The sequence below is a fragment of the Rhodoferax sediminis genome, assembly GCF_006970865.1.
Lineage (GTDB): Bacteria > Pseudomonadota > Gammaproteobacteria > Burkholderiales > Burkholderiaceae_C > Rhodoferax_A > Rhodoferax_A sediminis.
The window spans coordinates 1,005,380-1,236,065 of the sequence record NZ_CP035503.1 but is presented as its reverse complement, the minus strand read 5'-3'; the positions used below and the strand labels follow the sequence as shown (position 1 = coordinate 1,236,065).

The window sequence follows — 230,686 nt, the reverse complement described above, 5'->3', positions numbered from 1 at the left end:
CCGTGGTGGACATCGCGTCCACCGCACCCGCCGCGCTGGCGCCGCTGCTGGACGCCCACGCCGGGCGACTGCAGTACGTCAGCGCCGACATCACGCGGCCCGGGCAGATCGAGACGATGCTGGATGCAGCCGAGAGCCGCTTCGGTGTGCCGGGCGTGCTGTTCAACAACGCTGCCGTGTTCGACCTGGCGCCGCTGCTGGACAGCGACGAGGCCATGTACGACCGGCTGTTCGCCGTCAACGTCAAGGGCATGTTCTTCGTGATGCAGAAGGTGCTGGCGCGCATGGTCGCGCAGGGCGTGCACGGCGCCGTGATCAACATGGCCTCGCAGGCCGGACGGCGCGGCGAGGCGCTGGTCGCGCACTACTGCGCGACCAAGGCCGCGGTGATCAGCTACACCCAGAGCGCTGCGCTGGCCATGGCGCCGCACCGCATCCGCGTGAATGCGATCTCGCCGGGCGTGATCGACACGCCGATGTGGCAACAGGTAGATGCATTGTTCGCGCGATACGAGAAATTGCCACTGGGGCAGAAGAAGAAGCAGGTCGGTCTGGCGGTTCCGCTGGGCTACATGGGTGCGCCGGCCGACATTGCGGGCGCCGCGGTCTTTCTGGCCAGCGACGAGGCCTCTTACATTACCGCCCAGACGCTGAATGTGGACGGTGGCGCGGTGATGAGCTAGGCTTGCAAAACACGCACCCCGCATGACTCGAATGACCCCATGACCGCCAGTCGCCGCACCCTGCCCCGCCAGCGCCAGCCCGAACTGGAGCACGACCGCGGGCGCAGCCCCGAGCTCGGTTACGAGCCGCCCGACACGACCGGCTCCATCCGCTGCCTGGCGCACGGCTTCCCCACGCCGCTGGCGCGCTGGCATTACCACGACGAATACGAGTTGCACCTGATCGTGGCGTCTTCCGGCAAGACCTTCGTGGGCGACTACATCGGCTACTTCCAGCCCGGCCATCTGGTGCTGACCGGCCCGCGCCTGCCGCACAACTGGATCTCGCTGGATCTGCCGCAAGGCGGCATCGCCGAGCGCGACCTGGTCATCCAGTTTGCGCACGCGCCGATCGCGCAGGCGGCCGCACATCTGCCCGAGCTGGCCGAGCTGCTGCCGCTGCTGGACCGCGCGCGCAACGGTGTCGAGTTCTTCGGCCTGTCGGAGCGCGCGGTCGACCATTGGCACAAGGTCAAGGCTCGTCAAGGCTTGGCGCGCCTGGGCGCATTCTGCGAATTTCTGGCCGACCTGGCGCGCTGCACCGATTACCGGCTGCTGTCGCACGCGCAGTTGCAGAGCGAGGACAACGCGGCCCAGCTGGACCAGATCAATGCGATCCTGAGCCGCATCACCGCCGACCTGGGGCAACCGCTGTCGGCCGCACAGCTCGCGGCGGAGCTGGGCATGAGCGAGAGCCGCTTCTCGCGCTTCTTCCGCCGCGCCACGGGCAACACCTTCACCGACTTCGTGAATCAGGTGCGTATCAACCGCGCCTGCCAGCTGCTCATGGAGTCGGACCAGTACATCACCCACATCTGCTATGAGGTCGGCTTCAACAACGTGGCCAACTTCAACCGCCGCTTCCTCGATTTCAAGGGCATGACGCCGGGCGAGTTCCGGCGCCAGGTGGACGGCCGCTTCGGCATCAAGCGCTAGCGCCATGTACCTCGGGATCGATCTGGGCACGTCGGGCGTCAAGGTGGTGCTGCTGGACGAGGCGCAGCAGCTCGCTGCCGTGGCCGATGCGCCGCTGGCTGTCTCGCACCCGCAGCCCCTGTGGAGCGAGCAGGCTCCGCACAGTTGGTGGCTGGCGCTGGACCGGGCCATGCAGCAGTTGCGCCATGCCGCGCCGGGCGCACTGGCGCAGGTGCGCGCGCTTGGCCTGTCGGGCCAGATGCACGGCGCCGTGCTGCTGGACGCGCGCCAGCACGTGCTGCGGCCGGCCATTCTGTGGAACGACGGCCGCGCGTTCGCGCAATGCGCGCAACTGGAGGCCGCCGAGCCAAGGTCGCGCGCCATCACCGGCAATCTGGTCATGCCCGGTTTCACCGCACCCAAACTGCTCTGGCTGCGCCAGCACGAAGCGGCCGTGTTCGCACAGACCCGCACCGTGCTTTGCCCGAAGGACTGGCTGCGGCTGCAGCTCACCGGCGAGGCGGTCAGCGACATGTCCGATGCGTCCGGCACGCTCTGGCTGGACGTGGGGGTGCGGCGCTGGAGCGAGCCCATGCTGGCGGCCTGCGGCCTGACGCTGGCCCACATGCCGCGCCTGGTGGAGGGCAGCGCGCCGGGCGGCTCATTGCGCCCCGGGATCGCGCAGGCCTGGGGGCTGCCTGCCGGTGTGGTGGTGGCCGGCGGCGCGGGCGACAATGCCGCCAGCGCGGTGGGCATGGGCGTGGTCCGCGGAGGCGAGGGCTTCGTCTCGCTGGGCACCTCGGGCGTGATTTTTCTCGCCACGGACGCCTTTCGCCCGGCGCCCGCGCAAGCGGTGCATGCCTTTGCGCATGCGCTGCCCGGGCGCTGGCACCAGATGTCGGTGATGCTGAGCGCCGCGAGCGCACTGGCCTGGGCCGCGCGCCTGACGGGGCGACGCAGCGAAGCGGCGCTGCTGGAAGAAGTGGCGCTGCTGCAGCCGGCCCGGCGCGCGCAGGCGCCGCTGTTCCTGCCCTATCTGTCGGGCGAGCGCACACCGCACAACAACACGCACGCCAGCGCGTCCTTCACGGGATTGCGCCAGGAGCACGGCGCCGCCGATATCGGCTACGCCGTGATCGAAGGCGTGAGCTTTGGGCTGATGGACGGTTTTGCCGCGATGCGCGGCGGCGGCCCTTTGGTGAACGAACTGGCGCTGGTGGGCGGCGGCGCACGCAGCGACCTGTGGGCGCAGCTGCTGGCCTGCGGCCTGGGCTGCGCGCTGCGCCGGCATGAGGGCGCACACGCCGCCGCGGCCATGGGCGCCGCACGGCTGGGCTGGCTGGCGGATGGCGGGGACGAAGCACAGGTGTGCCGCGCGCCTCTGGGCGGGCGCCTGTTCGAGCCCAATGCCATGGAGGCCGCGCTGCTGCGGCCGCGCTACCAGCGCTTTCGTGCGCTCTACCCCGCCTTGGCGCCGCACTTCGCGGACACCCCGGGGGGATCGGCATGACGCGCGTTGCCGTGTTCGGTGAAATGCTGGTGGACCGGTTCGAGTCCGGCCCCGTGGTGGGCGGTGCACCGTTCAATGTGGCGCGGCACCTGGCGGCATTCGGCCACGCGCCGCTGATGCTCAGCGCCGTGGGGGTTGATGAGCACACGGCACTCGTGATGCGCGAATTCGACCGCTATGGCATGCGGCGCGACGGCGTCCAGATCACACCGGATCACCCGACCGGCGTGGTCGACGTGCAGACCGCGCCCGACGGCGGCCACCGCTTCAGCATTCGCTTTGGTTCCGCCTGGGACTTCATCGAAGAGACGCCCGCCAGAGCCGCCGCCACGGCGCTCGACCCAGCGGGCTGGCTGTACGCGGGCACGCTGGCACTGCGCAGTCCGGTTTCACGTGCCGCCGCATGGGCCGTGCTGCGCAGCCATCCGGGTCCCGTCTACCTGGACCTGAACTGGCGCGAGGGCCAGGTGCCACGCGAGGTGGTGCTGCAGGCGATCGACCTGGCGGACGTGCTCAAGGTCAACGACGAGGAACTGGCCTGGCCATGCTGTGCGGCTGGCTCGATGTGCCGGCCGCCAGCGAGATACCGATGCCGGACAGCGCCCGCCATCTGCTGCAATGCCTGCCGCTGCAGATGCTGCTCGTCACCTGCGGCGCCGAGGGCGCGCTGGCGTTCGACAGCGAAGGCCGCTGTATCGCCCGGGGCCGCGACACGCGGCCCATCAGCCTGGTCGACACGGTCGGTGCCGGCGATTCGTTCTCGGCGGTGGCGCTGGCAGGGCTGCTGCGCGGCTGGGACATGGGCACCACGCTGGCACGCGCCAATGCGTTCGCCGGGTATATCTGCGAAGTGCGCGGCGCCGTGCCGCCCAACTTGACGGCCTATGCGCAATGGGTCGGCGCGTGGCGGTGAGCGCATTCTGTTAGTGAGTCTTGTAGGGCACCAAAGCTCACGCCACGCTGGCCCGTTCGGGAGTCCGGCATGCAGCGCAAGGAGATAATGGCCACCCGCCCGCCGTTTCCAGGCGGGTGTTCGCGCCCTGACTGTCCGCATGTCGTCCCCTCCTGCCACGCCTGCCTCTTCGGCTGAGTTTTCTCTCAGGCAAATTGCCGTGCCGGCCTTTGGCCCCTCGCTGCTTTTCGGGCTGGGCGAAGGCGCCGTTCTCCCGATCATTCCCCTGATGGCGCGTGACCTGGGCGCCTCCGTGCCGATGGCCGCGCTGGTCGTCGCCCTGATCAGCATCGGCTCGCTGCTCAACAACATTCCGGCGTCGCTGATCACGATGCGCTGGGGCGAGCGCGGGGCCATCGTCGCCGCGGGTCTTTGGAGTGGCCTGGGCATGGCACTTTGCGTGTTGACGTCGCATCTGGCCCTGTTCGCAACCGGCTGCCTCATGGTGGGCATGTCACAGGCCGTCTACAACCTGGCGCGCCAGATCTACATGACGGAGGCCGTTCCGATCGCGTACCGGGCGCGGGCGCTGTCGACACTGGGGGGCGTGATGCGCATCGGCATGTTCATCGGCCCCTTTCTTGGGGCCGCTGCGATCCATGCGTTTGGCCTGCAGGCGGCCTTCGGCGTGGGGATTGCGGGCGTGCTGGGCGCAGCAGCCATCGGTGCGCGTGTCCCGGACCTGGAGACACCCCCCATCCCGCCCGGCCAGACGCCACCGGCCGCCACGACCATCGTCTCGACGCTCAGGGATCACCGTCATGTATTCCTCACGCTGGGCGTGGGCGTTGTGCTGGTCAGTGCCGTGCGGGCATCGCGCCAGGTGGTCATCCCTTTGTGGGCCGATCACCTGGCGCTGGCACCTGCCGTGGCATCGCTGGTCTACGGCCTGGCAGGCGGCATCGACATGCTGGTCTTCTACCCGGCCGGCAAGGTGATGGATCACAAGGGCAGGCGCTGGGTCGCGGTTCCATCGATGATCATCATGGGCATGGCGATGCTGTGGATGCCCTTCACGTCGGGCTTCAACACGCTGTTGCTTGCCTCGCTGGCCATCGGCTTCGGCAACGGCATCGGCTCGGGAATGATCATGACCCTGGGCGCAGACCACTCCCCGCGGCATGGACGTGCACACTTCCTCGGTGTGTGGCGCCTGATGTCCGACATCGGCTCCTCGTGCGGACCGGTACTTCTGGCATTCCTTGCGGGCAGCTTGTCACTGGCGGCAGGAATCGCTGCCACCGGGCTCATCGCCTTTGCTGCGGCGGGGGCGCTGGCCTATTGGATTCCTGAAACGCACGGCTACGAACGGAGCAAAAACTCCGGCTGACCGCAATGCGCCCGAAGCGGTCGTCGACGCAAGGCTTGCGACCTGCTGCCATTTCGAAACGGCAAGCGCGCAGTGCTCACTCACCGCCGCCCGCGCCTGCTTTCAGTGGCGGCCGCCGGCGCCGGGGTTTGGTATGGCGGCCTGGGTCGGGCGGCCCATTTGCTACTGGATTCATAGCATCAAACCATTGAAAAACAAGGGCTGTAGCCATTTTTCATCTACATCCCGAGATACGCCCTGCGAACTTCGTCGGACGCGGCCAGGTCGGCGGCCGTGCCTTCGATGGCGATGCGCCCGCTTTGCATTACATACGCGCGCGCCGCCACTTCGAGCGCCTGCGCCATGTTCTGCTCGACCAGCAGCACGGCCAGGCCGTCCTGCCGGTTCAGCGCCACCAGCGCATCGAACACCTGCTCGATCAGGATGGGCGACAGGCCCAGGCTGGGTTCGTCGATCAGCAGCAGGCGCGGTCCGCTCATGAGCGCGCGGCCGATGGCCAGCATCTGGCGTTCGCCGCCCGACATGGTGCCGGCCAACTGCTCGCGCCGCTCCAGCAGGCGCGGGAAAAGTTTGTAGACCCGCTGCAGGCGCTGCCGATACACGGCTTCGTCGCGCAGGATGTAGGCGCCCAGGCGCAGGTTCTGCTCCACGGGCTGGCGCGCAAACACGCGCGCGCCCTCGGGGATCATGGCGATGCCTTTCCTGATCAACACCTCGGGCGGCTGGCCGGTGATGTCCTGCCCTTCGAACGTCACGCGCCCGCCTGCCGGTTTGACCGACCCGACGATGGCCAGCAAGGTGCTGGACTTGCCCGCGCCGTTGGCGCCCAGCAAGGCCGCAACCTCGCCGGTGCGCACTTCCAGTGAAATGCCGCGCACGGCCTGCACGCCGCCATAGGCCACGTGCAGGTCCTCGACCGTCAGCATCGCCTCAGGCACGGTGCTTCCTTCCTAAATACGCTTCGATCACGGCCGGATTGCGCACGATGTCCTGCGGCGCGCCCTCGGCGATCATCTGCCCGAAATTGAGCACCAGCACGCGGTGCGCCAGACGCATCACCACCTCCAGCACATGCTCGACAATGATCAGGGTGACCCCGGCGGCGTGAATGCCGCGCAATATCTCGGTCAAGGCAATCGCCTCGCTCGGATTCAACCCGCCGGCCACCTCGTCGAGCAGCAGCATTTTCGGTTCCGTGGCCAGTGCGCGCGCCAGCTCCACGCGCTTTTGGCCCGCCACGTTCAGCTCCGCCGCACGCACGTCCGTGCGCTCGCGCAGGCCCACCAGTTCCAGCACGCGCTCGGACGCTTCGCGCGCATCGGCCAGTTTGGGATGGCGCAGCAACGCGCCCACCATGGTGTTTTCCAGCACGGTCATCTGGCCGAAGCTGCGCGGAATCTGGTAGGTGCGCACCAGCCCCATCGCGGCGACCTGCTCCGGCGCCAGTCCGAGCATGGATTGGCCGTTGAACGTCACGCTGCCGGAGGTCGGCGCATGATGGCCCACCAGGCCGTTGAACAGCGTGCTTTTACCGGCACCGTTGGGTCCGATGATGGCCAGGATCTCGCCGGGCTCCACCGCCAGGCTGATGTCCTTGTTGGCCACCAGCCCGCCAAAGCGCTTGCTCAGGCCTTTAACGTCCAGCAGCGCCACGACGCCTCCGAAGCGTAACCAGACCACCCGGCAGGAACATCGTCACCAGCAAGATGGCGAGGCCGAAAACCAGCAGGTCCAGGCCCTTGCCCGAACTGCCCCACAACACGCGCGTACCTTCCGACAGCGGAATGAGCAGCGCGGCGCCCAGCCACGGCCCGGACAGCGTCCCGACACCACCCAGGATCGCCACCAGCACGATCTGCACCGAGAACGTCAGGTTGAACATCGAATCGGGATCGATGAAGCCGACATACATGGCGAAAAAGCCGCCCCAGATGCCGGTCATGACGGCGGACAGCACGAACGCCCGCATCTTGTAGCGCTCGGCCGGCACCCCCAGGCTGCGCGCGGCCGCCTCATCGCCGTTGATGGCGCGCCAGTAAAAGCCGCTTTTCGAGTGCACCAGGAAATGGGTTGCCACAAAGGTCAGCAGCGCCAGCGCGACGGCGATCCAGTAGTACGGCACCTTGGTGCGAAACAGCAGCATCCAGGGCGCGCTGGCGATCGGCGCCTCCATGCCCACGGCGCCGCCGGCCCACTGCCAGTTGGTGACCAGAATCAGGCCGATCTGCAGCAAGGCGATCGTCGCCATCGCAAAATAATGGCCCGACAGCCGCAAGGTGGGACCGCCGACCAGGTAGGCCATGGCGCCCGCGATCAGGCCGCCCACCGGAATGCCGATCAACGGCGTGATCTTCAAATGGTGCAGCAACAGCAGCGTGGTGTAGCCGCCGATCCCGACGAATACGCTGTGCCCGAACGAAATGCGGCCCAGAAAACCACCGACCAGATTCCACGAGGCACCCAGCGCGCCGAACATGATGGCCAGCAGCAGCACCTGAATGGTGAAGGAATCCTTCACCACCATGGGCACCAGCGCCAGCAGCGCTGCGAGGACCACGGCCGCCAGCAGCGGCAGCCGCGAAAGGGAGGGGCGGCTCATTTCACCACCGCCCGAACAGGCCACGCGGCCGGTACCACAGAACCAGCACGAACACGATGAAGACGCTGACGGTCTTCAGAGCCGGTTCCACGAAATAGCCGGTCATCGCCTCGATGATGCCGATCAAAATCCCGGCGATGAACGCACCGGGCAGGGAACCAAAGCCGCCCATGCAGACCGCGACAAACGCCATCAAGCCAAACACCGTGCCGACCGACGGGAACACGTAGAAAAAGGTGGTGAGCAGCGCGCCGGCCAGGCCGACGACGGCGCTGCCCAGCACCCAGACCTGCGCGTTGACGCGGTCGGGCGCAATGCCCACCAGCGCGGCGACCTGGCGGTCTTCGGCCACCGCTTGCAGCGCATGGCCCCAGCGCGTGCGGTACACCAGAAAAAACAGCGCGACGATGACCACAAGCGCCACGATGCCGGTAACGACCTGCGGCCGCCCAGTAGAGATACCGGCCAGGCTGATGCTGCCGGAGACCAGCGTGTCGGGCAGGCTGCGGTAGTCGGGACTGAAGAATATGAAGGCCAGCTGCCGCAGCACCAGGCCCAGCCCGAAGGTCGCCAGAATGGCGGCCATGGCGGGCCCCTTCTGCAGGCGGCGGATGATCAGGGCATAGGTCATGAAGCCGACGAATCCGAGCACACAGGCCACCAATGGCGCGGAAAACAGGGGGTCGAGGTGGCCCAGCGTGAACATCCAGTAGGCGGCGTACATGCCCAGCATCAGGAACTCGCCGTGCGCAAAATTGAGGACATCGGTGATGCCCCAGATCAGCGCCAGCCCGACCGCCACCGCTGCATAGATCAGGCCATTGAAAAGGCCGGCGGCAAGCGCTTCAAACACGCCACTCTCCTGCGGCCGGTTTCACGGATAGCTCCGTGCCCCGGTTCATTTCCAGCCGAAAGGCAGGGTTGGCATCGTGCTGTCGAGTTTGTACTTCTCGGGCCAGACCGTGTGGTACTGGGCGCCCTTGAGTTCGAGGATCAGGCCCGAGCCCTTGTCGTTCTGGCCCTTGTCGTCGAACTTGACGCCGGCCCACGGCATGATCACCTGCGCCTCGGCCAGGTTGGTGCTGGCAAGCGCCTTGCGGATGGCCTCCGGGTCGGTCGAGCCGGCGCGGTTGATGGCATCGGCCAGCACCAGCACGCCCTGCATCGAGCGCGCATTGTTGCCGTTCATGTCCTTGCCGGTCCTGGCCTTGTACATGTCATTGAGGGTCTTGATGATCGGCTTGGCGCTGGCCAGATCATTGCCCCAGACGTCGCGGGTCAGCACGCCCTGCACCTGCGGGCCCACTTCCTGCACGAAACGCGAATCGATGAAGCCGGCATCGTTGGCCAGCAGCACGGGCGGCGCGTATTTGGTCTCGCGCATGGTGCGCACGAACAGCATGGCGTCGGACGTGTAGCTGGCAAAGATGGCCACGTCGGGCTTGGCGGCCGCCAGTTTCTGCACCTCGGCCGTGACCGATGCCGACCCCGCCGCGTAGGCGATGTTGGCGACGATCTCGCGGTTGTACTTCTTGGCGAATTTCTCGACCGCCTTGTAGGTGTTCACGCCGAAGTCGGTGTTCTCGTACACCACGGCAATTTTCTTCGTCGGCACCTTCTTCACGCCGTTCAGGAACTGCATCATGTTGTCCACGAACGTATCGTCGTTGGGCGTCGTGCGAAAGAACCACTTGTAGCCGCGATCGGTCAGGTCCGGGCTGCTGGACTCGCCGTTCAGGAAGGGAATGCCGGCCTGTTCGGCAACACGGCTGGCGGTCTTGGTCACCGCCGATTGATACGCGCCGGTCAGCGCCACCACCTTGTCCTGGTCGATCAGGCGCTGCGCGTCGGCCAGGCCGGTCTCGGGCTTGCCCTGGGAGTCGCCGAACACCACTTCGATCTTGGCGCCGCCGAGACGGGGCAGGCCAGCACCGGCCGCCAGCGGGATGCCGCCGAGTTCGGGGTGCGGGTTGTTGACAATGTCCACCGCCAGCTCGATGGCGGCCTTGATCTCCGCGCCGGTGGACGCCAGGGCGCCACTCAGCGGATAAATGGCCCCGATGCGCACGGTCTTTTGCTGCGCCAGCGCGGGCTGCCCCAACGCCAGTGCGGCGCAGGCGACGACGCCCGCCATCAGCTTCTTCATTGTCATCATGGTTGCTCCTGAAAAACCAAACCTGGATACGAACGGAAATCCGCGGGCCATTATTTGCTGGATCCGCCCGCCGGCGCCACAGAGATTACCCGGCCCTAAAACGCGACGAGGCGGCTGTCCAGCATCTGGCCGAACCTGACCCACCTGCTGCTGCCGTGGTGGGGCACCTGCGGCTGGTTCTTCGGCGTGGCGATCTGTGGCTGATGTATTACGCTGGCCAACGTGCGGCCCAGGACGGCATCCGCCGCTGCGCTGCGGGCCTGACATTCGTGCCGGGTCATCCCACGCGTGCCGCGCCAGGCTGAACGTGCCCCAATGCACCGGCAGGAAAGCGCCCACCTCCAGCATCACCAGATCGAAGGGGGCCGAGCCGTTCGCGAATGGTGGCGTACTCGGAAGTCAGCCCCGTGTCGCCACTGAAAAACACCGAATGGCGCGGCGAGCGGATCACCAGCGACGACCACAGCGTTGCGTTGCGGTCCTTCAGCCCGCGACCCGAGAAATGCTGCGACGGCGCGGCCGTGACGGTCAGGTCGGCCTTCGGCAGCGTGCACGACTCCCACCTAGTCGAGTTCGGTGATGCGCTGCGCCGGCACGCCCCAGGCCTCCAGATGGGCGCCGACGCCCAGTGAGGTGACGAACGGCACCTCGCGCCGCGCCAGCTCGCGGATGGTCGGGTAGTCCAGGTGGTCGTAGTGATCGTGCGACACCAGCACCAGGTCTATGGGTGGCAACTCGCGCAGCGCGATCGGCACCGGCTGGGAGCGCCTCGGGCCGGCCAGCCGGGCGGGCGCCGCCAGCCGTCCCGCGGATCGACCGACGGGCAACGGCCCGCGCGGCACGCGCCGGGTCCCGCCGTACAGGAACTCGCTCAAGGTCGGGCGCGGCACCTCCAGATTGCGCAAACCCGGCAGCACCGGGTGCATGTTGCGGAACCCGTCGCCGGCCCACAGCAGGGACGATTTCACGCGATCGAGCCGCCGCCCGTCAGGCTTCTTCCCGAGTGATTTCATGAGTTCCTCGCGTGGCAATGCAGAGCGTTCCACTCTACCAGCGCCGGACCGGCGTGCCGCGTTCGGCGTAGACAGCTGCGATACCATTCATCACTATTCATCGTGGCCAAGGAAAACAGATGGGAACGAAGCGAGCGACGCCGAAGACTCATGGGGAAAGTCGAACAAAGGTCGCGGCCGCATCCAAATTGGACGACTCCCAAAAAGGGGGCATCGCCTTCCCCATCGTCGGTATGGGCGCCTCAGCCGGCGGCCTGGAAGCCTTCGAACAGTTTTTTCGCCAGGTTCCGCCCGACTGCGGTCTGGCTTTCGTTCTGGTGCAACATCTCGATCCAAGCCACGCCAGCATCCTCAATGAGATTTTGCAGCGCTCGACGACGATGCCAGTGGTCGAAGCACAGGATCAGATGAAGGTGGCGCCAAATTCTGTCTACGTCATTCCGCCCAACCGCGACCTGGCCATACTCCATGGCGTCCTGCAACTGAGCCTGCCGGAACAACCGCGTGGCCATCGCATGCCGATCGACGCCTTTCTGCGCTCGCTGGCGGAAGACCAGGGCGAAAAGGCGATTGGCATTGTTCTGTCGGGTACCGGCACCGACGGTACGCTGGGCCTGCGCGCCATTCTCGGCGCGGGTGGCATGACGCTGGTACAGGAGCCGGCGACGGCCAAATACGACGGCATGCCCAGCAGCGCCATTCGGGCCGGATATGCCACGCAGATACTGCCCGTCGACAAGATGGCAGCAGCTCTGCAGGCCGGCAAACGTACCCTGTCCATTTGCGATGAAACGCCATCAAAGCCTGCGGCGACGGGCACCCTTAACCGCATTTTGATGCTGCTGCGTTCCCGCAGCGGCCATGATTTTTCCGGCTACAAAAAAAGCACCATTGGTCGGCGCATCGTGCGCCGCATGGCACAGCAAAATATTGAGGACATGGAAATTTATGCGCGTTACCTCAAGGAGCATCCGGCCGAGGTCAAAGCGCTGTTCAAGGAGCTGTTGATCAATGTCACCAGCTTCTTTCGCGACGCGGAGGCTTTCGCGGTGCTGAAAGCTGAAATCCTGCCCAAGCTGTTTGCCGACAAGCACGAGGGTGATGCGTTTCGGGTCTGGGTGACCGGCTGCGCCACCGGCGAGGAGGCCTATTCCATCGCCATCCTGCTGCGCGAGTTCATGGATGGGACGCAACAAGAGTACAAGGTCCAGCTCTATGCCACCGACCTCGACGACGACGCCATTGCCATTGCCCGTGCCGGCGTGTATCCGGCGAATATTGCCCAGGATGTCACGCCGGAGCACCTGCGCCGCTTCTTCGTCAAGGAGGAGGACGGCTACCGCGTGAAGAAGGAGATTCGCGAGATGGTCGTGTTCGCAGTGCAGAACGTCATCAAGGATCCGCCCTTCACCAAACTCGACCTGCTCAGTTGCCGCAATCTGATGATCTACCTCGAGCCCGAGCTGCAGGATCGCCTCATCCTGGCCTTTCACTATGCGCTGAGGCCGGGCGGCGTCCTGTTCCTTTCGCCGTCGGAGAGCATCGGCAATCACTCCGAACAGTTTACCGTTCTCAATCGCAAGTGGAAGCTTTATCAGGCGATCCACGACGCCACCTCTGTTCCTGCGATGAGGGCGCGCGGCTTGTCCTGGGTAGCCAGCAGCGACGGCAAGGCGCCGGAGAAAGTCACGCAGAAAAGCAAGGAAACCAATTTCGCCGAGTTCGCCAAGCGCTTGTTGCTTCAGTCCGCCCCCGCTTCCGTGGTGACGGACATGAAGGGCAACATCCTTTATGTCCATGGCGACACTGGTAAATACCTGCGCCCCGCGCCCGGTCAGGCCACTCTTAATGTGATCGATATGGCGCGTGAAGGCCTGCAATTGGAACTGCGCCTCGCGATTCAGGCGGGCAGCCGGGGCACGCCGACGCTGAGCCGGGAGCTACCGGTCAAGAGCAATGGCGACTTCTATCTGGCAACCTTCAACGTGCGACCGATGCAGGATGTCGGCAATGGCTATTTGCTGGTAAGTTTCCAGGATATTTCCAAAGCGCCTCCCGCCAAGTCAAAACGCCGTCAGCCCGCCCCCAAGCCGGGGGAACTGCGCCGCATTGAGGAACTGGAACGCGAGCTGGCCCATACCCGCGAAAACCTGCAGTCCACCGTCGAAGAACAGCAGGCCTCGAACGAGGAGCTCAAGTCGACCAATGAGGAGATGCAGTCGACCAACGAAGAACTCCAGTCGACCAATGAGGAACTGGAAACGTCGAAGGAAGAACTGCAATCGGTGAATGAGGAACTGGTCACGGTCAATGCCGAATTGCAGGCCAAGATCGAGCAGCTGAACGACATGCAGAACGACATGAAAAACCTGCTCGACAACATCAATGTCGGTACCGTCTTTCTCAATGAACATCTGGTGATCAGGCGCTTCACGCGCGAAGCGGCGCGAATTTATCGCCTGGTGGCATTTGACGTGGGACGGCCGCTGGTCGATATCAAGTCCGATCTGGAGGGGGATGACCTGCTGGACAGGGCCCAGGCAGTGTTGGAAACTTTGGTTCCGTATGAGCGCGAGGCGCGCACTGCCGATGGCACCTGGTATCTGGTGCGGATTCAGCCTTATCGAACCCTGGACAACGTCATCGAGGGCGTGGTACTCACTTTTACCGATATCAGCAAGCGGGTCGCGGCCGAGGCGGAGGTGCGGGAAGCAAAAAAATTCGCCGAGGCGATTGTCGATACCGTGCGCGAACCGCTCGTGGTGCTGGACGCATCGTTGAAGGTCATCTCTGCAAGCCGTCCGTTTTACCGTTTCTTCCGGGTCTCGCCCGAAGAGACGGTGGGCCGTGTTCTCTATGCCCTTGGCAACAACCAATGGGATACGCCCTCGATGCGCGAATTGCTGGAAAACATTCTGCGCAGCAGTGCCAGTTTCGACGATGTCGAGGTGGATGCTGTCTTTCAAGGTATCGGACCCAAAAAAATGCGCCTGAATGCGCGGCGTATCATGGGCGCTGGCGACTCGGCGATGGAGACACAACCGCTGATCCTGGTCGCCATGGAAGAGGTGATTTACCCTCAAGTTTCCACTTCGGGAAACGGTGAGCAACAAGATGGCCAACAAGTTCGATGATGCTGCCCCATTGCGCAATCGAGCAGAGGAAGTGCTTGCTGCGAAAGGCAAATCCGCGTCGACCCAAGATGCCCTGATGCATGAACTCCAGGTGCATCAGATTGAGCTTGAAATGCAGAATGAGGAGTTGCGCCGCACGCAATTGGCGCTGGAAGAATCGCGCGACCGTTACCTCGACCTTTACGAGTTTGCACCAGTCGGCTATCTCACCCTGAATGATGCAGGCGTCATTACGCAATCGAACCTCACCGCCGCGTCGCTGCTCGGGCTCGATCGCCGCCAATTGCTGCAACGCCGGTTTGACCGGTTGGTGGTTCCTGAGCACCGCGATCTGATGCACCGTACCTTTGCGCGGTTGCTGCGGCATGTGGAGGAGGCTACGTTCAACCTGCTGCTGAAACCGCACGTTGAGGGCCCCGCTCATTTTCGCGTCAACGGCAAGCGAGTCATGACGGAAGACAAGACACTGACCGTGCGCCTGACCTTGACCAACATTGATGAGCTCACGCAAGTTTCCGAGGCCCTGAGCCTGAGCGAAGCCCGGCTGCGCGGGATATTCGACTCGGCCACCGACGCGATCATCACCGCAGACGAGTCCCAGACCATCGTGATGGCCAATGCCGCTGCCGCGCACATGTTCCGCTGCACGCCGGGCGCGTTGATCGGCGCGCCGCTCGAGCGCTTGATCCCCGAGCGCCAGCGGCAGATGCACCGGCGCGAGGTGCAGGCCTTTGGCGACACGCAGGCCCAAGCGCGCCACATGGGGGAGGCGCGGGATGTGATGGGCTTGCGCACTGACGGCCAGGAGTTTCCGATCGATGCTGCGATTTCGCACTTGAGTGTCGGTGGACGGCGGCTGTACACCGCGATCCTGCGCGACATCACCGAGCGCCGCAGCGCCGAGGCCGCGCTGCGCGAGAGCGAAGAACGCCTGCGGCGTCTGCTGATGCTGCTGCCCGTCGGGGTGTTCGTCTACAGCGGCCGCGGCAGCAGCACCCGGATCAGCTTTGCCAACGAAGCCGCGCAGCGCCTGGTCGGCACCGGCGAGGCGAACCTGCTCGGGCGATCGCCGCTGGACTTCATTCATCCCGACTCGCTCGACCAAGTCAAGCAGCGCCTGCTGGCAATGCAGGGCGGCACCACCCCCCCCCTTTGACGGCCATGAAGATCCGGCGCGCCAACGGCGCGGTCCGTCTGGTGCAGGCAACGGCGGCGCCGGTCACGATCGCAGGCCAGACCTCGATCGTCGTCATCCTGCACGACGTCACCGAACTCCAGCAAGCACAGCACGCGCTCAAACGCTCGCACGCCGACCTGCAGCGCCTGGTGGCGGCGCAGGACAGTGTTCAGGACAACGAGCGCAAGCGCATCGCGCGTGAGCTGCACGACGATCTGCAGCAGACGCTGGCGGGGCTCAAGATGTACCTGGTGGCGATCGGCGAGCATCTGGCGCAGGCGCCGGCCCGCGCGGCACCGCTGCTGGCCGAGGCCATCCGCCTCACTTCGGCGGCCATCGACTCGACGCGTCGCATCGTCAGCGATCTGCGCCCGCAGGTCCTCGACGACCTCGGTCTCGTGCCGGCCCTGGAGGTGCTGACAGGCCAGTTCAGCCAGCGCACCGGCATCGCCTGCTATCTGGAGGTCCAGGGTGTAGAGGTCCAGGGCGAGGCCGGCCAGCCCGAGCTGGAATCGCCCGCCGTGGCGAGCTGCCTGTACCGCGTGGCGCAGGAGGCGCTCACCAATGTGGCCAAACACGCGCAGGCGAGCACCGTGCAGGTGCGGCTCACGAGCAGTGCGGCGCCCGGCCGGCTGGTGCTGAGTATCCGGGACAACGGCAGCGGCAGCGGCATCAGCGCGAGTGATCGCCGCAAGCCGGGCTCATTCGGCCTGCTGGGCATGCACGAGCGTGTGCGCGCGCTCGGCGGGGTGCTGCACATCGACAGCCAGCCCGGCAGCGGCACGACGCTGGAGGTGAGTATTCCCGTGGCGGCCACCGCCTTGAGGGTGAACTGATGCCCGCGATCGGCCAGGCGCGCAAACGCACCTCGAAACGACAGAGCCTGCCCGAATAGCCGCCGCAACCCAATGATGAGGCGCCCAACCTCATTGAGAAAGGTATGCCTTCACGCCAGCGGTCAGCAGCGCCTGAACTCGATGCTGTACCGCCTCCGGGGGCACAGGGCGAATCGCTCCTCCTTGAGGAGCCTGTCCTTGAATGCAGCGAGCGTATCGGCCTCGTAGATGGCCCATTGCGGGCCCAGCCCGCCCAGCGCGAGCGGTGCGCCGTCCACTGCGGTACCCGCAGCACCGGCTGGCGTAAAGTGAGCGAAAATCAAAAAAAAAGGCGATACTTATGAACGGAACAACTCAACTGCCCCCTCTGCCCGACCGGCTGTCCATTGACCCACGCAGCCCGCATCACGTCGCTGCTGTGTTCGAACACGACGTTGGCATTCGATTGAATGACAAGGAGCGTCAGGATGTCGAGGAATACTGCATCAGCGAAGGCTGGATCAAGGTGCCCGCCGGCAAGACGCTGGACCGCAAGGGCCATCCGCTGTTGATCAAGCTCAAGGGCAAGGTCGAAGCGTTTTATCGCTGAATCCATCAGCTTGCACGGAAATCAACATGCTGCATCCTCAGGTTCGTACCTTGCTCGATCTCATCGAAAAGTCGGGCCTGCCCCCGACCCATACACTGTCCCCGCTTGACGCGCGCGCGTTGTACCGCGACCGCCGCAGCTTCACCCAGCCGGCGCCGCCTGCCGTGTCCCTGGTGTGCGAGCTGCAGGCACAGGGTCCGCACGGATCGATCCCGCTGCGCCTGTATCGCCCCGCCGGTGCGCCGCAGGCCGCGCTGCTGCCTGTCCTCGTTTACTTCCATGGCGGCGGTTTTGTCATTGGCGATCTGGACACGCACGATGTGCTGTGCCGCGAACTCGCCAACGGAGCCGGTTGCGCGGTGGTCGCGGTGGACTACCGGCTGGCACCCGAGCATCCATTCCCCTGCGCGGTGGACGACTGCCTTGCCGCCACCCGCTGGGTGGCGGACAACGCACCCGAACTGCACCTCGATGCCACGCGCCTGGCGGTTGGCGGCGACAGCGCCGGCGGCAATCTGGCGGCCGTCGTGTCGCTGCTGGCACGAAATGCGGGTGCCCCGCCAATCGTGTTTCAGCTGCTGATTTACCCGGCCACCGACGCGCGTTGCAGCGCGCCATCGCACCAGACCAATGGCCAGGGCTATTTACTCACCACCGACTCGATGGCGTACTACCTCGGGCACTACTTCAGGACGGCGCAAGACAAGCTGAGCGATCGCGCGTCACCCCTGCTGAGCCAGGACCTCACCCGCCTGCCGCCAGCGCTGGTGCTGACCGCAGGCTACGACCCGTTGCGTGACGAGGGTTTGCAGTACGCGCAGCGTTTGAGCGAGGGCGGGAATCGTGTCACTCAAGTGTGTTTCGAGCGTCAGATTCACGGTTTTATCCTCATGGGAAAGGCGCTTGACGAGGCGAACTCGGCCGTGGCGCTGTGCGCGGCCGAGTTGCGACGCGCCTTCCGGGGCTGATTCGCTTATGCAAAATCTTCCCGCTCTTCTCGGGCTCATCGGAGCCCTCTCGGTGGGTGTCGTCAGTCCGGGCCCCAGCTTCGTCATGGTGGCGCGCACGGCGGTGGCGACCTCGCGCTCGGAAGGCGTGGCCGCCGCTGTGGGCATGGGCGGCGGCGGCGTGCTGTTTGCCGGTGCGGCCCTGCTCGGGCTGAATGCGCTGATGCTCGCGGTGCCGCTGGTGTATCTGGCGCTGAAGGTGGCGGGCGGCCTGTACCTGGCCTGGCTCGGGCTGCGCATCTGGCGGTCCGCCCGGCAAGCGCTCAACATCACGGGCCTGGCGGATGGCGCGGGCAAGAACAAACGCCGATCGCTGCTGCTGGGCTTTGCCACCCAGATCAGCAATCCGAAAACCGCCATCGTCTACGCCAGCGTGTTTGCCGCTTTCCTGCCACCGGCGCCTTCGCTGGCGTTCAACCTGACGCTGGTGGCGATTGTCTTCGTCATTGAGACGGGCTGGTACACCCTGGTGGCGCTGGCCCTGGCGTCGGAACGGCCCCGCAACACATATCTGCACTACAAGGGATGGATGGACCATGCCGCCGGTGGCGTGATGATGGCCCTGGGCCTCGAACTGGTGTCGTCGGCGTATGGGCGATAAGCACGGGCGGGGTTTGACCAAACCACCCGGTACCATCCATAGTGGGAAATTAAGGCGCGCCCACATGCCGCAAGAGTTGCTGGCCTGGGTGGCAAGGTTTCACGACTGGAAACGGAGCTGAATCATGTTGTACCGTCAGATGGTCTGTTTATTTTTACTGCTGGCCTGGGGCGGCGCGGGATCGGCGCAGACCTTGAGCCCGCTGGCCAGTATTACCGGGGGTACCAGCGACAAGCCCCCCGCACCATGGCAGATCCTTGGTTTTCCCCAAAGGAATACCCAAAAGCCGGTCACGCAGTTCGATGTGGTGACGCTCGATGGCGAGCGCGCCCTGCGCATTCGCACCGACCGCTCGTACGGCAATCTGGTGGACGAGTTGAGCGGGGGGGGGCGTTGCCCGGACAACTGGCGTGGCGCTGGCGCCTCGATCAGCCTTTGAAGAACACGGACATCCACACCAGGGCCGGCGATGATTCCGCGCTGAAGGTCTGTGTCCTGTTCGATGAGCCGCTGGAGCGCGTGCCGGCGCTGGAGCGCACCGTGCTGCGCGTCGAGCGGTCGAGCACCGGCCAGAACCTGCCGGCGGCCACCCTGTGCTACCTGTGGGACAGCAAATACCCGGCGGGCACTGCGGGCAAAAACGCCTTCACGAATCGCCTGCGCTACATCGTGCTGCAGGGTCCCGAGACGCCGCTCGCGGTGTGGACCGCGGAAACACGTAACGTGGCGCAGGACTTCATGAAGCTGTTTGGTGATGAGGAGCCGGATGTGCCGCCCGTCGCCGGCGTGCTGGTGGGCGCGGACGCCGACAACACGCAGGGCCAGAGCTTGGGGTACGTGCGCGATCTGCATTGGGTACCCTAGGCCAGATGTTGAACCCGGCATCCGGGAAATTGTCCTTCTCGGCGCGAGCGTGAACGATCAAGTCAGGCTGGAAGCGGGCGCCCTGGGACTGGGTGAATCCGTCATCATGGGGGTGGCGGGTACCGCTCCCGCGTTCAGTATCGCGGCGACCACCGCAACCCTGATCGCCGCGGTCGGGATCCAGTCGCCGGCCAGCCTGCTGTTTTGCGGCCTGATCATGTTCGGGGTGACGATTGCCTACCTGCACCTGAATCGCCTGAGCCCCAATGCCGGTGCCTGCTACGCGTGGGTGGGCGCCATTTTCAACCCGACGCTGGGCTTCTTCGCGGGTTGGGCGCTCCTGGTGGCCTCAGCGGTCTTCATGGTGTCGGGCACCATTCCCGCCGCCACCGCCACGCTGGTGCTGTTTGATCCGGCGCTGGCCAGCAACCCGGCGGCCGTGACCTTCGTCGCGGCCGCGTGGCTCCTGGCGGTGAGTGCGGTCATCGTCAAGGGCATCAAGCCCACCAGCTATACCCAGGTGGTGATGACCGTGATCGAAGTCGGCGTGCTGGTGGCCGTGATCATCGCCGCGCTGCTCCAGTACGGCGCGCGGCCGGCCCATGCGTTGTCACTGGCCTGGTTCTCCCCGTTCGCCTTCACCCCCGGCTGTTCGCCACCGGGGCGCTGACCGCGCTGTTCTTTTTCTGGGGTTGGGACGTCACGGTCAACCTGACCGAGGAAACGCGCGACTCCTCCCACGCGCCGGGCCGCGGCGCCCTGCTGGCGATGGTGATCGTGCTGGCGCTGTTCATCGCGTTCGCGGCCGTTACCCTGCTGGTGCTGACCGACCAGGAGATCCAGCAGTCAAGCACCAACGTCGTATTTGCAATTGCCGGGCGCCTGTTCCCCAAGCCGTGGAACTACCTGGCCATCATCGCCGTGGCGCTCAGCACGGTCGGCACGCTGGAGACCTCGATTTTGCAGTTCACCCGCACCATGTACGCCAAGGGCCGCGACGGCAGCCTGCACCCCCGCTACGCGGTGCTGCACAAGACCTGGCGCACGCCGTGGGTCGCCACCGCGGTGATCACGTCCTTCGGGCTGGTTTTTCTGTTTCTCTCCTCGTATTTTCCGAGCGTCAACCTGATCATCAAGGACTCCGTCAACGCCATCGGCTTCCAGGTGGCGTTCTACTATGGGCTGGCGGGCTTCGCCTGCGCCTGGCATTTCCGGCATGAGGCCCTGCGCTCGGGCAGCAAGCTGATTTTCCTGCTGCTGTGGCCGGCCTGCAGTGCGGGCTTTCTGTGGTTCATCGCGGCCTACAGCATCCCCACGTTCGATCTGGTCACCAACTTCGTCGGACTGGGCGGCATCGCGATCGGCGTCTTGCCGCTGCTGTGGAATCGGCGTCATCCATTGCGCACTTGAGTTTTCAAGAGCCGAATCATTTGGGCGACCTACGTGCTCAGCTTCAACTTACCGCCTCGTTCAACCTTCTGCCACCACCTCCGGCCAGGGGCGCCCAGCCGCTTCGGCATCGCCGGCAGCGGACGGCACGGGCGCGGACTCGCCCAACAGCGGGATCGCGAAGCAGGTGTCTGGCGCCAGACCTCGCCAATACAGCGGCTGCCGGGGAAGCAATAGTCGGGCACCGTATTGCGCCGTGGCGGCCAGCGCAGCAGGTGCGGTGGCATGAACCAGAATGAAGCGCATGGTGCGGCCATCACGCACCAGCGTCAGTTCGGCCTGGTGCCAATGCGAGGGCAGACAAGGTGTGAAGCACAAGTCCTGCGCGCCTTGCCGCAGTCCGAAAATCGACTCGATGGCCGCGCGGTGCATCCAGGCGGCAGCCCCCGTGTACCAGCTCCAGCCACCGCGTCCGACGTAGGGCGGCTGGCTGTACACGTCGCCGGCCATTACATACGGCTCGATGCCGTAGACCGCCCCGTACGCTGGATGGCGCGCGCGGTGCGCCGGGCTGAGATAGGTGAAATAGCGGTAGGCGACGTCGCCGCCGCCACTTGAACCCGCAAGGGTTGTGGCGTAGTCGGCCTGAGCCATCAACGCCCAGACGCCGGCGTGCGAGTATTGGCCGCCGTTTTCGCGCACGCCCGGCGGATAGGCCTGGATGTAGCCGGCACTCGGGACCGCATGAACCAGCGGGGGATCCAGCAGCCTGATCAGGCCCGCTTCATGATCTACCAGGTGATCCTCCATCGCCGCCAGCGCCGCGCGCTGCAAGTCGGCTGGCGCAGCCCTGGAGAGGACCGCCCAGGCCTGCGCGATCAAGTCGATGCGCGCTTCCGGGTTGGCGTGTGAACCCAGCGCCTGCCCGTCGTCGAAAAAGGCACGTTTGAACCATTGCCCATCCCACGCGGGGCCGATCAAGGCGCTTTTCCAGCCTAGCGCGGCCCTCTCCCAGCGCAACGCACGCGCCTCGTCGCCACGCGCGCGCGCCAGCGGCGCGAACCCATCGACCAGCTGACACAGGAACCAGCCTAGCCACACGGACTCGCCGCGTCCCTGCGCGCCGACCCGGTTCATGCCATCGTTCCAGTCACCGCTGCCCATCAACGGCAAGCCGTGCGCGCCCACACGCAGGCTGCGGTCGATGGCCCGCGCGCCATGCTCGTAGACCGAAGCCTGCTGGCTGCTGACGGCAGGCGTGTCATACGCATCCTCGGCGCCCTCGGGAATGGGCGCTCCTTCGATGAACGGCACGCTCTGATCGAGCAGGGCGGCGTCGCCGGTGGCGCGCAGGTAGTGCACGCAGGCGTGGGGCAGCCACAACAGGTCGTCAGAGAAATGCGTGCGCACGCCCGCGCCGAGCGGTGCGTGCCACCAATGCTGCACATCGCCCTCGGTGAACTGGCGTGACGCGCACAGGACGATCTGCTGGCGCAGCATGGCGGGGGCGGCCCACGCCAGCGCCATCGTGTCCTGCAGCTGGTCGCGAAAACCGGTGGCGCCGCCCGCCTGGTAAAAGCCGGCCTTGGCCCACAAGCGGCACGACACCGTCTGGTACAGCAGCCAGCGATTGACCATGGCGTCGAACAAGGGGTCGGGGGTCTTCACCACGGTAGCGCCCAGCAATTGATCCCAGCTGCTGCGGACCTGCTGCACGCGCTGCGCGGCCGGCGTTGCCGCTGCCACAGTCGCGAGTTGCCGGGCAGCGTTCGCGCTGTCGGCATAGCCCAGCAGGAATACCCGCTCCACCGACTCGCCAGCGGCCAGCGCAACGCGTGTTGACAGGGCCGCACACGGGTCGAGCCCGGCACCGCTGCGCTGGCCGAAGTGATCCGGCAGCACCAACCGCCCGCGCGCATCGAAACACTCGCGCCGGTCGCAAGTCCAGTCTTCGGGCTCGTCCGCAGCGCCCGCGATGCCCAGGAAGGCCGTGCCATCGCCGAACCCCGCCGCGCGCTCGCGCTGCGTGCACAGCAGAGCGGTGAGTTTTCGCTCGCGCCCGCTGTCGGATTCAACGCCCGGCGGCTGCACCACAGGCAGGCGCTGGCGATGCAACGCGGTCAGCACGGTGCTGCGGTCAGACCGGGTCGCCCCCATCATCCATTCGGCAATACCGATTACCCGCAGGTGCAGCGTTTTCGCGCCATGGTTGATGAGCCGCAACTGCACCTGCTTGACACAGGTTTTCGCATCGACACACCAGGTTGCCGTGACCTCCAGTTCTGCACGGCGGTGGCTGATGACGCTATAGCCCTGTCCATGCGAGACGCGATAGTCCACGGCGCCGTCGCCCCAGGCGGAGGGTGCGACGCTCCATACCTCCATGGTCTTGCGGTCCTGCAGCAAGAACCATTCGGCTGGTGGGTCGGCCACTGGATCGTTCGACCACGCGGTGAGCTGGTTCAAGCGGCTGTTCACGGCCCAGGTATAGCCGCCACCGGCTTCCGAGAGCTGGGCGCCGAAAGACGAGTTGGCCAGCACATTGATCCATGGCCGCGCCGGCCGCGAACCGGCACCGACGTCGAAACGGAATTCACCCGTGGCCGCAACAAACTCACCCGCCGGTGCAGGAGTTGCGGCGTCAGCGCCCCAGGCGAGAGCCAGCGCCGAGATCGAAGCGTCGTATCGTTCCTCGAAGGCCTGTTCATGCAGATCGGCCCATTCCTGCACATGGTGCGCCAGCGGCCGCCCGTCGGCGCGCAGCCGCACCCGCGCCAGGACTTCCAGCGTGCTCTGCTCATCGCTGGAGAGCTCGTCGGCGCGCAAGACGTGGATCGCCGTAACGGCCGGCCTGGTTTTCGCATCGCCTTCGGCCAGATGGCGCTCGCGCAGCACGGCAATCTCGCGCTGGAGCTCCATCAGGTACGAGGCCGGTTCGGAATTGATGATGACCAGGTCGCACGCGATACCGCCCCACGACCACAGGCTCAGGGCCTGGGCCAGCGAGCGCAGCATGCCCAGGCCTTGAGCCACACCCGCCGACACCAGGACCAGGGGGCGATCGCCCGAGATGCCGAAACGCCAAAGCAGCCGCCGGTCGCACACCGAGGCTGCGGCCCCGGAGCGGCTCTCGCTGGACTGCGGACGCGTCAGGCTCATTACCAGCGCCGTGGTCAGTGTCTGAATGGCCGCGAAGTTTCTCGGACTGATGTGCAGGGCCCCCAGGCGGATCCCGGCCAGCGTAGCCGACATCAGCGAGGCGCGGCGCACGTGGCTGGGTTGCCGGTACTTGTCGATCACGGCACGCAGCGTGTCGCCGTTGTCGGAAGCGGCCGTCGCAAAGGTCAGCAGTGCCTTGGCATCGGGCGCAATGCGAAGGCGCACGGCCAGGGCGCACACCGGGTCCAGCCCGGTATCGAGCGTCATGTCTTGCGCGCTGCCTTCGGTGGCAGCCGGCAGGGTCACGAAAGAGGCCAGCGGCTGGCTTGCGTCGTGGTTGCGGCCTCGCCAGTATTGCCGATCCGTCTGCACCCGCACGCTCACGACCTGCGGGTCAGTGTCGGCCAGAAAATGCGCTGCCTGCAATCCCTGTTCGGTGGGCAGGCGCGGCTTGCGCTCGAACAGGAGCGCCTGCTGTGCAGCCAGCCATTGCGCGCGCACGAACAGGCTGGTGAACGCGGGGTGGTCTTCATCGGCGCGCGGCTCGGCCAGCGTCACGTCGAAGGCCGACATCAACTCGATGTCGAGCGTGCGACCGCTCAGGTTACGCAGTTCGACCTGCCGGAACTCTATATCGTCCTCCGGGCTGACCCACACCGTGGTGTGAGCCTGGAACTCGGGCCAGACGGCGTCGAAGCACACGCGGTCGGCATGGTAGGTGCTGCTGTAGTGCGCGGCCGGGTCGGGGGCCGGGTGCTGGGTGATGGAGACCGGATACAACTGCGGGTCCTGGCGCACATAGATGAAGCTCCCATAGGCGTCGCGCAGCGCATCGTCACGCCAGCGCGTGATGCCGATCCCGCGCTGGCGGCTCCAGCCGGCGCCATTGGCGCGCAACGACACGCTGTAGCGACCATTGGAGAGCACATGGGTGGGCTCCACCGCCATAGCGCCCGGCGACACGTCGCGCAGCAGCCCCAAGGCACGCCGTTGCAGCGTCTGCGGCGGCGGGCCCATTGGCGGTGCATGGAGCATTGAAACTTCACGTGGGACCCGCTCATGCAACAGCGAGGCCACCGCCTCGATATGCGCATTGGCCATGCCCCAGCGCTGCGCCGGGCCATCCAGCAACACATTGGCCAACGCCACGATACTCATGCCCTGGTGGTGCGCCATGAAGGTGCTCACCGGCGTGAATACCTCGTCATTCACCTGTCGCGCAGGGGAAAAGTCCAGCGCCTCGATAAACCCGTAGCGCGCGCGTGCGCCCAGGGCTTGCAGCGCCGCAAAGTTGAGACACGCACGGTGCGGTGCAATCTGCGCTGCCAGTGCCGTGGCGTAGGGCGTAATCACCAACTCGTCAACAGGGGTGCGGCGCAGCGCCAGCCTGGGCACGCCTTGCGGCGCATACTGGTAGGCCAACGTGTGGTCGCGCCCGGCATAGGCCGACTCCGAGATGCCCCAGGGCACGTCCCGCGCCTGGGCAAAGGCGATCTGCTCCAGAACCGCCGCATGGCCGGCTTCACGCAACACGCTGTCATATGGCTCATTGAGCACCAGGGTTGGCATCAGGTATTCGAACATCGAGCCGGACCAGGAACGCAGGCCGGCGTCGGTGCCGATGGCATAGAACAGCCGCCCCAGAGAGGCCCAGTGGCGCACCGGTACATCGCCCTTGCCGATGGCCAGCAAACTGGTCAGCCGCGATTCCGATGCCAGCAGGTCGTAAAAACTCGCGTCCAGCTGCCGTTCTTCAACCCGGTAGCCGATGTGCAGCAGATGCCGCTTGCGGTGGTACAGAAAGCGGAAGTCCGGCTGCCAGGCCAACTCCTCGCAGGCACGTGCCAGCGCTCGCAAGCGCACGCCGGTGTCACCTGCACCCACTGTCGCGGCATCGGTTGTCCTGTGGGCGCGAATGTCCCGCCACGCCGAACGCAGCGTTGCCAAGTGATCACCCAGGCACCAGGCGAGCTCGTCCCGAGGCGTCGGGTGGGCAGGACCCGTGAACTCGGCACTGCCGGGCAACAGCCGGGCCAGATCATCGGTGGCTTCGCGCAGCAGACGCTCCATCTGCGCCGCGCTATGTTGGCCCTCGGCCAGCGGCTCCGGCAGGGCCAGCAAACGCGCCAGGGCAGCGTCTCCCAGCAACGCCGGCACCAGCTCGGGCAGCCTTGCCAGCAGCGGCGCGAGCCTTTGCCTGGAAGCGCGAATGGCACGCTGGGCCGCACTCGCATCATGCGGCGCCAGCGCCAGCTCCAGGCAGGCCTGCGCCACCGCGAGCAGGTGGCCGCTGAGATTGCCGCTGTCCACGGTGGACACGTACATGGGTAGCAGCGGCGCGCATGTTTGCGTGTCGTACCAGTTCAGAAAATGGCCGCGGTACCGCTGCAGAGTGCCCAGCGTGGCGAGCGTCGCTTCCAGGCGCTCCAGCAACTCTTGCGTGCCGATCCAGCCAAACTGGCGGGCGCAGGCCGCGCTCAGCAGGTACAGGCCCATGTTGGTGGGCGAGGTGCGATGCGCCACCAGATCATGCGGCAGGGTCTGCACGTTGTCAGGCGGCAGGTGATTGTCCCCGGGTCCCACGCTGCGTTCAAAAAAACGCCAGGTGTCACGTGCTATGCCCTCCAGATAGGCTTGGTCCCTGGCTGGCAGGGCAGCGTCCTGGCGCGCCGGGCGCTCCCGGCTGACCCACCAGGTCCATGGCGCCGATGCGGCCCACAGCACGCACAAGGTCAGCGCCAGCAAGGGATATGGCGTATTCGCAGCATGCAGCCCACCGAACAGCAGCAACGCCGCCACCGGCGCCCTCCAATGCTGGCGCGTCAGCGCCGCGAGCCCCGTCTTCGCCGCCGACTGCGCAGCAGCAGCGGTGGTCCATTGCAGCAGTCGGCGGTGGCTGATGGTCATGCGATAGAGCGCGCGCCCGATGGCATCCACGGCCATCAGGGACTCCTGCAATAACTGGATCAAATGCCACACTCCTCCCAAAAACGCACGTGCCAGGTCCGCCCCTGCCTGACGGTAGAAATGACGCTTCGCAAGGTCGTCACGGGTGGGCGACAAACCGGCAATGGCACCCATCAGCGGTCCGGCAGAAAATGCGGCCATCACCAGCGCCAGCGCCGCCCAGGGGGACACAACAACGCCGGCCAGCGCCAGCAGCAACAACGCCAGCGAAACGGGCGCTACTAGCGAACGGCGCAGGTTATCGAACATCTTCCAGCGGTTGATGGCACGAAGCGGGTAGCGCATCGGATGCAGCAGAAACGGCAGCAACTGCCAGTCACCACGCGTCCAGCGGTGCACGCGCGACGCCGCGACGTCGGCATGGAACGGTGCATCCTCGATGACGGTGATGTCGGTCACCGCAGCGCAGCGCGCCAACGAGCCTTCGAGCAAATCATGGCTGAGCACCCGGCCCTCGGGCAGGCGCCCAGACAGTACCGCATGCATCGCCCGCACGTTGAGCAACCCTTTGCCGGTGAAAGTGCCCTCGGAAAACAGATCCTGATACACCTCGGAGGTTGCGGCACTGTACGGGTCGATGCCGCACCGTCCGGCGAACAGCCAGTGGTAAAGCGTGACGTTGCTGGGTGCGGGCAATGGCGTCACGATACGGGGCTGCAAGATGCCATAACCGGCCACCACGACGCGCCCGCCGGCATCCAGACGCGGCTGGTTGTGCTGGTGCGCGGCCACGCCCACCAGTTCGCGCAGCCGCCCCGGCGGCAATTGGGTATCGCTGTCGAGCGTGACGACGTACTGCGTGCCGGCCGCGACACGGGAGTCTTCGCCCAAATCCAGAAACGCGGCCGATGAATCTTCTATCAATCCCGTGATGAGCAGTTCCAGTTTGCCGCGCTTCCTCTCCCAACCGATCCAGCACTGTTCGGTCTTGCTGAAATGGCGCTCCCTGTGCAGCACGATGAAGCGAGGGGCATCGCTGGCATCGCCGGGATAACGAGCATTGAGCGCACGGACCTGCAGCACCGCACCGGCCAGCAAGGCGTCGTCCGAAGCCAGGTGCGATGCATCGGCGTCGGCCCAATCGGTCAGCAGCGCAAACTGCGCATGGCGTTCCGGGTTGGCGAGGTAGTGCAGCTCCAGCCGGCGCACCAGGTCGCGACTCGATGCAGCGGTCGTGAGCATGGCCGGAATCACCACCATCACCCGGTGCTCTGGCGGTATACCGTTGGACAGGGCCAGGCGGGGCAGGCGCTGCGGCCGGACCGACTCGCTGATGAGCCGGTTGATCACCGCCACCACCGCTTCAGACGCCGGGAACATCATCAGTACAGCGCCGAACAGAGCCCACTCCAGTGGGGCGCCCCCTGCGCTGATCACCCCGTGATGGCGCAACAGCATCCACGCGACAACGCCCACGCTACCCAGCAGCAGCGAACCCAGGTAAACGGGTAGCGCCGCGCAGCGGGCCAACGCCCGCCGCCGGACCGCCATGCGCTCATGCAGGCCGAGTGCGGCCACGAGTGCCGGCCGGCCTGTGCCGCTCAACCAGTGCCTGGGCATTGCCGCATCGCCATGGGTGACGTCGGCTGCCCGCATCAGATCGAGCAGTGTCTGTGCCACGGATGTCTCGCTGCGACCCGTGCGCCGGGCCAGCAGTTCGATGCCGTGCAGCGTCTGGTCGCGCGTGATGGTGCTCTCGGCCTCGAACACCGCCGAAGTCAGCATCAGCCGCATGAGCGTACTGGTGCGGGCGACGATATCGGGCCAATCGGCATCGCCGATGGAGCGCAGCGATCTGACTGCGTTGCTCACACTCAGGTTGTCAGCGGCCTGGTCGGCGCTTTGCTGTGCCTGCGCTGCAGCCATGTCGGGCAGCGCACTGTGCAGCCATTCGCGGTAGCCCACGTGATTGGTCGTGTGATGGTCTTGCAGGCGCTGCGCCATCTGCGCCAGAAACACCCGGCCGACCCCGCGCCGGTTGAGCAGGTCCAGCAACTGGTCAAGCGCGTGCAGGGTGTAGCGCTCGATATGATCGCAGCACAAGTTCGCAACTTCGCGTGCCGCCTTGTTGGTCGCTACACGTTCGGCCAGGCGACGCAGGTTCTCGACCAGGACGACGCGCAAGGTGGTGGGCAGTGCCCACATCTCGCTCAGGTTCAAATCCCGGGTTTCCTGGTAGGCACACAGAAACTGCGTCAGCAAATCCTCGTCGAACGCACCGTCGGTATGCGCCACGAAGGCCCAAGCCACCCCATAGATACGCGGCAAGCCGGCGAGCGGCTCATCCAGCAGCACCGGCAGCGCACGAAAATACAGGCGTGGAAGTCCGTCGTGAATTTCTTTGAGCTGCGCTTCGATCAGGTGAAAATTGTCAAGCAGCCATTCGGCCGCCGGGCTGATGTCGTAGCCTGTGGACGCCTGCACGCCAAGATAGTGATGGGCTTCGCGCAGCGTCTGGATGTTGCTTTGCAGGCGCGGAAAAAAGGTTGCCGCAGGGGAGCTGGACCTGGCGGCGCGGTGCGTTTCTCCCAAACTGCGGCCATGTTGAGCAAAGCGCTGCGCGCCAAATATCTCGGAGCGGAGCGGCGGCTCAACAGGCCCGCGCGTACCATCCAGAATGTCGCGCAAAGCTCGTGGTGCATCTGGTATCAGGCGCAGCAACTCGGGTTGCGCCATACCTTACAACACCAGGGAACCAAGACCGATGGCCAGCGCTATCACAACCAGCGTCGTCACGAAGCGCGGCGCCATGAAGCGGTTCGCGATTTCTGCGATGCAATGCAAAGTGAACAAGCGCCCGCGCGCACCCTGGCACAAGTTCAGATGATTCCCTAAAGCCGATAACTCCACGGGGGAGGTGTCTGCGGCGTCGCCAAACGATGAAGTGCTCCAGCGAGTGGCGCCAGTGATATGAGTGCCCATGAAAATTCTCCTTCCGAATCGGCAAACAGCCGGGCGGAAAATTGCGAAAATGGAATTCGCGTTCGCGGCTTGGGCCATGCATGTCAAGCGGCTACCAGACGATGAATAAATCGTACTCAAAGTACGGTCCGGCGTCTGTCGTCCGGTCACGCTCCGGCGTGTAGGACAAGTCCTATGGAGCCCGCTCTTGATGGCGCATGGTCACATTTGAGTGCGACCATGCGCCGTATTGATGGGCTTATGCCTGAATGGCATGGTTAACTACTTGCTGAAGCGCGCCTTGGCTTCCATCAGGCAGTTGTCCTTGGCTGCTCCCGCTTGCGTATCGCATTTTTCCTTGGCCACCGCGTACTCGGCGTCACTCTTGTCGGCTGCTGCGTCCTTATGCGCGTCGGCGGACTTCTCGTTGGCCGTCATCTTTGCGTCGGTGGTTTTCATCTGCGCCTTGGCGTCGGCTTTGGCGCTGACTTGCGCGGCCTTGGCTTGTTTCAGGCAAACGTCCTTCGCGTTGCCGGCGGCGTCGTCGCAGCGCTCCTTGGCTACCCCATAGTCGGCATCTGCTTTGGCCTCACGGGCCTCGTAACGTGTTTTGGGGCTGGGCTTGTAGCTGGCTTCGAGTTCGGCTTTCGCAGTCTTCTCGTTGCCTGTGGCTTGGGCCATGCAGATATCTTTGGCATTGCCGGCGGATGATGCGCAGGCCGTCTTGGCCGCCTTGTAGTCCGCTGATATCTTGTTCTGGCCGGCCTTGTAGTCGTTCTTGGACATGGTTTGCGCCATCGCACCGGCACTGAATACCAGACCTGCCGCAAGCGCGATTGCATTAATGGTGATGTTGAGTTTATTCATTGCTCTTCCTTCATATGACAAGATTGGGAGTGATGGATTGGCAGGCATGCCGAACCCAAGCATTTCTTCGCCAAATCGGTGCGGCCTTTAACCATTGCATCTTGCTTCGGTACAGGGTCTGCGGGCGGATTGGCTCCGATGAGTTGAGTGTCGTTTGCGGCGCGCACGCCGGCCATAGGCTTGCCGGCCGTACGCCCATCGGTCAGGCGAGAAATCTGGCGTAGGACGCCACTGACAAAGCCGGACCCAAACGACACCCGCATCAGGATGTCAGCCCCAGTCGGGCATCATGCTTTAACCAAGCACAAGATGAACCAGATGCGCCCGGCCATCGTCGAGCAACGGGATACGAACCACGTTGCGGGCGGCGTTGACTTGCGCCGCGCCATCGAGTGCAACGGACGCGATGCCACAACTAACGCCGGCCGGATTTTCCACGGTGATTTCGTAACGAGTGATTGTGTCCTGGTTGCCACGACGGCGATACACAATCCGGTAGCCTGGCCAGGACTTGGGAATGCAGGGGCTGAGCAGCAGTTGATCACCCTGCAAATAAAACCCCAGGATGGCTTGCAGTCCGCCGCGATACAGCCAGCCGGCCGAGCCCGTATACCAGGTCCAGCCACCGCGCCCGATGTACGGTGCCACCGAATAGACATCTGCGCAGGCTACGTAGGGCTCGACCTGATAGCGCGCCAGTGCATCGGCGGTTGCGCTGTGCCGGATGGGATTGAGGATGCTGAACAATTCGCCGGCGCCGTCTCCCTGCCCGAGCATCGTGCAGGCAAAAATTGACCAAGTCGCACCATGCGTGTATTGCCCCCCGTTTTCCCGAATCCCGGGCGGGTAGCCTTTGATGTAGCCGGGATTGAGTGGCGTGTGGTCAAAGGGCGGCGTGAACAGCAGCGCGATCTTGTCGTCGTGCTGGACCAGGTATTTGTCGACTGCGGCCATGGCCTGGGCGGCATGGCCCGGATCGGCGGCACCTGACATCAGGCTCCATGATTGCGTAATCGTGTCGATTCGGCATTCCTCGCTATCGTGCGACCCGAGTGCCGTGCCATCGTCGTAGTAGCCTCGCCGATACCACTCGCCATCCCAGCCCACCGGGCCTTCGAGCGCGCTCCTTAACGCCGCCGCATATCCGTGCCAGGAGGCAGCACGAGCATGCTCACCGCGTGCGTCGGCAAAGGGCGCGAAGGCATTCATCGTGGCCAGCAAAAACCAGGCTAGCCAGACGCTTTCACCGCGGCCCAGCGCGCCCACGTTGTTCATGCCGTCATTCCAGTCGCCGGTGCCCATCAATGGCAGGCCATGGGGGCCCAACGTCAGGCTGGAATCGATGGCTCGCGCAGCGTGCTCGTACAGACTGGCTTGCTCGCTGGCAACACCAGGCTGATAAAACGCATCGGTGTCGCCCGCCTTGATCGCAGCGCCCTCGAGAAAGGGCAGGTTTTCGTCCAGCACAGCGGCATCGCCAGTCGTCTGGACGTAATGGGCCGCGACATACGCCAGCCAGATGCGGTCATCGCTGATGCGGGTGCGGATGCCCTGCCCTGAAGGCGGCAACCACCAATGCTGGACATCACCCTCCCTGAACTGACGCGCCGCCGCCCGCAGCAGGTGTTCGCGCGCAATGTCGGGGCGGCTGACGCACAGCGCCATCACATCCTGCAACTGATCGCGAAAGCCATAGGCACCGCTGGCCTGGTAATACGCCGTGCGCGCCCAGACCCGACAACCCAGCACCTGATACAGCAGCCAATCGTTCAGCAGGATATCCATCGCGCGATCCGGCGTGCGCACCTGCACCGTCTCCAACACCGCATCCCATTGCGCATGCACGTCACCCAACACGGCGTCAAGATCGGTCGTGCGATATTTCTCAACCAGCGCCCGCGCCTCATCGCTCGAAGCGGCGTCGCCGAGCATGAACACAATGTCGACCTGCTCATCGGGCGCCAAATCAATGAAGGTCTGCAGCGCCCCACAGGGGTTCAGCCCGGCGCCGACGCGCCCCGACAATGGAGCCCTGCGCGCCAGCGCGGCCGGACGATCGACCGCACCATAGCGCCCGAGAAACTCCTGGCGGTCGCCGGTACATGACTGCTGCCGCCCACCCAGGTCGATGAACGCCATGCGCTCACCGAACTCTGCTCGCCACGCATTGCGCGCGAACAGCGCGCCGGTCGCGGCATCGCACGAGGTTGCCACGAACGGCGCCGGCACCGTGCCATTTGCACCCAGAGCCCACTCCACATAGCCGGTCACCGACAGGCGGCGTGCGCGCGAGGAACGGTTGCGCAGGCGCAGGCGCGACAGTTTGACCGGATCTGCGGGTGGCACGAATTGCAACAACGCCACGTCGACGCCATACGCATGGTGTTCGAAGCGGCTATAGCCCTTGCCGTGGAGCACGGTGTAGGTCGCGTCCAACACACGGATCGGCAACGCCGTCGCACTCCACAAGGCACCGCTGTTCTCATCGCGAAGGTACAGCACCTCATGCGGCGTGTCGCTGACCGGATCGTTGGGCCAGGGCGTCAGCGGATTCTGCTGGCTGTTGAGTGCCCACGTATAACCGCCGCCCTCGCTTGACACCAGGAAGCCGAAGCACGGGTTGGCGATCACGTTGACCCAAGGCGCCGGCGTACAGCGATCGCCGGTGAGCGTAATGGCATAAGTGCGGCCGGACTCGATGAACCCCCCTGTGCCATTGTCGAACTCGCGTTTCGGAATCGGGCTTGGGACAGTGGAAGTGACGTCCTCATCTGCCGCTTGTGTTGGGGGGTAGGAATTGCCAGACGGTGCGGTGGACCGTTCGCAGTCGTCGTGGGCTTTTTTGGAGACGTGCGCAGGCAGACCGTGCTCCGCATCCAGCACAACGCGGGCGGCGGTGGTCAAGCCGGCGCGCAACGCATCGGAAATAAGGGTGTCGCGTAGCGTGAATGCCGTAGCGCCAACGGCCTCGCGATCGGCCTTCAGCCGGGCATTCTGCGCCTGCATTCGCACATCCAGCCAGGCATGCAGGGGATCGCCATCGCTGACCACGGTGTCGAGCAGCACCACATCAACCCCCAGGCGCTTCGATTGCCAGTACTGCTGCGCCAGCAGCAACTCATCCAGACATGCCAGATCGGATTCGCCGGCCATGCGCGCCAGCACGATGGGGCGGTCACCGGAAATGCCACTGCTCCAAAGCACAGGTGGCCCACCACTGCCGCGCTCCAGCATCTCGGCAGGGGCCCGCAAGGGGCCGTCGGCATAAATCAGGGCACCGGCAAGATATTCAAAGCGCTCCGCCTGCACGGCATCGATACCCAGGCGCGTCTGCTCTGCGGCAGCACGAGCCAATGATCCCGCCAGCACTTGTTCGCAGGCACCGCTTGCGCGCAGCGGTTGCACAAGCGCAAGTGCGCCATCACGCGAGTCAGACAGCGCGGTCCAGAACGCCACCCGCACGCTCGCGCCGGGCGCCACGCACACCTGCCGGCGCAAGCTGAAGATCGGGTCGAGCACACACCCGCAGGTGTTTGACAGCGCCGCACCGGGCTCCATGGCCAGCGCGTGGCGCAGTGTGCGGCCACGGCCGAGAAAGCGCATGCGATCCGTTTCGAACGTGCAAACGCCCCCGTCAGTTTCCTCGACCATCGCCACATGGGCTGCCCACACCTGGGGCTCGTCCGGCGAGCGACGCCGACGCGTCGCGAGAAGAATGCCGCCCTGCTCCACCCACTGCGTCTGCACAAACATCTTGGAGAACGCCGGATGGGCCGCATCGGCGCCCGCCGGCCCGAGCACCAATTCCGCATACGAGGTCAACGTGATCTGCCGCGGGATTTCGCCGTGATTGGTGAGCGTGACACGGCGCAGTTCGACATCGCGATCAGAAGCGACCGCCACATCGAGTGCGGTGGTCAGCGTACCGCTGCGCTGCGTGATGCCGACATGCCCATCTGACAACGAGGCCGTATAGTCATCTGCCTCCTTGCCGCAGGGCTGCAGCCCTGCCGACCAAACCGCACCGCGGACGGCCTCATCGCGCAGCAGCAGGTAGCTGCCCCAGCCGTCGACCATGGGATCTTCACGCCAGCGGGTCACAGCGAATTCACGCCAGTTGCTATAGCCCGAGCCCGCAGCGTTCAACATCACCGTATAGCGGCCGTTCGACAGCAACTGCACCGGTGGCGGCGCGTGGGTGAAGGATGTCTGGCAATACTGCATGAGGTGCGTGCTCCCTGACTGCAATCCGTGCTGATCTGCGATGCGGTGCAAGAGCTATTAGCATACGCTTGAAGCGGCGCAAAGTCGCGGGAACTTGTACACACGCGTAGTGGTCGGAGTAGCATCCATAGGTGATTTACCTGCCCATGCCAACCGACGAAGCATTGCTTGATTCCCTGCAGCGAGCGGCATTCGACTACTTTCTGCGAACGGTCAATCCGCTCAACGGCTTGGTGGCCGACACATCGCGTGACAACTCGCCCGTCAGCATCGCGGTGGTCGGTTTTGCGTTGTCATCGTATCCGGTGGCTGTGGAGCGAGGCTGGATGGCGCGTTCCGATGCGGTCCAATGCAGCCTCGCCGCGCTGCGTTTTTTCCGCAACAGCGACCAGAGTGGCAGCCCCACGGCGACCGGCTTCAAGGGGTTCTACTATCATTTTCTCGACATCCACACAGGCGCGCGTGTCTGGCGATCGGAGCTGTCGATGATCGATACGGCGCTGCTCATCGCCGGCGCGCTGACCGCGAGCATGTATTTCACGGCAGAAACGGCCGACGAAATCGAGCTGCGTGGCCTGGTCGACTTTCTTTACCGCCGTATTGACTGGCATTGGGCACAGGACGATGGTGAGACGATCCGGCAAGGCTGGAAGCCCGAATGCGGATTCCTGCACTACGGTTGGGAAGGCTATAGCGAAGCGATCCTGCTGTACGTGCTTGCCATGGGCTCGCCCACGCACCCGATCAAGGGCGGTTGCTATCAGGCATGGACGGCCACCTACCAGTGGGAAAACCTGTACGGCCACGACTACCTTTATGCGGGCCCGCTGTTCGTGCATCATTTCTCGCACGCCTGGATTGATTTTCGGGGCATCCATGACAGTTTCATGCATGAAAAGCGCTCGGACTATTTCGAAAACAGCCGGCGCGCTGCCTACGTCCAGCGTGAGTACGCGCAGCGCAACCCGCACGAATTCGCCGGTTACGACGAGAACTGCTGGGGCCTGTCCGCCTGCGATGGCCCCAGCGATGAGCAGGCCGATGTATCCAACGAAACCCGGCGCCTGTTCGGTTATGCCGCCCGCGGTGTGCCGTACGGACCGGACGACGGCACCTTGTCCGCCCCGTCCGTGCTGTCATCGCTGCCGTTCGCGCCCGAGATCGTGCTGGATGCCGTGCGCAACATGATGGAGCGCTATCCGCAGACGCTGACCGAAGGTCGCTTCTGCAGCAGCTTCAACCCGACACTGGCTGACGCCGACGGGCGGCCGTGGACTTCCGCGGGGCATTACGGACTCGATCAGGGCATTGTGCTCATGATGATAGAGAACCATCGCACCGGGTGGATCTGGCAGCTGATGCGCAGTTGCCCCTGCATCAGGAGCGGTTTGCACCATGCGGGATTTCGCGGCGGCTGGCTGCAGCCACCCTGCATCCATGGAGCACGCTGATGCCGCCGCAGAACAACGTACCGATAGCCACCCTGCAGGACGCTTATGAGCACGCGCGCCTTGCCAATGTGCATCCTGCCGCGTGGCAGAATCCGAAACCCGCGGACTGTTACCAGCTGGTGATCGTCGGTGCCGGGCCGGCTGGCATAGCCGCAGCGGAAACGGCCGCCGCGCTCGGTGCCAGGGTGGCGCTGATCGAACGCCACCTGATCGGTGGTACGTGTCTGAATACCGGCTGCGTACCGTCGAAAACACTCATCCGCACCTCTCGGCTGTATGCCGATATGCGCAACGCTACGCACTATGGCGCGCAGATCCCGGACGATATCCGGGTCGACTTTGCCGCGGTGATGGAGCGCGTGCGCCGTATTCGCAGTCATCTCAGCCGCGGCGATTCGGCGCGGCGATTGACCGCGCTCGGTGTGGATGTGTTTTTCGGCAACGCGTGCTTCACCGGGACCGACGTGTTGACGGTCAATGATAAAACGCTGCACTTCAAGAAAGCCGTGATCGCGACCGGCGCGAGGCCGCATATTCCGTCCATCCCCGGCCTTCGGGAGGCAGGTTGCCTGACCAACGCAGATGTCTTCAAGTTGACCGAACTGCCGCGCCGCCTGCTGGTGATCGGCGGCGGCCCGCTCGGTTGCGAACTGGCCCAGGCGTTCTGCCGGTTCGGTGCTCAAGTCACCATCGTGCAGGACATGCCACTGTTTCTCGGCAAAGAGGAACGCGACGCGGCACAGATTCTGTCGGATGCGTTTGAGCGCGACGGCATCGAGGTTCGGCTGAATACCGACGTCGTTGCCATACGCGTGGAGAATGGGCAAAAACTGGTCGATCTGGTCAGCGACGATTACCGCAACACGATCGCGGTCGATGCGATTCTCACCGGCGTCGGCCGCACACCGAATGTCGAAGGGCTGAACCTGGAAGCCGCCGGCGTCGATTACGCAGCGGGAGACGGCATCCGCGTCGACGATTTCCTGTGCACCAGCAACCCCCATATCTATGCGGCCGGCGACGTCTGCCTGACGTACCAGTACACCGATACCGCCACGGTGTCGGCGCGCATCGTGGTGCAGAACGCGCTGTTCCACGGCCGCGAACGCTTGAGCGCGCTGGTCATCCCCTGGTGCACCTTCACGGATCCGGAAATCGCCCACGTCGGCCTGTATGTGCGGGAGGCCAACCGGCAGCACATTCCGGTCAAGACCTTCACAATTCCGATGCACGACATCGACCGCGCAGTGACCGACAGCGAGGACGGCGGTTTCGTGAAAATCCACGTCAGGGAGCGAACGGACCAGATTCTCGGTGCGACCATCGTTGCCCGCCATGCGGGTGACATGATCAACGAGATCACCCTGGCCATGGTGGCGGGGATTGGTCTACGCACGCTGGCCCGGGTCATTCACGCCTATCCCACGCAGGCTGAAGCGATCCGCCAGGCGGCCGATGCCTACAACCGCACGCGTCTGACCCCGCGAATCCAGTCGCGACTGCGCCGCTGGCTGATCAGGAACACGCCATGAGTTCCCCAGCACCCAACGCCGCCGCTGTGCGATGGCACGGTGTCGCCAACGCCGCAGCGCTGCGCGATGCGGCTTGCCGGCGCATTCTGGTGGCCGCGGCCGACGCCATCCAGCAACGTGGCCGTTTCACGATCGTGCTTGCCGGCGGCAACACGCCGCAGGGCGTGTACCGGATGCTGCGCGGCGCCGACACCGACTGGTCGGGCTGGCAGGTCTATTTCGGCGACGAGCGCTGCCTTCCCGCCATTGACCCCGAACGTAACAGCCGGATGGCGGCCGAAGCGTGGCTCGACCATGTTGCGATCCCGAAAAGCCAGGTGCATACGCTGCCTGCCGAACGTGGCGCGCGAGCGGCAGCGCAGGCCTACGCCAACACCTTGCGCCATGTTGGCGACTTTGATCTGGTGCTGCTGGGGCTCGGCGAAGACGGCCACACCGCCAGCCTGTTTCCAGACCACGACTGGGGTGCCGATGCAGACGCAGCGGACACGCTGGCTGTTTTTGACGCCCCGAAACCGCCGGCACAGCGCGTGTCGCTCAGCGCCAGGCGCCTGAGTCGCGCGCGTGCGGTGCTGTTCCTGGTGACAGGCGAGGCCAAGCACGATGCGGTGACGCGATGGCGCGCAGGCGCCGACATCCCCGCGCACGCCATCCAGCCGCAGGCCGGCGTCGACGTGCTGACGGAGGCGTCGCTGCTGGCCACCGAGACAGGCTAAACAGGGCCATGCGCCCTCAGTTCACCGGGGCGTCACTGCCCGCCGGCACGTAGGTTAGTCGCCCGTGCACGATGCGAGCGGGCGACGTCATCGGGTGCACGGCGCCATGGCTGCCATCCAGGATATGGAGCACCTGGACGCCACGCACACACAGCTCATCGGCGATCATCGAGCGGTGGCAGCGCCACCAGACGGCTTCGGCGCACATCAGCGCAGTGCGCGATCGGCTCGCCAGCGCCAGCAATTGATCCAGGCCTTGCGCGAACCCGTCGCTGGCCATGTAGTCAGCGTAGCCGCGAAACGAGGCATTGCGCCAGGCGGTGTTCGGTGAATGGAGCGAGACACGCCGACGCCCGCCGAGGGCTTGCAGCCAGTGGTAGCCCAGCCCGCGCGCGGCGAGCGTCGCCGCCAGCGCCTCCTTGCCGTACTGCGGATATTTGCGTGAGCCAGGGAAGCTGCGCACATCGGCAATGGCCTCTATGCGGTACGCGGCAAGCAGACCGAGGAATTCCTCGATCGGGCGCGTCGAATGGCCGATCGTCCAGACCGTGAGTTCACGCCCCGGATCGTTTGCCGCAGTTGCCATGGTTCTCACCGGTCAGATCTTGTGCAGCGCCGCACCCTTGTGCATGGCAATGTGCTCGGTCTTGTCGCTCTTGATTTCATACTGTGGGTCATCGACGCTGGCGTGGTGCGTATGGCCTTTGTAGTCGGTGTCTTGCGTGTGCACCTTGATGATCTTGCCGCTGACGTGCCCCGCTTCCGAATTCCAGCGCACATGATCGCCCACCTTGAATTTCGTGGTCATGACTTTTGTACTCCATCGCCATCCAACAATGCTCGCGCGCGCGCACACACGTTGTCGACGGTAAATCCGTATTCGCGCAGCAAGACTTCGGCCGGCGCGGAAGCGCCAAACCGCTCGACGCCGAGCACATCACCCCGGTCACCGACATAGCGGCGCCACCCCTGGGTCGCACCCAGCTCAACCGACAGACGCGCATGGACCGAGGGCGGCAGCACCGCATCGCGCTCGGCTTGCGGCAGCGCATCGAACAATTCCCAACTGGGCATAGACACGCAGCGCACCGCAACGCCCTCTCCTTGCAGGCGCTCGGCCGCCTGCAGGATCAGGCTGACCTCGGAGCCGGTGGCGATAAGAATCAGTGCCGGCTTGCCACCGGGTGCCTCGCTCAATATGTACGCACCACTGCGCAGTCCGTCGGCCGGTGCGTAACGACGCCGGTCCAGCGTGGGCAGGTCCTGCCGGGTCAATACCAGCGCCACCGGGCGATCCAGCGACTCCAGCGCGACGCGCCAGGCCACCGCGGTTTCATTCGCGTCGCAGGGGCGAATCACCGTGAGGTTGGGGACGGCGCGCAAACCGGCCAATTGTTCCACCGGCTGGTGCGTGGGGCCATCCTCACCCAGCGCGATGCTGTCGTGCGTGAACACATACACCACATGCAAACTCATCAACGCCGCCAGGCGCATCGGCGGGCGCATGTAGTCGGAGAAGATCAGAAAGGTCGAGCCATAAGGAATAAAACCCCCGTGTGCAGCAAAGCCGTTGATGACGGCACCCATCGCGTGCTCACGCACGCCGAAATGCAGGTTGCGCCCGGCATAGCTCCAGCCACCGCCCTCCGAGCCTTGCTCATCCTCGCCCTGCGGGGGCGGAGGATTGAAGTCGCCCAGGCCCTTCAAGGCCGTTTTCGTTGAGGGGTCCAGGTCGGCCGAGCCACCCGTCAGTGCCGGCAGTCGTGGCGCGATCGCATTCATCACCTTGCCGCCGGCAACGCGTGTGGCCATGCCTTTGACATCGGCGGGAAAAACCGGGATGTCCGCATCCCAGCCCGGCGGCAGTTCACCTCTCGAGCGGCTCTCAAATTCGCGGGACAATTCTGCAAACGTCTCGGCATAGGTGTTCATGCGCTCGTTCCACGCCGCCTCGTCATGCGCGCCGCGGTCCACCGCTTGGCGGAACTGCGCCAGCGCCTCGTCCGGCACCAGGAAGTCGGGCTCCGTCGGCCAGCCCAATGTCCGCTTGGTCTTGCGCACGTCCTCCACGCCGAGCGCGGAGCCGTGCGCCTTGAAGCTGTCCTGCTCAGGCGAGCCATAGCCGAGATGGGTGCGCACCAGGATCAGCGAGGGCCGTGCGGTTTCCGCGCGCGCGGCCTGCAACGCGGCATCGATCGCGGCCAGGTCGTTGCCATCGGCCACCGTCACCGTATGCCAGCCATAGGCTTCGAAACGGGCCGCACGATCCTCCGAGAAGGTGATATCGGTGCCGGCGGACAGCGTGACGTAGTTGTCGTCGTACAGGCAGGTGAGCTTGCCCAACTGCAGATGTCCGGCCAGCGAAGCGGCCTCCGACGTGACTCCTTCCATCAGGTCGCCATCGCTGACGATGGCCCAGGTCCGATGATCGACCGGCGCGTGCCCCTCGCGGTTGTAACGCGCGGCCAGTTGCGCTTCGGCCATCGCCATACCTACCGCATTGGCCATGCCCTGCCCGAGCGGGCCCGTGGTGACTTCGACGCCCGGCGTATGACCACGCTCGGGATGCCCCGGCGCCTTGCTGCCCCACTGGCGAAATTGCCTGATGTCGTCCAGTGAAAGGTCGTAGCCCGTGACAAACAGCAAGCTGTACAGCAGCGCCGAGCCGTGCCCCGCCGACAATACGAAACGATCGCGGTCGAGCCAGTGCGGATTGCGCGGGTTGTGCTTCAGGTGCCGCGTCCAGAGCACATAGGCCATGGGTGCGGCGCCCAACGGCAGGCCCGGATGGCCGCTGTCCGCTTTCTGCACCATGTCCACCGACAGAAAGCGCAGGGTGTTGATACATTGCTGGTCGAGTGGGTCTGACATGGTCAATCCTTGTTGCTGCGGTCCTTGGAATGCGTCAATGCTGCGCGAGCGCGGTATCAACGATCTTCTGCGCCTGTTGCAGGATCAAGCGTAGATGCGCCTTATCCTTGAAGCTCTCCGCGTATATTTTGTAGATGTCTTCGGTGCCGGATGGCCGTGCGGCAAACCAGCCACTGGCAGCGGTTACCTTGATGCCACCGATCGGCGCCTGGTTGCCCGGCGCGTGGTCCAGCACGCTGTCGATCTTTTCGCCGGCCAGCTCGGTGCTCTGCACCTGCTTTGGTGACAGCTGCGCGAGCGCGGTCTTTTGTTCGGACGTCGCCGGCGCTTCGACGCGGTCGGCCACCACCTCGCCCAACTCTTGGACCAGGTCGCGATACAGCTCGCCAGGATTGCGACCGCGGCGCGCGGTGATTTCCGCTGACAGCAAGGCCGGCACGATGCCGTCCTTGTCGGTGGTCCACACGGCACCGTCCCTGCGCAGGAACGCCGCGCCTGCGCTTTCCTCGCCGCCGAAACCGAGCGAGCCGTCGAACAACCCGTCGACGAACCATTTGAAGCCGACGGGCACCTCGAAAAGCTGGCGACCCAGCCGCTTGGCGACCCGATCGATCATCGTCGTGCTGACCACGGTCTTGCCAATCGCCGCCTGCTTATTCCATTGCGGTCGATGCTGGAACAGGTAGTCAATCAGCACCGACAGGTAATGATTGGGCTCCATCAAGCCGCCGCTGCGCGTGACGATGCCGTGGCGGTCGTGGTCGGTATCGCAGGCAAACGCAACGTCGTATTGGTCCTTCAGGCCAATCAGCCGCTGCATCGCGTACGACGAGGACGGATCCATGCGGATTTGGCCGTCCCAATCCACCGTCATGAACGCGAACTGCGGATCGACTTCTTCGCTGACCACGGTCAGATCGAGTTTGTAGCGCTCGGCAATCGGCGCCCAGTAATGCACACCGGCGCCACCCAGCGGATCGACCCCCAGATGGACACCGGCGCCGCGAATCACGTCGAAATCGACGATGTTGGCCAAGTCGGAAACATACGCGTTGAGGTAGTCGTGCCCATGCGTTGTTGCGGCCGTGCGCGCCTGCGCCAGCGGCATGCGCTTGACACCCTTCAGGCCGCCTTCAAGCAATGCATTGGCGCGATTCTGGATCCAGCCGGTAACACCGGTGTCGGCCGGGCCGCCATTGGGCGGGTTGTATTTGAAACCGCCATTGTCGGGCGGGTTGTGCGACGGCGTGATCACGATGCCGTCGGCCAGACCCGTCGTGCGAGCGCGGTTGTAGCCAAGGATCGCATGCGATATGCCCGGCGTCGGCGTGTATTCGCCGCCGGCCGCGATCATCGTCTCCACCCCGTTGGCGGCCAGCACCTCCAGCGCGCTGTCAAATGCCGGTTGCGACAGCGCATGGGTATCGATGCCGATGTACAGCGGGCCATTGATACCCTGGCCGGCGCGGTATTCACAGATCGCCTGGCTGATCGCCAGCACATGCCATTCGTTGAAGCTGGTCTCGAACGAGGAGCCGCGATGGCCCGAGGTACCGAATGCCACGCGCTGCCCGGGCACGGAAGGATCGGGGACGCCCGTGTAATAGGCGGCGACGAGTTTGGGCACGTTCACCAGTAGCGCCGGCGGCGCGGGCTTGCCAGCCAAGGGACTTATCTCCATGGCGGCCCTCCGGTCACTATATTTTTTGTAGCGGCCCGCGAAGGGCTGGTAAGGGAATGGCGCGCATTTTCATAGATTTCTACCCATTCACCGTAGCGTTTGGCGACCTGGGACACCGCGTCCTCTCGTGTGAGTGCTTTTGATTCGAAGCCCTCCACCGCATCCCAGAAAGTCGTACGCCCGACCGCGAAGCCAATGAATCCGGGCACGGACGCGGCTGTCTTGAGCCAGTGGATCACTTTTGTCTCATCGGCACCGCGTCCCAGCACGATGCAGCCGACATCTCCGCGGCCGTCGCGCCGCGCAATTTCAACGAGCCGCTCGCAGTCCTCCATGCGCTCGAGCCCTTCGATCTTCCAGACATCCGGTTCGACGCCCGCATCCTGCAAGCTGCGGATGGTCTGGCGCATCAAGGCAGGGCGAAGCTGCTCGTCGTAGGCATTCTTGTCCGCCCGAACGCTCTCCATCTGCGCCTTCGTGGCCGGTACCAGCAGCTCGAACATGAAGCGCTGGTCGGCCGAGCGGCAGTGCTCCGAAAGCTGCTTGAGTCGGGCGGTCTGGCGTTGATTCAACGCTGCGTCACCTTCCGGGTTGTAACGCACCAGCACCTTGGCGAAAGTTGGTTTGAAGGCTTCAAGGTGCGCCGCAAAGGCGTCGCCATATTCGAATTGAAACTCATCCGAGCCACTCTTCTCCACCGAGATCGCCGTAACGTAGCCGCTCGCAGCGGCGTCGCGAAGAATGTCGGCGCCGAATTCCTCGTCCACCAGGATGCCGGCCGCCCCGACGGGCACCGGCCCGGCGAGCGCCTGCCGGAATCCCTCATAGATGAGCCGCTTGCTGCGGACCACCCTGTCGTGCTCGTCCGCCGTCAGCGGCGGTTTGAAATGAAACATGCCGGTGACGTAGGAGCCGCGATGGTCGAACGGCAACAGGTACAGCGACTCGGTGTAGCCCAGGCTCATGATGATTCCTTCCGGAGCCGGCGGTAGCGCCGGATCAATGCGTTGGTCGAGCTGTCGTGCGCGAGCTTCGGCTCGTCCGTGCTTTCAAGCTCGGGAATGATGCGCTGCGCCAGTACCTTGCCCAGTTCGACCCCCCACTGGTCGAACGAGTCGATATCCCAGATCACCCCCTGTGTGAAGACACTGTGCTCGTACAGCGCGACCAGTTGCCCGAGCGTCTGCGGGGTCAGCCGCTCAGCGAGAAGGGTGTTGGTTGGGCGGTTGCCTTCAAAGGTGCGATGCGGCACCAGCCAGGCGGGGGTTCCTTCGGCCTCGACCTGCTCTTTCGTCTTGCCAAACGCGAGCGCTTCGGTCTGCGCGAGCAGGTTGGCCAGCAACAGATCGTGATGGCGCCCCAGCGGATTCAGTGACTGGCAAAACCCGATGAAGTCGCAGGGCACCAACCGGGTGCCCTGGTGGATAAGCTGGTAGAACGAATGCTGGCCGTTGGTGCCCGGCTCGCCCCAGTAGATCGGCCCGGTCGACACATCGACGGGAGCGCCCTCCAGCGTGACGTGCTTGCCGTTGCTCTCCATCGTCAATTGCTGCAGATAGGCGGGAAAGCGCTTGAGATAGTGCTCATACGGCAGCACCGCGACCGTCTCGGCACCCAGGAAATTGTTGTTCCAGATCGCCAGCAGCCCCATCAGAACCGGCAGATTTCGCTCGAACGGGGTGCTGCGAAAATGCTGGTCCATTGCATGAAAGCCGGACAACATGGCGCGAAAATTCTCCGCTCCAATGGCGAGCATCGTGGACAGGCCCACGGCCGAATCCATCGAATAGCGGCCACCGACCCAGTCCCAGAAGCCGAACATGTTGGCGGTGGCTATGCCGAACTTCGCCACGCCTTCGGCGTTCGTCGAGACGGCAACGAAATGTCGCTGAACTGCCCGCTCGTCCTTGAGCTTGCGCAGGCTCCAGGCGCGCGCCGAGTGCGCATTGGTCAGCGTCTCCAGCGTGGTGAACGTCTTGGAACAGATGACGAACAGCGTTTCTTCCGGATCCAGGTCGCGTGTGGCTTCCTCGAAGTCCGTGCCATCGACGTTGGAGATGAAGCGGAACGTCAGGTCGCGCTGACTGTAGTGCCGCAGTGCCTCGTAGGCCATGACCGGGCCGAGATCCGAACCGCCAATGCCGATGTTGATGATGTTGCGGATGGGCCGGCCGGTATAACCCAGCCAGCTTGCGCTGCGCACGCTCTCGGAAAAAATCGCCATGTGATCGAGAACGGCATGGACTTCCGGCACGACGTCGGCGCCATCGACCTCGATCCGCTCGCCCGGCTGCGCGCGCAGGGCAACGTGCAGCACCGCCCGCTGCTCGCTCGCGTTGATCTTCTGGCCGCTGAACATGGCCTCGATGCGGTCGGCCAGACCGCACTCGTCGGCCAGCTGCAGAAGCAGCTTGAGCGTCTCGTCGGTCACGCGATTCTTCGAGTAATCGAGATAGAGGTCGGCGCCTTCGGCGGTCAATCGCTCGCCTCGCTGTGGATCGTCGGCAAAGATCTGCCGCAAATGCAGATTGCGCACTTGTTCGTGATGCGCCGCAAGAGCCTTCCATGCGGGCCGGTCAGCGAGTCGCAGGTGCGGTGTGGAGGCCGGGGTGTTCATGATTGCGCGCCCCCACCAGGCTGGCCTTTCGCAAGCGTTGCGCTCTTGCTTGCAATGACCGCCATCAAATCGCTCCAGGACTTGCTGAACGATTCGGCCCCCTCGCGCTGCAACCGGGTGGCCAGCGCTGCGTCGTCCACGCCGGCCTGCGCGAACGCCGCGAGCACTTCTTCCGCATCGCCCCCGTCCGCCGCCATGTCAGCGTTCACGATGCCATGATCGGCAAAAGCCAGCAGCGTCTTTTCGGGGATGGTGTTGATGGTGTCGGGCGCAGCGAGCGCCTCCAGATATAGCGTATCGGGCGCCGCCGGGTCCTTGGTGCCGGTGCTGGCCCACAACAGGCGTTGCGGCTGGGCGCCGGCGTTTGCCAGCGTGCGCCAGCGCGACGAGACCAGGAGCTCACGATAGGCCCGGTACGTGCGCTGTGCAATGGCAATACCCAGACGATTGCGAAGCGCTTCGGGAACCTGGTCCTTGACGGCCACATCCCAGCGGCTCACGAAAATCGAGGCGACCGAGCCGACTTTAGGGTCGCGTCCCGCGGCGATGCGCCGTTCGATGCCGCGCATATAGGCGCCGGCGGCCGCGAGGTATTGTTCCCGGGAGAACAGCAAGGTGACGTTGATCGGTACGCCAGCAAAAATCGATTCTTCAATGGCAATGATGCCCGCTGGTGTGCCTGGAATCTTGATGAACAGATTGGGCCGCGCTGCGCGTGCATGGAGCTGCGCGGCTTCGCGCACCGTGGCCGCCGCATCGTTGGCCAGCAACGGTGACACTTCCAGCGAGACCCAGCCGTCCACGCCGGCCGTGGCCTCGTGGCTGGGGCGGAACAGATCCGCGGCCCGGGTCAGGTCTTCCAGTGCCAAATCAAAAAACAAAGCCTCGCCCGATTTTCCTGCAGCGGCCTTTTTCTGAATCGCCTCGTCGTAGAAGTTCGTGCCTCGAATGGCGAGATCGAAGATCGTCGGATTCGAAGTGAGGCCGGTCACCGAGAAGTCGTGCAGGTAGCGCTGCAAGGTACCGCTTTCCAGCAGTCCGCGCGTGATGTTGTCGAGCCACAGGCTTTGCCCGAGCTCGTGAAGTTGTTGGGTAGCGTTCATGGTGACCTCTTTTCTGTATGGCCCGCGCGGATGGCATCCAGCGAGGCCGGCAAGTCGCAATGGATCAAATCGCCGATGTGCTCGACCATCAGATCTGCAGCGGGATAAGTCGCGATGTTGTTGGGATCGAGGGCGTAGTGCCCCTGGCGTGGAAAGACGGTTGTCAGCCGCTCGCCCATCACGTTCTTCATGGCGGCCAGAATGCGCAGCTTGTCATCGACCATGACGTAGCGGCGGGCCGGATAGCGCCGCTCCACGTCGCCGAGCATTCTCTCTTTATGAACATAGATCAGCACGCGCCCTTCGACTGCCTGCCATAGCCCCGAGCGCTGGATTTTTCGCGGCTGGAAGACCACGTCGCCGTCCGACAAAACAACCGTCGGCCCATGCCGGCCAAGATATTTGATCACGTCAAGCACGCCTGGATACAACCGGGCGGCAAACGGGTAGTCCAATAAAAACGCGGACATTTGCAACAGGCGTGGATCGCTCGTTGCGTCCAGACGGTAACGCTGCAATGCGCCCAGGTAATCCGCGTATCCCAGTTCGGTGCGCAATGCTTCGAAAATTTCCCAGTAGCGATCCCGGTTCGCGGTGCCGAACTCGCGCTCGAGGTGTGTGCGCAGATCGCACTGCACGCGGTCGTTGTCGAGCAGCGTGTTGTCGCAGTCAAACAGAAAAACTATTTCCTCTGGCGTTTTCATGGAGACGCCACCTTCAGTGCGGGGTTGTGCCATTGATCGCCGTCAGCCATCAGCAGCTCCGCTGCCGCGGGCCCCCAGGTATCCGGTTCATAGCTGGTGACTGGCACGGCGTTGCCGAGGACTGGGTCCACCACGCGCCAGGCTGCCTCGACCGTGTCGCCGCGCGTGAACAACGCGGCGTCTCCCCGCAGCGCATCACCAAGCAGACGTTCGTAGGGTGTCATCTCGTCGCCGGGACTGTGATGTGCGATCAGTTCTGTGGCCGATCCAACCATTGATTCCCCGGGTACCTTGGTTCGTGCCCCGATCGAAATCAAAACATCGGGGCTGAGCCGGAAGCGGAAATAGTTCGCCCGGCCGGAATCGTCGGCATCGAATATCGCGCGGGACGGCGGCTTGAGCTCGACCATCACTTCGGTGCACGTGACGGGTAGTTGTTTGCCGGCACGAATGTAGAACGGCACCCCCTCCCAGCGCGCGTTATCGATATACAGCCGCAGCGCCGCGAACGTCTCTACCTGGGAGCTGGGCGACACGCCGTCCTCGCCGAGATATCCGCGGAATTGACCCCGGACGACCTCTGTTGGGGCAAGCGGACGCATGGCGCTCAAGACCCGCAACTTTTCGTCCCGTATCGCATCGGGACCGCCATCCGTCGGGGGCTCCATCGCGAGCAGCGCCAGGACCTGCAGCATGTGGTTCTGCACCACATCGCGTATCGCTCCGACCTCCTCATAGAAGGCGCCTCGTCCCTGCACCCCCATTTGCTCGGCCATGGTGATCTGCACACTTGCGACATGATCGCGGCACCAGACCGGCTCAAGGATGGTATTGGCAAACCGGAAATAGAGCAGGTTCTCGACCGCCTCCTTGCCGAGGTAGTGATCGATGCGAAAAATGGCGTCCTCGGCAAAGGATTTGTGCAGCGTACGATTGAGTAGCTGCGCCGAAGCAAGATCGCGGCCAAACGGCTTTTCCACGACGACCCGGGCATCGCGGACGCAGCCGGATTTGGCGAGCCCGTGTATGACGGACTCGAACATGCCCGGCGGAATGGCAAGATAGTGCAGCGGCCGTGCCGCGCTACCCAATGCCCGACGCAGTTGCTCATACGTTGCGTCGTCCTGGTAGTCGCCGCTCACATACTGGAGCCGGGCCGAGAGTTTTGCAAACGCATCGGCATCCAGACCGCCATGCTTTTGCAGGCTGTCGCGCGCGCGGTCCCGGAACTGGTCAAGATTCCAGCCCGATCTCGCCACCCCGATGATGGGCAGATCGAAGTGCCCATGCTTGATCATCGCCTGTAGCGCCGGGAATACCTGCTTGTAAGCCAGGTCACCCGTCGCACCAAAGAAAACAAGGGCGTCGCAGTGAGGTGCCGTCATTGTTCGCTCCCCTTACTGCTTGGCGGTCTTTTCCACATGGCCGCCAAATCCGTGCCGCATGGCCGACAACACCTTGTCGGAAAAACCGGCCTCCCCGCGCGAACTGAAACGCTCAAAGAGCGCGGCGCTCAGGATGGGTACCGGCACGGCTTCGTCGATTGCCGCCGCAACCGTCCACCGGCCTTCTCCGGAGTCCGACACGCGGCCCGCATAACTTTCCAGCTTCGGATCCGTCAGCAGCGCGCTCGCGGTGAGATCGAGCAGCCAGGAGCCGATCACGCTGCCTCGGCGCCAGAGCTCCGTGATCTCGGGCAGATCCAGTTCGTATTGATAAAACTCCGGGTTGCGCAGCGGTGTCGTTTCGGCGTCCGAGTCGCTCTTCTGCTTGCCCACATTGGCGTTGCGCAGAACATTCAGTCCCTCGGCATAGGCACCCATGATGCCGTATTCGATGCCGTTGTGAACCATCTTGACAAAGTGGCCGGCGCCTTGCGGGCCACAGTGCAGGTAGCCCTGCTCGGCGGTACTGCCGGGTTTTTTCCGGCCGGCCGTGGGCGGCGCCGCGTCGATGCCTGGAGCGAGCGCGGCAAAGATCGGAGCAAGGTGCTGGACGACCTCCTTTTCACCCCCGACCATCAGGCAATAGCCTCGATCGAGTCCGGCGACGCCCCCGCTCGTTCCAACATCCACGTAGTGGATCTGCTTCGATTTCGCCTCGGTCCCGCGCCGGATATCGTCGCGGTAATACGAGTTGCCCCCATCGATAATGATGTCACCTGGCTGGAGCAGCGGAATCAGCGTGGCCAGCATATCGTCCACCGCCGCGGCCGGAACCATCAACCACACCGCACGCGGCGCGGCCAGTCGCGCGACAAAATCTTCGACCGAAAAGGTCCCGATCGCGCCTTGGGCCTGCAGGTTCTTGACGGCCTGCGGGGTGCGGTCATAGACCACACACTCGTGGTCTGCCTTGACCAGGCGACACACCATGTTGGCGCCCATACGTCCCAATCCGATCATTCCGAGTTGCATAGTGAGCCCCTTATCTTTCATGGATGCGGTGACGGCATCTGCGCCCGATGGCAGGATGAGCAAGGTGCGGCCCCTCAAAGCCCGGCCGCGTGACCGAACTCACACTCAAGCATGGAATGCGCCTTGTCTTGCGGCTAGCGGACGGCGCCCCCACCCGCTGTAGTAAATGTCCTACGAATCCGGATATGACAAATGTGCAGGGCCGGGCCGCACCCGGTGGCCGCCGATAGCCGAAAACTACCGATGGCATTGAACTTATCGTTTAGCACTCTCTCCAATAGAGTGCTAATATTTAAATTCTTACGAAAGGACTTCTGGTATGTCAACTCAAACTGGAGCCTCTAGCACCGCCCTGGCGGTCGTAAACCCGTGGGCGCTGATGCCCCCGCTGGGAAATCTGGACGCCTATATTTCGGCGGTCAACCGCCTGCCCATGCTCACCCTGGAGCAGGAGCAGGAGTTTGCCCGCAAGCTCCAACAAAACAATGACCTGGAAGCCGCCGGAAAGCTGGTGCTATCGCACCTGCGGCTGGTGGTTTCGGTCTCGCGCAAGTACCTGGGCTATGGCCTGCCGCACGGCGACCTGATCCAGGAGGGCAATATCGGCCTGATGAAGGCCGTGAAACGCTTCGACCCCGACCAGGGCGTGCGCCTGGTGAGCTATGCGCTGCACTGGATCAAGGCCGAGATTCACGAATACATCCTGAAAAACTGGCGCATGGTCAAGGTGGCCACCACCAAGGCACAGCGCAAGCTGTTTTTCAATCTGCGTTCGATGAAGCAGGGCTTCAAGTCCGATGCGCTGGACGCCGACACGCACCGCGAAACCCTGAGCGAGTCCGAAATCGACGTGATGGCACGCGAACTCAATGTCAAGCGCGCCGACGTGACGGAGATGGAAACCCGTCTCTCGGGCGGCGACGTGATGCTCGACCCGGGCGCGTCCGACGATGGCGACGACGGCTATGGCCCGATTGCCTATTTGGCCGACGCGCATCACGAACCGACCGCGATGATCGAGGCGCACCAGCGCGACGTACTGGCCAGCGACGGCATTGCCAGCGCGCTGGCCACGCTCGATAACCGCAGCCGGCGCATCGTCGAGGAGCGCTGGCTCAAGGTCAACGATGACGGCTCGGGCGGCATGACGCTGCACGACCTGGCCGCGGTCTATGGCGTCAGCGCCGAACGCATTCGCCAGATCGAGGTCGCGGCCATGAAGAAGATGAAAAAGGCGCTGGTCGAGTACGCCTGAGCGGACATCGGTGCTGGCGGTAACATCGTGTTTTTTACGGAAACACGCATGCTTCGCCACCTCCTCAAGAACGCTATATTTCTGATAGCTGCTACCGCAGTATCCACCGGGGCTTTGGCCCAGAAAGCCTCCAAAGCACCGGCCGCCTGGCCGACCAAACCGCTGCGGATCCTGGTCGGCTTTCCGGGCGGCTCCTCGCCCGACCTGGTGGCGCGCGCCCTGCAGGAGCCCCTGTCCAAGGCCCTGGGCCAGCCCGTGATCGTGGAAAATCGCCCCGGCGCGGGCGGCAACATCGCTGCCAACCTGGTGGCCAAGGCCACGGATGACCACACCATCGGCGTGATGATCAACGGCAACATGACGATTGCCAAGCTGCTGAACCCGGCCACCCCGTACGATCCCGAAAAGGACCTGGCGCCGATCAGCCTGATCGGCACCGCCCCGCTGGTGCTGACGGTCCCGGTATCGGCGCCCGGCCACAACGCGCAGGATTTCTTTGTGGCGGCGCGCAATGCCGGCAACAAATGGAGCTATGGCAGCCCCGGCGTTGGCACGGTGGGCCACATCGGCATGGAGCTGCTCAAGGCCAAGACCGGCATCGATCCCGTGCACGTTCCCTACCCGGGCAACCCGCAGGTCATCGCCGCCATGATCGGCGGCCAGATCAACCTGGCGCTGCTGCCCCCGGGCCTGGCGACCACGCAAATACGCGCGGGCAAGCTCCGGGCGATTGGCGTCACCTCGGCCGGGCGCAGTTCGCTGGCCCCCGAGATTCCAAGCCTGGCCGAAGCCGGCATCCAGGGCTACCAGCTTGAAATCTGGACCGCCGCGGCCGCTCCGGCCAACATGCCCAAGCCCATCTTGGCACGCCTCTCGGCCCTGATCAGCGAAATTGTGCGCACCCCCGAGATGCGCCAGAAGCTGTTCATTCAGGGCTGGCAGGTTGCCGGCACCTCGCCCGAGGGGCTGGCCAACCGCATCAAGTCCGATACCGCCCTGCTCGGTGGCGTGATCGCAATGCGTGGCATCCGGGTCGATTGAGGGGTTCGCGGTCCCGCCACGAGGGGGTGGGACAAGCCACCGTTTGCTATTGAATTAATAGCTATACGAGAACGCTGGACATGGGCTACAGTCACTTTTCATCAAGTTCTTGACCATTCCACGAATTGCGGCTCATGCCCGCGCGACTTGAGCCAGTCGGCCAGCGCGTAGCCGGTGCCGGCGGGCCAGCACTTCACCGCCTGCGGCGTGTACAGCCGGTAGTCCGCCAGTTCGGGTGACAGCCGCACCTCGCCTTCGGCCAGCGCATGGTAGGCGATGATGATCTGGTTCATGCGCTGAAAGTCGTACACGCCAATCAGATCGAGCGCGCGGGCATCCAGGTTGGTTTCTTCCTTGATCTCGCGCGCGATGCCGCCCTCGGGCGTTTCGCCGGCCTCCATGAAGCCCGTGATCAGGGCGTACATCTTGCCGGTCCATGCGGCGTTGCGCGCCAGCAAAATCTGCCCCTGGTATTCGATCACGGCCGCCAGCACGGGTGTGGGATTGTTCCAGTGGGTATAGCCGCAGGCCACACAGCGCAGCCGCTCCTTCTCGCCGCCGTCCTCCAGTTGGGCGATCCACTCCAGCGGCGTCGCGCAGTTGGGGCAGAAACGGAATTCCTGGCTCATGCAGGAAACACGCCGGTCGAGAGGTAGCGGTCGCCGCGGTCGCAGACGATGAACACGATGGTCGCGTTTTCTTCGCGCCTGGCGATCTCCTGCGCCACCCAGCACGCCCCGCCTGACGAAATGCCCGCAAAGATCCCCTCTTCGCGCGCCATGCGCCGGACCATCTCCTCGGCCTCGTCCTGGCTCACGTACACCAGTTCGTCCACATAGGTCGCGTCATAAATCTTCGGCAAATATTCCTGCGGCCACTTGCGGATGCCGGGAATGCGCGAGCCCTCGGACGGTTGCGCACCCACCACCTTGATGCCCGGGTTTTTCTCTTTCAAATAGCGCGACACGCCGGTAATGGTGCCGGTGGTGCCCATGGCGCTGACAAAATGCGTCACCTTGCCGTGCGTGTCGGCCCAGATTTCGGGGCCGGTCGCCTCATAGTGAATGCGAGGGTTGTCCATGTTGGCGAACTGGTCGAGCACGTGGCCCTTGCCTTCTTTTTGCATTTTTTCGGCCAGGTCACGCGAGTACTCGATGCCACCGCTCTTCGGGGTCAGGATTAATTCGGCGCCGAACGCCTTCATGGTCTGGGCGCGCTCGACGGACAAGTCCTCCGGCATGATCAGCACCATGTGATAGCCCCGGATCGCGGCCGCCATCGCCAGCGCAATGCCGGTGTTGCCCGAGGTGGCCTCGATCAGCGTGGTGCCGGGCTTGATCTCGCCGCGCTCTTCGGCGCGCTTGATCATCGACAGGGCGGGACGGTCCTTGACCGAGCCGGCCGGGTTGTTGCCCTCGAGCTTGCCGAGGACCACATTGCCGCGCTGGGCGTTGCCGGATGCGTTGATGCGCTGCAGCGCCACCAGCGGAGTTTTGCCAATGGCGTCTTCAATGGTTAAGTAGTTCATAGCCAGCACTGTGCCATAATTTCGGATTACCCTCCTGCCGCCCGGGTGGTGAAATTGGTAGACGCAGGGGACTCAAAATCCCCCGCCGCAAGGCGTGCCGGTTCGATTCCGGCCCCGGGCACCAGCGCTGGAAGACTCCAAGCCCCTATCCCAACGGATATGGGGCTTTTTTATGGGAAATACAGGTGCTGGCAGGCGGGGCAAGCCAAACCGGTGCAGCAGATTCGAACGCGCGAACTATAAATGCAAGTACACCGCTGTTCGGGAGTTCATCATGCGCACCCTCGGTTGTTGGTCCAGCTGGTTCTGGCGGAGTCTTTCAGCATCGCTGCTGGCGCTGAGCCAGGCCGCCGCCGCAGCGGCGCCCCAGTCTGCGCAGGGACAGGCCATGCTGGATGCGCTCAACCGGGCCGATGCGGCCGTCGTGGGCGTGCAGGTCACGGCGATAGACGGCGCACGCACGGCCGACACGCTGGGCCAGGAGCGCAGCGGCTCTGGCGTGGTCATCGGGCCGGACGGACTGATCCTGACCATTGGCTACCTGATGCTGGAGGCCGACCAGATCCAGATCGTGACCCAGGACCACAAAACACTGCCCGCCAGAGCCGTGGCCTATGACCTGGCCACCGGTTTTGGGTTGCTCAAATCGCTGCTGCCGCTACGCGGCATCAGGCCGGTGAAGCTGGGCAGCTTGAGGGAACTGGAATTGGGCGAACCGATGATCGTGGCCACCGGCGGTGACGACGGCGGGGTCGCCATTACGGAGCTGGTCAGCAAACGCGCATTTTCCGGCAACTGGGAATACCACATCGACGCGGCACTGTTCACCAGCCCGCCCATTGCCGGTCATTCCGGCGCACCACTGTTCAACCGCAGGGGCGAGTTGGTGGGCATTGGCAGCCTGCTGGTGCTGGATGCCACGGGCGGGGGTCAAGGCCTGCCCGGCAATATGTTTGTGCCGGTCGACCTGCTCAAACCCATATTGGCGGAGTTGCAGAGAACCGGCAGCAGCAAACCAAGCCGGCGTCCCTGGCTGGGGCTGACGTCCAGCGACCAGGGCGGTCATGTGCAGGTCCTGCGCGTCAACCCGGACAGCCCCGCGCAATCGGCAGGGCTGCAGCCGGGCGATCTGGTGCTGGCCGTGGATGGCACCAAGGTGGTCACACTCGATGCGTTTTATAAAAAGCTCTGGGAGCACGCCGAGCCGAATGCCGAAATCCGGCTGACGGTGCTGCAAGGCGCCGACGTCAAGACCATCAGCGTGCATGCGGTGGACCGCATGACGACTCTGCAAAAACCTGCAGGCATTTAAACCTTGCGGGACTCTGTTTCTGGCAGCAGTCCGGTATCGACGGTCGGATAGCGCAGGATCAGCCGCAGTTCGCGCTTCATGCGCGTGTTGTCCATCAGGCGCGACTCATTCATGAAGCTGAGCAGCACCAGTGGCAGTTGGTCCTGTGCGGTGTCGCGCGGCACGCGCGGGGGCTTGGGCAAGCCGTACAGCGTGGCCGCCAGGTCGAAATAAGCGCCCATCTTGAGCCGGGTGTCATCGTTCACGTTGTAGACCCGCTGCGGCTTGCCGCGCCACAGCGCCAGCAGGCAGGCCCGCGCCAGATCGTCGGCGTGGATGTGGTTGGTATAGACATCGTCCCGGTCCACCAGCACGGGAGTGCGCCTGAGCAGGCGCGCAAGCGGCGTGCCGCCTTCGCGGTCCGGAGCATAGATTCCCGGAATGCGCAGGATACTGGTGCGTACCCCGCCGGCCTGCATCGTGCTGCGGCCCAGAAACCGCACGGCCTGCTCGGCCGATACCCGTTTGCTGGCCCGGGGCGTGCGTGGGCTCGCAGCCCGTGTCTCGGCCACCAGGGCGCCCTGGCAGTCGCCATACACGCCGCTGGTCGAGCCATAGACAAAAGAAGCCGGTGCGGAGCGCAGGCGCAGCACCTGGGTCAGCGCGCGCGTTCGCGGATCGCCCCAGCCCTCGGCCGGCGGGGGCGCCAGATAGACCACGCGCGTGGCAATGCCGGCAAGCCGGCGCAGGCTGGCTGGCACGTCCAGGTTGCCGTGCAAAGGGGTGATGCCGCGCGCGCGCAATTCGCTCACGCGCTGCGGCGACGAGGTCAACGCGAGCAGGCGCATGCGGCCCGCCATGCCGCGCGCCACACGCATTCCGACGTCGCCACAGCCCACCATCAACACCCGTTCGCGGCGAAAGCGCGCGGGCAAGGCGCCAAGAGGGGATTGGTTTGAGGGCAAAATCGGGAGTTGGTGAAAAGAAGATTCCCCCGAGGATACCGAAAAGATGACCTTCAATATCTCTGTGCTGCCCAGTGGCCGCAGCTTTGTCGCCAACCCCGGCGAAGCGATTCTGGCGGCAGGCATCCGCGCCGGCGTGGGGCTGCCATACGGTTGCAAGGACGGTGCCTGCGGTTCGTGCAAGTGCAGGAAGATTGAAGGCACGGTGGTGCACGGTCCGCACCAGAGCAAGGCGCTGTCCCCCGAGGAGGAAGCCAGCGGCTTCATCCTGACCTGCTGCGGCGTGCCGCACAGCGACGTCGTGCTGGAGTCGCGCCAGGTGACGGATGAGAGCGCCTTTCCGGTCCGCAAGATGCCCACGCGCGTGATCGGGCTGGAGAAAAAATCGCACGACGTCATGCTGGTCAAGCTGCAGCTGCCGGCCAACGACACGTTCAAGTACCATGCGGGCCAATACATCGAATTCATCCTGCGCGATGGCGCGCGGCGCAGCTACTCGATGGGCAACGCGCCGCACAACGGGCCTGGCGTGGAACTGCACATTCGCCACATGCCGGGTGGCAAGTTCACCGACCATGTGTTCCATACGATGAAAGACAAGGAGATACTGCGCGTGGAAGGCCCGTACGGCAGCTTCTTTCTGCGCGAGGACTCGACCAAACCGATGATCCTGCTGGCCTCGGGCACGGGCTTTGCGCCGATCAAGGCAGTGATCGAGCACATACAGTTCAAGGGCATGGACCGCCCCGCCACGCTCTACTGGGGCGGGCGTCGCCCCGAAGACTTGTATCTGGACGACTGGGTCAGGGCGCGTGTGGCCGAGATGCCCAACCTGAGCTATGTACCGGTGATCTCCGACGCCCTGCCCGAGGATGGATGGAGCGGGCGCACGGGCTTCGTGCACAAGGCCGTGCTGGAGGATTTTCCGGACCTCTCAGGCTACCAGGTGTACGCCTGCGGCGCGCCCATCGTGGTGGACTCCGCGCGCGCCGACTACACCCGCCTGGCGGGCTTGTCGGCGGATGAGTTCTACGCCGACGCATTCACCACCGAGGCCGACAAGGCCCAGGCCGGCATCGTCACCTGAAGCTGCGCTCAGGAAGCCGGGGCCGCCTTTGCCGGCTGATGCTTGTGCATGGGGTGGCCGCCATGGTGGCGATGCATCTTGTGGACTGGCGCGGCCTGATCCCCTTTTTCAAGGCTGGCTTTGTAGTCTGCCTCCGCGGCCGCCATGCGCTCCTCGCGCGTCGTCGTCGGCTCGGCCCCGGTCGGCGCCGCAGCAGCGGCAGCCTTGTGGGCGTGCCCGTGCATCCGCATCTTGTGCGCTGCCGCCTTGTGCTGGGTAGCGGGCGCGGCGGCCGCAGGGGCGGGCGCCGGGGTGACGGCAGGAGTCGCAGGGGGAGTCTGGGCAAACGCGAGGCCACCGGTGGTGAGGGCGGCTGCAATCAGTAATGGGTGAATTTTCATATTGGATTCCTTCAAAATCATGGAAAACATTCCACACCCATAACGCAAAGGACGACATGGAGACGGACAGCGTTCGCGCAAAGTGATGTAAGGGATTGTCACGGTGGCGCGCCAGCCATTGTTTTGCACAATAGGGCCATGAAACGTCGACACCTCTTCCCTGCCCTGGCCCAGGCGCTGGCACTTTCCGCCATCCCTTTGCTGACCCTCTCCCCGACCCTCGCGCAAGCCCAGGCGCACCCGATCCGGCTCATCGTGCCTTACGGCGCAGGCGGTCCGATCGACCTGACGGCCCGCATTTTGGCCGAGGCCGTGAAGGATACGCTCGGGCCGGTCATCATCGACAACAAGCCGGGGGCGGGCGGCAACATCGGCGCCGACATGATCGCCAAGGCCGCCCCCGACGGCCTGACGATCGGCATCGCAGCCACCGCCACCAACGCCGTCAACCCTTGGCTGTACCGCAAGATGTCCTACAACGCGGCGACCGATTTCGCGCCCATCACGCAAATCCTGCGTGTACCCAACGTGCTGGTGATGAACGCCGAGACAGCCCGGCGCTTCAAGATCAACAGCGTACGCGACCTGATTGCGTATGCCAGAGCCCATCCCGGCACGCTCAACTACGGCAGCGGCGGCAATGGCAGTGCGGGCCACCTGGCGGGCGAGATGTTCAAGGCGCAAGCCGGGGTTTTTGCCGTTCACATTCCCTACAACGGCGGCAACCCCGCGCAGCTGGCATTGCTGAGCGGCCAGGTCGACTTCAACTTCGACAACCTCGCGACTGCCGCGCCCAACATCCGCTCCGGCAAGCTCAAGGCCATCGCGGTGACCACGCTCGCGCGCTCACCCGCGTTGCCGGACGTACCGCCCGTGGCCGATACGCTCAAGGGCTTTTCGATCGATACCTGGTGGGGCCTGGTGGCGCCGGCAGGCACACCGAAAGAGGTGATTGCCAGGCTGAATCATGCGTTCGTGGCAGCGCTGAATGCGCCGGAAACCAGAACACGCTTTGCCAGCCTGCTGGCGGAACCGGTCCCGAGCACGCCCGAGGCGTTCGGCGCCTTCATGAAGAGCGAGCTCGCGAAGTACGAGAAAGTGGTGAAGGCCTCGGGCGCCACCGTCGACTGAGGCGCCGCCCTTACTCGCCCAGATAGGCCGCGCGCACCTTCGGGTCGCTCAACATCTGTTTGGCATCGCCGCTCATGGTGATGATGCCCGACTCCATGACATAGCCGCGATTCGCAATGCTCAGCGCCCGGCTGGCGTTCTGCTCGACCAGCAGGACGGTCACGCCCTGTGCGTACACGTCGCGAATTACCTCGAAGATCTTGTCCACCATGATGGGGCTCAGGCCCATGGACGGCTCATCCATCAACAGCACCTTGGGCCGGCTCATCAACGCACGGCCCATGGCCAGCATTTGCTGCTCGCCGCCCGACATGGTGCCGGCCAGTTGGTCCTTGCGCTCCTTCAGGCGCGGGAAGATGGTGAACATCTTGTCGATATCGGCCGCTATGTCAGCCTTGTCGTTGCGCACGTAGGCGCCCATCTGCAGGTTCTCGGTAATGCTCATGCGGGCAAACACGCCGCGGCCCTCGGGCACCATGGCCAGGCCCTGCTTCACCAGATCCCAGGGCCCCTGGCCCTTGATGCTCCTGCCCATGTATTCAATGTCGCCGTCGGCAATGGAAAGGCTGCCGGTAATGGCCTTCATGGTGGTGGTCTTGCCGGCCCCGTTGGAGCCGATCAGCGAGACCAGCTCGCCCTCGTGCACCTCGAAGTCCACCCCCTTGACGGCCTGGATGCCCCCGTAGGCGACCTTCAGGCCGCTCACTTTGAGTAATGTATTTGCGTTGGTGTTGGCCATATCAGTGTCCCCCTGTCCCCAGGTAGGCCTCGATCACTTTTTCGTTCTTCTGCACGGTAGCGGGTGTCCCTTCGGCAATCTGCTTGCCGTAGTCCAGCACGGTGACGCGGTCGCACAGTCCCATGACGAGTTTCACGTCGTGCTCGATCAGCAAGATGGTGCGGTTGTCATTGCGGATGCGATTGATCAGCTCGCGCAGCAGCACCTTTTCAGTTGCGTTCATGCCGGCCGCGGGCTCGTCCAGCGCAATCAGCTGCGGGTCGGTGGCCAGCGCGCGCGCAATCTCCAGGCGGCGCTGGTCGCCGTAGCTCAGCGTGCGCGCCTTGTAGTCGGCGAACTTGCCAATGCCCACGTAGTCGAGCAGCTCATGCCCGCGCTTGGCAATGGCGGCTTCCTCGGCCTTGAAGCCGGGGCCGCGAAAAATCGCGCCGAATACACCCGAATGGGTCCGCACATGGCGTCCCACCATCACGTTCTCGATCGCCGTCATGTCGGAGAACAGACGAATATTCTGGAAGGTACGCGCAATGCCGGCCTTGGCGACTTCGTGCACGGCATGCGGCTTATAGGGTTTTCCGGCCAGCTCGAAGGTGCCGCTGTCAGGGGTGTACAAGCCCGTGAGCACGTTGAAGAACGTGGTCTTGCCGGCGCCATTGGGCCCGATCAGGCCGTAGACCTGGCCGCGCTCGATGCGGATGCCCACGTCGCTGAGCGCTTGCAAACCACCGAACCGCTTGGAAACGCCGGAGACGTTGAGGACTGTGTCTGTATCTGCCATGTCGCCCTCCTTATTTCTTGGTTAGCAGTGACTTGCCACGCTCGGGCGAGGGCCATAGGCCGCGCGGACGCAGCAGCATGATGATGATCATGGCCAGTGCAATCAGCAGCTGGCGCAGGATGGCGGAGTCGAGCCGGCCGCCGGTCATGCCCTGCAGCGGACCGGCAACGAAACGCAGCACCTCGGGCAGCGCCGACAGCAGCACGGCGCCAAGGATCACGCCGGGCAAGTGCCCCGTACCGCCCAGCACCACCATGGCGACGATCATCACCGACTCCATCAGGCTGAATGACTCGGGTGACACAAAGCCCTGGAAAGCCGCAAACATGGTACCTGCCACGCCGCCAAAGGTGGCGCCCATGCCGAACGCCAGCAATTTCATGTTGCGGGTGTTGATGCCCATGGCCTTGGCCGCAATTTCGTCTTCCCGAATGGCCATCCAGGCGCGGCCGATGCGTGACAACTGAAGGCGGTGGCAGACCACCACACTGATGATGACCAGCGCCAGGAACAGGTAGTAATACAGGCTGACCGAGGCGACCTCGAATCCAAACACCGTGACCGGCCGGCCCAGGTTCAGCCCAAAGAGGGTGATGGGGTCGATCTGGTTGACCCCCTTCGGACCATTGGTGAGATTGATGGGCTGATCCAGGTTGTTCATGAACACCCGGATGATTTCACCGAAACCGAGTGTCACGATGGCCAGGTAGTCGCCGCGCAGCTTGAGTACCGGCACGCCCAGGATCACGCCGAACGCGCCCGCCAGCAGGGCGCCGGCCGGAAGCACCAGCCACAGCGGTGAATGAAGGCCCTGGGGAAACATGGCGGCGATAGCCGGAAAGTTGTCCGTCAGTTGCGGCGAGGCCAGCAGGGCGTACATGTAGGCACCAATGGCGAAGAAAGCCACGTAGCCCAGGTCCAGCAGGCCGGCAAAGCCCACCACGATGTTCAGGCCCAGGGCCAGCATCACGTACAGGAGCGAGCTGTCGAGGATGCGGATCCAGGCATTGCCCGCGCTTTGCAGCACCAGCGGCAGGATCAGCAGTGCGATGCCTGCCAGGAAGAAAACAATCAGTTGGTTTTTCTGTTTCATGTCGAGTCTCCTTGGCCGCGCTCAGGACCGGTCCGCCACACGTTCACCCAGCAGGCCCGATGGCCGCAGCGTGAGCATGCCGATCAGCACGATAAAGGCGAAGATGTCGCTGTAGTTGCTGCCGAGAAAGCCGCCCGTCACTTGCCCGATATAACCCGCGCCGATGGACTCGATCAGTCCGAGCAGAATGCCGCCGACCACGGCGCCGGCCAGGTTGCCGATGCCGCCAAACACGGCAGCGGTAAAGGCCTTGAGGCCGGGCAGGAAACCCATGGTGTGCTGCACCGTGCCGTAGTTGGAGGCGTACATCACACCGGCAATGGCGGCCAGCACCGCGCCGATGACGAAGGTGGCCGAAATCACCTGGTCGGGCTTGACCCCCATCAGTGCCGCCACCCCCGGGTTCTCGGAGGTGGCGCGCATGGCCCGGCCGAGCCGCGTGTAGTTCACCACCCACATCAGCACGGCCAGCGAGACCGCGGTGAAGCCCAGAATCAGGATCTGCGTCGGCGTGATCACCGCGCCGCCGATACTCAAAGGTGCGCTCGGCAGCAGCGTCGGATACGGTTTGTAGTTGGGCTTCCAGATGATCATGGCCAGCGTCTGCAGCAGCAGCGACATGCCGACGGCGGTAATCAGGGGAGCCAGTTTGGGGGCGTTGCGCAGCGGCCGGTAAGCCACTTTTTCGATCACGAAGTTGAGCGCGGCGGCCACCACGCACGCGATGATCAGCGAGATCAGCAAGACCAGCCAGCCTGGCGTGCCGGGCATCGCGTCGCGCATGTAGCCGATGATGGTCCAGCTGGTCATGGCCCCGACCATCAGCACTTCGCCGTGCGCAAAATTGATCAGGTTGATGATGCCATACACCATGGTGTAGCCCAGGGCGATCAAGGCATACATGCTGCCCAGCACCAGACCGTTGATGATCTGCTGAAGCAGGATATCCATAAAAATTCTCCGTTTTGTAATCGGCTGATGTGCTAGCTGACATCTGCTTGGGCCAGAAAAGCTGACCGGTTTGCAGTGTGACCTTGTGAGTCCTTTCTTTCACCTAGCAAAAACCCGCCAGTGTGCAGCCGGTGGCGGGTTTGTGGTGCGAGATTGTAGCGAAGGGCCTTTCACGCATGGCGCTGATTTGCACGGGTTTACCCTTGGTCAAGTCCGACCATCAGGGCTTTTAAAGCTTATTAGTTTTTCTGATTATTGAGGCGTTTGAGCTCGCGCAAGCGCTCCGCGATCCGGATCTCCAACCCGCGCTCCACCGGGCGGTAGAAGCCCGGCGCCGTCATGTCGTCCGGCCAGTAACGCTCGCCCGCCGCAAAGCCACCGGCCTCGTCGTGCGCGTAGCGGTAGTTCTTGCCGTAGTCCAGCGTCTTCATGAGCTGGGTCGGTGCGTTGCGCAAATGCAGCGGCACCGCGCGCGTGCCGTCCTTCTTCACAAAACTTTTCGCCTCGTTGAAGGCCTTGTAGACCGCGTTCGATTTGGGCGCCACCGCCAGATAAACCACACATTCGGCCAGCGCCAGTTCGCCCTCGGGGGTGCCGAGCCGCTCATACACTTCAGCCGCATCGAGCGCCAGGCGCAGCGCGCGCGGATCGGCCAGGCCGATGTCTTCGCTGGCCATGCGGATCAGGCGGCGCGCCATGTAGCGCGGGTCGGCCCCGCCGTCGAGCATGCGCACCAGCCAGTACAGCGCGGCGTCCGGGTCGGAGCCGCGCACCGATTTGTGCAGCGCGCTGATGGTGTCGTAGAACTGCTCGCCGCCCTTGTCGTAGCGGCGCATGCGCTCGCCCAAAACCTTGAGCAGCCAGGCATCGGTGATCTCGCTGCGCTGCTCGCGCTCGGCCGCCACCGCCAGCGTCTCCAGCGTATTGAGCAGCCGCCGCGCGTCACCATCGGCGTACGCCACCAGGCGCTCGATTGCTATGGTTTCAATAGCTGGTACCGCGCATATCGCCTGGGCCTTGGCCACTATTTGCTTTAAGTCCGCTTCCGACAAGGGCTGCAGCACGTACACCGTGGCGCGCGACAGCAACGCGGAGTTGACCTCGAACGAGGGGTTCTCGGTGGTCGCGCCAATGAAGGTGAACAGGCCGCTCTCCACATGCGGCAGGAACGCATCCTGCTGGCTTTTATTAAAGCGGTGCACCTCGTCGACAAACACGATGGTGTGCCGCCCGCCGCCGCTGCCCGTCCCGAAGCTGCTGCCCAACAGGTTGCCCTGCGCCACCTGGGCCTGCTCCACCGCCTCGCGGATGTCCTTCACGCCGCCCAGCACCGCGCTGATAGTGATGAACTGGGCATCGAAGGCGTCGGCCATCAGCCGCGCAATGGTGGTCTTGCCGGTGCCGGGCGGGCCCCACAGAATGCAGCTGTGCGGCTGGCCCGACTCGAACGCGATGCGCAGCGCCATGCCCTCGCCCAGCAGGTGCTGCTGGCCCACCACCTCGGCAAGCAGGTGCGGGCGCAGGCGCTCGGCCAGCGGCACGTTCGGACTCATGGACCATTCATCCTTGCGCGCGCCGTCACTGGCGGATCACGTCCGCCCCCGCGGGCGGCTTGAACACAAAGGCGTCGGCCGGCAGGGCGGCGTTGACCTCGAACTGGCTGAAGGTCAGCACCGAGCGCTGGCCAAAGCTGTCCAGAATCTCCAGCACGGCGAGCTGGCTGCCGCCGTCGCCCGGCTTGAAGCCGACGCGCACGCTTTGCAACTGGCCATCCTTGGCCTTCGGGCTCGCGACCACCCACTGCAGCCCGTCCTTGTCCGGCGCGTCCCGCAGGTTGAAGTCGGCCTGCAGCGCGTGCAGATCGGGCGCCGCCGCAATCAGCGCAGCCGGCGTGGAGGCCAGCAGCTGCGCCTGCTTGCGCGCCGTCACCTGGTTCAGGTCCACGTCGTACAGCCAGAGCGTCTGGCCGTCCGCCACGATGCTTTGCTCGAACGGCTTCTGGTAGAGAAACTTGAACCGGTTGGGCCGCAAAAACTCGAAGGTACCGGTCGACGTCTTGCTGCGCGCACTCTGGCCGGGCCGGGCCGGCGCGGTCACGACCTGGCTGAACTCGGCGCGCCCGCTCTTCACCGTCTTGACGAACGACTCAAGGCTTTCCATGCCGCCAGCCCTTGCCAGTTGTGCACATCCTGCTATCAAAAAAATAGCAAACAGTTTTCTCAGGGGATGAACTTGCATCTGCATCGTGGTTACTCCGCTCGCGCCGGCACGAGAATCTCGCGCTGGCCGCTGCCGCTCATGGCGCTCACCAGGCCGGCCTTTTCCATGTCTTCGACCAGGCGCGCAGCGCGGTTGTAGCCGATCTTCAAATGGCGCTGCACCAGCGAAATGCTGGCCTTGCGGTTTTTCAGCACGACCTCGACCGCCTGGTCGTACATCGGGTCCTTCTCGCCGGCGCCGTCCATCGCGCCATCAACGCCCTCTTCGCCATCGACCGTGCCGCCTTCGAGCACGCCTTCGATGTAGTTGGCCGGGCCCTGCGACTTCAGGTAGCTCACCACGCGGTGCACCTCCTCGTCGCTCACAAAGGCACCATGCACACGGATCGGGAAGCCCGTGCCGCTCGGCATGTAGAGCATGTCGCCCATGCCGAGCAGGGCTTCGGCGCCCATCTGGTCCAGGATGGTGCGCGAGTCGATCTTGCTGGACACCTGGAACGCAATGCGCGTCGGGATATTGGCCTTGATCAGGCCCGTGATTACGTCCACGCTGGGACGCTGGGTGGCCAGGATCAGGTGGATGCCGGCGGCACGCGCCTTTTGCGCCAGGCGCGCGATCAGCTCCTCGATCTTCTTGCCCACCACCATCATCAGGTCGGCCAGTTCGTCGATCACCACCACGATGTGCGGCAAGCGGTCGAGTGGCTCGGGAGAATCGGGCGTCAGGCTGAACGGGTTGTAGATGAATTCCTCGCGCGCCTTGGCCTCGTCAATCTTGGCGTTGTAGCCCGCCAGGTTGCGCACCCCCATCTTGCTCAGCAGCTTGTAGCGGCGCTCCATCTCGGCCACGCACCAGGTCAGGCCATGGGCAGCCTGGCGCATGTCGGTCACCACGGGCGCCAGCAGGTGCGGAATGCCCTCGTAGACCGACATCTCCAGCATCTTGGGGTCAATCATCAAGAGCCGCACATCGCGCGCCTCGGCCTTGTACAGCAGCGACAGGATCATGGCGTTGATGCCGACCGATTTGCCCGAGCCCGTGGTGCCGGCCACCAGCACGTGCGGCATCTTGGCCAGGTCGGCTACCACCGGGTTGCCCACGATGTCCTTGCCCAGTCCCATGGTCAGCAGCGACCTGGCTTCGTTGTAGATTTGCGAGCCCAGAATTTCGGACAGCTTGATGGACTGCCGCTTGGCGTTGGGCAGCTCCAGCGCCATGTAGTTCTTGCCCGGAATGGTCTCGATCACGCGGATCGAGATCAGGCTCAGCGAGCGCGCCAGATCGCGCGCCAGATTCACCACCTGCGAGCCCTTCACGCCGGTGGCCGGCTCGATCTCATAGCGCGTGATCACCGGCCCCGGCGAGGCCAGCACCACGCGCACTTCCACGCCAAAGTCCTTGAGTTTTTTCTCGATCAGGCGGCTGGTCATCTCCAGCGTCTCGGGCGCCACGGTTTCCTGGCGCGTGAGCGCCCCGTCGAGCAGATCCACCTGCGGCAGCTTGCTGTCGGGCAGTTCGGTGAACAGCGGCTTCTGGCGTTCCTTGGCCACGCGCTCGCTCTTGGGGACCGCGACCAGCACCGGCTCGATCAGGACCGGGTTGGGATGGTGCTCTTCAATCTCGGTCCGCTCTTCCAGCAGCACTTCCTCGCGTTCGCGCGCGGCCTGCTTGCCCAGCGCCAGATCCTCGGCGATTTCGCGTTTTTCGCGGCGCGACTCGACCAGCGAATAAAGCTTCGCACCGACGCGCTCGGCCACGTGCGCCCATGAAAAGCGGAACACCAGCGCGGCGCCAATCACCCCCAGCACAATGCCCACCAATCCCGAGCCGGTGAAGCCCAGCCATTTGACGCTGGCGGGTCCGACCAGATAGCCGAGCACACCACCGGCAGAGCCTGGCAGGCTGGACTCGAAACGGTACATGCGCGACCACTCCAGCGCCGTGCTCGCGCACAGCAGCAGCGCCAGGGCGCACCAGAACGCCGCGCGACTGGCGGCAAAACGGCCCAACCGCGAGGCATCATGGGGCGCGGACGCCACCAGGGCAGCCCGGTCATCCCCGCGCAGCCCGCGCGCCAGCGCGGCAAGCCAGGCACGCACAGCGGCCGCAAAGCACCACCAGGCAGAAAAACCCAGCAGGAAATAGCTGGCGTCGGCAATCCAGGCCCCCAGGCGGCCGCCCAGGTTGCGCACCGGACCGCCATAGCCCGAAGTGGACCAGGCGGCGTCCTGCGGCGAGTAGCTAAGTAGCGCCAGTAGCCAGAAAACAATGGCCAGCAACCCCAGAATCAGGCCGACCTCATGAACGAAGCGGGTGGCGCCGGAGCGTTCCGGTGTTTTGACGGACGAAGACGAATTCAGGGTATTGAGCGAGTAAGTCATAGGCGAAGCGTAGGGCGCCAGCTTACCCGAAACCAGAGCGGGAAAATCAGTCCAGCGGTTCGATCCGCTCCCTGATCACCATGGAGCCGTTCTCCTGTATTTCGGTGAGGCCGCGTTCCTCAAGATCCTTCATGACCCGGCTGACCATCTCGCGCGAGGCGCCCACCATTTTGGCGATATCCTGGCGCGAGACCTTGTCGCGGATCACGAGCGTGCCATCCGGTTCGGGCTTGGCAAACTCCAGCAGGGCACGCGCCACGCGGCCGTACACATCCATCAGGGCCAGCGATTCAATCTTGCGGTCGGCGTGGCGCAGCCGCTGCACCAGGCCGCGCATGACCGCGTAGGCCATGGAGGAGTTTTCCGGCAGGCAGCGGGCAAACTCGGCGTGCCCGAGCATCAGCACGTCGGTCTGCACCTCGACGCGAACCGTGGCGGAATGCGGCTCGTCGTCGATCAGGCTCATCTCGCCGATGTAGTCGCCCGGCTGCATGCTGGCCAGAATCACCTCGCGGCCGCGGCTGTCGGAGGTCACGACGCGGGCGCGTCCGGTCAGGATGATGAACAGGGCGTTGGCCTTCTTGCCCTGCTCCACGATGGTCTCGCCGCGTTTGAATCGGTGCTTGACAATCGCCGCCGCCACGGCCTCGGCCTGCACCGAGGTCAGCATGGAAAACAGTGGCACACGGCGCAATAATTCCAGGTTCGACAACATCGACATTTCGACTAATCTCCGCAGTCCACCCCTTGCCGGGGCTTTTGGTTTTTACAATGACGCACGTGGGTTTAGGGTTGATACCTTGTAACCGACCCCAAACTGTACACCGCCCTGTGGCTTTCCATTTCCGAATGTAACTATGTCTAACACAAAACACGCCCGCGTCCTGATTCTGGGCTCCGGCCCCGCCGGCTACACCGCCGCCATCTATGCGGCGCGCGCCAACCTCAAACCGATGCTGGTGACCGGCATCGCACAGGGCGGCCAGCTGATGACCACGACCGACGTGGACAACTGGCCCGCCGATGTGCTCGGCGTGCAGGGCCCCGAGTTGATGCAGCGTTTTCTGGAGCACGCCGAGCGCTTCAATACCGAGATCGTTTTTGATCACATCAACGCGGTGGACTTGAGCCAGCGGCCCTTCACGCTCAAGGGCGACAGCTTCGAGTACACCTGCGACGCTTTGATCCTGGCCACGGGCGCGTCGGCGCAGTACCTGGGGTTGCCGTCCGAGTCGGCGTTCATGGGGCGAGGCGTCTCCGGCTGCGCCACCTGCGACGGTTTTTTCTACCGCGAACAGGTGTGCTGCGTGGTGGGTGGCGGCAACACGGCGGTGGAAGAGGCGCTGTACCTGTCCAATATCGCCAGCAAGGTGTACCTGGTGCACCGCCGCGACAAGTTCAAGGCCGAGGCGATCCTGGTCGACAAGCTGATGGAGAAAGTGGCTGCCGGCAAGATCGAGCTGAAGCTGCACACCGTGCTCGACGAGGTGCTGGGTGACGCCTCGGGCGTCACCGGGGTGCGCCTGAAGAGCGTCAACAGCGGTGCCTCCCATGACCTGATGCTCAAGGGCTGCTTCATTGCCATCGGGCACCGGCCCAACACGGAAATTTTCCAGGGCCAGCTAGAGATGAAGAACGGCTACATCATCACCAAAACGGGGCTGCAGGGCTTCGCCACCATGACCAGCGTGCCCGGCGTTTTTGCCGCCGGCGACGTGCAGGACCATGTGTACCGCCAGGCCATTACCAGCGCGGGCACGGGCTGCATGGCCGCACTGGATGCCCAGCGCTTTCTGGAGCAGTAACCGGGGCTGTTGGGGAAACCGTTATAATTCAAGGCTTTGCAGAATTCACCCTCTACGGGCTGAACTTCAGCAAAACGGGTTACCGCCACCCTATTCAATTGGCGAGGTGAGGCCTTCATCGCCTGATGACGGCCGTTGAAAAATATCGGAGTGTCCTCATGGCACGCGTATGTGAAGTCACGGGCAAAGGCCCGATGGTCGGGAACAATGTTTCCCACGCCAACAACAAAACCAAGCGCCGGTTCCTGCCGAACCTGCAATACCGCCGTTTCTGGGTCGAGACCGAGAACCGCTGGATCCGCCTGCGCATCTCGAACGCCGGCCTGCGTTTGATCGACAAAAACGGCATCGACTCCGTGCTCGCAGATCTGCGCGCACGCGGCCAGGCTTAAATCCACATTACTGGAGCACCATCATGGCAAGCAAAGGCGGACGCGAAAAAATCAAGCTGGAATCCACGGCCGGTACCGGTCACTTCTACACCACCAGCAAGAACAAGAAAACCATGCCCGAGAAAATGGCGATCATGAAGTTTGATCCCAAGGCTCGCAAGCATGTGGAATACAAGGAGATCAAGCTGAAGTAGTTCGGCTTGCCTCTCCCATGAAAAGCCCGCTGTTGCGGGCTTTTCTTTTTGCTGCAGTGGCTCGCGGGCGCTGTCGGCTTGCCGCGCGCGCCGGATCAGCCCTAGACTACCCCCAAGTTCAACTTGTCGGGCCGTTTTCCAATGTCACATGCGCGGGTATTGACCCTGACATGCGTGGCCATGACGGCTTTCGCAGGCAACTCCCTGCTGTGTCGGCTGGCCCTGAAGAACACCGGCATTGACCCGGCCAGCTTCACATCCATTCGCATCCTCTCCGGCGCCCTGGCGCTGTGGCTGATCGTGCGAATCCGCGGCGGCGCACCAAGCACATCGGGGAATTGGCCCTCGGCGTTTGCACTTTTTTGCTATGCAGCCTGTTTCTCGTTTGCCTATGTCGGTCTGCCGGCCGCAACAGGCGCACTGTTGCTGTTTGGCGCCGTGCAGGTCACGATGATCGGCTGTGGACTGTGGATCGGTGAACACCTGTCGGCGCAGCAGATCACGGGTCTGGTGCTCGCATTTGGCGGACTGGTGGGACTTCTGCTGCCCGGGCTGTCGGCCCCGCCGCTCCGTGAGGCCACGCTCATGCTGGCCGCCGGCGTGGCTTGGGGTATCTACTCCTTGCGCGGCAGGGGCACCCGGGACCCGATCCGCGTGACCGCGGGGAATTTCCTGCGCTGCGGGGTTTTTGCGGTGGGCTTGAGCGCGGCGATGCTGGCGCGGACCTCGCTGGACAGTTGGGGAATCGGCTATGCCATCGCGTCAGGCGCCTTTGCGTCCGGTGTAGGCTACGCCATTTGGTATACCGCATTGCGTGGGCTCAAGGCAACCAGCGCGGCCAGCGTCCAGCTCAGTGTGCCCGTCATCGCCGCCGTGGGCGCCATCGTGCTGCTCGGCGAATCCATGACGCCACGCCTGCTCGTTGCGTCCGTCGTCATTCTTGGGGGAATCGCCCTGGTGATTTTCGACAAGCACACAAGCCGGTGACGCGACTCAAGTGCAGCGGCGTGTGCGCCGCGCGGCATCTCACCCTGGCGCGCGCGGTGCACAAAAAAAGCCCGCGGCTGCAGGCTTTTTGAGGCAACCGGGGGCGTTGACCCCGAAGCATCAGGCACGCACGGCGCGCAGCTTGATGGAAAACTCTCTCAAGGCAGCGATGCCGCTTTCCTCGGCGCGGTGACACCAGGCCGCCAGATCAGCGGCCAGTTGCTCGCGCGACTGCGAGGTATTCAGCCACAGCTGGCGCAGCTCTTCGCGCATGGTCACCATCTTGTCCAGCACCGGGTGCGCGGCGCGGGCCTGGGCCAGTTGCGGCACGGCGCCAGCGGGCACCTTGTCGGCGTCTCGGTGCAGCCAGCGCCGGGCGGACTCCAGCTCCGATACATCGCCCTGCCTGGCCTTGAGCGCCGCAATTTCGGCCTTGCAGGCACGGCGCAGGTCGCGCGCGTAGCCCGCCATCACCTCGTAGCGGTGGGCGATCAGCGCTTCGAGCGTCTTCTCGTTGGCCACCGGCTGGATGGCGCCGAGCTGCAGCCTGGGAACGGTCTTCTTGACATGGGCCAGGCCGGCCTTTTCCAGCAACCTGATATAGCCCCAGCCGATGTCGAATTCGTAGGGTTTGACCGAGAACTTGGCCGACGTCGGATAGGTGTGGTGGTTGTTGTGCAGTTCTTCACCACCAATGATGATGCCCCAGGGCGACACATTGGTGCTGGCATCCGGCGCCTCGAAATTGCGATAGCCCCAGAAGTGCCCCACGCCATTGACCACGCCGGCGGCCCAGAACGGGATCCAGACCATCTGCACCGCCCACACGGTCAGGCCGGCGGCGCCAAACAGCGCCAGGTCGATGATCATCATCAGGCCCACGCCCTGCCAGCTGTAGCGCGTGTACACGTTGCGCTCGAGCCAGTCGTTCGGGCAGCCCTGGCTGTACTTGCTCAGGGTTTCCTGGTTTTTGGACTCGGCGCGGTACAACTCGGCACCCTGCCAGAACACCTTCTTGATGCCGTGCGCCTGCGGGCTGTGCGGATCGTCGATGGTTTCGCATTTGGCGTGGTGCTTGCGGTGGATCGAGACCCACTCCTTGGTGACCTGCCCAGTCGCCAGCCAGAGCCAGAAACGGAAAAAATGCGCTGGAATCGCGTGCAGATCGAGGGCGCGGTGCGCCTGGTGGCGGTGCAGGTAGATCGTCACGCTGGCGATCGTGATGTGGGTGGTCACGAGCGTGTACAGCACGATTTCCCACCAGGACAGGTTCCACAATCCGTTGGCGAGCCAATCGATGCCCGCGTTCAGCACGGCCCAGTCAGGTAATAACATTTCAACAAGCCTTTTCAGTAAGCTTTTTGCAGGCATCACTCGCCTGGGTAAAAGCTCTTCATTTTATGATGGCGCAAGAAAAATAGATATTGAGACCCAGCACTCTTGCAAATATCGGGGCTTTGGGGGTTAATTTTTCACCCAAACGGCGGCAAAGAAGCCGTCTGTTCCATGCCGATGCGGCCACAGCCGCAGGTATTCGGTACCTTTGACAGGACCACTGCATAGACTCATGGCGTTTTCGATCTTTAGATTGGACAGGAGTTCCCCCACGTCGAGTGGGGTGAACTCACTATTTGCGGCGGTAAACGCCTGGGCAATCGCCTCGTTTTCCTGCGGCAGCACGCTGCAGGTGGCGTACACCAGCCGTCCGCCAGGCTTGAGCAGCCGGGCGGCACTTTGCAGGATCGCCGTCTGCTTGACCACGAGTTCGGCCACCGACTGGGGCGATTGTCGCCATTTGAGGTCCGGATTGCGGCGCAGCGTGCCCAGGCCTGAGCACGGCGCATCGACCAGCACGCGGTCGATCTTGCCGGCCAGGCGCTTGATGCGCTCGTCGCGCTCGTGCGCGATGGCCGCCGGGTGCACGTTGGACAGCCCGCTGCGCGCCAGCCGCGGTTTGAGCGCATCGAGCCGGTGCGCCGAGGTGTCGAACGCATACAGCCGCCCGGTGTTACGCATGCACGCGCCAATGGCCAGCGTCTTGCCGCCCGCGCCGGCGCAAAAATCCACCACCATTTCGCCGCGCTTGGCGTCCAGCAACAGCGCCAGCAACTGCGAGCCTTCGTCCTGCACCTCGATCGCGCCGCGCGCAAAGGCCTCCACCTTGGTCAGCGCGGGCTTGCTGTCCAGCCGCAGGCCCCAGGGCGAGTACGGCGTGGCGACCGACTTGATGCCAGCCTTGGCCAGCTCCTTTTGCACTTCGGGGCGCTTGTCGCTCAAGGCGTTGACGCGCAAATCGAGCCCCGCGCTTTTGTTCAGGCTGTCGACCAGCGGCCAGAACTCGTCCCCCAGCTGCTCGCGCAGCGGCTGCACCAGCCACTCGGGCAGGTTGTGACGGTGCCGCTCCATCAAGTCAGCCACATTGATCTGGTCGCACTGGTCGAGCCAGTTTTTCTCCTGGTCGCTCAAGGCGCTCTTGAGAAAATCGCGCGGGCCGTAGAAACCCAGAATCGCCAGCCGGCGCTCCTTGGGACCGCTGCCCGAGGGCGCGAAGTGGTCGAACAGCAGCTTCTTGCGCAGCACGGTATAGACCGTCTCGGCCAGCGTGGCGCGCTCGCGCGGGCCAAACTCCTTGTGGTCGCGGAAAAAGCGCGACACGATGGAGTCGGCCGGGTGATCGAACTTGAGGGTCAGTCTGACGAGTTCAGAGCAGGCGTCAAGCAGGGCTTTAGGATGCATAGCTTGCGATTGTCCCATGCACGTCTTTTTTCCATCCGCTGCCCATCATGTCCGAAGAATCCCTGCCGCCGCTGATCACCACACCGCCCGGGCGCTACCGCCACTACAAAGGGAATTTGTACGAGGTCGTCGGTACCGCGCGCCACAGTGAAACACTGGAACCCCTGACGCTGTACCGCGCGCTCTACGGCGAGCACGGCCTGTGGGTGCGGCCTGCGGCGATGTTCAATGAAGACGTCGTGATCGACGGCGTGGCACAAGCCCGGTTCACCCGCGTTTATGAATGAAAAGCGCCTGTGGCCCTTGCTGGATATGCGCGATAAGCTATAAATTTGGAAGCAACTGCGCGATCGCGCGCGGGTAGAGCAGGTGCTCCTGGGTGCGCACCCGCGCGGCCAGCGTGTCGGGCGTGTCGTGCGGCAAGAGCGGCACCACGGCCTGCGCCAGGATCGGGCCGTGGTCCAGTTCCGCCGTCACCTGATGCACGGTGGCGCCGGCCACCTGGCAGCCGGCCCCGATCGCGCGCTGGTGCGTGTGCAGGCCCGGAAAGGCCGGCAACAGCGAGGGATGGATGTTGAGCAGCCGCCCCTCGTAGCGACTGACGAAATCCGGCGTCAGGATGCGCATGAAACCGGCCAGCACCACCAGCGCCGGCTGATGGCGCTCGATGGCCGCGGCCAGCGCGGCGTCGAACGCCTCGCGCGACGGGTGCGCCGTGTGCTCGACCACCTCGGCCGCAAGGCCCTGCTCGCGCGCAAAGACCAGGCCCCTGGCCGCGGCCTTGTTGCTGATGACGGCGGCCACGCGGGCATCCAATTTTTCGCGCCAACCGTCACGCTGGGCCGCCCGCACGATGGCGGCCATGTTGGAGCCCTCGCCCGAGATCAAAATCACAATGTTTTTCATAGTTGGCGGAATTATCAGGCTCGCCCGGACGCGCTTGGCCATCCCGTCGGGGGCCGACAGGAAAACGTGCTGGCGCCACACCCGCAAAGCGTGCAAAACTATGCCTGCAGCCGGGCTTGTCGCCACTTGGACAGAAGCAATCGAACGGTCGTGCTAAAAACGGCAATTCTGCCCGGCATTCACTGGAGATTTATCGAATGGATTTGGCCTTTACCCCCGAAGAACAGAAGTTTCGCGAAGACGTCCGCAACTGGGTGCACGCGAACCTGCCCCCCGACATCTCGCAAAAAGTTCACAACGCCCTGCGCCTGTCGCGCGACGACATGCAGCGCTGGGCCAAGATCCTGGGCAAAAAAGGCTGGCTCGGCTGGGGCTGGCCCACGCAGTTTGGCGGCCCGGGCTGGAACGCGGTGCAAAAGCATTTGTTCGAGGAAGAATGCGCGCTGGCCGGTGCGCCGCGCGTGGTGCCGTTCGGCCCGGTGATGGTGGCGCCCGTGATCATGGCCTTCGGCAACGCCGAGCAGCAAAAGCGCTTCCTGCCCGGCATCGCCAGCGGCGAGGTCTGGTGGAGCCAGGGCTACAGCGAGCCGGGCTCGGGCTCCGACCTCGCGTCCGTCAAGACCCGGGCCGAGCGCCAGGGTGACAAATACATCGTCAACGGCCAGAAGACCTGGACCACGCTGGGCCAGTACGGCGAATGGATTTTCTGCCTGGTGCGCACCAGCACCGAGGGCAAGCCGCAAACCGGCATCTCATTCCTCTTGATCGACATGAAGTCGCCCGGCGTCACGGTGCGCCCCATCGTGCTGCTCGACGGCGAGGCCGAGGTCAACGAGGTCTGGTTCGACAATGTCGAAGTGCCGGCCGAGAACCTGATCGGCGAGGAGAACAAGGGCTGGACCTACGCCAAGCACCTGCTGAGCCACGAGCGCACCAACATCGCCGACGTGAACCGGGCCAAGCGCGAACTCGAGCGCCTCAAGCGCATCGCCAAGGCGGAGGGCGTGTATGACGACACCCGTTTCCGCGACGAGATCGCCAAGCTCGAAGTCGATGTGGTGGCGCTGGAGATGATGGTGCTGCGCGTGCTGTCGGCCGAAAAGTCGGGCAAGAATTCGCTCGACGTGGCCGGCCTGCTCAAGATCCGCGGCAGCGAAATCCAGCAGCGCTACAGCGAACTGATGATGCTGGCCGCCGGCCCCTACAGCCTGCCCCTCATTCATGAGGCGATGGAAGCCGGCTGGCAGGGCGACCAAGCCCTGGGGGGCCTCTGGCCCGGGGGCGCCGCCCACTGCGCACCGCTGGCCTCGACCTACTTCAACCTGCGCAAGACCACCATTTACGGCGGCAGCAACGAAGTGCAACGAAACATCGTCGCCCAGACTGTTCTCGGCTAAAGCCGTAGAACAGTCCGGGCTTTGCCCGACAACACTGCTCCCCCGCGCCCCCTCCAGGAGGGGGCTCCAGCAAGAGCTTCACTAGGAGTGACAAATGGATTTTGATTTCACGGACGACCAGGAACATCTGCGCGACGCGGTGCGCAAATGGGTGGACAAGGGTTACAGCTTCGAGCGCCGCCGCGACATCGTCAAGGCCGGCGGCTTCTTGCGCGAGGCCTATACCGAACTCGCGCAGCTCGGCCTGGCCGGCCTGTACATCCCCGAAGCCCATGACGGCCTGGGCATGGGCCCGGTCGAGGGCATGGTGGTGATGGAGGAGCTCGGGCGCGGCATCGTGCTGGAGCCGCTGGTGCAGACGCTGATCGCGGGCGGCGTGCTCTCGGGCTACGCGCCCGAGGCCGTCAAGGCCGCGTGGCTGCCGAGGATTGCCAGCGGCGAAGCCCTCGTCGTGCTGGCCCATCAGGAGCGCGCGGCTCGCTACCAGCTCGATGCCTGCGCAGCCCAAGCGACGCAAGCCGGTGCCGGCTGGACGTTGAGCGCTACCAAAAGCATAGTTCCCGTTGGCGACCAGGCCGACGCCTTTATCGTGCCCGCCACCGTGGCTGGCAAGCTGGCCCTGTTCCTGGTGGAGCGCAGCGCCGCCGGTGTCAGCACCCGCGGCTACGGCACGCAGGACGGCGGCCGCGCCGCCGAAGTCACGCTCAAGGAGGCCCCGGCCAGTCTGATCACGCTCGACGGCTTGAGCGCACTGGAGCACGCGGTGGACATCGGCATTGCCGCCACCTGCGCCGAAGGCGTGGGCGTGATGGACAAGACGATGGCAATCACGGCCGAGTACCTGAACACGCGCAAGCAGTTCGGCGTGTTCATCGGCAGCTTCCAGGCGCTGCGCCATCGCATTGCCGACATGAAAATGCAGCTGGAGCTGGCGCGCTCCATGAGCTACTACGCGGCACTCAAGCTCAACGCGCCGACCGAGGAACGGCGCCGGGCGCTGGCGCGTGCCAAGTACCAGCTGGGCGTGTCGATGCGCTTTGTCGGCCAGCAGGCGGTGCAGCTGCACGGCGGCATCGGCGTGACCGACGAGTACATCGTGAGCCACTACTTCAAGCGGCTCACGCAGATGGAGATGACCTTTGGCGATACCCTGCACCACCTGGGCGAGGTCTCGCAGCGCATGCAGGACAAGGCCGGCGTGTTCGCCTGATGCTTCGGCATTGATAGCAAACAATGCCCGCAGGTCCTGGGCTTGCGGGCTTTTTTATTTAAACTGGAGAGCGCCATGATGACCACCCGCCGCCTGTTCCTCGCTTTGATGACCAGCACGCTGGTGCTGGCCGCTTGCGCCACCGGGCCCCGCTTGCGGGAAGCCCCGCCCATCGTCTTCGTGCACGGCAATGGCGACAGCGCCGCGCTCTGGCAGACCACGATCTGGCGCTTCGAGTCGAACGGCTGGCCGGCCGATCGCCTGCATGCCATCGATGTGCCCTACCCGCTGGCGCGCGACGACGACAGCAAGCCACAGGCCGGACGCTCGTCAACCATCGAAAACATGGCATACCTGAGCGCCGCAGTGGACAAGGTGCGCCAGGCGACCGGGGCCCGCCAGGTGGTGCTGGTGGGCAACTCGCGCGGCGGCAACGCGATTCGCAACTACATCCAGAACGGCGGCGGCGACAAGACCGTGAGCCAGGCCATCCTGGGCGGCACGCCCAACCACGGCGTCTGGGCCATCAAGGGCTTCAACGAAGGCAATGAATTCTCGGGCACCGGGCCATTCCTCACCGGGCTCAATGCGCCCAAGGGTCCGAACGGCGATGAAGTCACGCCCGGCGTGAAGTGGCTGACGATCCGCTCGGACAGCAACGACAAGTACGCCCAGCCCGACGGTCTGTGGATCGGCGCCAAGGGCAAGCCCACCAATGTCACGTTCGAGGGCCCGGCGCTCAAGGGCGCGACCAACGTGGTGATCCCGCGTGTCGACCATCGCGAAACCGCGTTTTCGCCCGCGGCCTTCGGCGCCATGTACACCTTCATCACCGGCCACGCGCCTCGCACGCTGGCCATCGTGCCCGAGGCCGCACCCGTGCTGAGTGGCAAGGTCACCGGCCTGGGCGTGCAATCCAGCGACCCCGCCTCCGGCGACTTCAGCAACAACCTGCCGCTGGCCGGCGCGCAACTCGCCATCTACGCGACCGACCCCGCCACGGGCGAGCGCATCGGCGCCGCCGCGTTCAGCAAAACCATTGCCGCCGACGGGTTGTGGGGCCCGTTCAAGGCACGAGCCGGTGTGCCGTACGAGTTCGTCATCAGCGCGCCGGGCTACGCCACCACGCACATTTACCGCAGCCCGTTCCCGCGCTCGAGCCGCATCGTGGACATGCACCCGGAGCGTCTGAAGGCTGGTGACCCGGGCGCCGGCTCGGTCGTCACGCTGACGCGCCCGCGCGGCTATTTCGATGCCGTGCGCGACAAAATCAGCTTCGACGGCCAGACGCCCCCACCTGGCGTCCCGCCCGCCGGCGTCGCCGGTGTTTCGAGCTCGACCCTCAAGACTGCCCAGGCCGGCATGCGTGCCATCACGGCCGAATTCAACGGCGAGCGGATCACCGGACGCACCTGGCCCGCGGCCGGGAACAATGCGGTCGTGCTGGAACTGACGAACTGAAGTCGGCGCAGCAGACACAGGGCGCGAGACGCGCCCGGCGCGTCAGCTGTACAGGCGCGAGGTCTTGGGCAGATGCGCCATCAGGAACTCCATCTGGTCCGCCAGAATCCGGCGGTTGCGCAGGATGAAGTCCTCCCACAGGCTGGGCACATACGGGGTGTAGAGCAGCGGCATGTGGGCCTGCTCGGGTGTGCGGCTGCTCTTGCGGTGGTTGCACGCGCGGCAGGCGGTCACCACGTTCATCCACTTGTCGATGCCATTTTGCGCGAACGGAATGATGTGTTCGCGCGTCAGCTCTTCCTCATGAAACTGGTTGCCGCAGTAGGCGCAGATGTTGCGGTCGCGCGCAAACAGTTTGCTGTTGGTCAGGCCGGGCTTGAGGTGAAACGGGTTGATGTTGGGCACACCGCGGGTGCCGATGATGCTGTTGACCGTGATGATCGACTGCTCACCCGAGACCGCATTGTGGCCACCGCGGAACACGGCCACCTCGCCCCCCACCTCCCAGCGCACTTCCCGGGCGGCATAGTGAATCACTGCCTGTTCCAGTGAAATCCACGATTGGGGCAACCCCTGGGCTGACAGCTTCAAGACCTTCAAAACACGCCTCCAACAACAGTTTAAAAACTACTGGCACGCAGCGATGCACTTTCAAGTCGATCGCGGCACGACGGCGGCGACCCGGCTGAGTCACAATATACTCTTTTCATGACAATTTAGCGTCAGGCCCATGTTCGACGGGCGCGATCTGCTATCAAAAAGATAACATGCCATGCTGATTTTTCGTGGTTTCAACTACCCCGGCATCTCCACCGCCTGCGCACTGACGATCGGCAACTTCGATGGCATGCACCGCGGCCACCAGGCCATGCTGGCGCTCTTGAGCAACGAGGCGCGGCACCGCGGCGTGCCCAGCTGCGTGATGACTTTCGAGCCGCATCCGCGCGACTACTTTGCCGCCCTGGCGCACAAACCCGAGCTGGCGCCGGCGCGCATCGGCACGTTGCGCGACAAGCTGACCGAGCTGGCGCGCTGCGGCGTCGACCAGACCGTGGTGATGCCGTTCGACGCGCGGCTTGCCTCCCTGCCGCCGCAGGCCTTTATCGATGACGTGCTGGTGCGCGGCCTGGGCGCCCAATACGTGCTGGTGGGCGACGATTTCCGCTTCGGCGCCAAGCGCGCGGGGGACTACGCCATGCTGGATGCCGCCGGCGCCGCGGCCGGGTTCGACGTGGCGCGCATGAACAGCTACGAGGTGCACGGCCTGCGCGTGTCCAGCTCCGCAGTGCGCGAGGCGCTGGGCCAGGGCCTCATGGACGACGCGGCGGCCCTGCTCGGGCGCCCCTACAGCATCAGCGGCCATGTGGTGCACGGACGCAAGCTCGGGCGCGACCTGGGTTTCCCGACCCTGAACCTGCGCTTCGCCCACTGGAAGCCGGCCGCCAGCGGGATCTTCGCGGTGCAGGTGCATGGTCTCTCAAACCTGCCCCTGCCCGGCGTCGCGAACCTGGGGATTCGCCCGTCGCTGGACCCACACGATGTGAACGGCGGACGCGTGCTGCTGGAGACGCATTGCCTGGACTGGCCCGCCGCCCTGGGGCCTGTGGGTGGGTACGGTAAAATCATCCGGGTGGAGCTGCTGCACAAACTGCATGACGAACTGAAGTACGAAGGTCTGGACGCCCTGAAGGCAGGCATCGCCCGGGACTGCCTGGATGCGCGTGCGTTTTTCGCGTCGATGCACGGGCAAACCCATCGCCAGACCACGCGCGACCGAATTTGACCCGGCCGCCCTTGCGAAGGCCATTTCGCAAGCCCCGCAAGCCCCCTCGCGCAACCCCTTTTCCGGATTCCGGCCCGTGCGCCGGAACGACAAGCTCATTAAGGCATGGCCATGACCGATAACACTCCCGCTGATCCCGTTGCCAAAACCGATTACCGCAGCACCTTGAATCTGCCCGACACCCCATTCCCGATGCGCGGCGACCTGCCCAAGCGCGAGCCGGGCTGGGCCCGGGAATGGAACGAGCAGGGTCTGTACCAGCGCCTGCGCGACGCGCGCCACGGCGCACCGAAATTCATCCTGCACGACGGCCCGCCCTACGCCAATGGCCAGATCCACATGGGCCACGCGGTCAACAAGATCCTCAAGGACATGGTCACCAAGGCGCGCCAGCTCGAAGGCTTCGATGCGCTCTACGTGCCGGGCTGGGACTGCCACGGCCTGCCGATCGAGAACGCGATCGAGAAGAAATACGGCCGCAACCTGAGCCGCGACGAGATGCAGGCCAAGAGCCGAGCCTACGCCACCGAGCAGATCGCGCAGCAGATGGCCGACTTCCAGCGCCTGGGCGTGCTGGGCGAATGGGACCATCCGTACAAGACGATGGACTTCGCCAACGAGGCCGGTGAGCTGCGCGCCTTCAAGCGCGTGATCGAGCGCGGCTTCGTGTACCGCGGACTCAAGCCCGTGTACTGGTGCTTCGACTGCGGCTCCTCGCTGGCCGAGTTCGAGATCGAGTATGCCGACAAGAAGAGCCAGACCATCGATGTGGCGTTCAGGGCGCACGAACCCGCGAAGCTCGCGGCGGCGTTCGGCCTTCCCGCGCTGGAGAAGGATGCCTTTGCCGTCATCTGGACCACCACCGCGTGGACGATTCCCGCGAACCAGGCGATCAACCTGAACCCCGAGCTCGACTACGCGCTGGTGGATACCGCGCGCGGCCTGCTGATCCTGGCCGCCTCGCTGGTCGAGCAGTGCCTGCAGCGCTACCATCTGGCCGGCACCGTGCTGGCCACGACCCAGGGCAAGCGGCTCGGCGGTCTCGAATTCGAGCACCCGCTGTATGACGCCGATGCGGGCTACCGGCGCCTGTCGCCCGTCTACCTGGCCGATTACGCCACGGCGGACGACGGCACGGGCCTGGTGCACTCCTCGCCGGCCTACGGCCTGGACGACTTCAACTCCTGCGTCGCGCACGGGCTGGCCTACGACGACATCCTGAATCCGGTGCAGGGCAACGGCTCGTACGCACCCGACTTTCCGCTGTTCGGCGGGCAGAACATCTGGAAGGCGGTGCCGGTCATCATCGAGGCGCTGCAGAACGCCGGCCGCCTGCTCGCCACCGCGACCATCAGCCACAGCTACCCGCACTGCTGGCGCCACAAGACGCCGGTGATCTACCGCGCCGCGGCCCAGTGGTTCATCCGCATGGACGAAGGCGTTGGTGTGTTCACCAAGGACAAGGCGCCCAAGCCCTTGCGCCAGCTCGCGCTCGACGCCATCGAGCAGACGCGCTTCTATCCGGAAAACGGCAAGGCGCGCCTGCGCGACATGATCGCGGGCCGGCCCGACTGGTGCATCTCGCGCCAGCGCAGCTGGGGCGTGCCGATCCCGTTCTTCCTGCACAAGGATTCGGGCGAGCTGCACCCGCGCACCATGGAGATCCTCGACCAGGCCGCCGACATCGTCGAGCATGGCGGCATCGAGGCCTGGAGCCGCGTGACGGCCGAAGAGATCCTGGGTGCGCAAGATGCCCCGCACTACACCAAGAGCGCCGACATCCTCGAGGTCTGGTTCGACTCGGGATCGACCTTCTTTCATGTGCTGCGCGGCACGCACCCGGACAATCACCACGAGAGCGGCCCCGAGGCCGACCTCTACCTCGAAGGCCACGACCAGCACCGCGGCTGGTTCCATTCGTCGCTCCTGATCGCCTGCGCAATGGAGGACCGCGCGCCCTACCGTGGTCTCTTGACGCACGGCTTCACGGTGGACAGCCAGGGCCGCAAGATGAGCAAGTCGCTGGGCAACGGCATCGACCCGCAGAACGTGTCGAAGAAGCTGGGCGCCGAAATCATCCGCCTGTGGGTGGCCGCCAGCGACTACTCGGGCGATATCGCCGGCGACGACAAAATCCTCGCGCGGGTCGTGGACACCTACCGGCGCGTGCGCAACACGCTGAAGTTCCTGCTGGCCAACACCAGCGACTTCGCCATCGCGACCGACGCGGTGCCCCTGAACCAGATGCTGGAGATCGACCGCTACGCGCTGGCCCGCGCCGCGCAGCTGCAGGCCGACATCCTGGCGCACTACAAGGTGTATGAATTCCACCCGGTCGTGTCCAAGCTGCAGATCTATTGCAGCGAAGACCTGGGCTCGTTCTACCTCGACATCCTGAAAGACCGGCTCTACACCACGGCCCCGAAGTCGCTGGCGCGGCGCAGTGCGCAAACCGCGCTGTGGCACATCACCCAGGCCATGCTGCGCTGGATGGCGCCGTTCCTCTCCTTCACCGCCGAGGAGGCGTGGAAGTTCGCAGGCCAGAGCGAGTCCATCTTCATGGAAACCTACAGCGAACTGGCCGCACCCGATGCCGATCTGCTGGCCAAATGGTCGCGCATCCGCGAACTTCGCGACGCCGTGAACAAGGACATCGAAGCCCTGCGCGCGGACGGCCAGGTCGGCTCGTCATTGCAGGCCAATGTGTTCCTGGCAGTGGGCGCCGAAGACCATGCCCTGCTCGCCAGTCTCGGGGACGACCTGAAGTTCGTGTTCATCACATCCGCTATTGATTTGGTAGCGTCTGATGAGCTTCAGATAAAGGCTACAGCCAGTATTGATACCAAATGCGAGCGCTGCTGGCACTACCGCTTTGACGTCGGCCACGACCCGGCGCACCCGACGCTGTGCACTCGCTGCACCAGCAACCTGTTCGGCGCGGGTGAAGTGCGGGAGTTTGCGTAATGGCCAAGAGCAGCTTCGTCAAATCCTCCGGCAGCCTGCTGCCCTGGCTGGGCCTGGCCCTCGCCGTGCTGATCCTGGACCAGTTCACCAAGGTGCTGATCCTGGGCTACTACCAGCTCGGCGCTAGCACCGTGGTCACCAGCTTCTTCAACGTGGTGCGGGTGCATAACGCCGGCGCGGCGTTCTCGTTCCTGGCGGCGGCCTCGGGCTGGCAGCGCTGGTTCTTCACCGCCATCGGCGTGGTCGCGGCGCTGCTGATCGTGTGGCTGCTGCGCTCGCATTCGGGCCAGAAGCTGTTCTCGTTCGCGCTGGCCTGCATTCTGGGCGGTGCCGTGGGCAATGTGGTGGACCGGCTGCTGCACAGCTATGTGATCGATTTCCTCGATTTTCACTGGCACGGTGCGCACTTTCCGGCCTTCAACCTGGCCGACAGCGCCATCACGCTGGGCGCGGCCTGCCTCATTCTCGACGAGCTGCGCCGGGTGCGACGCGGCCGCTAGCGCCGCATGAAGGACCTGCTCAACCTGTTCGCCGACGTCGCGCTGCTGGTGTGGGGCACCCAGCTGGTGCGCACGGGGGTGCTGCGCGCGTTCGGCAGCAATTTGCGGCAGGTGCTCGCGCACAGCATGGGCAACCGCTTCACGGCGGCGCTCTCGGGCATCGGCGTGACGGCGTTGCTGCAGTCCAGCACCGCGACTTCGCTGATGACCTCGTCCTTCGTCGGTCAGGGCCTGATCACGCTGCCGGCCGCGCTGGCCGTGATGCGCGGGGCGGACATCGGCACCGCGCTGATGGTCGTGCTGTTCTCGTTCGATCTGTCCTGGCTCTCGCCGCTGTTCATTTTCACCGGCGTGGTGCTGTTCCTCACGCGCCAGGACACGCTGGCCGGGCGCATCGGGCGGGTCGTGATCGGGCTGGGGCTGATCCTGCTGGCGCTGCAGCTGATCATGGTGTCCGCCGCGCCGCTGCTGGCCACGCCCGCCGTGCGCGCCCTGCTGGGTTCGGTCGGCAGCGACCTGCTGACCGAAATCATCCTGGGCATGCTGCTGGCCGTCATGGCCTATTCGAGCCTGGCCGTGGTGCTGCTGATCGCGGCTCTGGCCGCCTCCTCCATGATCTCGCTGGACGCGGCGCTGGGCCTGGTGCTGGGCGCCAACCTGGGCAGCGGCCTGGCCGCCGTGCTGACCACCGCCAAGTCTGCCGTCGAGGTGCGCCAGGTCAGCGTCGGCAACCTGGTGTTCAAGATGCTGGGCGTGGCGCTGATGGCGCCCTGCGTCGGCCTGTGGCTGCGCCACGTGCAGCCGCTTCTGCCCGGCCCCACGCACGGTGTGGTGCTGTTCCACCTGGGCTTCAACGTCATCATGAGCGTGGCCTTCATCGGCCTGACGCAGCCGGTGGCGCGCCTGGTCGCCAGGCTGCTGCCGAAGAAGCCGGACACGTCCGCCTCGCAGATGCGCCCGCGCCACCTGGATCCGTCGGCGCTGCCCATGCCCTCGCTGGCCATCTCCTGCGCCGCGCGCGAGGCCCTGCACCAGGCCGATGTGGTGGAGACCATGATGAATGGCATGCTCACCGTGATCAAGACCAATGACTTGCGCCTCGCCCAGGAGCTGCGCAAGATGGACGACACGGTGGATGAGCTGTACACGGCCATCAAGTACTACATGACGAAGATCCCGCGCGAGGCGCTCGATGAAGAAGAGAGCCGGCGCTGGACCGACATCATCAGCTTCACCATCAACATGGAGCAGGTCGGCGACATCGTCGAGCGTGTGCTCATCGATGTGGAAGACAAGAAGATCAAACCGGGGCGCAGCTTCTCGGAGGCCGGCATGGCCGAGATCACCGAGCTGCACGCGCGCCTGGTGGACAACCTGCGCCTGGGCATGAGCGTGTTCCTGAACGGCAATGTGCACGATGCGCAAAGGCTGATCGAGGAAAAAATGCGCTTTCGCGACCTGGAGCGGCGCTACGCCACGGCGCATCTGGACCGCCTGAGCGAGAACAGCGTGCTGAGCATCGAGACCAGTTCACTGCACATCGACCTGATCAGCGACTTGAAGCGCATCAACTCGCACATCTGCTCGATCGCCTACCCGATTCTCGATTCGGCCGGCGCACTGGCGCCGAACCGGCTCAAGACCGCCGCGCTGGGCCAAGACAACCGCCGCAGCTGAAGCAGGCGCGAGCCCGCAAACTCCTGCGCCGCCTCCTCAGCGCAAGGGTGTGACCACCGCGTCCTGCGCGGACGCCGCGTGCGCACGCCGGGCGTAGCGCCGGGCCAGCACCGCGCAGACCATCAACTGGATCTGGTGAAACAGCATCAGCGGCAGCACGACGGCACCCACGGCGCCCGAGGCAAACAGCACCTTGGCCATCGGAATGCCGCTGGCCAGGCTTTTCTTGGAGCCGCAAAACACGATGGTGATTTCGTCTTCCTTCGTAAAGCCGAGCCGGCGCGCGCTCCAGCCGGTCAGCCCCAGCATCAGTGCCAGCAGCACGGCACACACCCCCAGCAGGCCGGCCAGGCTTGAGAAGGACACCTGCTTCCACAAGCCCTGCACGACGGCAGCGCTGAATGCGGTATAGACCACCAGCAGGATCGAGCCCTGGTCGACGAATTTGAGCGCGCCGCCGTGGCGTGCCAGCCAGGGATGGATCCAGCCGCGCAGCAACTGCCCGGCGACAAAGGGCGCCATCAGCTGCAGCATGATGTGGCCAATCGAACTCCAGGCGCTGGCTGCCCCTGCCCGGTGCGGCACCACGAACAGGCTCACCAGCACCGGCGTGATGAAAATGCCGATCAGGGTGGAGGCCGAGGCACTGCACACGGCGGCCGCCACGTTGCCGCGCGCGATCGAGGTGAACGCGATGGCCGACTGCACCGTGGCCGGCAGCATGCACAGGAACAGCACGCCCAGGTACAGTTGCGGCGTGACCAGCGGCGCCAGCAGCGGCTTGAGCGCCAGCCCGAGCACTGGAAACAGCACAAAGGTGCTGGCCAGTACCAGCAGGTGCAGCCGCCAGTGCGTGGCGCCGGCGATGATGGCCTCGCGCGAGAGCTTGGCACCGTGCAGGAAAAACAGCAGGCCGATGGCCACGGCGGTCAGGGTTTCAAAATCGGCGCCCAGCGCACCGCGCGCCGGCCACACGCTGGCCAGCGCGACCGTGGCGACCAGGGCCAGCGTGAAGTTGTCGGGCAAAAAGCGGGGCCGGAACATGGCAGGACTCTGTTGGTGGTGGATACAGGCTCCATGGGAACCCCGCTTGATTCAAGGCAGCCATGGATTATCGCCACGCCGCCCGCCCCGGCGATTCACAAGGATTCGAACCACGCTGCCAGAATCAGCGCCGCCTCCAGCGTGAATTCGCCTTGCTGCATTTTGCAGAGCAACTCGCGCTGATCCAGCAAGGCAAAGCGCGCCACCTCGCCATCCTGGTTGACGGGCACCAGGGCCTCGGGCACGGTGCAGCGGTACCAATCGATCCCCTCGACGGTGTAGCCGGGCTCTTCGTGCGCGCCGGACGGCCGGCGGATGCCGACCCGGCCGCCGTAGGTGACGTCCTGCAGCGCATCGAGCGCCAGGCCCGCCTCCTCCCAGGTCTCGCGCACCAGGGCCTGCTGCCGCGTATCGCGGGCCGCGACCATGCCGCCCACCAAGGTATCCCACAGGCCGGGGTCGTTCGGCTTGTCGAGTGCGCGCTGCTGCACCCAGACGCGGCCGTCAAAGCTTGCCCCGACCAGGTGCACCGCGTGCGTGGTGATGCCCAGCGCACGCACCACCGCGCGCTCGATCGTGCCCAGGCGCTCGCCCGCCTTGCCGTTCACGGCCAGCTGCTCGTTGCGCCAGACGTGGGCCAGGCCGGCGTCCCGCAGGGCGCGCGCCAGGGTATCGAGGCCGGCCGTGACGTCTCCCGTCAGGCGCCAGCCCGGGGCGCCGTCATGCTCCACTTTTTGTAGCGCACTGTGCATATTCTGTATGGGCTTGAATGCTATTTGGCTCAAAAATCCAGGCTCCACCGAACCGATGACAACCTCCCCCGCCCACAACGGCACGCGCGCTCGCAAGGGCGGCTGGCTGGCAGCGCTGCGCAGCCCGGCCAGCCAGGCCGGATCCGGCAACAACTTCGTCACAGCGTCAGGATGGTGCAGCCGGTGGTCTTGCGCGCTTCCAGCGCGATGTGCGCCTGCCGCACCTCGGCCAGCGCAAAGCGCTGGCCAATGTGGATCTTGACCTGGCCGCTGCTCACCATGGCGAACAGGTCGTCGGCCATGGCCTGCGTGCTCTCGCGCGTGGCAATGTGGTGGAACAGGGTCTGGCGCGTGATGTAGAGCGAGCCCTTGGCGGCCAGGATGCCGGGCGCAAACGGCGGCACCGGGCCCGAGGCATTGCCGAAGCTGGCCAGCAGGCCGAACGGGCGCAGGCAGTCGAGCGATTTTTCAAAGGTGTCCTTGCCGACCGAGTCGTACACCACCTTGACGCCCTGCCCGCCCGTAATCTCCTTCACGCGCGCGGCGAAGTCCTGCGTGCTGTAGTTGATGGCGAACGCGGCGCCGTTTTGCAGCGCCAGCGCACATTTGGCGTCCGAGCCGGCGGTGCCGATCAGCTGCAGGCCCAACGCCCTGGCCCACTGGCAGGCAATCAGCCCGACACCACCGGCCGCGGCATGGAACAGCACGAAGTCGCCGGCCTGCAGCCCGCCTTGGGGCAGGGTCTTTTTCAGCAGGTACTGCGCGGTCAGGCCCTTGAGCATCATGGCCGCGCCGGTCTCGAACGAGATCGCATCGGGCAGCTTGCACACGCACTTGGCGGGCATCACGCGCACTTCGCAGTAGCTGCCGGGCGGCTGGCTGGCGTAGGCGGCGCGGTCGCCCACCTGCAGGTGGGTCACGCCCTCGCCCACGGCCTCGACCACGCCCGCGGCTTCCATGCCGAGCTGCAGCGGCACCGGCATCGGGTACAGGCCGTCGCGCTGGTACACGTCGATGAAGTTCAGACCGATGGCGCGGTGCCGGATGCGGATCTCGCCAGGGCGCGGATCGCCCACGGTTACTTCGACGAGCTTGAGCTGTTCCGGGCCGCCCTGCTGGTCGATGCGAACCGCTTTGCTGGTAATGGATGTCATGTCGGGTCTCCTGAAGGTGAGGTGAAGGGGATTTGCGCCGCATCGTGCCACGAAACCGCGCGGCGTGTGGCGGCGCTGAGCCTGCACCAGGCGCGCCGGCTCAAGCCATGGGGCCGCCGGCCGGTAGCGGCCTGGCCGGATCGGGCGGGCCCAGATGCGCCTGCAGCGAGGCCAGCTCGCTGCGGTGCAGTTGCGCCAGCCGCGCCAGGCACAACTCGCCCTGAGGCGTCAGGCGCACCTCGACCCGGCGCAGGTCGCTCTGGCTGGCGCTGCGGCTGACCAGCCCGGCCGCCTCGCAGCGCGACACGAGTGCGACGACGCCGTTGTGTTTGGCCTGCAGGCGCTCGGCCAGCTCCACCACGGTGGCCCAGTCCCGGCCCGGAAAGCCCTTGATCTGCAGCATCAACTGGTACTGCAGCGGCGTCACGCCCGACTTGCGCGTTGCCTCCTCGCTGAAACGCAGGAAGCGGCGCAGCCGGTAGCGCAGCTGCGCCATTTTTTCGAATTCGGCTTTGGGCATGGCGCGCACGGGCAGTTTCACCGGTTGGGTTTTCATGGACAAACTGTATCACGTCATGATATAAAGACAGCCGCTCGCGCCCACTTTGCTCCCTCTTTTGCGCCGCATCCACCCGCAGGCGCAAGCGACCCTGGACCTGCAACACCATGATTGAGACCGGACTGACCAACCTGTTCGCCCTGCGTCACCCGATTGTTCTTGCGCCGATGGCCGGCGTCTCGGGCGGGCACCTCGCCGCCGCCGTGTCCAACGCCGGCGGCCTGGGCCTGGTGGGCGGCGGCTATGGCGATCCGGCCTGGCTGCGCAAGGAAATGTTCCGCGCCAAGGAAGCCACCCAGCAACCCTGGGGCGTCGGCCTGATCACCTGGGCGGTCGACCTGGGCGTGATCGAACTGGTGCTGCGCTATCAGCCCGACGCCGTAATGCTGTCCTTTGGCGACCCGCGGCCTTACGGCGCCATCATCAAGGCAGCCGGCTGCCGGCTGATCTGCCAGGTGCAGGACCTGGACGAGGCCCGGCTGGCGCAGGAGGCCGGCGCCGACATCATCGTGGCCCAGGGCACTGAGGCCGGCGGCCACGGCGGCGGCCGCGCCACGCTGCCGCTGGTGCCCGCCGTGGTCGATGCCGTGACGCCGACACCGGTGCTCGCGGCCGGCGGCATCGCCGATGGCCGCGGCCTGGCGGCGGCGCTGGCGCTGGGGGCCCACGGTGCGCTCATCGGGACCCGCTTTTACGCCAGCACCGAGGCGCTGGGGCGCCAGCGCGCCAAGCAGCGCATCGTGGCGGCGCGCGGCCACGAGACGCTGCGCACCCGCGTCTTCGACATCGTGCGCGGCTACGGCTGGCCTCAGGGCTACTACGGGCGCGCGTTGCACAATGAATTCGTGACGCGCTGGGGCGGCCGCGAAGAAGAACTGATCGAAGCCCTTCCCATTGAGCGCACGGCCTACCACGAGGCAATGGGCGACGGCAATCTCGACACCACCGTGGTCTGGGCCGGCGAGGCCGTGGACCTGATCCACAGCGTGGAGGACGCGGCAACCCTGGTGGCGCGCATCAGCCTGGACGCCGAAGCGCGCCTTGGCCTGTGCGCCAGGCTGGTGCGCTAGGCGTCTGGCCGCCGGCCCGCGCCATCTTGCTCCGGCGTGCCGTACATCACGATGTCCTGCGGGTCAGACGACACCTGCGGCCTTGGGGCGCTGCAGCTCGGTCTCGCTCAGGCCGAGCAGCTCGGACAGCACGTCCTGCGTGCCCTCGCCCAGCAGCGGCGGCGCGCGGCGCACCGGCAGGCGCTCGCCATCCAGGCGGTACGGTGGCGCTGGCACGTGTACGCTGCCGGCTTCGGGGTGCGGCTGCTGAGTCAGCAGGCCGCCACGCGTCGTGCGCTCGGAGGTCAGTGCCTCGTGCAGGCCCAGCACCTCGCCGCAGGGGATGCCGGCGCCCCCCAGGCGCTGCAACAGCAAGGCACGCGGGCGGCTCCGCAACTCGCGCAGGATCTGCGGCAACAGCGCCTCGCGGTTGGCGGTACGTTTCACGTTGGTGGTGAAGCGTTCGTCGTCGGCCAGGTCGGGGCGCTCGATCACCTCGCGGCAGAAACGCTCGAACTGGCCGTTGTTGCCCACGGTGATGACGAGCGGGCCATCGGCCGCGTCGAACACGCCGTAGGGCACGATGGAAGGATGGGAGTTGCCGTAGCGCAGCGGATCTTTTTCCATCAGCAGCGCCTCGAGGCCATAGTAGGCGGTGACCATGATGCCGCAGTCGTACAGCGCCATCTCGATGTGGCGACCCTCCCCGGTGCGCTGGCGCTCGAATAGCGCCGCCAGCACCGCCTGGGCCGAGTACATGCCGGTGAACAGGTCCACCACCGCCACGCCGAACTTCAGCGGCGGCTGGTTGGCCTCGCCATTCAGGGCCATCAAGCCGGCCTCGCCCTGCACCAGCAGGTCGTAGCCCGGTCGCGCCGCCTCGGGGCCACTGCGGTCGTAGCCCGAGATCGAGCAGTACACCACGTCGGGCCGCACCGCCTTGACCTACTCAAAGCCCAGACCCATTTTCTCGACACCGCCGAACTTGAAGTTCTGGATCACGACGTCGCATTGCCGGGCCAGCTCCAGCGCCAGCCGCTGGCCTTCGGTGGTCTGCAGGTCCAGTGTCACCGAACGCTTGTTGCGGTTGACGCTGTTGAAGTAGGCGGTCTGCGTCGAGCCGACGCGCAAGCCCCAGTCGCGTGTGTCGTCGCCCCGCTTCGGGTGCTCGACCTTGATCACCTCGGCACCAAAGTCCCCCAGGACCATGCCGCACCAGGGGCCGGCCAGCACACGGGAAAGGTCCAGCACACGGATGCCGGAGAGAGGAAGCGCTGGGTTGTTCATGAAATTCAGGCGGCCTTGCGCAGGAAACCCTGATTCCCGCCGTTGCGGTTGGGAGCAAAGCCGTTGGCCTGCAGGCTTTCTTCCACCGTGTCGTAGAACACGCCAATCTTGCTGATCTCGCGCGCTTGGCGGGCGGTGGCGATCGGGCGACCGAACTCGCGCGAGATGCGCACCAGTTGCTCGATCTGCGAGACGGTGCTCGCCTTGGCGGTGCGCGATTGGTTCCACAGGCCGTCTTCGGTGCCGCAGCGCACATGCAAGCCCATCGCGATACCCATCATGTTCACCGGCAGCACGTTGCGCACGTGGCTTTCCACCGTCAGCACCGCGCCATCGGGCGCGTCGCGCACGAAGTTGGCCAGGCTGTAGACGCTGGGCTTGTCCATGCCGCCACCAATCGCCACCCAGTTCATCACCAGCGGGCCCTTGTAGATGCCCCGGCGCATCAGGCGCTCCACCGACTCGAAGCTGTTGATGTTGTAGCACTGGAAGGCGCTCTGGATGCCGGCCTTGGTGAGGCGGCGGATGTGCTCTTCCACCCAGCCGGGCTGCGCGGGCACCGTCATTTCCTTGTAGGCGTTGAAGATGGCGGGGTTCTCGCGCGAGGTGCCCTTGAAATCCGCCAGTTCCGCCTGCTCGGTGACGTTCATCTGCGAGGTGTTCACCGTCACCGTGACCTGATCGGGCTTGGGATCGAGCTCGGCCAGCATGTGACGGGTGTCGTCGCTCAGCCACTTGGCGGCTTCGCCTTCGTTCTCCGGGGCAAAGCTGATGGAGCCGCCGACCTGGATCACCATCTCGGGTACGGCCTTGCGTACGCCGGCGATCAGCTCGTTGAACTTGGACAGGCGCTTGGAGCCCTTGCCGTCGAGTTCGCGCACATGCAGGTGCAGCACGGTGGCGCCGGCGTCGTAGCAATCCACCGCCTTCTGGATCTGCGCTTCCATGGTGACCGGGATGTCTTCGGGAAAGTCGGAGGGCAGCCACCCCGGCGCATAGGGGGCGGCCGTGATGATCAAGGGCTGCTGGTTCTCAGGATATAGGTGGCCGTCAAGAAAATTCATTGCATGTCTCCAGCAACAGATGGGGAATCAGGGAAGAAACAAGGGAGGGGCTTGGTGAGCCCGGCGCTCAGTACGGCTTGTCGCCGATGATCGCGGCGCGTTCCATCTTGCGCGGGGCGGGCCAGTAGTCCATCACTGCGTAATGCTGGGTGGAGCGGTTGTCCCAGATCGCGACGCTATTGGGCTTCCAGCGGAAGCGCACCTGGTACTCGGGAATGCTGGCCTGGCTGAGCAGGTAGTTCAGCAGTTGGCTGGCGCCGGGCGTCTTGTCGAGGCCGAAGCGCACGTTCTCGGGCGTGTGGTAGTTGGAGAAGTGCGTCGTGAAGCTGCTGACGTACAGCACCTTCTCGCCGGTCTCAGGATGAGTGCGCACCACCGGATGCTCCACCATGGGATTGTCTCTCCCAAGCGCCAGGCGGTTTTCTTCCGGCATGACGGCTCCAAAACTGTGCTCAATGCTGCTCTTGGCACGCAGGCCGTTGATGCGCTTCTTCACGTCTTCGGGCAGATTCTTGTAGGCCTCCACCATGTTGACCCAGATGGTGTCGCCGCCGACGGGCGGCACCTCGATGCTGCGCAGCACGCAGCCCATGGTCGGAGTGGAACGCCACATGCCATCGGTGTGGTAGTTGTTCTCGTAGTTCTCGCGCTTGTCGCTGCGGTAGATCTGCACCAGGCCCGGGTGGTCGGGGTCGCTGCCGGCAACGGGGTGGTCTTCCAGGTCGCCAAAGCGGCGCGCAAAGGCCACGTGCTCGGCGCGGCTGATGTCCTGGTCGCGCAGGAACAGCACGCGGTGCTTGAGCAGCAGCGCCTTGATTTCGGCGAACAGGTCCGCGTCGCGCGCGGCATCACCGAGGTTGACGCCCGAAATCTCGGCGCCGATGCAGCAGGTCAGTTGTTCGACTCGCATGGTGGTCTCCTTGTAAATAACGAATATGGATGATCCGGTTGTTTTCCGGCCTTCAAGATCACCGTGTGCTCGCACGCCGTCGTGTAAGGCATAGCACTATCAAGCTGCGGCGTCGGTGCTTAGGTGGCCGGTGAGGGCTGGCGCCACATCCAGCTTCACATCGGAGATCCGGGCCACGTCCGCGTCATAAGTGCGCATTGCGATGATGAAAAGCGCGGCAGCCAATATGCTGAACAATGGAACGACGGTCAGTGCCTGCTGCAAACCCCATTGATCGGACAAGACACCCGTCAGGAACGGCCCCACGGCCAGGCCACACAGATTCAGAATCACGGCAAGTACGGCCGCGCCGGTAGAGCGCATGCCCGGGTGAATGACGTCCATGGCAATGCCGGTGATCACACCCATGATGGAAGTCATGAAGAAGCCACCAAAAACAATCAGCTTGAACTGTGCATCCCCCGTGTAGCTGCCACCAAACGCCTCCATGAAGATCACTGAGGTGACCACGCATAGCACGGACAGCAAGGGTAGCTTGTAGCGCGGTGTGCGACGTGCCAAGCGGTCCACCACGATGCCCCAGAGGATGACTCCAACAGCGCTGACCAATATCACCAACGCCGTTTGCTTGCCTGCAGCCGCCGGGGTCATGCTGTGGAAGCGGTTCAGGAAACTGGGCAGCCACGACGTGACGGCCGACATCGTCACCAGTTGCATCGCCCCTGCGAGGCAGGCCCACAACAGCGTGGGCGTGCGCGCCAGCGTGCCAAAGATATGCTTGAGAGTTCCCCCCAGAGACTGGTGGCTCGCTTGGCTCACCAGGCTCACCAGGCTCACTTGGCTCACTTTTGGCGTCAGAGCCACGGTCTTGTAGTCGCGCACGAACAGATAGAGCAGGGCCAGCACAAGTCCGGGCACACCGACCACGCCGAAGGCGGCCTTCCAGCCCCACTGGGCCGCGATCACGCCCCCCAGCACCACGCCCAGTACCGCGCCCAGCGATGCGGCAGCGAAGAAGGCACCGAGCACGGTACTGCGCAAGCGTTTGGGAAACAGTGTCGCGATCAGCGCAGCCCCCACCGAGCCATAACCGGTTTCACCGGCCCCCACCACGGCACGCGCCGCAAACAACTGGCCGAAATTGGCCGTGAACATGCACGAGATGGTGGCCAGGCTCCATATGGTGGACATGACAACGATGCTCTTCACACGACTGATGCGGTCTGCCAGCAGCGCCACCGGGATTCCGCCCACCCCCACCACGATGGAAATGATGGACACCAGGGAACCCAGCTGTTTGTCGCTCAGATGCCATTCGCTCTTGATGTGGGGAAACAGCGAGACGATCACCTGCCGGTCGATGTAATCGAACAGCATGAGCCCGAAGGTCATGGCAAAGGCAAACCAGGCTTGCCGCTTGCTTATAAGGTAGTCGTCGTCGTTGCCGGCCCTGGGACTGTCGGGTATCACATTCATGCTTGTCTCCTAATATTTATTAAATACCGATAAATTACTCGGTGGTCAACCGTTGTATCAAGACCTCGGCCATGGGCCACTCGCCAAAACCGGATGCGGGGTTGAGGTGCCCGACGTTGCCAAGGTCCACCGTCTCGCTACCCCAGGCCTGGGCCAGCTCGCCCACGCGCTCATACGCTCCGAGTGGGTCGTTGCGGCTCATCGCCACCAGGCTGCGAAACGGCAGGCGCTCGCGCGGCACGGGCAGCCAGCCGCCCGCCTGCAAGGCGTCCAGGCTCGGGTAGCCGGCCGGCATGGGGCTGTCGAAATCGGGGGGTGTGGCCAGCAGGGCGCCACGCACCGCATCCGCATGGCGCGTGGTCCTGGCCCAATGCGCCACCATGACGCAGCCCCCGCTGTGCGCAACAATCACGACGAGCCCCTTGATGGCAGCAATTTCGCGCTCGATGGCCTTGACGCGGTCGGCGCAGTTGAGATCCTCACGGCCCATGGGCGGGACCGTACGCACTTGGGCCAAGCGCGCCGCCAGCAGGGTCTGCCAATGCTCGCTTACATGATCGCGCAGGCCGGGAACGATAAGGACGGTTGGGGCCGTTGATTTCATGTTGATCTCATGTATTGTCGAATCGCCAGTCGATGCTCTGAGTGTGGGTTCGGCGGACTTTGTCCGCTTGACAATGCATGACAGGTATTTATCATTTGGTGCCAATCTTCTACTCGGTTTCCCGATGTCGTCACTTGTCCGCGCCGCAAGCCTCACCAACTACAGCGAGGTCGCTCGTGCCGCCGGACTGGACCCGATGCGGATGCTCTTTGACGCGGGGTTAAGTCCGAGCGTATTGCGCGAACCGGACCTCATGATTCCGGTCGAGCGTGTCGGGCAACTGCTCCAGGCATCGGCAACCACATCCGGCAACGAGAGTTTCGGACTGTGCATGGCCGAGTCGCGCCTGCTGTCCAACCTTGGAGCGGTGGGAATGCTGATCCGCGACCAGGCGACGTTGCGCGACTCGCTTGATGTGCTGATGCGCTATCAGGTGCTGCTCAATGGTTCGCTGTCGCTGATGATCGAGGAGGCCGCCGGACTGGTTGTTATCCGCGAGGACTTAATGGCTGGCAACGCGCAGCAGCCCACGCGCCAAAGGATCGAGCTGGCGCTTGGGGTGATGCTGCGGTTGATGCGCCAGTTCCTCGGAGCCAACTGGCAGCCGCGGCGCGTGTGCTTCGAGCATCCGGCGCCGCGCGACGTCAGTGCGCATCTGCGGCTGTTCGGCCGCTGCGTGGAGTTCGACTACGACTGCAACTGCATCATCTGCGCGAAAGCCGATCTCGATGCGCCCAACCCGTCGGCCGATCCGGCGATGGCGCGCTACGCGCAGCAGTTGCTGGACGCGTCGGCCAAGCTGCAAGGGGCGACAATGCTCGAGGACGTGCGGCGCGCGATCTTGCTGCTGCTGCCCAGTGGGCGCTGCAGCATCGAACAGATGGCCGAGCATCTGGGCGTGGTGTGCCGCACGGTCCAGCGCCGGCTGGCGGAACAAGGGGAAAGCTTTTCGTCGATGGTGAACGACATCCGCAAGGAACTCGCCGTGCGTCATGTCGTCGAGAGCGATCGTCCGTTGACCGAGGTGGCGACCCTGCTCGGCTTTTCCGCGCCGAGCGGCCTCTCACGCTGGTACCACGCGCAATTCGGTTGCAGCGCCAAGGAGAGCCGGGCCGCACGCGGCGCCGCGCGCCGCCGGCCAGCACCCCCGCGAGCGAAAAAGTAACGCTTGACGACGCCAGGTGTGTCGCCGCGGGCGACCGATCCAGCTCGCACCGATTGTCTGGTGCGGCTCCAGCGTCCGGCTAGAAACTGGTCCGCAGACCAACGGCGTAGCCGGTGCCGTTACCGAACGACATGCCGCCACCAAACGCTGTCTGCAAGCCGGGGTTGTTGCCACCGTTAGAGCCCGAGAAGGTGTAGGTGCCATTGTTCTTGTTATGGATGTGAGCAAGCGTCCCGTACAGGACGGTACGCTTGGACAGGGCGTACACGTAGCCCACTGCAATCTGGTCGGCACCATCGCTGGTTGCGTTGTTTTGCTTGATGGAGTTGAAGGCGATCGGGATGTAGCCGGGACCGGCGTTGATGGTGGCACCCAGCCCCCAATGAGTGTATTTGGTGCCAGCGGCGTCGGAGTTGTTCGTGCCCACGTGGGCCATTAGCTGACCCAAGCCGAATCTGTACGACCCTGCCAGGTTGAATTCCTTGTAGGTGCTGTAACCTCGCCCAACATCGGCAGCATAGGGCGTACCTTTGGACTGCGCATAGGAAATCGCCGCGTTCACCGGGCCATTGGCATAGCCAAGGCGTCCGCCGGTGTATTGGCCGAGAGCTGGCGTACCACTGACGTTCTCGGGGAAAGCGTACATCAGTTGCGCGTACACACCGCTGCCAATGGCGGCAATGGCATTGGGGTTAAAGCCCCACAGATACTGGATGGAGTTGTTGGCACGGACCGCGGTAGCTGCATTGCCGCCAGCCACACCATTGGCGCCACCGCCCAGGGTAATGTTGCTCCCGGCACCAGGCCCGCTCAGGAGGAACGGATCGAACACGTAGTGGTTGACGAACGACGGGGTGTAGTCACGACCCAGGCGAATTTCACCAAAATCACTGGCCAAGCTGACAGTCGAGCGACGATTGAAGGTCAACCCTCCACCAAGACCGCTGCCAGTGTCGCTGAGTAAGGTACTTTCCAGCCAGAAATTGGCCGACAAGCCGCCGCCCAGGTCTTCCGTGCCACGGAAACCGAGCAGGCTTCCAGAGTTGCCGCTGCTGGTCAACATCGTTTTGCTGAGACCGCCTTGACTGAAGTGGGCGATGTCTGCGTCCAGAACACCGTACAGCATCACTGAGGATTGGGCAGAGGCCGCACCGACAAGAGCGAGGGCAGCCAGAGCAACTAGGGATTTTTTCATTGTGAGTCTCTAAGGGTTTCAGAAAATTATTGAACAAAAGTATGCAGTGTCGCAATTAGGTCGCGGCGCAGATAGTAGAAACAGATAGACGTATTTGCTTGATAATTTGGGACATTGATTGTCTAAATTGGGACAAGCTGGTGACAACCCTAATGAGTCCTCTTCGCAGTGCCAGCCTCAGCGACTATATCGATTTGGCTCAGTCGCTGAGCCTGGATTTTCACAGCATGATGAGGCAGGTTGGCCTGTCGCCACGCTGCCTGGATGACCCCGAAACCCTGGTGTCGACGGAGTCGGTGCGGGAGTTGCTGGAAAACAGCGCGCACGCGACCGGCGTGGAGGACTTTGCCCTGCGCCTGGCGGCGCGGCGCACCTTGTCCAACCTCGGCCCTATCAGCCTGGTGCTTAAGGCAGAGCCCACACCCCGGCAGGCTCTGGACACACTGTGTCGCTATCTGCGCTTGCTCAACGCGTCCTTGATCGTGCGGATCGAGGATGCGGCCGGTACGGTGACGATACGGGAGGAGATGCTGGGCTCGCAGTCGCTGTCCATGCGTCAGCCCATGGAGCTGGCCGTGGGGGTGATGTTTCGCATCGTGCGCGAGCTGGTCGGGCCCCAGTGGCGGCCCTTGCGCGTGTGTTTTGTTCACCGTGCGCCGTGTGACTTGGCGGGGCACCGTGCATTTTTCGGCGCGCGAGTGGACTTCAACCAGGAGTTCAATGGCTTGGTGTGCGCGGCGGCGGACCTCCAGGCTCGGCACGCGCAGGCCGATACCAGCGTCTCGCGGTTCGCCCGCGACCACCTGGATCGCGCCTTGTCGCGCCACAGCCTGGGCGCGCGTGACACGGTGCGGCAACTGATCGCGGCACTGCTGCCGAACGGGCGCTGCACGGCGCAGCAGGTTGCCCTGCAGCTGAAAGTAGACCGCCGCACCATTCACCGCCACCTGGCCGCGGAGGGGACAACCTTTTCCGAACTGCTCGACGAGGTGCGCTCGGAGTTGGTGCTGCGCCATCTGCGCGACAGCGACCTGCCCCTGAGCGCGGTGGCCGCCCTGCTGGGCTTTTCGGCGCCCAGTGCCTTTAGTCATTGGTTCCGGTCTGCCTTCGGCCGCAGCGTCACACAGTCGCGTCGTTTACCGCAGCTGCCGCCACCCTGAGGCTGGCGCTCAAGGCGCCGGGCGCTTGCGCCGCGCGCGCCAGGCCGCAGGGGCGGCGCCGAATTGGGCCGCGAACCAGCGCGTGAAGGAACTGGGGGTACTGTAGCCCAGCAGTTCGGAGACGCGTGCCAGGTTGTACTGGGGGTTGTCCATGTAGCGCTGCGCCAGTTCGCACCGCACCTCGTCGAGCAGCTCGGTGAAGCTCGCGCCCGCCTCGTCGAGCTGGCGCTGCAGCGTGCGCACGCTCAGTCCCAAGCCTTGAGCAACATAGTCGATGGTGGCGCGGCCCGACGGCAACATGAGGTAAATCGCCTTGCGTACTTCCAGCACGACGGACGGCTCGTTAACGCGTGGCAGGGACTCGACGAAGCGCTGCGCATAGCGCGCCATGGCCGGGTCGGCCGAGGGGTTGGGGGCATCCAGATCGGCGGCCGCGAGCACGATGCCATTGAATTCGCTGCCAAATTCGAGCCGACAGGTGAACAGGCGCCGGTGCAGGCTCAACTCCGGTGGCGCGTCATGGCTGAAGTTGACACTGTAGGGCCGCCAGCGTGGCCCCAGCAGTGCCGCACACATGCGGAACAGCACGCCGATAGCGAGTTCGATCGACTGCCGGGCCGGGGCCTCAGATACGATTTCCTCGCGCACAATGACCATCCTGCCGGCATCTTCGACCTGCATCGCCAACGATTCGTTGAGCAAGTGGCGGTACTGCATGGTGGTGGTCAACACATCGCGCAGCGTGGCCTGGTGGCTGATCAGCAAGCTCACGACGCCGAAGTTCGATAGCTGGCGCGACTCCGCCATGCGCAGGCCAAAGGTCAGGCACCCCGAGGACCGGGCTACGTCCTCGAGTAGCGCCACCGCTGCTTCGACCGGGATGCGCTGTTCCGGATTTTCCAGTAGTGCACGGTTGAGGCCCGCCCGGCGCAGAGCGTCTTGCGGGTTGTACCCCAGATCGCGGGCCACCTCGAAAAAATTGGTGAGCGCCGCAGCGCGAACCAGTGTGGTCATGAGCTTAAAGGTGTCGAGACGATCGGCATTCTGGCATGAAATGCGAAGTGCATGGCGCAAGTTGCGAAGCGCGCGGGCTGCGCAATCTCTACAGTTCACTCCATTCCGTTAACACAAAAAAAGGAGACGCAACATGGCCAAAGCCGTACGCTTTTATGAAGCGGGCGCCCCCGAGGTCCTGCGCTACGAGGATATCGAGGTGGGCGAGCCGGGGCCGGGTCAGGTCCGCCTCCGCCACGTCGCCGTAGGTCTGAATTACGCCGATACCTATTTCCGCAATGGCACCTACCCGATTCCGCTGCCCAATGGAATGGGGGTCGAAGCCTCGGGTGTCGTGCAAGCCGTGGGCCCGGGCGTGACGAACGTCGTGGCCGGCGACCGCGTCACCTACACGGGCTTCATCAACACCCTGGGGGCCTACAGCACGGAGCGCCTGATTCCGGCCGAGCCGCTGATCAAGCTGCCCGAGGCGATCGCCTTCGAGACCGCCGCTGCCATGACCATGCGCGGCCTGACTTCGGCCTATCTGATGCGCCGCATCCATCCTTTCAAGGCGGGCGATACCGTGCTGCTGCACGCCGCCGCCGGTGGCGTGGGCCTGATCGTCTCGCAGTGGGCCAAGCTGTTGGGTTTGACGGTGATCGGTACCGTCTCCACCGACAAGAAGGCCGAGGTGGCGCGCGCCCACGGCTGCGACTACACCATCAACTACAGCCGTGAAGACGTGGCCAAGCGGGTGCGGGAGCTCACAGAGGGGGTAGGCGTGAATGTCGTCTTCGACAGCGTGGGCCGCAGCACGTTCGAGGCGTCGCTGGACTCCCTCAAGCGCCGCGGCCTCATGGTGTGCGTGGGCACCGCCTCAGGCACCATCCCGCCGTTCGATCCGCAAATCCTGGCCCGCAAGGGCTCGCTGTACCTGACCCGCCCGGCCCTGGCCGACTACATCGCCGACCCGGCCGAGAAAGCAGCCCTGGCCGACGAGGTATTCGGCCATGTGGCGGCAGGGCGCATCCGCATCGAGATCAACCAGCGCTACGCGCTGCAGGATGCCGTGCAGGCCCACCGCGACCTGGAGTCCCGCAAGACCACGGGCTCTTCGATTTTTGTGATCTGAGACCCAACAGGAGACAAATCATGCACATTGAGCCCCTGACCTGTGCGATTGGCGCCGAACTCATCGGCGTCAACCTCGCCAACGCGGCCAAAGACGATGCCTTGTTCGCCGAGATCCGCGCCGCACTGCTGAAGCACCGCGTGCTGTTCCTGCGTGATCAAGACATTTCGCGTGCCGAGCACGTGGCGTTTGCCCGCCGCTTTGGCGAGCTTGAAGATCATCCAGTTCTTGGCAGCGACCCCGATAACCCTGGCCTGGTGCGCATCTACAAATCGCCCGACCAGCCGAACGACCGGTACGAGAACTCGTGGCACAGCGATGCCACCTGGCGTGAAATCACACCGCTGGGTTGCGTGCTGCGCTGCGTGGAATGCCCGCCCGTGGGCGGCGACACCATGTGGGCCAATATGGTTTTGGCCTATGAGAAGCTGCCAGAGACCGTCAAGCAGCAGATTGAGGGCCTGCGCGCGCGCCACAGCATTGAGTCCACCTTTGGCGCGGTCATGCCGATCAAAAAGCGCCTGGCGCTCAAGGCCGCGTACCCCGATGCCGAGCACCCCGTGGTCCGTACCCACCCCGAAACCGGTGAGAAGGTTTTGTTTGTCAATGGTTTCACCACCCACTTCACCAACTACCACACGCCTGAGCGCGTGCGCTATGGCCAGGACCACACGCAGGGCGGTGCGGCCCTGCTTCAGTATCTGCTCAGCCAGGCCATGATCCCCGAATACCAGGTGCGCTTCCGCTGGAAACCCAACAGCGTCGCGATCTGGGACAACCGCTCCACCCAGCATTACGCAGTGATGGACTACCCGCCGTGCTACCGAAAAATGGAGCGAGCCGGAATTATTGGCGACAAGCCGTACTGAGCGCCGGGTTCATCAAGCCCCGTTGATTTTTTTCCTTACCCTCAACTTGTCTTTGGAGACATGACATGAACTTTCTCGACGGTCACCTTTTCCCTGAAAACCAGCAACCCCTGATCATCACGGCTGCGCCCTACGCTCCCTCGTGGATGCCTTCTGACTTTCCCGGCGAGATCGCCGTGACGATGGAGGACCAGATCCAACGGGCGGTGGACTGCTACAACGCCGGTGCCACCGTGCTGCACCTGCATGTGCGCGAACTCGATGGCAGGGGCAGCAAGCGCCTGTCCAAGTTCAACGAACTGATTGCCGGCGTGCGCAACGCGGTGCCCGAGATGATCATCCAGGTGGGCGGCTCAATCAGCTTCGCGCCCGAGACCGATGGTGCGGCGGCCAAATGGCTTTCCGACGACACGCGCCACATGCTGGCCGAGCTCGACCCCAAGCCCGACCAGGTCACGGTGACGGTCAACACGTCACAAATGAATGTCCTTGAACAGTTCGACATGCGGGACATCAAGGGTACTTCGATGGAAGACCCGGCGGTCTTCAATGCCTACAAGGAAATGACGGTGCCGGCGCAGCCGGGTTGGGTCGAGGAGCACGTCCGCCGCCTGACCAAGGCCGGCATCCAGAGCGCCTTCCAGTGCTACAACATCAACAGCTTCGAGTCGGTGGAGCGCCTGATGCGCCGCGGCGTCTACAAGGGCCCGCTGGTGATGAACTGGGTGGCCATCGGTGGCGGCATGGACGCGGCCAACCTCTACAACATGGCCAACATCGTGCGCGCCGTGCCTGACGGCGCGGTGCTGACGGTGGAAGCCTCGGTACTCAACGTGCTGCCAGTGAACACGATGGGCATCGCCTTGGGCCTGCACGTGCGCACCGGCACGGAGGACAACCTCTGGAACCAGTCGCGCACGGCCAAGATCGGCACAGCCAAGCAGATCGACCAGCTGGTGCGCATCTCGCGCGAGCTCAGCCGCCCCATCGCCACGGCGAAACAGGCGCGCGAAATCTCCAAGATTGGCGTGTTCTACGACACAACGGAAGAAAGCCTGCTGGCCAACGGCTTTGCGCCGAACCGCAACGGCGGCCAGCAGGGCTTCCTGCGCAAGGCGGCCTGAACACGCGATGCAGCAGGCCATGCCACCTCAACCCGGCATCCGGTTTTGGTGAGTGGCCCATGGCCGAGGCCTTGATACAACGGTTGGCCACCGAGTACGTTCCCCCGCCTCGGCCGTGGGCGATATGCGTCAGGACCGTGGCCGGTATTTCATAAACATTAGGAGACAAACATGAACGTGGCGCCCGATGGCCCCGAAATGAGTTTCAGCGAGACGGCTATTCCGCTCAAATCCGACACGCCGATTTGCGATGAGCTTCGTATCTCCGAGAACTGGAATGCCGACTGGGATGGTTTCACCGAACTTGACCCGATCTGGACTGAGAAATTCATGGCGATGGCCATGCACCCGATGGCCAAAGCTCTGATCGAACCCAAGGTGTGGGAGTTCATCGCCATTGCAGTGGATGCCTCGTGCACTCACATGTACGCGCCAGGCATCCGGCGCCACATACGTCGAGCGCTGGAAATGGGCGCTACGAAGGAGGAGATCACTGCCGTACTCCAAGGGGTGAGTGTGCTTGGCCTTCACGCGAACAGCATGGCAGCGCCGATGCTCATCGAGGAGATCGCCAAGCTCGACGCAACCGGGAAGACTGCCGCGCTTGCGTAGGTCCCGGGCATACATCTACCTCATCTACCGTAAGAAACTTGCCATACCTGGCATCCTGCGGCAGCCCTTCATAAAACGACCTTCAGGCCTGCAAGCAGCTTCCGTCACCCTGAAAAGAGACTCAAGCTGCGCACCGGCGAGCCAGCCTGTTCAGCAATCAAGTCCGTGTTCACAGACTTGATGACTGAAGGTTGAATCAATTCAAAAAAATTAGGAGACAAGCATGAACGTGATACCCGACGGCCCCGAGGCCGGCAACAACGACTACCTGATAAGCAAGCGGCAAGCCTGGTTTGCCTTTGCCATGACCTTCGGGCTCATGCTGTTCGATTACATCGACCGGCAGGTGATCGTCTCGCTGTTTCCCCATATCAAGAGCGAATGGAACCTGAGTGACAAACAGCTCGGTTCCCTGGTTTCCATCATTTCCATCGTGGTGGCGGTGGGCACACTACCACTATCACTGCTGGCAGACCGCGTGAGCCGTGTGAAGAGCATCGTTGTGATGGCCGGCATATGGAGCGCGGCCTCTATTTCCTGCATGTTCACGGCCAATTTCGGCCAACTGTTTGTGGCGCGTGCGGTGGTGGGGGCGGGTGAAGCCGGCTACGGCTCCGCAGGGGCAGCCCTTATCGCGACACTGTATCCCAAGCGTTTGCGCAGTGCCGTGCTCGGCGCCTTCCTCGCTGCAGGATCGCTGGGCTCGGTACTGGGCGTGGTGCTGGGGGGCGTGATCGCGGCCCACTGGGGCTGGAAGGCCGCCTTCGGCGTGGTCGGTGTGCCGGGACTTGTACTGGCCGTGCTTTATCTGTTCGTGCGCGACTACAAGACCGCGGCACTGACGCCAAAACAGGGCCAGGTAGCCCAGTCTCTGGGGGAACTCTCAAGCATATCTTTGGCACGATGGCGCGCACGCGCACGCTCTTGTGGGTCTGTGTCGGAGGGGCGTTGCAATTGATTACGTTGTCGGCCGTCTGGGCGTGGCTGCCCAGCTACCTGAACCGTTTCCACAGCATGACTCCGGAGGCTGCAGGCAAGCAAACGGCAGTGGTGATCTTGGCCGGCGCCTTTGGTTGCGTGTTCTGGGGGTTTGTGGTGGACCGCCTGGCACTTCGCAAGCCGCGCAACAAGCTACCCTTGCTGTCCGTGCTGTGCGTGCTCACCTCGGTGATCTTCATGGTGGCGTTTGGCGGTACCTACACGGGGGATGCACAGTTCAAGCTGATCGTTCTGGGTGGCTTCTTTCTGACTTGCACCCCGGGTGTGGGTGCCGGTATCGTCATTGATGTCGTTCACCCAGGTGTGCGCTCTACCGGTGCGGCCGTCCTTACCCTGTTTCAGAACCTGTTTGGCCTGGCCGTGGGCCCGTTCCTGGCGGGTGTCCTGTCCGACCAATGGGGTTTGCAGCAGGCACTGGCAGTCACTCCGCTGTTCAGCACACTGGCCGCGGTGGTTTATGTCATCGCAATGCGCAGTTATGACGCGGATGTGGCGCAGATCTCCGATGCGAAGCTGGACGTGGCGCCACCCTTGACCGGAAACCTGAGCGCCAGCACCGCAGTCTGAGAGCGAATTGCCGTGCGCGTTCCATGTTGACGTTGACGTTTACCTTGACTTGATCTGCCCTGCTCTGAATGCCTGATCGGTAAACAACGCCTGACGGCAAACGCATTTGCGCGAGTACAAGTACCTGCCGGACGACCAGGACACGGCCGTGGAGCTGGTGCCAGAGCAAGTGCAGGCGTTGGGAAAAATCCCGGGGAAGTTACAGTGCAGCCTCACTTTGCCAGCGACCTTGCGTTGCGCGTGCTCAACGTGCATGACAAACACCCGCCGCCCACGCAACTGGCAACGGCCCACAGGGCCATTGCCGTAATTCGAGGCAGAGGCTTAGTCAGGACTGATCTCGAGTTGCAGCTTCTTTATGATTGCTCGATTGTTGGCCATGGTCGCGGCCAGTATCTGCCGAAGCTGATCCATCGAGGCATCTTGCGGTAGATCGAAGCCCTGCGCGGCCAGCGCTTCGCGGAATTTGGGGGCATGTACAACCTTCGCCATTTCGCTCTGGATTCGATCGGCAAGCGGTTTGGGCGTGCTGCTCAGCATAAAGACGCCAACGCTCGCGTGAGGAAGGACAAAATCAGGCAGCCCCAATTCGCCGAAACCGGGAACCTTGGGAAGGTACTGGGAGCGTGTCGACGACGCTATTGCAAGCGCCTTCAGCTTGCCACTCTTGACAAGTGGGGCGACATTGCTGACGACATCAAAGGTCAGTTGCACCTGGTTCCCCATCAGGTCGACCAGGGCAGGCGCTGAACCCTTGTATGGAACGACCAGGATGTCATTACCGCTCTTTGCCCTAAGCATCTCGCCGAGAAGATCCGAGCGGTTGCCGACGCTGGAATTCGCTATGCTGACCGAGCGGGGATGGCTCTTGGTGTAGTCCAGTAATTCCTTGACATTGTTGGGCGGAAAGTTTGCATTGGCCACCAGCACATGAAACATGCTGGTGATTTCTGCCACATAGGTGAACGTCTTGAGCGGATCGTAAGGTGTCTTGACGGTGAGTGGTATATCGGTCAGAACACTTGATGGCCCCACCATCAAAGTGTAGCCATCCGCAGGCGCGCTCATCAGTGCCCGTTCGGCGATGACAGCCGAACCACCTGGCTTGTTGTCCACCACCACGGGCTGACCAAGACTGGCCCGTAGCTGCTCAGCGAGCAAGCGTGCTGCCGCATCGGAAATGCCGCCAGGAGGTGCGGGGACGATCAACCGAATGGGTTTATCCGGCCATTGCTGCGCCAGCGCAGGCGATACCGCCGTTAGCCAGGAAAGCGCAGCTATCGCGAAGACTCGCAGTTTCATTGAATTGAATGCCATGAAAGTTCACCTTTGAAAGCGGAATCCTCAAATAACGAATATGGATGATCCGGTTGTCTTCCGGCCTTCAAGATCCCGGTGCGCCTGCACCGCATCCTCCAGGGCATACCGTTGATTGATCTCGATGTGGATACGCCCTGCCGCCACATGGCCGAAGAGCTCCCCGACCAGTTCCGCCTTTTCGGCCGGATCCGCGATGTAGTCGGCCAAACCTGGACGGGTGATGTATGCGGAGCCTTTGCGGGCCAGGATCGCAGGGTCGAACGGGGGGATTTTTCCGGAGGCGGTACCCACGCACACCAGCAGGCCGCGGCGCTTGAGCGAGTCCAGCGAAGCCATGAATGTGTCTTTGCCCACGCTGTCAAAAACCACAGAGACGCCCGCGCCGTTGGTGATCTCGCGCACGCGCTTGGCAACGTCTTCATGGCTGTAGTTGATGATGTGCTCACAACCGTGGGCGCGTGCCACTTCGGCCTTGGCCTCGGTAGAGACGGTTCCAATCACATGGAGGCCCAGAAGTTTGGCCCACTGGGACACGATCAGGCCCACACCACCGGCGGCGGCATGTAGCAATATGGTTTCATCGCCCTGGAACGGGTAGATCCTGCGGCACAGGTAGGAAGCAGACAAACCGCGCATGGTCATTGCAGCCGCGGTCTCGCAGCTGATGCCTTCGGGCAGTTTGATCAGCGGTGCGGCAGAAATCAGCCGCTGCGTGCTGTAGGCGCCCAGCGTGTTGGTAAAGCCCGTGTAGGTCACACGGTCACCGACCACGAAATCGCTCACGCCGGCACCGACGGCCTCGACCACGCCGGCCGCCTCGTTGCCGATGCCGCTGGGCAGCGGCACCGGGTAGATGCCACTGCGGAAGTAGGTGTCCGCAAAATTCAGGCCCACCGCCACGTGGCGCAAGCGAACCTCTCCGGGCCCCGGTTCACCAACGTCTGCATCCTCAAACCGCAGTACATCGGGAGCGCCCGTTTCGTAGAATTTAACGACCCTTGCCATTTTTTTGTCTCCTGTTGTGGTTGTATCAACGCGGTGGCGTTAGTCCGGCTTGCGCAGGAAGCCCTGATTGCCACCCTTGCGGTTGGGCGCGAAGCCGTTCTTGGCCAGCGTCTCATCGGCGGTTTCGTAGAACACATCCAGCTGCAAGATCTCGCGAGCCTGCTGTCCTGTCGCAATCGGACGACCAAATTCGCCGGCGATACGCACCAACTGCTTGATTTGCTCGACGGAGCTGGCCTTGCCCGAGCGGTCCTGCTTCCAGAGCACATCCTCAATGCCGCAGCGCACATGCAGGCCCAGAGCCATGCCAATCATGTTGATGGGCAGCACATTGAGCACCGAGCTCTCCACCGTGATCACCGAGCCATCGGGTGCAGCACGCAGGAAGTTGGCCAGGTTGTAGATGTTCGCCTGGTCCATGCCGCCGCTGATGGCCACCCAATTCATCACCAGCGGGCCCTTGTAGACGCCGCGGCGAATCATCCGCTCAATCGTTTCAAAGCTGTTGATGTTGTAGCACTGGAAGGCGCTCTGGATGCCCGCTTTGCTCAGGCGGCGGATGTGCTCCTCGGCCCAGCTGGGGTTCGAGGGCACGATCATGTCCTTGTAGGTGCTGTAGAGGTGCGGGAAGCCGCGCGAAACGCCCTTGAAGTCATCGATGCCCGCATGCTCGGTCACGTTCATCTGGGTCGTGTTGACGGTCACCGTCACCTGGTCGGGCTTGGGCGTGAGTTCGGCCAGCATGTGGCGCGTGTCGTCGGAGAGCCATTTGGCTGCAGCACCATCGTCCTCGGGTGCGAAGCTGATGGAGCCGCCCACCTGGATAACCATCTCGGGCACCGCCTTGCGCACCCCGGCGATCAGTTCATTGAACATGGACAGGCGCTTGGAGCCCTTGCCATTGGCTTCGCGCACGTGCAGATGCAGTACGGTGGCACCGGCTTCATAGCAATCCACCGCCTTCTGGATCTGCTCCTCCATGGTGATCGGGATGTCTTCCGGAAAGTCCGAGGGAATCCAGCCCGGTGCATAGGGGGCGGCGGTAATGATCAGGGGCTGCTGGTTCTCGGGATACAGATGGCCGTCAAGGAAGTTCATGAGGAAGGGTCTCCAAGTTGAAACATCAAGTCTGAAGCGACACGTGAATCATCTGTCCTGGCGCCACTTCCTGCTTGACGTTGGATGCCTCCCACTTGGCTTTTCATGACAATCACCCGCCCTCCAAGCCAGATGCCCCTCTAGAGCATCAGCCCGTTGGCAGCCAGCGATGATGTTCAGCCGAGCAGTACGGGCACCCAGTGGTTGATCATCGCGCCGCCTGCCACCAGCCAGCTGAACAGGATGGCCGCCAGCAGCAGCGGCTTCACGCCGGCTTTGCGAATAGCCCCTACATGCGTGGACAGTCCCAGGGCCGCCATGGCCATGGCCAGCAGCGCGGTGTCGATCTCCGTGACGGCGGCAACCACCGGCGCAGGCAGCCACTGCAGCGAGTTGAACAGCACCACGCCGACAAAGGCAAAGGCAAACCAGGGCACCGTCACCTTGCGCGGCGCCGTTGTGGCATTGCGGGTAGCCCCGTCCTGCTCGTCGCGACGCGCATCGTCGCGCGCCAGCCAGGCCGACAGCATGATCAGAAAGGGCGCCAGCATCATCACGCGCACCATCTTGGCAATCACCGCAGAGTCAGCCGCATCGGGTCCGATCGAGCGTGCGGCGGCCACCACCTGCGCCACCTCGTGGATGGTCGAGCCGGCGTAGATGCCGAAAGTATGGGCGCCGCCAGGAATCACGTGCCAGTACTGGTTCAGATCGAACAGCAGCGGGTACAGAAAGATCCCCAGCGTTCCGAACACCACCACCGTGGCCACCGCCACCGTGACCTGCTCGGCGCGCGCACGCACCACGGGCTCGGCCGCCATCACCGCAGCGGCCCCGCAGATCGAACTGCCAGCGCCAATCAGCATGGCCGTCTTGCGGTCCAGCCCGAGCCAGCGCGTGCCAACGAGGCAGGCCAGCGCAAAGGTCGAACTCAGTACCAGTGCATCGATGGTCACGCCGGCCAGGCCCACATGACCGATATCCTGCATCGTCAGGCGCATGCCGTACAGCACCACGCCCAGACGCAACAAGTTTTGCTTCGAGAAGGTGACGCCGGCGCCGCTCGCCGTGGCAAAGCGCGGGTACACCGTGTTGCCCACCAGCATGCCCAGCACGATGGCCAGCGTCAGCGCGCTGAAACCATGGTTTTGCAGCCAGTCGATACGCCCCAGCGCCATGCCTGCCGCCGCCAGCGCCGCGCTGACACCCAGGCCCGGCAGCAGGCGCAACAACCCGATCGGCGCGGGCGCTCCGGGGGTGGCTTGGCCTCGTGAAATGGTTGTTGCAGCGCTGGTCATGTAATTCCTCTTTGAGTTTGGAGCGAGATGGCGCAACTCTAGGGATATCCCTAACATCTGTCCAACAAGTACTTTATGTAATATGTACCTGTTTAATCGATATACGGAAAGCCTCAACCCATGGATGTGCTACGTCTGACCCTGCGCCAGCTGCAGATTTTTGTCGCCGTGGCGCGCAGCGGCAGCACCACGGCCGCGAGCGAGCAGATTGCACTATCCCAGTCGGCCACCAGTTCGGCCATCAACGAGCTCGAGCGCGTGTTGTCGTTGCGATTGTTCGAGCGTGCCGGCAAACGATTGCTGCTCAACGACAACGGCCGTGCGCTGCTGCCGCGGGCGCTGGCCTTGCTGGATGGTGCCGCAGGCGTCGAGCAGATGGCGCGCGACAGCAGCGCGCAGGCACAGTCGCTGCGCATCGGTGCCAGTACGACGATTGGCAACTATGTGCTGCCGACGCTGCTGGGCCGGTTCCTCACCCAGCAGCAGCTTGACCAGGCTCCCGCCTGGCAGTCCAGGGTCATGATCGGCAACACCAGCGTCATTGCCGCGGCCGTGGCGGCGTTTGAACTGGATGTCGGCCTGATCGAAGGACCATGCCACGAGGCCACGCTGGAAGTCACGCCGTGGCTGCAGGACGAGCTCGTCATTGTGGCGGCGCCGGATCATCCACTGGCGAATTCATCGCGGGGTCCAACTGTGAACGCACGGGTGCCCGTGAAGGCGCTGCGCGAGGCGCTGTGGCTGCTGCGCGAGGCGGGCTCGGGCACGCGCGAGACGACCGATCAGCTCATACTGCCGCAGCTTCGTTCCTACCGGCGCAGCATCGAGCTGGGCAGCTCGGAGGCCATCCAGCGTGCGGCGGCGCAGGGCCTGGGGCTGGCCTGTCTTTCGCACTGGGCCGTTGAAGACTTGATCGAGACGGGGCGGCTGTGCCGCCTGCCCACAACCCTGCCCAAAATGCTCCGGCAATGCTATCTTGTGGTGCACCGCGGCAAACAGATGACGCCCGCATTGCGGGGCTTTATCGAATGCGTCTCGGTTGGAGACTTCCTGCCACGGCTTTGAGCTTCAATTCCCGTCTTAAAAAGTGCCTGGGTAGGCCCCTCCGTCGGCCAGCACATTCTGGCCCGTGATATAGGCGGCGTGGGTGCTGCACAAAAAGGCGCAGATGGCACCGAACTCGTCGGGAGTGCCGAAGCGCTGCGCCGGAATGTTTTTGACGCGCGCATGCAGGATGACCTCGATCGGCTGGCCGGTTTGCTCAGAGGTGCGCCGCGCCATGTTCTTGATGCGGTCGGTATCGAAGACGCCGGGCAACAGGTTGTTCAGGGTGACGCCCCGCGCCGCCAGTTTGCTGCGCGCCACGCCCGCCACGAAACCGGTCAGGCCGCTGCGCGCGCCGTTGGACAGGCCCAGGATGTCGATCGGCGCTTTCACCGAACTGGAAGTGATGTTGACGATGCGGCCAAAACCGCGCGCTGCCATGCCGTCGACCGTGGCCTGGATCAACTCGATGGGCGTGAGCATGTTGGCGTCCACCGCGCGGATCCAGGCATCGCGGTCCCAGTCGCGGAAGTCGCCGGGCGGCGGCCCGCCGGCGTTGGTGACCACGATGTCGAAGTCCCGGCCCGGCCCGCCCGGTGCGGCAAACACCGCGGCGCGGCCTTCGGGGGTGGTGATGTCTGCAGGAACAAATAGCACACTAGCCCTTGTAGGCCCTGCACGGTCAGCCATCAATTTGCTAGCTGCCGCCTGCAGCGTCTCGCCGCCGCGCGCATTGATCACGACGTTCACGCCCTCGCGCACCAGCGCCCGCGCGCAGCCCAGCCCCAAGCCCTTGCTGGCACCGCAGACCAGCGCCCATTTGCCCGAAATACCCAGATCCATTTTTTGAACTCCTTGAGCTGACAGTCTCCGTCAGGCCCTGTATTTTGATACCAGAAAGACGCCGCCCATGACCAGCGCGGTGCCCACGACGATCCACGCGTTGAACGGCTCGCCCAGAATCAGCACGCCCATCAGGATGGTCGACATCGGACCCACCATGCCGGCCTGCGCCGCCAGGGCCGCGCCAATACGCTCCACCGCCATCATGACCATCAGCACCGGCACGGCGGTACACAGCGTGGCATTCAGGATGGAGAGCCAGATGACCTCGGGCGCCACCAGCGCCGCGCTCAGGGGGCGCAGCACCAAGAATTGCAGGATGCAACACAGGCACGCCACCAAGGTCGCCAGCCCCACCAGGCGCGAGGCGCCCAGGCGCCGCACCAGCTCGCCGCTGTACACCAGGTACACCGCATAGCTGACGGCACTGGCAAACACCAGCAGGGCGCCCAGCATCACGTCCTCGCCCTGCAGCTTGATCTCGTGGCTGAACACCACCAGCACCCCGCAATAGCTGATGGCCATGGCCACGACCTGCAGCGGCAGCACCCGCTTGCGGTAGAACAGCCAGCCCAGCACCAGCACCAGCGTCGGGTTGAGGTACAGGATGAGCCGCTCCAGTGACGCCGTGACGTACTGCAGGCCGGCAAAGTCCAGAAAGCTGGCCAGGTAGTAGCCGCTCACACCGAGCCCGAGCACGCCCAGCCAGTCGCGGCGCGTGAGCGGCGCCCGGCCGCGGCTGGCCCACCACGCCATCACGGCAAAGATCGGCAGCGCGAACAGCATGCGGTACATGATGAGCGTGACGGCATCGACGCCGTAGCGGTACGCCAGCTTGACGATGATCGCCTTGCCGCTGAAGGCAATCGCGCCCAGCGTCGCCAGCAGCAAGCCGGACGCTATTCTTTTAGAAGCAATTGGCCCATGTACCGTCAAGGCTACAGGCACTTTTTGTTCAGAAACCAGGCTCAAGATACAGCCTCAGAAGCCGGCCGCCTGGCCATCGCGCCGGGCGTCGCTGGCGGCCACATAGCCTTCGACCCTGGGGTCGCCCATGCGCCAGATGAACTGGCCGGCGCCGAAGTCCTGATACGGGTCGTCGATGACTGCGATGCGGTGGCCACGCTGGCGCAGGCCCTGCACGGTGGCCGTGTCCATGCCGGCCTCGACGTGGAGATCGAGGCCCGCGTAGCAGCGCCAGCGCGGCGCGTCGCAGGCGGCCTGCGGGCTCTGGCCATGGTCGAGCATACGCACCAGCGTCTGCAGGTGGCCTTGCGGCTGCATGCCAGCGCCCATCACGCCAAAGCTCATGAGCGGCTGGCCGTCCTTCGTCAGAAACGCCGGGATGATGGTGTGGAACGGCCGCTTGCCCGGCGCCACCGCGTTCGGGCTGGCCGCGTCCAGGCTGAAGTCGTGGCCCCGGTTTTGCAGGCTCACGCCAAATTCGGGCTCGACGCAGCCCGAGCCGAAGCCCATGTAGTTGCTCTGGATGAAGCTGACCATCATGCCGTTCTCGTCCGCCGCCGTGAGGTAGATGGTGCCGCCGCGGGCCGGGTTGCCGGCGCCGAAGTCCTGCGCTTTTTTCATGTCGATGAGTTTGGCACGCGAGGCCAGGTAGCCGTCATCGAGCATTTGCGTGGCCGTCACCTCCATTGACGATGGTTCGGCCACGTAACGGTAGACATCGGCAAAGGCCAGCTTCATGGCCTCGATCTGCACATGCTGCGAGTCGACGCCGTCCACCGGCAGGGCCGCCACATCGAACTGCTCCAGCATGCCGAGCGCCATCAGCGCGGCAATGCCCTGCCCGTTGGGCGGGATCTCGTGCACGGTGTGGCCGCGGTAATTCCGGGCGATGGTCTGCACCCACTCGGGGCGGTGCGCGGCCAGATCGCGCAAGGTCAGGCTGCCACCGTGCTGCTGCGAGAAGCGCGCGATTGCTTCGGCCACCTCACCCTGGTAAAACGCGGCGCCGCGAGTCTGCGCGATGGCGCGCAGGCAGCGCGCCGCTGCCGGAAACTGGAACAACTCCCCCACCTGCGGCGCCCGCCCGCGCGGCAAAAAGGCCTGCGCAAAACCGGGCAGCGACTGCAGCTCGGCCACCGCGGCGACCCACTTTCGCTGTACCACCGGCGGCACCAGATAGCCGCGCTCGGCGATCTCGATCGCGGGCTGTAGCAGGTCGGCAAACGCCAGTTTGCCAAAGCGCTCGCTCAGGGCCACCCAGCTGCCGACCGCACCGGGCACCGTGACGGCATCGAAGCCGCGCTTGGGCGGCCTCGCCGCGTCGGCACCGTATCTGGCGCGGAAGTACTCGCGCGTCCAGGCCTGCGGCGCGCGTCCCGAAGCGTTGAGCCCGTGCAGCGCCTGGCCGTCCCACAAGATGCAGAACGCGTCGCTGCCCAGCCCGTTGCTCACCGGCTCGCAGATCGTCATGGCGGCGGCCGCCGCAACTGCCGCATCGACCGCGTTGCCGCCCTCTAGCAGCATGCGCAGCCCGGCCTGCGCGGCCAGCGGGTGCGAGGTGGAGACCAGGTTGCGGGCGAACACCGGGATGCGGGTCGACGGGTAGGGGTTCCTGTGATTGAGGTTCATGCTCTCGCTCTCGTTTCGGTGCGGCGCCCGCTATTGTCCGGCACAACGAAAACGGCACCCGAAGGTGCCGCTTGTCTGCCACTATCAGCGCGTTACTCTTCCACGAACGCCTCTTCGCGCTTCGCCTTCACGGAGGGCAGCATCACAATCACCACCAGCGCCAGCGCCGCTGCCAGCAGGCCCGCCGACAGGCCACGCGTGAGGAAGACGCTCCAGTCGCCGCGCGACAGCAGCAGGGTGCGGCGCAGGTTTTCTTCCATCATCGGCCCCAGGATCAGGCCCAGCAGCATGGGGGCGGGTTCGCATCCGAGTTTGTTGAACAGATAGCCGACGATGCCGAAGGCGCCCACGACCCAGACGTCGAAGGTGTTGTTGTTGGTGGTGTAAACCCCCACCGCACAAAACAGCACGATCGCCGGGAACAGGTAGCGGTAAGGCACCGACAGCAGCTTGATCCAGATACCGATCAGCGGCAGGTTCAGGATGATGAGCATGGCGTTGCCGATCCACATCGAGGCGATCAGGCCCCAGAACAATTCGGGGTTGCTGGTCATCACCTGCGGGCCCGGCTGGATGTTGTGGATGGTCATGGCCCCCACCATCAGCGCCATCACGGCGTTCGGCGGGATGCCCAGCGTCAGGAGCGGAATGAACGAGGCCTGGGCGCCGGCATTGTTGGCCGACTCGGGGGCCGCCACACCGCGGATGTTGCCCTGGCCGAACGGCACTTCGCCGGGCCGCAACCTGGTTTTTTTCTCCAGCGCGTAGGCGGCAAAGGAAGACAGCAAGGCGCCGCCGCCCGGCAGGATGCCCAGCGCACAACCCAGCGCGGTGCCGCGCAACACGGCAGGCAGCATGTCCTTGAAGTCCTGCCTGGTCGGGAACAGGCCCTGCACCTTGGCGGTGAACACCTCGCGATCCTCCTCGGGCTGCGCCAGGTTGGTGATGATTTCACCGTAGCCAAACACGCCCATCGCAATCGCCACGAAGCCGATGCCGTCGGTCAACTCGGGGATGTCGAAGCTGTAGCGCGCCACGCCGGAGTTCACGTCGGTGCCGACCAGGCCCAGCAGCAGACCCAGGATGATCATGGCCACCGCCTTGAGCAGCGAGCCCGAGGCCAGCACCACGGCACCGATCAGGCCCAGCACCATCAGCGAGAAATATTCGGCCGGGCCGAACTTGAAGGCCAGCTCGGTCAGCGGCGGCGCAAACGCAGCCAGCATCAGGGTGCCGACACAACCTGCAAAGAACGAGCCCAGGCCGGCGGCTGCCAGCGCCGGGCCGGCGCGGCCCTTGCGTGCCATCTGGTAGCCGTCGATCACGGTCACCACCGACGACGATTCGCCGGGTAGATTCACCAGAATGGCGGTGGTGGAGCCGCCGTACTGGGCGCCGTAGTAGATGCCGGCCAGCATGATCAGCGCCGACACCGGAGGCAGCGCATAGGTGGCCGGCAGCAGCATGGCGATGGTGGCGACCGGGCCGATGCCGGGCAGCACGCCGATCAGGGTGCCAAGCAGGCAGCCGATGAACGCGTAAAGCAGGTTGCCGGGCGTGAACGCAACGCCGAAGCCAAGCGATAAATTAGCAATCAGATCCATGGTGTGTTCCCTCAACCCGCAATGAAAGTAGGCCACACCTGGATCTGCAGCTTGAGCGCCACGATGAAGGTGAAATAACTGCCCACGGCAAGAATGCTTGCCAGCACCAGGGTGGGCTTCCACTTGAACGTATCGCCGGCTTTGCTCGAGATGAAGGTCAACGCGTAGATCGCGGCGATCAGCCCCATCGAGGGCAGACCGATGCTCGGCAGCCCGCCCAGCAGCACCCCGAAAATCAGGTTGGCGCCGATGATGTAGCACAGCGGCCGCCAGGCCCACTTGCCGACCTTGTCGCCATCCTCGGTTTCCACCACCAGCGCCTTGAACATCACCAGCGCGCCCATCGCTGCCAGGATCACGCCCAGCACCAGCGGGAAGTAGCCGGGACCCATGCGCGCGGCACCGCCCACGTTGTAGGCGGTTGCGCCCCAGGCAAATGCAATGCCCACGAGTGCGAACATGACGCCGGAGTAGAAGTCCTTTTGACTCTTGATTTTCACGTGTTGTCTCCTCGAAAAAAATTCGACCAGCGGATTGTGGGCGGCTTTGCCGGGCCGCCTGATGTGGATTCCACCTACGCCGGGAACCCGGCGCGAGGGCGCCGGGCGGCGTTCAGTCGAGCGGCGGCGTGGCGCTCAGGACTTCTTGCACCGTGGTCAGGCCTTCGGCCACGCGCAGCGCGCCGGCCAGCCGCAGGGGCCGCATGCCATCCGTCATGGCCTGGCGCTTGAGCGCACCGAGGTCCGGCGCCAGCGTGACCTGGCCCTTGAAGGCGTCGCTCACCGTGAGCAACTCGTACAAGCCCATGCGACCCATGAAGCCGGTCATGCGGCAGTCGATGCAGCCCACGGGTTTGTAGGGGCGGTAGCCGCCGTTGATCTTCCAGGGCTTGACGATGGCGGCCAGCGCCTCGCGCGAGGTGCCGTCGTCCTTTTGCCGGCACTGCTTGCACAGGGTGCGCACGAGCCGCTGCGCCAGCACGCCGAGCACCGTGGCGTTGATCAGGTAGGGCGGCACGCCCAGCTCCATGAGTCGGGTGATGGCCGAGGGCGCATCGTTGGTGTGCAGCGTGGAGAACACCAGGTGTCCGGTCAGTGCCGCCTGGATCGCCATTTCGGCCGTGGCCAGGTCGCGGATTTCACCCACCATGATGATGTCCGGGTCCTGCCGCATGAGCGCGCGCAGGCCCTCGGTAAAACCGAAATCGAGCTGCGTCTGCACCTGCGTCTGGTTGAACGCGGGCTCGATCATCTCGATCGGATCCTCGATCGTGCTGACGTTGACCTCCTCGGTCGCGATCCGCTTGAGCGTGGAGTACAGCGTGGTGGTCTTGCCGGATCCCGTGGGACCGGTCACCAGAATTACGCCGTTGGGGCGCTTGACCAGGCCTTCCCAGCGCTCGGCATCGTGCGACGAGAAGCCCAGCGCATCGAGATCCTTGACGGTGGTGTCGGGGTCGAAAATCCGCATCACCATCTTCTCGCCGAAGGCGGTGGGCAGCGTGGACAGGCGCATCTCGATCTCTTCGCCGCGCGGGTTGCGCGTCTTGATGCGGCCATCCAGCGGGCGGCGCTTTTCCATCACGTCCATGCGCCCGAGCAGCTTGATGCGTGCCGTCATGGCGTTCAGCACCCCCATCGGCATTTGGTACACCGGGTGCAGCACGCCGTCGATGCGAAAGCGGATCACGCCCTGCTCGCGGCGCGGCTCCAGATGAATGTCGCTGGCGCGCTGGTCGAAGGCGTACTGCCACAGCCAGTCCACCACCTGCACCACGCCCTGGTCGTTGGCATCGAGCTGCTTGCTGGTCTTGCCCAGCTCGACCAGCTGCTCGAAACTCGCGGCCGCGTTGCCGGAGCCGGCCTTTTGCGCCGCGCGCACGGATCTGGCCAGCGCGAAGAACTCGGCCGTGAAACGGTGAATCTCCTGCGGACTCGCGACGACGCGGCGCACGCTGCGGCGCGACTGGCGTTCGACCTCGGCCACCCAGTCGATGATGAAGGGTTCGGCCGTGGCCACCACCACCTCGGTGGGCGTGACCTGCACCGGCAGCACGCGGTGCCGCTCGGCGTAGGCGGCGCTCATGATGTCGGCCACCTTGCCCACATCCACCTTCAAGGGGTCGATGCGCAGGTAGTCGAGCCCGGCGCGGCCGGCCAGCCACTGCGTCAGCGCTTCGATGTCCAGCGGCTTGCCGTCGCTTGAGCGCTGCATCGCCACGCTGGCCAGGCGCACCAGTGGATGCTGCGCACTCTCGGCCTGCGAGCAGCGCGCGATGGTGCGGCGCGCTTCCTCACTGGAAATCACCCCGTCCGCGTTCAGCCACTCGACCAGGCGGCGCCAGTCCACCGGCCCCATCGGTACGGATTGGGGCGAAGGGGAATGCTTGGCGGGTTGCAAAGTGGCGCTCATGGAGGTCGTGGGGAAAGTAGTCAGGGTTGCAGGGGTTTGAACACCCGCAGCCACTTGGGCGCGGGCAGATGCCACAGAGTCTGGATGGTTTCTGCACGCGCGGCAAGCTCCACCCGCTTCACGGCCCTGGGTGTACGCAGCGCCAGCACCACGGTGTTGCCTTCACGCGTCGGCTTGAAGGCCCAGACTGCGTCGGGACCGAATGCCGCCGCGATCTTCTCCAGGCTGCGCTCGTAGCTGGATGAGCGGCCAAACAGGTTCACCGTCATGCAGCCGTCTTCGGTCAGCAGCCGGCGGCAGTCGGCATAGAAATCCTCGCTGTCGAGCACCGGCGCGGCGGCCTCGTGGTCGTACAGGTCCACCTGCAGCGCGTCCACCGTACCGTGCCAGTGCGGGTGTCGCGCCACCTCGGCCGCGTCGCCCAGCACCACCTGCAGCCGCGCATCATCGGGCGGCAGCTTGAACCACAGGCGGCAGGCCGCGATCACCTGCGGATTGAGCTCGATCGCGGTGGTCTTCATGCGCAGCTTCTTGCGGCAGAACTTGGTCAGCGAGGCGGCGCCCAGACCAAGTTGCATGGCGTGGCGTTTGGCCACGCTGGACGGCTCGACAAACAGCAGCCAGGCCATCATGCGCTGCACATACTCCAGCTCGATGTCAAAGGGCGCATCCAGCAGCATCGAGCCCTGTACCCACTCGGTGCCCAGGTGCAGGTAGCGCACGTCGCCGTAGTCGGAGAAATTCACTTCCGGGAGTTCCCCGTCTGTTTTTTTTATGCGTGCCATTAACTCAAATCAGCCCATGTTGTTCAAATACCTCGCGCCAGGCGGCGAGTTTGCGCTCGAAGCTCCAGGACGCGTTGGCGGGGCTGGTGGACGGCAATTTATAGACCGGTAAACCCAGTTCGGCGGTGTAACGCGCGTGCTTATAGCTTTCGCCGCCGTTGTGGACGATCGCCTGCAACTGCGGGCAGCGCCGGCGCAGGTTTGAGAAATCGTTGACCTGCGGGTTGCGGATGCTGGCGTCCAGGCTGCCTTCGCGCTCGCAGGCGCCGTACACGTCCCATACGCCCAGGCCGTGGGCGAGCAGCCATGTGCTTCTATCTTCATAGCTGTCAGTGCCCGTCCCGTATGGGCTGGAAGGCCAAATGGCTTGAAGAATCTTCCAGAACTGGTTTTGCCGATGGGCATAGTACTGCTGCGCGGCGAGCGAGGCCGCACCGGGGAAACTGCCCAGCACCAGCAAGCGGGTCTGGGGCGACAGCAGCGGCGGCAACCCCCGCAACATCACAGTCATAGCGCCCCCACGCTCGCACACTGCGTGTGGCTTCCTGCCCCCGAGGGGGCCTTCGCGCCTTCGGGCGGCCGGACGGCGCTCACAGCAGCGCCCCCAGCCGCGGCAGCGCCGCCAGGGCGTTGCGCACCGTCGCCTGGGCCAAATCGTCCAGAGCCATACCGCGCAAATCGGCCACCACTTGTGCAATGCGCGGCAGCTCGGCCGGCTCGTTGCGGCCCTGCGACGCGCCGGCCGCGCGTTGCTGCGCGGTTTTGTAAAGCCAGTGCGGCGCAATGTCAGGTGCGTCTGTCTCCAGCACGATGGTGTCCAACGGCAAGGTGGCGGCCAGACGGCGCAGTTGCAGCGCGCGCTCGAACGTCACTGCACCGCCAAAACCGAGCTTCAAGCCCAATGCGACGAACTGGGTGGCCTGCACCTCGCTGCCATTGAAGGCATGGGCGATACCGCGCCAAAGCTCATCCGGCCCCGCCAGATCGCGCAAGTGCTTGAGCAGCCGGTCGGCCGAGCGCCGCACATGCAGGATCACCGGCAAGCCGTGCCGGCGCGCCAGCTTGAGCTGTTCGCGGTAGAAAAACTCCTGGCGTTCGCGCAGTGGGCTCTGCAAGAGCTCGGGAACGAAGTAGTCGAGCCCAATCTCGCCCACCGCGACCAGCCGCGGGTCGGCCCGGCGCAGCGCCAGTTCGGCATCGAGCGCCGCCAGATCCGCATCTGCGGCCTGCGCCACGCACAGGGGGTGGATGCCCAGCGCATAGCTGTCCCCAAACTGGTGCGCCAGCTCGCGCACCGCCGCGAAGTTGGCCACCTGCACGGCCGGCAGCACGCAATGCGCGACGCCCCTGGCAGCCGCCCGCGCGCGCATGGCGAGGACATCGTTGCAGAACTCGGGTGCATCCAGGTGGCAGTGGGTATCGATCCAGACCGTCATGGTCGCCATAATGCCTGAAACAGGCGAGCAAACTGGATGCAGGGACGGGCAAACCGTGATACCGTCATTGTGTCGTTTCCAGTGCGTATTGAAAACATCCCTCACAGGTGACCTGATGCGCAAGCCCGCCCTCTACAGCCGCTCCCGCCGCGGGCCGGATGGCGCCTTGCCCGCCGACGATGCGGCGCCAGCCACCGCCCCGGCACCGTCCCGCCGGCGCAGACTTTCCAGCCCACGTGTGCTGTGGTCGGTCATTGCCGTGCTGGCCGTCATGCTCGCGCTCAGCCTGGGCTTGGCGCTGCGCCCGGCAACGCGCACGGTCACGCAAAAAGACATTGACGCGGCAGTGCTCAAAACACTGGAAACCACGGTCCTGCCCTCCCCCGCCACCGCGGCCTACAACGCGATTTTCCCCTCTGTCGTGCGGGTCATGGCCTATGGCAAGAGCCGCCGCAGCAACGGCGAGGTCGAGCGCGGCGTCGGCACCGGTGTGGTCATCGTGGACAAGGGCGTGATCCTGACCAGCCTGCATGTGATACAGGACGCCGAGGTCATCCGGGTGGTTTTTTTCGACGGACTGATGTCGCGCGCCTCCGTCATCGGCATGCAGCCTGAAAACGACCTGGCCGTGCTGCAGGCCAGCACCATCCCGGACGACCTCATGCCCGCGACCCTGCGTTCCACCGCCGACCTGGCGCCCGGCGATCAGGTGATGGCGGTCGGCTTTCCGTTCGGCATCGGCCCATCGGCGTCGGCGGGCGTGGTGTCGGGTCTGAACCGCGTTTTCCGCGCGCCCAACGGCGGGCAGGAACTGTCCAACCTGATCCAGTTCGACGCTGCCGCCAACCCCGGCAACTCGGGTGGCCCACTGGTCACAATGGATGGTGCAGTCGTCGGCATCGTCACCGCCATCCTCAACCCGACACCGGCCCGCACCTTTATCGGCATCGGCTTTGCGGTACCGATCGAGAATGCCGCCTCGGCGGTTGGCATGTCGCCCTTCTGAAGGACTCCCCCCATGGACGCACAGACCCCCGCCGACAACAACGACACCGCACAGGTGATGGAGCAGATCCTGTACGAGGTCAAGCGCGTAGTGGTCGGGCAGGACCGCTTTCTCGAGCGCGTGATGGTTGCGATGCTGGCGCAGGGGCACCTGCTGGTCGAAGGCGTGCCGGGCCTGGCCAAGACGCTGACCGTGAAGACCCTGGCCAGCACGGTGCGCGGCCAGTTCAAGCGCATCCAGTTCACGCCCGACCTGGTGCCGGCGGACCTGGTCGGCACGCGCATCTACAACCAGAAAACCGGCGAGTTCAGTACCTCGCTGGGGCCGGTGTTCACCAACCTGCTGCTGGCCGACGAGATCAACCGCGCGCCGGCCAAGGTGCAAAGCGCACTGCTGGAAGTAATGCAGGAGCGCCAAGTAACGATTGCCGGCGTGTCGCACAAGGTGCCCGAGCCGTTCCTGGTGATGGCTACCCAGAATCCGATCGAGACCGAGGGCACCTATCCGCTGCCCGAGGCGCAGGTGGATCGCTTCATGATGAAGGTGCTGGTGGACTACCCGAGCGACGAGGAGGAATTCGTGATCGTGGAGCGCGTCATCGGTCCGGCGGTGGCGGTGACTGCGGTGGCGACCACCGAGCAGCTGTCCGCCTTGCAGCACGAGTGCCGCCGTATCTATGTCGACCCCTCGCTGATCCAGTACGCCGTGCGCCTGGTCTCCGCCACCCGTACGCCCGACCGCCATGGCCTGAAGGATCTGGCCCGCTTCATCACCTTTGGCGCCAGCCCGCGCGCCACCATCAACCTGACCGAAGGTGCGCGCGCGCTGGCCATGCTGCGCGGGCGCAGCTACGCGCTGCCCGAGGACATGAGCGACCTCGTGCCCGATGTGCTGCGGCACCGCCTGGTGCTGTCGTACGAGGCGCTGTCGGAAGGGCTGACGGCGGATGCCCTCACCGCCCGGATCATGGCCAGGGTGTCGCCGCCGGCCAAGCCCCTGGCCCACGAAAAACTCGCCGCCTGAGGCCGCCATGTGGACCCGCACCCAACCCGTCCCCCCCGCGTCCGCCGCGCCCGCCCTGGCGTCGACGCCCGGGACCGAGCACGTGCTGCGCCGATTGGAATGGACCGTGATCCGCCGGCTCGACGGGCTGCTGCAGGGTGACTACCGCACGCTGTTGCGCGGCGCCGGGCTGGACCTGGCCGACCTGCGCGAGTACCAGCACTTCGATGACGTGCGCCACATTGACTGGAACGTCACGGCGCGGCTGCAGCAAACCCATGTGCGCGTGTTCACCGAAGACCGCGAGATGAGCGCCTGGTTTTTGCTGGACCTGAGCCCCTCGGTCGATTTTGGCTCGGGCGAGCAGCGCAAGCGCCACGTGTCCACCGAGTTCGTGGCCGTGCTGGCGCGGCTGCTGACGCGTCACGGCAACCGCGTCGGTGCGCTCTTGTACGGCGCCGGGGTGGACACCGTGATTCCGCCGGGCGGCGGGCGCCGGCATGTGCTGCACCTGCTGCACGCCATGCAAAACCGCCCGCTCGCCGGCGACACCGGCGGCACCCGGCTGCACGAGCTGCTGGCATCGGCCGCCGCGGTAGTGCGGCGCCGCTCCACGCTGTTTGTGGTGTCCGATTTCATCAGCGAACCCGGCTGGGAAAAGCCGCTGGGCGAGCTGGCGCGGCGCCACGACGTGGTGGCGGTGCGGCTGCTCGATCCGATGGAGCTGGATTTGCCCGACCTCGGGCTCATCCCCATCCGCGATGCCGAAACCGGCGAACAGCTGCTGGTAGACACGCACGACGCGGGCTTTCGCAAGCGCTTTGCGCGGATTGCGGCGCAGCGCGAGGCGGAACTGCGCCAGGCGCTGGCACGCGCGGGCGTCGACACGCTGGAGCTGTGCACCGACGATGACCTGGTGGCATCGGTGCTGCGCTTTACCGACTTGCGCAAGCGCCGCAGCCGGCTCCCGGGCGCCGGCGCGCCGGTCAGCCCGCTGTCCGCGCACCTGCATGTGGCGGCCTGAGCCAGCTATTACGGAGACGATGCCATGACCTCGCCCGTCACCTTTCTTTGGCCCCAGCTGCTGTGGCTGCTGCTGGCGCTGCCGCTGCTGGCGGCGCTGTATATCTGGCTGTTGCGCCGCAAGAAGAAGCTGGCGCTGCGCTATGCCAGCCTGTCCATCGTCAAGGAGGCCATGGGCCCGGGCCAGAGCCTGCGCCGCCACATCCCGCCGCTGCTGCTGCTGCTGGCCATTGCCGCCATGCTGCTGGCGGCGGCGCGCCCCCTGGCCGTGATCACCTTGCCGATGCAGCAGGACACCATCATTTTGGCGATGGATGTGTCGGGCAGCATGCGCGCCACCGATGTGCTGCCCAGCCGTCTGGTCGCGGCCCAGAACGCCGCCAAGGCGTTTCTCGCGGAGTTGCCGCGCAGCGTGCGCGTGGGCATCATCGCCTTTGCGGGCACGGCCTCGGTGGTGCAGGCCCCGACCCTGAACCACGATGACCTGGTGAGCGCCATCGACCGCTTCCAGCTGCAGCCGGGCACCGCCATCGGCAACGGCATCGTGCTGTCGCTGGCGACCCTGTTCCCCGACGCCGGCATCGACCTCGAGGCGATGGTCGACGGCGCGGGGGGCCCCCACGGGATCGCGATCGACAAAAGCGCGCCCGGGGCGGGGAAAAAATTCACGCCGGTGACACCTGGCTCGTACAACACGGGGGCCATCATCCTGCTCACCGATGGCCAGCGCACCACCGGCGTGGACACCATGGAGGCGACCAGCATGGCGGCCGATCGCGGGGTGCGCGTGTACACCGTGGGCGTGGGCACGGTCGATGGCGAGACCATCGGCTTTGATGGCTGGTCGATGCGCGTGCGGCTCGACGAAGACACGCTCAAGGCCATCGCCAACAGCACCCGGGCCGAGTACTTTTATGCCGGCACCGCGGACAGCCTGAAAAACGTCTATGAAACCCTGCGCTCACGGCTGTCCGCCGAGAAAAAGGAGACCGAAATCTCCGCCCTGCTGGCACTCGCCGCCGCGCTGCTGAGCGTCGCCGCTGCGGGACTGTCGCTCTTGTGGTTCAACCGCATTCTCTGAAAGGCACGCATGCCACCACGATCCTCTGGCATGAGCCGGAACAGCCCGAACACCTTGTACCGGTATTGCCGCAGCATCCGCTGGCTGGTTTTCGTCGCGCTGACGGGCACCGCGACCCTGTCCTTCGCCTGGAGCGACCACACCCTGGGCACCTGGCAGGCGCTGGCTGCGATGCCAGCGATCGCCGCGGCGCCCCCCGTTGCCGCGGAAACCCTGGACGCGTTCCTTGCGGCCGAAGACACGGGCCTGCAGGCCCTGCTGGCGCAGGAGGAGCAATGGGCCCGCCGCTACGTCCCTGCGTATCCGCCGCGGCCGGATGCCTTGCAGTTCCAGGCCGGCGGCCCGCCCGCCACGCGCAGGCAGCGCTTCATGGCGGCCCTGCGCATCAATCCCGACTGCCAATTGCCGCTGTTCCTGCAGATGCGCCCCGGCACGCAGCCACCGCCCGGATCAAACCTGCCCTGGACCGAGGTCACGACACTGCGGCGCGACACCACGGCCCGCGAAACCCAATACCAGCGCCTTCGCCCGGGAGAGCAAGTCGCGGTGCTGGAGGTCATCGCCAGCGCGTCCGGGGAGCCCGACGACGGCCTGGACATCGGGCTGTGGGAAGACAACGGCACGCCCTATGGGCACCTCTACGGTTTCGGCAAGCAGCCATTCGGCGACCCGGCACTCGAGTTCTCGACGCAGGCGCCGTTTCACATGGGCTTCTTCCATGAGTCCTGGATCATCTACAAGGCAGCCGGATTCCTGCGCCGCACCTACCCCGAATACCGAATCCACCTGTACCGGTCGCTGGCGGCATATGCGCTCAAGAGCGGGCATCCGTATTGGGGCTGGCGCTTTGCGGGATGGGCATTGCACTACGTGCAGGACTTGACGCAGCCCTACCACGCGACCGTGCTGCCGGGCGTGGGCACGGCGCGCATGCTGTGGATCAACGCCCTCGATATCGCGGGAAGGCCCGGGGCCAAGGACCGGGCCATCCGGCTGGTCTCGAACCGCCATCTGGCGCTCGAAAACTACCAGTACCACCGCATGCGGGACGCGTATTTACACAAGAACCCCACCGATGCCCTGCTGCGCGCCACGCGCAATACATCAAAGGATGCCGCGCAGGCCCCCTGGTCGGACGCCACCCCGCGCCAGGTCGTGAGCCAGCAGGCGCACGACTGGGCGGATCGGACCGACCGCATGCTGGAGCACGCCCTGCCCGCCAAATACATCTCCGACCCGGCCTACGTGTTGGAACAGACCGAGCCCGACATCGACCTGTTCGCCGTGATGCAGCGCGCACCGCAAGCCATGCAGGACGACATGACCCAGCTGGTGTCGGACCTGATGCAGCATTTCGGCACGCAGTCGCGCGTGTTCATCGCGTCGTTCCTGCCAAAACCCTGAGCATGCGCAGGCGGGCCCGCCTGTGGCCCAGTTACATCACGGAACAAAGCGCAACGGATCCTGTCTAAATTTCGTCGGCTGGCGTTTCCGCCGGCGACAGGAGGTGTCATCATGAAGCAGTTGAAACATTGGCAAGACCCGGTGAACGCCCTGTTGGGGGTATGGGTCGTTCTCTCGCCGTGGGCCCTGGGCTTCCAGGACATGACGACGGCCATGGCCAACGCGGTCATCATCGGACTGGCGCTGATCGCCGCCTCGCTGGGGGCGATGATCGTGCCGCGCGCCTGGGAAGAGTGGACCGAAGGCATTCTGGGGCTCTGGCTGGTCATATCGCCTTGGGCACTGCAGTTCAGCGCGCAGCGCGACGCCATGCTCGCGGCGGTGATTAGCGGCATCGTGATCCTGGCGCTCGCGCTGTGGACACTCTTGACCGACAAGGACTACAACAACTGGACACACGGGGCGGCGCACTGAGCCGCCCGCGGTAGTACTGAACGCCTGTTGAACGCGCCATGGACGCCCATGGCGCGGGGGGTGGGCCTGCGCCGGCGCCCCGGGTTGGCCGGGCGAGCTTTCATTCGGCTATGACAAACTGCCAGCGGCAGTGCGACCCCGGCCGCAACGATCGGCGGACACTGCGTCGCATACAGCGCCAGGCCGGTTCGTCGCAAGCGCCGGCCGCCGCCGGGCAAAGCCCTGATTTTTTGGCAACCGGCCCGCAGTCCACTGATTAAACGGGGAAAGTTGTCCAGACAAGCGGAGCCGCTTCCTGGTGCGTTTGCGTGGGCGCCGCCATGGAGCGGTCTGGTAAAGAACCAGGCTATGCGCGCTAGCGCACAGATTGGATGGCCACGGGCGCGTAGCCTGATCGTTAACGGTCATGTCCTGAAGCAATCAGCGGCTGATCCGTTTTTTCCCGTGGCGAAGGTCCGATCTCCTGACGCCGGTTATTGCTGCCAGAAACTGATCAATTCTAGGGAATTGCTCTCACTGATGTAGGCAGTTCTCGTAACCTAAACAGAAGGAATCATCATGAAATATTCGAAACTGATCATCGCTACGCTAATGACACTCTCTTTGAGCGCCTGCTTTACCGTTCCTGCGGGACCCCCTGGACCACAAGGCAATACAGGTGACACCGGCGCCACCGGGCACACCGGACACACTGGCGCGACAGGTAATACGGGTGCCACCGGATATACCGGCGCAACGGGTAATACGGGTGCCACCGGATATACCGGCGCCACAGGTGGCACGGGTGCCACCGGTGACACTGGCGCTACCGGTAACACGGGTGCAACCGGATACACCGGCGCCACTGGTAGCACCGGTGCAAGAGGCAACACTGGCGCGCGCGGAGCCACAAATGGCAGCACCATAGTGGTCGTTCCGCCGGCTCAGTAGCCGCGGAGGCGATGAACAGTCTGTGGCGGCACCCCGATTCGTGACGAAGGTGGTGGTGACCGCTCTGCTGATCGGTATCGGTTCCCTGTTCGTGTAAGACCTTGCCGCATCGACGTCGCGCACGGCCGACCTCCAGGGACGCGATGAAGGCGGGGTGAGGTTTGGACTGCGCTGCGGCTGCATTGCGGGCTCCATGGCCTCACTTCCATGAAGACGTGTAGGGGCCATCGAGCCGCCCGTCCGTGCGCTGGCGAACACCCGCTCTCACTTCGCGAGACGCTCGCGGATAGTCAGCAATTCCTGGCGGCGCTTCGGACTCGTTTTGGGGTAGGCAAGCTTGAGTTCCTCGAGCGTATCGAGCACTATCCTGGAGACAATCAGCCGGGCGTTTTCCTTGTCGTCGGCGGGTACGACATACCAGGGTGCTGCGCTCGTGCTTGTGGCGCTGAGGCACTCCTCATAGGCCTTCATGTAGTGCCTCCAGAATTTTCTCTCTTCAATGTCCGCCAGGCTGAATTTGAAGTTTTTTTCCGGCTCGTCGATCCGCTCGAGAAAGCGTTTTCGCTGCTCGTCCTTCGAGAGGTGGAGATAGAACTTTACGATGCGCGTTCCGTTGTCGTGCAGATGTCTCTCCAGATTCGCGATCGAGCGGTAGCGGTCGCGCCAGAGCACCTTGTCGCCGCGCGGCGTGTTCGGCAGCCCCTCACTGCGCAGAATATTGCGATGCACGCGCACGATCAAAACCTCTTCGTAGTAAGACCGGTTGAAGATGCCGATCCGGCCGCGTTCCGGCAAATCGCGCGTGCTACGCCACAGAAAATCGTGTTGCAGTTCTGCGGGGCTGGGATGCTTGAAACTGAACACCTGGCAGCCTTGCGGATTGACGCCGGACATCACATGCTTGATGGCGCCGTCTTTGCCGGCCGCATCCATGGCCTGAAAAATCAGCAGAACGGCATAGCGGTTGGAGGCGTAGAGAAGCTGCTGTTGCGAACTGAGTTGCGCCACGTGCTCGCTCAGGAGTTCCTGGTATTGCTCCTTCGACTTGTATACGGGATCGACGGTGGTGGGCCACTTTTTGAGGGTGACCCCGTCTCCCTCCCGCACCCGAAAATCCTTTGCATTGATCTTCATTCGCATCCTTTCGGCGGCGAGTCGACGCAAGCAGGCGTTGCCGGCACCGCGATGCACTGTTATACGCTGGCCACGGCAACACAGTCTATGACGATGCGCAGCCCACGCTGATACAGAAGATCGAGGCGGTTCGTGGATTGGCGGTCTGCCTGTGTCGCCGCATGAGTCCCATTCAACGCCGGTTTTTAATCGGCATCATTGCCTATTGCAGGTGCAAGGCCCCGACGCCGAACAGGCCCACCAGACCGATCACGATCAGATAGATGGCCACGATGAAGTTCAGGAGCCTGGGCATCACCAGGATGAGGATCCCTGCAATGAGCGAGATCAGGGGCGTCAGGCTGAGGTGAAGGTTCACGTGATCTCCTATGCTGTCGTGTCAAAAAAAGGGCAAACGGATTCCCGTGCAGATCCGGGCGGGCGCGTTTTACCTCGTGCCGGAGACTTCGACCTCCACGCGGCGATCGGGCTGCAGGCAGGCAATCAATGCCTTGGTAGCCTTGTTGCCTTTGCAATCGCCGGGTTTCGTCACGGGATCTGATCCGTCCATGCCTTTGGCGGCAATCTTGCCGGCCGGGATCCCTGTGGATTCCGCCAGGTAGCTCTTGACCGCTTCGGCGCGGCGCGTCGAAAGTTTCAGGTTGTAGTCGTGCGAGCCGATCCGGTCAGTGTGCCCCGTGACGGCAATCGCATCAAAGCTGGCGCCCTTCAGGTCTGCCGCAAACTTGTCGAGCGCCTGCCTGCCCTCGGGCTTGACGGCCGCCTTGTCAAAATCGAAAAGGGAATCCGCTGAGAAAGTGACCCTGGTGGGTGGCGCAGGCGGCGGCATCACGGCCACGGGTTCAGGCGCCGGCATGATGGCGGCCACTGGTTCGGGCGCAGCCTCGCGCGGGGCCGGGGCCTGCGCTTTCGCGCCGAACCGGTAGACCAGGCCGACCGAGACCAGATCAACGTCCCCTTTATTGCCGACGGCATCGTTGACGCGGTAGCGCTCGGCCTCGACGCGCATGGCCAGTGCATCATTGAATGCGTATTGAACCCCCACGCCAAACTTGTAGTTCGTGTCACGCTTGCTCGGGTTGGCGCTGGGGTAGGGCACAGTGACCGCTCCCGTGCCGGAAAATGAGTCCCTGGCTTGACTATTGGTCACGCCGACCCGGCCAAGCACCGACAGCTTTTCGGTGACCGGCAAAATGCCGACCGCGTCGAGATTCCATCCCCGCAAGCGGATATTTCCTGTCAGCGTTCCCGCAGGTACTGTGGTCGCCGTAAAGCCGAACCTGCCCAGATCGAAATAGCCGCCTTCAAGGGCGAAATTCCTATTGAACTGGTAACCGCCAAAAACCTTGCCGCCGGTAGAGCGATCCTGATCGGTGATCGAGGTCGTTGCCAGACCTCGGGTCAGCAGCCCACTGGTGATTCTCGCGTCATCGATGGTCGCAGCGGACCGGCCCACGTTGGCCCCGCCATACCAGCCCAGATCGTCCGCCATCGCGAATTGGCTGGTGATGACGGCGATTGCCGCCAAACCCAGTCTTCCTGAGATTCTTGTTAATTTCATGTTTTTCTCCAAAATGGCCTGCTCAAATTCATCGGATTTCACCCGTGCCTCGGGCGCTTCCTGATATCACTGCTTTTGCGTTGGTCGGACTGCGTCAGGCCTTTTCACTTGCACGTGGGAGGTGCATTTGCATTCCCCGGCACGGATACGACGTTGGAGTCGAAGACAAATGCACCAGCCGTAAACGCCCCGGCAAACAGCCTGCCACACGAGGTCGCGCCGGTAGTCATCGTGACATTCGCCGAGGCCAGGATGTTGCCTTGCCATTCAGAGTTCGTTCCAAGCGTTGCCGAAGTGCCCGCCTGCCACCAGACATTGGATGCCTTGGCTCCATTGATCAGGAGGATGCGGGTGTGAGTTCCAGGGGAAGCGGCACCGGCTGCCGAACCGACGGTGCTTGCCGACTGGAAGACAAAAACGGCATCGGGGTTGCCCTGGGCGTCCAGCGTGAGGTCGTTCCCGATCAGAATCGACGTGTTGGATGTATACACGCCAGGATAGAACAGGTTCTGTCCGGCCACGAGTGCACTGCCGGTCGTGGCGCCCAAACCGGTGGGGGCTGCTATCGGTGTGCCTCCTCCCAATGAACCAGCGGCTGGCGGCCCGGCCGGAGGCGTGATGCTGAGAAACGCCGACCGCAAGTCGTTGGTGACAGCATTTGCAGTGGTTGTATCCGGGTACGTGGGCGTGACGACGATCCCGCTGATGGTCGGAGGTGAGCCTGCGCAAAGGCCAAAACCGCCCACGTTATCAACTGTCACGGCATTGCACGTCGCATTTGGATTCAGCACGGCATTCCCATTGATGTGACTGATGGGCGCGGTGGGGGTGTTGGTGACTCCGGCAGTAGCCGCAATCCCGAACGGGGCGGCCGAACCGAGGTTGACCGGTGCCGGACCAGCAGCAGCGGGTGTGACTGTCTTGAAGCTCCATGCATAGTTACAGCCGATCGGGACGCCATTGGCACTTGTGGCACCCTGGATAACTGCCGTATAGGACGTGCCGGCCAGGAGCGCTGACGATGTTGTCAAAGTTGCCGTCTGGGTGGCGACGTTATAGGTCACCGACGCAGGCACAAGCGCCGCCCCGCCCGCTGGCGCCAGCGCGAAGGTGGTCGCATTGATCGTTGCGGCATTCATCGCCAGACTGAAAGTGGCAGTGACCAATTTGCCGCCGCCAGCAACCCCATTGGTGCTGGTGGTGGCAAACTGGTTGCCACTGGTGGGATCCGTCAGGGTCACCGTGGGGGTGGTGGGCCCAGCTGCTGCTGCACATGTGGCACCAGGGATGATCGCGCCAGGGGGTGGAACAAGAGCGGCTCCGGCGACTCCGCTACCGCCTATGCCCAGAATCGGATCACGCCCTCCGCCGCCACAACCCACCACCAAAACACTCAGCAGCAATGCCATGAACCACGGCAGGACGCTGGAACAGCGCTCGAATTTATTCATTTGTTGACCCTCTTCTTCTAATCCAGAAAACCATCAATGCCACGGACCGACGCCTGATCGATGCGCAAGTTGACAGTCTGCGTTGTCGCTTTCGCACAATGCGTCGCGTGCTGCAGTGTTCCGTGTCGTCCCAATGAAGTCTGTGCGCTAGCCCACATAAGGGAAAAGGTCTGTGCGTTCGAGGAGACACCGCGGGTCACGCCGAAGCGGACGCCGCCAGCTGGCGCCATAACAACATGTTGGCTATCGCACATACAAGATGGCGTCAGCCTTCTACATTCGGGACAAAGTCTATTCAAGGGTGTCACTGCGGCAATCACTGGAGCTAGGCTCATCCCTAAGGTTCGCGATGCCTGTCCCTCCCCCCGCAACGAAGACTCGGGCCAGCGCTGCACCGGCAGCCCCACACCGGGGATCCGCGATGGCCCATTCGCACGAGATAAAACTGAATCGCCTGCTGGGCGCGTTGCCGGACACCGTGTTGAAGCATTGGTTGCCACAACTTGAATTGATCAACCTGCCACTGGGTCAGGTGCTGTACGAGTCAGGCAAAACCGAGCACTTCGTGTACTTTCCGACCTCCGCCATCGTTTCGCTGCTGTACGTGATGAAAAATGGTGATTCCGCCGAAATCGCCGTGGTCGGCAACGAGGGCATTGTCGGCATCTCCCTGTTCATGGGGGGAAATTCCACACCCAGCCGTGCCGTGGTGCAAAGCGCAGGCAAGGGCTTTCGGCTGAAAGCACAGATCATGAAAGACGAGTTTGATCAATCCGGGCCGGTGGCGCGTTTGCTGCTGCGCTATACCCAGGCGCTGATCACGCAAATGGCACAGACGGCGGTCTGTAACCGGCACCATTCTCTGGACGAGCAACTGTGTCGCTGGCTATTGTTGAGCCTGGATCGTCTGCCAGGCAATGAACTCGTGATGACGCAGGAATTGATTGCCAACATGCTCGGCGTGCGTCGCGAAGGCGTGACAGAGGCCGCGCTCAAGGTGCAAAAGGCGGGGCTGATCAGCTACGCGCGCGGCCGCATCAAGGTGCTGGATCGCAAGGGGCTGGAAAAACGCAGTTGCGAGTGTTACGAAGTAGTCAAAAACGAGTATGACCGCTTGCTGCCTGCGGAACTGGCGACATAGTTCGTGCCGTGTGCGCAAGCGAACAGACGCGAGCCGTACATCACGTCTACCCTTTACCAGTGCTTCGGTGCGGCCATTTCATTTTTACCGGGCTCGCGAAGACGTTCGATACTTTTGAAGGAGAACCATTATGTTGCGCAGCATGAAATCCCTGGAAGACTACGCCATCGGTGCGACCGACGGCACGGTCGGCCAGGTGAAGGACTTCTATTTCGACGACCAGACGTGGGTCGTGCGCTACCTCGTGGTCGACACGGGTACCTGGCTCGCCAATCGCAGCGTGCTGATTTCACCGATCGTCATCAACCAGCCAGACTGGATCAAAAAGAATTTTTCCGTCTCGATCACGAAAGCTCAGGTCAAGGACAGTCCGGCCATCGATACCCAAAAGCCGGTTTCGCGGCAGCACGAAATGGACCACCTCGCCTACTACGGCTTCCAGTACTACTGGGGCGGCGGCGGGTTGTGGGGGGCCGGCATGTACCCGAACGAGATACTTCCCGGCTACGAGGGCTACGGCTCACCCGCTGCCGAACGCGCCGAGGAAGACAACGCATATGCACGCTCGCAGGAATCGCGCCAGCGCGATGACGACCCTCACCTGCGCAGCTGCAATGCCGTGGTCGGCTATCACATCCATGCAAGCGACGGCGACATCGGCCACGTCTGGGGGCTGCTCATGGACGAGGAAACCTGGGCCATCCGTTACCTGGTTGTGGACACGAGCAACTGGTGGCTGGGGCACAAGGTGCTCATCGCGCCGCCATGGATCAAGGACTTGAACTGGGTCGACGGCACCGTCTCGGTCAATCTGACCCGCCAGGCCGTGAAAGACGCTCCGGCCTACGACGCAGCGATGGATCTCAATCGCACACAGGAACGAGGTCTGCACGAACATTACGGGCAAGCCGGGTACTGGTCGGACGGCGTGAAGATGGAGACCGACATCAATCGTAAATAGCGCGATGCCTTCGCTTGCGCATTGCCCGTGAGGACCAAAATCTTAGGTTAAAACACGTCATGGGCCTTATGGGTTCTTCACTGGTAGCTATATTTTCGGTAGCGCGCTCCGGCAGATGCACCCATAAGGGCTACACTGAACCTTTGGGATTACCCAATAGATTTCTTGTTGCATTGAGGGTGAGCATGACGACAACGCAAAAGGGCAGCGCGCCCGAGCATCCGGCGCCTGAAAGCGGCAAGAGCAGCGAGGCGCAGCCCCCCGTCGAACTTGCCGCCGCGGATTTTCCCATTGTCGGTATCGGCGCCTCGGCCGGTGGGCTGGCGGCCATTGAGGCTTTCTTTTCCGGTATGCCAGCCGACTCCGATCCAGGCATGGCCTTTGTCCTGGTGCAACATCTGGCGCCCGACCACACCAGCATCCTCACTGAACTTGTGCAGCGCACCACGCGCATGAAAGTCTTCGAGGTGCAGGACGGCATGGCCGTGCAAGTGAACTGTGTCTACATCATTCCGCCCAACCGCGACATGGCGTTTTTGAACGGCACGCTGCAGTTGCTCGAACCCTCGGCGCCGCGCGGCCACCGGCTGCCGATTGATTTCCTGTTTCGCTCGCTGGCGCAGGACCAGCACGAGCGGGCCATCGGCATTGTGCTGTCGGGCACCGGCAGCGACGGCACCCTGGGCGTGCGGGCCATCAAGGGTGAAGGTGGCATGGTCATGGTGCAGAATCCCGACTCCTGCGAGTTTGATGGCATGCCGCGCAGTGCCGTGGCCACCGGTCTGGTGGACTACGAGCTCCCCCCGGCCGAGATGGCGGTGCAACTGCTGGCTTACGTTGGCCATGCATTTGGCAAGCCCCCCCGGGTTGCCACTGTCGCGGCGCCTCAAAACGAGAATGCGCTGAAAAAGATCTTCATCTTGCTGCACACCCAGACCGGACACGATTTTTCCCATTACAAGACCAGCACCATCTACCGCCGCATCGAGCGGCGCATGGCGGTTCACCAGGTCGATTCAATCGACAGTTACGTCAAGTACCTGCAGCAAACGCCCCTCGAAGCACAAGAGCTGTTTCGCGACCTGCTGATCGGGGTGACCAATTTTTTCCGTGACCCCGAAGCCTTCGAGGTGCTTGAAAAGCAGGTCATTCCCAAACTTTTTGACGGCAAGACCGCCGGCGCGGTGATTCGGGTATGGTCAGCCGGGTGTTCCACCGGCGAAGAGGCCTATTCCATCGCCATCCTGCTGCAGGAGCGCCTCGATCTGCTTCGGCAAAGCTACAAGGTGCAGCTCTTCGCCACCGACATCGACAGCCGTGCCATTGCCACAGCCCGTGCCGGTATTTATCCCGCCAACATTGCCGGTGATATTTCGCCTGCGCGATTGGCGCGCTTTTTTACCGCCGAGTCCGATGGCAGCGCTTACCGCGTGCGCAAAGGTCTTCGCGACATGCTGGTTTTTTCCGAGCATGACCTGATCAAGGACCCGCCGTTTTCAAAACTGGACCTGATCAGTTGCCGCAACGTCCTGATCTATATGGGCACCGACTTGCAAAAGAAACTGATTGCCCTTTTTCACTACGCCTTGATGCCTGGCGGTATGCTTTTTTTGGGCACATCGGAAACCGTGGGTGAATTGAGTGGCCTGTTCGCCGTGCTGGATCGCAAGGCCAAGGTGTATCAGAGCAAAGAGGATTTCCAGGGCCCGAAGCGCACCGCAATTAGTCGCGTTCTGTCGCACCTGCAGCCCGCGACGGCCAGGAATGGCGTGCGGGCGCTGATGGCCGGGCCAACGACACTCCCCACGAGGAAGCCGTCCCTGCGCGAACTGACCGAGCAAGCCCTGTTGCAACAGGTCAGCCCGGCCGGCGCGCTGGTCAATGACCAGGGTGACATCCTTTACCTGCATGGCCGCACCGGCATGTTCCTGGAGCCGGCCGCGGGCGACGCGGGCATCAACAACATCCTGAAAATGTCGCGCGAAGGATTGCGGCGAGATTTGACCACGGCCCTGCACAAGGCGGCCATCACCAACGAGCGCGTGCGCACGCCGGGCCTGCGCGTTAAAACCAACGGCCACTTCACGCTGGTCAACCTCACCGTCTGCCCGCTGACGCAGGGTGTTGCCACTGCACTGGAGTCGTCCCTGTTCCTGGTCATTCTGGAAGAAGCACCTGCACCGGATGCTCACGAGGGGCCGCAGGCCGTACTGCCCTTCATCGCCGACAAGGATGCCGGCGCGCAGATTGCGGAGCTCAATGAAGAGATCCGGACCCAGGAGGAACACCTTCATGCCGCGAATGAGGAGCTGGAGACATCCAATGAAGAGCTCAAGTCGTCCAACGAAGAATTGCAGTCGGTCAACGAAGAGCTGCAGTCCACCAACGAGGAGCTGGAGACCTCCAAGGAAGAATTGCAATCCATCAACGAAGAACTGGCCACCGTGAATACCGAGCTGCAAACCAAGGTGACGGATCTGTCGCGGGCCAATAACGACATGAACAACTTGCTGGCGGGCACCGGCATTGGTACCGTCTTTGTCGACCACGATCTGCGCATCCTGCGCTTTACCCCCGCGGCGACGCCGATCATTCACCTGATCCAGAGCGACGTGGGCCGGCCCATCGCACACCTTGCGTCCAACCTGGTCGGCTACGACAACCTGGTGGCAGATTCGCAAAGCGTGCTGAAAACGCTGCTCCCCAAGGAAATAGATGTCATGACGACGGAAGGCAAGTCCTATACCTTGCGCATTCTGCCCTACCGCACACTTGACAATGTCATTGAAGGCGCAGTCATCACCTTTGTCGAAATCACGGAGATGGTTCGCGCCCGCGAAGCGCTGCGCGCGGCCAATGAACTCGCGCGCCTGGCCGTGGTGGTGCGCGATGCGTTTGACGCCATTACCGTGCAGGACCTCGATGGCCGCATCATTGCCTGGAACCCCGGCGCGGTGCGCATGTACGGCTGGACCGAGACTGAGGCCCTGAAAATGAACGTGCGCAGCCGGATTCCGGCTGCATTGCAGCAAGAATCCCTGGCCAGCATGCATCGACTCAGCCACTCTGAAACGCTGGAGCCCTACCAAACCCAACGGATCGCCAAGGACGGCAGCATCAAGGATATCTCGTTGACATCCACCGCATTGGTCAACGAATCGGGCCAAATGTATGCCATTGCCACCACAGAGCGAACGCTGGCACCAAAAATCACCCAGGCGGTGGAGGCGCGCAATGCAAGCCCCGAATAAAACGAGTGGCAACGGCAAGCCTGTGGCCATTTCGGCGCAGGCTTTGCGCGAGCGTGCTGAAGAGATAGCCCGCAAAAAAACGCCCCTGGCGTCAAGAAATCCGGAGAAGCTGTCGCCAGGCGACATGCGGCAAACGCTTCATGAACTGCAGGTGCATCAAATCGAACTGGAGATGCAAAACGAAGAACTCCGGCAGGCGCAATTGCAACTGGACACCGCCAAGGCACGATATTTTGATCTCTATGACCTCGCCCCGGTGGGTTACTGCACCGTCAGCGAGCCAGGGCTGATTCTGGAAGCCAATTTCGCCGCCGCCACGCTGCTGGGGATGGGCAGAGGAGAACTTGTTGGGCAGCGGTTCAGCCGGTTTATCTTCAAAGCGGACCAGGATATTTACTACCTGTGTCGCAAACAGCTTACGACCGGTGAAGCGCAAAGATGCGAGTTGCGAATGGTGAATGACGGCGGCAGCCCGTGCTGGGTGCAACTGGCGGCCAGCGCCGCGCAGGATGCCGACGGCGCGCACGTGACGCGCGTCGTCCTGAGCGACGTCAGCAACCGCAAACTGATGGAGGCTGCGATACAGGAGAGCGAGGAACAGTATCGCACCTTGTTCGAGTTGGTGCCCGTGGCCGTCTATTCCATTGATACCCAAGGCGTGATTCACAAATTCAATCGCAAAGCTGCGGAATTGTGGGGCCGCAGGCCAGCGCCAACCGATACCGACGCGCGGTTTTGTGGCTCGCTCAAGTTGTTTCATCCGGACGGAACTTTTATGCCCCACGATCAGTGCCCCATGGCCGAGGTGGTGAGCGGGAAAATATCGGAAGTTCATGACACGGAAGTGCTCATCGAGCGGTCCGGCGGCTCGCGGGTGACTGTGGTCGTGAATATCAGACCGCTGAAGAACCAGCACGGAGAGGTCACGGGAGCCGTCAATTGTTTTTACGACATCACCGAGCGCAAACAGCTCGAATTGGAGCTGAAGATCGCGATGGCCGCTGCAGAAAAAGCCAATCGCGCGAAATCGGATTTCCTTTCCGGCATGAGCCACGAGCTGCGCACGCCGCTCAACGCCATCCTCGGCTTTGCCCAGCTTATTGAATCGGGTACCCCGGCGCCCACAGCCCCGCAAAAGCGCAGCGTCGATCAAATTCTTCACGCCGGCTGGTACTTGCTGGAACTCGTCAACGGAATCCTTGACCTGGCGCTGGTCGAGTCCGGCAAGTTGTCGCTGTCGAGAGAAACCACGTCGCTGGCCGGGCTCATGCAGGAATGCGCGACCATGATCGAACCGCAAGCGAACCAACGCGGTATTACCCTGACATTTCCTTCTCCGGAGCTGCCCTACTTTGTCAATGCTGACCGCACGCGGATGAAGCAGATACTTGTCAATCTTTTGTCCAATGCGATTAAATACAACAGGGTGGGAGGAACGGTGAATGTGACTTGCACCCAGGTTTCACCCGAGCGCATCCGGATTTGTGTGGAAGACGCCGGCGAAGGTTTGAGCCAGGAGAATATCCGGCACCTTTTTGAGCCATTCAACCGCCTCGGGCGCGATGCACTCGCTGAAGAGGGAACCGGCATAGGACTGGTGATGGCCAAGCGGCTGGTCGAAATGATGGGAGGCATCATTGGCGTGGAAAGTACTGTCGGCAAGGGTAGTACGTTCTGGATCGAAATGGACCTGACGACAAGAAGGCAGGCTTCCCAGGCCACTGATGCGCCCCAGGCGCTGGTGCAGCCTCAAGCAAATGCGCCGTTGCGCACACTGCTCTATGTCGAGGACAACCCGGCCAACCTGATGTTGGTGGAGAGTCTGGTTGAGCGTCGCCCCGATATGCGCTTACTATCTGCAAGGGATGGCAACAGGGGGGTCGAGATTGCCCGTGCTGCGCTGCCCGATATCATCTTGATGGACATCAACCTGCCTGACATCAGCGGCGTCGAGGTGTTGAAACTCTTGCGCAAGGACCTTGCAACGGCCCACATTCCGGTGCTTGCCCTGAGTGCCGATGCCCTCCCCCGCGATATAGACAAAGGTCTGGAAGCGGGATTCTTCAGGTACCTCACAAAACCCATCAGGATCGACGCATTTATGGCTACGATGGACGAGGCGCTGGAGTTTGCGAAAACGCAATCTGTTCGCGCCGCCAAAGACAGGCAGCTTCAATGAAAAACTTCCCTATTGTTTGCGTGGGCGGCTCGGCCGGTGGCCTGGACGCCTATATCCGGCTATTGCAAAATCTTCCAGCAGACATGGGGGTGGCGATCGTGATCGTGAACCACATCACCATCATGCCGACCCAACTGCATGAAGTTCTTCCCCGCTTCACAGCTATGCCGGTTGAGCTCATCACCGAAAGATTGGTGGTCGAGCCCGACCATGTATTTATCATCCCTGCCAATCGGGATTTGCATGTCGGCGACGGCGTGTTTCTGCTAAAGCCCATATCGAAGCCTCGGGGCTGGCCTGATGTCATCACCGTTTTTTTGCGCTCCCTCACCGATTGCTGGGATGGCAAGCTGATTGCCGTGATTGTCTCCGGCTATGACGGCGATGGGGCCGCCGCCCTGTGCGGCATCAAGGAGGTGGGCGGCATCACCATCGCACAAAAACTCAGCACGGCGAATCAGCCCGACATGCCGCAGAGTGCCATTGCCAGCGGCTGCATCGATTTTGTCCTGTCGCCGGAAGATATCGCCCGGGAAATTGTGCGCATTGCGCACGATGAAGTTAGTACGAGCCAATCGCGAGGAAATTGAAATGATTAACACAACCGATATTCTCAACGCCAGCATTCTGATCGTTGACGACCAGGTTTCCAACGTGCAGTTGCTTGAGCAATTACTCGGTGATGCCGGCTATACCCACATTGCGTCGACGATCCATCCCGAGGAGGTTTGCGCCCTGCACAAGAAAAACGCGTATGACCTGATTTTGCTCGATCTCAAGATGCCCGGCATGGATGGCTTCCAGGTGATGGAGGGTCTCAAAAAAAATGCGACGGACCGTTACCTTCCAGTCATCGTGCTAACTGCCGAACCTGGGTACAAGCTGCGCGCGTTGCAGGCCGGCGCCAAGGACTTCATCAGCAAGCCATTTGATCTGGTGGAAGTCAAGACGCGCATCCACAACATGCTGGAAGTGCGGCTGTTATACAAAGTACTTGAGAATTACAACCAGTTGCTGGAACAAACGGTGCAGGAACGCACAGCCGAACTGCGCGAAAGTGAGGCCCGCTTTCGTGCCCTGACCGAACTCGCCTCCGACTGGTACTGGGAGCAGAACGCGACCGGGGATTTCACCACGGTGTGTGGCCCGGTTTTTGAGACACTGGGAATCGAGGCCACAGCCCTCATGGGCAAGACAACGGACGACAAGTCTAGCGGCTGGAACGAGGTAGAGCGAAAGAAACTTCAGTCCAAGATTGCGGCCCGGGAGCCATTTCTGGATTTCGCTTTTAGCCGCGTCAACGCGGATGGCTCTGAGCAGCAGTTTCGGGTCAGCGGGGAGCCGATCTTCAACCAATCCTGCCGCTTCACCGGTTACCGCGGAATCGGCGTGGAAACCACCCCAAGGAAGTAGAAGGATCAACGAAGCCGCCACCATGTCATCGCTCCATAGTCCAAAGCAGAACCACCTTCTGGCCGCTCTGCCGACGGCGGAATTCGACAGTCTGGCAGCGCATCTGGAACTGGTTTCGTTGTCGCTGGGCGCCATGCTTTACGAGCCCGACGAACAGTTGCAGCATGCGTACTTCCCGACCACCGCCATTATGTCGCTGCACTATGTCCTGGCCTCCGGTGCATCGGCCGAAGCTGCGGGGGTAGGCAATGAAGGCATGGTGGGTATTTCTCTATTCATGGGAGGGAACACCACGCCCAGCTCGGCTGTGGCGGGCATCGCGGGCCATGCCTATCGGCTGGAGCGCCACAAGCTGTTGCAGGAATTCAATCGCGGGGGTTCGCTGCAGCGCTTGCTGCTGCGCTACACCCAGGCGCTGATGACACAGATGGGTCAAACCGCGGCATGCAACCGGCACCATTCAATCGAACAGCAGTTGTGCCGCTGGCTGATGGCGGCCCTTGATCGAGTCCCCTCGCACGAACTGGTGGTAACGCAGGAATTGATCGCCAATATGCTCGGCGTGCGCCGGGAAGGCATTACGGAGGCCGCCGGGAAGCTGCAGCGCGGCGGTTTGATTCGCTACCGCCGTGGCCACATTGCCGTGCTGGACCGGGTCGGCCTGGAAAGCCGGGCGTGTGAGTGCTACGCCGTGATCAAAAAAGAGTGGAGCTGACTGCCGTCCGATGTGCCGTCCCGCCAGGGAGCCCGCCTACCAGAGGGCCGAGTCCTGCATGTTCAGGTATTCTCTTTGAGTGCGCCTTTTTCGGCGAAGCAAGACGACGATGGCTATGGCGACCAGCACGAGCGCTGCTGCAACCAGCTCAGCCGCTGAAAGTGGCCGCCCCAGCACGGCCAAAGCGAGTTGCGACAGGCCGAGCAGACATGCGCAAAACAATGTCAAGGCAAGGGCGGCCGTCAAAATCGCTCGAAACATTCTTTTATTTCCTTTCACATTGTTGAAACCCGTTAGTTGCGGGAAGTGCCGATACGGACCAGCCCGCGAGCAAAATTACTTCCTGCAGTGTGCATCATCCGACTCGACATGGGTCTGGCACCAGGCAGCTTGTACCTCCAGCACGTCCGGTTCCGACCGATGGTACCGCTCACGTTCATGCGCCAGTGCTGCGTGCAGCTGGTCCAGGGCAGCTACACACTCCAGCACGGTTTCCTGGACCGACCCCCTCGAGCCGTACAGCCGCGGATGAGTTGCGGCGGTATGGCGTTCATCGACCATCCGTCTGAGTCGTTCCTCGACCGCGCAAAACAAAATATCCCACTCCTCGACCGAGATATCCAATGGTGCGCACACAGACGTGGCGGAACTCGGCCTTCCCGATACCGTATGCGCCAAGTTGTTACCCTGTGTGGGCACCGATTCAATCATGCCGAAGCTCTCGCTGAAATAAGGGATGCAAACGCTGCACCCACTGCTGGGCGCCGCGACCCGTGTACGCGGTTCACCATATCGCCTTGTATTTCTCGTATAGCAAAATGAACAACCCTTTGTCTGTGCGGTAACGAACATCCAAACCTTGAGCCGTCAAAGCCGTCCCATCAACAGCAGCATGACGACGATGATCAGGACCAGCCCCAGCCCCTGCTGTGCGGCCAGCTCGAAATTGCACCGATCAGCAGCACGACCAGAACGACCAATAATATGACTCCCAGGCTCATGATTTCCTCCTCGACGCGATGAACGGTGTGCTCAGTTCGGTGACATAGATGCTCGACAAACTCCTGCGCCTGCCTTATCCGGCCGCAATGAAATGGTCGGCACGCGCTGCTTGCAGCACCGCAGCTGGGTCGACCCGTAGCGTCTCGACCGGCGTGCAATCCGCAAGCCACGGGTTCGGCTGCGCAAACCAGTTCGCCAGCTCCCACGGGTCAAAGATGGGGGTCAACTCCGTGAACACCGGCCCCAGCTCCGGTTGCGGCGTCGTGTCGAAGCGGTCGAACTGGAACCAGGGAAGCCATGTCTGTGAACGCCACTCGAAGCAGATCACTTTTCTTTTGACAATCCAGCGTGCGAGCCTTGCGACGTGGGCCTCGCTGTGACGTTTGAGCACCTTCAAGACCTCGTCGGCCCGGGCGAGTCCGCCGCTGCCTCGATAGCCGTTGAGCATCGCCACGAACTGATGGTCGGCGTGACTCTCCGGGGTGCATGGATGTGGCCAGTACGCTGCATCGGGCGCATATCCGGCCAGTGCCATTTCCGGCGATGAAATGGATCGGGACATCAGAACAGTTTGCATGAGGCTTCCAGGACGATTGGGGACACTACGGGAGCCCTACCATACGAGGCGAGGAGGCTATCGGTCTGTACGGTATCCAACAAAGGCCGCCAAAAAGCGGGCTCCGCGAGGCCCCGCGCCTCCCATCTTGTGCGGTAGCACACAGACACAATACGAAATTCGGCACAGATTCCAACGGCGCCCGGCGCAAGTCGAGGGTCAACGAGACGAGCTACTGCCTCTGGCTGCACCGATAATTCGGCAGCACGCCTGGTGCATTGGGGTACTCACAAAATGAAGGCTAAAACCATGGCAAAACCTCGGTGGTGCGGGGTGATGATCGGCCGGCTCCACGTTTGCCTGGTCGTGCTGAGCGTCGCCATTCTCGGCGGATGCGCCTCACTTCCGCCAGGCTCCGATTTCCCAAAAGCCGCCTCCTCGGCATTGACCCATCCGCAAGAAACCCGGCTTGGCCAACAGTTTGAAAGTGCGGCACGCGAACATGGTGGCAACTCCGGGTTTCGATTCGTTTCGGCTGGCGCAGATGGGTTTCTGATTCGAATGCAGATGATCAATGCCGCACAGCGAACGCTCGACCTTCAATATTTCATTTTTCGCGGGGACGAAACCGGCCGCCTGCTCACCGACGCGGTGATGCATGCGGCCGATCGCGGGGTGCGTGTGCGGGTGCTGGTTGACGATGGCGAAACGCTGACTGGCGACGACCAACTGACCGTGCTTGAAGCGCATCCCTCAATCGAGATTCGTATCTTCAACCCGTTTGCATACAGGGGACACATTACGCTGATTCGAGCTACCGAATTCATGTTCAACGCTTCGCGGCTCGACTACAGGATGCATAACAAATTGCTCGTGGTGGACAATGCCATCGCGCTCATAGGCGGCCGCAATATAGGGGATCAATACTTCCAGATTGACCCGAATTCCCAATTCGCAGACGATGACGTCTTTGCCGCAGGTCCCATCGCCCAAACATTGTCAAAGACCTTTGACGAGTACTGGAACAGCGCGTTGGCGATTCCGGTGCAGGCCCTTTCAGGTCCAAAGGCGTCCCATGCCGCCTTGAACGAGCATCGCGACGTGCTGGACGGGCAGCGCCAGGAGTTGAAAGTGGACGGCGTTGACTATGTGAAACGGGTTGCGACCGGCGAGCCGTTCGAGGGGATGATCTCCGGCCGTCTGCCGCTGATTTGGGCACCTGCCCAGGTGGTCTGCGACAGTCCCGACAAGAAGCAAGTGGAAAGCGGCGCCATGGTCGGCAGACTGATGCAGCGGGCGGTGGCCCAGGCGGTTGGCGCGGCGCAATCCGAGTTACTGATGATTACGCCCTACCTGATACCAGGCAAGGAGGGCATGAAGATGTTCAAAGACTTGCGCGAACACAATGTACGTGTTCGCCTCCTCACCAGCTCACTGGAAGCCGCGACGGTATTGCTGGCGCAGTCCGGCTACATGCACTACAGGGCGCCGCTGCTGGAAGATGGCGTGGAGCTCTATGAGATTCGCTCGCTTTTGGGAAACACCAAAGGCAGCGGTGAAACGCGGAAAATGTCGCGCTACGGAAACTATTCATTGCACGCAAAACTTTTCGTGGTTGACCGCCAGAGGTTGTTCGTCGGCTCAATGAATTTTGATCAGCGATCGATGCATCTGAACACCGAGATCGGCTTGATCATTGACAGCCCCGTCCTGGCTCAGCAGATTGCGGCGCGTTTCGAAGCCATGGTGCAGCCCGCCAATTCATACAGGCTGACTTTGCGCCAGAACGATGCAAGAGGCGCGCCGTCTGGTCTGGTGTGGCATACGCAGGAAGACGGCAAACTCGTTGAGTACGACACGGAACCGGCCCGCAGTGAATGGCAGAGAGCCAAGGTCAACCTGCTGTCGCTGCTGCCCATGGATAGGGAACTATGAGTACACGGCGGATGCTGCTGGGTTCGGGATTGATTCTGGGACTTATGGGGCTACCCGCCGCGCGTGCGGAGCCCCCAAAAAATGTGCAAACGGAAATTGGGTTTCTTCTGGGTGACATCGAGCGCTCCGGGTGCGAGTTTTACCGCAACGGCACCTGGCACGGTGCGGGAGAGGCGCAGGCACATTTGCGCGACAAATATGAATACTTGGTCTCACGAAACCTTGTCAATACTACCGAAGAGTTTATTGAAAGAGCAGCCACAAAAAGCAGTTTCAGTAGTCAGCCGTATAAGGTAAGGTGCACAGGCGGCGCCATCATGACGAGCAACCAATGGCTGCACAGTGAACTTGCGCGTTTTAGAAAACCTCAATAAAAGACCGGCCCCAGTTTCGTTGGGACCGGGCCGGGTTGCTCAAGCATGACCCTCGTGAACCAGAACCCTAATCATCCTTCCTGATTCGAATACTGCTCTTTACCGAAACAACGCCTTCGGTCCCGCGCGCTATTGACACGGCTTTATCCGCTGCTGCCTGGGTTTCGGCTTCACCGCTCAAAAAGACCACGCCGTCGCGGTCTGTATCGACCCTGATATGCGCCAAGCTGCGCATTTTTTCATTGGCCAACCCGGCCTTGACTTTGGTGGTGATTATTGAGTCCTTGACGAACGTCATCGGGTGCCCACGATTCGAGTCTGAATCGACGGCATAGGCCGCAAAAGGAGCCAGCACGGTACCAACGAGCAAACAGGCTGTTGCGATTTTGATTTTCATGAAATGTCCTTTCTTCAGGATGAAGGAAAGGACAAATGATCCGACGATCCTTGCGGTAAATCTGTTCGCTGGCGCACTTAAGTCCATGTTGATTAAGGTCCAGGGTCGCCGGGAGTGCGTCCGGCGTCAGTCGCCCCAGGTGACAAACATCACGATCGCTGCAGCGGCCATCACCAGGGTGGCCATCCAGCCGACCAGCTTCAGTCGCAGCGGGATGGAAAACTTGCCCATCACCTTGCGCCGGCTCGCCAGAAACATGATCACCAGCATGAGCGGCACGGCAATCACGCCATTGATGACCGCGCTCCAGAACAGCATCTTGATCGGGTCCATCGGCGAGAAACTCAGCCCCATGCCAATCAACGTCGCCAGCGCGATGGTGGCGTAGAACAGTTTGGCCTTGTGCGGCTTGGCCTCGAGGCCGGTTTTCCAGCGGAAGGTCTCGCCCAGTGCGTAGGCACACGAACCGGCCAACACCGGCAACGCGAGCAGCCCGGTGCCGATAATGCCGGCGGCAAAGAGCCAGAACGCAAACTTGCCTGCGATAGGAAGCAATGCGGCGGCCGCATCGGACGAGGTTTGGATATCGGTCTTGCCATTGGCGTGCAACACGACCGCCGCAGTCAGGATGATGAAGAACGCGACAACTTCGGAAAACAGCATCCCGGTAATGGTGTCCACGTTGATTCGCCTCAGCGCATCCGGACCCTGGTCCGATGCCCGCCTGAGCGGCTTGCGCCGGGGTGTGATACGCACCTCGTTCGCCTCTTGCGAGGCCTGCCAGAAAAACAGATACGGGCTGATCGTCGTGCCGAATACGGCAACGACGGCGACCGCATATTTGGCATTGAAATCGACAGCCGGCATGAACGTGCCTCTGGCCACGTCGAGCCAGGGTACATGGATGACCAGGACCGTGCCGACATAGGCAAACAAGCTGAATGTCATGACCTTGAGCAGCGGGGAATACGAATCGAACGGGATGAATACCTGCAGCAGCACCGACACCACCGCGAAGCCGGCGGCATAGGCAAACGCCGGCCCGCCAATCAGCAATTTCATGGCCGCCCCCATGGCGCCGATGTCCGCCGACAGGTTGATGATATTGGCCACAAATAGCAGGAAAACGAAGCCGATTGCCAACGCGAACGGGCACTGCGAACGGATATTGGCGGCCAGACCCTTCCCGGTGACACGCCCGATGCGCGCGCATATCGTCTGGATACCGATCATCAATGGCAGTGCGAGGATGACTGTCCACAGCGTACCGTACCCGTAAGCGGCGCCGACCTGGGAATAGGTGGCGATGCCACCTGGATCGTCGTCGGCGGCGCCGGTGATCAGTCCCGCGCCAAGACCGCCCAGCAAGGATCTTTGCGCTGGATTTTCCAAACCGTCCTCAGAATCATTCGACTCTCGCATTGCCCGATTCCGCGTGCTGGCGCTGAGCCGTCACCCGCCACACCACGTTGCCCACATCATCGGCCACCAGCAACGCGCCCTGCCTGTCGAGCGCCACGCCGACCGGCCGGCCATAGGCATCGCCCGCCGCGCTCACGAAACCGGTCAGTACATCGACGGGCGCGCCCGCTGGCCTGCCGCCTTCAAATGGCACGAAGACCACCTTGTAGCCACTGTGCGGCCAGCGATTCCACGATCCATGCTGGCCGACGAACATGCCATTGGCAAACGGCGCCGGTAGCTGGGTGCCAACGGAAGAGGCCAGACCCAGCGAGGCGGTGTGCGGCCCCAGCGCATAGTCGGGCGCGATGGCGCGGGCCACCAGGTCGGGCCGCTGCGGCTGTGCACGCGCATCGACATGCTGGCCGAAGTAGCTGTAGGGCCAGCCATAGAAGCCGCCATCGCGCACCGAGGTCATGTAGTCGGGAACCAGGTCGCTACCGATCTCGTCGCGCTCATTCACCGCGGTCCACAATGCGCCGCTGGAAGGCTCCCAGGCCAGGCCTACCGGATTGCGCAGACCCGAAGCAAAGACGCGGTGAGCGCCGCTTTGAATATCCACTTGCCAGATTGCCGCACGCTGCGCCTCCACCTCCATGCCGCGTTCGGCCACGTTGCTGTTCGAGCCGACCGTCACGTAGAGCGTTCTGCCGTCCGGCGTCGCGATCAGGTTCTTGGTCCAGTGATGGTTGATGGGGCCGGCCGGCAGCTGCACCACCTGCGTGCCGGCCGCCGTGATGCGCGTATCGCCCGTGGCGTAGGGAAACCGGAGCACTGCGTCCGAGTCGGCCACATAGAGGTCGTTACCCACCAGCGCCATGCCGAAAGGGGAGTTCAAACCCTCCAGCAGCACCGTGCGCAGGTCTGCGACCCCGTCGCCATGGGTGTCGCGCAGCAATGTAATGCGATTGGCGCTGGGCACACCGGCGCCCGCACGCTTCATCACCAGACCCATCAGCCAGCCCCTGATGCCCTTGGCGTCGTCGGGCTTGGGCGGGGCATTCGTTTCCGCCACCAGCACATCGCCGTTCGGCAGGACATACAGCCAGCGTGGATGATCCAGGCCGCGAGCGAATGCGGCCACATGCGTACCGGGCGCCGCCAGCGGGGTCACCCCTGGCGGCCAGCCAACGGCAGGCGCAATGTGCACGGTTGGAATCAGGGTGCGCTGCGGCGCCGGCAGCGTGGGCGCGGGGCCCGTGCCGGCCGACACCGGTAGCCGGGCCACCTCGCCGCAGGCGGCGAGTGCCAGCACTGCCGCGCCTGCCAATGCCGCCGCAAGGCGCAAACGAGGGGTCAAAGCCGTCCCGTCAACAGCAGCACGATCACGATGATCACCACCAGCCCCAGCCCGCCGCTGGGGCCGTAACCCCAGCTTCTGCTGTGCGGCCAGCTTGGAATGGCACCTATCAGCAGCACGATCAGAACGATCAACAGTATGGTGCCTAACATGGCGCTCTCCTTTGACGTGAGGAAGGCGGGACTCAGTTCGCTGGCGCTGAGGCCGGCGGCATCACGATCACCGCCGTTGTATCGCCGGTTTTACCCGTGTCGCCCTTACTGCCTGGACTGCCCTGATCGCCGGCTGCGCCGGTCGCGCCCGGTGGACCCGCGGGACCGGGCACTGCAACCGGGGCTGCAGGGACATTGACTACCGTGGGCTGCTTATCGCAGGCACCCAGGCTCAGGGTGGCGATTACCGCTGAAATTAGCATCATATGGTTCATGGGGGAATCCTTTCGAAGTGGGAAATCGGGGTATTGATCGGCCGATGGGAGAGTCGAAACACAAGGTTTTGACTCTGCGATGCGCGGCTCACTGGGCCGTCTACAGATGAAAGCTCGCCTTGGTGTTGGCCGCCTTGTTGCCGCATCGCGCTGGCACCGATTGCCAGGCCGCGCGCGAGTGCGTTCGCGTTGATGTTGAGTTTGTTCATGGCCATCCACAATTTCAAATATAGGAGGGAGCGGGGCGACGCGGTATCAGGGTATCTCGCACACGCGTGTAGGAGATCAACCAACGTATGCGATTTTCTGCCTGGGCCTGCTTTTTAAAAGTTGGATTGAAGGTGTGCTTTGGGCTTGGCTGTGTCAAGTGCGGTGCCCGTTGCATCGGCCACCCTTCGCGCTGCCAGGGCGCGGTGCGGCACATGCTGCTCCTGCGCACATGCACTCCACAACGCCATCCACAAGCCAGAAGGCATGCGGGTGATCACCTTGGTCACGACTTGCGGCACCAGCCCTAGAAACAGGGCCGGCTTGAGGATCCAGCGCCACGGGCGACTCCAGGCAAACAGCCCCCCGCCACCAACGCGCCCAACACCAGGCCCCAGGGATTGCGCTGTGCGATCGGCTGCACCATGGCATTGGCCGTGTTCACGGCCGCGATGCCGGCAAACCGCAGAGGATGACGTGACAACCAGCTGCCGAGCGCGTCGACCACGGCGCCGATACCCGGAATTGATTTCAGGCGGTCCAGCCGGGCGTTGCCCGACCCGTGGCCGCCTCGCCCCGAGCGCGAAAGCGGAGGCGCCAAAACTTCCTGCATTGCCTGGTGCAGGCGCGCGCGCGACGCCGCCAGCCGTGCAGATGCCGCCTGCACAGTGCTCATAAAACGCTCACTTCGCGCAACATCGCCATGTCGTCCTTCAGTTGATGGCGCAAGGAATCGAAAGTGCCGTCATCGTCGCCTCCACGCGCGGCCAGCAGGCACCCCGCCGCAACGATAACGGGCACCAGCGGCGCAACAATGAGGACCCACGGAGCGGGCATCTGGGCAATCGGAACGACGGCCCACAACATCCACGCCATGCCGGCAAGAGCCATAGCCGCCACCAGGCAGCACAAGCCCACCATCCCCAGCAGCGCGCGCCGCCTCCATCTTGTCGAGACGGCACCGATTTCGGCGGCAACCAGCTCGGCATAAGCCTGTGCGTGCTCAGCCAGCAAATGCGGCTGGGTCGCCACCAGATGGAGCAGGGGATGGATCATGATGGTCATTGCGACGACGCCAGCGCCTCTAGCCGCGATCCCGTGAACGACTCATCAGGCTGACCAGCGCCATTAACGCCGCGCCAGTGGCAGCCGCGATCAACATCGCCTTGACGGGCTCCTCCTTGACGTAGCTCACCGTACTGTCCGCCGCGCGTATCGCCTGCTCACGAAGCTGTTGGGACGTGTCGCGAACGGTATCCATCCCCTGCTGTGCCAATGTATTGACCTGCTGGGTCGCACGGTTGAGCAGCGGTGTAGCTTGCTGACGCATGTCCTCAACGCTGCCAGCCAGGGTGTTCAGAGCGTCATTGGCCACGCGCTGCGTCGCCTTGATGGCCTGGTCTGCCGACTGGGCGGTGCGGTTTGCAAACACGTTGGGTTGTTCCAGAGGGTTATCGGTACTCATGGGTGTTCCTTTGAGATGGGTTGAAATGGGCGAAGGGCATCGCTTAAGTGCCTGGAAGAGCTGTTAACCAGCGTATGTGGTCTTTCTGCTGAGGCTTCCGAAAAAAACCTACGCGTGCATATCGTCCGCATACGGCTTCGTGCCGTAGTAAGCATGAATGTCATCGGCCCAGGTCTTGTCTGCCATATCGGGCCATGAGTCTTTGTCAAACCCCGGCGCGTTCTTGAGGCGATCCTTGTCCACGTTCAATACAAAGCGCTTGTTCTCGCTATCCAGCGTCAATGCGTTCCACGGCACAGCGAAAAGTTTCTCGCCCATTCCCAGGAAACCACCGAAGGACAGGACCGCGTAACCTACTCTGCCGGTGCGCGTGTCCAACATGATTTCCTTGATGCCCCCGAGGTCCTCGTCTTGCTGGTTATAGACGTCATTGCCAATCAGTGTGTCGGCCCCCAGCAGCGTGGGACCGGGGCCTTGCCGTACCTCGGACCCGGAGCTACCGCTGGGGTTGGTTTTGTACATGCCATAGGTGTCGCGCTCTTCGTAGTTCATATGAATCTCCAATAAATAACTCAGGTTGATAGATACCCAAGGCGTCGTGCTCAGTGATCGGCGCCTTGTAGTGAAGATAGACTTTTCAGGCCGCGCGGTATGTACGTCAGCGTACGCACGCGGGGCGCAGGATGTTTCAAATTGCAGCCCGCGTTGTCGGCCTTTCGCTCGCGGCGGCAACGTTCACGGCCGTTCGGGCATTGATACGGCGCGGAGCGTTCAATGGCTGCTCCGGCTGCGCTTCGCTCGTCCTGGAGCGACCTTTCACACCGCGTTGCCTAGCCTCATTGCGAAGCTGCACCAATGTACGTCCGCCCGCACCCAGATGCGAGTGCCGGCCGCCGCGCCGGCCGGCCGGCACGTCGTTGAGTGACGACGCGTTCGCCTGCTCTGCCTCGCCATGCTGCGCCCGCTCCTTGTTGACGGTGCGGGCCGCAATCTCCCCGGCGAGTTGCGCTCCCTTGCCGGGCTTAAACAGGCTTTCCTTGATGTGTGCGTACTGGCGCTCGCGCTTCGGACTCCATGGGTTTGTTGACATGATGATTCCTTCCATAAGTAAGCTATACGCGCGGGGGGTCGGTTTCGCGCTCGAACGCGCGAGGACCGGCGAGCGCGGCCTTGAACGCCGCCAACGTATCCGCCAGCGACAGGCCGTCAGCGTCGCTGCCGATCACCAGCGCGGCATCAATGCTCCCATCCGGCAGGGTGGCGGGAATGCCGGCCTTCTCCAAAAGCGCAACGGCACCGCCCATGAGGCAAATAGGCTTGCAATGCCGGTACTGGTCGCGCACAAATTCAAGCGCATGCGCGTCCTGCATCAAGTGCTGCACGGCACCTGCGCCGTCGGCCACCAGCACGGCGTCGTACAGTACGGACGGCGCGGCCTCGAGGGATATCTCGACGTCCAGGGTCGTGCGGTCATTGGTCGCGATCTTGCCGAGACGGCTGCCGACCAGGCGTGGCACCGTGCCGTCGCCCAACAGCGATGCGTAGACCGTCTGCACCATGGCGCCATCCACACCGTCCGCCACCAGCACCGCCACGCGCCGACCATCCATCCGCCCCCCTCGGAACAGCAAGGACAGCGCCGGCGAGGGCGCGTATTTCGGGATCGGCAAGTCGGACGCCAGCGCCATGGCGGGGGGTACCTCGATCCCTAGTCCCAAGGCCACGCGGGCGGCCAGATCGGGGTGGACATTGACCAGCATCGACACCATACGCACACGGATCGCCGGAGTCTGCACCCGCGTCAGCTCGAAACGAAACGCGGCCACGATATGCGCCTGCTCGGGCGCGCTCTGGCTGATCCAGAACAGACGCGCCTGCGAATAGTGGTCGGCGAACAATTCGGCTTTGCCACGAACCTTGTCGTCGGCCAGCCATTGGGGAAACGAGGTGAAGCCGCCGCGCGTGCCGGCCTGGAACGGACAACCGCCTGCAAGCGAGTTGGGTTCGTAACTGACCCTGCCGCGAGCGATGGACTGCCGATGCATGCCATCGCGCTGGTTGTTTTGAACCGGCACCAACGAGGCATTGATCGGCAGTTCGTGAAAATTCGCACCGCCGAGCCGGCTGATTTGCGTATCCAGATAAGAAAAATTGCGCCCCTGAAGCAAGGGGTCGTTGCTGAAGTCGATGCCGGAAACGATATTCGCGGTGCAGAACGCGACCTGCTCGGTTTCTGCGAAGACGTTGTCCGGGTTGCGATCGAGCACCAAACGCCCACCGTGCGAACCGGCACCAATTCTTCAGGTACCAGCTTGGTCGGATCGAGTACGTCGAAGGCAAAACCGTCTGCCTCTTCTTCCGTGAAAACCTGCAAACCGAGTTCCCATTGCGGATAGGCGCCCGATTCGATTGCTTCCCATAGATCGCGCCGATGAAAGTCTGGATCGGCGCCGCTGATTTTGACTGCCTCGTCCCACACCACCGAGTGGGTGCCCGCCAGCGGCTCCCAATGAAACTTGCAAAAGACCGACTCGCCCGCCGCATTCACGAGCCGAAACGTATGCACACCAAAGCCCTGCATGGTGCGGTAACTGCGCGGGATGGCCCGGTCCGACATGACCCACATCAGCATGTGGGTGATCTCCGGCATCAGCGACGCGAAGTCCCAAAACGTATCGTGGGCAGTGGCGGCTTGCGGCATCCCTTGATGCGGCTCTGGCTTGGCCGCGTGCACCAGGTCGGGAAACTTCATCGCGTCCTGGATGAAAAATACCGGCATGTTGAGGCCGACCACGTCCCAGTTGCCCTGGTCGGTGTAGAACTGGACCGCAAAACCTCGCGGGTCGCGTGCCAGATCGGTCGATCCGCGCTCTCCTATGACCGTCGAGAAGCGCACAAACACCGGTGTGCGCTTGCCTGCTTCGGCGAAAGGCGCAGCCTTGGTCATGTCGGTCAGCGCCGCATAGCATTCGAAATAGCCGTGCGCGGCCGAGCCGCGCGCATGCACCACGCGCTCCGGAATGCGCTCGTGATCGAAGTGCGTGATCTTTTCACGCAGAACGAAGTCTTCCAGCAAGACCGGCCCGCGCATTCCGACCTTCAGCGAATTCTGGTTGTCCGCCAGCAACACACCTTGATCGGTCGTCAGTGCCTGTCCGCTTGCATCGGCGCGCACCTGGTCCAGGGAGCCGGCGGTCGAGTTGACACCGAAAGTCGGCTCACCGGCCCCGACCTTGGGCGACGCGTTGATTTCGCTGGCCGTGCTGGCAGTGGCCGACGGCGTCGACGGCTTGGCGGTGATGCCCAGCTGCGGTATACGCGATGCATTGCCATACTCGCCCGCCTTGATCGGGTTATCGGGTATTTGCGCCGACAGCGCATGCTCCGCAATGACCTTTACCAGCAGGTGATTGCGCGCGGGCTCCATGCCAAGGCTGCCTGGGGGTTTGGCGTTGGAAGGCCCGGAGATGGTACTCAAAACAGAGCCGGCGCCATCGAGCGACGGCGCCGATTTCGTCCGCCTTGTCATGATGTCAGTCCCGCTGCGCCAGCAACTGGGCCTTGCGCTCGGCCAGCTTGGCACCGAGTGCCTGCAGATCCAGGTTGCTGGACTTCGCCTTCGGGAACATCTGTTCCTGTTCTTCCTTGACGTGATGCTTGACGTACTCGCACAGGACCTGGATCCTGGCCTCGAACATCTCGCCCTCGGGCTCCACACCCTCGACCTGGGCAACCAGGGCTTTCAGGGTGGCGTGCTCGACCGTGGCTTCGGGAACCAGTTCCTTGTCCTTCAGCGCCAGTTTGACGGCGGGGTAGAAGATTTCTTCTTCGATTTGTGCATGCACGCCGAGCTCGGTGCAAATCTTGGCAACGATCTCCTTCTTGCGGGCCGCCGAGCGTGTCTTCTCGTAGTCGTCGAACAGCTGGCCCACCGCCTCATGGTCCGCACGCAGCAGGGCCGTGGCATCTTGAGGCTTTTTCGTGGGTGGCCGTTCTGTCGTCCTCTTTGTCGCAGTTGTCGCAGTTGTCGCAGTTGTCATGGTGGTCTTTCCTGCAGGGTTGGTGAAACGCAAGCGCGCTAGTGCACGAATAGCGCAATCAAAATGATGATGGGAATGGGAATGCCGAGAAAAAGCAGCAGAAGTGAGCGCATAAAAATCTCCTGGTTGAAGTGGTTGAATGCGGCGTCACAGGTCGCGCCGGCGCCCGCCATAGGTGGCCGCCAGGCTGGCGGCAAAAGCGCCAATGAGCAGCGAGACGAAGAGCCACAGCGCCGCATAGGCGGAAGCCTTGCGCGCCTTGGCCGCAGCGTCTTTTGCGGCCATCTGCGCATCGTTCATCTTCAGCTGCATCCGTGCATAGGTATCGTTGACGCGCTTTAGCGCATCCTGCTGCGTCAGGCCGGTGCGCTGCGCGACCACCTGCGCCACATAGCGGCTGTCTTCTTGCGGCAACGCTCCGGTGCGAAGGCTGTTCATGAAGATGCCGGCCACTTCGGCCGTGGGTGGCGCAGACTCGGGTCTCGCCGGCATTGCCGACATCGGCATTTCACCCGCCGGTTGCACGGCCCCTGTGGGCGATGTGCCCGTCATGGCAGTTGGCGCTGCCGCCGCGTTCGCGTCCCTGCGGAACAGGGAATTGACGAGGTATTGCGTCGGCCCGTGGTCATTGTCCGACCCGCCCATCGCAGCGCCGCCTGCGCCTGTAGTGGCCGCGGTCAGACCGGTGGCGGCAGTCCCGGCCATCGAGGCTCCCGCGCGCGCACCGGTGCCGACGATGGAGCCAATCACCGAGGTGAGCAGCGCGGCGGTGGCGAGCGCGGAAATGGCCCAAGCTAAAAAGCCGTGCGCAGTGTCACGGAAATAGACCTCGTCCGTATGCACCGCGACCCACTTGGTCCTGAGCCTGCCCGCCAGGTAGCCCCCCATGGCGGACGCCGCGAGTTGCGTGAAGGTCAGCCATGCGATGGTCGAAGCACCGAAGGTCGTCGCACTGGTGCCGTCGTGCGCCCAGGGTGACACTGAAGACAAGCCCAAACCGGTCCCCAGGATCAACAGGATCAGCGACAGGGCTGCGGCAGCGGCGGCACCTGCAAGAATGGCTCCCCACGACACCGCGCTGGCGGGTGGTCGCGGGGATTGAGCCAGGGCCGGGTAGACGCCAGGTACGGCGCGTCCCCGCCTGAGTTCATCTGCAGTTGCGGCAAGAGGGATATTCATGTTGAGCTCCATCAGTTGAATGGGGAAATCATGACGCCCTGCACCGGCGTGCGCTGTCGGACGTTCGTTGGACCGGATGTAGGAAGAAGTTCCGCGCCAGCCTTATCCGGCGGCCACGAACCGGTCGGCACGTGCGGCATGCAGAACCCCCGGTGGATTGACGTGCAGCGTATCGGCAGGCGTGCAATCCGAAAGCCATGGATTGGGCTGCGCAAACCAGTTCGCCAGCTCCCACGGGTCAAAGACGGGCGCCAACTCCGCGAACACCGGCGCCAGGTCCGGTTGCGGACGCATGTCGGCGTGGTGGAACTGAAACCAGGGGAGCCATGTTTGCGATCGCCACTCGAAGCAGATCACTTTTCTCTTGAGGATCCAGTCTGCGAGCTTTGTGACCGGGCTTTCATCGTAATATTTGAGCATCTTCAAGACCTCCTCGGTCCGGCCGATCCCGCCGCTGCCTCGATAAGCGTTGAGCATGGCGACAAACTGTTGGTCGGCCTGCCCCTGCGGGGTGCATTGATGCGGACCGTTGGCTGCGTCGGGCGCACGTCGGGCCAGGAACGTCTCTGGCGATGAAATGGAACGGGGCATCAGGGCAGTTTGCATAAGGTCTCCAGGACGGCAAAGCATTACAAGGGTCCTACCGTAAAGGAAAAGGAAACCTCCGGTCTGTGCGATATCCAACAATGGCTCCCCAGTAGGCCGATTCCGACGCCCGATGCCACTTCTCGCTGACGGACGGGCGCGCCAAAGACGCCGATGATGGGCTTTTCGCCCACTTGCCGCGCCATCTCATGCACATCGACACCCGTTCCTGCTGGACTCTGGCCAGGCAAGTCGCAAATTCATGGATTGACGATTACGCGCCGAGCATGGGCGCAGCGCTGGCGTACTACACCATGTTCTCTCTGGCGCCGTTATTGCTGATCGTCATTTCCGTGGCGGGGTTCGTGTTTGGGCAGGACGCCGCCCGCGGCGAGATCGCCGGGCAGTTGCGCTCCCTGATGGGCGATCAGGGCGCGAGCGCCGTCCAGGGATTGCTGGCCAGTGTCCATAAGCCGGCCGAAGGCGCGGCCGCTACCGCAGCCGGCGTGGTGTTGCTGTTCGTGGGTGCCACGTCGGTGTTCGGTGAGCTGCAGGACTCGCTGGACCGCATCTGGCGCGTTCCCGCGCAGCGGCGCACGAATGGCTGGCTCGCGCTCGTGCGGGCGCGGCTGCTCTCTTTCGGCATGATCCTCGCCATCGGCTTCCTTCTCATCGTGTCGCTCGTGGTGAGCGCCGCGCTGGCCACGGCGGGGCGCTGGCTGGAACCCAGCTTTGGGGCGTGGTACGCAGTGGCGGCCGCCGCCAATGCCGTGGGCGGCTTCCTGCTGGTGGGCGCCATGTTTGCGTTGATCTACAAGGTCATGCCGCGTGCGCGCGTGCAGTGGAAGGATGTCTGGGTCGGCGCCGTGTTCACGGCGTTGCTGTTCACCCTGGGCAAGTCACTGATCGGCTGGTATGTCGGGGGCAGCGGCATCGTCTCGGGCTTCGGCGCAGCCGGCTCGCTCGTGGTGATCCTGCTGTGGGTCTATTACTCGGCCCAGATATTCCTGATCGGCGCCGAATTCACCTGGGTTTATGCAAACACACTGGGGTCGAGAAAAGAGGGCAACAACGAGGTGCGAACCCGGGCTCAGGCCAGCACGCCGGCGTAAACCTGCCGGTCGGCGCCATAACAGTCGCACGCGGCGGCTTCCAGGCCGCTGCGATCGAGCACCTTGAGCTCGCCGCGGTGGTATTCGATCAGCCCGCTGCGCTGCAAGGCACCAGCGGCAGCCGTGACGCCGACGCGGCGTACACCCAGCATGTAGGCGAGGAATTCCTGGGTCACTGGAAAGCTGTCACTGTGCGCCCGGTCCTGGCTCATCAGCAGCCAGCGTGCCAGGCGTGGACCGATCAGGTGAAAACGCAGGCATACGGCCGATGTGGCCAACTGCGCCATCACCACGTAAAGGTACCGGTTCATGACGCGTTGCAGGGCCTGGCTGTCAATCAGTTCGCGCCGGAAGTCCCTGGCGTCAATGCGCCACGCGGTGCCCGGGCCCTGCACCAATGCATGCAAAGGTACGGTCTTCACACCCAGCGCCAGCTGCGCACCGAGCATGCCTTCACGCCCGACCATGCCGACTTCCAGGCCCGGCTTGCCGTCGATAGCTGCCACCAGCGAGATAAAGCCGTCAATGGGAAAGTAGACATGGCGCGTCGCTTTGGCGGGCTCGCACAGTACGGCACCCAGCACCAGATGGACCGGCTCGCACAAGCCCAGAAGGTGCAGACGGTCTTTGCGCGGCAGCAGGTCGATCAGGTGGTTCTCGGGGGTGGCCAAATTGACACTCCGGTAGGTTGCTGGCCCCTCAGGGGGATGGGTGCGCTGAAGATCACCCTGCTAGCGAATACCACATCAATTGCATGCCGCCTCAATCGGTACGCCGATTGTGCATGCAGCATGGGCTTATCACCGTCTGCCAGCGCACACAACCGCAAATAAATATCCCGCTCAGGCAGCGAGCAGCGCCGGCCGTGGAGACGGTGGCGCGTTGTATTCCTTTGGAGCCGGCGTATAGCACTCGCAAGTGCACTGCTCAAGCCGCTGGCGGTCAAGCACCTGGATGTGTCCACGCCTGTAGCGGATCACGCCGGCCTGTTGCAGCTTGAGTGCCGCGGCGGTCACGCTTTCGCGGCGCACGCCCAGCAGGCTGGCCAGCAGTTCCTGCGTCATCACGAGTTCCCCGGCCGGCAATCGGTCCAGGCCCAGCAGCAGGCGGCGGCACAACTGCTGATTGATGGAGTGGTAGCGATTGCAGGTGGCGGTCTGCGCCATTTGCGTCATCATGAGTTGGGTGTAGCGCAGCAGGATGGCGAGCATCGGGCCGGCACGGTTGACTTCATTCCTGACCGCCTGCGCGGGTAACCGGTAGGCCTGGCCCGCATGTTGCACCACGGCCTGGCTCGGCGTGGCGTTGCCCCCCATGAACAGCGAGAAACCCACCACTCCGTCGTTGCCGACCACCGCGATCTCGGTCGATGCACCCTCTTGTGTCAGATACAGCAGCGACACGATGGCCGTGGTCGGAAAGTAAGCATAGACGGGGGCCGTGCCCGACTCGCTCAACACCTGGCCCTGGCGCAGGTCTACCAGTTGCAGATCCGCCTGCCAGCGATTCCATTCGGCGTCAGACAGCGCGGCAAGCAACTGATTTTGTCGCGGCGCGCAGACGTGGCGGGGTGGTGCAATCATGGGGCTCTCGTTGTATTCTTCGAGTCCCATCATTCAGCCGGATGGCCGCCTGCGCTATCGGCGGCGACCGGTTTCGGGCGTGGGCTCGCTCCTACAGCGATGCCGTCGCCCCAAGTTGCAGGCTACGTCGCCAATTTCACGGGCAGCAACCGGTCGTATTCCTTCTTGACCACCGCATAGCACTCGCAGGTGCGCCGCTCCAGCCCCGGGCGGTCCAGCACGGAGATGCGACCACGCGCGTAGCGGATCAGCCCGGCCTCCTGCAACTTGAGCGCGCCCTCGGTCACGCCTTCGCGGCGCACGCCCAGCATGTTGGCGATAAGTTCCTGCGTCATCACCAGTTCACTGCCCTGCAGGCGATCCAGGCTCAGCAGCAACCAGCGGCACAGTTGCTGGTCGAGCGAATGGTGCCGGTTGCACACGGCCGTTTGCGCCATTTGCGTGATCAGGGCCTGGGTATAGCGCAGCAGCAGGTGCATCACCGGGCCGGCCCGGTTGAACTCGTCCTTCATGGTCTGCGCTTTCAGGCGGAAACCCTGGCCGGCGCTTTGCACCACCGCACGGCTGGGTGTGGACTCGCCGCCCATGAACAGCGAGATACCGACCAGCCCCTCGTTGCCGACCACGGCGATCTCGGCCGAGGCGCCGTCTTCCATCACGTACAGCAGCGAGACGATGGATGTCGTCGGAAAGTACACATGTTCCAGTGTCTTGCCCGCCTCATAGAGCACCTCGCCCAGCGGCATCTCGACCCATTCCAGCTGCGGCAGCCAACGCTGCCATTCGGCATCGGGCAACGCGGCGAGCAAGTGGTTTTTTTTGGCATCGCGGGAATCTGTCATCACGGAACTCCAGTAGGTCTGGCTGCAAGGGCTGCAATCGAGGCGGTTTGCGCCGCGCATTTGTAAAGTATAGAAAGCGAGTGTACGGTTTCAAACTCACATCTCATGTTTGATACCGAACATAAGAACTATTCTTGTGTAGAGCGACAGGAGATCGGATGGCTGCGCCGGCGCTGCATCCAACGTTCGATACCGCACTATCGGCCGAACACGATGCGCCCGCCTCAGGTACGCATGCAGGTACGGATGTGCGGCAGGTAAAGCCTTGCCTATGTATGCAATCGCACAGATGAACTCCTGACGATTCATTAGCATGAATTTGCAGTCATCGATTGACTCATTTGCGTAGCAGCTCATTCAATTTTTACAAGGCAAACCATCGTGAACAGAAACCAGCCCAACGGCACCGTCAAAGACATTGCCGGCAAACGGTGAAAACTTGCCTTGCAAAAAAGCATGAACAATTCCGCTTATCCGAAGCCTGAGAAAGTTGCCATAAAAGGCAATTTTTACTGCCCTTTTGACCCAATTACCCGGCAGATCCGCCTCACCATCAAGGCGCCCTCCATGCAGGAGGCTCGGCATCGGATGGCGGCGCTGGCGCATCTGATTGGCGTCAAACAATCGGGCGAGCTCTCCTATGTTGTCCTGGAAGAAGCGCCTCAAGGGGTGCCACTTTATTGCAGCGGCGTCGTAACGTTGGCACCGGTGCAGGTGCGTTAAGCGGCCGATCAAGCCCCCACTATTTGAAGGATTCAAAAATGAAAAAATTACCTGGCCTGGTGGCCTTCATCCTGGCATTTGCGCCACTCGCATATGCACAAGCACAGGACAACCCCGACCTGCGCGGCCACCCGGACGCCCGCAACGATCGCCAAATGCAATCACATGAACGAGACGTGCATCACCGTCTCGTTGCCAGACATGCACGCCACATGAAGCATGATGTGGATCATCGCCGCCCTCGCCCCGTCGATCACAAAATGTAGTGTGAGATAGCCGACCCGCCAATCGCATGGACCTGTCCGAACGTGGCGCGGCGTCGGCGCCGCCGCTGGATCCCGGAAATAAGCCAGGCGAATCGGACCGCGACCAACTCAGCGGCAATATCGAGGCCGTACTGGCGTTCTACGCCCGTGAAGAGGAAAAGATCTCCCGATGGCAACGGATCCTGGAGCGCATCAGCCTGGTGATCGGCCAGCCTGCTTTTTTGGGTTTCATCCTGCTCTTTGTCACACTCTGGATGCTCGCCAGCATCGTATTGCACCGGCTTGGCATCGCCGAATTCGATCCGGCGCCGTTTTTCTGGCTGCAGGGCATTGTCGGTCTGGGCGCCTTGCTGACCGCGACCGTGGTTCTGACCAAGCAGAACCGGCTCGCGAAGCTGGAGGAACAGCGGGCGCATCTGGACCTGAAGGTGACGCTGTTGACTGAGCAGAAGGCCGCCAAACTGATCGACCTGCTGGAAGAGTTGAGACGCGACTTGCCGAATGTCCGGGACCGCCAGGATCCGGACGCGGCAACTCTGCAACAGCCGATGGATCCGGAGGGGGTGCGCGCCACGCTGGACGAGCGGCTGAAGGCCGCTGGAGCCACCAAAGCGGACGCCGCCGGCAATCCGTAAACGGCATGCGGTCCGCCGATATGCTATCGATACTTATAATTGAGCCGGGAGGAATAGTCATGACCGAAGCCGCGCAACCGAAGAGCGAACCCGAAGAATCACCACTGTCGCCGTGGTGGGTGCGTTCGATACTGATCGTGCTGGTGCTCGGTTTTGCCGGCCTGCTGGCAATCACTGTGCTGGCTTACCGCAATGCGCCGCCGATACCGGGCCAGGTCAAGGATGCCGGCGGCACGACGCTCTTCACCGCCGAGGACATCAGCAACGGCCAGGCGCTGTTTCTGCGTTATGGCTTGATGGACAACGGCACCGTCTGGGGCCATGGCGCTTACCTCGGGCCCGACTACTCCGCCGACGCACTGCACGCTATCGGCGCTGACACCGCCGCCGCGCTGGCACAGCAGCAATACGGCAAGCCCGTGGCTGAACTGACGCCGCTACAGGCGGCGGCGATTCGCGCGCAAGTCGCGGTGACGCTGAAAACCAACCGCTTTGATGCCGCCAGCGACACGCTGCAGTTGACCGCGCCCGAAGCAGCGGCGTATCGCCAGCAGATCGTGCACTGGACCCGCTATTTCCACGACCCGGAAAAAAATGGCGGCCTCAAGCCCGACCTGATCACCGACCCGGTCGAACTGCATCAACTGACGGCGTTCATCACCTGGGCGGCATGGGCCTCGGTGGCGAATCGCCCGGGCAGCGACTACTCGTATACGAACAACTTTCCGTTTGACCCCGAGGTCGGCAATCTGCCGCCGGCCGGTGCCCTGCTGTGGAGTGCGCTGAGCCTGGTGGTGCTGTTGGGGGGCATCGGCGCGGCGCTGCTGGCGTTCGGCAAATTCGACTATCTGGGCTGGATCACGCGCGGCCACCACGTGCACCCGCAAGTGATTCCGGGGCAGGCCAGCCGCGGGCAGCGCGCGCTGGTGAAGTTTTTCGTGGTCGTGATGCTGCTGTTCCTGATGCAAACGCTGGTGGGCGGCGGCGTGGCTCATTTCCGCGCGGACCCGAGCAGCTTCTACGGCTTTCAGCTGGAGAAGATTTTTCCCAGTAATCTGCTGCGTATCTGGCATCTGCAGACGGCCATTTTCTGGATCGCCACGGCCTACGTCGCTGCCGCCTTGTTCCTGGGCCGCTCGCTGCGCGCCGATGAACCGCGCTGGCTGGTACCGGCGATCAACCTGCTCTTTGCGGCGTTTGCACTAGTGATTGGCGCCAGCCTGCTCGGTGAGTGGGCGGGCCTGTCCGGCCTGCTGGGCGACTGGTGGTTCTGGTTCGGCAACCAGGGCTGGGAATACCTGGAAATCGGCCGCTTCTGGCAATACCTGCTGGTGGCCGGCCTGCTCGGCTGGTTTGCGATGCTGTGGTGGCTGGCGCGCCCGCGCACGGTGGTCAACCCGAACGCGCGGCCACTGGCGCGGATGTTCCTGTACGCTGCACTGGCGATACCCGTGTTCTATATCCCGGCACTGTTCTTCGGTGCCAGGACCAACTTCACGGTGGTCGACACCTGGCGCTTCTGGATCATCCATTTGTGGGTGGAGGGCTTCTTCGAGTTCTTCGCCACCACGGTGGTCGCACTGACGTTCTTCCAGCTTGGCCTGACCCGGCGCAACACGGCGCTGCGGGTCATTTACCTGGATGCCATCCTGTACTTCGGCGGCGGCCTGATCGGCACCGGCCATCACTGGTATTTCACCGGGCAGAGCCAGTTCAACATGGCCATGTCGGCCATGATCTCGGTGCTGGAAGTCGTGCCCTTGACGCTGCTGACGCTGGATGCCTGGGATTTCGTGCGCACCACCCGCGGCGACTGCGATGTCTGCGGCAAACGGGTCGGCGTACCGCACAAATGGACGTTCTATTTCCTGATCGCGGTGGGTTTCTGGAATTTCCTCGGCGCGGGTGTCTTCGGGTTCCTGGTCAACCTGCCGATCATCAGCTACTACGAAGTCGGCACCATCCTCACGCCCAACCACGGCCACGCCGCAATGATGGGCGTGTTCGGCATGCTGGCCATCGCACTGATGGTGTTCGTGCTGCGCCAGACCAGCGACGACACGCGCTGGCCGGGCATCGAAAAATACATCAAGGTCGGTTTCTGGGGCACCAACATCGGCCTGTTGATGATGGTGGCGTTGAGCCTGTTCCCGGGCGGCGTGCTGCAGGTGTGGGACGTCGTGCAGCACGGCTACTGGCATGCGCGCAGCCTCGCCTACACCGGCACCGATACGGCGCGCCTGCTCGAATGGCTGCGCCTGCCGGGCGACCTGGTATTCATCATCTTTGGCGCCATACCCCTGTCGATCGCGGCGATCAAGGCCTACGCTGGCATATGCATGACGCGCGGGGCCCACATCTTGCCGCCCGCTTATCAGGAGACTTCAATTTGAGGGAAGCGGGTGCCGTGTCACGCCGATTCCGACAGCCTGCCCTGCACCAGCCGTAATTGCCGGCTGCAACGCGCGGCCAGCGCGGCGTCGTGCGTGACCACCACAAAGGCCGTGCCCTGGTCGCGCGCCAGTTGCAGCATCAGCTCGAACACGCCGTTGGCGGTGTTGCGGTCCAGGTTGCCGGTGGGCTCGTCGGCCAGCACGCAGGCGGGCTGGGTCACCAGCGCGCGGGCAATGGCGACGCGCTGGCGCTCGCCGCCCGAGAGTTCGGCCGGACGGTGATGCAGGCGCTCCTGCAAACCCACCTGCGCTAGCATTTTCGTAGCTATCTGCGTAGCCTCGGCGCGGGCCATACGCCGAATCCATAGCGGCATCGCAACGTTGTCGAGCGCGCTGAATTCGGGCAGCAGATGGTGGAACTGGTAGACAAAACCCAGGCTGCGATTGCGCAAGACGCCCTGCTCCGCAGCGCTGAGCTGCGACAGCCGCTGGCCCTGGAGCTCAACGGTGCCGCTGGTGGGCGCATCGAGGCCGCCCATCAGGTGCAACAGCGTGCTCTTGCCCGAGCCCGAGGCGCCGACGATGGCCAGCGTGTCCCCCGCGTGCACCGCGAGGTCCACGCCCTGCAGCACGGTGACGTCCAGGCGGCCCTCGGTGAAGCGTTTGGTCAGGCCGCTGGCTTGCAGCACCGCGGGGGATGGATGGCGGCTCAAGTCCGCATTGACCGGTTTTTCACTCGCCATGTCGTGGCGCGTCACATCATTCATAGCGCAGCGCCTCCGCCGGGTTCACGCGGCTGGCGCGCCAGCTCGGATACAGGGTCGCCAGAAAGGACAGCACCAGCGAGATGATGCCGATCGGCATGATGTCGCCGCGCTGCGGGTCGCTGGGCATGCGGCTGATCAGGTAGATGTCGCGCGGCAAAAAGCTGGTGTGCAGCAAGTGCTCGATGAACGGCACGATCACGTCGATGTTGTACGCCACCAGCAGGCCCAGCAGCAGGCCGGCCAGCGTGCCGATCACGCCGACCATCGCGCCCTGGACCACGAACACCCCCATGACGCTGGACGGGCTGGCGCCCAGCGTGCGCAGGATCGCGATGTCGGCGCGTTTGTCGGTCACGGTCATCACCAGCGTGCTGACCAGGTTGAACGCCGCCACCGCCACGATCAGCGTGAGGATGATGAACATCATGCGTTTCTCGACCTGCACGGCGGAGAACCAGGTCTTGTTTTGCTGCGTCCAGTCGCGAATCATGAGGTCGCCGCTCAGCGTGCCGGCCAGTTGGTGCGCCACTTCCGGGGCCTGGTGCAAATCCTTCAGCTTGAGTTGCACGCCGGTCGGACCTTCCAGGCGGAAGATGCGCGCCGCGTCGTCCATGTGCACCATGGCCAGCGTCGAGTCGTATTCGTAGTGGCCCGAGTCGAAGGTGCCGACCACCGTCATCTGCTTGAAGCGCGGCACCACGCCGGCCGGCGTGATCTCGCCGCTGGGCGCCAGCAACGTGACCGGATCGCCCACCACCACGCCCAGGCTGTGCGCCAGATCCGCGCCGAGCACGATGCCGAAGCTGCCCGGCACCAGTTTGGCCAGCGCACCGCTCTTGAGGATCCCGTCAAGGTCGATCACCTGCGGCTCCAGCGCCGGGTCGATACCGCGAATCACCACGCCCTTCATGTCGCCGCCGCGTGCCAGCAGGGCCTGAGTCGCTATGAAAGGTGCAGCACCGATGACCTGCGGATTGGCCTTGGCCTCGGCCATGGTGCGGGCCACGTCCGGCAGCGCGGCACCGTCGGGCGCGAAGATTTCGATGTGCGAGACCACGCTGAGCATGCGGTCCGTCACCTCTTTCTGAAAGCCGTTCATCACGCTCAGCACGATGATGAGCGCCGCCACGCCCAGCGCAATGCCGAGCATGGAGACGCCCGAGATGAAGGAGATGAAGCCGTTGCGCCGCGTGGCGCGGCCGGCCCGCGTGTAGCGCCAGCCGAGAATGAGTTCGTAGGGGATTTGCATCGACCGTGGGGGATTGGAATCTACCGAAGGGGATTTGGTTTTGGGGCTGATTGTGGCATCCCGGACAATAGAGGCCATGCACCTGTTGATTCCGTTCGCCGCCTCCAGTTCCCCCGCGTGCCAGCAAGCGCTCGAGAGTTTGAAACTTCCCCACCTGGAAAAACTGCTGGGCCGCCTGACACTCACCCACACCGACACTGCCGACGCATCGAGCCTCACGCCGCCGCATGAGCGCGCCCACGCACGCGCCCTGGGCCTGGTGGCGCCGGACGGCTGCGTGCCCTGGGCGGCCCGGCAAGCCGCGCAGGCGGGCCTGATTCAACAGACCCCCAGCGGCGCCGACTGGGCCTGGATCACGCCCTGCCACTGGCATGTGCACGCCGACTACATCGTCATGGGCAACCCGCAGGCGCAGGGCCTGGAGGCGCCGCAATCGCAAACCCTGCTGGCCGCGATGCGCCCTTTTTTCGAGGAAGACGGCATCACGCTGCACTATGCGGCGCCCACGCAGTGGCTGGCGCGCGGCGAGGTGTTCCGCGATCTGGCAACGGCCTCGCTGGACCGCGTGGCGGGCCGCGACATCGACGCCTGGCGGCCGAAGACGGCGCAGGCCGCCGCGCTGCGCCGCCTGCAAAACGAGATGCAGATGCTCTTGTACACGCACCCGCTCAACGACGAACGGGCCGCGCACAGCCTGGCGCCGGTCAATTCGTTCTGGGTCAGCGGCACCGGCACGCTGCCTGCTGGCTGGAGCGAGCCCGCACCGAGTGATCTGGTGATGCCTCAGGCCCTGCGCGAGGCCGCGCTGGCGGGCGACTGGGCTGTATGGGTCGCCGCCTGGCAGCAGCTCGATGCCACCGAGTGCGCCGCCCTGCTGCGTGCGCTGGATGCCGGGCACAGCGTGCAACTCACGCTGTGCGGCGAGCGCAGCGCGCTCACGTTTGAGGCCAGCCGCACCGGGCTGCTCAAGAGGTTAATGAGTCAATTTGGCCGTCAGCCCTTATCCTCTCTGCGCGATAAGCTATGAAAATCGTAGCGCGCGACATTCCGCCCCGCGCCGTCTGGGCGCTCGAGCAGGCCGGCGTGCACCCTTTGCTGGCGCGCCTGTACGCGGCGCGCGGCGTGCAAAACCCGGACGAACTCGACGATGGCCTGGCGCGCCTGCTGCCGCCCGACGGATTGAGGGGCACACGCGAGGCCGCCGTGCTGCTGGCCGATGCCATTGCGGCCGACAAAAAACTCTGCATCGTGGCCGACTACGACTGCGATGGCGCCACCGCCTGCGCCGTCGGCGTGCGCGGCCTGCGCCTGCTGGGCGCGCGCCAGGTGAGCTATATCGTGCCGGATCGCGTGGTCGACGGCTACGGCCTCACCGCCCCGATCGCGCGGCGCGTGAAGGACAGCGGTGCCGACGTGCTGATCACCGTGGACAACGGCATCGCCAGCGTGGACGGCGTGGCCACCGCGAAGGCGCTGGGCCTGCAGGTCCTCGTCACCGACCATCACCTGCCCGGTGCCGAGCTGCCTGACGCCGACGTCATCGTGAATCCGAACCAGCCCGGCTGCGCCTTCGAGAGCAAATCGATCGCCGGCGTCGGCGTGATGTTCTATGTGCTGCTGGCGCTGCGCGCCGAACTGCGCCGGCGCGGGGCTTTCGCATCCGCTCCAGCGCCGCGGCTCGACACCCTGCTGCCGCTGGTCGCGCTCGGCACCGTGGCCGATGTCGTGAAGCTCGACCCCAACAACCGCCGCCTCGTCGCGCAGGGTCTCAAACGCGTGCGCGCCGGCGCGCTGCCGGCCGGGCTGGCCAGCCTGTTCGTCGCCTGCGGCCGCGTGGCTAGGGTCGCCACCACCTTCGACTTCGGCTTTGCGCTGGGCCCGCGCATCAACGCCGCGGGGCGCCTGGCCGACATGACGCTGGGCATCGAGTGCCTGCTCACCGATGACGCGACGCGCGCCGACGAACTGGCGCGCCTGCTGGACGCCATCAACCGCGAGCGGCGCGAGATCGAGGGTGACATGCGCGAGCAGGCGATGCGGGTCGCCGAGTCGCTGTTCGAGGAAGGCACCGAGCCGCCGCCCGCCCTTTGCGTGTTCGACCCCGACTTTCACGAAGGCGTGGTCGGCATCGTGGCCTCGCGCATCAAGGACAAGCTGCACCGCCCCGCGTTCGTGTTTGCGCAAAGCCGTGCGCCGGGCAAGGAGCACGAGCTCAAGGGCTCGGGCCGCTCCATTCCCGGCTTTCACCTGCGCGACGCGCTCGACCTGGTCGCCAAGCGCCACCCCGGCGTGCTGCTGCGCTTTGGCGGACACGCCATGGCGGCCGGCTGCACCATTGCCGAGGAACAGTTCGGCATGTTCGAGCAGGCCCTCGCCGACGTGGCGCGCGAGTGGCTGGATGCCGCCACGCTCACGCGCCGCCTCGACACCGATGGTCCGCTAAGCGCCGAGTACCGCCGCGCCGAGTTGGTCGACACCCTGCACAAAGAGGTATGGGGCCAGGGCTTTGCGGCGCCGACCTTCAGCGAAGAAGTGGAGGTGATTTCCCAGCGGCTGGTGGGCGAGAAACACCTGGCGCTCAAACTGAAACACCAGGGCCAGCCGGTGGACGGCATCTGGTTCGGCCACACCGCGATGCTGCCGGCCAAAGTCAAGCTCGCGTTCCGGCTCGATGCCGATGAATGGCAGGGCGTGCGGCGCGTGCGCTTCCTGATCGAAGGCGCAGAAATTTAAGCATTTTAAGGCTCTAGCCCTGATGGGTTCTGCACCATATGCTATTCAATCAATAGCAACCGGCGATGCGCACGCGCCCTTGAATCTGCGTCCTCAAAACTTGCACGAACCATGGCGCCGGCGGAAAGCCCTTGGGTATTCGAGCGCCGTGCCGGCGAACAGCCCGCGCCGCGCACGCCGGGCCTGTGCTTCCTCGGCCGCGTAAGGTCCCCTGCTCCGGCGATAGCGGTACGACCAGGCGTGGCCCTCGCGCACCATCCAGGCCGCGACATCCTCACCGCCGAGCTCGATTTTGGCAACGGCGCGGCCATAGTCGTCGTAGTGGTGGATGGCCACAACGACGTTCTGGTGACCCAGCCGCGCCGTTAAAGCGTCACGCGACTGCGCTCCCCAGGCCTGGCAAATCTCAGGTGCATCCAGCCCTTCGAGCCGGACCTTGAAGGGCGCGCCACCGGTCAGCGGGCGCACCCACAGCGTGTCGCCATCGGTGATGTAGGCAACCTGCGCGGCGATCACACCTTCAGGGTCAAAACTGCCTCTCGCCCAGGCGCTGCATTGGCATACAGCTATCAATGCAATAGCAAGCCACCGATTCGTGAACCACTGCCACAACATCAACGGCGTGCGCCGGCAGCTTCCCGAATCCCGCATCCGTCAGCCCAGCAGCGCGTACTCGCCGCCTTTTTCCAGCGCGCGCTGGTAGGCGGGGCGCGCGTGAATGCGCGCCAGAAAATCCATGAGCCGGGGACGGCTCCGGTCCAGGCCGGCGCGCGCGGCCGCCGCCTCCAGCGGGAAACTCATCTGGATATCGGCGCCGCTGAATTCGCTGCCGGCAAACCACGGGCTCTTGCCGAGTTCGCCCTCCAGGTAGTCGAGGTGCTGTTTGATCTGCGGGACGATGAACGCGCTCTTGGCCTTGCCTGAGATGGCCCTGGCAATCGGCTTGACGAAGAACGGCATGGGCGACTTCTCGATCGTGTCGAACACGAGCTTGAGCAGTAGCGGCGGCATGGCCGAGCCTTCCGCGTAGTGCAGCCAGTAGGTGTAGCGCAGCCGCTCGGGCGTGCCCGGTGCGGGCGCCAGCCGCCCGCCGCCGTACTGGTTGACCAGGTACTCGACGATGGCACCCGACTCGGCCAGGGTCAGTGTGCCGTCGGTCACGACCGGCGACTTGCCCAGCGGGTGCACCTCGCACAGCGAGGCCGGCGCCAGCATGGTTTTCGGGTCGCGCTGGTAGCGCCAGATCTCATACGGCAGTCCCAGTTCTTCGAGCAGCCACAGGATGCGCTGCGAGCGCGAGTTGTTGAGATGGTGAACGGTGATCATGGGATGGCCTTTTTCCAGGGGACGGCAGTTGCCGCAGTTTCACGCAAGGCCCGACTATGCCCGGAAATCCGTGGCAGTCGGCGCTCTCTGGCACGCCGTCTGCCCTACCAGGCTGGACGGGACTTCCTGATGAATTTCAGCGCCTTCAAGACGCCCGGGTCGGCGGGCTCAACGGCCTGCCGGGCCAGCCAGCCCAGCACAAAGCGGCTTGCACCGTGCGCCTGGCCGGCGGCGCCAACGCCTGGGTCGCCCTCCAGCGCGTGGCCCAGCAGGACACGTGCGATGTGGGCGTCATTGGCGCGGCCCAGGCTGCTTTGCAGTTCGTGCAAACAGCCCCGGTATTTGGCGTGCGGCGCAGCGCCCGGCAAAGTCTCGAAAAACTCGGTGGCGTAGCGCTGACGTTTGACCCACAGGCGCAGGGCGTGGCGCTGCTGCGGGCTCTGCCGGGCAAAATCGCGCGCACTGCGAACGAGCTTCTTGTGGCCAGCCTGCAGGGCGCGCGCAGCCCAGGGTTGCAGCGGCTCTTGCGGGGCCGCCTGCTGCGCCGGCTCGCTGCGCCACGCCCGCTGCGCCAGCCAGCGGTGAAACGCCCGCAGCCACGCGGCAGGATCGGCCTGCGCGATCGCACCCCGCATCGCCTGGCGCGCCGCGCTGCGGCGTGCTTCCACCGACCGCATCAATTGCCGCCATGCGGGCGGGTTGTCAAACGCGGGCGCAATCTGCGGCAGGGTCACGCAGCACAGCACATCCCAGTCACGCACGGGACCCAGGGCGCGGGCCAGCGCGCGCAGGCCCGCGAGCAATTCGCCTTGCGGCAGCGGGCACACACGGCGGCACAGGCGCAGCGCCACGCGCAGGCGCTGCAATGCCACGCGGGCCTGGTGCACATACTCGATGTCCCCATCCTCCAGCACCCCCGGCAGGTTGCCCTGGAACTGCGCGAGACAGGCCGTGCACAAGGCGACAAAGCCGTCTTCGACCGACGCCTCGCCGGGCAGCCGCACGGGCGCGACCGGCACCGGTGCCGCGCGCTCAAACGCCGGCACGCGGTGCGCGGGGGGCGCCAGCTTGAGTTCTGTTTCGCGGTGGGTGGGCGGCTTCGTCATGGCATGGACTCACGTTGGCACATTGTCTGACAAGGCCGCAAGAACTGGCCATAGGGCCTAAAATCAGTCCGTGTCTTCCATCCTCAACGCTGATCTCCACTGCCATTCCGTCGTCTCCGACGGCACCCTGACCCCGGAACAACTGGCCGCGCGCGCCAGCGCCAATGGCGTCGAATTGTGGGCGCTGACCGACCATGACGAGATTGGCGGCCAGCAGCGCGCCTTTGCGGCGGCGCGTGCGAACGGCATGAAGTACCTCACCGGCACCGAGATTTCGGTCACGTTTGCGGGCGAGACCGTGCACATCGTCGGGCTCGGGTTCGACGCCAGCGACCCACGCATGGCGCAGGGCCTGCAGCGCACACGCGGCGGACGCGGCCAGCGGGCGCTGGAGATGGCCGACGGACTGGCCAGGGTCGGCATCACGGGCGCGTACGAGGGTGCCCTGAAATTCGTCGGCAATCCCGAGCTGATTTCGCGCACGCACTTTGCGCGCTTCCTGGTCGAGTCCGGGGCCTGCCACGACACGCACGAGGTTTTTCGCAAATACCTGACCGAGGGCAAGCCGGGCTTTGTGCCGCACCGCTGGGCCAGCCTGGCCGATGCGGTCGGCTGGATCACGCAATGTGGCGGTGTGGCCGTCATCGCGCACCCGGGCCGCTATAACTTCACGGCCAACGAAGAGTACGCGCTGTTCACCGAATTCAAGGCCCACGGCGGGCGCGCGGTCGAGGTGGTGACGGGCAGCCATACGGCGGCCGAGTATGTCGAGTACGCCGGCGTGGCCCGGGAATTTGGCCTGGCCGCCTCGCGCGGCAGCGACTTTCACAGTCCGGACGAGAGCCGGATCGACCTGGGCACCCTGCCCTACCTGCCGGGCGAGCTCACGCCCGTGTGGGACCTGCTGACAGACCGCATCCGGTGAGCCGCCAGCCGAGCGCCCAGGCGGGCATCTGGCTGGTCGTGGCCGCCACGGCCGGCTTTGCCATGCTGGACACCACCACCAAATACATCAGTTTCAGCGTGCCGGCGCTCATGGCCATGTGGCTGCGCTATCTGTTCCAGGCGGTGGCCACCACGGTCGTGGTGCTGCCCACACGCGGCCTGGCGCTGCTGCGTACCGCGCACCCCAGATTCCAGTTTCTGCGCGGCGTGCTGCTGCTGGCGACCAGCCTGTTCGCGTTTTACAGCGTGAAGTACATGCCGGTGGGCGAGTTCACTGCGCTGGTCATGATCACGCCGCTGGTCATCACGCTGCTGGCGGCCCGCGTGCTGCGCGAGCGGGTGTCGCCGCTGCGCTGGCTGCTGGTGGCGGGCGGTTTTGCCGGCACGCTGGTGATCGTGCGCCCAGGCGGGCAGGCCTTTGGCTGGACCTTGCTGCTGCCGCTGGGCCTGGTCACCAGCAATGCGTGGTTCCAGGTGCTGACCAGCCGGCTCGTCCGCACCGAAGACCCGGTCACCATGCATTTCTACACCGGCTGGGTCGGCACGCTGCTGGCCTCGCTGGCGCTGCCGTTTGTCTGGACCCCGCTGGCATCGTGGAGCCTGTGGGGCTGGCTGGCGCTGATGGGATTGCTCGGCACGGTCGGCCATTTCCTGCTGATCCTGGCCTATATGCGCGCGCCCGCGGCCACGCTGACGCCCTTTTTGTACGTCCAGATCGGTTTTGCCATGCTGTGCGGCTGGCTGGTGTTCTCGCATGTGCCCGACCAGTGGTCGGTAACGGGCATCGCGATGATCGTGGTGTGCGGCGCGGCCGGGGCCTGGCTGACACGGCTGGAAGGCCACGCGCCCGATCCCATTAACATCCGGCCTGTGGAATCCTGAACTTTTGCCCTGACATCGACTGCACCATGGCCCAATACTTCGAAGTTCACCCCGACAACCCGCAGGTGCGCCTGCTCAAACAGGCGGCGGCGCTGCTCGAGCGCGGCGGCATCGTGGCGGTTCCGACCGACTCCAGCTACGCGCTGGTGTGCCACCTCGATGACAAGACGGCGGCGGATCAACTGCGGCGCATCCGCGGCGTGGACGACAAGCACCACCTGACCCTGATGTGCCACGACCTGAGCGAGCTGGCCAACTACGCCCGGGTCGACAACAAGCAGTACCGGCTGCTCAAATCCGCCACGCCGGGCGCCTACACCTTCATTCTGGAAGCCAGCAAGGAGGTGCCGCGCCGCCTGAGCCATCCGCAGCGCAAGACGATCGGCCTGCGCGTGCCCACGCATAAAGTGCTTCGGGAGCTTCTGGCCCTTCACAGTGGCCCTTTGTTGGCTACCACCTTGATAGCACCCGGCGAGACCGAGCCGCTCAACGATGCACAGGCCATCCGCAGCCGCTTCGAGCGCCAGATTGCGGGGGTGATCGACGCCGGCGCCTGCACCTCGCGCCCCACCACCGTGATCGACCTGACGGACATGGGCACGGGCGGCGAGCCGGTGCTGGTGCGCATGGGCGGCGGCGATCCGGCCCGCCTCGGGCTGTCGGCCGACCTGGCCGGCGCGCTCTGAGACAATCGTGCCGTGAACAACTACTCCGGTCTCATCCAGACGATTGCCCTGTACGCCCTGCCGGTGCTGTTTGCCATCACCGTGCACGAGGCCGCGCATGGCTACGCCGCGCGCCATTTTGGTGACAACACGGCCTGGGCGATGGGCCGCGTGACGCTCAACCCCATCAAACACGTCGACCTGATGGGCACGATCCTGATCCCGCTGCTGCTGTACTTCGCCACCTCCGGCGCCTTCCTGTTCGGCTACGCCAAGCCGGTGCCGGTGAACTTCGGCGCGCTGCGCAATCCCAAGCGCGACATGGTCTGGGTGGCGCTGGCGGGGCCCGCGGTGAACCTGCTGCAGGCGCTCTTGTGGGGCATCGTTTTTTACCTGCTGCTCGGCGCGGGCGTGACGGAGCCGTTTTTTCTGAAGATGTGCAAGGGCGGCATCCTGGTCAACGTGGTGATGTTTGTCTTCAACCTGTTCCCGCTGCCGCCGCTGGACGGCGGCCGCGTCCTGGTGGGGCTGCTGCCGCACAGGCAGGCGGTGCTGGTGTCGCGTATCGAGCCCTGGGGGTTTTTCATCGTCATGGCGCTGGTGCTGGCCGGCGTCGTCAGCACTTACTGGCTGCTGCCCCTGATGGGCCTGACCTACGACCTGATCGACCTCGCGCTGTCGCCGCTGGCGGCCCTGGTCCGTTAATCCGACACGACTTCACTTCTCATGACCCAGCCCCTTCGCGTTCTGACCGGCATCACCACCTCGGGTACCCCGCACCTGGGCAACTATGTGGGGGCTATTCGACCCGCGGTCCAGGCCAGCCTGGCCGCTGGTACCGAGAGCTTTTATTTTCTGGCCGACTACCACGCACTGATCAAGATCGGCGAGCCGGCGCGTGTGCAGCGCTCCACGCTGGAGATTGCCGCCTCCTGGCTGGCCGCGGGACTGGACCCCGAGCGCGTCACGTTCTACCGCCAGTCCGACATTCCGGAAATCCCCGAGCTCACCTGGCTGCTGACCTGCGTGACCGGCAAGGGCCTGCTGAACCGGGCGCATGCCTACAAGGCCGCGGTCGACCACAACGCGGCCGGCGGGCGCGATGCCGACGACGGCGTGACGGCGGGCCTGTTCATGTACCCGGTGCTGATGGGGGCGGACATCCTGATGTTCAATGCGCACCGGGTACCGGTGGGGCGCGACCAGATCCAGCACATCGAGATGGCGCGCGACATGGCCGCGAGCTTCAACCACCTGTATGGCGAGCACTTCGTGCTGCCCGAGGCCGCCATCGAGGAGTCGGTGGCGACGCTGCCGGGGCTCGATGGCCGCAAGATGAGCAAGAGCTACGACAACACCATTGCGCTGTTTGCGCCGCGCGAGCAGCTGCGCAAACTGATTGCCGGCGTGCTGACCGACTCGCGCACACCGGGCCAGCCCAAGGACACCGAAGGCTCGGCACTGTTCCAGATTTACCAGGCCTTTGCCAGCCCCACGGAAACCGCCGCACTGCGCCAGGCCTACGCCGACGGCATCGCCTGGGGCGATGCCAAGCAGCTGCTGTTCGAGCGCATCGACCGGGAGATCGCCCCGATGCGCGAGACCTACCAGTCGCTGATCGACCACCCGGGCCGCATCGAGGATATCCTGCACGCCGGTGCCGCCAAGGCGCGCAAACTCTCCGGGCCGGCCATGGCACGGCTGCGAGAGGCGGTGGGACTGCGCGACCTGCGTACCCAGGCCGGCACCGCAGTGGCAAAAACCGCCAAATCGGCCTTGCCGGCCTTCAAGCAATACCGCGAGCGCGACGGGCGTTTTTATTTCAAGCTGGTGGATGCGCGTGGCCGCCTGCTGCTGCAAAGCGCCGGTTTTGACTCGCCCAAAGAGGCGGCGCAGGCCATTGCACAACTGCGCCGGCAGGGCAGCGCCGCGCTGGCCGATACCAAGGCAGGGCTGCAGGCCGCAGAAGGCGTCTCCCCCTTTGATATTGCGGCAGCGCTGGAGCAACTGACCGAGGCCCTTGCGTGAAGCGCGGGGAGCGTCGCTCGCCGGACCTCGTGCCCGCGGCCCCCCGCGTGGCCGGATACGGTGCAACGGCCGGCAGGAAACAGGTATCCTTTAGCGCTGAATAGTTGAAACGTTCCAGAGAGTTCCCTCATGAGCCTGTACGTCATTGATGATCACCCCCTGATGCGCGAAGCCGTCGTGATGCTGCTGCGCCGGTACCGCGCGGGCGCCAATGTGGTCGAACTCAACCGCCTCGGCGGTGTAGAAGAGGCGATCCGCCAGCATGGCGCGCCCGAACTTTTCTGCCTCGACCTGAAGCTGCCGGACACCATCGGCATGTCGGGCATCATCGAGCTGAAAAAACGCTACCCGGCGGCGGCGCTGGCGGTGCTGTCGGCCTCCCCGGCCGATGAATTCGAAGAGCAGTGCATCGAAGCCGGCGCCGACGTCTACATCGAAAAATCATCAGGGGCCAACGAGATCGGCTCCGCGCTGCATGCCCTGCTGACGCCGGACAGCACCTTCGAAGACTCCGGCACGACGGATAACAAGCTCTCCAGACGGCAAAAACAGTTGATCATCATGCTGGATCGGGGCCTGAGCAACCGTGAGATCGCGGACGAGCTGGGCATCAGCGAACACACGGTCAAGGTGCACCTGTGGCGGCTGTTCCGGCGCCTGGGCGTCAAAAGCCGCACGCAGGCCGTGCATTTCGCGCGTACTCACGGCATGTTGAACGGCTGAGCCAGGGCGGCACCCGGGCCCTGCAGGGTCAGCTTGAACACGCTGCCGCGCCCGGGCTGCGAATTCATCGACAGGCCGTGGCCGAGCCGCTGCGACAGACGCGCCACAATCGCCAGCCCCAGACCAAAGCCGTCGTCGGTACCCGGATGGTTGGGTACCTTGTAAAACTCGCGGAAAACTTCTGCGTGGTACTGGCTCTCAATGCCGATGCCGGTGTCCCACACTTCAATACGTACGCCTTGCCCCGCGCGCCGGGCCGCCACCAGCACGCCGCCGCTCTCGGTGTATTTCAGGGCATTGCCCAGCAGGTTGCCGACAATTCGCTGCAGCAAAATCCGGTCTGACTGCACCAATGCCAGCCCCGGCGCGCTGCTCACCCGCAACGCCAACCCCCGGGTTTGCGCCAGCGGACGGTACTGCAACTCCATCTCCTTGAGCAGCCGGCCCACATCCACGGCTTCGACATGAACGCGGGTTTTGCCCGAATCCAGTTTTGCCAGGTCGAACAGGGAGTCGAACAGGGCATTCACCGCCTTGGTCGATTCGACGATCCGGGGCGCGATTTCGGCCACGAGTTCGGGCTCGTTGTTGAGCCAGTCCGCGTAGAGTCCCAGCGCATGCACGGGCTGGCGGATGTCGTGTGCGGCGTTCGCCAGAAACCGGTTTTTAATCGCCACGGCTTCCAGCGCGGCCTGGGTTTGCTGGGTCAATGAATCGATCAACTGGCCATTGCGGTACTGCAGTTCGACGTAGCTGCGATGCGTCTCGTACAGGCCCTGACCGGCCCGCAGCAGCAGCAGCCAGTGAATTCCGACCAGAAGCAAAAGCCAATAGTGAAAGGCAGCCGCCTCGAAGCGCAGATCCACCGCGATGCGCCACAAAATGACGCCCGCGCAAGTGAGTACCAGGGCACTCACATAGGAGCGCAGCGTCCTGATCGAATTCGACAGACTGGTGACCGCGAAGGTTCCGATCCCGACAATGATCAGCCAGCCCAGAAACTGGGTCGCCAGCGGCGTCTTGTCGAAAAACAGCAGCCCCACCGAGGCCCAAATGCACGCGCCCAGAGGCCAGGTCCAGCCATAGCACGCCATGAACTTCAGTTGGGCGTCGGTGCCGGCATGCGCCACGTGGAGGCTGTAGTGGCGCATGACCCAGAACCGCAGCACCGAAAACATCAGCATGGCCACCGTCCACAGCCCCAAGCCGGCCATGGGCACCACCCCTTGCAACACGGCAAACATCACCGGGATGATCAAGGCTGCCGTGATCTGCGTGCCCGGCGCCGTGCGCATGAGGTTGCGAATGAGCTCGGCGTCGATCCAGTCGGATTCGGAAGAGGAACAGGCAGGCGTCGGCGTTTCGGGCTTCATGCCCGCAGTCTATCGCGCCCCCAACTGCGCAAAGCGGCTGCGCCGGCAGCCGGATGGGGCCGCACGTCAGTCATTCGACGGTGCGATTCTTTTGAGCAGCGGTGCGACCAGGTCCATGGGCAACGGGAACACGACCGTCGTGTTCTTGTCCGCGCCGATCACGGTCAGCGTCTCCAGGTAGCGCAGCAAGATGGCCTGGGGCTCCTGCGCCAGGACCTTCGCGGCCTGGAACAGTTTTTCGGACGCCTGCAGTTCGCCCTCGGCATGAATGACCTTGGCGCGCCGCTCGCGCTCGGCCTCGGCCTGCCGGGCAATGGCCCGGATCATGGATTCGGTCAGGTCGACCTGCTTGATCTCGACATTCGAGACCTTGATGCCCCAGGAGCCAGTTTGCGCATCCAGCGCCTGCTGGATGTCCAGGTTCAGCGTCTCGCGCTCGGCCAGCATCTCGTCGAGCTGATGCTTGCCCAGCACCGAGCGCAGCATGGTCTGCGCCAGCTGGCTGGTGGCGTCGAGGTAGTCGACCACCTCGATCACGGCCTTCTCCGCGTCGATCACGCGCAGATAGACCACGGCATTGACTTTGACCGAGACGTTGTCGCGCGAAATCACGTCCTGGGACGGCACCTCCAGCACCACCGTGCGCAGGTCCACCCGCACCACCTGCTGGATCCCCGGGATGATGAGAACCAGCCCGGGACCCTTGACCTTCCAGAAGCGCCCCAGGTTGAAGATGACACCGCGCTCGTACTCGCGAAAAATCCGGAACGAGGACGACAAAAGGGCCAGCACCAGCAGAAGGATGACCGCCCAGAACCAGGGAAAAACCGAGATCATTTTGCGCATCCTTTCGATGGTGGATCCGACCGATCCGCCGTTGCAATTCCAGCATAGTTGGATTGACGTATTGGCGCTGCCCGCCCGGGCGATGGCGCCTGGGCGGGCATGGGATTGAAAAACCCGGATGCCGGACCTTGCCGCCGGGGCGATAACTCATAATCTGTATTTTCAATATATCTTATAATTGCCTGCCGCTTGAATTGAGGCGCCACATGCATGAAAGGATTCCATGGGCACGGCTGATCTCTGCACCGAAGAAGAAGTCACTCGCCTGGTCCACGGGTTCTACGCCAAGGTGCGCCAGGACGATCTGCTCGGCCCGATCTTCAACCGCCACGTCGCCGACTGGGATCAGCATCTGGCCAAGCTGGTGGACTTCTGGTCTGCGATTTTGCGCGGCACCATGCGCTTCTCGGGCGCGCCCATGCCAGCCCACATCGCCCTGCCCGGCTTGAATGCGGGCCTGTTCCAGCGCTGGCTGGCGCTGTTCCACGACACCACCCAGGCGCTGGGCAACGAAGCCATGCGCGAGCGCGCCGACGCGATGGCCCGGCGCATCGCCCAGAGCTTTTGGTACGGCTACCAGCTAAGCCACGACCCCGACCAGATGCCGGGGCGGCTGGCCCAGGACTGAGCCGCACCAGCCACGAAGGACAACACCATGAGCTACCCCGTTTTTTTGACCCTGCATCTGTTCGCGGCGCTGATCTTCGTGGGCACGGTTTTCTTCGAAGTGCTGATCCTGGAGAGCGTGCGCAAGCATCTGCCCCTGGACGTCATGCGCCAGGTGGAACGCGCCATCGGCAACCGCGCGCGCCGCCTCATGCCCTGGGTGCTGCTGGTGCTTTACGGCGCCGGCATCAGCATGGCCTGGCAGCACCGGGCGGCGCTGGCGCATCCGCTGGCCAGCAGTTTCAGCCTGTTGCTGACTTTGAAAATCGTGCTCGCACTCAGCGTGCTGGGGCACTTCATCACGGCCATGGTTTCGATCAAGCGCGGCACGATGCACGCCAGGCGCTCACGCTTCATTCACCTGAGCGTTTTTTTCCACATGATCGCCATCGTGCTGCTGGCCAAGGGCATGTTCTACCTCCACTGGTGAGCAAGTCCCGCGGGGCTCAAAAATCCATGGGAATCGTCACCGGCAGCGGCGCGGCGCCCTGCCCGGACGCCTTGCCGGCAGACCGGTCAGGGATGAATTTTTCCGACGCCACGGGGTTGGATCCAACCGCACGCGCACGCTCTACCTGCGCATCGAGCACGGCCAGTTCGGTCTTGTAGAAATCTGCGAACGCCATGTCCTGGCGCCGGCTTTCCACCGCACGCACGTCCACCAGGAAGACCAAATCCAGTGGACCTTCATCGATCTTGATCACGGGCGGGTGGCCCAGCCTGTCCCCAACGAACTTCAGTGCCTGCTCATGTGTGGTGCCGGGCATCAGCAGGGCAAAGCGCCACATGCTCAGGCGCGCCAGCACATGCTTGCCGACATCCAGCGCGTCGACCGCTTGCAGGACAATGGCCTCCACCATGCCGGTGGCGCCGGCGTGATAGACCTCCCTGATCTTCAGCAGGTCGGGAACATCCAGGAATACCAGCGTGGCAGGAATGCGCGCCTGGCGACAATGGCGCCAGAGCTCTTTGCCATGGTCCATGAAGCCGTATTCGTTGAGCAGGCCACTGCTGGTGTCCACCCGGCGCTCCTCCAGCAATTCGTCGGTTCTGCGCATCACTTCACCCATGTGGGTGGCGGCGGCCGAAAAGATGAAGACGAACCCTGCGCGCAGAAACAGGAACTCGGGCGTAGCCACGGGATGGAACCAGTAAATGATCAGCAGGTAAAGGCCGAGGCAGAACCCCAGCAAGCTCCAGACGAGGCGGGGCTTGAGCAGGATCGCATAGAGGATCAGCGGCACCACGACCCAGTTGACATTGGCCGCACGGTCCTGGTGGGTCTCGATCTGGATCAGGGTCAGGAAGCCCAGCACCATCAGGATCGCGGCGCGTAGCAGCAACTCGGTCTGCCGGCGTGCCGGCCTGCGCCAGCTCCACCAGGCGAGCAGGGCCGCCAGGGCCGTGTACACCCACAACATCGGCGCCTGTCCATGTCCGATCAGGGCTGTCAGGGCGGTGGCGCACACGACCGAGCCGCCTATCCACGGCTCGATCCAGCCGATATGGCGTGGCACATTGCCCTGCAACGAGCGAATCTTGCTGCTGGTCAAGACCGGGGGCTGTGTGAGATCTCCACCGGCCTCGTCTGTAAACCCTGTTTTCAAGCGAACTCCGTGTAAACGCCCCTTGTTGCCGGTTACTTTGACCGGCCGTCCTGCCTGATTCAGCCAACTCTACCAAGACATGTCGTGCCGAGCCATTAAAGTTCACCTGCGGCGGGCACTACAACCCGCATGCAGTGGTTTATTAAATCTAATAGGCTATTGCGGGTACCGCGAGGCGTGGCTCTTTTGCCACATTCGCTAACGGCGCGGGTCGCCTGCGGCCGGCCTTATAAAAAAGAGCGATGATTGCTATATATTTAATAGCATCAAACCTTTATCTGTGGCGGAGAGACAGGGATTCGAACCCTGGATAACCCATAAGGCTATACCGGATTTCGAGTCCGGCGCATTCGACCACTCTGCCATCTCTCCTGTGTCGAGCCCTATAGTCTATCAGGGCCGCAGAACCTCCAGCCCGCCCAGGTAAGAACGCAGCGCTTCGGGCATGGTGACCGAGCCATCGAGGTTCTGGTAATTCTCCAGAACAGCGACCAGCGTGCGGCCCACGGCCAGGCCGGAACCGTTGAGGGTGTGCACCAGTTCGTTCTTGCCCTGCGCGTTCTTGAAGCGCGCCTGCAGGCGGCGCGCCTGGAAGGCCTCGCAGTTGGAAACCGAGCTGATCTCGCGATAGGTGTTCTGCGCCGGCAACCACACCTCGAGGTCATAGGTCTTGGCCGCGCCAAAGCCCATGTCGCCCGTGCACAGCACCATCACGCGGTATGGCAGGCCAAGCTTTTGCAGGATGGCCTCGGCGTGGCCGGTCATGGTTTCCAGCGCCTCGTAGCTTTTGTCCGGGTGCACGATCTGCACCATCTCGACCTTGTCGAACTGGTGCTGGCGGATCATGCCGCGCGTGTCGCGGCCGGCGCTGCCGGCCTCGGAGCGAAAGCATGGCGTGTGGGCCGTGAGCTTGATGGGCAGGTCGGCCTCGGCCACGACTTCATCGCGCACCACATTGGTCAGCGGCACTTCGCTGGTCGGGATGAGGTAAAGCGCGGTGCTGTCCGTCGTCTCGCCCTCCTGGCCGCCCTTTTTGGCGGCAAACAAATCCTCTTCGAACTTGGGCAACTGGCCGGTGCCGCGCAGACTGTCGGCATTCACGATGTACGGCGTATAGCACTCGGTATAGCCGTGCTCTTGCGTTTGCACATCGAGCATGAAGGCGGCGAGCGCCCGGTGCAGCCGCGCAATCGGACCCTTCATGAAAGTGAAGCGCGCGCCGGTCAGCTTGGTGCCCATGGCAAAGTCCAGCCCGAACGGCTGACCCACGTCCACATGGTCCCGGACTGCGAAGTCCATGGCGCGCGGCGTGCCCCAGCGGCGTACTTCCACGTTGCCGGCCTCGTCCGCGCCCACCGGCACGCTCTCGTGCGGCAGGTTGGGCACGGCCAGCAGCAGCGCCTGCAACTCGCCCTGCAGTGCGTCCAGCCGCACGGCCGAGGCCTCGAGCTCGGCCTTGAGGGTCGCCACCTGCGCCATCACGGCATCCGTGTTCTCGCCCCTGGCCTTGAGCTGGCCGATCTGCCGGCTGAAGCTGTTGCGCTGCGCCTGCAGTTCTTCGGTACGGGTTTGCAGAATCTTGCGCTCGGACTCCAGCGTCTTGAAGGCAGTGACATCCAGGAAGCCCTGCGGCTTTTTGCGCGTCTCGAGCCGGGCGATGACCGAGTTGATGTCTTTTCGTAACAAAGTGATATCTAACATGGGGTAATTTTAGTGGGCGCGGGTAAACCGCCTTTTTCACTGACAGAATCCGGAACTAGCATCGGTGCCCAGAACGCGCAATCCCGGATAACACATGCGGATCGAACCCTATCTTTTCTTTGACGGCAACTGCGAAGCAGCGCTGACCTTCTACCAGCACTGCCTGGGCGGCCAGGTGGCCGAACTGCGCCGTTTCCGGGGCTCGCCGATGGAAGATCAGTTGCCTGCTGCATGGCTGGACAAGGTGATGCACGCCAAGTTCGAGGCGGATGGGCATCGGTTCATGGCCAGCGACCGCACGCCGGGGCAGCCATTCGGCGGCCATGCAGGGTATTACATGGCGGTGAATCTGCCCGGGGATCCGGTGCGCGGCGAACACGTGTTCAAGGCCCTGGCCACCGGCGGCATGATCACCATGCCGTTTGCGACCACCTTCTGGGGCGCCCACTTCGGCATGCTGGTCGACAAATTCGGCGTCGGCTGGATGGTCAACTGCGAAATGGCGCCCTGAACCGGCTCAGTCCAGGCTGGCCGGATCCATGTTGGCGCCACACAGGATCAGGCAGACCTTTTCGCCTTCGCACGGCACATAGGCGCCGGTTTGCAGTGCCGCCACACCGAGTGCCGCGGCAGGCTCCACGGCCAGCCGCAGTTCGGTCCAGAGCCATTGCTGCGCGGCGCGAATCGCTTCATCGGGCAACAGCAGGGCGTCTTTGACATGGCGTTGCGTCACCTCCCATGCAATGGCGCCAATGCGCCGGGCGCCGAGCGAATCGGCCGCGATGCCGCTCACCGCCACATCCACCGGCTGCCCGGCGGCGCGGGCCTGGAATAGCGTGGGCGCCAGCTCGGGCTCGAGCGCCACCACGCGTGCGCGCTGCCCGAACCAGGCCGCGATGCCGGCGATCAGACCCCCGCCGCCGACGCTCACCAGCACCGCGTCGGGCAGGCCCACCTGCTGTTCGATCTCATAGGCCAGTGTGCCTGCGCCCGCCACCACCTCCGGCTGGTCGTAGGCATGGGTCAGCAGCGCGCCGGTCGCTTGCTGGCGGGCCAGGCAGGCCTCCAGTGCCTCGCTGTACACCGCGCCCGCCACCACTACCTGAGCGCCCAGTGCGCGCAGCCGGGCGCGTTTGGCCTCGGGGCAGACGGCGGGCACAAACACCTCGCAGGAAACGCCCAGTGCGCGGGCCGCGGCCGCGGTGGCGATGCCGGCATTGCCACCGGATGCCACGATCACGCCACTGTCTGGAATCGGATTCGCCAGCAGCCGGTTCAGCATGCCGCGCGCCTTGAAGCTGCCGCCTACTTGCAGGTGCTCCAGCTTGAGCCAGACCTGGGCACCGGCAACGCCCAAGGTCGCGCCGGACAGCTTGACGACCGGAGTTTGACGTAAAAAGTGACTGTAGCCCTTAGTCAGTCTTCGCCATGCGCTATCAATTTCAGAGCTACTCATGGCGACTTTCGCAGTGTTCCCCTGTGCTCCGTGTGGCCATCACCGCGCGCGCCCGGGCATCTTCTCATCCAGCCTCATGCCCTTGGGCAGCGGAAATTTCACCGTCTCCCGGACGCCCTCCATGCGGCGCACCGACGCGCCGCCGAGCGCCTTGATGCGTTCGATGACCTGCTGCACCAGGATTTCGGGCGCCGAGGCACCGGCCGTCAAGCCGACGCGCGCCCTGCCCGCCAGCCACTCCGGCCGGAGTTCGTCGGCGTTGTCCACCATGTAGCTCGGCGTTCCCAGCTTGTGCGCGACTTCGCGCAGGCGGTTGCTGTTGGAGCTGGTGGGGCTGCCGACCACGATCACCACATCGACCTGCGGGCTCATGATCTTGACCGCATCCTGCCGGTTCTGGGTGGCGTAGCAGATGTCCTGCTGCTTGGGCTGGCGCACGTTCGGAAAACGCGCCTTCACGGCCGCCATGATCTGCGCCGCATCGTCCACGCTCAGCGTGGTTTGCGTGACCACTGCGAGTTTGTCGGTTTGCGCCGGCTGCACGCCGGCGACGTCGGCCACGTCTTCCACCAGGTGGATGCCGCCATCGAGCTGGCCCATGGTGCCCTCGACCTCGGGATGGCCCTTGTGGCCGATCATGATGAACTCGAAACCCTCGCGGGCCAGCTTGGCCACTTCGACGTGCACCTTGGTCACCAGCGGGCAGGTCGCATCAAAAATCTGGAAGCCGCGCGCCTTTGCTTCGTCCTGGATCGCGCGGCTCACCCCATGCGCGGAAAAAACCAGCGTAGCCCCCGCGGGGACTTCATCCAGCGCTTCAATAAAGATGGCGCCGCGGGACTTGAGGTCGTTCACCACGTAGGTGTTGTGCACGATCTCGTGGCGCACATAGATCGGGCGGCCGAACTTTTCCAGCGCGCGCTCCACGATCTCGATGGCGCGGTCCACGCCGGCACAAAAACCACGCGGCTCGGCCAGCACGATTTCCTGGGGGATTGGCATGGCCCCCGTGTCTTGGGGCGCCCCCTCGGCACTCGACGTCGGCTTCATAGCACGCCAATCAGCTGCACTTCAAACGTCACCGGCTGGCCGGCCAGCGGGTGGTTGAAGTCGAACAGCACCGAGTCGCCGTTCTCGTCGTTGCGCACTTGCTGCACCGCACCGGCGTAGTGGCCCCTGCCGTCCGGCGCGGGGAATTCCACCACATCACCGACCTGGTACTGCGCGCCCGGGTCGCCCATTTCCAGCAGCAGCTTGCGCGCCACCCACTGCACCATGGCAGGATTGCGCTCGCCAAAGGCCTCGCCCGCGGGAATCTCAAAGGCCGTGCGCACGCCCTCGTGCAGCCCGAGGAGGCGCTGTTCGACGGCGGGCGAGAGCTCGCCGGTGCCCAGCGAGAGCGTGGCCGGCTTGTCGTGGAAGGTATTGATGATGTCGCCCGCCGGGCCGGCCAGGCGGTAGTGCAGGGTCAGGAAGGAGCCCGGCTGAACCTGGGCTGGAGCTTGCGTCGCTTGAGTCATTGAGAAGTCCCGATAAACTGGCCTCTATTGTAGAAACCTCCACCACCGCGCAAGCTGAACCCGTCGAAGCCCCTTCGGCGGGCTCAGGGCGAACGGCTTATCTATCTGCCATGGCCCTCAAAGACCTTCCCCCGGACGCCCGCCCGCGCGAGAAACTGCTGGCGCGCGGCCCCGGCGCCCTGAGCGACGCCGAGCTGCTGGCCGTGCTGCTGCGCACCGGCATCCAGGGCAAAGGAGTGCTGCAACTGGCGCAGGAACTGCTGGAGGTCAAGACCGGCTTCGACGGCATTGCCGGTCTGCTGCACACCAGCGCCGACGACCTCCAGCGCATCAAGGGCCTGGGCCCGGCCAAGCGGGCCGAACTGGTCGCGGTGCTGGAGCTGGCGCGGCGCGCGCTGGCCCAGCAGCTCAAGGAGCGCGAAGGTTTTGATTCACCCAACGCCGTCAAGCACTACCTGCAGCTGCACCTGGCGGCGCGGCCGCACGAGGTGTTCGCGGTGCTGTTTCTGGACGCGCAAAACCGGCTGCTGGCGCTGGAAGAACTGTTTCGCGGCACGCTCACGCAAACCAGCGTGTACCCGCGCGAGGTCGTGCTGCGCGCCCTGCACCACCAGGCGGCGGCCGTGGTGCTGGCGCACAACCACCCGAGCGGCACGGTCGAGCCGTCGCGCGCCGACGAGGCACTGACGCAGACGCTCAAGGCCGCGCTGGCCCTGGTCGACGTGCGCGTGCTGGACCATGTGATCGTGGGCACGGGGCAGGCGCTGTCCATGGCCGAGCGGGGTTTGCTGTGAAGATCCGTTCGTTGCAGGACCTGGGACACGTCCAGAAAAAGATCGCCGATGCGCAGACTTTGAAGCTGGCGCAGGAAGCCGCCCGGGTTGCGGCCGAGCACCGCGCAAAACTCGAGAAGGAACTGTTTATTCGGGCCATTGGAAGCGTCAAGCCCATACCTGACGGGCGCAGGGTGCTATTGAATCCGGAGCAACCTGCGCCCGTGGCCGTGCACCGCCAACGCGATGAGCAGGCGGCGCTGCACGAGGCGCTGAGTGACGAATTCGACGCCAGCACCCTGCTCGACACCGACGAGCACCTGAGCTTTCGCCGCCCCGGCATCGGCCTGGAGGTGACGCGCAAGCTGCGCAAAGGCGAGTGGCGCATCCAGCGCGACATCGACCTGCACGGCCTGCGCACCGACGCCGCGCGCGAGGCGCTCGCGGCCTTCATCCGCGAAGCCTGCCGGCAGGGCCTGCGCTGCGTGCGCGTGGTACACGGCAAGGGGCTGGGCTCGCCGGGCAAGACGCCGGTGCTCAAGTCCAGGGTGCACAGCTGGCTGGTCCAGAAAAACGAAGTGCTGGCGTTCGTGCAGGCCAGGCCCGCACAGGGCGGCGCCGGCGCGCTGGTGGTGTTACTGAAACCCTCATCAGCGGCCAAGGTGTAACAGGCACCCATTTCACTGAACTGCACAGACGTAGCATCTCTCTAATAACCATGAACTCAATCCTGAAAGGCGCGGCGAAACGCCTGACCTTTTCGCTGATCCTGGTGTCCGCCCTGGGCGGATGCGCGGTCTATGGGCCGCCGCCCGGCCCGTATACATATGGCACCGACGCCAATGGCCAACCCGTTTATACGGTGCCGTACTACTACCCGTATTCCTACCCCACGTATTCCCCGTACTACTACGACCCGTTCTACATCGGGCCGCCGGCGTTCTTCAATTTCGGCTTCGGGGGCGGTCATCGCGATCACGACCATGACCGGGGCTTTCGGGGCGGGCATGGCGGCGGTTTCCGCGGCGATCATGGTCATGGCGGCAGGGGAGGCGATCCTGGTCGTGGTGGCGGCACGGGAGGCGGCCCCATCGTCAATATCCCGGGTACTCATGGCTGAGTAACGCTGGTTGTTCATTGCGCCGCGCGGCGCAGGGTCTCCATCACCGGCCGGCGCAGCACCTCGCGCAGACCCCACCAGCCCGCGCCCAGTGCAAGCACAGCGCCCGCAATAGCACCGATGATGGGCACCCAGAGCGACGGCGCCCATTCAAAACCAAACACATACCGGGCCAGCGCCCAGCCGACCCCCATGGCCACCACGCTGGCCAGAAACCCGGCCAGCAAGCCGACCCCCACAAGCTCGGCGCGCTGCACCTGGCGCAGCAGGCTGGCCTGCGCGCCGACCGCACGCATGATGGCGAATTCCCGGGCGCGCTCCTCGCGCGTCGCGCCGATGGCAGCAAACAGCACGACCAGGCCCGCGGCGAGCGTGAAGCCGAACAAAAACTCCACCGCGCGGATCACCTGGTCCAGCACCCGCTGCACCTGCGCGATGGTGCTGGTCATGTCGACGCTGGTGATGTTCGGAAAGGCCCGCACCAGGTTGTTGTCGAAGCCTCGGGTATCGGGCGCCCTGAACGCGCCCATGTAGGTCGTGGGCACGTCCGGCATCGTGCTGACCGGGTACATGGCAAAGAAGTTGGCCCGCATCGAACCCCAGTCCACCTTGCGCAACGAACTGATTTTGGCGTCGATCTGCGCGCCGCCGACGTCAAAGCGCAGCACATCGCCCAGCGCCAGGTTCAGGGTTTTGGCAATGCCCTCCTCTACGCTGATGGCGCCCTTTTGTTCGGGCGTCCAGCGTCCGGCGACGATCTGGTTGTAGGGCGGCTGCACCGCGCTGTGTGACAGGTTGAATTCGCGGTCCACCAGGCGCCTGGCGCGGTCGTCCGGGTAATCATCGGGCGTCACGCTTTTGCCATTGATCGCCACCAGCCGCCCGCGAATCATCGGGTACCAGTCGAACTTTTGCACCCCTGCCGCGTGCAGCGCCTGCTGGAACGATGCGCTTTGTTCGGGCATGACGTTGATGACGAAACGGTTCGGCGCATCGGGCGGCGTGGCCTGGCGCCAGCCGCTAATGAGGTCGGTACGCAGCAGCACCAGCAGCACCAGCGCCAGCAGCCCGACCGCCAGCGCACTGACCTGCACCACCGCGTAGGCCGGACGTGCCGAAATCTGGCGCGTGGCCAGCACCAGCCAGCGCGGCGCAGTGGCCTCGTTCACGCCCCGGCGCAGCAGCTTGACGGCGAGCCAGCTCAAGGCCGCGAACACCGCCACCGCAGCCGCAAAACCGCCCACCGCAATCAGGCCCAGCGTCAGGTCGCTGCTGGCGGCCAGCAGCAAGGCCGCAAAGCCCATCACCCCCAACGCAAGCACAGCCAGAGAGGTCGGCTTGAGATTGCCGACATCGCGGCGAATCACGCGCAGCGGCGGCACCTGCGCCAGCTGCAGCACCGGCGGCAAGCCAAAGGCCAGCATCAGTGTCAGGCCCATGCCCAGCCCCAAGCCCACGGGCCAGCCACCGGCCGTGGGCAGCGCCACCTCGATCAATCCTGCCAGCAACAGCACGAACCCGTAATGCACGACGTAGCCCAGCAGCACGCCGGCGGCGCTGGCAAACAGGCCCACCAGCGCAAACTCGAAGGTGTAGCTCCAGGCAATGGTGCGCTGGCTCTGCCCGAGCACCCGCAGCATGGCGCAGTCGTCCAGATGGCTGGCCGCAAAGCCGCGCGCCGTCAGCGCGACCGCCACGGCGCTCAGCAAGGCCGCCAGCAAAGCCACCAGATTCAGGAATTTCTGCGCGCGATCCAGCGTTTGCTGCATGGCGGGGCGCCCGCTTTCCAGCGACTCCACGCGCACGCCGCGCATCGTGGCGTCATCGGGATTTTTGGCCTGCAAGGTGGCCCATTGCACAAACGCCTTGACCTGCCGGTCGGATCCCGCCACGGCGAAGCGGTAGCTCACGCGGCTGGCGGGCTGGATCAGCCGCGTGGCGGCCAAATCCGCCTGGTTCAGCATGACGCGCGGCGCAAAACTCATGAAGCCGGCGCCGCGATCCGGCTCGATCACGATGATGCGGCTGATGTGCAGCGTCGCGTCCCCCAGCAGCAGCGCATCGCCCATCTTGAGGTTCAGGGCATCGAGCAGCGACGCGTCGACCCAGACTTCACCAGGGGCGGGAATATCGCGGGTGTTATGTCCGGGCGCATCGGGCTGCGTCGCCACGCTGAGGCTGCCGCGCAAGGGGTAACCGGCGCCCACGGCTTTGAGCGCCACCAGCTTGCTGGCACTGCCCTGTGCATCGGCGGCGCGGCCCATGGTCGGAAAGCCCAGCGTGCTCGCGGTTTGCAGCCCGAGCGCGCGCGCCCGGTCGATGAAGCTTTGGGGCGTCGGGTTGTCGCTGGAAATCACCGCATCGCCACCCAGCAGCTGGCGCGCATCGCGCTGCAGCCCGCCCTGTAGCCGGTCGGCAAAGAAGCCCACCGCCGTCAAGGCGCCCACCGCCAGCGTCACCGCCACGATCAGCAGGCGCAACTCGCCGGCGCGCACATCACGCCACAGCGTGCGCCAGCCCAGGCGAAGAAACGAAGCATTCATGCCGTCATTTTGCCTTGCAGGCACGGCCAGACTCTTGTCACGCGGTGGCGCGCAGACTCAAACCGGCCAGCTCGGGCTGCAGTTGCAGGCGCTCGGGCGCGCTGTAGCAGATGAAGTGCCTGTTGGTGGCGCGGCCAATGGTGCACAGCGCCAGCCGCTGCGCCACCTCGTGGCCCATCTGCGTGATGCCGCTGCGCGAGACCACGATGGGCACGCCCATCTGCGCGGATTTGATGACCATCTCGCTGGTGAGACGGCCCGTGGTGTAGAACACCAAGTCAAAGGCGGGGCCGCAATTTTCCGACGGGCCGCCCCCAGGAAAATGAGCCTCCCCGGGGGGCAGCGCAGCACGCGCAGCGGCAAGCGTGGGGGCATCGTTTTCCTGCAGCCACATCCAGCCGGCAATGGTATCGATGGCGTTGTGGCGGCCCACATCCTCGACAAAAATCAGCATCTCCGGCTCGCCGTCTTTCACCCCGAACAGCGCACAGCCGTGCACCGAACCGGCCGACTTGTAGGTGCTTTCCTGGACCCGGATGGCGTTGACGATGCCGTAGAGCTGTGCTTGCGTCAGCACCGCGGGCGGCAGCCGGATCGTGTCGATTTCATCCATCAGGCCGCCAAACACACTGCCCTGCCCGCAACCGGTGGTGACCACGCGTTTGGCCGTGCGCTCTTCGAGGCGTTCGATACCGGAGCGGGTCTTGACTGCCGCCGCGCCGACCTCCCAGTCCACCGTGATGGAATGGACCTCTTCAACGCTCCTGACCAGCCGCTGGTTGCGCAGAAACCCGAGCACCAGCAGTTCAGGGTGCGCCCCCAGCGTCATGAGTGTGACGAGCTCACGGTTGTCCACATATACCGTGAGCGCGCGTTCGGCGGGAATCGAGATGGTGTCACGTTCGCCGTGCTCGTTGACGACCTCGATCTCACGCGTCAACGGCGCTCGCGCCTGGGTCAGATAGGGCATCGGGATGGGCTGGGGCATAAGACAAGACTACAACAAAAAAGCCGGCCCCTCACGGGCCGGCCTTTTTGTGGGAATGACCTCTCAGGGCTTTTTGGCAGAATTGCCGGTTGCGTCGGGTTGCTTGCCGCTGGGCGGACTGGCCGCGGTGGCCGGCGGCGAATGGGCGCCCGCGGCCTCGAGCGGTTTGGTCGCTTCTGGCGGCGTGTACGCAAATGGGCCAGGGTCGGTGCAAGCCGGCGTGGCCACCGCCGGGCCGACCTGCTTGCCAGCAGCCTTGGCTGCTGCGAAATAGTCCGCCGCCACCTTGTCCTGGGACTTGCAAAGCAGGTAGCCATCCACCTTGCTGCTCCAGGCCGTCTTGGCGGCAGTTTCGGCGGCTTTCGCCTTGGCTTCATCGCTCAAGACGGGTGTCGGCAATTTGGCAAGCGCCGCGCTGCACGCAACGAAAACCAGGCTGGCGATCAAAAGTTGCTTCATGATGTATTGCCTCGATTACACCTGCACGGCCTGGCCGGACGGTGCAGCCGCATCGCGCTGCGCCGCAATCTTGCCGGCCTTCACGTCGTCGTACCAGAGCTCGTGGTGCTCCTTCGCCCAGGTCTCGTCCACGTAACCCGTCTTCATGGCTTTGTAGGCGCCCTGCATGCCTATAGTGCCCATGTAGATATGGCCCATGAACATGACGATCATCAGCACGGTCGCGACCGCATGCACCATGTGGGCGATCTGCATGGTGCCACGGACATAAACCAGACCGGGCAGCACCCTGTCCAGCACGAAGCCGGACGACACCACGACCAGGCCGAGGAAGAAAACGCCGCCCCAGAAAACGATTTTTTCACCCGCATTGAAGCGATGCGACGCAGGCTCGTTGCCCGACAGCATGCCGCCGCCCTTGCGCAACCACGTCATGTCTTCCTTGCGCGGCCAGTTGTCACGCAGGAAGGTGCAGAACACGACCACCAGCGAAACGGCAAAAACCGGCCCGGCGAAGTTGTGCAGAGTCTTCAAGATGTACGCCAGCCAGCCGAACAGCGTCGTGCCAATCACCGGCTGCATGAAAAACTTGCCAAACGCCATGACGAGACCCGAAATCGCCAGGATGCTGAACGCGATGGCATTCGCCCAATGCGCCGACCGTTCGAAGGCGGTGAAGCGCTCGATCTTGCGGCCGGTCTCGGCGCCGTGCAGCCGCATGGCGCCACGGCGCCAATAAAACAGCGCGATGGCGCCCGCCACGATCAGTACCAGCGCGCCGCCGTAAGGAATGATCCAGTTGTTGCGCACCTGGCGCCAGGCCTCACCGGCGTTGGTCAGGCGCGAACCGGGATACTGCACAAACGGCTGAATCAGGTTGCCCGCTTCTGGCGCCTCGCTCCTGGGCAGGCTGCTGGTGCCGGTGACGCCCGCGGCTACCTGCCGCCACATCGGCGCGTTGTTGCCCGGCTGGACCCTGGCGCGCTCGGCGTTGGTCTGCTTTGCGTAGTCGGGATCGGCGCTCGCATCGGGCTTGACCTCGAAGATGTTGGCGCTCTGCACGCCCCCCAATGAGCCCGCCGCCGCTGGCGCAGCCGCGGCGGGCCGGGCGGTCGGCGCCGCTGCCTCGGCCTTAGGCGGCTCCTGGGCCGATACTGTGCTCCACGCGCCAATCGCTATGAAAATAGTAGCAATGAGTGACCGAAGCATATGGACTCCTGATCAGTTGACCTTGTTGTACTCGTTCTGGCCATTTTGTGTGCGCACCTTGAGCGCCTGCTCCCAACTGGTCTTGTCGCCTGGTGTCCAGCCCGCTGCGGTAAACGGACTGGCAGGCCCGGTGTAGGCCTGTGCATCCAGTTTGACTCCGCTGCTCAGCGTTTGCGGCTTTTCTCCGCAGGCCGCCAGGACCAGCACGGCTGCGATCAGGATCAGTGGGCGCATCATGACTTGCCTCCTGCGGCGGGTGGCTGGCCTGCCTGTTTCGAACCATAAGCCGTGCCCCAGCCCCAGACCTCGGCGCCCTTGCCGCGCTTGACCACGCGATTGCGGAAGATGTCGGCCACCACATCGCCGTCACCGGCCAGCAGCGCCTTGGTCGAGCACATCTCGGCGCAGATCGGCAGCTTGCCTTCGGCCAGGCGGTTGCGGCCATATTTCTCAAACTCGGCCTGGCTGCCATTGGCCTCGGGGCCGCCGGCGCAAAACGTGCACTTGTCCATCTTGCCGCGCACACCAAAGGTGCCTTGTGAGGGAAACTGCGGCGCCCCAAACGGACAGGCATAGGAGCAATAGCCGCAGCCTATGCAAACGTCCTTGTCGTGCAGTACCACGCCCTCTTCGGTGCGGTAAAAGCAGTTGACGGGGCACACCGCCATGCACGGCGCATCGCTGCAATGCATGCAGGCCACCGAGATGGATTTCTCACCGGGGACGCCATCATTGAGCGTCACCACGCGGCGGCGGTTCACGCCCCATGGAACCTCATGCTCATTCTTGCAGGCCGTCACGCAGCCGTTGCACTCGATGCAGCGCTCGGCGTCACAAACAAATTTCATGCGTGCCATGGAGTCTCCTAATCAGTTGAGGACAGAGCAGAATCGTTTCGCAACTCCTGGTCTGCCCCGCAAGTTTTCATGCTTTCTCGACGTTGCAGATCGTCGTCTTGGTTTCCTGCATCATGGTCACGCTGTCATAACCATACGTGGTGCCGGTGTTGGCCGCCTCGCCCCGCACCACCGGATGCGCTCCGCTGGGGTAGTAGGCGAGCATGTCCGCCCCCTGCCAGTGACCCGAAAAGTGAAAGGGCAGGAACACCGTGTCGGGGCCGACGCTCTCGGTCACGTGCGCCTGCACGTTCAACCTGGCACCGGTCGGGGTGCTGACCCAGATGCGCTCGCCATGGCGCACGCCTTTGTCGGCGGCCACCTTCGGGTTGATCTCGGCAAACATCTCCTGCTGCAGCTCGGCCAGCCACGGGTTCGAGCGGGTCTCTTCACCGCCACCCTCGTATTCCACCAGCCGGCCGGAAGTCATGATGAGCGGGAATTTCTCGTACAGCTTGTCGGCCACGTTCTTGTCCTGCAAAGTCTTGTACAGCGTGGGTAGCCGCCAGAAGGTTTTCTTGTCGTCGTGCGTGGGGTACTTGGCGACCAGGTCCGGGCGCGTGCTGTAGATCGGCTCGCGATGCTGTGGTATCGCATCCGGGAAATTCCACACCAGTGCGCGCGCCTTGGCGTTGCCGAACGGATAGCAGCCGTGGTTTTTCATGACGACGCGAATGATGCCGCCAGAAGGGTCGGTCTTCCAGTTCTTGCCATCGGCCGCGGCCCGCTCCGCGTCGGTCAGTTCGCTCCACCAGCCCAGCTTCTTCAGCAGCACATGGTCGAACTCGGGGTAACCCGTCGTGATGTCGGCGCCCAAAGAATGCGAGCCGTCTTCGGCCAGCAGATTGACGCCATCGCGCTCCACCCCAAAGTTGGCGCGGAAGTTGCCACCACCATCCATCACGTGCTTGGATGTGTCGTACAGGTTGGGTGAGCCCGGGTGCTTGAGTTCGGGCGTGCCATAGCAGGGCCAGGGCAGGCCAAAATAGTCACCTGTCAGGTCGTAGCCGGTCTCCTTGTCCTTGCCGGTTTTGGCCTTGAGCGTTTTCACATCGAACACATTCATGTTGCGCATGTGGGCCTTGAGCCGCTCGGGGCTCTGGCCGGTGTAACCGATGCTCCAGCAGGACCGGTTGATTTCGCGCAGGATGTCTTCCGGCACAGGCTCGTCCATGCCCCTGACCTTCTGCATCTTGTAGTTCTTCGACAGCTCCTTGGCAAAACCCAGTTTCTCGGCAAACTGGTGCATGATCATGTGGTCACTGCGGGACTCCCACAGCGGCTCGATCACTTTTTCGCGCCACTGCAGCGAGCGGTTGGACGCCGTGACCGAGCCGCTGGTCTCGAACTGGGTCGCCGCCGGCAGCAGATAAACCGCACGATTGGGGTTCAAGTCCTCGGCCCTGCCCGGCATGGCCGCCATCGCCGCCGTCGCGGACGGATATGGATCCACCACCACCAGCAGATCAAGCTTGTCCATGGCCCGCTTCATTTCCAGGCCACGCGTCTGGGAGTTGGGTGAGTGCCCCCAGAACACGACGCCGCGCAAATTGGCGTCCTGGTCGATCAACTCGTTTTTCTCGAGAACGCCGTCGATCCAGCGCGATACAGTGATGCCGGGCTTGGTCATCATGGCGGTCGATGCAAAGCGGCCCTTGATCCACTCGTAGTCCACGTCCCAGGCCTTGGCAAAGTGCTTCCACGAGCCCTCGGTGATGCCGTAATACCCGGGCAGGGAATCAGGATTGGGGCCGATGTCGGTCGCGCCCTGCACGTTGTCATGGCCGCGGAAAATATTCGCGCCGCCGCCCGATTTGCCGACGTTGCCCAGGGCCAGTTGCACGATGCACGAGGCGCGCACCATGGCGTTGCCAATGCTGTGCTGGGTCTGGCCCATGCACCACACCAGGGTGCTGGGCCGGTTCTCGCTCATCATGGTCGCGACACGCAGCATCTGCTCTTCTTTGACGCCGCAGGCGTCAAACACCTTGTCGGGCGTCCACTTGGCGAGCACGTCTGCCTTCACCTGGTCCATGCCGTAAACACGGTCGTTGATGTACTTCTGGTCTTCCCATCCATTCTTGAAGATGTGGTACAGCACGCCGAACAAAAACGGAATATCGGAGCCCGACCGGATGCGCACGTACTCGTCCGCCTTGGCGGCCGTGCGGGTAAAGCGTGGATCCACCACAATCATCTTGCAGCCGTTTTCTTTCGCGTGCAGCATGTGCAGCATGCTCACGGGATGCGCCTCGGCAGCATTGGAGCCGATGTACAACGCGCATTTGCTGTTTTGCATGTCGTTGTACGAATTGGTCATCGCACCGTAGCCCCAGGTGTTGGCGACGCCGGCCACCGTGGTCGAGTGGCAGATGCGGGCCTGGTGGTCGCAGTTGTTGCTGCCCCACAGGCTGACAAACTTGCGCAGCAGATAAGACTGCTCGTTGTTGTGTTTGGAGGAACCAATCCAGTAAACGGAGTCCTGGCCGCTGGCCTTGCGCAAATCCAGCATCTTCGTGCTGATCTCGCCCAGCGCCGTGTCCCAGCTGATGCGCTCGTATTTGCCATTCACCAGCTTCATTGGGTAGCGCAGGCGATATTCGCCATGCCCGTGCTCGCGCACCGCGGCGCCCTTGGCGCAATGGGCACCGAGATTGAGCGGGGAATCGAACACCGGCTCCTGACGTACCCAGACACCGTTTTCAATCACGGCATCGATCGCGCAGCCCACGGAGCAGTGCGTGCAGACGGTGCGTTTGACCTGGATCTTGCTGCCATCCACGCCGGCCGAGCCCTCCGCCGCACGCGCTCTCCTCACCAGGACCAGCTCGGTGGCGGCAATGCCCACGCCCACGCCAAGCCCCGAGCGACGCAGAAACCCGCGACGGTCCATGGTGGGCAACGCCTGCGACAAACCGCGGCGCAGGCTGTGCACAAAAGGGGAACTGGCGGCGCCGGGCGCGGCGCTCTGCTTCTTGGTCAGCAACATGGAACTCTCCTGAACGGACGAGCGTTAAACGAGGGTGGTTTTGTAATAGCGCTTGACGTGGTCCGTCAGGCTGTAGCCGCCGCCTTTGGCCGGCGCCGCCTTGGGCTGGACCGGCAAGGCCTGGGTCTTGTGGACCGCAGGTATCAAACTCGCCACCGCAGCGACAGCGCCGGCAGTGCCCGCACCGGCAAACAGGATGCGACGCGATAGCTTGTTGCTCTCAGGCTGACTCATGCTTTGTCTCCTCAAGGGGCTGCGCTATGCAATTGCTTTCATAGTACCAACAAATGTAACTATGCATATTGTTTTTAACAACCTAGTAGAAACGCCCATACGAAAACCCGCTTGCGGCTGGACTTCGTCTTGAAAGCGCCATAGACTGCGTAGTTGCCCGCGGGGCCGAGGCACTTGTGCCTCACGGCAGCATGTCGAAGCCTTGCGATTCGACGCTGAAAAAAGCGCGCATGAACGCCGACAGAACCGCATAGAACCTTGCCTTGGGATGCGCCGCGACGGCATCGCACAAAGGCGTGACCCACGGCTGCAGGTGGTCGCCGAAGAACTGCCTCTGGTGCGTCAGATTGGCCACCGCCACATCGTCCCCCGCGATCAGGTAGCGCATCACCTCGCAGACATAGGCAATGTGGTCTTCGGTCTCCGGCATGGCCTCGTCACGCGCGAGCCCCAGCCGGGCCAGGTCGCCGCGCAAGGCCGCCAGCGGCTTCTCGTTCAAAAACCCGCTGAGGTAGTGCGACCCGAAGACATAGACCTCGGGCTTGCCGACGCCCCCGAACAGGGCATCGTATTCGTTGTGGATCGCGACGTCGCTCATGCCGCGTGCAGCCGCCACAAGATCGCGCCAGGGCTCTTCAAGAAAAGCGCCCGCGGCCGGCGTTTCGGTCGCGGCCACGCGCAGCTGCGCCAGCAACGGGGGCTCAGGCGGCGCATACAAAAGCTGCGCCAGCAGGCCGTACACTTCGGCCCGGGCAGTTTCTTCGTCGAGCGCCGAACCGGGGCTGATTTCAAGAGGAAGGGGCAGGCTCATAGGTCGGTAATTTTTGATTCGTTCTCGGCCGAGTAAATGTCGATCACCCGGCAGTCGCCGCACATCTTGAGCCGCTCCAGTGCCGCTCCCTGGAACATGGAATGGCCCGAGAGCTTGCCCAGCATGGCCTCAATCGCCTTGAGCGTGCCAAACGGCTTGCCACAGCGCACACAGGCGTAGGGCGGGGTCTCGTTGAGCACGCGTGCCTCCTTGCGCTGCGGGCTCAAGAGCAGGCGCGGCTGCAGGGTGATGGCATTCTCGGGACAGGTCGTGACGCACAGGCCGCACTGCACGCAATTCTTCTCGATGAAGCGCAGTTGCGGCAGCTCTGGGTTGTCCTGCAAGGCGCTGGCCGGGCAGGCGCTGACGCAGCTCAGGCACAGGGTGCAGCTGTCCTTGTTGACTTGCACCGAGCCGAACGGCGAGCCCTTTGCCGGCAGCGCTATCGACTCGGGTGGCTGCGGCGCGTGTGCCAGCAAGTGGTCCAGCGCCAGCTCCAGCGTGCTGCGCTTTTCCTGCGCCACCGCAAACCGCGCCGCCGCCTTCGGCACATGCTGGCGGGTCCGGGCCAGTGCCTGCAGCGCCGCGTCAAGCTCTGCTGGCGTACCGGCATGCAGCAGCTTCAGGTGAGTGCCGCTGTAGCCCATGCCGTTCAGGATGGTTTGCGCCACGGCCATCTGCACCTTCAACCCCTCCAGATACTGGGGCGCTTCTTCATCGGTCGTGAGGACCACCACCTGCGCCGCACCGAAGGCGATGGCGCCGAGCCACACGTCCAGCCCCACACTGATGGTGTGCCACAGCGCGACCGGAATCACGTTGGCCGGCACCCCGTGCGCCTTCTTGAGCTGCGCAGCGCGCCCCAACTGCCCGACCAGCGCCTGCCCGCGCTCCTGGCTGTGCAACAACAGCACGGGGTCCTTGCCACCGGCCTTCGCGTAGGTGGACAGCAGCGTCTTGAATTTGACACCCTGATCGCTGGCGCGCGGGTAGGCATAGGTGATGGCGCCGGTGGGGCACACGGTGGTGCAGGCGCCACAGCCCACGCAAAGATTCGGGTTGACCTTGATCTGCTGGCGCGATTTGTCGCTCGTAATGGCCAGCGCCGAACAGATGTCGATGCAGGCGTTGCAACCCACGGTTTCGTTGCGGCTGTGCGCGCACAGCTTTTGCTTGTAGTTGAAAAACTTCGGCTTCTCGAATTCGCCGACCAGCTCACGCAGCTTGAGCAGGGCCGGCAAGTCATCCAGGGTCGGAGCCAGGCGGAAATAACCCTGCGGCAACGCATGCTGGGTAAAGGTCGGGGTCGCGGCCCGATCGCGCAGATCGAGCACCAGGTCGAAGGTTTCGCTCAAGGCCTCAGGCTTGCGGCTGAAGTCGATGGCCCCGGCCACCTGGCAAACCTTGACACAGTCCCGGTGGGATTTGCACACCTCGCTATCAATTTGATAGTCCAGACCGATGGCCTGTTCCGGGCATGCGACCAGGCAGGCATTGCAGCGCGTGCACAGATCCAGATCGATCGGGTTGCTCTGCAGCCATTGGAGTTCAAACGCGCCGAGCCAGCCGCTCAAGCCGTCAATGCGCCCGCTCAGCACCGGGTAGCGGCGCTCCTGCGCGCCGCCCGAGCTACCCGCGCCCTGCGTAAACAAGGTCACATTCAGCACGTCGCCAAGCAGGCTCGCGGCACGCTCCGCTGCATCTAGCGGGCCGATGATGAGCAGACGCCCTGCGCTCTTGAAGGTGACGGTGGGGACTGGCTCGGGCTCGGGCAGGTGCGCGGCCGCCAGCAAGGCCGCGATTTTGGGCATGGCGCTGGCAGCATCGCGGCTCCAGCCGCCGGTCTCGCGGATGTTGACGAAGCGGATGACGGAGCTCGCCCCTTCGGTCTGTTCGCCCAGTTCCGCGAACAGGCGCTTTTCCTGGGTGCAGGCCACCACCACATCTTCGCCGCTCTGAATGGCCTTCTGGAACGCGCCCGCCTCGCGACGGCACAGGGTGGAGTGAAGCGTCAGCTCTTCATGAAGCGCCGCGCCGAGGGTCTTCGACGCCAGCGGCATCGTCTGGTTGCAATCGCAAATGAGTGTCGGCATGGTCTGGGGGGCTTGGCTCGTGCGCCGGCGCAGACGCCAGGGTCTGGGCAGGTGCAGGCTGGCTGAGGTCCTCTTCAGTCGGTTGATCGGTGGTTCCACCAAACTGTGCCACGGATTGGACTGTGGGGTTATCCGCATCATCCCGCACTGTTGTGTGCTGATTCTCTTCGCCACCAAACAGCTTGAGGAATTTGGCGCCAACCATTTGCCGCAGCATGGCCGCAGGGATCGGATCGGGCTGCGAGTAGTCGTCGATGTAGGTGTCGAGCCGGTCCATCACGTTGTAGTGCGGGTCGGCAAAGAGCTTTTTCATCGCGGCGTTCCGGACCTCGGGGGTCACCCCAGACTCCATGAACGGCGTGAAGTTGGATGTGGGCGTGAGGCTCTTCACGTCGTCCAGCGACAACGGCGGCGATTGCGGCGGCACCGAGACATCGGTCGCCACCGCCGCTGTGGCCTCGAGCCCTGCTTTCGTGGCGGGATCATCCGCGGACGGCGCCGGCGGCGACTCTGGTGCTACCGGCGGCGGCGCCGGCTCGGGCAGGGGCTTGCCTTCGCGCGCGTCCGCCTTGCGGCGCGACCAGCGGCCCAGAAAACCGTCGGTCACGACGCGCCCTCCTGACCGCCGCCGCGCTTCTTTTCCGTCGTGACCGAGGCCGGATTGCCGAAACGATCGGTCAATGTCCTGAAGCTCTCGGGCCGCTTGCGGCGTTTCGGTTCCTGCACGTAATGCTCGTGGACAAAAGCCATCATCCACTCGATCACGGGCTTGGGCGCCGGCACCTGCTCCACGTTTTCCTGCGCGTCCAGCCAGCGGCCCGCATCGTGGTAGCTCAGCGTCACCACTTCGGGCCTGGCGATTGGCTCGTCGGCAATGGCGGCCGTCTCTTCCATGCGCCACAGCACAAACCAGCAGGGCGCCCCTGTGGTGCCGTTCAGGTAGTAGCCCTCGGCATCATCTGTGAACAATTCGACCTTGTAGCCCGGATGCAGCCAGCGCTCTTCGCTATCATTTTTATAGAGAAGGCGGGGCGCCTGGCCAAAACCGGGCTCCTGCGCCAGCACATCGTCCAGCACCCAGCGCCACGTCTGCCAGCGGCTCATAACGCCTTCGATGCGCTCCCTGCGCATGACAACGGCTACTTCAACGGTGGGACGGGCGACGCTCATGACAGCGCACTGTACCGGATCGCAATCGCCCCACCCGAGTGCAGTGGTTTAGCAATCAGGCCAGCGCGCCGGTCCCGTAGCCGGCGACGGCAGCCACATCCCCGCCGCGGCGAACCGCCACCGCGCAGTATTTGAATTCGGGGATTTTCCCGACCGGGTCCAGCGCCGCGTTGGTCATGAGGTTGGCCGCCGCCTCGTAGTAGGCGAATGGAATGAACACGGCACCCTGGGGCGTGCCGTCGTCGCGCCGCACATGCAGGGCCACCGCGCCGCGCCGCGACTGGACAGTGATCACGTCCCCCGCCTGCAGGCGGAGCGCCGTCAGGTCGGCGCCGCACATCGAGGCGGTCGCCATCGGCTCGATCGCGTCCAGCACGCTGGCGCGGCGCGTCATGCTGCCGGTGTGCCAGTGCTCCAGCTGCCGGCCGGTGATCAGCACAAACGGGTAGTCGGCATCGGGCCGCTCGTTGGCCGGGATGATGTCGGCGGGCACCAGCTTGACCCGGCCATCGGGTGTGTCGAAGCGGTCGATGAACACCGTGGGCTGGCCCGGGTCGTCGGCGCCCTGGCACGGGTAGGTCACGCTCGACTCGCGCTGCAGCCGCTCCCAGGTGATGCCGCTGATTGCCGCATGCATGGCCTGGCGCATTTCTTCATAGACCGCCGCTACGCCGCTGTGCTCGCCAGAGCTTGATGCCCCCACGCTTGCCACTGCGTGTGCTGCGCTGCCCCCCGAGGGGGCCACGGCGCCTGGGGGCGGCCCGGCGTCAACGTAGTTCCAGTTCAGCCCCATGCGGTTGGCGATCTGCTGGATGATCCACAGGTCGGGCCTGGCGTCACCCGGCGGCTCGATCGCCTGGCGGCCGAGCTGCACCATGCGGTCAGTGTTGCTGACGGTGCCGGTCTTCTCGGGCCAGGCGGTGGCAGGCAGCACCACATCGGCCAGCCAGGCTGTCTCGGTCATGAAAATGTCCTGCACCACCAGATGCTCAAGACTGGCCAGCGCATGGCGCGCGTGGTTCAGGTCCGGGTCGCTCATGGCGGGGTTCTCACCCATGATGTACATGCCGCGAATCTTGTGCGGATCGCTCTCGGGGGCCAGCACCTTGTGCATGATTTCCACCACCGTATAGCCGGGCTGGTCGTCGAGCGGCTGGCCCCAGAAGTTTTCGAACCACTGGTGCGCCGCCCGGTCGGAAACCAGCTGGTAGTTGGGGAACATCATCGGGATCAGGCCCGCGTCGCTGGCGCCCTGCACGTTGTTCTGGCCGCGCAGCGGATGCAGGCCCGTGCCGGGCTTGCCAATCTGGCCGGTGACGCTGGCCAGGGCGATCAGGCAGCGCGCGTTGTCGGTGCCGTGCACGTGCTGGCTGATGCCCATGCCCCACAGGATCATGGCGCCCTTCCTGGTGCCACTCGGCCTCGCATATTCGCGCGCGACCTCGCGCAGGGTCTGCGCCGGAATGCCGCAGATCGGCGCCATCGCCTCCGGGCTGTAGCCCTTGACGTTATCCCGCAAAGCCTCGAAATTGCTGGCGCGCGTGCGGATGAACTCCTCGTCCACCAGCCCCTCCTCGATCACCGTGTGGATCAGCGCGTTGAGCATCGCCACGTCGGTGTCGGCCTTGAACTGCAGGGTGCGCCAGGCATGCTTGCCGAGGTCGGTGACGCGCGGGTCCGCCAGCACGATTTTGGTGCCGTTCTTGGCCGCGTTCTTCATCCAGGTGGCCGCCACCGGATGGTTGGCCGTCGGATTCGAGCCGATCACCAGAATCAGCCCGGCAAGGGCCACATCGCTGACCTGATTGCTGACCGCGCCGGAACCGACTCCTTCGAGCAGGGCCGCGACGCTGGAGGCGTGGCACAGGCGCGTGCAGTGGTCCACGTTGTTGCTGCCAAAGCCGGTGCGCACCAGCTTCTGGAACAGATACGCCTCCTCATTGCTGCCCTTGGCCGAGCCGAAGCCGGCCAGCGCCTTCTTGCCATGACCGTCGCGCAGGTCCTTGAGCTTGCCGGCCGCCAGGGTCAGGGCTTCGTCCCAGGTCGCTTCGCGGAATACGGCGCGCCAGTCGCCGGAGCGGCCGGTCAGCGCGGCCGGGTCCTTGGGCACGCCGGGCTTGCGGATCAGCGGCGTGGTCAGGCGCTGCTCATGGTGCGCGTAATCGAAGCCGAAGCGGCCCTTGACGCACAGGCGGCCGTGGTTCGCCGGGCCATCGCGCCCGTCCACGCTGACGATGGTGTTGTCCTTGACGTTGTAGGTCAGCAGGCAGCCGACGCCGCAGAACGGGCAGACCGAGTCGACCTTTTTGTCCACCGCCTGCGAGCCAATCTGCGTCTTCGGGCTAAGGGCCCCGGTCGGGCACGCCTGCACGCATTCGCCGCACCCGACACAGGTGCTGTCGCCCATCGGGTCGCCCAGATCGAACACGATCTGGCTTTGCGAGCCGCGCAGCGCGTAGCCGATCACGTCGTTGACCTGTACCTCACGGCAGGCGCGCACGCAGCGCGTGCACTGGATACAGGTATCTAGGTTGACGGCCATGGCGGGGTGCGACATATCGGCGGCGGGCTGCGAGCGGCGCAGCGCCTTCAATGCGGGGCGCACCGTCACGTTCATCTGCGCAGCCCACTGGCTGAGTTCGCCATGCTGGCCCACCGTGTCATGTTCTGCTGAAGCCTGCTCGACGCCTGCGACCGTCTCGGGGCGAACGCTGTCATTCCACTTGTAGCCCTGCTCCGGCATGTCGGACAGCAGCATCTCCAGCACCATCTTCTGGCTCTTGAGGGCGCGTTCGCTGACGGCCTTGACGTCCATGCCCGCAGTGACGCTGCGGCAGCAGCTCGGGGCCAGCGTGCGCTCGCCCTGGATCTCGACGACGCAGGCGCGGCAGTTGCCGTCGGCGCGCAGGCCGGTCGAATAGCACAGACGCGGGATCTCGACGCCGTGGCGTTCGGCGGCCTGGAGGATGGACTCGCCCTCGAACGCGGTGACGGGCCGGCCGTCCAGCACAAAGTCGACAGTGCGCGGCGTGGACTGGTGGGCCTGAACGGCCACGGCAACCTGGGCGACCGGGCTCATGCAATCTCCTCGGGAAAATATTTCTGCACGCAGCGGACCGGATTCGGCGCCGCCTGCCCCAGCCCGCAGATCGAGGCATCGACCATGACCTGGCTCAGGTCTTCCAGCGTGTCCGTGTCCCACACCGGGGCCTGCATCAGCTGCGCGGCCTTGACCGTGCCGACGCGGCACGGCGTGCACTGGCCACAGCTCTCGTCGGCGAAAAACCGCATCATGCTGAGTGCGGCGTCGCGCGCGCGGTCGTGCTGGCTCAAAATGATAATGGCGGCCGAGCCGATGAAGCAGTCGTAGGGCTGCAGGGTGTCGAAGTCCAGCGGAATCTGGTTCAGCCGCGCCGGCAGGATGCCGCCCGAAGCGCCGCCGGGCAGGTAGGCGTACAGCTGGTGCCCGTCCGCCATGCCGCCGCAGTATTCGTCGATCAGCTCCTGCACCGTGATGCCGGCCGGTGCCAGCTTGACGCCGGGCTGCTTGACCCGCCCGCTTACGCTGAAGGAGCGCAGTCCCTTGCGGCCGTGGCGCCCGAAGCCGCTGAACCACTGGGGCCCTTCTTCGACAATGTCGCGCACCCAGTACAGGGTCTCGAAGTTGTGCTCCAGCGTCGGGCGGCCGAACAGTCCGACCTGCGCGATGTAAGGCGGGCGCATGCGTGGCTCGCCGCGTTTGCCCTCGATGCTCTCGAGCATGGCCGACTCCTCGCCGCAGATGTAGGCGCCCGCGCCGCGCCGCAGCTCGATGCGCGGCAAGGCGCAGGGCGGATTCGCCTGTAGCTTGGCAATCTCGGCGGCCAGCATGCGGCGCGCGTCGTGATATTCGTCGCGCAGATAGATGTAGCAGGTCTCGATGCCGACGACTTGCGCGGCGATCAACAGGCCTTCCAGAAAACGGTGCGGATCGCGCTCCAGGTAAACGCGGTCCTTGAAGGTGCCGGGCTCGCCCTCGTCGATGTTGACAGCCATCAGGCGCGGCGCGGGCTGCTCGCGCACGATGCGCCACTTGCGCCCGGCCGGAAATCCCGCGCCGCCCAGGCCGCGCAGGCCCGCATCTTCCAGCGCCGTGATGACCGCGTCGGCGTCCCGCTGGCCGCCGGCCAGCGCTGCGGCGAGCCGATAGCCGCCCTGCGCGCGGTAGTCATCGTATGCTACAAAGTCAATAGCTGATGATGTAGATACAGTATGGGCTAGAGCCTGATTTGATGCCTCAACCACAGCATCAGCGCTGGCGTTGGCGAGCGCGTGCTGCCCCACAGCCACGGCCGGCGCCTGTTCGCAGCGACCGATGCACGGCGCGGGAATCACGCGCACGCCCGGGCCCAGCAGCGCTGGCAGTTTTTCCAGCAGATTGGCGGCGCCGGCGAGCTGGCAGCTCAGGCTGTCGCAGACGCGCACCGTGAGCAGCGCCGGCTGCGTGTCGTCCTTCAAGACCTCGAAGTGATGGTAGAAGCTGGCGACCTCGTAGACCTCGGCCATCGGCAGGTTCATCTCGCGCGCCAGCGCCACCAGATGGCGCTCATGCAGACCGCGGAACGCGTCGTTGATCCGGTGCAGGTGCTCGATCAGCAGGTCGCGCGAATGTGGCGCGGGTCCGACCAGGGTACGCACCTCGGCCACGGCGCCCCCGTCGGCCTGCCGGCCCTTGAGCTTGCCACGGCGGCGGATGCTCGCGCGCAATTCGTCGGCGGAGGCCAGCACCGCGACCTCGCTGTTGTCACCCTGATGATTCATTGACGCTCCCCCTGCCCTTTCAGTGCCACGAATCCCCGATTCTGCTACGGGACGCACCGCAGCGCAGACTCAGCGGCCCGGGAAGAATTCGATGAGCTTTACGCGGCGCCCGCGGCTCGCGGACGCAGTGAAGGGCCGGGCCGCAGCAGCAAGCATAGTGGTTCAATATGTCTCGAGGTGCAGGCGCCCTTCGCGCTTGAGCGCGGCGCCAATGGTGTCCCACGACAGGCCGGCCTCCTGCGCCACATCACGCAGCGCCAGCACCACACCCTCTTCCATGCTCTTGAGCCCGCAGACGTACAGGTAGGTGTTGGGGTCCTGCAGCAGCGCGGCCAGGTCAAGCGCGCGTTCGCGCATGCGGTCCTGCACGTAGCGCTTGGGGCTGCCGGCCGCGCGCGAGAACGCGAAGTTGATGTCGATGAAGTCCTTGGGCAGGTTCTGCAGCGGGCCGAAGTAGGGCAGCTCCTGCTGCGTGCGCGCGCCGAAGAACAGCATCAGCTTGCCGCCCTCGAACTTGCCGGAGGCACGCAGACGTCGCCGCCACTCGGTCATCGCGCGCATCGGTGCACTGCCGGTGCCGGTACAGATCATCACGATGTGCGACTTCGGGTGGTTCGGCATCAGGAACGAGGTGCCGAACGGACCGATCACCTGCACGGTGTCGCCGACCTTGAGGTCGCAGATGTAGTTGGACGCGACGCCGCGCACCGGCCGGCCCTGGTGGTCTTCGGTGACGCGCTTCACGGTCAGCGAGATGTTGTTGTAGCCGGGCCGCTCGCCATTGCGCGGGCTCGCGATCGAGTACTGGCGCGCCGTGTGCGGGCGCCCCTTGGCGTCCACCCCAGGCGGCACGACGCCGATCGACTGGCCTTCCAGCACCGGAAACGGCATGGCGCCGAAGTCGAGCACCACATGGTGGGTCTCGTTGGCGAAACCGGCCTCGGTGCAGTTGAAGTTGCCGACCACGGTGGCCGTGGTCGCCTGCTTGGGACCGTACAGGTTGGTGTAGGCGTGCGCCGCCGACCAGGGCGGCACCGCGGCGCCGAACGCGGCCGAGTTGAACGGCGCCTCGCCGGTGACCGCGGCGGGCAGTGCCGGGGCCGCTGGCGTCTCCAGCGCCGCCTCGTCGACGGCGCTCACGCCCTCGGCGGCTAACTGCTCGGGGGTGAGCTCGGGCGGCAGCTCGTCCCAGGTCAGCTGCTCCTCGATCGAATAGGCGCGCGCCAGCGGCATGATGCGCCAGTTGTCGATCGAGCCGGTCGGACACGGCGAGATGCAGGCCATGCACTGGTTGCAGATATCGGCGTTCACGACATAGTTGCGGTCATCATGCGTGATCGCGCCCGTCGGGCACACCGATTCGCAGGTATTGCAGCGGATGCAGATTTCGGGGTCGATCAAGTGCTGCTTGATCGCACGCGCGTCGACGGCCATGTCCATGTGTTTTCTCCTAAAGCCCTCCCCCTGTAGGGGGGCAATCAATCAGCCGAAGCGGACGTATTCGAAGTCTACCGGCTGGCGGTTGATGCCCATCACCGGCGGCGCGATCCAGCCCGCAAACTTGCCGGGATCGACCACGCGACCCATCAGCGAGGCCACGAACGCGAAGTCGTCGGCGGAGGGCAGCCACTCGTTCTTCTTCGCGGCCCACTCCGTCTCGCTCACCACGCGGCCTTCGGGCGACATCTTGATGCCCGCGAGCGCGCCGATCTGGCGGTTGAAGGCCTTGTGCGGCACCGCCAGCCGCGTCGGAATGCCGGCCTTTTCGAGCACCCTGTTCCAGCGGCCGACACCGGCCACCGAGTCCTTGATAAAGTCGTCGCGCAGCACTTCGTTGAGCGCATTCAGCATCGGCACGTCCTTCTCGACCAACTGGCCGTTCTGCACTTCTAGCACCTTGTAGGTCTGGCCCTTGAGCACGTGGTCGTCGCCGCGCTTGCCTTCCTCGTAGCGGCCCTTCAGTCCCGAGCTGTAGAAGGTCGCGGCGTTGCTCGACTGGTCGGCACCGAACAGGTCGATGGTCACGCTGTAATGGAAATTCAGGTAGCGCTGCACCGTGCCGAGGTCGATGGCGCCGGCCGCACGAATTTTGGCCGCGTCGTCGGTCTTGAGCTCATTCATCACCTGCGCGGTACGGGCCACCACGCGCGAGACGCCGCTCTCGCCCACGAACATGTGGTGCGCTTCCTCGGTCAGCATGAACTTGGTGGTGCGCGCCAGCGGGTCGAAGGCGCTCTCGGCCAGCGCCGACAGCTGGAACTTGCCGTCGCGGTCGGTGAAGTAGGTGAACATGAAGAAGGCCAGCCAGTCGGGTGTCTGCTCGTTGAAGGCCCCCAGGATGCGCGGGTTGTTGGCATCGCCCGAGGTGCGCTGCAGCAGCGCATCGGCCTCGTCGCGGCCGTCGCGGCCGAAGTACTTGTGCAGCAGGTAGACCATGGCCCACAGATGCCGGCCTTCTTCCACATTCACCTGGAACAGGTTGCGCAGGTCATACTGGCTCGGGCAGGTCAGACCCAGGTGGCGCTGCTGCTCGACCGAAGCCGGCTCGGTGTCGCCCTGCGTCACGATGATGCGGCGCAGGTTGGCGCGGTGTTCGCCGGGCACGTCCTGCCAGGCCCTTTCGCCCGCGTGGTCACCAAAGTGGACCTTGCGCTCCGCGTCGCCCGGGTTCAGGAAGATGCCCCAGCGGTAGTCGCGCATCTTGACGTGGTCGAACTGGGCCCAGCCGTTGGGATCGACGCTGACCGCGGTGCGCAGGTAGACGTCGAAGTTGGTCGAGCCGTCCGGACCGACGTCGTCCCACCACTGGATGAAGTTGGGCTGCCACTGCTCGAGCGCACGCTGCAGGGTGCGGTCTTCGCCGAGGTTGACGTTGTTCGGGATTTTTTCGCTGTAGTTGATCGTTGACATGACGGATCTCCGGGAGTTGGTCTGTGGGTGAAAGTGGGTTCTATGAAGTTGGCCGGGGTGTCAGACGCGGTTCAGGTCGAAGGCGGCCTTTTCGCCCTTGCCGTAGACCTTGAGCGCGCCCTTTTCGCCAACCGCGTTCGGGCGGTTGAAGATCCAGTTCTGCCAGGCCGTCAGGCGCCCGAAAATGCGGGTCGCCATGTTTTCCTTCTGGCAAAAGCGCAGGTTGGCCTCCAGGCCCGTGAGGGCGTCGGGCGACATCGCGGCGCGCGACTCGATCACCATGCGGATCTCATCGGCCCAGTCGATGTCGTCCAGCGCCGCGGTCACCAGGCCCAGCGCCTCGGCCGCATCGGCGTCGAGCGCCTTGCCGGCCGCGCCGCGCGCCGCTTCCATCGGCGCCGTTTCTTCATAGAAGCGGCGCGCCAGGCGCGACTGGTCGTTGACCATGGGATAAAAGCCGAAGTTGAATTCGTTCAGCACGAGTGCCGGTGCCTTGTCGGCATCGTCCGGCAGCGTCAGCATGTAGGTGCGGTCGGCGCAAAAGGCCAGCTCGGCCAGCGTGCCGGCGAAGCAGGAGCCGGACTCGATCAGCGCAAACAGGCTGCGCGAGGACACGTCCAGCCGGGCCAGCGTGCGGCGCAGCAGACCAATCGTTTCGCGCACCAGCCAGTAGTCCTTGTGCGCCAGCATCGTCGCATCGCAGGCCAGTACGGCCTTGGCGTCGCCCGTGGTTTTGAGAATCCAGCTGCCGACGTCGAGTTCGTTGGTGCGCATGTGCAGGATGGCGTCGTCGAGTTCGCGCGCCATCTCCAGCGGCCACCAGGCGGCACCCAGGGCTTCGATGCCGGCGATGTCCGTGGGTTGTGCCGCGGCAGGAGCCTTCACGGTGAAGGTGGCAGTGCGGTTGGCACGGTCGATGGCCACGGCGACAAAACTGTAGGCCAGGGCATCGGCCGTTTTGATGCACTGCAGCGGGGTCAATGCCACGCCCTTGGCGCCGGCCGGGCGGTCGCTCTGGGCCGCCAGCTTGGCCGCGCGCTCGCTGACCACCTGCGCAAACTGCTGCGGCTTGGCAATTGCGTCGACCAGGCGCCAGTCAATCGCTTTCTGGCCGCGCACGCCTTCCGAGGTGGTGCAGAAAATATCGGCCAGGTCGTGGCGCACATGGCGCTTGTCGGTCACACGGGTCAGGCCGCCGGTGCCGGGCAGCACGCCCAGCAACGGCACTTCGGGCAGCGACACGGTGGAGGAACGGTCGTCCACCAGCACGATGTCGTCGCAGGCCAGCGCCAACTCGTAGCCACCACCGGCGCAGGCGCCATTGAGAGCGGCCACAAACTTCAGTCCGGAATGTTTGCTGGAGTCTTCGATGCCGTTGCGGGTTTCGTTGGTGAACTTGCAGAAGTTGACCTTCCACGCATGGCTGGACAGACCCAGCATGAAGATGTTGGCGCCCGAGCAGAAAATGCGGTCCTTCAGGCTGGTCACGACCACGCTGCGCACTTCGGGGTGCTCGAAGCGGATGCGGTTGAGCGCGTCGTACAGCTCGATGTCCACCCCCAGGTCGTAGGAATTGAGCTTGAGCTTGTAGCCGGGGCGAATGCCGCCGTCTTCCGCAATGTCGATGGACAAGGTCGCCACCTGGCCCTCGAAACTCAGCTTCAGGTGTTTGTACTGGGAAGGGGTGGTCTGGTAGACCACGGGCGTCATGTCGGCCATGTTTGCTCCTGCGGGAATCGTTGAAGAAGGGAGTTCAGATGAATGCACCAAGGTGCAACGAATATGAATAATAATTCATATAAAACTCAATGTCAAATGCATTTTCATGCATGTTACATTTATTCTTCTGTGTTGCGCCCCCCGGCTGTCATGGCGACAGCGCCAGGCCGCTGCGCACCTGCGTGCGCAGTGCCTCGAAACTCTCCTCCAGCGGACGCAAGCTGGTGTTGAAAGTCAGATCTGCCTTGGAATAAAAGGCCGAGCGCCCCACCAGAATCCGCTTGAGGTCTTCCATCGCCTCCCTGCTCGCCGCCATGGGCCGCAGGTCGCCCTGCGCCGCCACGCGCGCCATGTGGTCGGCCGGCGCCGCCTGCAGCCACACGGTGTAGCAGTGCGTGAGCAACAGGTTGAAGTTGGCCGCGTCCGACACCAGGCCGCCGGGCGTGGCAATCACCACTTCGGGATAGATCTGGATCGCCTCTTCCAGCGCCCTGCGCTCGTAGCGGCGATACGCATGGGCACCGTAAAGGTTGTGAATTTCGCTGATGCCGCAGCCCGCGAATTTTTCAATCTCGCGACTCAGCTCGATGAAGGCGTAGCCCAGGTCGTCGGCCAGTCGCCGGCCCAGCGTGGACTTGCCGGCGCCGCGCAGCCCGATCAACGCAATACGCGCCTTGCGGGCGGGTTCGTTGTCGCCGCCGGCACCCAATAATTCGCCCAGCATCATGCGGGCGCGCCGCAGGTCGGCCTCGCTGCGGCGCTCCAGCAGCTCGCGAATCAGCAGCCATTCGGGCGACGACGTCGTGATGTCGCCCAGCATCTCTGCCAGCGAACACTGCAGCGCCTGCGACACCTGCAGCAACACCAGAATGGAGGCGTTGCCCGTGCCGTATTCGAGGTTCGCCAGATGCCGCTCCGACACGTCCGCCGCGCGCGCCACGGCCTTGCGCGTCATGCCACGGCGCGAGCGCAAGGTGCGCACGCGCTCGCCCAGCGCGACCAGAAAAGGGCTGCGCACCTCTTCCCCGGGTGCCTCAAGCTGCGCCGCCAGTGGCAGCGCCTCAACATTCATCAAATCTGTCAAATCTGCGCCCATGAACTACAACTCCATGACGAACCATTGCAGGGAAAACCCCGGAAAATCAAATTGGCACTTGACATGCATAATAATGCATATTATTGTTGCACGCACAATAATTCATTTATACAGGGAAGTTCAGGGCTTGCAAGCCGGACTTTCAAACTTTCAACGACTGCTTGACCTCCATCATGAACACCTCCTCTCCCCTACTCCCCAACTACCTCGCCGGACGCTGGCAAACCGGCAGCGGCCCTGGTGCCCTGCTGCGTGACCCGGTGCTCGGTACCGAACTGGTCCGCGTCAGCAACGGCGGCCTGGACTTGATCGAAGGTTTTGCCTTTGCGCGCGACCAGGGCGGCCGCGCGCTGCGCGCCATGACCTACGCCGAGCGGGCCGCGATGCTGGCGGCCGCCGCCAAGGTGCTGCAGTCCCACCGCGATGCGTATTACGAGATCGCCACCGCCAACTCGGGCACCACCGCCAAGGACTCGGCCGTGGACATCGACGGCGGCCTCTTCACTCTGGGCTACTACGCCAAGCAGGGCGAGGCGCTGGGCGACGTGCGCTTCATGCTCGACGGCCCGGCCGCGCGCATGGCCAAGGACCCGACCTTCCAGTCGCAGCACATCATGGTGCCGACACATGGCGTGGCGCTGTTCATCAACGCCTTCAACTTCCCGTCCTGGGGCCTGTGGGAAAAGGCCGCGCCGGCACTGCTCTCGGGCGTGCCGGTCATTATCAAACCCGCCACCGCCACCGCGTGGCTGACCCAGCGCATGGTGCAGGACGTGATCGACGCCGGCGTGCTGCCCGCTGGCGCACTGTCGGTGGTGTGCGGCTCATCAAACGGGCTGATGGATGCGCTGCAGCCGTTCGACGTGCTCTCGTTCACGGGCTCGGCCGAGACCGCCCATGTCATTCGCAGCCACCGCGCCGTCGCCGCCCAGTCGGTGCGCGTCAACATCGAGGCCGACAGCCTGAACTCGGCCCTGCTGGCCCCCGGCACGGCCGCCGACTCGGATGTCTTCAAACTTTTGGTGAGCGAAGTGGTGCGCGAGATGACGGTCAAGGCCGGCCAGAAGTGCACCGCGATCCGCCGCATCTTCGTGCCCGCCGCGCTGTACGACGCAGCAAGCCAGGCCATCAGCGCCAAGCTCGCCGGCGTGACGGTCGGCAACCCGCGCAACGCCAGCGTGCGCATGGGCTCGCTGGTCAGCCGCGAACAACTGGACGCGGTGCAGGCCGGCCTGGCGCAGTTGCGTGCCGAGGCCGAGGTGCTGCACGACGGCGCCAGCCACACGCTGGTCGATGCCGACCCGGCCATCGCCGCCTGCGTCGGCCCGACCTTGCTGGGCACACGCCACCCCGACGCGGCGCGCGTGCTGCACGAGGTCGAGGTGTTCGGCCCGGTGGCCACGCTGATGCCGTACGCGTCGCTGGACGAGGCGCTGGCCCTGATCCGCCGCGGCCAGGGCTCGCTGGTGACCTCGGTCTATGGCGACGACCCGGCCTTCATCGCGGACGCGGCGATCGAACTGGCCTCGTCCCATGGCCGGGTGCACGCCATCTCGCCGGACGTTGCCGCACTGCATTCGGGCCACGGCAATGTGATGCCGATGTCGCTGCATGGCGGGCCGGGCCGCGCCGGCGGCGGCGAAGAACTGGGTGGCTTGCGCGCGCTCAATTTCTACCACCGCCGCAGCGCCATCCAGGCCAGCACCGCCGCGCTGAAGCGGCTCGGCGCCGCCTGAACCTGCCCCCCTAAAAATGTATCGGAAACCAGCATGAGCACATCCTCCTCCAGCCCCCAGACCCCGGCCGGCGCACCGGCCGTTGCGCCCCCCGGCGAGCGCTTCAATCTCGCCCAGCACCTGCTGACCTGCAATAGCGGGCGCGCCGCCAAACCAGCCTTCGTCGACGACCTGGGCTCGCTCAGCTTCGGCCAACTGGAGGACCGCGTGCGCCGCCTGGCTGCCGGCCTGCGCGCGCTCGGCATCAAGCGCGAGGAGCGCGTGCTGCTGCTGATGCACGACTGCAATGACTGGCCGGTGAGCTTTCTGGGCGCGCTGTACGCCGGCATGGTGCCGGTGGCGGTGAACTCGCTGCTGACGGCCGACGACTACGCCTACATGCTCGAACACTCACGCGCCCAGGCCGTGCTGGTGTCGGGCGCGCTGCTGCCGGCGCTCGTGTCGGCCATGACCCGGTCCGACCACGAGGTGCACAAGGTGATCGTGTCGCGCCCGGTCGCGCCGCTGCACCCGTCCGAGGTGGAGTTCGAGGCCTTTGTGCAGGCCCAGTCGCCGCTGGCCAGGCCCGCTGCCACCGGGCCGGACGACCCCGGCTTCTGGCTTTATTCGTCCGGCTCCACCGGCCGGCCCAAGGGCACGGTGCATTCACACGCCAACGCCTACTGGACAGCCGAGCTGTACGGCAAGGCCGTGCTGGGCCTCGCCGAGTCCGACGTCTGCTTCTCGGCCGCCAAGCTGTTCTTTGCCTACGGCCTGGGCAACGCCCTGACCTTTCCGCTGAGCGTGGGAGCCACCACGATCCTGATGGCGGAGCGGCCGACGCCCGAGGCCACCTTCAGGCGCTGGCTGGGCCAGGTGGGTGGCGTCAAGCCGACGGTGTTCTACGGCGCCCCCACCGGCTTTGCCGGCATGCTGGCCAGCCCGCAGCTGCCGGCGCGCGGCGACGTCGCGCTGCGCCTGGTGTCGTCTGCCGGCGAGGCGCTGCCGGCCGAAATCGGCGAGCGCTTCCAGCGTCACTTCGGTGTCGACATCGTGGACGGCATCGGTTCCACCGAGATGCTGCACATTTTCCTGTCGAACCGGCCCGGCAAGGTGCGCTATGGCAGCACCGGCTGGCCCGTGCCGGGCTATCAGATCGAACTGCGCGGCGAGGACGGCCTTCCCGTGCCACTGCATGCGGATGGCTCCTGCGACCCCGGCGATCTGTACATCCAGGGCCCGTCCAGCGCCATGATGTACTGGGGCAACCGCAGCAAGACGCGCGACACCTTCCAGGGCGGCTGGACCAAGAGCGGCGACAAGTACGTACGCAATGCCGACGGCAGCTACACCTATTCGGGACGCAGCGACGACATGCTCAAGGTGAGCGGCATCTATGTGTCACCGTTCGAGGTGGAGGCCACGCTGGTGCAGCACCCGGCCGTGCTGGAGGCGGCGGTGATCGGCGTCAACGACGCCGACGGTCTGACCAAGACCAAGGCCTTCGTGGTGCTGAAGGACGGCGCCCAGGCCGATGAAGCCGAGCTGAAGGCGTTCGTGAAGGAGCGGCTGGCGCCCTACAAGTACCCGCGCTTCATCGAATTCGTGGCCGAGCTGCCCAAGACCGCCACCGGCAAGATCCAGCGCTTCAAGCTGCGCGAGCAGGAGTCAAAGCGCCCCTGAGGCAGACGTCCTGAGGTGGCGCGTACTATCAAAACGATAGCTGCATACCAAATACCAGTAAGGGCTACAGCCCTGAAATGCTCAAGTATTCTTGGAAATCTTGATCGACGGGAACTTGGACGCGAAGTCCTTGTTCTTGGCCGCGATCGACACCGCCACCTGGCGCGCCACCGCCTTGTAGATGCCGGCCACCTCGCCCTCGGGATCGGCCACCACGGTGGGCTTGCCGCCATCCACCTGCAGCCGGATCTGCATGTCCAGCGGCAGTGCGCCCAGGTAGGCCATGCCGTAGTCGGCCGCCATCTTCTTGCCGCCGCCTTCGCCAAAGATGTGCTCGACATGGCCGCAATTGCTGCACACGTGCACCGCCATGTTTTCCACGACGCCGAGGATCGGCACGCCGACTTTCTCGAACATCTTGATGCCTTTTTTGGCGTCTAACAGCGCGATGTCCTGCGGCGTGGTGACGATCACGGCGCCCGTCATGGGCACGCGCTGGGACAGCGTGAGCTGGATGTCGCCGGTGCCGGGCGGCAGATCGACGATCAGGTAGTCCAGGCCCTTCCAGTTGGTCTGGCGCAGCAACTGCTCCAGCGCCTGCGTGGCCATCGGGCCGCGCCAGATCATGGCCTCGTCCTGGTTTACCAGGAAACCGATCGACATGACCTGCACGCCGTAGTTCTCCATCGGCTCCATGGTCTTGCCGTCTTCGCTCTCGGGGCGGCCTTCGATGCCCATCATCATCGGAATGCTGGGGCCGTAGATATCGGCGTCGAGCAGGCCCACGCTGGCGCCCTCGGCCGCCAGCGCCAGCGCCAGGTTCACAGCCGTGGTGCTCTTGCCCACGCCGCCCTTGCCCGACGCCACCGCGACGATGTTCTTCACGTTGGGCAGCAGTTGCACGCCGCGCTGCACCGCGTGCGCCTCGACCTTCACCGTCATGTTGACCGAGACATTCTGCACTCCGGCCACACCCTTGGCGGCGGCAATCAAGGCCCGGCGCATGTCCGGAATCTGGCTCTTGGCCGGATAGCCCAGTTCCACGTCGAACGACACGTCATCGCCGCTGACCTGCAGATTTTTCAGCACTTTGGTACTGATGAAATCCTTGCCGGTGTTGGGGTCGAGCACCTCTTGCAGCGTAGTCAAAATCGCCTGTTGTTCTATTGCCATCTGGGAAATCTCCGAATTGAATCTATGAGGGGGATATCGACGCCCCCAAGGCCGCCATTGCAGGCCGGGCGGGCCTGGGTTTGAGAAGAAGTTTAAGCCAACTGATCAAGCCGCCTGGCCGATCAATCGGCGCCGGCAAGCGGGTCAGGGTGGCGCCGGGCCCATTCCTTGGCTTTCGCGATGGCAATACGGATGGCCCGCCCTTCCTCCATGCCCTCGCCGAGCAGCGCATTGGCAATCTCTATCGCCTTGAGGCGCGTGAACTCCGGCAGGTGCCGCATCGACACCGGATAGCGCTGCATCGTCCAGGGCATGGCACGGCTCTCACACCAGCACGAAGCCATCGCCCGACCTGGCGCTATCGCCCAGCGCCGCACGAATGGCGTCATCGACATGATCCAGCCAGACAAAGGTCAGCGCCTGGCGCGTGGACTCGGGCACGTCGCGCAAATCCTTCTCGTTGCGGCGCGGTAGCAGCACGGTGCGCACGCCGGCACGCTGGGCGGCCAGCACCTTTTCCTTGATGCCGCCCACCGGCAGCACCAGGCCGCGCAGGCTGATCTCGCCGGTCATCGCCATGTCATGGTGCACCGCGTGGTCGGTAAACAGCGAGGCCAGCGCAATGAACATGGCCACCCCGGCGCTCGGCCCGTCCTTCGGAATCGCACCGGCCGGCACATGCACATGAATATCGATGCCTTCGAACCTTTCCGCCGGAATGCGCAGGGTGCTGGCCAGCGATTTCACCAGCGTCAGCGCGGCCTGGGCGCTTTCCTTCATCACATCGCCGAGCTGGCCGGTCAGGATCAGCCGGCCGCTGCCCGCCATGCGGCTCGCCTCGATGAACAGGATATCGCCGCCCACCGGCGTCCAGGCCAACCCGGTGGCCACGCCCGGCACGCTGCTGCGCAGAGCGGTTTCATGCTCGAACTTCGCCGGCCCAAGAATCGCATCCAGATCACCCGCATCGACGCGCACCTGCGCTTTCGAGCCATCCGCGATCTGCACGGCAGCGTGGCGCATGACGCGGCCGATCTCGCGCTCGAGCTGGCGCACGCCGGCCTCCCGGGTGTAGTCGGCCACCACGGCCCGCAAGGCCTCGGGGGTCAGCTCACACTGGTCGGCCTGCAGGCCATTGGCCTCGCGCTGGCGCCGCACCAGGTAGCGCTGGGCGATCTGCAGCTTTTCCTCCTGGGTGTAGCCCGGCAGCTCGATCACCTCCATGCGATCGCGCATCGGCGCGGGCACATGGTCGATCACATTGGCCGTCGCCACGAACACCACACGGCTCAGGTCAAACGGCACGCCCAGGTAGCTATCCCGGAACGTGGCGTTCTGCTCCGGGTCCAGCACCTCCAGCAAGGCCGCCGAAGGGTCACCGTGGGCACTGGGCGACAACTTGTCGACCTCATCGAGCATCATCACGCAGTGGCGCGCGCCGGCCTTGCGCAGGCTTTGCACGATCATGCCCGGCATGGCGCCGATATAGGTGCGGCGGTGACCGCGAATCTCGGCCTCGTCATGCACACCGCCCAGCGACACGCGCACAAACGGTCGCCCCAGCGCATGCGCGATGCTCTGGCCCAGCGAGGTCTTGCCCACCCCCGGCGGCCCGACAAAGCAAAGGATCGGCGCGCGTCCCTGCGGATTGAGCTTTTGCACGGCCAGGTACTCCACGATGCGCTGCTTGATACGCTCCAGCCCATAGTGATCGGCTTCGAGGATGCGGCGCGCTTCGGCCAGATCGATCGGACTGGCGGCCGGCACGGTCCACGGCAACTCGGTCATCCACTCCAGGTAGGTCCGCAGCATCGAGTACTCGCTGGACGCATCAGGCATCCGTTGCAGGCGTGCCATTTCCTTGCGCGCCTGGGCTTCCACCTCGGCCGGCATGCCCGCCTTCGTGATCAGCTCGCCGAGCTGGGCCGCGTCCTCGCTGCTGCCGTCTTCCTCGCCCAGTTCCTTCTGGATGGCCTTGAGTTGCGCGCGCAGCATGTATTTACGCTGTGTATCGTCGATCTGCTCCTTGGTGCGCGCGCCTATTTCCTGCGACAGCCGCAGTACCTCGATGCGGTGTGACAGCATCTGCAGCAGCTTTTGCAGCCGCTCTTCGGGGCTGGCCATTTCCAGCAGCATCTGCTTGTCGCTGGCCTCGCTGTCCAGCAGGCTCGCCACGACGTCTGCCAGGTGTGACGGTGACTTCACCGCTTGCAGCGTCTGCGCCAACTCGGCCGGCGCCCCCGGCAGCAGCGAGAGAATCTCGGCCGCCCGCTCGCGCAGCTGCAGGCCCAGCGCTTCGGCCTGCATGGAAACCTCGGCCGGCTCCTGGATGAACTGCACGCGGGCCGCCAAAAACGGATAGCCCGGCACCAGCGCCTCAATGCGAAAACGCCCCACGCCCTGGCACAGGGCATGGCGCAACTGCCCGTCCGAATCCACGTACTGCACCACCTTGGCCGTAGTCCCGACATCGAACAAGGCCTCACGCCCTGGTTCGTCGACCTGCTCGTCGCGCTGCAACACGATGCCCAGCATGGCACCGGTATTTTTTGCGTGCTGGAGCGCCGCGACCGATGGAGGACGGCCGACGCTGATAGGCACCAGGGCGTGCGGAAACAGCACGACATTGCGCATCGGCACCAAGGCAATCACGCCTTCGGGAAGTGCGGGCAACTGGGCGTCCTTGTTTTCAATGTCCATGAATGTTCACCAAATGATGCAAGCGTCCCGGAGTCCTGGCCATCGCACCCTGCGAGCCGCAAACTCGTTTCAGTATAAATTTGCAGGCCGCTTGCCGATACGGGCCAGTCAAGGCCTTGTTGATATGGGTCAAACGTGGGTGAAAACCGGCACTGCGGGTCGCTATGGGGCGGGATTGCCCCTTGCGGACGGCGCCCGGCGCCTGAAGGCACGGGATTCGGCATCCGGCGAAAAGCGGCCGGCCGCGCGCCTTAAAATCGCAGGTTAGCCTCGCCAAAGCCACACAATGTCCCAGCGCCGATTGTTCGTCACCACCGCCCTGCCGTACGCCAACGGCAATTTCCACATTGGCCATATCATGGAATACATCCAGGCCGACATCTGGGTGCGTTACCAGCGAATGCAGGGCGCCGAGGTGAATTTTGTGGGGGCCGACGACGCCCACGGCGCGCCGATCATGATTGCGGCGCAGAAGGCCGGCAAGACGCCGCAGCAGTTCGTGGCCGACATTGCCGCGGGCCGCAAACCCTACCTGGACGGCTTTCACATCGCCTTCGACAACTGGCATTCGACCGACGGGCCGGAAAACCACGCGCTGGCGCAGCAGATTTACCGCGACCTCAAGAAGGCCGGGCTGATCGCTACCCGCATCGTCGAGCAGTTCTTCGACCCCGAGAAGAACATGTTCCTGCCAGACCGCTTCATCAAGGGCGAGTGCCCGAATTGCCACGCCAAGGACCAGTACGGCGACAACTGCGAAGTGTGCGGCGCGGTCTATGCGCCGACCGATCTGATCAACCCCTATTCGGCGCTGTCGGGCGCCAAGCCGGTACTCAAAAGCTCCGAGCACTTCTTCTTCCAACTGTCCGACCCGCGCTGCGTGGCCTTTCTGGAGCAATGGACGCAGGACGGCAAGCTGCAGCCCGAGGTGGCCAACAAGGTCAAGGAATGGTTTTCCGTGCGCACCAACCCCGACGGCAGTACCAGCGAAGGCCTGGGCGACTGGGACATCAGCCGCGACGCGCCCTACTTCGGCATCGAGATTCCCGATGCGCCGGGCAAGTATTTCTACGTCTGGCTGGACGCGCCGATCGGCTACCTGGCCTCGCTGAAGAATCTGCTGGACAAGCGCGGCCAGAGCTATGACGACTACATGGCCGACCCGCTGCTTGAGCAGTACCACTTCATCGGCAAGGACATCGTCACCTTCCACACCCTGTTCTGGCCGGCCATGCTGCACTTCAGCGGGCGCAAGACGCCCGACAACATCTTTGTGCACGGCTTTCTGACCGTGAACAACGGCGAGAAAATGAGCAAGAGCCGCGGCACCGGGCTGGACCCGCTCAAGTACCTGAGCCTGGGCATGAACCCCGAGTGGCTGCGCTATTACCTGGCGGCCAAGCTGAACGGGCGCAACGAGGACATCGATTTCAATGCCGACGACTTCATGGCGCGCGTGAACAGCGACCTGGTCGGCAAATACATCAACATCGCCAGCCGCGCGGCCGGCTTCATCGCCAAACGCTTTGGCGGCAGGCTCGGCGCCATCGCGCCGGATGGAGAAGGCCTGCTCGACCTTCTTCGCGTGCAGAGCGAGGCCATCGCCAGCCTGTTCGAGAACCGCGACTACGCCCGGGCGCTGCGCGAGACCATGCTGCTGGCAGATCGCGTGAATGAATACGTGGACGCGAACAAGCCCTGGGAGCTAGCCCGGCAGGAGGGCATGGACGCGCGCCTGCAAGACGTGTGCACCACCTGTATCGAGGCCTTTCGCCTGCTCACGATTTACCTCAAGCCGGTGCTGCCCGCGCTGGCCACCAGCGTGGAGGCCTTCCTGCACATCGCGCCGCTGTCGTTTGCCGACGCAAACCGGTCGCTGGGCGCCGGCCATGTGATTGGCGACTACAAACATCTGATGCAGCGCGTCGATATCAAACAGCTTGAGGCACTGTTTGAAGTGCCCGCCCTTGCGGAGCCTGCGCAACCAGCTACTGAATCGATAGCACCCGGCGGCGAGAGCATCGCACCCACCATAGCCATCGATGACTTCGCAAAGATTGACCTGCGCATCGCCAAAATCGTCCACTGCGAAGCGGTGCCGGGCTCGACCAAGCTGCTGCGCCTGACGCTGGATGTCGGCGAAGACAAGACCCGCAACGTCTTCAGTGGCATCGCGAGCGCCTACCAGCCCGAAGACCTGATCGGCCAGTTCACCGTCATGGTGGCGAATCTGGCGCCGCGCAAGATGAAGTTCGGCGTCAGCGAAGGCATGGTGCTGGCCGCCAGCCATGCCGACGAGAAAGCCCAGCCCGGCATTTACGTGCTGCACCCCTGGCCGGGCGCCGAGCCCGGCATGCGCGTGCGCTAGCGCTTGCCGGCCCTGGACTGCCGTTGCCGCACGACGCTGAGAATGCCGCGCAGAATTTCGATGGGCGGCGGCGGGCAACCGGGCACCGCCACATCGACCGGAATCACGTTCGCCACCCTGCCACGGCTGGCATAGCTCTCGCCAAAGATACCGCCGGTGCAGCCACAGTCGCCGACCGCGATCACCAGCTTCGGGGCCGGCGTGGCGTCATAGGTACGCCGTAGCGCCTCTTCCATGTGGCGCGATACCGGCCCGGTCACCAGCAGCATGTCGGCATGGCGCGGGCTGGCAACGAGCTTGATGCCCAGCCCCTCGATGTTGTAGTAGGGGTTGTGGAGTGCGTTGATCTCCAGCTCACAGCCGTTGCAGGACCCGGCATCGACCACCCGGATGGTCAGCGCCTGGCCGAGGATGTCGAGTATGTCCCGGTGCATGCGCTCGATGATGACGTGATCGCTGTCGTCAACGCCGGGCGCCGGCTCGGTGACGATGCCGGTGCGGACAATTTGTTTGAGGATGTGCCACATCAGAGATCGTGTCCGGAATAACTCAGGTTGAAGGATTTATTGATGAGCGGAAAGTCTGCGACGATATTGCCCATGATGGCATGCTCAAGCGCTGGCCAGTTCTGCCACGAAGGGTCATGGCAGTGGCAACGCACGATGCGCTCATCGGCCCCGACCTCCAGCGCCACCAGGACTTCGCCGCGCCAGCCTTCCACCCAGCCCATGCCGAATGCGGGAACGCCAGTAGCCGAGAGTTCGGTGCGCGTGGCGCCCTGCGGCAATCCTGTGCAGATGCTTCGAATCAGGCGCAGCGATTCCAGCGTTTCATCAAAACGCACGGCGACGCGGGCAGCGACATCGCCCTGATGCTGCGCCGCCATGGCCACCTTGAGACCATCGTAGGGGGCCCAGGCATGGTCGCAGCGCAGGTCAAATGCCTGCGCACTGGCGCGGCCAGCCAGGCCCGTCAAACCCAGCTGTGCCGCGCGTTCCGGCGTGACGGTCCCGGCAGCAAGAAAACGATCTTGCAGGCCGGCATGTTCGTCATATGCAATCCGCAAGGTTTTCACTTCCTGTTCGATCGCATCGCACTGTTGCGCGATTCGAATCAGCTGCGGCGGCGCCGGATCGGTGGCCGTGCCACCCGGCACCACCGCGTCCATCATGAAGCGATGTCCGAAGACCTCTCGGGACAGCCGATGCCAGTCTTCGCGCAGACGCGAGAACTGGGACAGACCGAAACCCAGTGCCGCATCGTTGGCGATCCCGCCCAGGTCGCCGAGGTGGTTCGCCACGCGCTCGCGCTCCAGCATCAGCGCGCGCAGCCAGGTCGCCCGGGCAGGGGTCTCGCAGCGCCACGCGGATTCGAGCGCCATGCAGTAGGCCCAGGCGTAGGCCACCGTCGAGTCACCCGACACGCGGCCGGCGAGCCGGCAGGCGTCCTGTGGCGCCAGATCGGTGAAGCGCCGTTCGATCCCCTTGTGCGCATAGCCCAGGTGCGCTTCCAGCCGGAGCACCTTCTCGCCGACCACCGAAAAGCGCCAGTGACCGGGCTCGATGATGCCGGCATGCACCGGCCCAACGGCTATCTCGTGCACCCCATCGCCTTCGACGCGCACAAAGGGATAGTCGGCGGGCAGCGCGCCTGCATCGACGGTCAGTGGCCGGCCCTCGTTTGGCGTTGACAACGGTGCAGGCGGCCACAGGCCATGGTCCAGCCAGGGGCGGGTGTCATGGCTGCCCTCGGCATGCAGACCCAGCAAGTCAGCCATGGCGCGCTGCATCCGCCCCGCACACGGGAACGCAGCCGCCAGATCCGGAAAACTCCGTGCCGCATCGCCCAGCGGCAATTCAACCCAGACCAGCCCCTCAGTCGTGGCATAGGCTGCACAAGCCACCATGGCGCGCCCCGCCGTGCGGCGGTCAACACCCCAGACCGAGACCAGCCGCCCGCCCGCGTCGGCGATGCTGCGCGCCACCTTGCTCCAGGCGGCGTGATGTACCACCGCGTGCCAGATCGGCAACGGTGCCTGCAGGCGCCGCAGATCGAGCTGAAGATCCGACAATGCCATACGGCTAGTTTCCCAACATGGCCGCCGCCTGGCGATACCACGCGTTCAGATAGGGCGGGATGTACAGGCCCAGCATCAGTCCAAGCCCCAGGTGCACGAACACCGGAACCAGCGCCGGCGGATGCGCCAGCGGTTTGACGTTGGTGTCGCCGAACACCATCGGCTGGACGCGACTGAAAATCGATGCGAACGCGACACCGAGCGCGATCAGCAGGAACGGTGTTGCCCAGGGTTGTTCGCGCATCGTGGTCGTGACAATCAGGAACTCGCTGGCAAAAACACCGAATGGCGGCATGCCCAGGATGGCCAGCGAGCCGAGCATCAAGCCCCAGCCAACCGTCGGGCTGACCTTGAGCAGGCCGCGAATGTTTTCCATGATCTGGGTGCCAGCCTTCTGCGCCGCATGTCCGACGGCAAAAAAGATGGCGGACTTGATCAGCGAATGTACCGTCATGTGCAGTAATCCGGCGAAGTTGGCAATCGGTCCGCCCAAGCCGAAGGCAAAGGTCATCAACCCCATGTGCTCAATGGACGAATAGGCGAACATGCGCTTGACGTCCTTCTGCCGGACCAGGAAGAACACCGCCGCCACCACCGACAGCAGGCCGAAGCCCATCATCAACCGGCCGGTCAGATGATTGTCGTGTAGCGCGCCATCGGTCAGAACCTTGCAGCGCAGGATCGCATAGAGCGCAACGTTGAGCAACAAGCCGGACAGCACAGCGGAGACCGGCGTTGGCCCCTCGGCGTGCGCATCGGGCAACCAGTTGTGCAGCGGCACCAGACCGACTTTGGTGCCGTAACCGATGAACAGGAAGGCAAAAGCCAGGGTGATGATATTCGGGTTGAGTTGGCCCTTGACCGCGTCGAGGCTGGTCCACAACAGCGCTCCTCCTTCAGGGCCGATGACCTTTTCGGCTGCCATGTAAAGCAGCACCGTGCCGAACAGCGCCTGGGCAATACCCACGCCGCACAGGATGAAGTATTTCCACGCGGCCTCCAGACTGGCCGCCGTGCGGTACACGCTGACGAGCAGCACGGTGGTCAGCGTGGCGGCCTCCATCGCGACCCAGATGATGCCCATGTTGTTGGTCGTCAGTGCCAGCAGCATCGTGAAGCTGAACATCTGGTACATGCTGTGGTACAGGCGCATGCGCGGCGGCGTCATCTTGCCATGGTCGCGCTCCACCTGCATATAGGGCCGCGAGAATATCGAGGTGGTCAAGCCGACGAACGCCGTCAGCGCCACCAGGAAAACGTTCAGGGGGTCAATGTAGAACTCCTGGTTCCACACCAGCATCGGGCCCCCTTGGATGATCTGTGCCGTCAGTACGCAGGCTGCGACGAAGGTGCCCAGACTGAAGGCAACATTGACGTCGCGTGCGTTGTCGCGATGGCCGACCAGTGCCAGCACCAGGCCACCGGCGAGCGGAGTGCCGAGCAGGAAGGCCAGCGCGTTCAACTCGAAGTTCAACTCAATCTTCCTTCAGTTTTTCAAGATGCCGGATATCCAGGCTGTCGAACTGCTCGCGAATCTGGAACATGAACACCCCCAGGATGACTACGCCGATCAGCACGTCCAGCGCGATGCCAAGTTCGACCACCATGGGCATACCGTAGGTGGCGGAGGTAGCCGCAAAGAACAGGCCGTTCTCCATCGCCAGGAAGCCGATGACCTGCGGCACCGCTTTGGCGCGCGTGATCATCATCAGAAACGACAGCAGCACGCAAGCCAGCGCAATGCCAAGCGTGCCGCTGGCCAGCGCCGACGACAGCTGCGAAATTGGCAGCGCGAGGTTGAAGGCAAAAATCACCACCCCGATGCCGATCAGCAGGGTCGTCGGGATGTTGATCAGCGTCTCGACGTCCCAACGGATGTCGAGACGGTCAATGATCCGGTGCAGCAGGTAGGGAATCAACAGCACCTTGAGCAACAAGGTCAGGCCGGCCGACAGATACAAGTGGGGCTGATGCGTTGCATAGCCGACCACGGCGGTGACCAGCGCCAGCGTGGCGCCCTGCATCGTGAACAGATTGATCAGCGAGAGGATGCGGCGCTGCGAGATCATCGCGAACGCGAGCATCAGCAGCACGGCGCCGAGCAGGTTGACAAACTGGGTCAGCAGGACGCTCATCTCAATGGTTCAGGAGTAGTTCCACCAGCATGCCGATCACCGCCAGCAGGAAGGCGGTGCCGAGGAATTCCGGCACGCGGAAAATGCGCATCTTGGCGCTCAGTGTCTCCAGCAAAGCCAGCAGGAAGCCGCCGATGGCGAGCTTGAACACCAGCGCGGGCAGTGCCAATAGCATGGTCACAGGCGCCTGGGCGCCAGCGACACCCCAGGGGAAGAACAGTGCCAGGCCAATGCACGAATAGGCGAACAGCTTCAGGCTGGCGGCCCACTCGAGCAGCGCCAGATGGCGACCCGAGTACTCCAGGATCAGTGCCTCATGGATCATCGTCAGCTCGAGATGGGTGGCCGGGTTGTCGACCGGCACGCGAGCGTTCTCCGCCAGCGACACCATCGTAAAGGCGACACCTGCGAAGGCCAGCCCGGGATAGATGGTGAGCTCGCGGTGAACCAGCGTCTCGACAATGGTGGTGAGGGAGGTTGACTGGGAGATCAGCGAGGCAGAAAACAGCACCATCAACAGTGCCGGTTCTGCCAGGAAGCCAATCAGCATCTCGCGGCGCGCACCCATGCTGCCGAAGACGGTGCCGATGTCCATGGCGGCCAGCGAGATAAACACGCGTGCCAAGGCGAACAGCCCGACCAGCGCAATCGCGTCAGCTGCTGGCGCCAAAGGCAGGTCAGTGGACAACGTGGGGATGATGGCGCAAGCCAGGACCATACAGCCGAACATCACGTAAGGCGCGGCGCGAAACAACCGCGACGCGTGGTCGGCCACCACGGATTCCTTGTTGAACAATTTGTGCAGCATCCGATACGGTTGCCACAACGCGGGCGCCGACTTGTTCTGCAGCCAGGCGTGACACTGGTTGACCCAGCCGGTCAGCAGCGGCGCCAGCGCAACCGCTATCACGATCTCGATCAATTGCGACAGGAATCCGGTGAAGCTCACGCCAGCCTCATTGCATTACCAACAGTAACGTGGCAACCAGGGTCACGAAGCTGTAGAGCAGGTAGACGGAGATGCGGCCTTGCTGCATCGTGGCGAACAGGCGTGCGAGGTAGTTGGTCAGATCAACAATTGGCACGTAGAGCCAGTACCAGAAGTGGTCCTCGATCGTGACGCGGTAGCGCGGCTGCTCGTCGAGGGAGGTCGGCAGCTCACGCCGCATCCGGAAGAAGGGGTCGAAGATTTGGCGGATCGGCTGGCCGAAGCCCTCGGCCGTGTCCTGCATGCGCGCAGTAGCCCACGGGAAACCGCAAGCCCAGGGCAGGCCGCGGCGCAGTCGCCCGTGATAGAACATGCGCACGAGCAGGTAAGCGAGCGCAAAACTCGCCAGGATGCCGAGCAGAAAAATCACCGGACCGTAGCTTGCCTGCGCCAGACTATTCGGCGCCAGCAGCCAGCCGCTGGCTGCCGCCCCGGCACCGAGACCCGACGCGACGAGTTGCTGCGTCACCGGGTCGATCAGTTGAATGAACTGTACTGGCAGGAGGCCAAGGGCCACGCAGCCGAGCACCAGCCAGACCATGCCTGCGCGCTCCCAGCTGCCGGCATCACGGGCATGAGCGAGTTTGTCCTCGCGCGGCTGGCCGAGGAAGATCACGCCGAAGAACTTGACCATCGTATAGCCAGCCAGTGCCGCCACCAGGGCGATCAGTGCGGCCACCACCGGGATGAGCATCGTCAGCAGAGGCACCGGCAGCCCGGGTGTGAACAGGAAGCTCTGCAACAGCAGCCACTCCGACACGAAACCACTGAGCGGCGGCAGGCCGGCACTGGCCAGTACGCCGAGCAGCATGAGCCAGCCGACCCAGGGCATGGTCCTGATCAGGCCCCCGAGCTTGCCAAGATTTCTCTCCGAGGTTGCGTGCAGCACGCTGCCGGTGCCGAGGAAGAGCAGGCTCTTGAAGCAGGCGTGGCTGGCAACATGATAGAGCGTGGCCGTCAGGGCCAGTGCGGCCATTGGTTTCATGCCGTAGCCCGAGAAAATAAGCGTCAGGCCCATGCCGACGAACACCAGCCCCATGTTCTCGATCGACGAATAGGCCAGCAGTCGCTTCATGTCGGTCTGCACGGCGGCAAACACCACGCCGACCATTGCGGTGGCCAGGCCAATGGCCAGCAGCAGCCCACCCCACCACCACAAATGCAGGTGCAGCAGATCCAGCGACACGCGCAACAGGCCATAGATGGCGGTGTTCAGCATGACACCGCTCATCATCGCCGAGACGGGAGACGGCGCGGCCGGGTGCGCCTCGGGCAACCACACGTGCAGTGGCACGATGCCGGCCTTGGCACCGAAGCCGAACACCGCCAGCAGGAAACCGACCGATGCCCAGAACGGCGTCAGCGCCTGGGCCCGCATGTTGCCGAACGTGTAGTCGCCGGTGTTGGCCTGCAGCACACCGAAGCACAGCAAGACCCCGAGCGCCCCGATATGCGCCATCACGACATACAGGTAGCCGGCGCTGCGCACCTCCGGGATGCGGTGGTTTGCCGTCACCAGGAAGAACGACGACAGCGCCATGGTCTCCCACATGACCATGAACGAGTAGGCGTCGTCGGCCAGCACAACCCCTGCCATGCTGGCCAGGAAGACGTGATACTCCAGACACAGCAGGCCCGGCGGCGTGCCCTCACCCTTACGGAAGTAGCCCGACGCAAAGGCAGAAATGCCGGCCCCCGCGCCACCGATCACCATCAGGAAGTAGGCGGAAAGGTTGTCCAGCCGCAGATGGAATGGCAACCCGGGCAGACCGATGGGGAGAACAGCAACCTCGGGTGTGCCGGGCAGCGCGCTCAGTGCGAGCCCAAAGAGTGCCAACCCGAGCAGCCCGCCGACCGGAAAGAGCAGCTGGGCTACCAGGGCGAATCGACGCAGCGCGAACACCCCGGCGACGCCTACAAGCAGCCACGCCAGCATTACCGCGAGCATCCAGTCGAGGCGCAGCCATTGCGTCAGAGGGGCCCAACTGCTCACAACTCAGCCACCTGTGAGCCCCGTATGCCGTTTGCCAGGAACCGGGGCACCGTGCTTCGAAGGCGGCTTCGTCCGAGGCGGAGCGACATCGTCGGCGGGTGGGGACTCGTTCGCGATCAACCCACTGCCCACGTACTGGACCCCGTGCTGGGCCAAGTAGTCGCGAATAAGCTGGCGCACCACCTGCGACGGCGTCAAGTCCTGCTGAGCACAAAGACGCTCGAACGCCACCTTCTTGTTCGGATCAATGAGCAGCGTTAGCCGTGCAGTCTTGAGTTCCATGGGACCTCATTATGACAATACAATTACCATATGCAGCACATTGTAAGTGAATGCAGTGTGATTCACGAGAGCCTGACGCCGCGGGTCATTCAACGCCAGAGTGATCAGCGAAAACAATTGCTATTACCCATCTCGCAGAATTTGACCAGTGACTCGCCACCCAAGCCGATCATCTCAATGCTGTCCGGCTGCGGATTGAATAACAGGAAGCCCATCATCGTGCGCGTGTATTCCAAGTCCAGCACATGCGGATATGCGGGACAGGGTTCTTGCGCTGAATGCCCTTCGACTGGCTCAGGACGAACGGTGCCGTCATGAACGTGATGGTCATCGTGTTCGTGCCGCTCACGGTCATGCTGCTGCGCTTCATGATGGGACTGCAGAACGCGGTCCACACCAAGATCTCCAAGGCCGAGATCCGCACCACCCACATCACCGACCTGGGCATCGAGCTGGGCAAGCTGCTGTATGTAAATCGCAGCGACACGCACGCCCCGGTGCTGGATGATTTGCGGCAGCGCTGGTAGCGGGGGGCTGATGGGCGCTCAGTTCGGGCCACCCCGGTTCTCGGTGGCCTCCGGATCAGGCACGGAGCCTGTTCGTAGCACCCTGAAATCCGGATCGAACGTGACCGTGAACACCATCGCGGTGTTGGGTGGCTGCAGGTAGCGCCAGTCGTAGTCCACTTCGTGCTTCAGGTCGTAGGGCGTGATTTTTGCCGGCTTGCCGAGCATCTTGCGCACGTCTTGCATCATCATGCCGGGCTGCACCCGGGCAAAATTCTCGGGCGTCAGCACCTGGCGCAACGCGCTCATCTTGCCATCAACGCCGATCGTGATCATGTAATTCTTCCGCCCGGCGGGCTGGCGGTCATATTCGAGAATGCGTCCGCCTGCGGGGACGTCCCAGATCTTTTCGGGCTCGCCAAAGCGGGCGCGCACGTCGGCCTCGGTGGACACACCTTCCTCCAGTTCGCTGATGCGCTGCTGATCGCAGCCGAGCAGGCCCAGCAGCACTGACAGCAGTCCCATGATGGAGATTCCCTTCAGTATTCTGTTCGCCATGCTCACCCCGGTAAAATCACCCAAAGAGGCCCAGTCTATGCACATCTTCCGTCGTCCCGATTACCAGTCCGAAATCACCCAGTTCATTGAGCAGCTGAAGGCCGAAAAACCCAACCTGGAAGCGCGCCAGCTGGCCGGGCGCGCGCTCCTGTGGGACAAAAACGTAGACCGCAGCGCGTGGGCCGAGTACCGTCAGGCCCAGGTGCCGCAAAAACCCTATGTTTACCTGACCGACAACGGATGAGCATCAAATCAGCCTGTAGCCCATATGGGCCATTCGCTGATAGCTACTTATCTGATAGCACCCAATGACCTCCTCCCTTGACGCCGCCGAGCTTGCGCCGGCCGTCGCCGCCCAGTTGGCCGCCATGCCGCAAGTCATCGACCAGGTCGCGCTGGCCCGGCTCTACGGCGAGCCGCTGTTTGCGATGCCGCAGGATTTGTACATCCCGCCGGACGCGCTGGAAGTGTTCCTGGAGGCGTTCGAGGGCCCGCTGGACCTGCTGCTGTACCTGATCCGCAAGCAGAATTTCAACATTCTCGACATTCCGATGGCGGGCCTGACGCGCCAGTACCTGACCTATGTGGACGAGATCCGCGGCCGCAACCTGGAGCTGGCGGCCGAGTACCTGCTGATGGCGGCGATGCTGATCGAGATCAAGTCGCGCATGCTGCTGCCGCCCAAGAAGGTGGCGGAAGGCCAGGAGCCCGAAGACCCGCGCGCCGAGCTGGTGCGCCGCCTGCTCGAGTACGAGCAGATGAAGCTGGCGGCGGCCGCGCTCAATGCCATGCCGCAGTTCGGCCGGGACTTCCTCAAGGCCGAGGTCTACATCGAGCAGTCGCTGCAGCCGCGTTTTCCGGACGTCAACGTGGTCGATTTGCAGGACGCCTGGCGCGACATCATGAAGCGCGCAAAACTAGTGCAGCACCACAAGATCAGCCGCGAGGAGCTGTCGGTGCGCGAGCACATGAGCATCGTGCTGCGCCAGCTGCAGGGCCGCAAGTTCATGGAGTTCGAAAACCTGTTCGACCCCGCCAAGGGCGCGCCCGTGCTGGTGGTGACCTTCGTCGCGCTGCTCGAACTGGCCAAGGAAATGCTGATCGAGGTCACGCAGGCCGAGGCGTTCGCGCCGATTTACGTGCGCCTGGCCTATTCGCCGACCTGAAACACCGCGCCGGCCCTGCTGGCGCCAAGCGCCATCTTTTATGGCGACAAGCTGCTAACCACCCAGAGCAGCCGCGCGGCGCTGCAGAAAGCGTCGCACAGCCGGATCGCGCTCCAGGCCGATCGCGCGCTGGTAAGCGGCAAGCGCAGGCTCATGCGCGCCGCTGCGCGCCAGCAATTCGGCGCGCGCAGCCCAGTAGGGTTGGTAGTCGGCCAGACGCGCATCGCCGGCCAGCGCATCCAGCGCCCTCAGGCCCGCATCGGGCCCTTGAGTCTCCGCCAGCGCCACCGCCCGGTTCAGCGCAGCCACGGGCGAGCCCGTCAAAGCATGCAGCGCTTCGTAGAGCTGCACGATGGCAGTCCATTGCGCGCCGCCGGTGCGTCGCCGCGCACAATGAGCCGATTGCACGGCGGCTTCGAGCTGATAGCGGCCGGGCGCCCCCAAGCGGCTGGCTCGCCGCAGCAGCGCCTCGGCCTCGTCGATCATGGTGCCGTCCCAGCGCGCACTGTCCTGCAGGGCCAGCGGCACGTACTCGCCCTGGGCATCGCGCCGCGCGGCGCGGCGCGCATGCGCGTGCAGCATCAGCGCGAGCAGCCCCAGCGCTTCGGGCTGTTCGGGCAGCAGCGCCGCCACCAGCCGACCCAGCCAGATGGCCTCCCCGGCCAGGTTGCGGCGACGCGGATCGGCGCCCTCGGCGTCAGCCCAGCCTTCCGCGTAG

208 protein-coding genes, 2 tRNA genes and 6 pseudogenes (2 of these 216 cut by a window edge) are annotated in these 230,686 nt (G+C 64.1%); 87 read left to right on the top strand and 129 right to left on the bottom strand.

The features are described 5' to 3' along the window. From EUB48_RS05910 to EUB48_RS05890, 6 genes and pseudogenes are all read left to right on the top strand, one after another. A protein-coding gene (locus EUB48_RS05910; RefSeq protein WP_142818036.1) for an L-iditol 2-dehydrogenase crosses the window boundary here: on the top strand, positions 1–683 show its 3' portion. It extends 103 nt beyond the left edge of the window; the window shows 683 of its 786 coding nt (coding positions 104–786); its start codon lies beyond the left edge, outside the window; its stop codon occupies positions 681–683. A gap of 39 nt (positions 684–722) precedes the next feature. Next, positions 723–1,658 carry an AraC family transcriptional regulator gene (locus EUB48_RS05905; protein WP_142818035.1) on the top strand — a complete coding sequence of 312 codons (936 nt, stop codon included), beginning with the start codon at positions 723–725 and terminating at the stop codon, positions 1,656–1,658. A gap of 4 nt (positions 1,659–1,662) precedes the next feature. Beyond that, a complete protein-coding gene (gene xylB, locus EUB48_RS05900; RefSeq protein ID WP_142818034.1) occupies positions 1,663–3,147 on the top strand; it encodes a xylulokinase in 1,485 nt (494 codons plus the stop codon). Further along, positions 3,144–3,677: pseudogene (locus EUB48_RS22000) on the top strand (PfkB family carbohydrate kinase); the annotation flags it as partial. The gene xylB and the pseudogene EUB48_RS22000, both read left to right, overlap by 4 nt. A 14-nt stretch (positions 3,678–3,691) precedes the next feature. After that, on the top strand, positions 3,692–4,060 hold the full coding sequence (locus tag EUB48_RS21835) for a carbohydrate kinase family protein (protein ID WP_168226706.1): 369 nt from the start codon (positions 3,692–3,694) through the stop codon (positions 4,058–4,060). Positions 4,061–4,199: 139 nt separating this feature from the next. Continuing rightward, positions 4,200–5,429 (top strand): MFS transporter, encoded by a 1,230-nt coding sequence (locus EUB48_RS05890; protein WP_142818032.1) that lies wholly within the window; start codon positions 4,200–4,202, stop codon positions 5,427–5,429. A 218-nt stretch (positions 5,430–5,647) separates the two neighbouring features. Here EUB48_RS05890 and EUB48_RS05885 read toward each other — a convergent pair whose 3' ends face one another. The 7 genes from EUB48_RS05885 to EUB48_RS21830 form a co-directional block, all read right to left on the bottom strand. Beyond that, complete coding sequence (locus tag EUB48_RS05885) at positions 5,648–6,355, bottom strand: ABC transporter ATP-binding protein (RefSeq protein WP_142821115.1); 708 nt, start codon at positions 6,353–6,355, stop codon at positions 5,648–5,650. 4 nt (positions 6,356–6,359) lie between these two features. Continuing rightward, positions 6,360–7,082 (bottom strand): ABC transporter ATP-binding protein, encoded by a 723-nt coding sequence (locus EUB48_RS05880; protein WP_142818031.1) that lies wholly within the window; start codon positions 7,080–7,082, stop codon positions 6,360–6,362. Beyond that, positions 7,063–8,028 (bottom strand): branched-chain amino acid ABC transporter permease, encoded by a 966-nt coding sequence (locus tag EUB48_RS05875; RefSeq protein WP_142818030.1) that lies wholly within the window; start codon positions 8,026–8,028, stop codon positions 7,063–7,065. Before EUB48_RS05875 ends, EUB48_RS05880 begins: the two co-directional genes overlap by 20 nt. A 1-nt stretch (position 8,029) precedes the next feature. Then, positions 8,030–8,881 (bottom strand): branched-chain amino acid ABC transporter permease, encoded by an 852-nt coding sequence (locus EUB48_RS05870; protein WP_142818029.1) that lies wholly within the window; start codon positions 8,879–8,881, stop codon positions 8,030–8,032. Between the two features lie 45 nt (positions 8,882–8,926). After that, positions 8,927–10,180: an ABC transporter substrate-binding protein gene (locus tag EUB48_RS05865; RefSeq protein ID WP_142821114.1), complete on the bottom strand. Its 1,254-nt coding sequence runs from the start codon at positions 10,178–10,180 to the stop codon at positions 8,927–8,929. A 280-nt stretch (positions 10,181–10,460) separates the two neighbouring features. Next, positions 10,461–10,715, bottom strand: a complete 255-nt coding sequence (locus tag EUB48_RS21995; protein WP_420821446.1) for an MBL fold metallo-hydrolase — start codon at positions 10,713–10,715, stop codon at positions 10,461–10,463. Positions 10,716–10,746: 31 nt separating this feature from the next. Further along, complete coding sequence (locus EUB48_RS21830; protein ID WP_210411699.1) at positions 10,747–11,196, bottom strand: MBL fold metallo-hydrolase; 450 nt, start codon at positions 11,194–11,196, stop codon at positions 10,747–10,749. Positions 11,197–11,315: 119 nt separating this feature from the next. On the opposite strand from EUB48_RS21830, the gene EUB48_RS05855 reads away from it, so the two are divergent. From EUB48_RS05855 to EUB48_RS05845, 3 genes are read left to right on the top strand one after another with little or no spacing between them, the layout of a single operon-like run. Beyond that, positions 11,316–14,330: a chemotaxis protein CheB gene (locus EUB48_RS05855; RefSeq protein ID WP_142818028.1), complete on the top strand. Its 3,015-nt coding sequence runs from the start codon at positions 11,316–11,318 to the stop codon at positions 14,328–14,330. Next, positions 14,311–15,486 (top strand): PAS domain S-box protein, encoded by a 1,176-nt coding sequence (locus tag EUB48_RS05850; protein WP_142818027.1) that lies wholly within the window; start codon positions 14,311–14,313, stop codon positions 15,484–15,486. The genes EUB48_RS05855 and EUB48_RS05850 overlap by 20 nt, the downstream gene beginning before the upstream one ends. Positions 15,487–15,491: 5 nt before the next feature. Next, entirely contained in the window at positions 15,492–16,343 is an 852-nt protein-coding gene (locus tag EUB48_RS05845; RefSeq protein WP_142818026.1) for a sensor histidine kinase, read from the top strand. 122 nt (positions 16,344–16,465) lie between these two features. Here the strand turns inward: EUB48_RS05845 and EUB48_RS05840 are convergent, their stop codons facing one another. Next, positions 16,466–16,666: a hypothetical protein gene (locus EUB48_RS05840; protein ID WP_338052428.1), complete on the bottom strand. Its 201-nt coding sequence runs from the start codon at positions 16,664–16,666 to the stop codon at positions 16,466–16,468. A 17-nt stretch (positions 16,667–16,683) separates the two neighbouring features. On the opposite strand from EUB48_RS05840, the gene EUB48_RS05835 reads away from it, so the two are divergent. From EUB48_RS05835 to EUB48_RS05815, 6 genes and pseudogenes are all read left to right on the top strand, one after another. Next, positions 16,684–16,932: a DUF3297 family protein gene (locus tag EUB48_RS05835; RefSeq protein WP_142818025.1), complete on the top strand. Its 249-nt coding sequence runs from the start codon at positions 16,684–16,686 to the stop codon at positions 16,930–16,932. 26 nt (positions 16,933–16,958) lie between these two features. Next, a complete protein-coding gene (locus tag EUB48_RS05830; RefSeq protein WP_142818024.1) occupies positions 16,959–17,900 on the top strand; it encodes an alpha/beta hydrolase in 942 nt (313 codons plus the stop codon). Between the two features lie 7 nt (positions 17,901–17,907). Beyond that, positions 17,908–18,540, top strand: a complete 633-nt coding sequence (locus EUB48_RS05825) for a LysE family translocator (protein ID WP_142818023.1) — start codon at positions 17,908–17,910, stop codon at positions 18,538–18,540. A gap of 124 nt (positions 18,541–18,664) precedes the next feature. After that, positions 18,665–18,979, top strand: a complete 315-nt coding sequence (locus EUB48_RS21285) for a DUF3047 domain-containing protein (protein WP_168226705.1) — start codon at positions 18,665–18,667, stop codon at positions 18,977–18,979. Then, positions 18,976–19,404: a DUF3047 domain-containing protein gene (locus tag EUB48_RS05820; protein WP_168226704.1), complete on the top strand. Its 429-nt coding sequence runs from the start codon at positions 18,976–18,978 to the stop codon at positions 19,402–19,404. The genes EUB48_RS21285 and EUB48_RS05820 overlap by 4 nt, the downstream gene beginning before the upstream one ends. Positions 19,405–19,510: 106 nt before the next feature. Further along, positions 19,511–20,814 (top strand): annotated as a pseudogene (locus EUB48_RS05815) (APC family permease). A gap of 60 nt (positions 20,815–20,874) precedes the next feature. On the opposite strand, the gene EUB48_RS21635 reads toward EUB48_RS05815, so the two are convergent. Beyond that, positions 20,875–29,451, bottom strand: a complete 8,577-nt coding sequence (locus EUB48_RS21635) for a GH36-type glycosyl hydrolase domain-containing protein (RefSeq protein WP_244618343.1) — start codon at positions 29,449–29,451, stop codon at positions 20,875–20,877. A gap of 9 nt (positions 29,452–29,460) precedes the next feature. Here EUB48_RS21635 and EUB48_RS05805 point away from each other — a divergent pair, with 9 nt between their 5' ends. Next, the gene (locus EUB48_RS05805) at positions 29,461–29,754 is read left to right on the top strand and encodes a hypothetical protein (protein ID WP_142818021.1); all 294 of its coding nucleotides are present in this window, start codon (positions 29,461–29,463) and stop codon (positions 29,752–29,754) included. A gap of 348 nt (positions 29,755–30,102) precedes the next feature. Here the strand turns inward: EUB48_RS05805 and EUB48_RS05800 are convergent, their stop codons facing one another. Then, positions 30,103–30,750, bottom strand: a complete 648-nt coding sequence (locus EUB48_RS05800; RefSeq protein ID WP_338052425.1) for a hypothetical protein — start codon at positions 30,748–30,750, stop codon at positions 30,103–30,105. Between the two features lie 231 nt (positions 30,751–30,981). Beyond that, positions 30,982–34,962: a GH36-type glycosyl hydrolase domain-containing protein gene (locus EUB48_RS05795; RefSeq protein ID WP_210411698.1), complete on the bottom strand. Its 3,981-nt coding sequence runs from the start codon at positions 34,960–34,962 to the stop codon at positions 30,982–30,984. A 95-nt stretch (positions 34,963–35,057) separates the two neighbouring features. On the opposite strand from EUB48_RS05795, the gene EUB48_RS05790 reads away from it, so the two are divergent. The 3 genes from EUB48_RS05790 to pgl are packed head-to-tail and all read left to right on the top strand — an operon-like array spanning position 35,058 to position 38,610. Continuing rightward, the gene (locus EUB48_RS05790; protein WP_142818020.1) at positions 35,058–36,362 is read left to right on the top strand and encodes a glucoamylase family protein; all 1,305 of its coding nucleotides are present in this window, start codon (positions 35,058–35,060) and stop codon (positions 36,360–36,362) included. Then, positions 36,362–37,894, top strand: a complete 1,533-nt coding sequence (locus tag EUB48_RS05785) for a mercuric reductase (protein WP_142818019.1) — start codon at positions 36,362–36,364, stop codon at positions 37,892–37,894. Before EUB48_RS05790 ends, EUB48_RS05785 begins: the two co-directional genes overlap by 1 nt. Continuing rightward, a complete protein-coding gene (pgl, locus tag EUB48_RS05780; protein ID WP_142818018.1) occupies positions 37,891–38,610 on the top strand; it encodes a 6-phosphogluconolactonase in 720 nt (239 codons plus the stop codon). Before EUB48_RS05785 ends, pgl begins: the two co-directional genes overlap by 4 nt. 16 nt (positions 38,611–38,626) lie before the next feature. Here pgl and EUB48_RS05775 read toward each other — a convergent pair whose 3' ends face one another. Genes EUB48_RS05775 through gnd form a run of 10 tightly spaced genes read right to left on the bottom strand, consistent with a single transcriptional unit; the run spans position 38,627 to position 50,003 of the window. Continuing rightward, on the bottom strand, positions 38,627–39,196 hold the full coding sequence (locus tag EUB48_RS05775) for a DUF488 domain-containing protein (RefSeq protein ID WP_142818017.1): 570 nt from the start codon (positions 39,194–39,196) through the stop codon (positions 38,627–38,629). Between the two features lie 12 nt (positions 39,197–39,208). Beyond that, on the bottom strand, positions 39,209–39,418 hold the full coding sequence (locus tag EUB48_RS05770; protein WP_142818016.1) for a hypervirulence associated TUDOR domain-containing protein: 210 nt from the start codon (positions 39,416–39,418) through the stop codon (positions 39,209–39,211). Beyond that, a complete protein-coding gene (gene tkt, locus EUB48_RS05765; protein WP_142818015.1) occupies positions 39,415–41,481 on the bottom strand; it encodes a transketolase in 2,067 nt (688 codons plus the stop codon). Before tkt ends, EUB48_RS05770 begins: the two co-directional genes overlap by 4 nt. Before the next feature lie 34 nt (positions 41,482–41,515). Next, positions 41,516–43,162, bottom strand: coding sequence for a phosphoglucomutase (alpha-D-glucose-1,6-bisphosphate-dependent) (pgm, locus tag EUB48_RS05760; protein ID WP_142818014.1), 1,647 nt, complete (start codon positions 43,160–43,162; stop codon positions 41,516–41,518). Then, the gene (locus tag EUB48_RS05755; protein ID WP_142818013.1) at positions 43,153–44,127 is read right to left on the bottom strand and encodes a 2-deoxy-5-keto-D-gluconate 6-phosphate aldolase domain-containing protein; all 975 of its coding nucleotides are present in this window, start codon (positions 44,125–44,127) and stop codon (positions 43,153–43,155) included. Before EUB48_RS05755 ends, pgm begins: the two co-directional genes overlap by 10 nt. Further along, positions 44,124–45,779, bottom strand: coding sequence for a glucose-6-phosphate isomerase (gene pgi / locus EUB48_RS05750; RefSeq protein ID WP_142818012.1), 1,656 nt, complete (start codon positions 45,777–45,779; stop codon positions 44,124–44,126). Before pgi ends, EUB48_RS05755 begins: the two co-directional genes overlap by 4 nt. Further along, on the bottom strand, positions 45,776–46,882 hold the full coding sequence (gene tal, locus EUB48_RS05745; protein WP_142818011.1) for a transaldolase: 1,107 nt from the start codon (positions 46,880–46,882) through the stop codon (positions 45,776–45,778). The genes pgi and tal overlap by 4 nt, the downstream gene beginning before the upstream one ends. Beyond that, on the bottom strand, positions 46,879–47,586 hold the full coding sequence (locus EUB48_RS05740) for an HAD family hydrolase (RefSeq protein WP_142818010.1): 708 nt from the start codon (positions 47,584–47,586) through the stop codon (positions 46,879–46,881). The genes tal and EUB48_RS05740 overlap by 4 nt, the downstream gene beginning before the upstream one ends. Beyond that, the gene (gene zwf, locus EUB48_RS05735) at positions 47,583–48,971 is read right to left on the bottom strand and encodes a glucose-6-phosphate dehydrogenase (RefSeq protein WP_142818009.1); all 1,389 of its coding nucleotides are present in this window, start codon (positions 48,969–48,971) and stop codon (positions 47,583–47,585) included. Before zwf ends, EUB48_RS05740 begins: the two co-directional genes overlap by 4 nt. 12 nt (positions 48,972–48,983) lie before the next feature. After that, complete coding sequence (gene gnd / locus EUB48_RS05730) at positions 48,984–50,003, bottom strand: phosphogluconate dehydrogenase (NAD(+)-dependent, decarboxylating) (RefSeq protein WP_142821110.1); 1,020 nt, start codon at positions 50,001–50,003, stop codon at positions 48,984–48,986. Positions 50,004–50,322: 319 nt separating this feature from the next. Here gnd and rpoH point away from each other — a divergent pair, with 319 nt between their 5' ends. Next, on the top strand, positions 50,323–51,258 hold the full coding sequence (gene rpoH, locus EUB48_RS05725; RefSeq protein ID WP_142818008.1) for an RNA polymerase sigma factor RpoH: 936 nt from the start codon (positions 50,323–50,325) through the stop codon (positions 51,256–51,258). A 48-nt stretch (positions 51,259–51,306) separates the two neighbouring features. Further along, positions 51,307–52,299 (top strand): Bug family tripartite tricarboxylate transporter substrate binding protein, encoded by a 993-nt coding sequence (locus EUB48_RS05720; RefSeq protein WP_142818007.1) that lies wholly within the window; start codon positions 51,307–51,309, stop codon positions 52,297–52,299. Positions 52,300–52,400: 101 nt separating this feature from the next. Here the strand turns inward: EUB48_RS05720 and EUB48_RS05715 are convergent, their stop codons facing one another. Then, on the bottom strand, positions 52,401–52,928 hold the full coding sequence (locus EUB48_RS05715) for an NUDIX hydrolase (RefSeq protein WP_142818006.1): 528 nt from the start codon (positions 52,926–52,928) through the stop codon (positions 52,401–52,403). After that, positions 52,925–53,827, bottom strand: a complete 903-nt coding sequence (cysM, locus tag EUB48_RS05710) for a cysteine synthase CysM (RefSeq protein WP_142818005.1) — start codon at positions 53,825–53,827, stop codon at positions 52,925–52,927. Before cysM ends, EUB48_RS05715 begins: the two co-directional genes overlap by 4 nt. A gap of 39 nt (positions 53,828–53,866) precedes the next feature. Between cysM and EUB48_RS05705 the strand changes: the two genes are divergently transcribed. Together EUB48_RS05705 and EUB48_RS05700 are read left to right on the top strand one after the other, a co-directional pair. Further along, positions 53,867–53,951 (top strand) — tRNA-Leu (locus EUB48_RS05705). Positions 53,952–54,101: 150 nt separating this feature from the next. Next, positions 54,102–55,139: a S1C family serine protease gene (locus EUB48_RS05700; protein ID WP_142818004.1), complete on the top strand. Its 1,038-nt coding sequence runs from the start codon at positions 54,102–54,104 to the stop codon at positions 55,137–55,139. Here EUB48_RS05700 and EUB48_RS05695 read toward each other — a convergent pair. Beyond that, positions 55,136–56,083: an SDR family oxidoreductase gene (locus EUB48_RS05695; RefSeq protein ID WP_142818003.1), complete on the bottom strand. Its 948-nt coding sequence runs from the start codon at positions 56,081–56,083 to the stop codon at positions 55,136–55,138. The genes EUB48_RS05700 and EUB48_RS05695 overlap by 4 nt on opposite strands. A gap of 46 nt (positions 56,084–56,129) precedes the next feature. Between EUB48_RS05695 and EUB48_RS05690 the strand changes: the two genes are divergently transcribed. Further along, on the top strand, positions 56,130–57,170 hold the full coding sequence (locus EUB48_RS05690) for a CDP-6-deoxy-delta-3,4-glucoseen reductase (protein WP_142818002.1): 1,041 nt from the start codon (positions 56,130–56,132) through the stop codon (positions 57,168–57,170). Positions 57,171–57,178: 8 nt separating this feature from the next. On the opposite strand, the gene EUB48_RS05685 is transcribed toward EUB48_RS05690, so the two are convergent. After that, positions 57,179–57,571 (bottom strand): hypothetical protein, encoded by a 393-nt coding sequence (locus EUB48_RS05685; protein ID WP_142818001.1) that lies wholly within the window; start codon positions 57,569–57,571, stop codon positions 57,179–57,181. 117 nt (positions 57,572–57,688) lie between these two features. On the opposite strand from EUB48_RS05685, the gene EUB48_RS05680 reads away from it, so the two are divergent. Beyond that, complete coding sequence (locus EUB48_RS05680) at positions 57,689–58,681, top strand: Bug family tripartite tricarboxylate transporter substrate binding protein (RefSeq protein ID WP_142818000.1); 993 nt, start codon at positions 57,689–57,691, stop codon at positions 58,679–58,681. Between the two features lie 10 nt (positions 58,682–58,691). Here EUB48_RS05680 and EUB48_RS05675 read toward each other — a convergent pair whose 3' ends face one another. From EUB48_RS05675 to EUB48_RS05640, 8 genes are all read right to left on the bottom strand, one after another. Beyond that, positions 58,692–59,420, bottom strand: a complete 729-nt coding sequence (locus tag EUB48_RS05675; protein ID WP_077560356.1) for an ABC transporter ATP-binding protein — start codon at positions 59,418–59,420, stop codon at positions 58,692–58,694. Position 59,421: 1 nt separating this feature from the next. Continuing rightward, positions 59,422–60,198 carry an ABC transporter ATP-binding protein gene (locus EUB48_RS05670; protein WP_077560355.1) on the bottom strand — a complete coding sequence of 259 codons (777 nt, stop codon included), beginning with the start codon at positions 60,196–60,198 and terminating at the stop codon, positions 59,422–59,424. A 10-nt stretch (positions 60,199–60,208) separates the two neighbouring features. Then, positions 60,209–61,291, bottom strand: a complete 1,083-nt coding sequence (locus EUB48_RS05665) for an ABC transporter permease subunit (RefSeq protein WP_142817999.1) — start codon at positions 61,289–61,291, stop codon at positions 60,209–60,211. Between the two features lie 21 nt (positions 61,292–61,312). Beyond that, the gene (locus EUB48_RS05660) at positions 61,313–62,242 is read right to left on the bottom strand and encodes a branched-chain amino acid ABC transporter permease (protein WP_077560353.1); all 930 of its coding nucleotides are present in this window, start codon (positions 62,240–62,242) and stop codon (positions 61,313–61,315) included. Between the two features lie 239 nt (positions 62,243–62,481). Then, positions 62,482–63,795 carry a replication-associated recombination protein A gene (locus tag EUB48_RS05655; protein WP_142817998.1) on the bottom strand — a complete coding sequence of 438 codons (1,314 nt, stop codon included), beginning with the start codon at positions 63,793–63,795 and terminating at the stop codon, positions 62,482–62,484. Between the two features lie 25 nt (positions 63,796–63,820). Further along, positions 63,821–64,480, bottom strand: coding sequence for an outer membrane lipoprotein periplasmic chaperone LolA (lolA, locus tag EUB48_RS05650; protein WP_142821109.1), 660 nt, complete (start codon positions 64,478–64,480; stop codon positions 63,821–63,823). A gap of 11 nt (positions 64,481–64,491) precedes the next feature. Then, on the bottom strand, positions 64,492–66,843 hold the full coding sequence (locus tag EUB48_RS05645; RefSeq protein WP_142817997.1) for a DNA translocase FtsK: 2,352 nt from the start codon (positions 66,841–66,843) through the stop codon (positions 64,492–64,494). Between the two features lie 46 nt (positions 66,844–66,889). Further along, complete coding sequence (locus EUB48_RS05640) at positions 66,890–67,564, bottom strand: Crp/Fnr family transcriptional regulator (protein WP_142817996.1); 675 nt, start codon at positions 67,562–67,564, stop codon at positions 66,890–66,892. A 136-nt stretch (positions 67,565–67,700) separates the two neighbouring features. Here EUB48_RS05640 and trxB point away from each other — a divergent pair, with 136 nt between their 5' ends. From trxB to EUB48_RS05620, 4 genes are all read left to right on the top strand, one after another. Further along, positions 67,701–68,648 carry a thioredoxin-disulfide reductase gene (trxB, locus tag EUB48_RS05635; protein ID WP_142817995.1) on the top strand — a complete coding sequence of 316 codons (948 nt, stop codon included), beginning with the start codon at positions 67,701–67,703 and terminating at the stop codon, positions 68,646–68,648. A 158-nt stretch (positions 68,649–68,806) separates the two neighbouring features. Continuing rightward, a complete protein-coding gene (rpmB, locus tag EUB48_RS05630; protein WP_077560348.1) occupies positions 68,807–69,040 on the top strand; it encodes a 50S ribosomal protein L28 in 234 nt (77 codons plus the stop codon). 23 nt (positions 69,041–69,063) lie between these two features. Next, a complete protein-coding gene (rpmG, locus tag EUB48_RS05625; RefSeq protein ID WP_048439087.1) occupies positions 69,064–69,234 on the top strand; it encodes a 50S ribosomal protein L33 in 171 nt (56 codons plus the stop codon). 141 nt (positions 69,235–69,375) lie between these two features. After that, on the top strand, positions 69,376–70,221 hold the full coding sequence (locus EUB48_RS05620; protein WP_142817994.1) for a DMT family transporter: 846 nt from the start codon (positions 69,376–69,378) through the stop codon (positions 70,219–70,221). Between the two features lie 120 nt (positions 70,222–70,341). On the opposite strand, the gene EUB48_RS05615 is transcribed toward EUB48_RS05620, so the two are convergent. Both EUB48_RS05615 and EUB48_RS05610 read right to left on the bottom strand, forming a co-directional pair. Then, positions 70,342–71,556, bottom strand: coding sequence for a DesA family fatty acid desaturase (locus EUB48_RS05615; protein WP_142817993.1), 1,215 nt, complete (start codon positions 71,554–71,556; stop codon positions 70,342–70,344). A gap of 129 nt (positions 71,557–71,685) precedes the next feature. After that, positions 71,686–72,957, bottom strand: coding sequence for an RsmB/NOP family class I SAM-dependent RNA methyltransferase (locus tag EUB48_RS05610; protein ID WP_142817992.1), 1,272 nt, complete (start codon positions 72,955–72,957; stop codon positions 71,686–71,688). Positions 72,958–73,004: 47 nt separating this feature from the next. Here EUB48_RS05610 and EUB48_RS05605 point away from each other — a divergent pair, with 47 nt between their 5' ends. Continuing rightward, positions 73,005–73,244: a DUF1653 domain-containing protein gene (locus EUB48_RS05605; RefSeq protein ID WP_142817991.1), complete on the top strand. Its 240-nt coding sequence runs from the start codon at positions 73,005–73,007 to the stop codon at positions 73,242–73,244. 37 nt (positions 73,245–73,281) lie between these two features. On the opposite strand, the gene purN is transcribed toward EUB48_RS05605, so the two are convergent. Next, entirely contained in the window at positions 73,282–73,863 is a 582-nt protein-coding gene (purN, locus tag EUB48_RS05600) for a phosphoribosylglycinamide formyltransferase (protein ID WP_142817990.1), read from the bottom strand. A 197-nt stretch (positions 73,864–74,060) separates the two neighbouring features. Here purN and EUB48_RS05595 point away from each other — a divergent pair, with 197 nt between their 5' ends. The 3 genes from EUB48_RS05595 (at position 74,061) to EUB48_RS05585 (ending at position 77,931) form a co-directional block, all read left to right on the top strand. Further along, entirely contained in the window at positions 74,061–75,260 is a 1,200-nt protein-coding gene (locus EUB48_RS05595; protein WP_142817989.1) for an acyl-CoA dehydrogenase family protein, read from the top strand. Positions 75,261–75,354: 94 nt separating this feature from the next. After that, positions 75,355–76,470: an acyl-CoA dehydrogenase family protein gene (locus EUB48_RS05590; protein WP_142817988.1), complete on the top strand. Its 1,116-nt coding sequence runs from the start codon at positions 75,355–75,357 to the stop codon at positions 76,468–76,470. A gap of 78 nt (positions 76,471–76,548) precedes the next feature. Continuing rightward, positions 76,549–77,931, top strand: a complete 1,383-nt coding sequence (locus EUB48_RS05585; protein WP_142821108.1) for an alpha/beta fold hydrolase — start codon at positions 76,549–76,551, stop codon at positions 77,929–77,931. A gap of 42 nt (positions 77,932–77,973) precedes the next feature. On the opposite strand, the gene EUB48_RS05580 is transcribed toward EUB48_RS05585, so the two are convergent. Next, positions 77,974–78,531, bottom strand: a complete 558-nt coding sequence (locus tag EUB48_RS05580) for an HNH endonuclease (protein ID WP_142817987.1) — start codon at positions 78,529–78,531, stop codon at positions 77,974–77,976. 172 nt (positions 78,532–78,703) lie between these two features. On the opposite strand from EUB48_RS05580, the gene EUB48_RS05575 reads away from it, so the two are divergent. From EUB48_RS05575 to EUB48_RS05560, 4 genes are all read left to right on the top strand, one after another. After that, positions 78,704–79,714, top strand: a complete 1,011-nt coding sequence (locus EUB48_RS05575) for a bifunctional riboflavin kinase/FAD synthetase (RefSeq protein WP_142817986.1) — start codon at positions 78,704–78,706, stop codon at positions 79,712–79,714. A gap of 111 nt (positions 79,715–79,825) precedes the next feature. Next, positions 79,826–82,678: an isoleucine--tRNA ligase gene (ileS, locus tag EUB48_RS05570; RefSeq protein WP_142817985.1), complete on the top strand. Its 2,853-nt coding sequence runs from the start codon at positions 79,826–79,828 to the stop codon at positions 82,676–82,678. Then, complete coding sequence (gene lspA, locus EUB48_RS05565; RefSeq protein ID WP_142817984.1) at positions 82,678–83,178, top strand: signal peptidase II; 501 nt, start codon at positions 82,678–82,680, stop codon at positions 83,176–83,178. Before ileS ends, lspA begins: the two co-directional genes overlap by 1 nt. A gap of 6 nt (positions 83,179–83,184) precedes the next feature. Continuing rightward, positions 83,185–84,855: a Na/Pi cotransporter family protein gene (locus EUB48_RS05560; protein WP_142817983.1), complete on the top strand. Its 1,671-nt coding sequence runs from the start codon at positions 83,185–83,187 to the stop codon at positions 84,853–84,855. A gap of 36 nt (positions 84,856–84,891) precedes the next feature. On the opposite strand, the gene EUB48_RS05555 is transcribed toward EUB48_RS05560, so the two are convergent. From EUB48_RS05555 to EUB48_RS05540, 4 genes are all read right to left on the bottom strand, one after another. Further along, the gene (locus EUB48_RS05555) at positions 84,892–85,899 is read right to left on the bottom strand and encodes a bile acid:sodium symporter family protein (protein ID WP_142817982.1); all 1,008 of its coding nucleotides are present in this window, start codon (positions 85,897–85,899) and stop codon (positions 84,892–84,894) included. A 95-nt stretch (positions 85,900–85,994) separates the two neighbouring features. Next, the gene (locus tag EUB48_RS05550) at positions 85,995–86,813 is read right to left on the bottom strand and encodes an NUDIX hydrolase (protein ID WP_210411696.1); all 819 of its coding nucleotides are present in this window, start codon (positions 86,811–86,813) and stop codon (positions 85,995–85,997) included. Further along, positions 86,810–87,805 carry a quinone oxidoreductase family protein gene (locus EUB48_RS05545; RefSeq protein WP_142817981.1) on the bottom strand — a complete coding sequence of 332 codons (996 nt, stop codon included), beginning with the start codon at positions 87,803–87,805 and terminating at the stop codon, positions 86,810–86,812. The genes EUB48_RS05550 and EUB48_RS05545 overlap by 4 nt, the downstream gene beginning before the upstream one ends. A 100-nt stretch (positions 87,806–87,905) precedes the next feature. Continuing rightward, on the bottom strand, positions 87,906–88,361 hold the full coding sequence (locus tag EUB48_RS05540; protein WP_142817980.1) for a MarR family winged helix-turn-helix transcriptional regulator: 456 nt from the start codon (positions 88,359–88,361) through the stop codon (positions 87,906–87,908). A gap of 110 nt (positions 88,362–88,471) precedes the next feature. Here EUB48_RS05540 and EUB48_RS05535 point away from each other — a divergent pair, with 110 nt between their 5' ends. Beyond that, a complete protein-coding gene (locus EUB48_RS05535) occupies positions 88,472–89,434 on the top strand; it encodes an NAD(P)H-dependent flavin oxidoreductase (RefSeq protein ID WP_142817979.1) in 963 nt (320 codons plus the stop codon). Between the two features lie 63 nt (positions 89,435–89,497). On the opposite strand, the pseudogene EUB48_RS05530 reads toward EUB48_RS05535, so the two are convergent. From EUB48_RS05530 to EUB48_RS05510, 5 genes and pseudogenes are all read right to left on the bottom strand, one after another. Continuing rightward, positions 89,498–90,700 (bottom strand): annotated as a pseudogene (locus EUB48_RS05530) (CaiB/BaiF CoA transferase family protein). A gap of 5 nt (positions 90,701–90,705) precedes the next feature. Beyond that, entirely contained in the window at positions 90,706–91,764 is a 1,059-nt protein-coding gene (locus EUB48_RS05525) for a beta-keto acid cleavage family enzyme (RefSeq protein ID WP_142817978.1), read from the bottom strand. A 67-nt stretch (positions 91,765–91,831) separates the two neighbouring features. Next, a complete protein-coding gene (locus tag EUB48_RS05520; RefSeq protein ID WP_142817977.1) occupies positions 91,832–92,674 on the bottom strand; it encodes a TauD/TfdA dioxygenase family protein in 843 nt (280 codons plus the stop codon). A 99-nt stretch (positions 92,675–92,773) separates the two neighbouring features. After that, the gene (locus EUB48_RS05515) at positions 92,774–94,150 is read right to left on the bottom strand and encodes an MFS transporter (protein ID WP_142817976.1); all 1,377 of its coding nucleotides are present in this window, start codon (positions 94,148–94,150) and stop codon (positions 92,774–92,776) included. 34 nt (positions 94,151–94,184) lie between these two features. Then, positions 94,185–94,754 (bottom strand): RBBP9/YdeN family alpha/beta hydrolase, encoded by a 570-nt coding sequence (locus tag EUB48_RS05510; RefSeq protein WP_142817975.1) that lies wholly within the window; start codon positions 94,752–94,754, stop codon positions 94,185–94,187. Positions 94,755–94,878: 124 nt separating this feature from the next. Here EUB48_RS05510 and EUB48_RS05505 point away from each other — a divergent pair, with 124 nt between their 5' ends. Next, positions 94,879–95,919 (top strand): AraC family transcriptional regulator, encoded by a 1,041-nt coding sequence (locus EUB48_RS05505; RefSeq protein WP_142817974.1) that lies wholly within the window; start codon positions 94,879–94,881, stop codon positions 95,917–95,919. Positions 95,920–95,998: 79 nt separating this feature from the next. Here the strand turns inward: EUB48_RS05505 and EUB48_RS05500 are convergent, their stop codons facing one another. Beyond that, a complete protein-coding gene (locus EUB48_RS05500; RefSeq protein ID WP_142817973.1) occupies positions 95,999–97,114 on the bottom strand; it encodes a porin in 1,116 nt (371 codons plus the stop codon). 152 nt (positions 97,115–97,266) lie between these two features. Between EUB48_RS05500 and EUB48_RS05495 the strand changes: the two genes are divergently transcribed. Next, a complete protein-coding gene (locus EUB48_RS05495; RefSeq protein ID WP_142817972.1) occupies positions 97,267–98,274 on the top strand; it encodes an AraC family transcriptional regulator in 1,008 nt (335 codons plus the stop codon). Between the two features lie 9 nt (positions 98,275–98,283). Here the strand turns inward: EUB48_RS05495 and EUB48_RS05490 are convergent, their stop codons facing one another. Next, positions 98,284–99,288: an AraC family transcriptional regulator gene (locus EUB48_RS05490; protein WP_142817971.1), complete on the bottom strand. Its 1,005-nt coding sequence runs from the start codon at positions 99,286–99,288 to the stop codon at positions 98,284–98,286. A gap of 133 nt (positions 99,289–99,421) precedes the next feature. On the opposite strand from EUB48_RS05490, the gene EUB48_RS05485 reads away from it, so the two are divergent. The 6 genes from EUB48_RS05485 (at position 99,422) to EUB48_RS21625 (ending at position 104,573) form a co-directional block, all read left to right on the top strand. Beyond that, positions 99,422–100,402 carry a quinone oxidoreductase family protein gene (locus tag EUB48_RS05485; RefSeq protein WP_142817970.1) on the top strand — a complete coding sequence of 327 codons (981 nt, stop codon included), beginning with the start codon at positions 99,422–99,424 and terminating at the stop codon, positions 100,400–100,402. A gap of 20 nt (positions 100,403–100,422) precedes the next feature. Further along, positions 100,423–101,271 (top strand): TauD/TfdA dioxygenase family protein, encoded by an 849-nt coding sequence (locus EUB48_RS05480; RefSeq protein ID WP_142817969.1) that lies wholly within the window; start codon positions 100,423–100,425, stop codon positions 101,269–101,271. 65 nt (positions 101,272–101,336) lie between these two features. Then, positions 101,337–102,395, top strand: a complete 1,059-nt coding sequence (locus EUB48_RS05475; protein WP_142817968.1) for a beta-keto acid cleavage family enzyme — start codon at positions 101,337–101,339, stop codon at positions 102,393–102,395. A gap of 198 nt (positions 102,396–102,593) precedes the next feature. Next, positions 102,594–103,007, top strand: a complete 414-nt coding sequence (locus tag EUB48_RS05470) for a carboxymuconolactone decarboxylase family protein (protein WP_142821106.1) — start codon at positions 102,594–102,596, stop codon at positions 103,005–103,007. Between the two features lie 223 nt (positions 103,008–103,230). Further along, positions 103,231–103,965: an MFS transporter gene (locus EUB48_RS21630; protein WP_244618342.1), complete on the top strand. Its 735-nt coding sequence runs from the start codon at positions 103,231–103,233 to the stop codon at positions 103,963–103,965. Further along, on the top strand, positions 103,956–104,573 hold the full coding sequence (locus tag EUB48_RS21625; RefSeq protein ID WP_244618341.1) for an MFS transporter: 618 nt from the start codon (positions 103,956–103,958) through the stop codon (positions 104,571–104,573). Before EUB48_RS21630 ends, EUB48_RS21625 begins: the two co-directional genes overlap by 10 nt. Before the next feature lie 324 nt (positions 104,574–104,897). Here EUB48_RS21625 and EUB48_RS05460 read toward each other — a convergent pair whose 3' ends face one another. The 4 genes from EUB48_RS05460 to EUB48_RS05445 form a co-directional block, all read right to left on the bottom strand. Next, a complete protein-coding gene (locus EUB48_RS05460) occupies positions 104,898–105,890 on the bottom strand; it encodes a Bug family tripartite tricarboxylate transporter substrate binding protein (protein WP_244618340.1) in 993 nt (330 codons plus the stop codon). 27 nt (positions 105,891–105,917) lie between these two features. After that, complete coding sequence (locus EUB48_RS05455; RefSeq protein ID WP_142817967.1) at positions 105,918–106,898, bottom strand: quinone oxidoreductase family protein; 981 nt, start codon at positions 106,896–106,898, stop codon at positions 105,918–105,920. A gap of 39 nt (positions 106,899–106,937) precedes the next feature. Next, positions 106,938–107,996 carry a beta-keto acid cleavage family enzyme gene (locus tag EUB48_RS05450; protein WP_142817966.1) on the bottom strand — a complete coding sequence of 353 codons (1,059 nt, stop codon included), beginning with the start codon at positions 107,994–107,996 and terminating at the stop codon, positions 106,938–106,940. Positions 107,997–108,172: 176 nt separating this feature from the next. Then, entirely contained in the window at positions 108,173–109,294 is a 1,122-nt protein-coding gene (locus tag EUB48_RS05445; RefSeq protein ID WP_142817965.1) for a YeiH family protein, read from the bottom strand. 120 nt (positions 109,295–109,414) lie between these two features. On the opposite strand from EUB48_RS05445, the gene EUB48_RS05440 reads away from it, so the two are divergent. Continuing rightward, positions 109,415–110,359, top strand: coding sequence for a LysR family transcriptional regulator (locus tag EUB48_RS05440; protein WP_142817964.1), 945 nt, complete (start codon positions 109,415–109,417; stop codon positions 110,357–110,359). A 15-nt stretch (positions 110,360–110,374) separates the two neighbouring features. On the opposite strand, the gene EUB48_RS05435 is transcribed toward EUB48_RS05440, so the two are convergent. The 9 genes from EUB48_RS05435 to EUB48_RS05395 form a co-directional block, all read right to left on the bottom strand. After that, positions 110,375–111,181: an SDR family oxidoreductase gene (locus tag EUB48_RS05435; protein ID WP_142817963.1), complete on the bottom strand. Its 807-nt coding sequence runs from the start codon at positions 111,179–111,181 to the stop codon at positions 110,375–110,377. Positions 111,182–111,211: 30 nt separating this feature from the next. Beyond that, positions 111,212–112,129, bottom strand: a complete 918-nt coding sequence (locus tag EUB48_RS05430) for a DMT family transporter (RefSeq protein ID WP_420821445.1) — start codon at positions 112,127–112,129, stop codon at positions 111,212–111,214. 33 nt (positions 112,130–112,162) lie between these two features. Then, complete coding sequence (locus tag EUB48_RS05425) at positions 112,163–113,776, bottom strand: gamma-glutamyltransferase family protein (protein WP_142817962.1); 1,614 nt, start codon at positions 113,774–113,776, stop codon at positions 112,163–112,165. A gap of 92 nt (positions 113,777–113,868) precedes the next feature. Then, positions 113,869–115,380: a tripartite tricarboxylate transporter permease gene (locus EUB48_RS05420; protein ID WP_142817961.1), complete on the bottom strand. Its 1,512-nt coding sequence runs from the start codon at positions 115,378–115,380 to the stop codon at positions 113,869–113,871. A gap of 11 nt (positions 115,381–115,391) precedes the next feature. Continuing rightward, positions 115,392–115,880, bottom strand: a complete 489-nt coding sequence (locus EUB48_RS05415; RefSeq protein ID WP_142817960.1) for a tripartite tricarboxylate transporter TctB family protein — start codon at positions 115,878–115,880, stop codon at positions 115,392–115,394. Between the two features lie 112 nt (positions 115,881–115,992). Continuing rightward, positions 115,993–117,792 (bottom strand): type IV pilus assembly ATPase TfpB, encoded by a 1,800-nt coding sequence (gene tfpB, locus EUB48_RS05410; protein ID WP_142817959.1) that lies wholly within the window; start codon positions 117,790–117,792, stop codon positions 115,993–115,995. Between the two features lie 20 nt (positions 117,793–117,812). After that, on the bottom strand, positions 117,813–118,577 hold the full coding sequence (locus EUB48_RS05405; RefSeq protein ID WP_142817958.1) for a spermine/spermidine synthase domain-containing protein: 765 nt from the start codon (positions 118,575–118,577) through the stop codon (positions 117,813–117,815). 4 nt (positions 118,578–118,581) lie between these two features. Continuing rightward, positions 118,582–119,079, bottom strand: a complete 498-nt coding sequence (locus tag EUB48_RS05400; protein ID WP_142821103.1) for a DNA-deoxyinosine glycosylase — start codon at positions 119,077–119,079, stop codon at positions 118,582–118,584. 88 nt (positions 119,080–119,167) lie between these two features. Continuing rightward, complete coding sequence (locus tag EUB48_RS05395) at positions 119,168–120,013, bottom strand: TatD family hydrolase (RefSeq protein ID WP_142817957.1); 846 nt, start codon at positions 120,011–120,013, stop codon at positions 119,168–119,170. Between the two features lie 115 nt (positions 120,014–120,128). On the opposite strand from EUB48_RS05395, the gene EUB48_RS05390 reads away from it, so the two are divergent. From EUB48_RS05390 to EUB48_RS05365, 6 genes are all read left to right on the top strand, one after another. Then, on the top strand, positions 120,129–121,019 hold the full coding sequence (locus EUB48_RS05390; protein WP_142817956.1) for a S1C family serine protease: 891 nt from the start codon (positions 120,129–120,131) through the stop codon (positions 121,017–121,019). Positions 121,020–121,031: 12 nt separating this feature from the next. Then, positions 121,032–122,042, top strand: coding sequence for an AAA family ATPase (locus EUB48_RS05385; protein WP_142817955.1), 1,011 nt, complete (start codon positions 121,032–121,034; stop codon positions 122,040–122,042). Positions 122,043–122,049: 7 nt separating this feature from the next. Continuing rightward, on the top strand, positions 122,050–123,045 hold the full coding sequence (locus EUB48_RS05380; RefSeq protein ID WP_142817954.1) for a DUF58 domain-containing protein: 996 nt from the start codon (positions 122,050–122,052) through the stop codon (positions 123,043–123,045). Between the two features lie 24 nt (positions 123,046–123,069). Continuing rightward, positions 123,070–124,125 carry a VWA domain-containing protein gene (locus EUB48_RS05375; RefSeq protein WP_142817953.1) on the top strand — a complete coding sequence of 352 codons (1,056 nt, stop codon included), beginning with the start codon at positions 123,070–123,072 and terminating at the stop codon, positions 124,123–124,125. Positions 124,126–124,155: 30 nt separating this feature from the next. Continuing rightward, on the top strand, positions 124,156–125,529 hold the full coding sequence (locus tag EUB48_RS05370; RefSeq protein WP_142817952.1) for a hypothetical protein: 1,374 nt from the start codon (positions 124,156–124,158) through the stop codon (positions 125,527–125,529). A 111-nt stretch (positions 125,530–125,640) separates the two neighbouring features. Continuing rightward, positions 125,641–126,003 carry an SPW repeat protein gene (locus EUB48_RS05365; RefSeq protein WP_142817951.1) on the top strand — a complete coding sequence of 121 codons (363 nt, stop codon included), beginning with the start codon at positions 125,641–125,643 and terminating at the stop codon, positions 126,001–126,003. 1,194 nt (positions 126,004–127,197) lie between these two features. On the opposite strand, the gene EUB48_RS05355 is transcribed toward EUB48_RS05365, so the two are convergent. The 4 genes from EUB48_RS05355 to EUB48_RS05340 form a co-directional block, all read right to left on the bottom strand. Next, entirely contained in the window at positions 127,198–128,067 is an 870-nt protein-coding gene (locus tag EUB48_RS05355) for an ADP-polyphosphate phosphotransferase (protein WP_142817949.1), read from the bottom strand. A gap of 202 nt (positions 128,068–128,269) precedes the next feature. Beyond that, the gene (locus EUB48_RS05350; protein WP_142817948.1) at positions 128,270–128,425 is read right to left on the bottom strand and encodes a DUF3096 domain-containing protein; all 156 of its coding nucleotides are present in this window, start codon (positions 128,423–128,425) and stop codon (positions 128,270–128,272) included. A 69-nt stretch (positions 128,426–128,494) separates the two neighbouring features. Then, positions 128,495–129,628: an OmpA family protein gene (locus EUB48_RS05345; RefSeq protein WP_142817947.1), complete on the bottom strand. Its 1,134-nt coding sequence runs from the start codon at positions 129,626–129,628 to the stop codon at positions 128,495–128,497. Between the two features lie 104 nt (positions 129,629–129,732). Next, complete coding sequence (locus tag EUB48_RS05340; RefSeq protein ID WP_142817946.1) at positions 129,733–131,079, bottom strand: ice-binding family protein; 1,347 nt, start codon at positions 131,077–131,079, stop codon at positions 129,733–129,735. A 421-nt stretch (positions 131,080–131,500) separates the two neighbouring features. Here EUB48_RS05340 and EUB48_RS05335 point away from each other — a divergent pair, with 421 nt between their 5' ends. From EUB48_RS05335 to EUB48_RS05305, 7 genes are all read left to right on the top strand, one after another. Then, complete coding sequence (locus EUB48_RS05335) at positions 131,501–132,220, top strand: Crp/Fnr family transcriptional regulator (protein WP_210411743.1); 720 nt, start codon at positions 131,501–131,503, stop codon at positions 132,218–132,220. 142 nt (positions 132,221–132,362) lie between these two features. Next, complete coding sequence (locus tag EUB48_RS05330; RefSeq protein WP_244618339.1) at positions 132,363–133,181, top strand: PRC-barrel domain-containing protein; 819 nt, start codon at positions 132,363–132,365, stop codon at positions 133,179–133,181. Positions 133,182–133,366: 185 nt separating this feature from the next. Beyond that, positions 133,367–136,432 carry a chemotaxis protein CheB gene (locus EUB48_RS05325; protein ID WP_142817944.1) on the top strand — a complete coding sequence of 1,022 codons (3,066 nt, stop codon included), beginning with the start codon at positions 133,367–133,369 and terminating at the stop codon, positions 136,430–136,432. Beyond that, a complete protein-coding gene (locus EUB48_RS05320; RefSeq protein ID WP_168226703.1) occupies positions 136,416–138,611 on the top strand; it encodes a hybrid sensor histidine kinase/response regulator in 2,196 nt (731 codons plus the stop codon). Before EUB48_RS05325 ends, EUB48_RS05320 begins: the two co-directional genes overlap by 17 nt. After that, the gene (locus EUB48_RS05315; RefSeq protein WP_142817942.1) at positions 138,608–139,201 is read left to right on the top strand and encodes a chemotaxis protein CheB; all 594 of its coding nucleotides are present in this window, start codon (positions 138,608–138,610) and stop codon (positions 139,199–139,201) included. The genes EUB48_RS05320 and EUB48_RS05315 overlap by 4 nt, the downstream gene beginning before the upstream one ends. Position 139,202: 1 nt before the next feature. Continuing rightward, positions 139,203–140,024, top strand: coding sequence for a response regulator (locus tag EUB48_RS05310; protein WP_142817941.1), 822 nt, complete (start codon positions 139,203–139,205; stop codon positions 140,022–140,024). Between the two features lie 22 nt (positions 140,025–140,046). Continuing rightward, on the top strand, positions 140,047–140,739 hold the full coding sequence (locus tag EUB48_RS05305) for a Crp/Fnr family transcriptional regulator (protein WP_142817940.1): 693 nt from the start codon (positions 140,047–140,049) through the stop codon (positions 140,737–140,739). A gap of 36 nt (positions 140,740–140,775) precedes the next feature. Here the strand turns inward: EUB48_RS05305 and EUB48_RS05300 are convergent, their stop codons facing one another. The 3 genes from EUB48_RS05300 to EUB48_RS05290 form a co-directional block, all read right to left on the bottom strand. Then, positions 140,776–141,000 carry a hypothetical protein gene (locus EUB48_RS05300; RefSeq protein ID WP_142817939.1) on the bottom strand — a complete coding sequence of 75 codons (225 nt, stop codon included), beginning with the start codon at positions 140,998–141,000 and terminating at the stop codon, positions 140,776–140,778. A gap of 644 nt (positions 141,001–141,644) precedes the next feature. Beyond that, complete coding sequence (locus EUB48_RS05295; RefSeq protein WP_338052424.1) at positions 141,645–141,740, bottom strand: DUF3309 family protein; 96 nt, start codon at positions 141,738–141,740, stop codon at positions 141,645–141,647. A 74-nt stretch (positions 141,741–141,814) separates the two neighbouring features. Beyond that, the gene (locus EUB48_RS05290) at positions 141,815–142,318 is read right to left on the bottom strand and encodes a hypothetical protein (protein WP_142817938.1); all 504 of its coding nucleotides are present in this window, start codon (positions 142,316–142,318) and stop codon (positions 141,815–141,817) included. A 273-nt stretch (positions 142,319–142,591) separates the two neighbouring features. On the opposite strand from EUB48_RS05290, the gene EUB48_RS05285 reads away from it, so the two are divergent. Then, entirely contained in the window at positions 142,592–144,232 is a 1,641-nt protein-coding gene (locus EUB48_RS05285) for a phospholipase D-like domain-containing protein (protein WP_210411695.1), read from the top strand. Between the two features lie 11 nt (positions 144,233–144,243). Next, entirely contained in the window at positions 144,244–144,606 is a 363-nt protein-coding gene (locus EUB48_RS05280) for a YfeK family protein (protein ID WP_142817937.1), read from the top strand. A 67-nt stretch (positions 144,607–144,673) separates the two neighbouring features. Here the strand turns inward: EUB48_RS05280 and EUB48_RS05275 are convergent, their stop codons facing one another. The 14 genes and pseudogenes from EUB48_RS05275 to EUB48_RS05205 all read right to left on the bottom strand — a co-directional run bounded on the left by EUB48_RS05275 (position 144,674) and on the right by EUB48_RS05205 (position 155,688). Further along, a complete protein-coding gene (locus EUB48_RS05275; protein WP_142817936.1) occupies positions 144,674–145,003 on the bottom strand; it encodes a BON domain-containing protein in 330 nt (109 codons plus the stop codon). Positions 145,004–145,129: 126 nt separating this feature from the next. Continuing rightward, entirely contained in the window at positions 145,130–146,425 is a 1,296-nt protein-coding gene (locus EUB48_RS05270) for an NRAMP family divalent metal transporter (protein WP_142817935.1), read from the bottom strand. Then, positions 146,409–147,764, bottom strand: coding sequence for a PQQ-dependent sugar dehydrogenase (locus tag EUB48_RS05265; protein ID WP_210411694.1), 1,356 nt, complete (start codon positions 147,762–147,764; stop codon positions 146,409–146,411). The genes EUB48_RS05270 and EUB48_RS05265 overlap by 17 nt, the downstream gene beginning before the upstream one ends. Next, entirely contained in the window at positions 147,761–147,916 is a 156-nt protein-coding gene (locus EUB48_RS05260; protein ID WP_142817934.1) for a DUF3309 family protein, read from the bottom strand. Before EUB48_RS05260 ends, EUB48_RS05265 begins: the two co-directional genes overlap by 4 nt. Before the next feature lie 271 nt (positions 147,917–148,187). Continuing rightward, positions 148,188–148,400 (bottom strand): hypothetical protein, encoded by a 213-nt coding sequence (locus EUB48_RS05250; protein WP_142817932.1) that lies wholly within the window; start codon positions 148,398–148,400, stop codon positions 148,188–148,190. 305 nt (positions 148,401–148,705) lie between these two features. Further along, positions 148,706–149,074 (bottom strand): hypothetical protein, encoded by a 369-nt coding sequence (locus tag EUB48_RS05245; protein WP_142817931.1) that lies wholly within the window; start codon positions 149,072–149,074, stop codon positions 148,706–148,708. Next, on the bottom strand, positions 149,071–149,463 hold the full coding sequence (locus EUB48_RS05240; RefSeq protein ID WP_142817930.1) for a hypothetical protein: 393 nt from the start codon (positions 149,461–149,463) through the stop codon (positions 149,071–149,073). Before EUB48_RS05240 ends, EUB48_RS05245 begins: the two co-directional genes overlap by 4 nt. Positions 149,464–149,482: 19 nt before the next feature. Beyond that, entirely contained in the window at positions 149,483–149,863 is a 381-nt protein-coding gene (locus tag EUB48_RS05235; protein ID WP_142817929.1) for a hypothetical protein, read from the bottom strand. 108 nt (positions 149,864–149,971) lie between these two features. Next, complete coding sequence (locus tag EUB48_RS05230; protein ID WP_142817928.1) at positions 149,972–150,415, bottom strand: PRC-barrel domain-containing protein; 444 nt, start codon at positions 150,413–150,415, stop codon at positions 149,972–149,974. Positions 150,416–150,551: 136 nt separating this feature from the next. Continuing rightward, complete coding sequence (locus EUB48_RS05225) at positions 150,552–150,968, bottom strand: plasmid stabilization protein (protein ID WP_338052423.1); 417 nt, start codon at positions 150,966–150,968, stop codon at positions 150,552–150,554. Between the two features lie 7 nt (positions 150,969–150,975). Next, positions 150,976–153,392, bottom strand: a pseudogene (locus tag EUB48_RS05220) (catalase). 4 nt (positions 153,393–153,396) lie between these two features. After that, the gene (locus EUB48_RS05215; protein WP_142817927.1) at positions 153,397–153,903 is read right to left on the bottom strand and encodes a hemerythrin domain-containing protein; all 507 of its coding nucleotides are present in this window, start codon (positions 153,901–153,903) and stop codon (positions 153,397–153,399) included. 147 nt (positions 153,904–154,050) lie between these two features. Next, the gene (locus EUB48_RS05210; protein WP_142817926.1) at positions 154,051–155,082 is read right to left on the bottom strand and encodes a hypothetical protein; all 1,032 of its coding nucleotides are present in this window, start codon (positions 155,080–155,082) and stop codon (positions 154,051–154,053) included. 102 nt (positions 155,083–155,184) lie between these two features. Further along, positions 155,185–155,688, bottom strand: a complete 504-nt coding sequence (locus EUB48_RS05205) for a hypothetical protein (RefSeq protein ID WP_142817925.1) — start codon at positions 155,686–155,688, stop codon at positions 155,185–155,187. Between the two features lie 188 nt (positions 155,689–155,876). Between EUB48_RS05205 and EUB48_RS05200 the strand changes: the two genes are divergently transcribed. Continuing rightward, on the top strand, positions 155,877–156,779 hold the full coding sequence (locus tag EUB48_RS05200; RefSeq protein WP_142817924.1) for a YihY/virulence factor BrkB family protein: 903 nt from the start codon (positions 155,877–155,879) through the stop codon (positions 156,777–156,779). Here EUB48_RS05200 and EUB48_RS05195 read toward each other — a convergent pair. From EUB48_RS05195 to EUB48_RS05185, 3 genes are all read right to left on the bottom strand, one after another. Next, positions 156,758–157,450 (bottom strand): Crp/Fnr family transcriptional regulator, encoded by a 693-nt coding sequence (locus EUB48_RS05195; RefSeq protein ID WP_142817923.1) that lies wholly within the window; start codon positions 157,448–157,450, stop codon positions 156,758–156,760. The genes EUB48_RS05200 and EUB48_RS05195 overlap by 22 nt on opposite strands. A gap of 171 nt (positions 157,451–157,621) precedes the next feature. Next, a complete protein-coding gene (locus EUB48_RS05190) occupies positions 157,622–158,362 on the bottom strand; it encodes a Crp/Fnr family transcriptional regulator (protein WP_210411693.1) in 741 nt (246 codons plus the stop codon). A 122-nt stretch (positions 158,363–158,484) separates the two neighbouring features. Then, on the bottom strand, positions 158,485–159,204 hold the full coding sequence (locus tag EUB48_RS05185) for a Crp/Fnr family transcriptional regulator (RefSeq protein WP_142817921.1): 720 nt from the start codon (positions 159,202–159,204) through the stop codon (positions 158,485–158,487). A 456-nt stretch (positions 159,205–159,660) separates the two neighbouring features. On the opposite strand from EUB48_RS05185, the gene EUB48_RS05180 reads away from it, so the two are divergent. Genes EUB48_RS05180 through EUB48_RS05165 form a run of 4 tightly spaced genes read left to right on the top strand, consistent with a single transcriptional unit; the run spans position 159,661 to position 163,221 of the window. After that, positions 159,661–159,927, top strand: coding sequence for a hypothetical protein (locus tag EUB48_RS05180; RefSeq protein WP_142817920.1), 267 nt, complete (start codon positions 159,661–159,663; stop codon positions 159,925–159,927). Positions 159,928–159,965: 38 nt separating this feature from the next. Then, the gene (locus tag EUB48_RS05175) at positions 159,966–160,193 is read left to right on the top strand and encodes a hypothetical protein (protein ID WP_142817919.1); all 228 of its coding nucleotides are present in this window, start codon (positions 159,966–159,968) and stop codon (positions 160,191–160,193) included. Positions 160,194–160,219: 26 nt separating this feature from the next. Further along, complete coding sequence (locus tag EUB48_RS05170) at positions 160,220–160,828, top strand: DUF1003 domain-containing protein (RefSeq protein ID WP_142817918.1); 609 nt, start codon at positions 160,220–160,222, stop codon at positions 160,826–160,828. A gap of 59 nt (positions 160,829–160,887) precedes the next feature. Beyond that, positions 160,888–163,221: a nitric-oxide reductase large subunit gene (locus tag EUB48_RS05165; RefSeq protein ID WP_142817917.1), complete on the top strand. Its 2,334-nt coding sequence runs from the start codon at positions 160,888–160,890 to the stop codon at positions 163,219–163,221. A 17-nt stretch (positions 163,222–163,238) separates the two neighbouring features. Here the strand turns inward: EUB48_RS05165 and lolD are convergent, their stop codons facing one another. Both lolD and EUB48_RS05155 read right to left on the bottom strand, forming a co-directional pair. After that, on the bottom strand, positions 163,239–163,964 hold the full coding sequence (gene lolD / locus EUB48_RS05160; RefSeq protein ID WP_142821099.1) for a lipoprotein-releasing ABC transporter ATP-binding protein LolD: 726 nt from the start codon (positions 163,962–163,964) through the stop codon (positions 163,239–163,241). 16 nt (positions 163,965–163,980) lie between these two features. Beyond that, positions 163,981–165,237 (bottom strand): lipoprotein-releasing ABC transporter permease subunit, encoded by a 1,257-nt coding sequence (locus EUB48_RS05155; protein WP_142817916.1) that lies wholly within the window; start codon positions 165,235–165,237, stop codon positions 163,981–163,983. Between the two features lie 76 nt (positions 165,238–165,313). Between EUB48_RS05155 and EUB48_RS05150 the strand changes: the two genes are divergently transcribed. Both EUB48_RS05150 and recJ read left to right on the top strand, forming a co-directional pair. Further along, on the top strand, positions 165,314–166,264 hold the full coding sequence (locus EUB48_RS05150) for a phosphoglycerate mutase (RefSeq protein ID WP_142817915.1): 951 nt from the start codon (positions 165,314–165,316) through the stop codon (positions 166,262–166,264). Beyond that, positions 166,261–167,970 (top strand): single-stranded-DNA-specific exonuclease RecJ, encoded by a 1,710-nt coding sequence (recJ, locus tag EUB48_RS05145; protein ID WP_142817914.1) that lies wholly within the window; start codon positions 166,261–166,263, stop codon positions 167,968–167,970. Before EUB48_RS05150 ends, recJ begins: the two co-directional genes overlap by 4 nt. A gap of 93 nt (positions 167,971–168,063) precedes the next feature. Here the strand turns inward: recJ and EUB48_RS05140 are convergent, their stop codons facing one another. The 3 genes from EUB48_RS05140 to EUB48_RS05130 form a co-directional block, all read right to left on the bottom strand. Further along, positions 168,064–168,486, bottom strand: coding sequence for a thermonuclease family protein (locus tag EUB48_RS05140; RefSeq protein WP_244618337.1), 423 nt, complete (start codon positions 168,484–168,486; stop codon positions 168,064–168,066). 138 nt (positions 168,487–168,624) lie between these two features. After that, positions 168,625–169,296 carry a glutathione S-transferase gene (locus EUB48_RS05135; protein WP_142817912.1) on the bottom strand — a complete coding sequence of 224 codons (672 nt, stop codon included), beginning with the start codon at positions 169,294–169,296 and terminating at the stop codon, positions 168,625–168,627. 104 nt (positions 169,297–169,400) lie between these two features. Then, positions 169,401–170,402 (bottom strand): CHAD domain-containing protein, encoded by a 1,002-nt coding sequence (locus EUB48_RS05130; protein ID WP_142817911.1) that lies wholly within the window; start codon positions 170,400–170,402, stop codon positions 169,401–169,403. Positions 170,403–170,472: 70 nt separating this feature from the next. On the opposite strand from EUB48_RS05130, the gene EUB48_RS05125 reads away from it, so the two are divergent. The 6 genes from EUB48_RS05125 to EUB48_RS05100 all read left to right on the top strand — a co-directional run bounded on the left by EUB48_RS05125 (position 170,473) and on the right by EUB48_RS05100 (position 175,645). Further along, positions 170,473–171,327 carry a 3',5'-nucleoside bisphosphate phosphatase gene (locus EUB48_RS05125; RefSeq protein ID WP_142817910.1) on the top strand — a complete coding sequence of 285 codons (855 nt, stop codon included), beginning with the start codon at positions 170,473–170,475 and terminating at the stop codon, positions 171,325–171,327. Beyond that, positions 171,324–172,229 carry a DMT family transporter gene (locus EUB48_RS05120; protein WP_420821431.1) on the top strand — a complete coding sequence of 302 codons (906 nt, stop codon included), beginning with the start codon at positions 171,324–171,326 and terminating at the stop codon, positions 172,227–172,229. Before EUB48_RS05125 ends, EUB48_RS05120 begins: the two co-directional genes overlap by 4 nt. Before the next feature lie 26 nt (positions 172,230–172,255). Next, positions 172,256–172,915, top strand: coding sequence for an L-threonylcarbamoyladenylate synthase (locus tag EUB48_RS05115; RefSeq protein WP_142817909.1), 660 nt, complete (start codon positions 172,256–172,258; stop codon positions 172,913–172,915). Positions 172,916–172,927: 12 nt separating this feature from the next. Beyond that, the gene (locus EUB48_RS05110) at positions 172,928–173,599 is read left to right on the top strand and encodes a site-2 protease family protein (RefSeq protein ID WP_142817908.1); all 672 of its coding nucleotides are present in this window, start codon (positions 172,928–172,930) and stop codon (positions 173,597–173,599) included. Between the two features lie 21 nt (positions 173,600–173,620). After that, positions 173,621–174,922, top strand: coding sequence for a tryptophan--tRNA ligase (locus tag EUB48_RS05105; protein WP_142817907.1), 1,302 nt, complete (start codon positions 173,621–173,623; stop codon positions 174,920–174,922). A gap of 129 nt (positions 174,923–175,051) precedes the next feature. Then, a complete protein-coding gene (locus tag EUB48_RS05100; protein WP_142817906.1) occupies positions 175,052–175,645 on the top strand; it encodes a response regulator transcription factor in 594 nt (197 codons plus the stop codon). On the opposite strand, the gene EUB48_RS05095 is transcribed toward EUB48_RS05100, so the two are convergent. Further along, entirely contained in the window at positions 175,624–177,018 is a 1,395-nt protein-coding gene (locus tag EUB48_RS05095) for a sensor histidine kinase (protein ID WP_142817905.1), read from the bottom strand. The genes EUB48_RS05100 and EUB48_RS05095 overlap by 22 nt on opposite strands. 66 nt (positions 177,019–177,084) lie before the next feature. Then, positions 177,085–177,855, bottom strand: coding sequence for a slipin family protein (locus EUB48_RS05090; protein ID WP_142817904.1), 771 nt, complete (start codon positions 177,853–177,855; stop codon positions 177,085–177,087). Between the two features lie 232 nt (positions 177,856–178,087). On the opposite strand from EUB48_RS05090, the gene EUB48_RS05085 reads away from it, so the two are divergent. Together EUB48_RS05085 and EUB48_RS05080 are read left to right on the top strand one after the other, a co-directional pair. Then, a complete protein-coding gene (locus tag EUB48_RS05085; protein ID WP_142817903.1) occupies positions 178,088–178,492 on the top strand; it encodes a group III truncated hemoglobin in 405 nt (134 codons plus the stop codon). A gap of 27 nt (positions 178,493–178,519) precedes the next feature. Next, positions 178,520–178,960, top strand: coding sequence for a CopD family copper resistance protein (locus tag EUB48_RS05080; RefSeq protein ID WP_142817902.1), 441 nt, complete (start codon positions 178,520–178,522; stop codon positions 178,958–178,960). Positions 178,961–178,976: 16 nt separating this feature from the next. Here the strand turns inward: EUB48_RS05080 and EUB48_RS05075 are convergent, their stop codons facing one another. From EUB48_RS05075 to serS, 3 genes are all read right to left on the bottom strand, one after another. Further along, complete coding sequence (locus EUB48_RS05075; protein WP_142817901.1) at positions 178,977–180,137, bottom strand: GGDEF domain-containing protein; 1,161 nt, start codon at positions 180,135–180,137, stop codon at positions 178,977–178,979. 281 nt (positions 180,138–180,418) lie between these two features. Then, a tRNA-Ser gene (locus EUB48_RS05070) sits at positions 180,419–180,509 on the bottom strand. A gap of 21 nt (positions 180,510–180,530) precedes the next feature. Continuing rightward, entirely contained in the window at positions 180,531–181,838 is a 1,308-nt protein-coding gene (serS, locus tag EUB48_RS05065; protein WP_142817900.1) for a serine--tRNA ligase, read from the bottom strand. Between the two features lie 94 nt (positions 181,839–181,932). Here serS and EUB48_RS05060 point away from each other — a divergent pair, with 94 nt between their 5' ends. Continuing rightward, complete coding sequence (locus EUB48_RS05060) at positions 181,933–182,349, top strand: VOC family protein (protein WP_244618336.1); 417 nt, start codon at positions 181,933–181,935, stop codon at positions 182,347–182,349. Between the two features lie 6 nt (positions 182,350–182,355). Here the strand turns inward: EUB48_RS05060 and EUB48_RS05055 are convergent, their stop codons facing one another. The 3 genes from EUB48_RS05055 to EUB48_RS05045 are packed head-to-tail and all read right to left on the bottom strand — an operon-like array spanning position 182,356 to position 184,814. Further along, the gene (locus tag EUB48_RS05055) at positions 182,356–183,294 is read right to left on the bottom strand and encodes a threonine/serine dehydratase (RefSeq protein WP_142817899.1); all 939 of its coding nucleotides are present in this window, start codon (positions 183,292–183,294) and stop codon (positions 182,356–182,358) included. Positions 183,295–183,333: 39 nt separating this feature from the next. Next, positions 183,334–184,296, bottom strand: a complete 963-nt coding sequence (gene ispH / locus EUB48_RS05050) for a 4-hydroxy-3-methylbut-2-enyl diphosphate reductase (protein WP_142817898.1) — start codon at positions 184,294–184,296, stop codon at positions 183,334–183,336. A gap of 44 nt (positions 184,297–184,340) precedes the next feature. Then, positions 184,341–184,814, bottom strand: a complete 474-nt coding sequence (locus EUB48_RS05045) for an FKBP-type peptidyl-prolyl cis-trans isomerase (RefSeq protein WP_142817897.1) — start codon at positions 184,812–184,814, stop codon at positions 184,341–184,343. 110 nt (positions 184,815–184,924) lie between these two features. Between EUB48_RS05045 and radC the strand changes: the two genes are divergently transcribed. Genes radC through EUB48_RS05030 form a run of 3 tightly spaced genes read left to right on the top strand, consistent with a single transcriptional unit; the run spans position 184,925 to position 186,707 of the window. Then, a complete protein-coding gene (gene radC, locus EUB48_RS05040; RefSeq protein WP_142817896.1) occupies positions 184,925–185,608 on the top strand; it encodes a RadC family protein in 684 nt (227 codons plus the stop codon). Further along, positions 185,605–186,255, top strand: coding sequence for a Smr/MutS family protein (locus EUB48_RS05035; RefSeq protein WP_142817895.1), 651 nt, complete (start codon positions 185,605–185,607; stop codon positions 186,253–186,255). Before radC ends, EUB48_RS05035 begins: the two co-directional genes overlap by 4 nt. A gap of 50 nt (positions 186,256–186,305) precedes the next feature. Further along, entirely contained in the window at positions 186,306–186,707 is a 402-nt protein-coding gene (locus EUB48_RS05030) for a hypothetical protein (RefSeq protein WP_244618335.1), read from the top strand. A 14-nt stretch (positions 186,708–186,721) separates the two neighbouring features. Here EUB48_RS05030 and EUB48_RS05025 read toward each other — a convergent pair whose 3' ends face one another. The 18 genes from EUB48_RS05025 to EUB48_RS04940 all read right to left on the bottom strand — a co-directional run bounded on the left by EUB48_RS05025 (position 186,722) and on the right by EUB48_RS04940 (position 210,600). Continuing rightward, entirely contained in the window at positions 186,722–189,250 is a 2,529-nt protein-coding gene (locus EUB48_RS05025; RefSeq protein WP_142817894.1) for an ABC transporter permease, read from the bottom strand. A 37-nt stretch (positions 189,251–189,287) separates the two neighbouring features. Next, positions 189,288–190,238: a formate dehydrogenase accessory sulfurtransferase FdhD gene (locus tag EUB48_RS05020; RefSeq protein ID WP_142817893.1), complete on the bottom strand. Its 951-nt coding sequence runs from the start codon at positions 190,236–190,238 to the stop codon at positions 189,288–189,290. Positions 190,239–190,301: 63 nt separating this feature from the next. Next, on the bottom strand, positions 190,302–190,697 hold the full coding sequence (locus EUB48_RS05015; RefSeq protein WP_142817892.1) for a hypothetical protein: 396 nt from the start codon (positions 190,695–190,697) through the stop codon (positions 190,302–190,304). A 15-nt stretch (positions 190,698–190,712) separates the two neighbouring features. Then, a complete protein-coding gene (locus EUB48_RS05010; protein ID WP_142817891.1) occupies positions 190,713–191,906 on the bottom strand; it encodes a formate dehydrogenase subunit gamma in 1,194 nt (397 codons plus the stop codon). A 12-nt stretch (positions 191,907–191,918) separates the two neighbouring features. Next, positions 191,919–192,143, bottom strand: coding sequence for a hypothetical protein (locus EUB48_RS05005; RefSeq protein WP_142817890.1), 225 nt, complete (start codon positions 192,141–192,143; stop codon positions 191,919–191,921). Next, positions 192,140–192,763: a formate dehydrogenase FDH3 subunit beta gene (gene fdh3B, locus EUB48_RS05000; protein ID WP_142817889.1), complete on the bottom strand. Its 624-nt coding sequence runs from the start codon at positions 192,761–192,763 to the stop codon at positions 192,140–192,142. The genes EUB48_RS05005 and fdh3B overlap by 4 nt, the downstream gene beginning before the upstream one ends. 67 nt (positions 192,764–192,830) lie before the next feature. Beyond that, positions 192,831–195,791, bottom strand: a complete 2,961-nt coding sequence (locus EUB48_RS04995) for a formate dehydrogenase subunit alpha (RefSeq protein WP_142817888.1) — start codon at positions 195,789–195,791, stop codon at positions 192,831–192,833. 24 nt (positions 195,792–195,815) lie between these two features. Beyond that, positions 195,816–196,025: a formate dehydrogenase gene (locus tag EUB48_RS04990; protein ID WP_142817887.1), complete on the bottom strand. Its 210-nt coding sequence runs from the start codon at positions 196,023–196,025 to the stop codon at positions 195,816–195,818. Between the two features lie 181 nt (positions 196,026–196,206). Beyond that, positions 196,207–196,836, bottom strand: a complete 630-nt coding sequence (locus EUB48_RS04985) for a TorD/DmsD family molecular chaperone (RefSeq protein WP_142817886.1) — start codon at positions 196,834–196,836, stop codon at positions 196,207–196,209. Next, the gene (locus EUB48_RS04980; RefSeq protein ID WP_244618334.1) at positions 196,833–198,929 is read right to left on the bottom strand and encodes a 4Fe-4S binding protein; all 2,097 of its coding nucleotides are present in this window, start codon (positions 198,927–198,929) and stop codon (positions 196,833–196,835) included. The genes EUB48_RS04985 and EUB48_RS04980 overlap by 4 nt, the downstream gene beginning before the upstream one ends. After that, on the bottom strand, positions 198,856–199,536 hold the full coding sequence (locus EUB48_RS04975; protein ID WP_142817885.1) for a DUF3306 domain-containing protein: 681 nt from the start codon (positions 199,534–199,536) through the stop codon (positions 198,856–198,858). The genes EUB48_RS04980 and EUB48_RS04975 overlap by 74 nt, the downstream gene beginning before the upstream one ends. After that, a complete protein-coding gene (locus EUB48_RS04970; protein ID WP_142817884.1) occupies positions 199,533–200,099 on the bottom strand; it encodes a DUF3305 domain-containing protein in 567 nt (188 codons plus the stop codon). The genes EUB48_RS04975 and EUB48_RS04970 overlap by 4 nt, the downstream gene beginning before the upstream one ends. A gap of 55 nt (positions 200,100–200,154) precedes the next feature. Next, positions 200,155–203,178, bottom strand: a complete 3,024-nt coding sequence (locus EUB48_RS04965; protein ID WP_142817883.1) for a molybdopterin-dependent oxidoreductase — start codon at positions 203,176–203,178, stop codon at positions 200,155–200,157. Next, a complete protein-coding gene (locus EUB48_RS04960) occupies positions 203,175–204,899 on the bottom strand; it encodes an NADH-ubiquinone oxidoreductase-F iron-sulfur binding region domain-containing protein (RefSeq protein ID WP_142817882.1) in 1,725 nt (574 codons plus the stop codon). The genes EUB48_RS04965 and EUB48_RS04960 overlap by 4 nt, the downstream gene beginning before the upstream one ends. Before the next feature lie 162 nt (positions 204,900–205,061). Continuing rightward, the gene (boxA, locus tag EUB48_RS04955) at positions 205,062–206,339 is read right to left on the bottom strand and encodes a benzoyl-CoA 2,3-epoxidase subunit BoxA (protein WP_142817881.1); all 1,278 of its coding nucleotides are present in this window, start codon (positions 206,337–206,339) and stop codon (positions 205,062–205,064) included. A 42-nt stretch (positions 206,340–206,381) separates the two neighbouring features. Then, on the bottom strand, positions 206,382–207,809 hold the full coding sequence (boxB, locus tag EUB48_RS04950; RefSeq protein ID WP_142817880.1) for a benzoyl-CoA 2,3-epoxidase subunit BoxB: 1,428 nt from the start codon (positions 207,807–207,809) through the stop codon (positions 206,382–206,384). Between the two features lie 60 nt (positions 207,810–207,869). Continuing rightward, positions 207,870–209,528, bottom strand: a complete 1,659-nt coding sequence (gene boxC, locus EUB48_RS04945) for a 2,3-epoxybenzoyl-CoA dihydrolase (RefSeq protein ID WP_142817879.1) — start codon at positions 209,526–209,528, stop codon at positions 207,870–207,872. Between the two features lie 148 nt (positions 209,529–209,676). Next, complete coding sequence (locus EUB48_RS04940; RefSeq protein ID WP_142817878.1) at positions 209,677–210,600, bottom strand: helix-turn-helix transcriptional regulator; 924 nt, start codon at positions 210,598–210,600, stop codon at positions 209,677–209,679. 197 nt (positions 210,601–210,797) lie between these two features. On the opposite strand from EUB48_RS04940, the gene EUB48_RS04935 reads away from it, so the two are divergent. Together EUB48_RS04935 and EUB48_RS04930 are read left to right on the top strand one after the other, a co-directional pair. Then, positions 210,798–212,360: a 3,4-dehydroadipyl-CoA semialdehyde dehydrogenase gene (locus tag EUB48_RS04935; protein WP_142817877.1), complete on the top strand. Its 1,563-nt coding sequence runs from the start codon at positions 210,798–210,800 to the stop codon at positions 212,358–212,360. A gap of 33 nt (positions 212,361–212,393) precedes the next feature. Beyond that, positions 212,394–214,022, top strand: coding sequence for a benzoate-CoA ligase family protein (locus EUB48_RS04930; protein WP_142817876.1), 1,629 nt, complete (start codon positions 212,394–212,396; stop codon positions 214,020–214,022). Between the two features lie 81 nt (positions 214,023–214,103). Here the strand turns inward: EUB48_RS04930 and apbC are convergent, their stop codons facing one another. The 3 genes from apbC to lon form a co-directional block, all read right to left on the bottom strand. Continuing rightward, entirely contained in the window at positions 214,104–215,195 is a 1,092-nt protein-coding gene (apbC, locus tag EUB48_RS04925) for an iron-sulfur cluster carrier protein ApbC (protein ID WP_142817875.1), read from the bottom strand. A 122-nt stretch (positions 215,196–215,317) separates the two neighbouring features. Beyond that, positions 215,318–215,509 carry a DUF2188 domain-containing protein gene (locus tag EUB48_RS04920; RefSeq protein ID WP_142817874.1) on the bottom strand — a complete coding sequence of 64 codons (192 nt, stop codon included), beginning with the start codon at positions 215,507–215,509 and terminating at the stop codon, positions 215,318–215,320. A gap of 10 nt (positions 215,510–215,519) precedes the next feature. After that, a complete protein-coding gene (gene lon, locus EUB48_RS04915) occupies positions 215,520–217,895 on the bottom strand; it encodes an endopeptidase La (protein ID WP_142817873.1) in 2,376 nt (791 codons plus the stop codon). Positions 217,896–218,181: 286 nt separating this feature from the next. Between lon and metG the strand changes: the two genes are divergently transcribed. Further along, positions 218,182–220,263: a methionine--tRNA ligase gene (metG, locus tag EUB48_RS04910; RefSeq protein ID WP_142817872.1), complete on the top strand. Its 2,082-nt coding sequence runs from the start codon at positions 218,182–218,184 to the stop codon at positions 220,261–220,263. On the opposite strand, the gene EUB48_RS04905 is transcribed toward metG, so the two are convergent. The 8 genes and pseudogenes from EUB48_RS04905 to EUB48_RS21615 form a co-directional block, all read right to left on the bottom strand. Then, on the bottom strand, positions 220,260–220,790 hold the full coding sequence (locus EUB48_RS04905) for an NADH-quinone oxidoreductase subunit B family protein (protein WP_142817871.1): 531 nt from the start codon (positions 220,788–220,790) through the stop codon (positions 220,260–220,262). The genes metG and EUB48_RS04905 overlap by 4 nt on opposite strands. Then, entirely contained in the window at positions 220,790–222,340 is a 1,551-nt protein-coding gene (locus tag EUB48_RS04900) for a hydrogenase large subunit (RefSeq protein ID WP_142817870.1), read from the bottom strand. The genes EUB48_RS04905 and EUB48_RS04900 overlap by 1 nt, the downstream gene beginning before the upstream one ends. 4 nt (positions 222,341–222,344) lie before the next feature. Then, complete coding sequence (locus EUB48_RS04895; protein ID WP_142821095.1) at positions 222,345–223,802, bottom strand: hydrogenase 4 subunit F; 1,458 nt, start codon at positions 223,800–223,802, stop codon at positions 222,345–222,347. Positions 223,803–223,815: 13 nt separating this feature from the next. Beyond that, entirely contained in the window at positions 223,816–224,475 is a 660-nt protein-coding gene (locus tag EUB48_RS04890; protein WP_077560220.1) for a formate hydrogenlyase, read from the bottom strand. Between the two features lies 1 nt (position 224,476). Continuing rightward, positions 224,477–225,424 carry a respiratory chain complex I subunit 1 family protein gene (locus EUB48_RS04885; RefSeq protein WP_142817869.1) on the bottom strand — a complete coding sequence of 316 codons (948 nt, stop codon included), beginning with the start codon at positions 225,422–225,424 and terminating at the stop codon, positions 224,477–224,479. 7 nt (positions 225,425–225,431) lie between these two features. Next, positions 225,432–227,456 carry a hydrogenase 4 subunit B gene (gene hyfB, locus EUB48_RS04880; RefSeq protein ID WP_142817868.1) on the bottom strand — a complete coding sequence of 675 codons (2,025 nt, stop codon included), beginning with the start codon at positions 227,454–227,456 and terminating at the stop codon, positions 225,432–225,434. A gap of 3 nt (positions 227,457–227,459) precedes the next feature. After that, the gene (locus EUB48_RS21990) at positions 227,460–227,738 is read right to left on the bottom strand and encodes a ribbon-helix-helix domain-containing protein (RefSeq protein WP_244618333.1); all 279 of its coding nucleotides are present in this window, start codon (positions 227,736–227,738) and stop codon (positions 227,460–227,462) included. Positions 227,739–227,872: 134 nt separating this feature from the next. Then, positions 227,873–227,989, bottom strand: a pseudogene (locus EUB48_RS21615) (fused MFS/spermidine synthase); the annotation flags it as partial. Between the two features lie 81 nt (positions 227,990–228,070). On the opposite strand from EUB48_RS21615, the pseudogene EUB48_RS04870 reads away from it, so the two are divergent. Beyond that, positions 228,071–228,259: pseudogene (locus EUB48_RS04870) on the top strand (DUF1275 family protein); the annotation flags it as partial. Positions 228,260–228,283: 24 nt separating this feature from the next. On the opposite strand, the gene bamE reads toward EUB48_RS04870, so the two are convergent. Next, positions 228,284–228,769 (bottom strand): outer membrane protein assembly factor BamE domain-containing protein, encoded by a 486-nt coding sequence (gene bamE / locus EUB48_RS04865; RefSeq protein ID WP_142817867.1) that lies wholly within the window; start codon positions 228,767–228,769, stop codon positions 228,284–228,286. Between the two features lie 70 nt (positions 228,770–228,839). On the opposite strand from bamE, the gene EUB48_RS04860 reads away from it, so the two are divergent. Both EUB48_RS04860 and EUB48_RS04855 read left to right on the top strand, forming a co-directional pair. Further along, a complete protein-coding gene (locus tag EUB48_RS04860; protein WP_142821094.1) occupies positions 228,840–229,046 on the top strand; it encodes a DUF3460 family protein in 207 nt (68 codons plus the stop codon). 64 nt (positions 229,047–229,110) lie between these two features. Beyond that, the gene (locus tag EUB48_RS04855) at positions 229,111–229,968 is read left to right on the top strand and encodes a segregation and condensation protein A (RefSeq protein WP_142817866.1); all 858 of its coding nucleotides are present in this window, start codon (positions 229,111–229,113) and stop codon (positions 229,966–229,968) included. 54 nt (positions 229,969–230,022) lie between these two features. Here the strand turns inward: EUB48_RS04855 and EUB48_RS04850 are convergent, their stop codons facing one another. Then, on the bottom strand, positions 230,023–230,686 hold the 3' portion of the coding sequence (locus EUB48_RS04850; protein ID WP_142817865.1) for an RNA polymerase sigma factor. The gene runs 581 nt beyond the window's last position; only the last 664 of its 1,245 coding nucleotides appear in the window; its start codon lies off the right edge, out of view; the stop codon is at positions 230,023–230,025.

Coding starts and splice junctions, on each gene's coding strand:
- EUB48_RS05905 (WP_142818035.1), top strand. CDS start 723: ATGACCGCCAGTCGCCGCACCCTGCCCCGCCAGCGCCAGCCCGAACTG.
- xylB (WP_142818034.1), top strand. CDS start 1,663: ATGTACCTCGGGATCGATCTGGGCACGTCGGGCGTCAAGGTGGTGCTG.
- EUB48_RS21835 (WP_168226706.1), top strand. CDS start 3,692: ATGCTGTGCGGCTGGCTCGATGTGCCGGCCGCCAGCGAGATACCGATG.
- EUB48_RS05890 (WP_142818032.1), top strand. CDS start 4,200: ATGTCGTCCCCTCCTGCCACGCCTGCCTCTTCGGCTGAGTTTTCTCTC.
- EUB48_RS05885 (WP_142821115.1), bottom strand. CDS start 6,355: ATGCTGACGGTCGAGGACCTGCACGTGGCCTATGGCGGCGTGCAGGCC.
- EUB48_RS05875 (WP_142818030.1), bottom strand. CDS start 8,028: ATGAGCCGCCCCTCCCTTTCGCGGCTGCCGCTGCTGGCGGCCGTGGTC.
- EUB48_RS05865 (WP_142821114.1), bottom strand. CDS start 10,180: ATGACAATGAAGAAGCTGATGGCGGGCGTCGTCGCCTGCGCCGCACTG.
- EUB48_RS21830 (WP_210411699.1), bottom strand. CDS start 11,196: ATGAAATCACTCGGGAAGAAGCCTGACGGGCGGCGGCTCGATCGCGTG.
- EUB48_RS05855 (WP_142818028.1), top strand. CDS start 11,316: ATGGGAACGAAGCGAGCGACGCCGAAGACTCATGGGGAAAGTCGAACA.
- EUB48_RS05850 (WP_142818027.1), top strand. CDS start 14,311: ATGGCCAACAAGTTCGATGATGCTGCCCCATTGCGCAATCGAGCAGAG.
- EUB48_RS05845 (WP_142818026.1), top strand. CDS start 15,492: ATGAAGATCCGGCGCGCCAACGGCGCGGTCCGTCTGGTGCAGGCAACG.
- EUB48_RS05835 (WP_142818025.1), top strand. CDS start 16,684: ATGAACGGAACAACTCAACTGCCCCCTCTGCCCGACCGGCTGTCCATT.
- EUB48_RS05830 (WP_142818024.1), top strand. CDS start 16,959: ATGCTGCATCCTCAGGTTCGTACCTTGCTCGATCTCATCGAAAAGTCG.
- EUB48_RS05825 (WP_142818023.1), top strand. CDS start 17,908: ATGCAAAATCTTCCCGCTCTTCTCGGGCTCATCGGAGCCCTCTCGGTG.
- EUB48_RS21285 (WP_168226705.1), top strand. CDS start 18,665: ATGTTGTACCGTCAGATGGTCTGTTTATTTTTACTGCTGGCCTGGGGC.
- EUB48_RS05805 (WP_142818021.1), top strand. CDS start 29,461: ATGTTGAGCAAAGCGCTGCGCGCCAAATATCTCGGAGCGGAGCGGCGG.
- EUB48_RS05800 (WP_338052425.1), bottom strand. CDS start 30,750: ATGCTTGGGTTCGGCATGCCTGCCAATCCATCACTCCCAATCTTGTCA.
- EUB48_RS05790 (WP_142818020.1), top strand. CDS start 35,058: ATGCCAACCGACGAAGCATTGCTTGATTCCCTGCAGCGAGCGGCATTC.
- EUB48_RS05785 (WP_142818019.1), top strand. CDS start 36,362: ATGCCGCCGCAGAACAACGTACCGATAGCCACCCTGCAGGACGCTTAT.
- pgl (WP_142818018.1), top strand. CDS start 37,891: ATGAGTTCCCCAGCACCCAACGCCGCCGCTGTGCGATGGCACGGTGTC.
- EUB48_RS05775 (WP_142818017.1), bottom strand. CDS start 39,196: ATGGCAACTGCGGCAAACGATCCGGGGCGTGAACTCACGGTCTGGACG.
- EUB48_RS05770 (WP_142818016.1), bottom strand. CDS start 39,418: ATGACCACGAAATTCAAGGTGGGCGATCATGTGCGCTGGAATTCGGAA.
- tkt (WP_142818015.1), bottom strand. CDS start 41,481: ATGTCAGACCCACTCGACCAGCAATGTATCAACACCCTGCGCTTTCTG.
- pgm (WP_142818014.1), bottom strand. CDS start 43,162: ATGGAGATAAGTCCCTTGGCTGGCAAGCCCGCGCCGCCGGCGCTACTG.
- EUB48_RS05755 (WP_142818013.1), bottom strand. CDS start 44,127: ATGAGCCTGGGCTACACCGAGTCGCTGTACCTGTTGCCGTTCGACCAT.
- pgi (WP_142818012.1), bottom strand. CDS start 45,779: ATGAACACCCCGGCCTCCACACCGCACCTGCGACTCGCTGACCGGCCC.
- tal (WP_142818011.1), bottom strand. CDS start 46,882: ATGAACGCTACCCAACAACTTCACGAGCTCGGGCAAAGCCTGTGGCTC.
- EUB48_RS05740 (WP_142818010.1), bottom strand. CDS start 47,586: ATGAAAACGCCAGAGGAAATAGTTTTTCTGTTTGACTGCGACAACACG.
- zwf (WP_142818009.1), bottom strand. CDS start 48,971: ATGACGGCACCTCACTGCGACGCCCTTGTTTTCTTTGGTGCGACGGGT.
- gnd (WP_142821110.1), bottom strand. CDS start 50,003: ATGCAACTCGGAATGATCGGATTGGGACGTATGGGCGCCAACATGGTG.
- rpoH (WP_142818008.1), top strand. CDS start 50,323: ATGTCAACTCAAACTGGAGCCTCTAGCACCGCCCTGGCGGTCGTAAAC.
- EUB48_RS05720 (WP_142818007.1), top strand. CDS start 51,307: ATGCTTCGCCACCTCCTCAAGAACGCTATATTTCTGATAGCTGCTACC.
- EUB48_RS05715 (WP_142818006.1), bottom strand. CDS start 52,928: ATGAGCCAGGAATTCCGTTTCTGCCCCAACTGCGCGACGCCGCTGGAG.
- cysM (WP_142818005.1), bottom strand. CDS start 53,827: ATGAACTACTTAACCATTGAAGACGCCATTGGCAAAACTCCGCTGGTG.
- EUB48_RS05700 (WP_142818004.1), top strand. CDS start 54,102: ATGCGCACCCTCGGTTGTTGGTCCAGCTGGTTCTGGCGGAGTCTTTCA.
- EUB48_RS05690 (WP_142818002.1), top strand. CDS start 56,130: ATGACCTTCAATATCTCTGTGCTGCCCAGTGGCCGCAGCTTTGTCGCC.
- EUB48_RS05685 (WP_142818001.1), bottom strand. CDS start 57,571: ATGATTTTGAAGGAATCCAATATGAAAATTCACCCATTACTGATTGCA.
- EUB48_RS05680 (WP_142818000.1), top strand. CDS start 57,689: ATGAAACGTCGACACCTCTTCCCTGCCCTGGCCCAGGCGCTGGCACTT.
- EUB48_RS05675 (WP_077560356.1), bottom strand. CDS start 59,420: ATGGCCAACACCAACGCAAATACATTACTCAAAGTGAGCGGCCTGAAG.
- EUB48_RS05670 (WP_077560355.1), bottom strand. CDS start 60,198: ATGGCAGATACAGACACAGTCCTCAACGTCTCCGGCGTTTCCAAGCGG.
- EUB48_RS05665 (WP_142817999.1), bottom strand. CDS start 61,291: ATGAAACAGAAAAACCAACTGATTGTTTTCTTCCTGGCAGGCATCGCA.
- EUB48_RS05660 (WP_077560353.1), bottom strand. CDS start 62,242: ATGGATATCCTGCTTCAGCAGATCATCAACGGTCTGGTGCTGGGCAGC.
- EUB48_RS05655 (WP_142817998.1), bottom strand. CDS start 63,795: ATGAGTCCGAACGTGCCGCTGGCCGAGCGCCTGCGCCCGCACCTGCTT.
- lolA (WP_142821109.1), bottom strand. CDS start 64,480: ATGCAAGTTCATCCCCTGAGAAAACTGTTTGCTATTTTTTTGATAGCA.
- EUB48_RS05645 (WP_142817997.1), bottom strand. CDS start 66,843: ATGACTTACTCGCTCAATACCCTGAATTCGTCTTCGTCCGTCAAAACA.
- EUB48_RS05640 (WP_142817996.1), bottom strand. CDS start 67,564: ATGTCGATGTTGTCGAACCTGGAATTATTGCGCCGTGTGCCACTGTTT.
- trxB (WP_142817995.1), top strand. CDS start 67,701: ATGTCTAACACAAAACACGCCCGCGTCCTGATTCTGGGCTCCGGCCCC.
- rpmB (WP_077560348.1), top strand. CDS start 68,807: ATGGCACGCGTATGTGAAGTCACGGGCAAAGGCCCGATGGTCGGGAAC.
- rpmG (WP_048439087.1), top strand. CDS start 69,064: ATGGCAAGCAAAGGCGGACGCGAAAAAATCAAGCTGGAATCCACGGCC.
- EUB48_RS05620 (WP_142817994.1), top strand. CDS start 69,376: ATGTCACATGCGCGGGTATTGACCCTGACATGCGTGGCCATGACGGCT.
- EUB48_RS05615 (WP_142817993.1), bottom strand. CDS start 71,556: ATGTTATTACCTGACTGGGCCGTGCTGAACGCGGGCATCGATTGGCTC.
- EUB48_RS05610 (WP_142817992.1), bottom strand. CDS start 72,957: ATGCATCCTAAAGCCCTGCTTGACGCCTGCTCTGAACTCGTCAGACTG.
- EUB48_RS05605 (WP_142817991.1), top strand. CDS start 73,005: ATGTCCGAAGAATCCCTGCCGCCGCTGATCACCACACCGCCCGGGCGC.
- purN (WP_142817990.1), bottom strand. CDS start 73,863: ATGAAAAACATTGTGATTTTGATCTCGGGCGAGGGCTCCAACATGGCC.
- EUB48_RS05595 (WP_142817989.1), top strand. CDS start 74,061: ATGGATTTGGCCTTTACCCCCGAAGAACAGAAGTTTCGCGAAGACGTC.
- EUB48_RS05590 (WP_142817988.1), top strand. CDS start 75,355: ATGGATTTTGATTTCACGGACGACCAGGAACATCTGCGCGACGCGGTG.
- EUB48_RS05585 (WP_142821108.1), top strand. CDS start 76,549: ATGACCACCCGCCGCCTGTTCCTCGCTTTGATGACCAGCACGCTGGTG.
- EUB48_RS05575 (WP_142817986.1), top strand. CDS start 78,704: ATGCTGATTTTTCGTGGTTTCAACTACCCCGGCATCTCCACCGCCTGC.
- ileS (WP_142817985.1), top strand. CDS start 79,826: ATGACCGATAACACTCCCGCTGATCCCGTTGCCAAAACCGATTACCGC.
- lspA (WP_142817984.1), top strand. CDS start 82,678: ATGGCCAAGAGCAGCTTCGTCAAATCCTCCGGCAGCCTGCTGCCCTGG.
- EUB48_RS05560 (WP_142817983.1), top strand. CDS start 83,185: ATGAAGGACCTGCTCAACCTGTTCGCCGACGTCGCGCTGCTGGTGTGG.
- EUB48_RS05555 (WP_142817982.1), bottom strand. CDS start 85,899: ATGTTCCGGCCCCGCTTTTTGCCCGACAACTTCACGCTGGCCCTGGTC.
- EUB48_RS05545 (WP_142817981.1), bottom strand. CDS start 87,805: ATGACATCCATTACCAGCAAAGCGGTTCGCATCGACCAGCAGGGCGGC.
- EUB48_RS05540 (WP_142817980.1), bottom strand. CDS start 88,361: ATGAAAACCCAACCGGTGAAACTGCCCGTGCGCGCCATGCCCAAAGCC.
- EUB48_RS05535 (WP_142817979.1), top strand. CDS start 88,472: ATGATTGAGACCGGACTGACCAACCTGTTCGCCCTGCGTCACCCGATT.
- EUB48_RS05525 (WP_142817978.1), bottom strand. CDS start 91,764: ATGAATTTTCTTGACGGCCACCTATATCCTGAGAACCAGCAGCCCTTG.
- EUB48_RS05520 (WP_142817977.1), bottom strand. CDS start 92,674: ATGCGAGTCGAACAACTGACCTGCTGCATCGGCGCCGAGATTTCGGGC.
- EUB48_RS05515 (WP_142817976.1), bottom strand. CDS start 94,150: ATGAATGTGATACCCGACAGTCCCAGGGCCGGCAACGACGACGACTAC.
- EUB48_RS05510 (WP_142817975.1), bottom strand. CDS start 94,754: ATGAAATCAACGGCCCCAACCGTCCTTATCGTTCCCGGCCTGCGCGAT.
- EUB48_RS05505 (WP_142817974.1), top strand. CDS start 94,879: ATGTCGTCACTTGTCCGCGCCGCAAGCCTCACCAACTACAGCGAGGTC.
- EUB48_RS05500 (WP_142817973.1), bottom strand. CDS start 97,114: ATGAAAAAATCCCTAGTTGCTCTGGCTGCCCTCGCTCTTGTCGGTGCG.
- EUB48_RS05495 (WP_142817972.1), top strand. CDS start 97,267: ATGAGTCCTCTTCGCAGTGCCAGCCTCAGCGACTATATCGATTTGGCT.
- EUB48_RS05490 (WP_142817971.1), bottom strand. CDS start 99,288: ATGACCACACTGGTTCGCGCTGCGGCGCTCACCAATTTTTTCGAGGTG.
- EUB48_RS05485 (WP_142817970.1), top strand. CDS start 99,422: ATGGCCAAAGCCGTACGCTTTTATGAAGCGGGCGCCCCCGAGGTCCTG.
- EUB48_RS05480 (WP_142817969.1), top strand. CDS start 100,423: ATGCACATTGAGCCCCTGACCTGTGCGATTGGCGCCGAACTCATCGGC.
- EUB48_RS05475 (WP_142817968.1), top strand. CDS start 101,337: ATGAACTTTCTCGACGGTCACCTTTTCCCTGAAAACCAGCAACCCCTG.
- EUB48_RS05470 (WP_142821106.1), top strand. CDS start 102,594: ATGAGTTTCAGCGAGACGGCTATTCCGCTCAAATCCGACACGCCGATT.
- EUB48_RS21630 (WP_244618342.1), top strand. CDS start 103,231: ATGAACGTGATACCCGACGGCCCCGAGGCCGGCAACAACGACTACCTG.
- EUB48_RS05460 (WP_244618340.1), bottom strand. CDS start 105,890: ATGGCATTCAATTCAATGAAACTGCGAGTCTTCGCGATAGCTGCGCTT.
- EUB48_RS05455 (WP_142817967.1), bottom strand. CDS start 106,898: ATGGCAAGGGTCGTTAAATTCTACGAAACGGGCGCTCCCGATGTACTG.
- EUB48_RS05450 (WP_142817966.1), bottom strand. CDS start 107,996: ATGAACTTCCTTGACGGCCATCTGTATCCCGAGAACCAGCAGCCCCTG.
- EUB48_RS05445 (WP_142817965.1), bottom strand. CDS start 109,294: ATGACCAGCGCTGCAACAACCATTTCACGAGGCCAAGCCACCCCCGGA.
- EUB48_RS05440 (WP_142817964.1), top strand. CDS start 109,415: ATGGATGTGCTACGTCTGACCCTGCGCCAGCTGCAGATTTTTGTCGCC.
- EUB48_RS05435 (WP_142817963.1), bottom strand. CDS start 111,181: ATGGATCTGGGTATTTCGGGCAAATGGGCGCTGGTCTGCGGTGCCAGC.
- EUB48_RS05425 (WP_142817962.1), bottom strand. CDS start 113,776: ATGAACCTCAATCACAGGAACCCCTACCCGTCGACCCGCATCCCGGTG.
- EUB48_RS05420 (WP_142817961.1), bottom strand. CDS start 115,380: ATGGATCTGATTGCTAATTTATCGCTTGGCTTCGGCGTTGCGTTCACG.
- tfpB (WP_142817959.1), bottom strand. CDS start 117,792: ATGAGCGCCACTTTGCAACCCGCCAAGCATTCCCCTTCGCCCCAATCC.
- EUB48_RS05405 (WP_142817958.1), bottom strand. CDS start 118,577: ATGGCACGCATAAAAAAAACAGACGGGGAACTCCCGGAAGTGAATTTC.
- EUB48_RS05400 (WP_142821103.1), bottom strand. CDS start 119,079: ATGTTGCGGGGGTTGCCGCCGCTGCTGTCGCCCCAGACCCGCTTGCTG.
- EUB48_RS05395 (WP_142817957.1), bottom strand. CDS start 120,013: ATGACGGTCTGGATCGATACCCACTGCCACCTGGATGCACCCGAGTTC.
- EUB48_RS05390 (WP_142817956.1), top strand. CDS start 120,129: ATGCGCAAGCCCGCCCTCTACAGCCGCTCCCGCCGCGGGCCGGATGGC.
- EUB48_RS05385 (WP_142817955.1), top strand. CDS start 121,032: ATGGACGCACAGACCCCCGCCGACAACAACGACACCGCACAGGTGATG.
- EUB48_RS05380 (WP_142817954.1), top strand. CDS start 122,050: ATGTGGACCCGCACCCAACCCGTCCCCCCCGCGTCCGCCGCGCCCGCC.
- EUB48_RS05375 (WP_142817953.1), top strand. CDS start 123,070: ATGACCTCGCCCGTCACCTTTCTTTGGCCCCAGCTGCTGTGGCTGCTG.
- EUB48_RS05370 (WP_142817952.1), top strand. CDS start 124,156: ATGAGCCGGAACAGCCCGAACACCTTGTACCGGTATTGCCGCAGCATC.
- EUB48_RS05365 (WP_142817951.1), top strand. CDS start 125,641: ATGAAGCAGTTGAAACATTGGCAAGACCCGGTGAACGCCCTGTTGGGG.
- EUB48_RS05355 (WP_142817949.1), bottom strand. CDS start 128,067: ATGAAGATCAATGCAAAGGATTTTCGGGTGCGGGAGGGAGACGGGGTC.
- EUB48_RS05345 (WP_142817947.1), bottom strand. CDS start 129,628: ATGAAATTAACAAGAATCTCAGGAAGACTGGGTTTGGCGGCAATCGCC.
- EUB48_RS05340 (WP_142817946.1), bottom strand. CDS start 131,079: ATGAATAAATTCGAGCGCTGTTCCAGCGTCCTGCCGTGGTTCATGGCA.
- EUB48_RS05335 (WP_210411743.1), top strand. CDS start 131,501: ATGGCCCATTCGCACGAGATAAAACTGAATCGCCTGCTGGGCGCGTTG.
- EUB48_RS05330 (WP_244618339.1), top strand. CDS start 132,363: ATGAAATCCCTGGAAGACTACGCCATCGGTGCGACCGACGGCACGGTC.
- EUB48_RS05325 (WP_142817944.1), top strand. CDS start 133,367: ATGACGACAACGCAAAAGGGCAGCGCGCCCGAGCATCCGGCGCCTGAA.
- EUB48_RS05320 (WP_168226703.1), top strand. CDS start 136,416: ATGCAAGCCCCGAATAAAACGAGTGGCAACGGCAAGCCTGTGGCCATT.
- EUB48_RS05315 (WP_142817942.1), top strand. CDS start 138,608: ATGAAAAACTTCCCTATTGTTTGCGTGGGCGGCTCGGCCGGTGGCCTG.
- EUB48_RS05310 (WP_142817941.1), top strand. CDS start 139,203: ATGATTAACACAACCGATATTCTCAACGCCAGCATTCTGATCGTTGAC.
- EUB48_RS05305 (WP_142817940.1), top strand. CDS start 140,047: ATGTCATCGCTCCATAGTCCAAAGCAGAACCACCTTCTGGCCGCTCTG.
- EUB48_RS05300 (WP_142817939.1), bottom strand. CDS start 141,000: ATGTTTCGAGCGATTTTGACGGCCGCCCTTGCCTTGACATTGTTTTGC.
- EUB48_RS05295 (WP_338052424.1), bottom strand. CDS start 141,740: ATGAGCCTGGGAGTCATATTATTGGTCGTTCTGGTCGTGCTGCTGATC.
- EUB48_RS05290 (WP_142817938.1), bottom strand. CDS start 142,318: ATGCAAACTGTTCTGATGTCCCGATCCATTTCATCGCCGGAAATGGCA.
- EUB48_RS05285 (WP_210411695.1), top strand. CDS start 142,592: ATGAAGGCTAAAACCATGGCAAAACCTCGGTGGTGCGGGGTGATGATC.
- EUB48_RS05280 (WP_142817937.1), top strand. CDS start 144,244: ATGCTGCTGGGTTCGGGATTGATTCTGGGACTTATGGGGCTACCCGCC.
- EUB48_RS05275 (WP_142817936.1), bottom strand. CDS start 145,003: ATGAAAATCAAAATCGCAACAGCCTGTTTGCTCGTTGGTACCGTGCTG.
- EUB48_RS05270 (WP_142817935.1), bottom strand. CDS start 146,425: ATGCGAGAGTCGAATGATTCTGAGGACGGTTTGGAAAATCCAGCGCAA.
- EUB48_RS05260 (WP_142817934.1), bottom strand. CDS start 147,916: ATGTTAGGCACCATACTGTTGATCGTTCTGATCGTGCTGCTGATAGGT.
- EUB48_RS05250 (WP_142817932.1), bottom strand. CDS start 148,400: ATGAACAAACTCAACATCAACGCGAACGCACTCGCGCGCGGCCTGGCA.
- EUB48_RS05245 (WP_142817931.1), bottom strand. CDS start 149,074: ATGAGCACTGTGCAGGCGGCATCTGCACGGCTGGCGGCGTCGCGCGCG.
- EUB48_RS05240 (WP_142817930.1), bottom strand. CDS start 149,463: ATGACCATCATGATCCATCCCCTGCTCCATCTGGTGGCGACCCAGCCG.
- EUB48_RS05235 (WP_142817929.1), bottom strand. CDS start 149,863: ATGAGTACCGATAACCCTCTGGAACAACCCAACGTGTTTGCAAACCGC.
- EUB48_RS05230 (WP_142817928.1), bottom strand. CDS start 150,415: ATGAACTACGAAGAGCGCGACACCTATGGCATGTACAAAACCAACCCC.
- EUB48_RS05225 (WP_338052423.1), bottom strand. CDS start 150,968: ATGGAAGGAATCATCATGTCAACAAACCCATGGAGTCCGAAGCGCGAG.
- EUB48_RS05215 (WP_142817927.1), bottom strand. CDS start 153,903: ATGACAACTGCGACAACTGCGACAACTGCGACAAAGAGGACGACAGAA.
- EUB48_RS05210 (WP_142817926.1), bottom strand. CDS start 155,082: ATGAATATCCCTCTTGCCGCAACTGCAGATGAACTCAGGCGGGGACGC.
- EUB48_RS05205 (WP_142817925.1), bottom strand. CDS start 155,688: ATGCAAACTGCCCTGATGCCCCGTTCCATTTCATCGCCAGAGACGTTC.
- EUB48_RS05200 (WP_142817924.1), top strand. CDS start 155,877: ATGCACATCGACACCCGTTCCTGCTGGACTCTGGCCAGGCAAGTCGCA.
- EUB48_RS05190 (WP_210411693.1), bottom strand. CDS start 158,362: ATGATTGCACCACCCCGCCACGTCTGCGCGCCGCGACAAAATCAGTTG.
- EUB48_RS05185 (WP_142817921.1), bottom strand. CDS start 159,204: ATGACAGATTCCCGCGATGCCAAAAAAAACCACTTGCTCGCCGCGTTG.
- EUB48_RS05180 (WP_142817920.1), top strand. CDS start 159,661: ATGAACAATTCCGCTTATCCGAAGCCTGAGAAAGTTGCCATAAAAGGC.
- EUB48_RS05175 (WP_142817919.1), top strand. CDS start 159,966: ATGAAAAAATTACCTGGCCTGGTGGCCTTCATCCTGGCATTTGCGCCA.
- EUB48_RS05170 (WP_142817918.1), top strand. CDS start 160,220: ATGGACCTGTCCGAACGTGGCGCGGCGTCGGCGCCGCCGCTGGATCCC.
- EUB48_RS05165 (WP_142817917.1), top strand. CDS start 160,888: ATGACCGAAGCCGCGCAACCGAAGAGCGAACCCGAAGAATCACCACTG.
- lolD (WP_142821099.1), bottom strand. CDS start 163,964: ATGGCGAGTGAAAAACCGGTCAATGCGGACTTGAGCCGCCATCCATCC.
- EUB48_RS05155 (WP_142817916.1), bottom strand. CDS start 165,237: ATGCAAATCCCCTACGAACTCATTCTCGGCTGGCGCTACACGCGGGCC.
- EUB48_RS05150 (WP_142817915.1), top strand. CDS start 165,314: ATGCACCTGTTGATTCCGTTCGCCGCCTCCAGTTCCCCCGCGTGCCAG.
- recJ (WP_142817914.1), top strand. CDS start 166,261: ATGAAAATCGTAGCGCGCGACATTCCGCCCCGCGCCGTCTGGGCGCTC.
- EUB48_RS05135 (WP_142817912.1), bottom strand. CDS start 169,296: ATGATCACCGTTCACCATCTCAACAACTCGCGCTCGCAGCGCATCCTG.
- EUB48_RS05130 (WP_142817911.1), bottom strand. CDS start 170,402: ATGACGAAGCCGCCCACCCACCGCGAAACAGAACTCAAGCTGGCGCCC.
- EUB48_RS05115 (WP_142817909.1), top strand. CDS start 172,256: ATGGCCCAATACTTCGAAGTTCACCCCGACAACCCGCAGGTGCGCCTG.
- EUB48_RS05105 (WP_142817907.1), top strand. CDS start 173,621: ATGACCCAGCCCCTTCGCGTTCTGACCGGCATCACCACCTCGGGTACC.
- EUB48_RS05100 (WP_142817906.1), top strand. CDS start 175,052: ATGAGCCTGTACGTCATTGATGATCACCCCCTGATGCGCGAAGCCGTC.
- EUB48_RS05095 (WP_142817905.1), bottom strand. CDS start 177,018: ATGAAGCCCGAAACGCCGACGCCTGCCTGTTCCTCTTCCGAATCCGAC.
- EUB48_RS05090 (WP_142817904.1), bottom strand. CDS start 177,855: ATGATCTCGGTTTTTCCCTGGTTCTGGGCGGTCATCCTTCTGCTGGTG.
- EUB48_RS05085 (WP_142817903.1), top strand. CDS start 178,088: ATGGGCACGGCTGATCTCTGCACCGAAGAAGAAGTCACTCGCCTGGTC.
- EUB48_RS05080 (WP_142817902.1), top strand. CDS start 178,520: ATGAGCTACCCCGTTTTTTTGACCCTGCATCTGTTCGCGGCGCTGATC.
- serS (WP_142817900.1), bottom strand. CDS start 181,838: ATGTTAGATATCACTTTGTTACGAAAAGACATCAACTCGGTCATCGCC.
- EUB48_RS05060 (WP_244618336.1), top strand. CDS start 181,933: ATGCGGATCGAACCCTATCTTTTCTTTGACGGCAACTGCGAAGCAGCG.
- EUB48_RS05055 (WP_142817899.1), bottom strand. CDS start 183,294: ATGAGTAGCTCTGAAATTGATAGCGCATGGCGAAGACTGACTAAGGGC.
- ispH (WP_142817898.1), bottom strand. CDS start 184,296: ATGCCAATCCCCCAGGAAATCGTGCTGGCCGAGCCGCGTGGTTTTTGT.
- EUB48_RS05045 (WP_142817897.1), bottom strand. CDS start 184,814: ATGACTCAAGCGACGCAAGCTCCAGCCCAGGTTCAGCCGGGCTCCTTC.
- radC (WP_142817896.1), top strand. CDS start 184,925: ATGGCCCTCAAAGACCTTCCCCCGGACGCCCGCCCGCGCGAGAAACTG.
- EUB48_RS05030 (WP_244618335.1), top strand. CDS start 186,306: ATGAACTCAATCCTGAAAGGCGCGGCGAAACGCCTGACCTTTTCGCTG.
- EUB48_RS05025 (WP_142817894.1), bottom strand. CDS start 189,250: ATGAATGCTTCGTTTCTTCGCCTGGGCTGGCGCACGCTGTGGCGTGAT.
- EUB48_RS05020 (WP_142817893.1), bottom strand. CDS start 190,238: ATGCCCCAGCCCATCCCGATGCCCTATCTGACCCAGGCGCGAGCGCCG.
- EUB48_RS05015 (WP_142817892.1), bottom strand. CDS start 190,697: ATGAAGCAACTTTTGATCGCCAGCCTGGTTTTCGTTGCGTGCAGCGCG.
- EUB48_RS05010 (WP_142817891.1), bottom strand. CDS start 191,906: ATGCTTCGGTCACTCATTGCTACTATTTTCATAGCGATTGGCGCGTGG.
- EUB48_RS05005 (WP_142817890.1), bottom strand. CDS start 192,143: ATGATGCGCCCACTGATCCTGATCGCAGCCGTGCTGGTCCTGGCGGCC.
- fdh3B (WP_142817889.1), bottom strand. CDS start 192,763: ATGGCACGCATGAAATTTGTTTGTGACGCCGAGCGCTGCATCGAGTGC.
- EUB48_RS04995 (WP_142817888.1), bottom strand. CDS start 195,791: ATGTTGCTGACCAAGAAGCAGAGCGCCGCGCCCGGCGCCGCCAGTTCC.
- EUB48_RS04990 (WP_142817887.1), bottom strand. CDS start 196,025: ATGAGTCAGCCTGAGAGCAACAAGCTATCGCGTCGCATCCTGTTTGCC.
- EUB48_RS04985 (WP_142817886.1), bottom strand. CDS start 196,836: ATGAGCCTGCCCCTTCCTCTTGAAATCAGCCCCGGTTCGGCGCTCGAC.
- EUB48_RS04980 (WP_244618334.1), bottom strand. CDS start 198,929: ATGCCGACACTCATTTGCGATTGCAACCAGACGATGCCGCTGGCGTCG.
- EUB48_RS04970 (WP_142817884.1), bottom strand. CDS start 200,099: ATGAGCGTCGCCCGTCCCACCGTTGAAGTAGCCGTTGTCATGCGCAGG.
- EUB48_RS04965 (WP_142817883.1), bottom strand. CDS start 203,178: ATGAGCCCGGTCGCCCAGGTTGCCGTGGCCGTTCAGGCCCACCAGTCC.
- EUB48_RS04960 (WP_142817882.1), bottom strand. CDS start 204,899: ATGAATCATCAGGGTGACAACAGCGAGGTCGCGGTGCTGGCCTCCGCC.
- boxA (WP_142817881.1), bottom strand. CDS start 206,339: ATGGACATGGCCGTCGACGCGCGTGCGATCAAGCAGCACTTGATCGAC.
- boxB (WP_142817880.1), bottom strand. CDS start 207,809: ATGTCAACGATCAACTACAGCGAAAAAATCCCGAACAACGTCAACCTC.
- boxC (WP_142817879.1), bottom strand. CDS start 209,528: ATGGCCGACATGACGCCCGTGGTCTACCAGACCACCCCTTCCCAGTAC.
- EUB48_RS04940 (WP_142817878.1), bottom strand. CDS start 210,600: ATGAATGTTGAGGCGCTGCCACTGGCGGCGCAGCTTGAGGCACCCGGG.
- EUB48_RS04935 (WP_142817877.1), top strand. CDS start 210,798: ATGAACACCTCCTCTCCCCTACTCCCCAACTACCTCGCCGGACGCTGG.
- EUB48_RS04930 (WP_142817876.1), top strand. CDS start 212,394: ATGAGCACATCCTCCTCCAGCCCCCAGACCCCGGCCGGCGCACCGGCC.
- apbC (WP_142817875.1), bottom strand. CDS start 215,195: ATGGCAATAGAACAACAGGCGATTTTGACTACGCTGCAAGAGGTGCTC.
- EUB48_RS04920 (WP_142817874.1), bottom strand. CDS start 215,509: ATGCCCTGGACGATGCAGCGCTATCCGGTGTCGATGCGGCACCTGCCG.
- lon (WP_142817873.1), bottom strand. CDS start 217,895: ATGGACATTGAAAACAAGGACGCCCAGTTGCCCGCACTTCCCGAAGGC.
- metG (WP_142817872.1), top strand. CDS start 218,182: ATGTCCCAGCGCCGATTGTTCGTCACCACCGCCCTGCCGTACGCCAAC.
- EUB48_RS04905 (WP_142817871.1), bottom strand. CDS start 220,790: ATGTGGCACATCCTCAAACAAATTGTCCGCACCGGCATCGTCACCGAG.
- EUB48_RS04900 (WP_142817870.1), bottom strand. CDS start 222,340: ATGGCATTGTCGGATCTTCAGCTCGATCTGCGGCGCCTGCAGGCACCG.
- EUB48_RS04890 (WP_077560220.1), bottom strand. CDS start 224,475: ATGAGCGTCCTGCTGACCCAGTTTGTCAACCTGCTCGGCGCCGTGCTG.
- EUB48_RS21990 (WP_244618333.1), bottom strand. CDS start 227,738: ATGGAACTCAAGACTGCACGGCTAACGCTGCTCATTGATCCGAACAAG.
- bamE (WP_142817867.1), bottom strand. CDS start 228,769: ATGGGACTGCTGTCAGTGCTGCTGGGCCTGCTCGGCTGCGATCAGCAG.
- EUB48_RS04860 (WP_142821094.1), top strand. CDS start 228,840: ATGCACATCTTCCGTCGTCCCGATTACCAGTCCGAAATCACCCAGTTC.
- EUB48_RS04855 (WP_142817866.1), top strand. CDS start 229,111: ATGACCTCCTCCCTTGACGCCGCCGAGCTTGCGCCGGCCGTCGCCGCC.